At 70.2% G+C, this 185,996-nt stretch carries 154 protein-coding genes, 5 tRNA genes, 1 rRNA gene, 5 pseudogenes and 1 riboswitch (1 of these 166 only partly in view); of the genes and pseudogenes, 48 read left to right on the top strand and 117 right to left on the bottom strand.

All coding sequences use genetic code 11. From position 1 onward, the window contains the following. The 4 genes from NOO62_RS29300 to thyX form a co-directional block, all read right to left on the bottom strand. Positions 1 to 87, bottom strand: a 16S ribosomal RNA gene (locus NOO62_RS29300); it reaches 1,438 nt to the left of the window's first position. A 531-nt stretch (positions 88 to 618) separates the two neighbouring features. Further along, complete coding sequence (locus tag NOO62_RS29295; RefSeq protein ID WP_268773804.1) at positions 619 to 2,304, bottom strand: ribonuclease J; 1,686 nt, start codon at positions 2,302 to 2,304, stop codon at positions 619 to 621. 148 nt (positions 2,305 to 2,452) lie between these two features. Beyond that, complete coding sequence (gene dapA, locus NOO62_RS29290; RefSeq protein ID WP_268773803.1) at positions 2,453 to 3,352, bottom strand: 4-hydroxy-tetrahydrodipicolinate synthase; 900 nt, start codon at positions 3,350 to 3,352, stop codon at positions 2,453 to 2,455. Between the two features lie 190 nt (positions 3,353 to 3,542). Beyond that, positions 3,543 to 4,283 carry an FAD-dependent thymidylate synthase gene (gene thyX / locus NOO62_RS29285; RefSeq protein ID WP_268773802.1) on the bottom strand — a complete coding sequence of 247 codons (741 nt, stop codon included), beginning with the start codon at positions 4,281 to 4,283 and terminating at the stop codon, positions 3,543 to 3,545. Positions 4,284 to 4,483: 200 nt separating this feature from the next. On the opposite strand from thyX, the gene NOO62_RS29280 reads away from it, so the two are divergent. Together NOO62_RS29280 and NOO62_RS29275 are read left to right on the top strand one after the other, a co-directional pair. After that, the gene (locus NOO62_RS29280) at positions 4,484 to 4,723 is read left to right on the top strand and encodes a hypothetical protein (RefSeq protein ID WP_268773801.1); all 240 of its coding nucleotides are present in this window, start codon (positions 4,484 to 4,486) and stop codon (positions 4,721 to 4,723) included. A 121-nt stretch (positions 4,724 to 4,844) separates the two neighbouring features. Continuing rightward, entirely contained in the window at positions 4,845 to 5,408 is a 564-nt protein-coding gene (locus tag NOO62_RS29275) for a hypothetical protein (RefSeq protein WP_268773800.1), read from the top strand. Positions 5,409 to 5,422: 14 nt separating this feature from the next. On the opposite strand, the gene NOO62_RS29270 is transcribed toward NOO62_RS29275, so the two are convergent. From NOO62_RS29270 to eccD, 6 genes are all read right to left on the bottom strand, one after another. Next, the gene (locus NOO62_RS29270; protein WP_055531432.1) at positions 5,423 to 5,875 is read right to left on the bottom strand and encodes a tetratricopeptide repeat protein; all 453 of its coding nucleotides are present in this window, start codon (positions 5,873 to 5,875) and stop codon (positions 5,423 to 5,425) included. A 61-nt stretch (positions 5,876 to 5,936) separates the two neighbouring features. Then, positions 5,937 to 6,689, bottom strand: a complete 753-nt coding sequence (gene dapB / locus NOO62_RS29265) for a 4-hydroxy-tetrahydrodipicolinate reductase (protein WP_268773799.1) — start codon at positions 6,687 to 6,689, stop codon at positions 5,937 to 5,939. A 39-nt stretch (positions 6,690 to 6,728) separates the two neighbouring features. After that, positions 6,729 to 8,108 carry a M16 family metallopeptidase gene (locus NOO62_RS29260; protein ID WP_268773798.1) on the bottom strand — a complete coding sequence of 460 codons (1,380 nt, stop codon included), beginning with the start codon at positions 8,106 to 8,108 and terminating at the stop codon, positions 6,729 to 6,731. Further along, positions 8,105 to 10,321, bottom strand: a complete 2,217-nt coding sequence (locus NOO62_RS29255) for a polyribonucleotide nucleotidyltransferase (protein WP_268773797.1) — start codon at positions 10,319 to 10,321, stop codon at positions 8,105 to 8,107. Before NOO62_RS29255 ends, NOO62_RS29260 begins: the two co-directional genes overlap by 4 nt. 388 nt (positions 10,322 to 10,709) lie before the next feature. Further along, a complete protein-coding gene (gene rpsO / locus NOO62_RS29250; protein WP_055568703.1) occupies positions 10,710 to 10,997 on the bottom strand; it encodes a 30S ribosomal protein S15 in 288 nt (95 codons plus the stop codon). A 240-nt stretch (positions 10,998 to 11,237) separates the two neighbouring features. Beyond that, positions 11,238 to 12,707: a type VII secretion integral membrane protein EccD gene (gene eccD, locus NOO62_RS29245; protein ID WP_268773796.1), complete on the bottom strand. Its 1,470-nt coding sequence runs from the start codon at positions 12,705 to 12,707 to the stop codon at positions 11,238 to 11,240. Positions 12,708 to 12,871: 164 nt separating this feature from the next. Between eccD and eccCa the strand changes: the two genes are divergently transcribed. The 6 genes from eccCa (at position 12,872) to NOO62_RS29215 (ending at position 24,407) form a co-directional block, all read left to right on the top strand. Continuing rightward, positions 12,872 to 16,831: a type VII secretion protein EccCa gene (eccCa, locus tag NOO62_RS29240; protein WP_268773795.1), complete on the top strand. Its 3,960-nt coding sequence runs from the start codon at positions 12,872 to 12,874 to the stop codon at positions 16,829 to 16,831. A 38-nt stretch (positions 16,832 to 16,869) separates the two neighbouring features. Beyond that, the gene (locus tag NOO62_RS29235) at positions 16,870 to 17,400 is read left to right on the top strand and encodes a hypothetical protein (RefSeq protein WP_268773794.1); all 531 of its coding nucleotides are present in this window, start codon (positions 16,870 to 16,872) and stop codon (positions 17,398 to 17,400) included. Between the two features lie 1,676 nt (positions 17,401 to 19,076). After that, positions 19,077 to 20,360 (top strand): type VII secretion-associated serine protease mycosin, encoded by a 1,284-nt coding sequence (gene mycP, locus NOO62_RS29230; protein ID WP_268773793.1) that lies wholly within the window; start codon positions 19,077 to 19,079, stop codon positions 20,358 to 20,360. Positions 20,361 to 20,423: 63 nt separating this feature from the next. Next, complete coding sequence (locus NOO62_RS29225; RefSeq protein ID WP_268773792.1) at positions 20,424 to 20,873, top strand: hypothetical protein; 450 nt, start codon at positions 20,424 to 20,426, stop codon at positions 20,871 to 20,873. 65 nt (positions 20,874 to 20,938) lie between these two features. Continuing rightward, positions 20,939 to 23,023 carry a DUF6571 family protein gene (locus NOO62_RS29220; protein ID WP_268773791.1) on the top strand — a complete coding sequence of 695 codons (2,085 nt, stop codon included), beginning with the start codon at positions 20,939 to 20,941 and terminating at the stop codon, positions 23,021 to 23,023. Between the two features lie 1,069 nt (positions 23,024 to 24,092). Next, positions 24,093 to 24,407 carry a DUF397 domain-containing protein gene (locus NOO62_RS29215; protein WP_268773790.1) on the top strand — a complete coding sequence of 105 codons (315 nt, stop codon included), beginning with the start codon at positions 24,093 to 24,095 and terminating at the stop codon, positions 24,405 to 24,407. A 95-nt stretch (positions 24,408 to 24,502) separates the two neighbouring features. On the opposite strand, the gene NOO62_RS29210 is transcribed toward NOO62_RS29215, so the two are convergent. The 5 genes from NOO62_RS29210 to eccB all read right to left on the bottom strand — a co-directional run bounded on the left by NOO62_RS29210 (position 24,503) and on the right by eccB (position 29,747). After that, complete coding sequence (locus tag NOO62_RS29210; RefSeq protein ID WP_268773789.1) at positions 24,503 to 24,811, bottom strand: WXG100 family type VII secretion target; 309 nt, start codon at positions 24,809 to 24,811, stop codon at positions 24,503 to 24,505. A gap of 33 nt (positions 24,812 to 24,844) precedes the next feature. After that, on the bottom strand, positions 24,845 to 25,177 hold the full coding sequence (locus NOO62_RS29205) for a WXG100 family type VII secretion target (protein WP_150172871.1): 333 nt from the start codon (positions 25,175 to 25,177) through the stop codon (positions 24,845 to 24,847). 218 nt (positions 25,178 to 25,395) lie between these two features. Beyond that, positions 25,396 to 26,898 carry a PQQ-binding-like beta-propeller repeat protein gene (locus NOO62_RS29200; RefSeq protein ID WP_268773788.1) on the bottom strand — a complete coding sequence of 501 codons (1,503 nt, stop codon included), beginning with the start codon at positions 26,896 to 26,898 and terminating at the stop codon, positions 25,396 to 25,398. After that, positions 26,895 to 28,133 (bottom strand): type VII secretion-associated serine protease mycosin, encoded by a 1,239-nt coding sequence (mycP, locus tag NOO62_RS29195; RefSeq protein ID WP_414931024.1) that lies wholly within the window; start codon positions 28,131 to 28,133, stop codon positions 26,895 to 26,897. The genes NOO62_RS29200 and mycP (NOO62_RS29195) overlap by 4 nt, the downstream gene beginning before the upstream one ends. Positions 28,134 to 28,217: 84 nt before the next feature. Further along, positions 28,218 to 29,747, bottom strand: coding sequence for a type VII secretion protein EccB (gene eccB / locus NOO62_RS29190; RefSeq protein ID WP_268773786.1), 1,530 nt, complete (start codon positions 29,745 to 29,747; stop codon positions 28,218 to 28,220). Between the two features lie 174 nt (positions 29,748 to 29,921). Between eccB and eccE the strand changes: the two genes are divergently transcribed. The 8 genes from eccE (at position 29,922) to NOO62_RS29150 (ending at position 42,609) form a co-directional block, all read left to right on the top strand. Then, on the top strand, positions 29,922 to 31,262 hold the full coding sequence (gene eccE, locus NOO62_RS29185; protein WP_414930902.1) for a type VII secretion protein EccE: 1,341 nt from the start codon (positions 29,922 to 29,924) through the stop codon (positions 31,260 to 31,262). 104 nt (positions 31,263 to 31,366) lie between these two features. Beyond that, positions 31,367 to 32,167 (top strand): hypothetical protein, encoded by an 801-nt coding sequence (locus tag NOO62_RS29180; protein ID WP_268773784.1) that lies wholly within the window; start codon positions 31,367 to 31,369, stop codon positions 32,165 to 32,167. 295 nt (positions 32,168 to 32,462) lie between these two features. After that, positions 32,463 to 36,080 carry an SCO5717 family growth-regulating ATPase gene (locus tag NOO62_RS29175; RefSeq protein ID WP_268773783.1) on the top strand — a complete coding sequence of 1,206 codons (3,618 nt, stop codon included), beginning with the start codon at positions 32,463 to 32,465 and terminating at the stop codon, positions 36,078 to 36,080. A 436-nt stretch (positions 36,081 to 36,516) separates the two neighbouring features. After that, the gene (locus NOO62_RS29170) at positions 36,517 to 38,442 is read left to right on the top strand and encodes an ABC transporter substrate-binding protein (RefSeq protein ID WP_268773782.1); all 1,926 of its coding nucleotides are present in this window, start codon (positions 36,517 to 36,519) and stop codon (positions 38,440 to 38,442) included. 3 nt (positions 38,443 to 38,445) lie between these two features. Beyond that, complete coding sequence (locus NOO62_RS29165) at positions 38,446 to 39,540, top strand: ABC transporter permease (protein ID WP_268773781.1); 1,095 nt, start codon at positions 38,446 to 38,448, stop codon at positions 39,538 to 39,540. Further along, the gene (locus NOO62_RS29160; protein ID WP_268773780.1) at positions 39,537 to 40,484 is read left to right on the top strand and encodes an ABC transporter permease; all 948 of its coding nucleotides are present in this window, start codon (positions 39,537 to 39,539) and stop codon (positions 40,482 to 40,484) included. The genes NOO62_RS29165 and NOO62_RS29160 overlap by 4 nt, the downstream gene beginning before the upstream one ends. Positions 40,485 to 40,534: 50 nt before the next feature. Then, positions 40,535 to 41,563 carry an ABC transporter ATP-binding protein gene (locus NOO62_RS29155; RefSeq protein WP_268775830.1) on the top strand — a complete coding sequence of 343 codons (1,029 nt, stop codon included), beginning with the start codon at positions 40,535 to 40,537 and terminating at the stop codon, positions 41,561 to 41,563. A 29-nt stretch (positions 41,564 to 41,592) separates the two neighbouring features. Beyond that, complete coding sequence (locus tag NOO62_RS29150) at positions 41,593 to 42,609, top strand: ABC transporter ATP-binding protein (protein ID WP_268773779.1); 1,017 nt, start codon at positions 41,593 to 41,595, stop codon at positions 42,607 to 42,609. Between the two features lie 324 nt (positions 42,610 to 42,933). Here NOO62_RS29150 and NOO62_RS29145 read toward each other — a convergent pair whose 3' ends face one another. From NOO62_RS29145 to rimP, 9 genes are all read right to left on the bottom strand, one after another. Beyond that, positions 42,934 to 43,887 (bottom strand): bifunctional riboflavin kinase/FAD synthetase, encoded by a 954-nt coding sequence (locus NOO62_RS29145; RefSeq protein ID WP_268773778.1) that lies wholly within the window; start codon positions 43,885 to 43,887, stop codon positions 42,934 to 42,936. A gap of 180 nt (positions 43,888 to 44,067) precedes the next feature. Then, positions 44,068 to 47,604 carry a trypsin-like peptidase domain-containing protein gene (locus NOO62_RS29140; protein WP_268773777.1) on the bottom strand — a complete coding sequence of 1,179 codons (3,537 nt, stop codon included), beginning with the start codon at positions 47,602 to 47,604 and terminating at the stop codon, positions 44,068 to 44,070. A 232-nt stretch (positions 47,605 to 47,836) separates the two neighbouring features. Then, positions 47,837 to 48,742, bottom strand: coding sequence for a tRNA pseudouridine(55) synthase TruB (truB, locus tag NOO62_RS29135; RefSeq protein ID WP_268773776.1), 906 nt, complete (start codon positions 48,740 to 48,742; stop codon positions 47,837 to 47,839). Next, positions 48,739 to 49,200: a 30S ribosome-binding factor RbfA gene (rbfA, locus tag NOO62_RS29130; RefSeq protein WP_268773775.1), complete on the bottom strand. Its 462-nt coding sequence runs from the start codon at positions 49,198 to 49,200 to the stop codon at positions 48,739 to 48,741. The genes truB and rbfA overlap by 4 nt, the downstream gene beginning before the upstream one ends. Before the next feature lie 50 nt (positions 49,201 to 49,250). Next, on the bottom strand, positions 49,251 to 49,544 hold the full coding sequence (locus NOO62_RS29125; RefSeq protein WP_150172847.1) for a DUF503 domain-containing protein: 294 nt from the start codon (positions 49,542 to 49,544) through the stop codon (positions 49,251 to 49,253). 156 nt (positions 49,545 to 49,700) lie between these two features. Continuing rightward, positions 49,701 to 52,838, bottom strand: a complete 3,138-nt coding sequence (gene infB / locus NOO62_RS29120; protein ID WP_268773774.1) for a translation initiation factor IF-2 — start codon at positions 52,836 to 52,838, stop codon at positions 49,701 to 49,703. A 146-nt stretch (positions 52,839 to 52,984) separates the two neighbouring features. After that, the gene (locus tag NOO62_RS29115; RefSeq protein WP_150186513.1) at positions 52,985 to 53,275 is read right to left on the bottom strand and encodes a YlxR family protein; all 291 of its coding nucleotides are present in this window, start codon (positions 53,273 to 53,275) and stop codon (positions 52,985 to 52,987) included. Between the two features lie 131 nt (positions 53,276 to 53,406). Beyond that, on the bottom strand, positions 53,407 to 54,396 hold the full coding sequence (gene nusA, locus NOO62_RS29110; RefSeq protein WP_268773773.1) for a transcription termination factor NusA: 990 nt from the start codon (positions 54,394 to 54,396) through the stop codon (positions 53,407 to 53,409). Positions 54,397 to 54,398: 2 nt separating this feature from the next. Continuing rightward, positions 54,399 to 54,896: a ribosome maturation factor RimP gene (gene rimP / locus NOO62_RS29105; protein ID WP_268773772.1), complete on the bottom strand. Its 498-nt coding sequence runs from the start codon at positions 54,894 to 54,896 to the stop codon at positions 54,399 to 54,401. A gap of 267 nt (positions 54,897 to 55,163) precedes the next feature. Here rimP and NOO62_RS29100 point away from each other — a divergent pair, with 267 nt between their 5' ends. Genes NOO62_RS29100 through NOO62_RS29090 form a run of 3 tightly spaced genes read left to right on the top strand, consistent with a single transcriptional unit; the run spans position 55,164 to position 57,124 of the window. Next, on the top strand, positions 55,164 to 55,715 hold the full coding sequence (locus NOO62_RS29100; protein ID WP_268773771.1) for a hypothetical protein: 552 nt from the start codon (positions 55,164 to 55,166) through the stop codon (positions 55,713 to 55,715). Beyond that, the gene (locus tag NOO62_RS29095; RefSeq protein ID WP_268773770.1) at positions 55,712 to 56,197 is read left to right on the top strand and encodes a ferritin-like domain-containing protein; all 486 of its coding nucleotides are present in this window, start codon (positions 55,712 to 55,714) and stop codon (positions 56,195 to 56,197) included. The genes NOO62_RS29100 and NOO62_RS29095 overlap by 4 nt, the downstream gene beginning before the upstream one ends. Positions 56,198 to 56,224: 27 nt before the next feature. Beyond that, positions 56,225 to 57,124, top strand: coding sequence for an aminoglycoside phosphotransferase family protein (locus NOO62_RS29090; RefSeq protein ID WP_268773769.1), 900 nt, complete (start codon positions 56,225 to 56,227; stop codon positions 57,122 to 57,124). Between the two features lie 65 nt (positions 57,125 to 57,189). Here the strand turns inward: NOO62_RS29090 and NOO62_RS29085 are convergent, their stop codons facing one another. The 13 genes and pseudogenes from NOO62_RS29085 to NOO62_RS29025 all read right to left on the bottom strand — a co-directional run bounded on the left by NOO62_RS29085 (position 57,190) and on the right by NOO62_RS29025 (position 77,532). After that, positions 57,190 to 58,884 carry a proline--tRNA ligase gene (locus tag NOO62_RS29085; protein ID WP_268773768.1) on the bottom strand — a complete coding sequence of 565 codons (1,695 nt, stop codon included), beginning with the start codon at positions 58,882 to 58,884 and terminating at the stop codon, positions 57,190 to 57,192. 74 nt (positions 58,885 to 58,958) lie between these two features. Further along, a complete protein-coding gene (locus NOO62_RS29080) occupies positions 58,959 to 59,510 on the bottom strand; it encodes a GNAT family N-acetyltransferase (RefSeq protein WP_268773767.1) in 552 nt (183 codons plus the stop codon). A gap of 29 nt (positions 59,511 to 59,539) precedes the next feature. Beyond that, on the bottom strand, positions 59,540 to 60,388 hold the full coding sequence (locus tag NOO62_RS29075; RefSeq protein WP_268773766.1) for a GNAT family N-acetyltransferase: 849 nt from the start codon (positions 60,386 to 60,388) through the stop codon (positions 59,540 to 59,542). Between the two features lie 1,250 nt (positions 60,389 to 61,638). After that, entirely contained in the window at positions 61,639 to 62,796 is a 1,158-nt protein-coding gene (ispG, locus tag NOO62_RS29070; protein WP_150215887.1) for a flavodoxin-dependent (E)-4-hydroxy-3-methylbut-2-enyl-diphosphate synthase, read from the bottom strand. Positions 62,797 to 62,987: 191 nt separating this feature from the next. Beyond that, positions 62,988 to 64,289, bottom strand: a complete 1,302-nt coding sequence (locus NOO62_RS29065) for a M50 family metallopeptidase (RefSeq protein ID WP_268773765.1) — start codon at positions 64,287 to 64,289, stop codon at positions 62,988 to 62,990. Next, entirely contained in the window at positions 64,286 to 65,554 is a 1,269-nt protein-coding gene (dxr, locus tag NOO62_RS29060; protein WP_268773764.1) for a 1-deoxy-D-xylulose-5-phosphate reductoisomerase, read from the bottom strand. The genes NOO62_RS29065 and dxr overlap by 4 nt, the downstream gene beginning before the upstream one ends. 55 nt (positions 65,555 to 65,609) lie before the next feature. Further along, positions 65,610 to 68,333, bottom strand: coding sequence for a preprotein translocase subunit SecA (gene secA / locus NOO62_RS29055; RefSeq protein WP_268773763.1), 2,724 nt, complete (start codon positions 68,331 to 68,333; stop codon positions 65,610 to 65,612). Positions 68,334 to 68,374: 41 nt separating this feature from the next. Next, positions 68,375 to 68,566 (bottom strand): annotated as a pseudogene (locus NOO62_RS29050) (phosphotransferase-like protein); the annotation flags it as partial. A gap of 171 nt (positions 68,567 to 68,737) precedes the next feature. Then, positions 68,738 to 70,681: an acyl-CoA dehydrogenase family protein gene (locus tag NOO62_RS29045; protein ID WP_268773762.1), complete on the bottom strand. Its 1,944-nt coding sequence runs from the start codon at positions 70,679 to 70,681 to the stop codon at positions 68,738 to 68,740. A gap of 78 nt (positions 70,682 to 70,759) precedes the next feature. Further along, on the bottom strand, positions 70,760 to 71,641 hold the full coding sequence (locus NOO62_RS29040; RefSeq protein ID WP_268773761.1) for an SDR family NAD(P)-dependent oxidoreductase: 882 nt from the start codon (positions 71,639 to 71,641) through the stop codon (positions 70,760 to 70,762). A 164-nt stretch (positions 71,642 to 71,805) separates the two neighbouring features. Continuing rightward, positions 71,806 to 73,251 (bottom strand): aldehyde dehydrogenase family protein, encoded by a 1,446-nt coding sequence (locus tag NOO62_RS29035; RefSeq protein ID WP_268773760.1) that lies wholly within the window; start codon positions 73,249 to 73,251, stop codon positions 71,806 to 71,808. A gap of 176 nt (positions 73,252 to 73,427) precedes the next feature. Beyond that, on the bottom strand, positions 73,428 to 75,122 hold the full coding sequence (locus NOO62_RS29030; RefSeq protein WP_268773759.1) for a PucR family transcriptional regulator: 1,695 nt from the start codon (positions 75,120 to 75,122) through the stop codon (positions 73,428 to 73,430). 229 nt (positions 75,123 to 75,351) lie between these two features. Further along, entirely contained in the window at positions 75,352 to 77,532 is a 2,181-nt protein-coding gene (locus NOO62_RS29025) for an ATP-binding protein (protein ID WP_268773758.1), read from the bottom strand. 241 nt (positions 77,533 to 77,773) lie between these two features. On the opposite strand from NOO62_RS29025, the gene gabT reads away from it, so the two are divergent. Then, positions 77,774 to 79,108 (top strand): 4-aminobutyrate--2-oxoglutarate transaminase, encoded by a 1,335-nt coding sequence (gabT, locus tag NOO62_RS29020; RefSeq protein WP_268773757.1) that lies wholly within the window; start codon positions 77,774 to 77,776, stop codon positions 79,106 to 79,108. A 416-nt stretch (positions 79,109 to 79,524) separates the two neighbouring features. Continuing rightward, the gene (locus tag NOO62_RS29015) at positions 79,525 to 80,187 is read left to right on the top strand and encodes a phosphatase PAP2 family protein (RefSeq protein WP_268773756.1); all 663 of its coding nucleotides are present in this window, start codon (positions 79,525 to 79,527) and stop codon (positions 80,185 to 80,187) included. Here the strand turns inward: NOO62_RS29015 and NOO62_RS29010 are convergent. The 8 genes and pseudogenes from NOO62_RS29010 to NOO62_RS28975 form a co-directional block, all read right to left on the bottom strand. Then, positions 80,141 to 81,178: pseudogene (locus tag NOO62_RS29010) on the bottom strand (chitinase); the annotation flags it as partial. The gene NOO62_RS29015 and the pseudogene NOO62_RS29010 overlap by 47 nt on opposite strands. A 275-nt stretch (positions 81,179 to 81,453) precedes the next feature. Then, positions 81,454 to 81,939 (bottom strand): hypothetical protein, encoded by a 486-nt coding sequence (locus NOO62_RS29005; RefSeq protein WP_268773755.1) that lies wholly within the window; start codon positions 81,937 to 81,939, stop codon positions 81,454 to 81,456. Positions 81,940 to 82,047: 108 nt separating this feature from the next. Then, positions 82,048 to 83,466 carry an NAD(P)/FAD-dependent oxidoreductase gene (locus NOO62_RS29000; protein ID WP_268773754.1) on the bottom strand — a complete coding sequence of 473 codons (1,419 nt, stop codon included), beginning with the start codon at positions 83,464 to 83,466 and terminating at the stop codon, positions 82,048 to 82,050. Positions 83,467 to 83,500: 34 nt separating this feature from the next. Then, positions 83,501 to 84,301 (bottom strand): ABC transporter permease, encoded by an 801-nt coding sequence (locus tag NOO62_RS28995; RefSeq protein WP_268773753.1) that lies wholly within the window; start codon positions 84,299 to 84,301, stop codon positions 83,501 to 83,503. Beyond that, positions 84,301 to 85,236 carry an ABC transporter permease gene (locus NOO62_RS28990; protein WP_268773752.1) on the bottom strand — a complete coding sequence of 312 codons (936 nt, stop codon included), beginning with the start codon at positions 85,234 to 85,236 and terminating at the stop codon, positions 84,301 to 84,303. Before NOO62_RS28990 ends, NOO62_RS28995 begins: the two co-directional genes overlap by 1 nt. Further along, positions 85,233 to 86,402 (bottom strand): ABC transporter ATP-binding protein, encoded by a 1,170-nt coding sequence (locus NOO62_RS28985; protein WP_268773751.1) that lies wholly within the window; start codon positions 86,400 to 86,402, stop codon positions 85,233 to 85,235. Before NOO62_RS28985 ends, NOO62_RS28990 begins: the two co-directional genes overlap by 4 nt. Positions 86,403 to 86,436: 34 nt before the next feature. Then, positions 86,437 to 87,687: a spermidine/putrescine ABC transporter substrate-binding protein gene (locus tag NOO62_RS28980; RefSeq protein ID WP_268773750.1), complete on the bottom strand. Its 1,251-nt coding sequence runs from the start codon at positions 87,685 to 87,687 to the stop codon at positions 86,437 to 86,439. 69 nt (positions 87,688 to 87,756) lie between these two features. After that, the gene (locus tag NOO62_RS28975; protein WP_268773749.1) at positions 87,757 to 89,259 is read right to left on the bottom strand and encodes a gamma-aminobutyraldehyde dehydrogenase; all 1,503 of its coding nucleotides are present in this window, start codon (positions 89,257 to 89,259) and stop codon (positions 87,757 to 87,759) included. Positions 89,260 to 89,466: 207 nt separating this feature from the next. On the opposite strand from NOO62_RS28975, the gene NOO62_RS28970 reads away from it, so the two are divergent. After that, positions 89,467 to 90,015 (top strand): NADAR family protein, encoded by a 549-nt coding sequence (locus NOO62_RS28970; RefSeq protein ID WP_268773748.1) that lies wholly within the window; start codon positions 89,467 to 89,469, stop codon positions 90,013 to 90,015. On the opposite strand, the gene NOO62_RS28965 is transcribed toward NOO62_RS28970, so the two are convergent. After that, positions 90,012 to 91,280, bottom strand: coding sequence for an MFS transporter (locus NOO62_RS28965; protein ID WP_268773747.1), 1,269 nt, complete (start codon positions 91,278 to 91,280; stop codon positions 90,012 to 90,014). The two genes, NOO62_RS28970 and NOO62_RS28965, sit on opposite strands and share 4 nt — an antisense overlap. A 139-nt stretch (positions 91,281 to 91,419) precedes the next feature. Here NOO62_RS28965 and NOO62_RS28960 point away from each other — a divergent pair, with 139 nt between their 5' ends. Beyond that, positions 91,420 to 92,739: an aminotransferase class I/II-fold pyridoxal phosphate-dependent enzyme gene (locus NOO62_RS28960; RefSeq protein ID WP_268773746.1), complete on the top strand. Its 1,320-nt coding sequence runs from the start codon at positions 91,420 to 91,422 to the stop codon at positions 92,737 to 92,739. On the opposite strand, the gene NOO62_RS28955 is transcribed toward NOO62_RS28960, so the two are convergent. After that, the gene (locus tag NOO62_RS28955) at positions 92,723 to 93,286 is read right to left on the bottom strand and encodes a DUF4190 domain-containing protein (RefSeq protein WP_268773745.1); all 564 of its coding nucleotides are present in this window, start codon (positions 93,284 to 93,286) and stop codon (positions 92,723 to 92,725) included. The genes NOO62_RS28960 and NOO62_RS28955 overlap by 17 nt on opposite strands. 283 nt (positions 93,287 to 93,569) lie before the next feature. On the opposite strand from NOO62_RS28955, the pseudogene NOO62_RS28950 reads away from it, so the two are divergent. From NOO62_RS28950 to NOO62_RS28940, 3 genes and pseudogenes are all read left to right on the top strand, one after another. After that, positions 93,570 to 94,690 (top strand): annotated as a pseudogene (locus tag NOO62_RS28950) (adenosine deaminase); the annotation flags it as partial. Positions 94,691 to 94,729: 39 nt separating this feature from the next. Continuing rightward, positions 94,730 to 95,422, top strand: a complete 693-nt coding sequence (locus tag NOO62_RS28945; RefSeq protein ID WP_268773743.1) for a glycerophosphodiester phosphodiesterase — start codon at positions 94,730 to 94,732, stop codon at positions 95,420 to 95,422. 20 nt (positions 95,423 to 95,442) lie between these two features. Further along, entirely contained in the window at positions 95,443 to 95,928 is a 486-nt protein-coding gene (locus tag NOO62_RS28940; RefSeq protein ID WP_268773742.1) for a hypothetical protein, read from the top strand. Positions 95,929 to 95,986: 58 nt separating this feature from the next. On the opposite strand, the gene NOO62_RS28935 is transcribed toward NOO62_RS28940, so the two are convergent. After that, entirely contained in the window at positions 95,987 to 96,676 is a 690-nt protein-coding gene (locus NOO62_RS28935) for a nitroreductase (RefSeq protein WP_268773741.1), read from the bottom strand. 107 nt (positions 96,677 to 96,783) lie between these two features. On the opposite strand from NOO62_RS28935, the gene NOO62_RS28930 reads away from it, so the two are divergent. After that, positions 96,784 to 97,461 (top strand): TetR/AcrR family transcriptional regulator, encoded by a 678-nt coding sequence (locus NOO62_RS28930; RefSeq protein ID WP_268773740.1) that lies wholly within the window; start codon positions 96,784 to 96,786, stop codon positions 97,459 to 97,461. A gap of 6 nt (positions 97,462 to 97,467) precedes the next feature. Here the strand turns inward: NOO62_RS28930 and NOO62_RS28925 are convergent, their stop codons facing one another. From NOO62_RS28925 to NOO62_RS28915, 3 genes are all read right to left on the bottom strand, one after another. Then, complete coding sequence (locus NOO62_RS28925) at positions 97,468 to 98,643, bottom strand: ABC transporter substrate-binding protein (protein ID WP_268775829.1); 1,176 nt, start codon at positions 98,641 to 98,643, stop codon at positions 97,468 to 97,470. A gap of 177 nt (positions 98,644 to 98,820) precedes the next feature. Continuing rightward, complete coding sequence (locus NOO62_RS28920) at positions 98,821 to 101,439, bottom strand: MXAN_6230/SCO0854 family RING domain-containing protein (protein WP_268773739.1); 2,619 nt, start codon at positions 101,437 to 101,439, stop codon at positions 98,821 to 98,823. Between the two features lie 172 nt (positions 101,440 to 101,611). Continuing rightward, entirely contained in the window at positions 101,612 to 103,051 is a 1,440-nt protein-coding gene (locus tag NOO62_RS28915) for a gamma-aminobutyraldehyde dehydrogenase (protein ID WP_268773738.1), read from the bottom strand. 165 nt (positions 103,052 to 103,216) lie between these two features. Between NOO62_RS28915 and NOO62_RS28910 the strand changes: the two genes are divergently transcribed. From NOO62_RS28910 to NOO62_RS28885, 6 genes and pseudogenes are all read left to right on the top strand, one after another. Continuing rightward, positions 103,217 to 103,762 (top strand): Lrp/AsnC family transcriptional regulator, encoded by a 546-nt coding sequence (locus NOO62_RS28910; protein ID WP_150172765.1) that lies wholly within the window; start codon positions 103,217 to 103,219, stop codon positions 103,760 to 103,762. Then, positions 103,747 to 105,132, top strand: a complete 1,386-nt coding sequence (locus NOO62_RS28905; protein ID WP_268773737.1) for an aspartate aminotransferase family protein — start codon at positions 103,747 to 103,749, stop codon at positions 105,130 to 105,132. The genes NOO62_RS28910 and NOO62_RS28905 overlap by 16 nt, the downstream gene beginning before the upstream one ends. A gap of 208 nt (positions 105,133 to 105,340) precedes the next feature. Continuing rightward, positions 105,341 to 106,054, top strand: a pseudogene (locus tag NOO62_RS28900) (ABC transporter ATP-binding protein); the annotation flags it as partial. A gap of 374 nt (positions 106,055 to 106,428) precedes the next feature. Then, positions 106,429 to 107,706 (top strand): hypothetical protein, encoded by a 1,278-nt coding sequence (locus NOO62_RS28895; protein WP_268773736.1) that lies wholly within the window; start codon positions 106,429 to 106,431, stop codon positions 107,704 to 107,706. Positions 107,707 to 107,840: 134 nt separating this feature from the next. Further along, positions 107,841 to 108,245, top strand: a complete 405-nt coding sequence (locus NOO62_RS28890) for a VOC family protein (RefSeq protein WP_268773735.1) — start codon at positions 107,841 to 107,843, stop codon at positions 108,243 to 108,245. Between the two features lie 71 nt (positions 108,246 to 108,316). After that, entirely contained in the window at positions 108,317 to 109,504 is a 1,188-nt protein-coding gene (locus tag NOO62_RS28885) for an LOG family protein (RefSeq protein ID WP_268773734.1), read from the top strand. A 164-nt stretch (positions 109,505 to 109,668) separates the two neighbouring features. On the opposite strand, the gene NOO62_RS28880 is transcribed toward NOO62_RS28885, so the two are convergent. The 9 genes from NOO62_RS28880 to rpsB form a co-directional block, all read right to left on the bottom strand. After that, positions 109,669 to 110,697: an ABC transporter ATP-binding protein gene (locus tag NOO62_RS28880; RefSeq protein ID WP_268773733.1), complete on the bottom strand. Its 1,029-nt coding sequence runs from the start codon at positions 110,695 to 110,697 to the stop codon at positions 109,669 to 109,671. Next, positions 110,697 to 112,388 carry an ABC transporter permease gene (locus NOO62_RS28875; protein WP_414930900.1) on the bottom strand — a complete coding sequence of 564 codons (1,692 nt, stop codon included), beginning with the start codon at positions 112,386 to 112,388 and terminating at the stop codon, positions 110,697 to 110,699. Before NOO62_RS28875 ends, NOO62_RS28880 begins: the two co-directional genes overlap by 1 nt. Further along, positions 112,364 to 113,449: a thiamine ABC transporter substrate binding subunit gene (locus NOO62_RS28870; RefSeq protein ID WP_268773731.1), complete on the bottom strand. Its 1,086-nt coding sequence runs from the start codon at positions 113,447 to 113,449 to the stop codon at positions 112,364 to 112,366. Before NOO62_RS28870 ends, NOO62_RS28875 begins: the two co-directional genes overlap by 25 nt. Positions 113,450 to 113,525: 76 nt before the next feature. Then, positions 113,526 to 113,642, bottom strand: a riboswitch (TPP riboswitch). A 40-nt stretch (positions 113,643 to 113,682) separates the two neighbouring features. After that, a complete protein-coding gene (gene rlmN / locus NOO62_RS28865; RefSeq protein ID WP_268773730.1) occupies positions 113,683 to 114,789 on the bottom strand; it encodes a 23S rRNA (adenine(2503)-C(2))-methyltransferase RlmN in 1,107 nt (368 codons plus the stop codon). Between the two features lie 92 nt (positions 114,790 to 114,881). Beyond that, positions 114,882 to 115,991, bottom strand: a complete 1,110-nt coding sequence (locus NOO62_RS28860; protein ID WP_268773729.1) for a phosphatidate cytidylyltransferase — start codon at positions 115,989 to 115,991, stop codon at positions 114,882 to 114,884. 37 nt (positions 115,992 to 116,028) lie between these two features. Beyond that, positions 116,029 to 116,586: a ribosome recycling factor gene (frr, locus tag NOO62_RS28855; RefSeq protein ID WP_150186465.1), complete on the bottom strand. Its 558-nt coding sequence runs from the start codon at positions 116,584 to 116,586 to the stop codon at positions 116,029 to 116,031. A 156-nt stretch (positions 116,587 to 116,742) separates the two neighbouring features. Then, a complete protein-coding gene (gene pyrH, locus NOO62_RS28850; RefSeq protein ID WP_268773728.1) occupies positions 116,743 to 117,504 on the bottom strand; it encodes a UMP kinase in 762 nt (253 codons plus the stop codon). 185 nt (positions 117,505 to 117,689) lie between these two features. Beyond that, a complete protein-coding gene (gene tsf, locus NOO62_RS28845) occupies positions 117,690 to 118,526 on the bottom strand; it encodes a translation elongation factor Ts (protein ID WP_268773727.1) in 837 nt (278 codons plus the stop codon). Between the two features lie 101 nt (positions 118,527 to 118,627). Beyond that, positions 118,628 to 119,563, bottom strand: a complete 936-nt coding sequence (rpsB, locus tag NOO62_RS28840; RefSeq protein WP_268773726.1) for a 30S ribosomal protein S2 — start codon at positions 119,561 to 119,563, stop codon at positions 118,628 to 118,630. A 358-nt stretch (positions 119,564 to 119,921) separates the two neighbouring features. Here rpsB and NOO62_RS28835 point away from each other — a divergent pair. Further along, positions 119,922 to 120,473 (top strand): annotated as a pseudogene (locus tag NOO62_RS28835) (peptidoglycan DD-metalloendopeptidase family protein); the annotation flags it as partial. Positions 120,474 to 120,612: 139 nt separating this feature from the next. On the opposite strand, the gene NOO62_RS28830 reads toward NOO62_RS28835, so the two are convergent. From NOO62_RS28830 to NOO62_RS28750, 17 genes are all read right to left on the bottom strand, one after another. Beyond that, positions 120,613 to 121,170: a TetR/AcrR family transcriptional regulator gene (locus NOO62_RS28830; RefSeq protein ID WP_268775828.1), complete on the bottom strand. Its 558-nt coding sequence runs from the start codon at positions 121,168 to 121,170 to the stop codon at positions 120,613 to 120,615. 105 nt (positions 121,171 to 121,275) lie between these two features. Beyond that, positions 121,276 to 122,118: an RNA polymerase sigma factor WhiG gene (gene whiG / locus NOO62_RS28825; RefSeq protein ID WP_150215955.1), complete on the bottom strand. Its 843-nt coding sequence runs from the start codon at positions 122,116 to 122,118 to the stop codon at positions 121,276 to 121,278. A 370-nt stretch (positions 122,119 to 122,488) separates the two neighbouring features. Next, entirely contained in the window at positions 122,489 to 123,655 is a 1,167-nt protein-coding gene (gene dprA, locus NOO62_RS28820) for a DNA-processing protein DprA (protein WP_268773725.1), read from the bottom strand. Continuing rightward, positions 123,652 to 125,271 (bottom strand): YifB family Mg chelatase-like AAA ATPase, encoded by a 1,620-nt coding sequence (locus NOO62_RS28815; protein WP_268773724.1) that lies wholly within the window; start codon positions 125,269 to 125,271, stop codon positions 123,652 to 123,654. Before NOO62_RS28815 ends, dprA begins: the two co-directional genes overlap by 4 nt. Further along, on the bottom strand, positions 125,271 to 125,678 hold the full coding sequence (locus tag NOO62_RS28810; protein WP_268773723.1) for a YraN family protein: 408 nt from the start codon (positions 125,676 to 125,678) through the stop codon (positions 125,271 to 125,273). The genes NOO62_RS28815 and NOO62_RS28810 overlap by 1 nt, the downstream gene beginning before the upstream one ends. 76 nt (positions 125,679 to 125,754) lie before the next feature. Beyond that, the gene (locus NOO62_RS28805; protein ID WP_005311352.1) at positions 125,755 to 126,063 is read right to left on the bottom strand and encodes a DUF2469 domain-containing protein; all 309 of its coding nucleotides are present in this window, start codon (positions 126,061 to 126,063) and stop codon (positions 125,755 to 125,757) included. A 55-nt stretch (positions 126,064 to 126,118) separates the two neighbouring features. Beyond that, positions 126,119 to 126,607: an NUDIX hydrolase gene (locus tag NOO62_RS28800; RefSeq protein ID WP_268773722.1), complete on the bottom strand. Its 489-nt coding sequence runs from the start codon at positions 126,605 to 126,607 to the stop codon at positions 126,119 to 126,121. After that, positions 126,597 to 127,355, bottom strand: coding sequence for a signal peptidase I (gene lepB, locus NOO62_RS28795; protein ID WP_268773721.1), 759 nt, complete (start codon positions 127,353 to 127,355; stop codon positions 126,597 to 126,599). Before lepB (NOO62_RS28795) ends, NOO62_RS28800 begins: the two co-directional genes overlap by 11 nt. Before the next feature lie 80 nt (positions 127,356 to 127,435). Beyond that, complete coding sequence (gene lepB / locus NOO62_RS28790; protein WP_268773720.1) at positions 127,436 to 128,416, bottom strand: signal peptidase I; 981 nt, start codon at positions 128,414 to 128,416, stop codon at positions 127,436 to 127,438. After that, positions 128,301 to 129,386 carry a signal peptidase I gene (lepB, locus tag NOO62_RS28785; protein ID WP_268773719.1) on the bottom strand — a complete coding sequence of 362 codons (1,086 nt, stop codon included), beginning with the start codon at positions 129,384 to 129,386 and terminating at the stop codon, positions 128,301 to 128,303. Before lepB (NOO62_RS28785) ends, lepB (NOO62_RS28790) begins: the two co-directional genes overlap by 116 nt. Continuing rightward, positions 129,379 to 130,101: a signal peptidase I gene (lepB, locus tag NOO62_RS28780; protein ID WP_268773718.1), complete on the bottom strand. Its 723-nt coding sequence runs from the start codon at positions 130,099 to 130,101 to the stop codon at positions 129,379 to 129,381. Before lepB (NOO62_RS28780) ends, lepB (NOO62_RS28785) begins: the two co-directional genes overlap by 8 nt. Before the next feature lie 45 nt (positions 130,102 to 130,146). Further along, a complete protein-coding gene (rplS, locus tag NOO62_RS28775) occupies positions 130,147 to 130,497 on the bottom strand; it encodes a 50S ribosomal protein L19 (protein ID WP_055529866.1) in 351 nt (116 codons plus the stop codon). A gap of 131 nt (positions 130,498 to 130,628) precedes the next feature. Next, positions 130,629 to 131,450, bottom strand: a complete 822-nt coding sequence (gene trmD, locus NOO62_RS28770; RefSeq protein ID WP_268773717.1) for a tRNA (guanosine(37)-N1)-methyltransferase TrmD — start codon at positions 131,448 to 131,450, stop codon at positions 130,629 to 130,631. After that, positions 131,450 to 131,992, bottom strand: coding sequence for a ribosome maturation factor RimM (gene rimM, locus NOO62_RS28765; protein ID WP_268773716.1), 543 nt, complete (start codon positions 131,990 to 131,992; stop codon positions 131,450 to 131,452). The genes trmD and rimM overlap by 1 nt, the downstream gene beginning before the upstream one ends. A 110-nt stretch (positions 131,993 to 132,102) precedes the next feature. After that, entirely contained in the window at positions 132,103 to 132,342 is a 240-nt protein-coding gene (locus tag NOO62_RS28760) for an RNA-binding protein (RefSeq protein ID WP_014176063.1), read from the bottom strand. Between the two features lie 2 nt (positions 132,343 to 132,344). Next, positions 132,345 to 132,782, bottom strand: coding sequence for a 30S ribosomal protein S16 (rpsP, locus tag NOO62_RS28755; protein WP_268773715.1), 438 nt, complete (start codon positions 132,780 to 132,782; stop codon positions 132,345 to 132,347). Positions 132,783 to 132,972: 190 nt separating this feature from the next. Further along, entirely contained in the window at positions 132,973 to 133,569 is a 597-nt protein-coding gene (locus tag NOO62_RS28750) for a hypothetical protein (RefSeq protein WP_268773714.1), read from the bottom strand. Between the two features lie 835 nt (positions 133,570 to 134,404). Between NOO62_RS28750 and NOO62_RS28740 the strand changes: the two genes are divergently transcribed. Beyond that, entirely contained in the window at positions 134,405 to 135,265 is an 861-nt protein-coding gene (locus tag NOO62_RS28740) for an SAM-dependent methyltransferase (protein ID WP_268773713.1), read from the top strand. A 28-nt stretch (positions 135,266 to 135,293) separates the two neighbouring features. On the opposite strand, the gene ftsH is transcribed toward NOO62_RS28740, so the two are convergent. From ftsH to NOO62_RS28710, 6 genes are all read right to left on the bottom strand, one after another. Next, on the bottom strand, positions 135,294 to 137,228 hold the full coding sequence (gene ftsH, locus NOO62_RS28735; RefSeq protein WP_268773712.1) for an ATP-dependent zinc metalloprotease FtsH: 1,935 nt from the start codon (positions 137,226 to 137,228) through the stop codon (positions 135,294 to 135,296). A gap of 126 nt (positions 137,229 to 137,354) precedes the next feature. Continuing rightward, positions 137,355 to 138,908, bottom strand: a complete 1,554-nt coding sequence (gene ffh / locus NOO62_RS28730) for a signal recognition particle protein (RefSeq protein ID WP_268773711.1) — start codon at positions 138,906 to 138,908, stop codon at positions 137,355 to 137,357. A gap of 163 nt (positions 138,909 to 139,071) precedes the next feature. Next, positions 139,072 to 141,549, bottom strand: coding sequence for a [protein-PII] uridylyltransferase (locus NOO62_RS28725; RefSeq protein WP_268773710.1), 2,478 nt, complete (start codon positions 141,547 to 141,549; stop codon positions 139,072 to 139,074). Between the two features lie 66 nt (positions 141,550 to 141,615). Continuing rightward, a complete protein-coding gene (locus NOO62_RS28720; protein WP_150172692.1) occupies positions 141,616 to 141,954 on the bottom strand; it encodes a P-II family nitrogen regulator in 339 nt (112 codons plus the stop codon). Beyond that, a complete protein-coding gene (locus tag NOO62_RS28715) occupies positions 141,951 to 143,318 on the bottom strand; it encodes an ammonium transporter (protein WP_268773709.1) in 1,368 nt (455 codons plus the stop codon). The genes NOO62_RS28720 and NOO62_RS28715 overlap by 4 nt, the downstream gene beginning before the upstream one ends. Positions 143,319 to 143,585: 267 nt before the next feature. Next, positions 143,586 to 145,058 (bottom strand): hypothetical protein, encoded by a 1,473-nt coding sequence (locus NOO62_RS28710; protein WP_268773708.1) that lies wholly within the window; start codon positions 145,056 to 145,058, stop codon positions 143,586 to 143,588. A 420-nt stretch (positions 145,059 to 145,478) separates the two neighbouring features. On the opposite strand from NOO62_RS28710, the gene NOO62_RS28705 reads away from it, so the two are divergent. Beyond that, positions 145,479 to 146,141, top strand: coding sequence for a bifunctional DNA primase/polymerase (locus NOO62_RS28705; protein ID WP_268773707.1), 663 nt, complete (start codon positions 145,479 to 145,481; stop codon positions 146,139 to 146,141). A gap of 90 nt (positions 146,142 to 146,231) precedes the next feature. Here NOO62_RS28705 and ftsY read toward each other — a convergent pair whose 3' ends face one another. Then, the gene (gene ftsY / locus NOO62_RS28700; RefSeq protein ID WP_268773706.1) at positions 146,232 to 147,464 is read right to left on the bottom strand and encodes a signal recognition particle-docking protein FtsY; all 1,233 of its coding nucleotides are present in this window, start codon (positions 147,462 to 147,464) and stop codon (positions 146,232 to 146,234) included. A 198-nt stretch (positions 147,465 to 147,662) separates the two neighbouring features. Between ftsY and NOO62_RS28695 the strand changes: the two genes are divergently transcribed. Next, complete coding sequence (locus tag NOO62_RS28695; RefSeq protein WP_268773705.1) at positions 147,663 to 149,111, top strand: cytosine permease; 1,449 nt, start codon at positions 147,663 to 147,665, stop codon at positions 149,109 to 149,111. Positions 149,112 to 149,225: 114 nt separating this feature from the next. Continuing rightward, positions 149,226 to 150,209, top strand: coding sequence for an LLM class flavin-dependent oxidoreductase (locus tag NOO62_RS28690; RefSeq protein ID WP_268773704.1), 984 nt, complete (start codon positions 149,226 to 149,228; stop codon positions 150,207 to 150,209). Positions 150,210 to 150,261: 52 nt separating this feature from the next. On the opposite strand, the gene NOO62_RS28685 is transcribed toward NOO62_RS28690, so the two are convergent. The 4 genes from NOO62_RS28685 to NOO62_RS28670 form a co-directional block, all read right to left on the bottom strand. Then, a complete protein-coding gene (locus NOO62_RS28685; protein WP_268773703.1) occupies positions 150,262 to 151,686 on the bottom strand; it encodes a sugar porter family MFS transporter in 1,425 nt (474 codons plus the stop codon). 227 nt (positions 151,687 to 151,913) lie between these two features. Beyond that, positions 151,914 to 155,474, bottom strand: a complete 3,561-nt coding sequence (gene smc, locus NOO62_RS28680; protein WP_268773702.1) for a chromosome segregation protein SMC — start codon at positions 155,472 to 155,474, stop codon at positions 151,914 to 151,916. A 234-nt stretch (positions 155,475 to 155,708) separates the two neighbouring features. Continuing rightward, a complete protein-coding gene (locus NOO62_RS28675) occupies positions 155,709 to 155,912 on the bottom strand; it encodes a hypothetical protein (RefSeq protein WP_055551056.1) in 204 nt (67 codons plus the stop codon). Between the two features lie 402 nt (positions 155,913 to 156,314). Then, complete coding sequence (locus NOO62_RS28670) at positions 156,315 to 156,596, bottom strand: acylphosphatase (protein ID WP_268773701.1); 282 nt, start codon at positions 156,594 to 156,596, stop codon at positions 156,315 to 156,317. Positions 156,597 to 156,724: 128 nt separating this feature from the next. Here NOO62_RS28670 and NOO62_RS28665 point away from each other — a divergent pair, with 128 nt between their 5' ends. Beyond that, positions 156,725 to 157,612 (top strand): CAP domain-containing protein, encoded by an 888-nt coding sequence (locus tag NOO62_RS28665; RefSeq protein WP_268773700.1) that lies wholly within the window; start codon positions 156,725 to 156,727, stop codon positions 157,610 to 157,612. A 173-nt stretch (positions 157,613 to 157,785) separates the two neighbouring features. On the opposite strand, the gene NOO62_RS28660 is transcribed toward NOO62_RS28665, so the two are convergent. After that, positions 157,786 to 158,556, bottom strand: coding sequence for a helix-turn-helix transcriptional regulator (locus NOO62_RS28660; RefSeq protein WP_268773699.1), 771 nt, complete (start codon positions 158,554 to 158,556; stop codon positions 157,786 to 157,788). A 179-nt stretch (positions 158,557 to 158,735) separates the two neighbouring features. Between NOO62_RS28660 and NOO62_RS28655 the strand changes: the two genes are divergently transcribed. Then, complete coding sequence (locus NOO62_RS28655; protein WP_268773698.1) at positions 158,736 to 158,990, top strand: hypothetical protein; 255 nt, start codon at positions 158,736 to 158,738, stop codon at positions 158,988 to 158,990. Positions 158,991 to 159,403: 413 nt separating this feature from the next. Beyond that, positions 159,404 to 159,802 carry a winged helix-turn-helix transcriptional regulator gene (locus NOO62_RS28650; RefSeq protein ID WP_268773697.1) on the top strand — a complete coding sequence of 133 codons (399 nt, stop codon included), beginning with the start codon at positions 159,404 to 159,406 and terminating at the stop codon, positions 159,800 to 159,802. Here the strand turns inward: NOO62_RS28650 and mutM are convergent. The 9 genes from mutM to NOO62_RS28605 all read right to left on the bottom strand — a co-directional run bounded on the left by mutM (position 159,775) and on the right by NOO62_RS28605 (position 168,828). Beyond that, positions 159,775 to 160,635 (bottom strand): bifunctional DNA-formamidopyrimidine glycosylase/DNA-(apurinic or apyrimidinic site) lyase, encoded by an 861-nt coding sequence (mutM, locus tag NOO62_RS28645; RefSeq protein ID WP_268773696.1) that lies wholly within the window; start codon positions 160,633 to 160,635, stop codon positions 159,775 to 159,777. The two genes, NOO62_RS28650 and mutM, sit on opposite strands and share 28 nt — an antisense overlap. Positions 160,636 to 160,717: 82 nt before the next feature. Then, a complete protein-coding gene (rnc, locus tag NOO62_RS28640; protein WP_268773695.1) occupies positions 160,718 to 161,536 on the bottom strand; it encodes a ribonuclease III in 819 nt (272 codons plus the stop codon). A 7-nt stretch (positions 161,537 to 161,543) separates the two neighbouring features. Next, positions 161,544 to 161,717: a 50S ribosomal protein L32 gene (rpmF, locus tag NOO62_RS28635; protein WP_026165248.1), complete on the bottom strand. Its 174-nt coding sequence runs from the start codon at positions 161,715 to 161,717 to the stop codon at positions 161,544 to 161,546. Positions 161,718 to 161,719: 2 nt separating this feature from the next. Further along, a complete protein-coding gene (locus NOO62_RS28630) occupies positions 161,720 to 162,403 on the bottom strand; it encodes a YceD family protein (protein WP_268773694.1) in 684 nt (227 codons plus the stop codon). Positions 162,404 to 162,525: 122 nt separating this feature from the next. Then, entirely contained in the window at positions 162,526 to 163,620 is a 1,095-nt protein-coding gene (locus NOO62_RS28625; protein WP_268773693.1) for a cell division initiation protein, read from the bottom strand. Between the two features lie 111 nt (positions 163,621 to 163,731). Beyond that, a complete protein-coding gene (gene coaD / locus NOO62_RS28620) occupies positions 163,732 to 164,211 on the bottom strand; it encodes a pantetheine-phosphate adenylyltransferase (protein WP_190329651.1) in 480 nt (159 codons plus the stop codon). Positions 164,212 to 164,237: 26 nt separating this feature from the next. After that, entirely contained in the window at positions 164,238 to 164,831 is a 594-nt protein-coding gene (gene rsmD, locus NOO62_RS28615; protein WP_268773692.1) for a 16S rRNA (guanine(966)-N(2))-methyltransferase RsmD, read from the bottom strand. A gap of 53 nt (positions 164,832 to 164,884) precedes the next feature. Continuing rightward, positions 164,885 to 167,095 carry an ATP-dependent DNA helicase RecG gene (gene recG, locus NOO62_RS28610; protein WP_268773691.1) on the bottom strand — a complete coding sequence of 737 codons (2,211 nt, stop codon included), beginning with the start codon at positions 167,093 to 167,095 and terminating at the stop codon, positions 164,885 to 164,887. A gap of 50 nt (positions 167,096 to 167,145) precedes the next feature. After that, entirely contained in the window at positions 167,146 to 168,828 is a 1,683-nt protein-coding gene (locus tag NOO62_RS28605) for a DAK2 domain-containing protein (RefSeq protein ID WP_268773690.1), read from the bottom strand. Between the two features lie 238 nt (positions 168,829 to 169,066). On the opposite strand from NOO62_RS28605, the gene rpmB reads away from it, so the two are divergent. After that, complete coding sequence (gene rpmB / locus NOO62_RS28600; protein WP_016642993.1) at positions 169,067 to 169,252, top strand: 50S ribosomal protein L28; 186 nt, start codon at positions 169,067 to 169,069, stop codon at positions 169,250 to 169,252. A 103-nt stretch (positions 169,253 to 169,355) separates the two neighbouring features. On the opposite strand, the gene thiD is transcribed toward rpmB, so the two are convergent. Continuing rightward, entirely contained in the window at positions 169,356 to 170,162 is an 807-nt protein-coding gene (gene thiD / locus NOO62_RS28595) for a bifunctional hydroxymethylpyrimidine kinase/phosphomethylpyrimidine kinase (protein ID WP_268773689.1), read from the bottom strand. Beyond that, positions 170,159 to 171,127, bottom strand: coding sequence for a thiamine-phosphate kinase (locus tag NOO62_RS28590; RefSeq protein WP_268773688.1), 969 nt, complete (start codon positions 171,125 to 171,127; stop codon positions 170,159 to 170,161). The genes thiD and NOO62_RS28590 overlap by 4 nt, the downstream gene beginning before the upstream one ends. Before the next feature lie 212 nt (positions 171,128 to 171,339). On the opposite strand from NOO62_RS28590, the gene NOO62_RS28585 reads away from it, so the two are divergent. Both NOO62_RS28585 and NOO62_RS28580 read left to right on the top strand, forming a co-directional pair. After that, entirely contained in the window at positions 171,340 to 171,573 is a 234-nt protein-coding gene (locus NOO62_RS28585; protein WP_016642988.1) for an Lrp/AsnC family transcriptional regulator, read from the top strand. Between the two features lie 20 nt (positions 171,574 to 171,593). Further along, positions 171,594 to 172,100 carry a DUF3515 domain-containing protein gene (locus NOO62_RS28580; RefSeq protein ID WP_414930899.1) on the top strand — a complete coding sequence of 169 codons (507 nt, stop codon included), beginning with the start codon at positions 171,594 to 171,596 and terminating at the stop codon, positions 172,098 to 172,100. Positions 172,101 to 172,124: 24 nt separating this feature from the next. Here NOO62_RS28580 and NOO62_RS28575 read toward each other — a convergent pair whose 3' ends face one another. Genes NOO62_RS28575 through NOO62_RS28565 form a run of 3 tightly spaced genes read right to left on the bottom strand, consistent with a single transcriptional unit; the run spans position 172,125 to position 175,132 of the window. Beyond that, positions 172,125 to 173,282, bottom strand: coding sequence for a D-alanine--D-alanine ligase family protein (locus NOO62_RS28575; RefSeq protein WP_268773687.1), 1,158 nt, complete (start codon positions 173,280 to 173,282; stop codon positions 172,125 to 172,127). Between the two features lie 45 nt (positions 173,283 to 173,327). Beyond that, a complete protein-coding gene (locus tag NOO62_RS28570; protein ID WP_268773686.1) occupies positions 173,328 to 174,356 on the bottom strand; it encodes an NAD(P)H-dependent glycerol-3-phosphate dehydrogenase in 1,029 nt (342 codons plus the stop codon). Then, entirely contained in the window at positions 174,353 to 175,132 is a 780-nt protein-coding gene (locus NOO62_RS28565; protein WP_268773685.1) for a lysophospholipid acyltransferase family protein, read from the bottom strand. Before NOO62_RS28565 ends, NOO62_RS28570 begins: the two co-directional genes overlap by 4 nt. A 154-nt stretch (positions 175,133 to 175,286) precedes the next feature. Between NOO62_RS28565 and cofC the strand changes: the two genes are divergently transcribed. Together cofC and NOO62_RS28555 are read left to right on the top strand one after the other, a co-directional pair. After that, positions 175,287 to 175,922, top strand: coding sequence for a 2-phospho-L-lactate guanylyltransferase (gene cofC, locus NOO62_RS28560; RefSeq protein WP_268773684.1), 636 nt, complete (start codon positions 175,287 to 175,289; stop codon positions 175,920 to 175,922). A gap of 14 nt (positions 175,923 to 175,936) precedes the next feature. After that, the gene (locus tag NOO62_RS28555) at positions 175,937 to 176,140 is read left to right on the top strand and encodes a hypothetical protein (RefSeq protein ID WP_030787468.1); all 204 of its coding nucleotides are present in this window, start codon (positions 175,937 to 175,939) and stop codon (positions 176,138 to 176,140) included. 64 nt (positions 176,141 to 176,204) lie between these two features. Here the strand turns inward: NOO62_RS28555 and NOO62_RS28550 are convergent, their stop codons facing one another. The 4 genes from NOO62_RS28550 to leuC form a co-directional block, all read right to left on the bottom strand. After that, positions 176,205 to 176,903, bottom strand: coding sequence for an HU family DNA-binding protein (locus tag NOO62_RS28550; RefSeq protein ID WP_268773683.1), 699 nt, complete (start codon positions 176,901 to 176,903; stop codon positions 176,205 to 176,207). Between the two features lie 161 nt (positions 176,904 to 177,064). Next, positions 177,065 to 177,301, bottom strand: coding sequence for a hypothetical protein (locus NOO62_RS28545; protein WP_150172638.1), 237 nt, complete (start codon positions 177,299 to 177,301; stop codon positions 177,065 to 177,067). 248 nt (positions 177,302 to 177,549) lie between these two features. After that, positions 177,550 to 178,143 (bottom strand): 3-isopropylmalate dehydratase small subunit, encoded by a 594-nt coding sequence (leuD, locus tag NOO62_RS28540; protein ID WP_268773682.1) that lies wholly within the window; start codon positions 178,141 to 178,143, stop codon positions 177,550 to 177,552. Positions 178,144 to 178,148: 5 nt separating this feature from the next. Continuing rightward, a complete protein-coding gene (leuC, locus tag NOO62_RS28535) occupies positions 178,149 to 179,573 on the bottom strand; it encodes a 3-isopropylmalate dehydratase large subunit (RefSeq protein WP_268773681.1) in 1,425 nt (474 codons plus the stop codon). Positions 179,574 to 179,753: 180 nt separating this feature from the next. On the opposite strand from leuC, the gene ndgR reads away from it, so the two are divergent. Continuing rightward, positions 179,754 to 180,473, top strand: coding sequence for an IclR family transcriptional regulator NdgR (ndgR, locus tag NOO62_RS28530; RefSeq protein ID WP_268773680.1), 720 nt, complete (start codon positions 179,754 to 179,756; stop codon positions 180,471 to 180,473). Positions 180,474 to 180,581: 108 nt separating this feature from the next. Here ndgR and NOO62_RS28525 read toward each other — a convergent pair whose 3' ends face one another. Further along, positions 180,582 to 181,067, bottom strand: coding sequence for a DUF4188 domain-containing protein (locus NOO62_RS28525; protein WP_268773679.1), 486 nt, complete (start codon positions 181,065 to 181,067; stop codon positions 180,582 to 180,584). 106 nt (positions 181,068 to 181,173) lie between these two features. On the opposite strand from NOO62_RS28525, the gene NOO62_RS28520 reads away from it, so the two are divergent. After that, a complete protein-coding gene (locus tag NOO62_RS28520) occupies positions 181,174 to 181,830 on the top strand; it encodes a MerR family transcriptional regulator (RefSeq protein ID WP_268773678.1) in 657 nt (218 codons plus the stop codon). A 42-nt stretch (positions 181,831 to 181,872) separates the two neighbouring features. On the opposite strand, the gene NOO62_RS28515 is transcribed toward NOO62_RS28520, so the two are convergent. The 9 genes from NOO62_RS28515 to NOO62_RS28475 all read right to left on the bottom strand — a co-directional run bounded on the left by NOO62_RS28515 (position 181,873) and on the right by NOO62_RS28475 (position 185,845). After that, positions 181,873 to 181,945: transfer RNA gene (locus NOO62_RS28515), tRNA-Glu, on the bottom strand. Between the two features lie 28 nt (positions 181,946 to 181,973). Then, positions 181,974 to 182,045, bottom strand: a tRNA-Gln gene (locus NOO62_RS28510). A gap of 31 nt (positions 182,046 to 182,076) precedes the next feature. Beyond that, positions 182,077 to 182,149, bottom strand: a tRNA-Glu gene (locus tag NOO62_RS28505). A 62-nt stretch (positions 182,150 to 182,211) separates the two neighbouring features. After that, positions 182,212 to 182,284, bottom strand: a tRNA-Glu gene (locus NOO62_RS28500). Between the two features lie 41 nt (positions 182,285 to 182,325). Further along, a tRNA-Gln gene (locus NOO62_RS28495) sits at positions 182,326 to 182,397 on the bottom strand. Positions 182,398 to 182,484: 87 nt separating this feature from the next. Beyond that, the gene (locus NOO62_RS28490; protein ID WP_268773677.1) at positions 182,485 to 183,213 is read right to left on the bottom strand and encodes an HAD family hydrolase; all 729 of its coding nucleotides are present in this window, start codon (positions 183,211 to 183,213) and stop codon (positions 182,485 to 182,487) included. A gap of 92 nt (positions 183,214 to 183,305) precedes the next feature. Continuing rightward, the gene (gene gltX / locus NOO62_RS28485) at positions 183,306 to 184,784 is read right to left on the bottom strand and encodes a glutamate--tRNA ligase (protein WP_268773676.1); all 1,479 of its coding nucleotides are present in this window, start codon (positions 184,782 to 184,784) and stop codon (positions 183,306 to 183,308) included. Continuing rightward, positions 184,777 to 185,565, bottom strand: a complete 789-nt coding sequence (locus tag NOO62_RS28480) for a fumarylacetoacetate hydrolase family protein (protein WP_268773675.1) — start codon at positions 185,563 to 185,565, stop codon at positions 184,777 to 184,779. Before NOO62_RS28480 ends, gltX begins: the two co-directional genes overlap by 8 nt. A 79-nt stretch (positions 185,566 to 185,644) precedes the next feature. Next, positions 185,645 to 185,845, bottom strand: coding sequence for a hypothetical protein (locus NOO62_RS28475; RefSeq protein ID WP_268773674.1), 201 nt, complete (start codon positions 185,843 to 185,845; stop codon positions 185,645 to 185,647). Between the last annotated feature and the right edge of the window lie 151 nt (positions 185,846 to 185,996).

The following is a 185,996-nucleotide window of genomic DNA, read 5'->3' as shown; positions in this document are numbered from 1 at the left end:
CCACCCCGAAGGGCTTCATCGTTCGACTTGCATGTGTTAAGCACGCCGCCAGCGTTCGTCCTGAGCCAGGATCAAACTCTCCGTGAATGTGTACCGGTAATCCGGTGCTACACCACGAGAGCGGAACGGTCGGGAGGAATAATCCCGGCCGTTCACAGCGTCCTCGCTGTGTTTTTTCAAAGGAACCTCGTCCCAGCCGATTGGCCGGAGACGGGGTTATCAACATATCTGGCGTTGACTTTTGGCACGCTGTTGAGTTCTCAAGGAACGGACGCTTCCTTTGTACTCACCCGCAGAACATTTTCTGGGGCTTTCCTCCGGGCGCTTCCCTTCGGTGTTTCTTTTATTCTTGCGTTTCCGACTCTATCAGACTCTTTCGTGTCCGACTTCCTCGGTGCCTTTCCGGTTCCCGCTCCGGCCTTTCGGCTTTCGCGTTTCCCTTTCCGGCGGTTCCGACTTTATCAGAAGTTCTGAGTCGGATTTCCCGCCCCGCTCGGTCGGTCCCAGGCACGTGCGTGCTCGGGGCTTCCCTCGCTGGCGGAGCCTGAAACCTAACGGAGCGGGGCGCCCCGATGCAAATCGAGGCGCCCCGCTCCGTACTTCGCGCGGTCGTGAGGGTCAGACCTCGACGACCACGGGCAGGATCATCGGCCGCCGGCGGTAGTTGTCCGAGACCCATTTGCCCAGCGTGCGGCGGATGAGCTGCTGCAGCTGGTGGGGTTCGACGACGCCGTCCTGGGCCGACTTCCCCAGTACTTCGTGGATCTTCGGCATCACGGCGCTGAACGCCGAGTCCTCGATGCCGGAGCCGCGCGCCTGGATGGTCGGGCCGCTGGTGATCTTGCCGGTGCTGGAGTCCACCACCACGAAGACCGAGATGATGCCCTCGTCGCCGAGGATCTTGCGGTCCTTCAGCGCCGGCTCGCCGACATCGCCCACGGAGAGGCCGTCCACATAGACGTAACCCGCCTGGACCTTGCCGACGATCTTCGCCTTGCCCTCGACGAGGTCGACGACGACGCCGTCCTCGGCGATCACGATGCGGTCGTGCGGGACGCCGGTGAGGGCGCCGAGCTCGGCGTTGGCGCGCAGGTGGCGCCATTCGCCGTGGACCGGCATCAGGTTCTTGGGCTTGCAGATGTTGTAGAAGTACAGGAGCTCACCGGCCGACGCGTGGCCGGAGACGTGCACCTTCGCGTTGCCCTTGTGGACGACGTTCGCTCCCCAGCGGGTCAGGCCGTTGATCACGCGGTACACCGCGTTCTCGTTGCCGGGGATGAGGGACGACGCCAGGATCACCGTGTCGCCCTGGACGATCCGGATCTGGTGATCGCGGTTGGCCATGCGGGAGAGCGCGGCCATGGGCTCGCCCTGGGAACCCGTGCAGACGAGGACGACCTGGCTGTCGGGGAGGTCGTCGAGCGTCTTGACGTCGACGACCAGGCCCGGCGGGACGCGCAGATAACCCAGGTCACGGGCGATGCCCATGTTGCGGACCATCGAGCGGCCGACGAAGGCGACCCGGCGGCCGTACTCATGGGCGGCGTCCAGGATCTGCTGGATGCGGTGCACATGGCTGGCGAAGCTCGCCACGATGATGCGCTTCTGGGCACCGGCGAAGACACCGCGGATCACGTTCGAGATGTCGCGCTCTGGCGGGACAAAGCCCGGGACCTCGGCGTTCGTCGAGTCGGAGAGGAGAAGGTCGATGCCCTCCTCGCTCAGCCGCGCGAACGCGTGCAGGTCGGTCAGGCGGCCGTCCATCGGGAGCTGGTCCATCTTGAAGTCGCCGGTGGCGACGACCATGCCCGCGGGGGTGCGGACGGCGACGGCCAGGGCGTCCGGGATGGAGTGGTTGACGGCGATGAACTCGCAGTCGAACGGGCCCAGGTGCTCGCGGTCGCCCTCGACGACCTCGAGCGTGTACGGACGGATGCGGTGCTCCTGCAGCTTCGCCTCGATCAGCGCGAGGGTCAGCTTGGAGCCGATCAGCGGAATGTCCGGCTTCTCGCGCAGGAGGTACGGGACACCACCGATGTGGTCCTCGTGCCCGTGCGTGAGCACAATGCCTTCGATGTCGTCGAGGCGGTCCCTGATGGACGAGAAGTCCGGCAGGATCAGGTCGATTCCGGGCTGCTCCTCCTCGGGGAAGAGCACTCCGCAGTCGACGATCAGCAGGCGACCGTCGTACTCGAAGACGGTCATGTTGCGGCCGATCTCGCCGAGGCCGCCGAGCGGGGTGACCCGCAGGCCGCCCTTCGGGAGCTTCGGCGGAGCACCGAGTTCAGGATGCGGATGACTCAAAAGACTCTCCTCACCACGCGCGCCACGTACCTCCAAGGCACGTGGCGCGTATGACGTTCGTGCAGTAGCAGTTGTTGTGTGGGGTGCGGGCGGCTGTTCGTATGGGACGCGCCCGCGGGTTTCGCTTATTCAGTTGTGAAGTCTGTGGTTACAGCTGTACCCCGCCGGCCGCGAGATCGATCTTGAGCTGGGCCGTCTCGTCGGGTGACAGTTCCACCATCGGGAGGCGGAGCGGGCCCGCGGGGCGTCCCTGGAGGGCCAGTGCCGCCTTGGTGGTGATCACGCCCTGGGTGCGGAACATGCCGGTGAAGACCGGGAGCAGCTTCTGGTGGATCTCCGTGGCCTTCTGTACGTCACCGGTGAGGTGCGCCTCCAGCATGGCGCGCAGCTCGGGGGTGACGACGTGGCCGACGACGGAGACGAAGCCGCAGGCGCCGACGGACAGGAGCGGGAGGTTCAGCATGTCGTCGCCGGAGTACCAGGCGAGGTCCGAGCGGGCGATGGCCCAGCTGGCGCGGCCGAGGTCACCCTTGGCGTCCTTGTTGGCGACGATCCGGGGGTGCTCGGCGAGCCGGACGAGGGTTTCCGTGTTGATGGGAACGCCGCTGCGGCCAGGGATGTCGTACAGCATGACCGGGAGGTCGGTGCTGTCGGCGATGGCGGTGAAGTGCCGGAACAGGCCCTCTTGCGGGGGCTTGTTGTAGTACGGCGTGACGGTCAGGAGGCCGTGGGCGCCTGCCTGCTCGGCGGCGCGGGCGAGCTCGAGACTGTGGCGGGTGTCGTTCGTGCCGACGCCCGCGACGATGTGGGCGCGGTCTCCGACGGCGTCCAGTACGGCTCGTACGAGGTCGTTTTTCTCCGCGTCACTGACGGTCGGGGACTCACCGGTGGTGCCGTTGACGACCAGGCCGTCATTGCCTGCGTCCACCAGGTGGGCGGCGAGCTGCTGCGCGCCGTCGAGGTCAAGTGCGCCATCCGCCGTAAAGGGCGTGACCATGGCGGTGAGGACCCTCCCGAAGGGGGTCTGCGGAGTGGAGGTCGGAGCCATGGGTAACACGCTACTCGCTGCTCAGCGCGGGGTCGCCCCTCGGGGGATGTGTGCGGACCTGACAAGTGTGGAGCCCGGCACTGCCTGCTCGGGGGTTCAAGCAGTGCCGGGTCCGTTTCATCAGGCTAGATGAACTTCACGAAGTGCCGCAAACCGGACACTTCACTCGGTGCATCCGCACATCAGTGCCTTACGGCGCCACGCGCCCGTTCTTGTTGAAGGCCGCGTGGGTGAGAGGCATGAGCTCGGCCCACTGCTGCTCCATCTTCTCGCCGACCATCTCGATCTCCCGCTGCGGGAAGGACGGGACCTTGGCGAGCTCGTGCTGCGTGCGCAGTCCGAGGAAGTGCATCAGCGAACGCGCGTTGCACGTCGCGTACATCGAGGAGAAGAGGCCCACCGGGAGCACCGAGCGGGCGACCTCGCGGGCGACACCGGCGGCGAGCATCTCCTGATACGCCTCGTACGCCTGGCGGTACGAGTCCTCCATGACGCGGCCCGTGAGCTCCTGCTGGGCCTCGGTGCCCTCCACGAAGACGTACTTCCCCGGGCGGCCCTCCTGGACGAGCTTGCGGGCGGCATCGGGGACGTAGAAGACGGGCTGGAGCTCCCTGTACCTACCCGATTCCTCGTTGTACGACCAGCCGACGCGGTGCCGCATGAACTCGCGGAAGACGAAGATGGGGGCGCTGATGAAGAACGTCATCGAGTTGTGCTCGAAGGGGCTGCCGTGGCGGTCCCGCATCAGGTAGTTGATCAGACCCTTGGAGCGCTCCGGGTCCTTCTGGAGCTCTTCGAGGGACTGCTCGCCCGCCGTGGAGACGCGGGCGGCCCACAGGACGTCGGAGTCGCTGGCGGCGTGCTTCACCAGCTCGACGGTGACCTCGCTGCGGAAGCTGGGCTTGAGGTCTTCGGTGGGGGTCTCGCTCACAAGCGGGGGTCCTTCCATGTGCATCTCTCGGGCGGCGCCCACTCTATGGGCAGGCACTGACAATCGGCCGTTCGGTGACCCGCCACGACATTCTTCGACTAATTTGCTGAAACAGGGCACCTTTTGGGCGATTCACGCGTCTATCCAAGTAACAGAGCTCACACAGCTCCGTTCGAGACCCGTGAGGAGAAGCGCACCCCATGTTCCGTCGGCGAGAGCCTGTCCCGTTCGCCTTCATCGCCGAAGCCGACAAGTTCCGCAGTAACGTCACTCCCCCGCCCCGCGAGCGCGCATCGGCCAGTCAGGTCGTGGGCCGCACGCTGATCGGCCTCACCGTCGTGGCCGGTCTGGTGGGCTCCCTGCTCTTCGGGATGCCCGCGATGTCCGCCGATCAGTCGCCCACGCATCACCAGCAGTCGGAAGCCTCGGAGAACCGCTGACCGGCACCGACCGTGATCGTCCGGCACTGACTCGTCCGGACCCCCAAGGGTGGTAGCAGGGGGCACGGCTCGATAGCCTCACCGGGCACAGCCCCTGTGTGGATTGAGTGAGGATCAGCCCGTGCCCCTGCCCTTCCTGACCGCGGACCGCACCTTCGACGACGCGGCGGACGACGCCGCGCTGCCCTTCGACGACCGCGATCAGTGGCGCCGGCCCTACCGTCCGGGCCCCTGGCGCGTCGGCGCGGGCGCGGTCCTGCTGCTGCTCGCCTCGTTCGTCCTGTTCGCCGCCGTGATCATCGCGTTCGCGGACTCCCTGGCGGGCGCCGCCCTCTGCGCGGCGCTCGCCGTCCTCATCATCGTGGGCGCCCTGCGACTGCTGCGCATGGGCACCTGGGTCAGCGCCCACGGCCTGCGCAGGGTCGGCTTCCTGACGACGCAGACGCTCGCGTGGGAGCAGATCTCCGCCGTGCGGACCGCGCAGCAGCCGGTGCGCTGGCTGGGACTTCCCCGTACGGTCCAGGGCCAGGCGCTGATTCTCGTACGACGTGATCAGCAGTCGGCCGGGGCGCGGCAGCTGCTCCTGACCGACCGGAACGCTGACTTCCTGGCGCGGCACGAGGCGTTCAACCGCGCGGCCGACTCCATCGAGGTGTGGGCCGACGAGTACCGGCCCATCGCCTAGTCACGCACGCCTCGTCAGACGTTGACGGGCTTGCCCGCGTGCAGGGCGATGGCCCGCTGCATGGCTTTCCGCGCGCGGGGCGTGTCCCTGGCGTCGTGGTAGGCGACGGCCAGCCGGAACCAGCAGCGCCAGTCGTCCGGCGCGTCCTCGGTCTCGGCCTTGCGGCGGGCGAACACCTCGTCCGCCGAGTCGCGGTCGATGCGGCCCCCCGGGGTGCGCTTCAGCTCGTCCACGGGCAGCCCGCCCTCGGCCTCAAGCTCGGCCGCGAGGCGGTTGGCGCGCTGGACGAACTGCGTGTTCTTCCAGAGGAACCAGATGCCGATGAACGGCAGGATGAGCACCGCGACACCGAAGGTGACGGTGAGCGCGGTGCCGTGCTGTATCAGGAGCACGCCGCGGCTGCCGACCAGGACGAAGTAGACGACCAGGACGGCTGCCGTGACGGCGTAGGTGATTTTCGCGCGCATGTCTCTCAGCTGTTCTTCAGCTCTCGGGCGGCTTTCGGACGGCTCATGGGCAGCTCTGGGGTCAGCCGAGATCCAGGAAGTGTTCCAGGCCGAACGTGAGGCCCGGCGTGCTCACCACGCGGCGTGCGCCGAGCAGGATGCCCGGCATGAAGCTGCTGTGGTGCAGCGAGTCGTGACGCACGGTCAGCGTCTCGCCCTCACCGCCCAGCAGGACCTCCTGGTGCGCGAGGAGGCCGCGCAGGCGCACGGAGTGCACCGGCACGCCGTCGACGTCCGCACCGCGGGCGCCGTCCAGGGCCGTCGTCGTCGCGTCGGGCTGCGGGGCGCTGCCCGCTTCCCTGCGGGCAGCGGCGATGAGCTGAGCGGTGCGCGTGGCGGTGCCGCTGGGGGCGTCCGCCTTGTTCGGGTGGTGCAGCTCGACGACCTCGACGGACTCGAAGTAGGGCGCCGCGATCTGCGCGAACTTCATCGTCAGGACCGCGCCGATGGAGAAGTTCGGGGCGATGAGCACGCCCGTCTCCGGGGACGCGGCCAGCGCGGTGCGCAGCTGCGCGAGGCGCTCGTCGGTCCAGCCCGTCGTACCGACGACGGCGTGGATGCCGTGCCGTACGCAGAAGTCGAGGTTCTCCATCACCGAGTCGGGGTTGGTCAGCTCGACCGCGACCTGGGCGCCCGCCTCGGTCAGCGACTCCAGCTTGTCGCCCCGGCCGAGGGCGGCGACCAGCTCCATGTCCTCGGCGGCCTCGACGGCCTTCACGGCCTCGGAGCCGATACGGCCCTTGGCGCCGATGACCGCCACGCGCAGCTTGCTCATGTCCTTCATTCCTTCGAGAGGTAGGGCCCCGTAAGGGGACTAGGCGACCGCTTCGTGGAGGCGGGCCGCCTGCTTGTCCTTGAGCGGGCCGATGGCCGACAGGGACGGGCGGTGGCCCAGCACGTCGCGGGCCACTTCGCGCACCTCGTCGGGGGTCACCGCGGAGATCCTGGCCAGCATGTCGTCGACCGACATGTGCTCGCCCCAGCAGAGCTCGCTCTTGCCGATGCGGTTCATCAGGGCACCGGTGTCCTCGAGACCGAGGACGGTGGAGCCCGCGAGCTGGCCGATGGCGCGGCCGATCTCGTCGTCCGTCAGACCGTGCTCCGCGACCTGGTCGAGCTCGTCGCGGCAGATCTTCAGGACGTCGTGCACCTGGCTGGGGCGGCAGCCCGCGTACACACCGAAGAGGCCGGTGTCGGCGAAGCCCGACGTGTACGAGTACACGCTGTAGGCCAGGCCGCGCTTCTCCCGTACCTCCTGGAAGAGGCGGGACGACATGCCGCCGCCCAGGGCCGTGTTGAGCACGCCCAGGGCCCAGCGGCGGTCGTCGGTGCGGGCCAGGCCCGGCATGCCGAGGATGACGTGGGCCTGCTCGGTCTTGCGGTTGACGACCTCGACGCGGCCTGAGGTGCGCAGGGTACGTGAGCCCTGGCGCGGGATCATCGGGGTCGCGTCGGTGTTCCGGAGGGCGCCGGCCTTCTCGAAGGCGGCGCGGACCTGGCGTACGACCTTGTTGTGATCCACGTTGCCCGCGGCCGCGACCACCAGGTGGGTCGGGTCGTAGTGCTTCTTGTAGAAGCGGCGGATTCGGTCGGCGTTGAGGCTGTTGATCGTGTCGACCGTGCCGAGGACCGGGCGCCCGAGAGGCGTGTCGCCGAGCATCGTGTGCGCGAACAGGTCGTGCACGCAGTCGCCCGGGTCGTCCTCGGTCATCGCGATCTCTTCGAGGATGACGCCACGCTCCGCGTCGACGTCCTCCTGAAGGATGAGGGAGCCCGTCAGCATGTCGCAGACGACGTCGATGGCGAGGGGCAGGTCCGTGTCGAGCACGCGCGCGTAGTAGCACGTGTACTCCTTCGCCGTGAAGGCGTTCATCTCGCCGCCGACCGCGTCGAGCGCGGCGGAGATGTCGAGGGCACTGCGCTTCTTTGTGCCCTTGAAGAGGAGGTGCTCCAGGTAGTGCGTGGCGCCGTTCAGGGAGGGGGTCTCGTCGCGGGAGCCGACGTTGGCCCAGATGCCGAAGGTGGCCGAGCGCACGGACGGCAGGGTCTCCGTGACGACGCGCAGGCCGCCCGGGAGGGTCGTCCTGCGGACGGTGCCGATGCCGTTCTCGCCCTTGATGAGGGTTTGGGTACGGGCGACGGCCCGCGCCTCCGAAGAGGTGCGGGCCGTCGTCGTGGTGCTACGCGACGTCACTTGTCGGTGTCGTCCTTCTTGTCGTCGTCCTCTTCACCCTCGATGACGGGGATGAGGGAGAGCTTGCCGCGGGAGTCGATCTCGGCGATCTCGACCTGGACCTTCTGGCCCACACCGAGGACGTCCTCGACGTTCTCCACGCGCTTGCCACCGGCGAGCTTGCGGATCTGCGAGATGTGCAGCAGACCGTCCTTGCCCGGCATCAGGGACACGAACGCACCGAAGGTGGTGGTCTTGACGACCGTACCCAGGTAGCGCTCGCCGACCTCCGGCATGGTCGGGTTGGCGATGCCGTTGATCGTGGCGCGCGCGGCCTCGGCCTGCGAGCCCTGCGCGGCACCGATGTAGATGGTGCCGTCGTCCTCGATCGTGATGTCGGCGCCGGTGTCCTCCTGGATCTGGTTGATCATCTTGCCCTTGGGGCCGATGACCTCACCGATCTTGTCCACCGGGATCTTGACGGTGATGATGCGCGGCGCGTTCGGGGACATCTCGTCCGGAACGTCGATGGCCTCGTTCATCACGTCGAGGATGTGCAGACGCGCGTCGCGGGCCTGCTTCAGCGCGGCGGCCAGGACCGAGGCGGGGATGCCGTCGAGCTTGGTGTCGAGCTGGAGCGCGGTCACGAACTGCTTCGTACCGGCGACCTTGAAGTCCATGTCACCGAACGCGTCCTCCGCACCGAGGATGTCGGTGAGGGCGACGTAGTGCGTCTGGCCGTCGATCTCCTGGGAGATCAGGCCCATGGCGATACCGGCGACGGCGGCCTTCAGCGGCACACCGGCGTTCAGCAGCGACATCGTCGAGGCGCAGACCGAGCCCATGGACGTCGAGCCGTTGGAACCGAGGGCCTCGGAGACCTGACGGATCGCGTACGGGAACTCCTCGCGCGAGGGGAGCACCGGCACGATCGCGCGCTCGGCGAGCGCGCCGTGGCCGATCTCGCGGCGCTTCGGCGAACCGACGCGGCCGGTCTCGCCGACCGAGTACGGCGGGAAGTTGTAGTTGTGCATGTAGCGCTTGCGCGTCACCGGGGAGAGGGTGTCGAGCTGCTGCTCCATGCGGAGCATGTTGAGGGTGGTGACGCCCAGGATCTGGGTCTCGCCACGCTCGAACAGCGCCGAACCGTGCACGCGCGGGATGGCCTCGACCTCGGCGGCCAGCGTACGGATGTCCGTGACGCCGCGGCCGTCGATGCGGACCTTGTCCTTGATGACGCGCTCGCGGACCAGCTTCTTGGTCAGCGCGCGGTAGGCACCGGAGATCTCCTTCTCGCGGCCCTCGAACTGCGGGAGCAGCTTCTCGGAGGCGATCTCCTTGACGCGGTCCAGCTCGGCCTCGCGCTCCTGCTTGCCGGCGATGGTGAGCGCCTGGGCGAGCTCGGTCTTGACCGCGGCGGTCAGGGCCTCGAGGACGTCGTCCTCGTAGTCCAGGAAGACCGGGAACTCGCCGGTCGGCTTGGCGGCCTTCGCGGCGAGGTCCGACTGGGCCTTGCAGAGGGCCTTGATGAAGGGCTTCGCGGCTTCCAGACCAGCGGCGACGACCTCTTCGGTCGGGGCCTCGGCGCCGTCCTTGACCAGCTGGATGGTCTTCTCGGTGGCCTCGGCCTCGACCATCATGATCGCGACGTCGCCGTCCTCGAGGACGCGACCGGCGACGACCATGTCGAAGACGGCGTCCTCGAGCTCGGTGTGCGTCGGGAAGGCGACCCACTGGCCCTTGATGAGCGCCACGCGAGTGCCGCCGATCGGGCCCGAGAAGGGCAGGCCGGCCAGCTGCGTGGAGCAGGAGGCGGCGTTGATCGCGACCACGTCGTACAGGTGGTCGGGGTTGAGCGCCATGATCGTCTCGACGATCTGGATCTCGTTGCGCAGGCCCTTGCGGAAGGAAGGACGCAGCGGGCGGTCGATCAGGCGGCAGGTCAGGATCGCGTCCTCGGAGGGGCGACCCTCACGACGGAAGAACGAACCGGGGATCTTGCCGGCGGCGTACTGCCGCTCCTCGACGTCCACCGTCAGGGGGAAGAAGTCGAGCTGGTCCTTGGGCCGCTTGGAAGCGGTGGTGGCCGACAGCACCATGGTGTCGTCGTCCAGGTACGCCACGGCGGAGCCGGCGGCCTGCTTGGCCAGCCGACCCGTCTCGAAGCGGATGGTGCGGGTGCCGAACGTGCCGTTGTCGATAACAGCCTCGGCGTAGTGGGTCTCGTTCTCCACTGTTCTCCTACGTGTCTACGTGTCTACGTGTCGTCGTCCCGCCCAGGTCCCGTGTGGACCGGGGCGGTGTCCCGTTCATCTGCGTCCACGCCTCGTGCGTGGACCGGGACGGTGTGGAGAAGCGCGCCGTAGGTGCGGGCCGGTCTTCGATCGAAGCACCCGGGGATGTCTCCCGGGGGCCACTACCGAGGACCGGCGGCGGCTGGTGCGCCTCTCCCTCGTGGGGGTTTTCGTTCTTGCGTCGTTCCCGCCGCCCCGGGGTTTTCCTCACCCGCGGGGACGTGCGTGTGTCACCAGACTACAAAGGGTCGGCGACACCGCGCACGTACAGCAAAGGGAGCGGCCCCCTTCGATTGCTTCGAGTGGGAACCGCTCCCTTCACGCCGTCTTACTTGGCGCCCGCCGCGCCGCGGCGGATGCCCAGGCGCTCGACCAGCGCACGGAAGCGCTGGATGTCCTTCTTGGCCAGGTACTGCAGCAGGCGGCGACGCTGACCGACCAGGATCAGCAGACCACGACGGGAGTGGTGGTCGTGCTTGTGGGTCTTGAGGTGCTCGGTCAGGTCGGAGATGCGGCGAGAGAGCAGCGCCACCTGAACCTCGGGGGAGCCGGTGTCGCCCTCCTTCTGGCCGAACTCGGTCATGATCTGCTTCTTCGTAGCGGCGTCGAGCGACACGCGTACTCCTCGTGATGTCTTCGAGTGCCTCCGAGTGCCCCTGGTTTACATCTCAGGGGGGCTTCCGTGACTCGGGAGGCTGGGATGAGCCGTCGGGCGCGGTTCCGGGTCCTTGCGGGCCCGGGGTCCGGATCCCTTGGGGATTCGGGGTGCGCATACAGACGGTCGTTTCACAGGGTACCAGTCTGCTTGTGGGGGGTTTGCCCGGGGCGACCTGGGGCTGCCGGGCAAGGCCCCCGCTCAGCTGGTCAGGGAGCGAGCGGCGCTGTAGACGTCGAGCACGGCGAGGCACAGCGGGACCAGAGAGAGCAGTATCGCCGATTCCGTGAGGTCGAGGAAACGGCCCCAGAAGGGCGAGAGCCCCTTCGCCGGAATGATCAACGCGATGGCCGTCAGCAGGGCGCATCCCAGCGCGATGGCGGCCGTGAGCCAGACCGCGCGCAGTTCCAGGGGACCGTGGTCGCCGTGCAGGAGCAGCTCCCGCAGGGCGTCGCCCGGCGGGTTCAGGGCCAGGCCGATGAGTAGGAGGGCGATGGCGGCGATGCCCGCCACGAGCGCGCACACGACCTGCGAGGTGTAGCGGAAGAGGCGGGCCCGGAGCAGCATGGCGAGGCCCGCGGCAAGCGCCAGGAGCTGCCCCCAGACGTCCCCCGAGAAGCCGAGGACGACGGCGGACCCCACGACGGTGCAGGCCGATCCCGCGACGAGGCCGAGCAGCAGCTCGTGGCCGCGCCGGGCCTGGGCCGCGATCCGGGCCGCGTCGAGCGGGCCGGGGTCGACGCTCGGATTCAGGTCGGCGTCGAAGTCCTCCTGTACGGAGCTCCGCGGCGAGGCGTACCCGATGGGCAGCCTGGCGAACCGGGAGGACAGGCCCGGGAGGAACGCGACGAGGGCGATGGTCACCGGGGCGGTGACGGCGGCGGCGTCCGTTGCCGAAGCTTCGGTGATGACCGCGACGAAGGTCGCCAGAGCGCCGGCCGCCGCCAGGAACGTGGCGGCCACGAAGGGTGCGTCGCTGCCCGGGGAGACGACGACGAGCAGGACCGATGCCACCAGCACGGTGACGCAGCCGAGCAGGAACTGCAGTCGTCCGGGTCCTTGACCCGCGTCCGGGGCGACGATTCCGGATCCGGCGACGAGGAGGAGCGGCAGGGCGGCGAGGCCCAGGACCGCGCCGACGGCACGGTCCTCATAAACACGCAGGCGTACGCCGGCGAAGGCGGTGAGGAGCAGGCCCACGCCGCCCGCGAGGATGCCGGGCAGGCCGTGCATGTCGTGGCGCACCGGGTCGGCGAACCAGAGCACGAAGGCCATCAGGAGGAGGACCAGGAAGCTCCCGGTCAGGCCGGCGCCACGCAGCAGCGCGTCTCTCCACAGCCTGCGGTCCTGGACCACGGCGGAGGCGACCGCGTCCGCGACGTCGTCGTACACGGCAGGCGGCAGCGACATGGCGAAGGGCCGCAGGCTGAGCATCTCGCCATCGAGGACCCGCTGGGCGGCGAGCGTCCGGGCGCTGTCCAGAACGGTGCCGTTCTGGCGTACGAGGTTGTAACCGGTCGGGGTGCCCGCCGGTTGGGTCTGGCGAGTCAGCCGGAGAACCTCCGGATAGATGTCGGCCACGGCGATGTCCTCCGGAAGAGCGACATCGATACGGCTGTCGGGCGCGACAACAGTGACCCTGCAGAAACCGGTCGCTGCGGGCGAACTCACCTTTGATGACCCCCTGATTCGCGGTTGCGCACCGTGCGGGCGTCACCCTACCGCTACGCCCTGTCAGTGCCTGCACATAGGATCACCCGGGTGCGGAGGGAGACCGCACCGATTGAGGCAGCGGTACGGAACTGTCCGTCCGCATAGGGGGGATTGATGCTCCGGTGAGTCAGATCGTCATCAAGCGCCCGCCGCGCTCCCTGCCGCCCGAAGTGCCCCATGACGCGCTGCAATTGGCGCCTCCGCCGGAGCTTCCGCGCGGGCAGCAGGAGGGCGTGCTGATGCAGGTCCTGCCGACGCTCGGCATGGGGTCGTCGGTGGTCTTCTTCTTCGCGTCGCCGAACGCCCATCCCTTCATGCGGATCATGGGTGTGGTGATGCTGGTGTCGACGGTCGCGATGGTCGTCGCCCAGATCGTCAGGTACCGGCGCGGTACGCAGGGGCAAATGGCGGACGTGCGCCGCGATTACCTCAAATACCTGGCACAGACTCGGCGTACGGTGCGGCGCACCGCCCTGAAGCAACGCGACGCCCAGTTCTATCTGCACCCCGCCCCGGAGCAGCTGTGGTCGGTGGTCGCCGAGGGGAGCCGGGTGTGGGAACGCCGCATCGGGGACCGGGACTTCGGGCAGGCGCGGGTGGGTCTGGGGCCGCAGCAACTGGCCACTCCCCTGGTCGCCCCCGAGACGGCGCCGGTCGATGAGCTGGAGCCGCTGGCGGCGGGGGCGATGCAGCAGTTCCTCGCCGTGCACAGCTCGCTGGACGGGCTGCCGGTCGCGGTCTCGATGCGCGCCTTCTACCACTTGACGGTATCCGGAGAGCCGGAGTCGGCGCAGGGCACGGCGCGCTCGCTGGTCGCCCAACTGGCCACCCTGCACGGCCCGGAGGACCTGGTGATCGCGGTGGTCGCCGCCCCAGGCGCCGTCGGGCGGTGGGACTGGACGAAGTGGCTTCCCCACTGCCAGTTGCCGGGGCAGGTCGACGGCGCCGGCGCGCGGCGGCTCTTCGGCGACGACCTCGGTGAGCTGGAACAACTCCTCGCCGACCGTCTCGACGGGCGGCCGCGGTTCAGCCGTGACGGCCAGCCCGTGCTCGACCAGCCTCACCTCGTGGTCGTACTCGACGGCGGGATGGTGCCGCCGACGTCCGCGTTCGCCGCGCCGGAGGGGCTGCAGGGCGTGACGATCATCGAAGTGGTCAGCGGGGAGCTGGATGAGCCTCGCGGTGGCCTCTCCGTGGTCGCCCGGCCCGGCAAGCTGCTCCTGGAGTCGACCGGTGGCGTCGCCTACGAAGGCGTACCGGACACGCTGTCGCTGCCCGCCGCGGAGGCGCTGGCACGGCAGCTGGCGCCGCTGCGCATGGGCGGGGGCGACGACGACGAACCGCTGCTCGCCAACCTGGACTTCACCGATCTGCTGAATCTGGGGGACGCGGGGTCGGTGGACGTCACGCGCACGTGGCGGCCCCGTTCGACGGCCGAGCGGCTCCGGGTCCCCATCGGGGTGGGCGAGGACGGCCGGCCGGTCATGCTGGACCTCAAGGAGGCGGCTCAAGAGGGCATGGGCCCGCACGGCCTGTGTGTGGGTGCCACGGGTTCGGGCAAGTCCGAGCTGCTGCGCACGCTGGTCCTGGGGCTGGCCGTGACCCACTCCTCAGAGACCTTGAACTTTGTCCTCGCCGACTTCAAGGGTGGTGCGACGTTCGCCGGCATGTCGGACATGCCGCACGTCGCGGCGGTGATCACGAATCTTTCGGACGACCTCACTCTCGTGGACCGCATGGGCGACGCGATCCGCGGCGAACTGCAGCGCCGACAGGAGCTGCTGCGGTCGGCGGGCAACTACGCGAACATGCACGACTACGAGAAGGCACGCGCCGCGGGTGCGCCCCTGGCCCCCTTGGCGTCGCTCGTCCTGGTGATCGACGAGTTCAGTGAACTGCTGACGGCCAAGCCCGATTTCATCGACATGTTCATCCAGATCGGCCGCATCGGCCGGTCTCTCGGTGTGCACCTGCTGCTCGCTTCGCAGCGCCTGGAGGAGGGCAAACTGCGGGGGCTCGACACCTACTTGTCGTACCGCGTCGGACTGCGCACCTTCTCCGCTTCGGAGTCCCGTACGGCGCTGGGTGTGCCGGACGCCTACCACCTGCCGTCCGTGCCGGGCTCCGGCTACCTGAAGTTCGGTACGGATGAGATGACCCGTTTCAAGGCGGCGTACGTCTCCGGGGTGTACCGCGCGGGTGGCGCCGACCCGGCGTCGACCCAGCTGCCCATCGATCGCAGGCCCGCACTCTTCACCGCGGCCCCGGTTGCTGCGACGTACACGGCTCCGGACACTGGGCAGCTCCGTGCGTCCTCCCGTAGGGAGGACGACGCGCTTGCCGACACCGTGCTGGATGTCGTGGTGCGCCGCCTCGAGGGGCAGGGCGTGCCGGCGCACCAGGTGTGGCTGCCGCCGCTGGACGAGGCCCCGACGCTGGACCAGCTCATGCCGCGGCTCGTGGTGTCCGCGGAGCGGGGCCTGCACGCCGGCGACTACACACGCCCCGGGGGCCTTGTCGTTCCCCTGGGCCTGGTCGACAAGCCCTTCGAGCAGAAGCGTGAAGTGCTGTACAGCGACTTCTCGGGCGCGGCGGGCAACATGGTGGTGGTCGGCGGACCGCAGTCGGGAAAGTCGACGCTGCTGCGTACGTTGATCACGTCGTTCGCGCTGACCCATACCGCGCACGAGGTGCAGTTCTACTGCCTGGACTTCGGCGGCGGGGGCCTGGCCTCGGTCTCCGATCTGCCGCATGTGGGAGGGGTGGCCTCCCGTCTGGATCCTGAGCGGGTGCGGCGCGCGGTGGCGGAGGTCGCCGGTGTCCTGAACCGCCGCGAGGCCTTCTTCCGCGCCAACGGCATCGACTCGATCACCACCTATCGGCGCCAGCGCGCCGCGGGGCAGCTCCCCGGTGAGGCCTGGGGTGACGTCTTCCTCGTCATCGACGGGTGGGGAAGCTTCAAGAACGACTACGAGATGCTCGAGGGCGTCGTCAACGACATCGCAGGTCGCGGCCTCGGGTACGGCGTACATGTCGTCGTGTCCGCGTCGCGCTACATGGAGGTGCGGGCGGCGCTCAAGGACCAGATGCTCGGACGTCTGGAGCTGCGTCTCGGTGATGTCATGGACTCGGAGTTCGACCGCAAGGTCGCCATGAACGTCCCCGCCGGGGTGCCCGGCCGCGGCCAGGTCCCGGAGAAGCTGCATTTCATGACGGCGATGCCGCGCGTCGACTCGTCACCCGACCCCGCCGCCCTCAGCGACGCGACGGCTCAGTTGGTCGAGACGGTGAAGGGCAACTGGCACGGGCCCGCGGCCCCGACGGTGCGGCTGCTGCCGCGCAAACTCCCGGCTGACCAGCTGCCGAAGGGATTCGAGTTCCCGCAGCACGGTGTCGCCATCGGCATCGACGAGACGAACCTGGAACCGGTCTTCGTCGATTTCGAGACAGATCCATTCTTCCTGGTCTTCGGTGAAAGCGAATCGGGCAAGACGAACCTGCTGCGCCTCATCGCGAAGCAGATCGCGGAGAGATACACGCCCGCGCAGGCCCGCATCGTCGTCGGCGACTACCGGCGCACCATGCTGGAGGCGGTGTCGGCGGACCACCTGCTGGAGTACGCCCCGATGGCGTCGGCAATGGACGTCCACATGAACGCCATCGCCACCTTCATGGAGAAGCGGGCACCCAAGCCCGACATCACTCCGCAGCAGTTGCGTGATCGAAGCTGGTGGAACGGTCCGGAACTGTTCGTCATCATCGACGACTACGAACTGGTGGCCACCAATTCCACCAATCCGCTGAGCGTGTTGGTCGAGCACCTGCCGTTCGCGCGGGACGTCGGCGTCAAGTTCATCATCGCGCGGAGCTCGGCCGGAGCCTCACGTTCGATGTACGAGGCGTTCATGCAGCGCGTAAAGGAACTGGGCGCGCAAGGTGTGCTGTTGTCGGGCGATCCGAGCGAAGGAGACATTCTCGGAAATGTCCGCGCCCGCCCGATGCCGCCGGGTCGCGGAACGTTCGTGTCACGAAAGCGTGGGACTGCCCTGATTCAAGTGGGGCGGCTCCCGGACCACTACTAGAGTGCGTGCTGGTTACATGACTCAACGGGGAGGCAGGCGTGGCGAGTTCGAGCGGGGGCAACGGCGGAACGCCGGATACGGACAAGTCGTTCGACACCCTTTACGGCGTAAACCCGCAAATGGCGCTGGACGTCCAGGCGAGCGCGATGAAGGGCTTCAAGAAGCGCGTCGACGACCTGCTCACCGAGCTCGAGGGTTCGGAGGCCGCGCCGGGCAGGGTCGGCGCCGACCGGCTGTCGCGGAGGCAGCTGGGGTCGGCGGACTTCAAGGAGGCGCAGTTCCTCTACGACTCGTACGCGACCGTGCACGACGAGCTGGAGAAGCTCTCGAAGGCGTTGGGCGCCCAGATCGAGGGGCTCGGACTTGCGGTCCATGCGTCGCGAGTGGGCTACGACAACCTCGAGGACGACATTCGGGCGCGGATGCGGGCGATCAACGCGGAGGCGGAGAAGTACTACGACCCTGATCGGGATCCGTACGCGCAGGGGCCCGGCGGTTCCGGCTCAGGCTCCGGCTCCGGCTCCGATGGATCCGGCCCGAAGGCGACGGACAAGGACACGGCGCTCTGATGACCGTACGGGGATGGGGACGAGGAAGAGCACGAACGCAGGCACGAGCACGGGCACTGAGACGGGGACGAGGACGGGGACCGGGGGCACAAGACGATGGCTGAGGGATCCAAGGGCGGCACGCCCAAGCTCGCGCACACGGACTTCGAGTCCATGACGCACGAGCAGCTGCTCGCGCTGGTGGAGTCCGCGAGTTCGGAGGGCGCTTCCCAACTCGCCGGAAAGCTGGGCAGGGCCGCGTCGACGATCACCAAGATCGGCGACGACCTCATGACGTACACGAAGGGCCTGCACTGGCAGGGCGAGGGCGGCGACGCCTTCCGCGTATGGGGCACCCAGTCGGCGAGCGCCACGCTGTACCTCGGGGAGTACAGCGAGGTCGCGTCGCGCTGGATGGGCGTGGTCGCCCAGGCGATCGCCGAGGCGAAGGCGTCGATGCCGCCGGCTTCGGACACGACGCAGGCGAAGGCGGACCTGCGCACCGCCAACAAGAACATGGACGCCGCCAAGAAGGCCCCCAACGACCCCGACGCCGCCAAGGTCACCCGCGACTCCAAGTCGGATGCGGCCGCGGCGCAGGGACGCATCGAGGCGGCGCAGGCGGAGGCGGTGCAGCGGATGCGGAAGCTTGCGCAGACGTATCAGCAGTCTGCGCAGCAGGTGAATGGGGTGACGCCGCCTACGTTTGCGCCGCCGGCGGCGCATGATGGGAATCCGAGTAGATGGCGCCAGGAGGAGAGTTACCAGGCAGTACCTGGTGAGGGAGGCGGCGCTGCGGCAGCGGGCCAATACTCCTCTTCTTCTCCTCCTCCGCCCTCTCCGCCGGGTGGCGCCGGAAGCAACTCACCGTCCAGCCATGCGGGCCCCGTCAGGGCGTCCGAGTACGCGCCCGGGCCCTCGCCGTCGAACGTTCCGCAGTCGCCTCACCCTGATCCCGTGGCCATGGGAATTGACCGGGTCTCAACGCTTCCGCCGTCGCCGTCGCCGTCGGAGGCCCCGCCCGGACCCACCCCTTCCCTGGGTCGGCCTGAGTCAGTGACGCCTCCTGCCCTCGGCACGGCACCACCCCCGTTCGGCTCACCCCCCGTTCAGTCCGGACCTACCACCCCGCCTCCAGGTCGGCCCTCCCCCATGGTGCGTCCGCCTCTCCTTCCGACGGGTGAGAGCGCACACAACGGTCCCGGTAACCGCATGCCGAGGGATCCCGGCATCATCGGCGGCCGTCCCACACCGCCGGGTCAAGGTCGTCCGACGTCTGGTCTGCCTCGTAGCAATGTGTTTGGCGGGGACCACATGCAAGGCCGGCCGCCCATGAGCCCGACGACCGGCCCCGGCGGTGGCGGGACGAGCCTGGGCCGCCCGGGCGTTGTCGACGGCCGGCGTCTCACCAGGGAACCCGGCGGAGCGATCGGCCGGCAGTCACACCAACCCGGTCGTGTCGAAGGACGTCCCTTCACGCCTGGTGGTACGGGTTTGGTACGAAGCTCCGCGGCAGGCGAAACGACGCGTTCAACTGCTATGGGACGGCCCCCCTCCCCTCCGGCCAAACAGCGGAACGCTCCACGCAGCGAGGAGCCCGACCGCCAGGACTACCTCTCCGAAGACGAAGAAACTTGGCAGCCTGAGAACCGGCGCACCCTCCCGCCAGTCATCGACTGACCTGACAAGGACTACAGATGCCCCTCACCAGGAAGAGCGACATCCGTTCCAGGACTGCTCTGGCAGCAGTCCTGGGCCTGCTCATGGTGGGCGTCACTGCGGATCCAGCCCATGCCGACACTGTGCGATCCCGGCAGTGGCACCTCGACGCCATGCATGCCGAAGAGATGTGGAAGATCAGCACCGGGCGCAATATGACCGTCGCGGTCATCGACTCCGGAGTCGATGACACGGTCGCCGACCTCCAGGGCCGGGTTCTCGACGGGAAGGACTATTCGGACCTCCCCGGTGACGAGCACTCCGACCGGGACAGCCATGGCACAGGCATCGCAGCGCTCATCGCGGGCACGGGGGCTCGTGGCAAGGTTTCAGGTTCCTACGGCTTGGCGCCAGACACCAAGATTCTGCCCATCCGCATGCCCTCTAGCTACGAAAAGTCAGGCAAGCCCGACCAACTCTCCTCATACTCAAGAGATTTGTCCAAGGCGATCCGCTACGCCGTCGACTCAGATGCCCAGATCCTCAACATCTCCATGGGCAGTCCCAATCATCGCGGACTCTCGAATGTAAATACGCCCGAACTCAGCGCTGCCGTCAAGTACGCGATCGACAAGGGGACGTTGATCTTCGCAGCTGTTGGCAACAGTGCTCACAAGGGCAATGCGGTGGAGTACCCCGCAGCAACGCCCGGCGTAGTCGGGGTTGGCGCGATCAACCGAGAGGTTGAACGGACCAAGGAGTCGCAATGGGGCCCGCAAGTCGACATGGTCGCCCCTGGCGACGACATCTGGAACGCGTGTGCCGGCGGCACCGAACTCTGCAAGGGTCACGGCACCAGCGCCAGCACGGCCCTCGCCTCCGCCTCCGCCGCCCTCATCTGGTCCAAGCACCCCGACTGGACGAACAACCAGGTCCTGCGGGTCATGATCAACACAATGCAGGGCAACGACGACGGCTGGAGCCGGGACGACTCGGTGGGGTATGGGGCGGTGCGACCTCGTATCGCGCTGAAGGAGCCTGGAGATCCTGGTCCTGCCGACGAGTACCCCCTGCCGGACCTGGCAGCGGCAGCTAAATCCCCCGCTCCGCACTCGTCTGACCGCAGCGGCACCCGCGCAAGTCGCAAGAAGGCGGATGAATCAGACGCCAAGGCGGCAGCTTCCGAGGGACACGACAACACGCTCTGGACGGTTTTGGGGCTCAGCGCCGCCGTGACCCTGGGCACGGTGTTCGCGATCTACCAGGCGCGTCGGCGTAGCTCCACACGCAGCGCCCCTTCGGACACCAGACCGCCCGCGTGAGCCAGGGCTGGATCGCACTCCCCTCCCACGCGGTGCCACAGACAGATATCAGGAGCGAGGGCTATGTCGTTCGAAGAAGAGTGGGGCCAGGCTCGAAACAGGGCCACGGACCTGCACGCCGACATGCAATTGAACACAGCGTCCCCACACAACGGCGGCGGGTCCGGCGGCCAGGGGGGTGAGGATTTTGCATCAAGTCCTGCCGAAAAGAAGAAGGCTGCCAGAGCCATTGATGAGCATCTACTCAGGGACACTCAAAAAGCTGGTGATGTGGCCGACGAAGATACAGCAAATGCCGTGAAAGCATTCAAGCCGAAGGACGGTGACGGTTGGTTGACTTCACCTGCCCTACATAAAGCACAAAAAGCCTGGAGCACACAGGTGAAGTCACTGAAAAAGAGACTCGCCGCCGAAAGCTCCGCACTGCGAGACACTTCCATCAGTTTCAATAGTAATGAACTCGGCATCCGATCCCAGATCCTGCGAGAGTCCGACATCAGCAAGATCACCTGAGGTTCTGAACCTTTAAGGATAGCCAAAGAGAAGGAACGAACGCTGTGCCCAGCTACCACGAAGTCATGACTACCGACCTATCGACCCTCACAACAGCAGCCAAGAAGTGGGATGACATGGCTGCCTCATTCAAGACGCTGGAGGGGCAGTACAAAAGGGATGTCCATGGGATTTCCCTCGGTGGTCCAGACTGGCGGGGGCTGAGTGCCAATGCAGCGAACGAACGTTTCGACATCACACTGAAGGAAATTCAAGCAGCGCAGACAGAAGCGAAAGCGGTGGCTTCACTGCTACGCGATGCGCATTCACAGTTTTCCGAGCTGAAGGCTGCGGTCAAGAAGGCACGCAAAGAAGCTCATGATGCGGGAATGGACGTATCCGATCAAGGGGTTTGCCGCTTCGACTACAAGAGGGCGAGCGCCAGCGCGGCCAAGGCAGCTCGCAACGATCCAGGACTTCCAGAACTGGAAGCCTCCTGGAGTGAACATATTCGCAAGGCGGTGGAGGCGGTCGACGAAGCCGATGCCGGGGTCAAGATCTCCCTTGAGGCCGTCGTCATTGATTCGGACCTTGGCGACGGAACTCTCAACGGTTTCAATGCGCAAGCCAGAAAGAAGATTGGGGACTACGAGGCTGCGCACGAGGCAGAGAAAGCGGCCGATATTCTTACCCGCATTAATGAAGGGAAGGATCCGTCCGCACGCGAAATCGCGGCCCTCAAGCGGGCATTCAAGGAGAATAGCGACAACGGCGTATTCAGTAGAACTCTGCTTGACAGCCTGGGGCCCGGTGGAACCATCACCCTATCGAACAGGCTGAATGACCTCGGGCATGTCAAAGACCCAAAACATAGCGGTGACTACTCTGCTCTCGAATCGGGCCTGGCGGATACGCTGGCCAGGGCGACGCAGAACACCGATAGCAAATGGTACAAGGAATGGCACGCTGACTTGAAGAAGGCGGGAGTGAGTCGCTACGAAACGGACTTCCATGGTGCCCGCCTTGATAAGGTACGCGGCTACCAGTCCTTGGTCACCCTCATGGAGGCAGGGACCGGCGATAAGGCGAATGGGTTCTCCCGTAAATTCCTCGAGGATGTCGGAAATGACATCATAAGCGCCGAGAAGAAGAATCCCGACATCTGGGATCTCAAGGGCCCATACAACGGTAAGACTTCCGGGTGGTTTGCAAATGATCCACTGGACGGGGTCCTCGGAGTGATGAGCCGCGATCCGCAAACTGCCGCATCATTCTTGAACTCCGACAAGAATCTCCCATACCTCATGGGAGTGGGTGACGGCCAGCATCGCGATTGGAGCGTTATCCAGGAAGTGCACGAGGGCGCCAAGGCCTCCACGTACACTCCCGCTCCAGACGCTGATGACCGGGTCGGCTTCGGTGCCGCACTGCAGGCCGCAGCTACTGGCATCTCGTCGAGTGACGAAGACGGCAAGTTCGTCGAGCATACGGACGAAAACAGAAAAGTATTCAAGTCATCCATCACTTACCTGTCCGAGAGCGGTGACGACTTCCCATCATCCTTGCGCGAGCCGATGGCCAAGATCCTGGTTAACCATGGGGACACTGTGCACGCAGCCACGAGCTCAGTAGCAGTGAAGACATCACCCATTCCGCAACACGAACTCTTTGAGGTACTTAAGCAGGTCTCCAAGAGTGATGACGCCTATGGCGAACTGAACCACGGCATAAACAAGGCAATGGTGACAGACATCTACGCCGAGAAGCCGGAAAAGGGTGAGAAACCAGAGGATTCTCTGACCAGGGCCGGTCGAACGGTTGGCTTCCTGGAAGAAGCGCGGTCTCAGGCTGAACCACCCCCGGAAACGGCAGAGGTCAAGGGCAAATGGATTATCGATAAGGGCATCAGCTACTTGCCGGTAGGAAGCGAGGACGCGCAACAAGCATTTGACTATGTGGCCGGCAAATGGCAAAAGGATGAGCAGGATCGTCTGGACGACAAGGAAGCTGACACCAACCGCGATGTGTACAAGGTGCGAAATGAGCAACTAATGGCACTTGCGGCGCAATGGAGGAAGATGCACGGAGGCAGCGAATACGGAGCGCAAGACGCGATCGACCGGGCGAGTACCGCTGGCGTTGACACAGCTGCCGACGTATCAGGAAAGTAGAAATAGTGAACCCGCAACGCAGCGCAGCGCTCTCCCTTATCCCTCTGGTCGCGCTTACCACCATGTGCTTGGCCTCGTGCGATGCCAATTCCGACGCGAAAATCCCTCAAAAGATCTGTGGAACAAAGATTGACACGAGGTACACGGAACCGCTGCTAAAAAGAACTGATGACTTCAGCGAGTACAGCCGTCTCGACGATGCAGGTACCCGTACCGCTCCATGTGACCTCTTGAGCGACGACGAACCTGTCATGAGTTTCAGATTCGCTTGGTCGTCGGACTCAGTCGATATCATGCACTATGCCTCATCCGAAGAATCCATTAGCAGGCTGGCAGACCCGCGTCGGACAAGGGCCGGGTATGAGACCGTGGTAGGAAATAACGGAGCCATCGCAACTGCCTCTTGCAAAAAATCCAGCAAGAACTACTTCACTCTCACCATGCAGCTCCCAGAAACACCAAAGCATGGTTCCGAAATGCGGGCGCACATTAAAAGTTTCATGGCCGCATACATGAAGGAGACGGTGAACCGGTTCGAGTGCGGAAGATAATGACCTCCCGGCCTAGCTTCCGTGCCGGTCGCATGTCTTCTCAATAGGGTGATTTGCTCCATTCGAGCGGGCTTCCGTCCTCGGGCGCGGGACGGAGAGTTCGACCTGGAGCCGACGACGCGGAACGGTGGGCTGTCAGCGCACAGGGCCGGCGACGACTGCCTGACGGACATTTTGAGGGTCACAAGAATTCTGCGATGCAAGCCACTCAGGACGCCCTAGATGACTACCGGAAGTCAAAGGGGAAGGCTTACGTATGTATACGGACTCGCGCGTTGGTAGCGACACTGGAAAACGATGGGGCTTCTGCGGCCGGCGATGTGGTGTGGTGAGGAACCAGGTGGTAGTCACCCGACCGCATGGGATGCCGTTCACGGAAGCTGAGCCTCCACGCGAGGCATGCTCGCAGGTTCGTCGGGGCGTCGTTGCCGAACCAGTGACTTGCACCCCCGCCCATCTCCCCTCCAAGTAGGCTGAGTCACCAGTGGTTTCGTACGTCGGGAAGGGGCCGGTTCGTCATGGGCGAGGGGCAGGACGAGGACGTCAAGGCGCGTAAGGAGCGGGAGAAGGACGAGCTCTACGCCCTGGATATCTCCGGCATCGAGTGGCACAGCGCGCCCGGCACGGAGGAGGCCGAGGAGCGCGTCGAGATCGCTTATCTGCCCGAGGGGGCCGTTGCCATGCGGTCGTCGCTCGATCCCGGAACCGTGCTGCGGTACACCGCGGCCGAGTGGCGGGCCTTCGTGCTCGGGGCGCGGGACGGGGAGTTCGACCTGGAGCCGACGTCGCGGAACGGTGGTCTGCCGGCGGACGGGGCCGGTGCCGTCGGGTGAGGTCCGTGGGCGAGTGATGGTAAGACGTGAGTGTGGGGGCCGGGGGCGATTCGTACGCCCCCGGCCCCCACACGTCCGACACGTGCCGAGCCGGGTCAGCTCAGCATGCGGAAGCGTGCCGCGTTCCCCTTGTCCGTGTCGCTGTAGCCGACGACGGACTCGTCCAGGAGGCGGGCGATGCGCTGGAGCTTGTGCACCATCGCGTTCATCTCGGTCTCGCTCTGCCGCTGGATCTCGTGGTACGCGGTCCTGGCCTCGCCGTCCCAGGTCTCGGCCACTCGCGCCACCTCGCGCATGAGGCTCTCGAGTCCCTCGTCGATGCTCCTGCCGGTGTTGCGCACATCGGTGGCCGCCGTCGTGACGGTGTCGTAATTGACCGCTGTGCGGTCGAAGTTCTCTGCCATCTGGGTAACTCCCTGACTTTCGGTCGCAGCGTCTCAGGCGTGGTCGACGATCCGGCTGGGCACCTCGTACGAGTTGTCCACCTTGCGGATCTGGGCGATCCGCTCCTGCTCGTGGCTGTCGAAGCCCTTGACGCTCATCCGCATGACGTCTTCGAGGTCGACGAGGTTGTCCTGCAGCTTCTTGAGGTGCTGGTTCACACCGCGCTGAAGCGTGTCGAACTCCTTGCCCGCTGCGCCCTTCCAGCCGGCCTGGATCATGTCCACGACCGTGTTCAGCGAGGTGACGCGCTTGCTCACATCCATGTGGAAGTTGCGGATCCTGTCCGCCAGTTTGGTCAGATCGTCATTGCTGTAATCAACGCTCATCGCTCTTGCCCTCCTCATTCACCGACAGCGGTCGTACCCGCTGTTCGTTTCGACTCCGTGCCAGGGCTCCCCCGGCTCTGGCGGGCAAGGGTCGCGTCAGGTCTCGCGTGTGACGACACACGCGATCCGCGACGCCGCGCCGCCCCCGTGCGGCATCAACTCGTGATGCCGTACACCACTCTAGTCATTCCCGTACCGCAACTGGGCTGTGTGGTCTGTCAGTTGGGTGCCTTCCTTGCGCCTTCGATGCCCAGAACAAGCCATGACACTTTTGGAGTGTCCTTGGCGTTGTCGACCGGTCCTTCGGCACGGAAGTCGCCGAAGAAAATTCGCCCATTCTGGACGACTACGTCCGACAGTTCCAGAGAAGTGAGCGTCCAGGCCTCGGGTGGGAGTCCGAAGGAGAAGTAGGGAGTCTCTTTCCCTGTTCGTGGATTCAGGCTCACCACTCCCAAGGGGGTGATGTGGTCGCTGCTCTCCCGGAACGCGAGAACCTGGCCGCCGCTCATCCGTAGGGGGTACAAGAGCTGGTTGCGGCCGGCGTCGAACTTCCTGACCGCCTTTCCCGTCGACAGGTCGAACGACGTCATCCAGTTGGCTCCTTCGGCCTCGCGGCTCGTGAGGAACACCTGGTCGTCACTGACCACCGTCGAGGGGCAGTCGTCGATGGCGGGGTAGTCGTGACGTTCCCGGCAGCGGACCTCGTAGCGGCCGCCGTCCAGTCCGATGGTGGCCCGCCGTTTCCCCCTGTCGTCGAGGGGGAACAGGTGCGTCAGGTCAAGGTCGCCCGCGCCGACGGCGATGACCGGCGGGTCGGTGGACAGCACCTTGACGTCCTTGACGCCGCCCGCGGCCTGATGTGTCCATCGGGTGGTGCCGGTGCGCGGTGCGAGGTTCCGGACTCGGTACGTGATGTCTTCCTTGCCCCGCGAGCAAGCCAGCAGCGTCAGCAGAGCCCGTCCGCCCGCCAGCCCCTGGTACGTGCAACCGTCACTCTTCTTGTTCCGCCAGAGCCGGGTCCCTCGGTCCATGTCGTACGCCGTCGCACCGTCGCCCCATGCGACGGCGACCGTGCCTCGCGTCATCGTCACGCTCGTCGCGTCCTGCCCGAAGACGGACTCCGACGTGGGGAACTCCTTGTCCCAGAGCTTCTTGCCGGAGTCGATGTCGACGAACGCCACCTGGTTGCAGAGGGACTCCGGGTTCTTCTGGGCCCGGTGGAGCACCGCGGTGCGGCCTTCCACGGTCACGTGTCGCGTCACGCCGCAGATGGGGCCGGACAGCGGGATGCGCCAGATCTCGTCGTCCGTGGTCACGTCCTTGCCGACCTCGAAGCCCACGAGCGTTCTGTTGATGCCCTTGGCCAGCACCTTGTCCGTCGCCCAGGTGCCCGGCATCTCGTACTCCTCCCCCGGGCTCATGTCGTCGACGGCGAAGCGGAAGGCCATCTGCCCGGTGGTGCTCTCCGGGCGCTTCTCCACCGTCTCTCTGATGTCGAGTCGCCCCTGGGAGGCGGTGCCCACGGAGGGCTTGCCGTCCTGGTGCGCCGTGTCGGCCGCGTCGTCCGGGCCCAGCCACAGGAGCCAGCCGCCCGTGCACAGCGCGAGCACCAGCACCACGACACCGGCCCCGAGCGCCCTGCGTCGGCGGCGTTGTCTCCGTGCGCGGTCCGCTGCCACCGTCGACTGGGTGAACACGGAGGGAGGTGGTCCGAAGCTCACGACCTCGGGTCCCTTCTGCTCGGGGCCTCACGTCTTCTGCGGGCCTCGCGCAGGGCCGCCGCCGTGCCCGCGATCACCGCCACCACGACCGCGGTGATGCCGACCGCGTACGTCGCGTACCGCTCGGCGCGCTCCTGCGAGGTCTCGGCGAGCGAGAACGCCGCCGTGTCCGGGGGCGGGGCCTTCGACACGCCGGGGTCCGGGGTCGGCGAAGACGCGGGCGAGGTGGTGTCGGAGGTGGTGAGGGCGCGTACGGGATCGATCACGCCCCAGCCGACGTAGTTGTCGTGGCCGTTGATGGAGCGCTCCGCCGTCTGCTCGATCCGGGTGGCGATCTGTGCCGGGCTCCAGTCCGGGTGCCGGGACTTGAGGAGGGCTGCCACGCCCGCGACGAAGGGGGCCGAGAAACTCGTGCCGTTGTCCGTGCACTGGCCCCCGCCAGGAACGGTGGACACGATGTCCACGCCGGGGGCCGCCACGTCGACGAAGTCGCCCGGCTGTGAGAAGGCCGCACGTTCGTTGTTCCGGTCGGAGGACGCCACCGCGAGCACGCCGTCGAAGGCGGCGGGGTACGTGTTCTTCACCTTGCCGTCCAGGCCGTCGTTCCCCGCGGACGCGACCACCACGACGTCCGAGTCGAGGGCGTCACGTACCGCCTTGGCCAGGGCCGAAGTGCGGGACAGGGGTTTCGTCGTGTCCTGGGAGATGTTGATGACGTCGGCGCCCTCGGCGACCGCGTGGTCGATGGCCTTCGCCATGGTGTCGGAGTCCCCGCTGTTCTCGGCGTCGTTCTGCCGGATCGGGATGATGGTCGAGGCCGGTGCGATGCCCACGAAGCCCGTCCCCTTGTGCGGGCGGGCCGCGATGATGCCGGCGACCTTCGTGCCGTGGCCAACCTCGTCCTTGGTGGGGTCCGCGCCCTTGCCCTTCGTCAGGTAGTCACGCCCCGCGCGGGCATCCACCGCGTCGGCGAGCTGCGGGTTCTTGTCGTCCACCCCCGTGTCGATCACGGCGACCCGGATGCCCTTGCCCGTCTTCCCGTCCTGCCACAACTCATCCAGCAGCACACGCTGGAGAGGCCAGGGGCGGCCCTTGATCTGCTCGGCGGGGGTCTGGCACGCGCCGTTGCCGGTGAGACGCACCGGTGCACTGCCCTCGGCGGAGGCGGCAGCCACCAGCGTGGCCGTCACTGCGGCTGTGGGCGTGGCCGTGGCCGTGCTCAGCGCCGCGGCCATGGCGGCCCCGGCCAGCAGGACTCTTCTCGTCGGCGGCACCGCTACCTCTGTCCTCTGTGTCGGTGGCATCAGGCGTGACAAGGCTCAGGAACCCTGTGGCTGCCGTGCGCTGTTGGTGTCGAGGCGGGGGCCTTTCGCAAGGAAGTCGGACCAGGGCAGGGGAACCTTGGCGGGCCTGACGTTCTTGTAGCCGAGCTTGACTTGGGCCTCGCTGGGTTCGGGGCTGCCGTCCGTCGTCTGCTGCTTGCCGTCCGCTCCGATGTCGGACTTCTCGCTGTCGCTGTCGCCGTTGGCCTGCACGGCGTACCGCAGGCCGGTGTCCGTCACGAGGAAGAGCGACCCGGTCTTCGTCTGCGTGCCACGAACCTGGGTGTAGAGCAGGCCCGTTCCGGGTGTCACGTACGTACTCGTGCCGCCGGCCACGATGTCGGCCGGGTACTTCGGACCGGCCCACGTGCTCAGCGTCGTACCACCCTGGTCATCCACGTTCCGCAGCACACTGCACACCGTGTCCCGACCGGAACCGCTCTGTCCGCTGTTGACCTGGACGGTGCGGTGGCGGGGCCACTGACCGGCCTCCCCCTCGAAGGTGCCGTCGGCGGACGCGAAGTCCTGGAGGCCGACCGTACGAGCCTCACCGTTCATGTTCAGCTGCGCCGTCTGCGGGGAGTTGGTCAGGAGCCAGGCAGTGAATTCGGTGATCGGCTGGACCTTGCCGGGAAGCACCACGAAGTGTTTGGTGCCCTCGCCGGTCTCCGCCTTCAGGACCATGCCGACCCGGTTCTCCTCCGACGACAGCTGGTCCGACGCGTCGGCCGGGTCGCCCACGCTCGTGGGCAGTTGCGGGAACCGGATCGGGTTGCCCCTGTGCAGCGTGGCCAGCCACTCCTTGGTCACCAGTTGCGGCTTCCTGGTCGGGCCCACCAGCGCGTCCGCGAGGAGGTCCCCCTCGGCGCCCGTCACCTCGTACGACATTCCGGCCGCGTCCACGAGGTGACGTGTGCCCGTGCGCGTCTTCACGTACAGCACCTCGCCCTTGTGGAGGCGCCGGGAGCCGTCCATCTTGTCCGCTTCCCGGTCGGCGAGGACGAACGTCGCCTCCTGCGTCGTACGGCCACCGGAACCCGGCTGCTCGCAGACCGCCCACCGCTTGGCCTTGCCCGCCTCGTCGGAGGACGGGAGCCGGTCGGGGGCGTAAGGGATGCCGATGATGGGACCGCGCGGCGGCTTGCCCGCGTCGAGGATGCTGTCGGCGACCTGGATGACCTTGTAGTCGGCGCCGTTCATCAGCAGCCGTGCCGATGCCAGGTTCAGGACGGGGTGCAGGCGCGACTTCTTACCGGTCTTGAGTACGACGTACCGCGTCGTCGAGTCCTTTCCCACGATCACGCGGGTGCCCGGCGCGTCCCAGCCGGGCGGCGCCTTCGGCTGGAACATCCCCCAGGCGCCGAACACCGCCAGAACGAGGACACCCATGATCACGCTCGGCAGGAAGGCTCGCAAAGGGCGCGGCGCACCCTCTTCGGACCCCGTCGGCGACGGCTGGAGAAATGCCGCCAACGTCCGCTTCTTCGCAAAGGTGTACGCGTTGAGCTCGTCCCGCCGTGATGCCATGAGCGCCTGCTTCTCCCCCGCCGCACGTCGGGGCGCGAACCCCGTTCCTCCATTGCAAGACCCGGCCCCTACTATGCAGGGTGAGTAGTCGGGCGTGCGCGGGGGGTAGGGATCCGCGACGGGCAAGCACCCTACTTGGCAAGGGAATTCGCCGCATTCGGGGGGTATCAAGTGATGGCTGTGGCCACACGGAGAAGATCGCGGGCGCGCGTGCACACCCCGGCCGCCGGGTCCGGCGGTCCGCAGTCCGGACCCGAGGGGCCCAGGCCCAGGGCGACCGCCGCCCATGGGCCGGCTTCGGTGCAACTCCGGCTACGAGCACAGCAGTACGGTTCGTTCCGGCTGCAACAGCTCGTGCTCGTCGAGGTCGCCGCGGCTCTGCTCCTCTCCGCCTGGGTCGTGGACCAACTCCTCGTCGTCCCGGCGCTCCTGGTGTCCACGCCGCTGCTCCTGCTGGCGCTCGTACGCCGACGGGGGCGTTCCCTGCCCGACTGGCTGAGCACGGCGCGGGCGCTGCGCACGCGGCAGAGGCGGGCCTTCAGCACTCCGGTGCGTCCCGGCACCGAGCCGGGTCTCGCGCCGGCCGTCGAGTGTGATCCCGCGCTGCGTACGTACGCCTACGGTGACAGGGATCGCCGCTCCGTGGGCATCATCGGGGACGGCACCTTCGTGACCGCTGTTCTTCAAGTCGAGTCGGAGGCGACCTCGTTGCGTGCCGACCGGCTGCAACGTCCGCTCCCGCTGCGGCTCGTGGCCGACGCCCTCGAAGTCGACGGCATCCGGCTGGAGTCCGCGCAGGTCGTGCTGCACACGCAGCCCGCACCCGCCCTTCACCTGCCGCAGCAGTCGATCGCCGTCGGCAACTACGCACCGCTGCAGGCACAGACCGGGGCGCCCGCGGTACGGATCACCTGGATCGCGCTGAAGCTCGACCCCGAGCTCTGCCCGGAAGCCGTGACGGCACGCGGAGGAGGGCTGCTCGGCGCCCAGAAGTGCGTCGTGCGGGCCGTCGACCAGCTCGCGAGCCGGCTGACCGGGGCGGGCTTCCGGGTCACGGTGCTGGACGAGGAAGAGCTGACGTCCGCCGTCGCGACATCCGCCGGAGCCAATCCCCTGGTGACCGCCCAGGCGGGGCGCGCGGATGCGCCGGAGCGTCGGACGGAGGAGACGGCACGGTCGTGGCGGTGCGACAACCGCAGGCACACGACGTACTGGGTACGGCGCTGGCCGCACCTCGGCGGTTCCGCGGGGCAGCCACTCCCTCAACTCGTGGCCTCGCTCACGGCGGTCCCGGCGCTGGCGACGACGTTCAGCCTGACGCTGCGGCTCGACGACCGCAGGGAGGTGTCGCTGTGCGGGCACATGCGCGTGACGGGGCGCGGGGACGCCGAACTCGTCTCCGCGCGCCGCGCGTTGGAGCACGCCGCCCGTCAGGCGAGGGTCGGCCTCGTGCGGCTCGACCGCGAACAGCTTCCCGGCACACTCGCCACTCTGCCGCTCGGAGGTACGCGCTGATGACCGCATCGGGGTATGGGCCGGGGCTTGCGCCGGGGGGTGGGGGTGGGCCTGTATCGGCGTCCGCGTCCGGGATGCCCGCGTCTGGAGTACCCGCGTCCGGGATGCCCGCGTCGGGGGTGCCCGTGTCCGGGGTGCCTGCGTCTGGAGGGTCCGCGCGTCCCGGGGAACCGGTGACTTCGGTGGCGGCTCGCGCTCGGCAGCGGATTCGTTCGGGGTTCGGCCTGATCGGGCCGCGGCACCCCCGGCATGCGCTCCCTCTGGAGTCGTTGCCCGAACTCGGCCTCCCCATCGGGGACGACGGCGTGGTCATAGGCGTCGACGCCGAGAGCAGGCCCGCCGTGCTCGGCGTCAACCGGCCGACCCCGTACGACATGGTCTTCATCGGTGGCCTGTGGACGGCGCAGGTCATCGCGTTGCGGGCCGCCGCGACCGGCGCGCGGGTGGCTGTGGAGACCGGGCGGGCCGGGGCGTGGGCGCAGCTGGTGCAGGCGCTCGGGGTCGGGCAGAGCGGGATGGCCGTGCACGACGTGGGGCGGGTGCCGCCGCAGGGGGCGTCCGCGGGGAGTCCGGTGCTCGTGGTGCGGGACTGCGGGATGCGGCCGCCTCGGGGGCGGGTCGCCTCCGCGCCGTGGCAGTCCGTGCTGACGGTGCTGCCCTATCTGAGTCCCGTCGCGCCTCGGCTCGTGCGGCAGGCGCGGCTGGTGGGCGTGCAGCGGGTGTCGCCGGACGAAGCGGTGCAGATCGGACGGCACCTCGGGTTGCCGGGCGCCGACGTCGAGTCGCTGCCGACGCTGGCGGACGGTGTGACCCTGTGGTGCGCCGATCGGGACCGGCAGTACGTGATGACGCAGGCCACGGATGCCGAGACCGGATTGTTGGGTACCGCCCGGCGGATGGACTGACCGGACGGGGCCTCGGTAATTCGGGGTGGAGTGTCGGGCGTTGGGGGTTTTGTCCGTCACTGATTGATGTACGTGGATCGCTCCTGCGTGGGGCGTGACGCAATGGACAGCATTGGTGGGGTGGACTGCCCTGCCGTGCTCGTGGTTTTGGTGATTAGGCTGGGACAGGGCGCGACGCCAGAACCCTTGAACGGTTCATGCGCGTCCCTCTACGGGGAGAGCCAGGCGGATCGGACGACAGGAACGGTCGCCCCCCACCACGGCACGAGGGTGCTCGACCACATCAGGAGGCATTGTGAACAGCGATCGGGACGAGATCCGCGGGGGCTGGGACTCACCCGTCGATGATCAGTCCGACGCGGAGTCCGCTGCCGAGACGACGGGCGAGTTCACCATCGACTACGCACCGCCTGCCTGGTACACGCAGAACGCCTCGGGCAGCGCGGGTGAGACGCCTTCGGCGCCGCCCGTTTCTACGCCGCCTGGTTCTACGTCGCCTGGTTCTACGTCGCCTGCGCCGGAGCCGCCCGCTTCCGCGCCGGTTGCCTCTGGGCCCGATGCTGCTGCGTCGGATGCCGCCGCGTCGGGCGCCTCTGCGTCGGGTGCTTCCGCTGCGGGGACGGCGGCCGATTCGGGGGACTCCGCTTCGGCTGCGCCGGGTGTTCCCGCCATGCCCTCCTTCGCCGCTCCGCCGCCTCCGCCGCTGCCGCTGGGGCCGCCTTCGGCGGGCGTACCGAGCGTCGTGCCCAAGTTGCCCGTGGGGAGTGGGTTTCAGCCTGCGGCTCCGGATGCTTCGGATGCTTCGGCTTCCGACGCCGTCTCGGGTGCTTCGGGCTCCGTGGATGACGTTGCTGTGGATGACGTCGCTGTGGATGACGTTGCTGTGGAGGAGGCAGGAGAGAGGGGCGCTGCGGCCTCTGCTGCGCCTTCCGTCGCCCCTTCGTCCATGCCGCCCGTTTCTTCCAGTGATGCCGCCTCCGACTGGAGCGGGGCCCTCGCCGGGCCTGCGGCCTCCGTGCATGTGACTGGTGTCGTGCCCAAGAAGGACGTCGACGCCCTTGCTGAGGCCAAGGAGCGCGAAGAGCGCGGGGAGCGCGGGGAGCGCGAGGCGGGTCGTGACGATGCCGGGCAGGGGGCGGACGCGTCCGTGTCCTCCTCCGCCGACAGTGCAGTCGGCGAGCCCGTCTCCGAGAGCCTTGGCAGTGGCGATCTTGAGAGTGGCGCCACCATGCGGTTCTCCGCTCGTGCCCTGAAGCGGGAGTTCGAGGAGCGGGCCGCTGCGGAACGGGCCGCCGAGGCCGACCGCTCCGGTGTGATCTCCTCCGACGTGGACGAGGCCGGTGCGTCCGACGTAGCCGTTAAGTCTGGTGAGTCCGGTGAGCCCGGTGAGGGGAAGCAGGAGCGGGAGACCGAGTCGGGGGTGAGCGGTCGTGCTGGGACTGACGCTCACGATGACTCCGAGTCCGTAGCCGAGGAGCTCGGCGCGTCCGCTTCCGTCCGTGCTGTCGACGCCGCACAGGACTCCGCGCCCTCCGCCTGGCCTCCGCCGCCCTCCCCTCAGGACGTGCTGCCTCCGCTGCCGCCCGCGTTCCAGCCCGCGGCTCCGGCCGCCGCGCCGCAGTGGCCCGCGCAGGCGCAGACTCCTCAGGCTCCGCCCACCGCGCCCGTTCAGCCGCAGACTCCGCAGCCCGCGCCGGGTACGTGGCCTACGTCCGCGCCTGCGCCTGCCGCTCCGCAGCCGCAGCAGGGTGGTTACGGGTTCCCGCAGGCCGCGCCTGCCGCACCCGTTACGCCGACCGCCCCTACCCCGCCCGCGCAGAACTCCGCCCCCGCGCCTGCCGCCCCCGAGGCCCCGCAGAGCGGTTACGGGTTCCCGCAAGCCGGAGTCGCCGCACCCGGTGCGCCCTTCGCCCCCGCTCCGCCTGCCCAGAACTCCGCTCCGCCCGCCCCTGCGGCACCGCAGAGCAGCTACGGGTTCCCGCAGGCCGCGCCCGGTGCGCCGGTCACGCCGCCGAACCCGCCTGCGCCGAACGCCGCCTCCGAGGCCCCGCTGAGCGGCTACGGGTTCCCGCAGGCCGCGTCCGGTGCGCCGGTCGCGCCGCCGAACCCGCCCGCGCAGAACTCCGCCCCCGCGCCTGCCGCCCCCGAGGCCCCGCAGAGCGGTTACGGCTTCCCGCAGACCCCCGCCGCACCCGGTGCACCCTTCGCCCCCGCCCCTCCCCCGCAGAACTCCGCTCCGCCCACCCCCGCCGCCCCCGCCACTCCGGTCACCCCTGAACCCGCCGCCCAGAGCAGCAGCGGGTACGGGTTCCCGCAGGCGCCCGCGCCGCAGGGGCAGCACCCCGTGCAGCCTGGACAGCCCGCGCAGCCCTTCCCCGGCCAGCCGCAGCAGCCCGCCCCCGGCGCGCAGCCCCTTCCGAACCAGCAGCCGCCTGCGCCTCAACAGCAAGCCCAACCGCATCCCCACCCCCGCCCCCCCCCGCCCCCCGCCCCCGCCCCCCCCCCGCCCGCCCAGCCCCCCGCCCAGCCCCAAGCACCCCAGCAGCCCCAAGGCCCCGTCGACCCCCGTACCGGTGCCGCCTGGCCGCAAGCCGTGCGGCACGATCAGCGCGAGCGGACGAACCCCGGGGCTCCGCTCGGGTACACCGCCGCCGTCGAGCTGTCCTCCGACCGGCTGCTGCGGAACAACAAGCAGAAGGCCAAGAGCAGTCGGCCCGCGGGCGGTTCGCGGTTCAAGCTGGGCGGCAAGAAGGAGGAGGCCGAGCGGCAGCGGAAGCTGGAGCTGATCCGGACCCCGGTTCTCTCCTGCTACCGCATCGCCGTCATCAGCCTCAAGGGCGGCGTCGGCAAGACGACCACCACCACCGCGCTGGGCTCCACGCTCGCCACCGAGCGGCAGGACAAGATCCTCGCGATCGACGCCAACCCCGACGCCGGTACGCTCGGCCGGCGCGTGCGGCGCGAGACCGGGGCCACCATTCGTGACCTCGTCCAGGCGATCCCGTACATCAACTCGTACATGGACATCCGGCGCTTCACCTCGCAGGCGCCGTCCGGGCTCGAGATCATCGCCAACGACGTCGACCCGGCCGTGTCGACCACGTTCAACGACGAGGACTACCGGCGCGCGATCGACGTACTCGGCAAGCAGTACCCGATCATCCTCACCGACTCCGGTACGGGGCTGCTCTACAGCGCCATGCGTGGCGTGCTCGACCTCGCCGATCAGCTGATCATCATCTCCACACCGTCCGTGGACGGGGCGAGCAGCGCCTCGACGACGCTGGACTGGCTCTCCGCGCACGGGTACGCCGATCTCGTCTCGCGGTCCATCACCGTCATCTCCGGTGTGCGCGAGACCGGCAAGATGATCAAGGTCGACGACATCGTGTCGCACTTCGAGACGCGGTGCCGGGGCGTCGTCGTCATCCCCTTCGACGAGCATCTCGCCGCCGGTGCCGAGGTCGATCTCGACATGATGCGGCCCAAGGTGCGGGAGGCGTACTTCAACCTCTCCGCGATGGTCGCGGAGGACTTCGTACGGGCCCAGCAGCAGCAGGGGCTGTGGACGTCGGACGGGAATCCGCCCCCGCATCTGGCTCCGCCGATGCCGGGCCAGCAGGCACAGCAACCGCAGGCGCAGCAACCGCAGGCGCAGCCGTACGCTCCCCAGCAACCTCAGCCGTACGCACCCCAGCAGCCCCAGCCCCCGCACCAGCCCCAGCCCCAGCCCCAGCCCGGGCAGCAACAGCCCTACCCGCAGCAGCCGGGCGCCCCGCAGGGATGGCAGCCTCAGCAACCCCAGCAGACACAGCCGCCACAGCAACCCCAGCCGCCGCAGCAGGCACAGCAAGCTCCCCCGCCCGCCCAGCCCGGCGCACCCTTCCAGCAGCCGCCGCCTCCGCAGCAGTAGCGACAGCAGTCGCCGTCGCCGTCGCAGGCACGGTCACAGTCACAGTCACAGCCGATTCATCAGTGGGCCCGCACCGTTCCCCGGTGCGGGCCCACCGCCGTGTACGCCCCCGTACGCCATCCCGGCACTGGCAGCCATGCCCACCCGTTCCGCCGCGCGGAGCGCCTGCCCACAGCAGTGGCCCCCCGGACGGACCACCAGGTCACGTCCCCCCTTCCCCTGGCGCCACCCCCTCACCAGGCGCGCGTCAGTGGTCTCGACCAATGTGTGCGCCATACCGGTCAACTCGTTATTTCCGCAGGCCACATGGGGTGCACACGCCGTTGACGCGCGCAGACCGGCGCTGGTAAACACACAGCAACCAGCTGACGTTTCTTGATCGAACAATGTGCAACCAGCCATCCCTGCGCGAGCGATGACGCGAGGTCACCGACCCATGGACACACAGGATCAGCACGGCAGATCAGCAGCACCCCAGCGGAGAGCAACGCCCCGGCACCACCCCCGGCACCACCCCCACGCCCGCTCCCACCCCCACCGCCGCCTCACACTCACCCTCGCCGGTGGCGTCGCCGCGTTCACTCTGACGGCCGGTCTCGCCACGCCACTCAATCCGGCGCCGCAGCTCGCACAGGCCAAGGACGACGGCGGGAAGCAGGTGCTCACCGTCGCCGTGGCGCAGAGCGTCGACTCGCTCAGTCCGTTCCTCGCCCAGCGGCTGCTCAGCACCAGCATCCACCGGCTGACGTACGAGTACCTGACGAACTACGACGCCAAGGACAACAAGGCGATCCCGGGGTTCGCCACCGAGTGGGAGTCCTCCGACGACAAGCTGACCTGGACGTACACCATCCGGGGCGACTCCAAGTGGTCGGACGGGAAGAAGGCGACCGCCGAGGACGCGGCGTGGACGTTCAACAAGGTGATGTCCAAGGAAGGCACCGCTACCGCGAACTCGAACTTCGTCACCAACTTCAAGAAGGTGACCGCGCCGAGCGCGACCAAGCTGGTCATCGAGCTGAAGAAGCCGCAGGCCACGATGGCCGCCCTCGACGTGCCGATCGTTCCCAAGCACGTATGGGAGAAGGTCGAGGACATCTCGAAGTTCAACAACGACAAGGACTTCCCCGTCGTCGGCAACGGACCGTTCACCCTGACGGACTACAAGGTCGACCAGTACGTACGACTGAAGGCCAACAAGGACTTCTGGCGCGGTTCGCCCAAGTTCGACGAACTGGTCTTCAAGACGTACAAGGACCAGGACGCCGCCGTCTCCGCCCTCCGGAAGGGCGAGGTGTCGTTCGTGGCCGGGCAGCCCGCGCTCACGCCCGCGCAGGCCGAGTCCTTGAAGAACGAGGACAACATCAAGGTCAATGAGGGGCCGGGGCGCCGGTTCTTCGCCCTCGCCACCAACCCGGGCGCCAAGACCCTCGACGGCAAGAAGTTCGGCGACGGGCATCCCGCGCTGCTCGACAAGAAGGTGCGGCAGGCACTCTTCCTCTCCGTCGACCGTGCGGCGCTCGTGGAGAAGGTCTTCCAGGGGCATGCCGTCGAGGGGGCCGGATACATTCCGCCGCGCTTCTCCGAGTACGCCTGGAAACCGTCCGCCGACCAAGAGCTGAAGTACGACCCGAAGAAGGCCGCACAACTCCTCGACGAGGCCGGATACAAGGAGAACAGCAGCGGCAAGCGGGTCGGGAAGGACGGGAAGCCTCTTGACTTCCGCATCCTGTGTCACGCCACCGACCCCAACGACAAGGCCGTCGGGAAGTATCTGAAGGAGTGGTGGGGGGAGCTCGGGATCGGGCTCAAGGTGAATTGCCTCGATGACGTGTCCGTGCCCTGGTACGCGGGTGAGTACGACCTCGCCTTCGACGGGTGGTCCGTCAACCCCGACCCCGACTTCGTCCTCGGCATCCACACCTGCGCCGCGCTGCCGGTGAAGGCCAAGGAGAGCGCCGCCACGGACAACTTCATCTGCGACAAGAAGTTCGACAGCCTGTACGACAAGCAGCTCGCCGAGTACGACGAGGGCAAGCGTGCCGACATCGTGAAGCAGATGGAGTCGTGGCTGTACGACTCCGGGTACATGAACGTCCTCGCGTATCCGAACGCCGTCGAGGCCTACCGCACCGACCAGATCAAGTCCATCACCACCATGCCGACGGCCGCAGGCAACATCTACGGCCAGGACGGATATTGGAGCTGGTGGTCGGCCGTGCCCGCGGATGGGAAGAGTTCCTCCAAGGACGGCAGCTCGACCGGTGTCATCATCGGTATCGCCGCTGCCGCGGTGGTGCTCGTGGGCGGCGGAGTCCTGTTCGCCCTGCGCCGCCGTTCTACCGCAGAGGACCGCGAGTAACGCATGACCGCTGACAGCAATCCCGCACTGCTCGACACCGAGGGCCCCAAGGGCCCCGGGGCCGACGGCGACCCGGCTGTGGCCGGGGCGGCGTCGGCCCGCGGGCCCCGGGACCGCAACACCCGCGCCTACCTCCTCTATGTGGCGGGCAAGATCGGCGGCGCGGTCGTGTCGCTGTTCGCCGTGCTCGTCACCAGCTTCTTCCTGTTCCGGCTGATCCCCGGCGACCCCGTCAAGCAGATGACGGGCGGCAAGCGGGTCTCCGCCGAGCAACTCGCCGCGATGCGTCAGGAGTTCGGCCTCGACAAGTCGGTCATGGCCCAATTCTGGGACTACACCGGCAACGTCCTGTCCGGCGACTTCGGCACGTCGTACCAGTTCCACGCGCCCGTGATGGACAAGATCACCGAGGCGCTGCCCGCGACGCTCCTTCTCACCGGAACGGCGTACGTCCTCTACACGATCATCGGCATCTGGCTCGGCACGCGCACCGCCTGGCGCAACGGGAAGCTTGGCGACCGCCTCAACACCGGGCTCGCCCTGACGTTGTACTCGGTGCCGTCATTCTGGCTGGGGCTGTTGCTGATCATCACCTTCTCCGTGGGCATCGGGCCCATCCCCGGGATGTTCCCGACCGGCGGTCTGGAGTCCGGGGGTGAGACCGGCTTCGCGTACGTCGTCGACGTCGCGCACCACATGGTGCTTCCCGTCGTCACGCTGGTCGCCGTCGGGTACGCGCAGACGCTGCTCGTCATGCGGTCGTCGCTGCTCGACGAGATGGGCAGCGACTATCTGACGACCGCGCGGGCGAAGGGGCTTCGGGACGATCTCGTACGGCGTCGGCACGCCGTGCCCAATGCCATGCTGCCGACCGTCACCCTGATGTTCGTCAACCTCGGCACGGTCGTGGCGGGCGCCATCCTCGTCGAGACCGTGTTCTCCTGGCCGGGGCTCGGCGGGCTCTTCTATCAGGCGCTGAGCGTGCCCGACCTGCCGCTGGTGCAGGGGCTGTTCTTCGTCTTCTCCGTCGCGGTGATCCTGATGAACACCCTGGCCGACGTGATCTATCCGCTGCTCGATCCCCGGGTGGGCCGATGACGACCGAATCCGCACCGACCGACCCGACACCGATTGCTCCGAAGGCCACCGCGAAGAGCGCGCGGTCGCTCGCGTGGACGCGGCGCAGGCACTCCGCGGTGCGCTTCTGGCGCGAGTACCGCACGCACCGCGCCGGGCTCGTCGGCCTCTCCGTGCTCGTCCTGATCGGCCTCGCCGCGGTCTTCGCCCCGCTGCTCGTCGGCTCCGACGCGCAGAGCGTGACCGGCGCGCCGGGCGATCCGATGGAGGCGCCGAGCGGGGAGTTCCCGCTCGGGACCGACCAGTTCGGGCGCGACCTGCTGGGCCTGCTCGTGTACGGCGCGCGCATGTCGCTGACCGTGGGGCTGCTCGCCGCCGTGCTCTCGGTGGCCATCGGCACGCTCGTCGGCATCACCGCGGGGCACTTCAAGGGCTGGTACGCCACCGTGATCATGCGCGTCACCGACTGGTTCCTGGTGATGCCGACGCTCGTGCTCGCCATCGCGCTCGCCGCGGTGATGTCCGGCACGGTCTGGACGATCATCCTGGCGATCGGCGTGACGACCTGGCCGACCACGGCACGCCTGGTCAGGGCGCAGACCCTCGCCGTGGAGTCCCGCCCCTACATCGAGCGGGCGCAGGCACTCGGCGGCGGCCACGGCCACATCATGGCCCGGCACGTCCTGCCCAACGTCATGCCGCTCGTCCTCGCGCAGACCACGCTCGTCATCTCCGGCGCCATCCTCACCGAGGCCACGCTCGCGTTCCTCGGCCTCGGCGACCCGACGAGCGTCTCCTGGGGCGGGCTGCTGCAGGACGCGCGCGAGGCGGGCGCGGTCAGCGCGGGGCACTGGTGGTACCTCGCCCCACCCGGTCTCGCCATCGCCGTCGTCGCGCTGGCGTTCACACTGTGCGGCCGCGCCGTGGAATCCGTGCTCAACCCCAGGCTGGGGGCCTCCCGTTGACCGACAACACCCAGTTGCCCGACAAGAGCCAGTTGACCGACAAGGCCCAGTTGACCGACAAGGCCCAAGCGAGCCCGCGGCGTCTCCTCGACGTACGCGAGCTCGAAGTGACGTACGCGAACGGCGCCGCAGCGGTCCGCGGTGTGAACCTGCACGTCGACGCGGGGCACAAGCTCGGCGTCGCGGGCGAGTCGGGGTGCGGCAAGTCCACGCTCGCGCTGGCCCTGCTGCGGCTGCTGCCCGCGGGCACCAAGGTGTCCGGCGAGATCCTGCTCGACGGCGAGGACGTCCTCACGATGAAGTGGGGGCGGGTCCGCGCGGTGCGCTGGGCCGGTGCCTCCATCGTCTTCCAGGGCGCGATGCACTCCCTGAACGCCGTGCACCGCATCGGCGACCAGATCGCCGAGCCGATCCTGCTGCACAAGAAGGCGACGCAGGCCGGCGCGAAGACCAAGGTCGGTGAGCTCCTCGAACACGTGGGACTGCCCGCCGCCCGCGCGGAGGCCTATCCGCACGAGCTGTCCGGCGGCCAGCGCCAGCGCGTGATGATCGCGATGGCGCTCGCCTGCGATCCGCGGCTCATCATCGCCGATGAGCCGACCACCGCGCTCGACGTGATGATCCAGGCGCAGATCCTCCGCCTGATCGAGCAGTTGGTGGCCGAGCAGGACCTCGGCCTGATGATGATCAGCCACGACCTGGCCGTGCTCTCCGACACGTGTGACCGGCTCGCGGTGATGTACGCGGGCCGTGTCGTCGAGGAGGGCCCGGCCTCCGAGGTCTACGAGAACGCCCGGCACCCCTACGGGAAGGCCCTCTCGGCGGCCTTCCCGCGCATCGGCGACATCGCGTCCCGGTTCGCCCCGCGCGGGCTGCCCGGCGATCCGCCCGACCCGTCCGCGCTCCCCACGGGGTGTACGTTCCACCCCCGCTGCCCGGTCGCCCTCGACTCCTGCGCCACGGAGGACCAGGCGCTGCGGGACGCGGGGCCGCACCACCGCGCGGCCTGCGTTCACGCGGGCGCACCGCTTCCCGCGCAGCCCACGTCGGCTCCCGCGACGGCGGAGCGCACATCGTGACCGAGAGCCCCCGTGAAGAGGACGCGCGCATGACGACGCAGGAGCAGGAACCGGAGACGACTGTCGCGGGATCCGGTGGGCCGCTGCTCACCGCCGCCGGTCTGCACATCGCCTTTCCCGGCCGCCGCGGCGGGGCCACCGCGCGTGCCGTGGACGGCGTCGACCTCGACATCAAGGGCGGCGAGATCGTCGCCCTCGTGGGCGAGTCGGGCTGCGGCAAGACGACGCTGGCGCGCTCACTGCTCGGCCTCGTGCCCCCGACATCCGGCAAGGTCACGTTCGGCGGCAAGCCGCTCAACTACTCGGGGCGCGCACTCAAGGCGTACCGCAAACGGGTCCAGCTGGTCCTCCAGGACCCGAGCGGGTCGCTCAATCCGCGGCACACGGTGTACGACGCCGTGGCGGAGGGGCTGCGCATCCACGGGTACGGGGGCGACGAGCGGGCGGCGGTCGCGGGGGCGCTCTCGCGGGCCGGGCTGCGCCCGCCGGACCGCTTCTTCCTGCGCTACCCGCACGAGCTGTCCGGCGGCCAGCGCCAGCGCGTCGTCATCGCGGGCGCGCTGGTCCTCGAACCCGAGCTCATCGTCGCCGACGAGCCGGTGGCTTCGCTGGACGCGTCCGTACGAGGTGAGATCCTGGCGCTCCTGCTGCGGCTCCGCGACGACCTGGGCCTGTCCGCGCTGGTGGTGACGCACGACCTGGGCCTCGCCTGGAACATCGCGGACCGGGTCGCGGTGATGTACCTGGGCCGGATCGTGGAGACGGGAACGGTGGAGGAGGTACTGACGTCACCTCAGCACCCGTACACGCAGGCCCTGCTGTCCGTCCTGCCCGAGGCGCCGGGAGACCCGGTGGTACTGACGGGCGAGCCCCCGGACCCCTCCCGCATCCCCGGCGGCTGCCGCTTCCACGCCCGCTGCCAGGTACTCGCCTCCGGCGAGGCGGAACGCGCGGGAGTCGCGGACCGCTGCCGCGGGGAGGACCTGGCGGTGCTCTCCGGGGCGGGCGAGACACAGGTGGCGTGCCACTGGGCGGCGGCGCGATAGCGTCCCTGTCCGGCGACCACCAGGCCGCGGTCAGCTCGTCCTGACGGGGGCGCCTCCGGCGTCGAACACCTTGCCGGTGAGGGCGTTCACTCGGTAGAGACCCGGGACGGCCTCTTCGTCCTCGCTGGTGGTCGCCGCTGCGACGTTCACCAGCCAGTAGGGCGTCCAGGCGCCTTCCAGATCAGCGGCTGCAATAGGCGGCGGCCGGGGCGACCGGTGCGCTGACCATGACCGAACCACCGGCGATGGCAAGGACGGTTCGAGGTTTCTCCCCAGCCCTGACCTGCGCCATCGGGACGAGGCCGCGCGCACCGCCCCCGGCGACTACGCGCGTTCCGCCGCCGCCACGAGCTCCCCGCAGCGCTTCACGTCGTCCGCCATCGCCACGAGCAGTGCGTCGATCGAGTCGAACTTGGCCTGGCCGCGGACGAAGGCCAGGAAGTCCACGGCCACGTGCAACCCGTACAGGTCGAGCCCGACGCGGTCGATCGCGTACGCCTCGACCGTCCGCTCCGTGCCGTCGAACTGCGGATTCGTGCCGACCGAGATCGCCGCCGGCATCGCCTCGCCCTGGGCGTGCAGCCAACCGGCGTAGACCCCGTCCGCGGGGACGGCGGTGTGCGGCAGGGTCTCGACGTTCGCCGTGGGGAAACCGAGCTCGCGCCCGCGCTGCGCACCGCGCACGACGACGCCCTCGACGCGGTGCGGGCGGCCGAGGATCTCCGCCGCTCCGGTGACGTCGCCCTCGGCGATCAGGCGCCGGGTCAGGGTCGAGGAGAACGGCGCGCCGTCGCCCGCCTCGCCGCTGACGTACAGGTCGATGACGTCCACTTCGTAGTCGTACGTTCCGCCGAGCTCGGCCAGGAAGTCGACGTTGCCCGCCGCCTTGTGGCCGAAGCGGAAGTTGGGGCCCTCGACGACCACGCGCGCGTGCAGTTTGTCGACGAGGACCTTGACCACGAAGTCCGCGGGCGACAGCTTCGAGAACTCGGTGGTGAAGGGGAGGATCAGGAGCGCGTCCACGCCCAGCTCGGCCATCAGCTCGGCGCGCCGGTGGTGCGGGGCGAGCAGCGGCGGGTGGCTGCCGGGGCGGACGACCTCGCTGGGGTGCGGGTCGAAGGTGACGACGACGGCGGGCACGCCGAGCTCACGGGCGCGCTCCACCGCACGGCCGATGATGAGCTGGTGCCCGCGGTGCACGCCGTCGTAGGAACCAATGGTGACGACGCTGCGCCCCCAGTCCTGGGGGATGTCCTCCAAGCCACGCCAGCGCTGCACTTCTTTGCTCCTCGCCGAACCCGTATACGTCACGTACATCTGTACGTTCCCATTGCCGATTGCGCAGGACTAAGAGTGCCATGCCGACACCTCGCGGCTCGCACCGGAGGGAGTGGCGGGGGTCACTCCTGTGGGTCTCCTCTATGCGTCTCCTCTACGCGTCTCCTCTACGCGTCTCCTCTACGCAGGGACGCGGATGCCGCCCGCGAGGTTCTCGATCACCCGCTGGGCGCTCGGGCCGATCAGGGCCGCCCAGTCCTGCGGGGCGTCGGCCAGCCAGCCGGTGACGAGCGCGGCGAAGCCCGGACGGCCGCGGGCCAGTTCGACGAGGCACCGGTCGCACCGGGACGCGCCCTCCGGCGTGCGGACGAGGAGCAGCGCGGTGCGGTGGACCCGCTCGCGGGTACGGTCCTCGCCGCACTCCGCCACGCCGAGCACCACCGCCCGCAGGACGCTCTCCAGGACGGCGGCGTCCCGCTCCTGGCTGAGCAGGACGTCGAGCAGTTCGCCGCGCAGGGCGCGTGACGCGGCGGTGCCGGGCGCGGCGAGCACGGGCGCGAGGGCCGCGCGGACCTGTACGTGTCTGCTGTGCAGCAGGCCTGCGACCAGGGGAAAGAGGACGGGGCGCACGTCGGGGCCGTGTTCGAGGCGACGGTCGATGTACGCGACGGCGGGCGCGGCCGCCTCGGGGCGGGCCTCCAGGAGGTCGTGGACGAGGGTGGCGACGCGGCGGGCGAGGACGGGCGTGGTCACGTCGGCGAGGCAGCACAGGATGGCGTCGGCGGCCGGGTCCGGGGCGTGCAGCCGGGTGCGGAAGGCGTCGAGGACGAGGTCGGAGTGGGTGGTGAGGGCGGCGGCGAGGGCGCTCGCGGGCAGCTGCGGGTCCCCGGCGGTGAAGCGGCGCAGGGCGTTCGGCAGGTGCTGGGCGCGGGTCTGCGGATCGCGTACGAGGACGGCGAGCGCGGCGCCGTGGAGGGCATCGTCGGCGGGGCGGGCGAGCAGCGCGAGGGCGGCGCAGCGCAGGAGCGCGTGTTCGGCGACCGTGGTGGCGTGCGGGGCGGCGCGCAGGCCGTAGGCGGCGGCCGCTACGCGCCGGGCGGGGCGTTCGTCGCGGGCCCAGCGGTCGACCGCCCTGCACAGGGCGGCGGGCTCCTCCTCGGCGAGCGCGGCGAGCAGTTCGTCGGCGCGCGCGTGCGCGCAGTCGACGAGGGCCTCGGTGAGGTCGTCGATGGCGCGGTGCCGGTGCGTGTGGAGCAGCGCCTGCGCGGCGGAGGCGACGGTGGCGTCGGGCGCCCCGTCCAGCGGCCGCTCGTCGGCGAACCATCGCGCGAGGTGCGGCTGTACGTTCGCGGGGTCGGCGCGGAGCAGTGCGGCGACGGCGTCGAGGCGGCGGTCCGGGGTCCCAGGGGGGCCGTCGTGCACGACGAGCCGGCGCAGCAGCGAGAACCGGTCGGCCTCGGCGAGCGGCAGCCGCAGCCAGAACGCCGTCGCGAACTCCCCGCGCCCGGCGAGCGGTTCGAGCACGGCGAGGTAGGGCGTCGCGTCGGGCACGCGCAGCAGCACCTCACCGAGAAGGTGCCCGGCCCACCACGCGGCGTCCCCCCGGTCGCCTCCCTCTCCCGCTCCCCCACGGCCGAACTCCACCAGCGCGTCGGTGAGCTCACCCAGCCGCGACGCCAGCTCCGCGGCGCCCCGCTGCCGACCGAGCAGCAGCAGCGCCTGGATCACGGGCCCGATGCGGTGCCGCGGCACGGGCAGGGGGCGGGCGGGAGCGGGGGCCGGGGCAGAGGTGCTGCCCGGCCTGCGCCGACGCTGCTCCGGGACCGCGGGGCCGCCCCTCCCCGCCCCCCGATGCCGATGCACCAACGCCCCCAAAGCCCCGTCCACGTCCAGATGCGTCCCCTGGAGCCAGTCCGCCACCTCCTCGTGCGCGAAGCGGTAACCCGTCCCCGCGGGTACGAGGAGTCCCTCCGTCAGTACCGCTGATGCCCAGCCCGTGCAGCCGTGGAGCCGCGTCCCCCACGGGAAGGTCTCCTCGAAGGAGGTCCTGTCCAGCTCCCCGTGGCCGGGGCCGAGGCAGCGGCGGGCCGCCTCGTGGACCTGGCCCGACACCGTCGCCGCCAGACGGCGCACCGCGTTGCCGCGCAGCCCGTTCGCCGCCGCGAGCCGCACCGCCACCCGCAGGCACAGCAGGTCGAGGTAGGCGCCGAAGATGTCGTCGCGGCCAGGAGTGCCCGGCGGTGGCGCGTCCGGTGTCGCGCCCCACACCTCGGAGAGCAGCCGCAGGGCCAGCGGGTGCCGGGCGTCGGCGGCGGCCAGGGCACCGTCCGGGATGCCGTGGAGCGCGCGGGCCCGGCGTGCCTGGGGTTCCGGCAGGTCCCCGAGGCGTACGCAACCGGGGAGCTCCGCGCCGTCCGCCGCCGCGTGCAGCGACGCCGCGTCGAAGTGGGCGCCGGCCTGCTCCCAGTACTCCGCGCGGCAGGCGACGACGAGGCGGGCCCCCGTGTCCCGCAGCCATCGGGCCGTGTTGGCGCTCCACTGCGCGAGGCGGTGGGCCAGCACGGCCGGCATCTCCTCGGGGCCGTCGAGCAGGAGGAGGAGCGGTCGCCCGGCGTCCCGTACGAGCCGGGCCACCCGGCCGGCCCCCAGGTCGCCGAGTGTCTGCTCGTCACCCGGCTCCCCCGCGGACGCCGTGAGGATGCGCCCCGCACGGTCGAGCGCCCGCTCCACCGCGTCGGCCACGGACGCGTCCGTGCCCCGCAGGTCCGCGCCGCGCAGCCACAGCGTGGGGGCGGGCTCGGTGCCTCTCGCGCGTCGTGCGGCGAGCGCGGCCAGCTCCGTCGTACGCCCCGTGCCGGGGTCTCCGACGAGGCCGAGCACACGGGCGGTACCGGTCATGAACGCGGCGAACTCTCGTGCCGTGTCGGGCCGTTCGACCGGTTCGTGGAGCGGGGCGGGCGGGCCGTCGGAGCCCGCCGAGGTGGCGGTGAGGTGCAGCGCGCCCGCGAGGTTGAGGTCTTCGCCGTACGCGGGAACGGTCGCGGCGTTGCGCGCGACGAGCTCGGCGAGCGGCCCGCCCGGGTCGGCGGCGGCCGCTTGCAGAAGCGATACGGCGAAGCCCGCGGGGCGGTGTGCGCAGACGTCCTGGTCCGGGAGGGAGAGCGCCGCGCTCCGGCCGGGTTGCAGGGCCGTGCCGAGGACCGCCAGCACGGCGCCCGTCGACGCGTCCACGACCGGCCCGCCCGCGGCGCCGCCGCCGAGCCGCAGCGCGTCCGCGCCGTCCGTGCCGATCGCCAGTTCCAGGGCCGCGTCCACCAGGTGGAAGCGGTCCGTCGCCGTGTACGTGACCGCTGAGGTGCCGAGGACCCGCGCCTCGCGCCAGCCGCGTGCGGCGATGCGTACGTAGGTGCCGGTCGCCACGGATGTCCGGGCGGCGACCGGCAGGGGCCGCAGTCCGAGCCCTTCGGTGCGGACGAGGGCGAGGTCGGTGCCGGGCAGCTCCACGACGGCTTCGGCGGGCACTACGCAGGTGCGGTCGTCCGGCGCGTGCAGGACGATCCGGGCGAGCCCGTCGACCGCCTCGTGGCTGGTGACGACCGTGCCGTGCTCGTCGGCTGCGAACCCCGTGCCGCGCGGTCGCCCCGCGAGATCGCAGACCCGCACCAGAGACGACTCCGGCGCCGGAACCGAGAAGCCGTCCCGGCCGCGTCCCGCCATGCTCGAACCTCCCCGCCGTGCCCCGTTCCCTCGACCGTAGGTCGGGGGTGATCAGCGGGACAGGGGACGGCGCGAACGCGCCCCCTTCCGACCCCCCGGTTCACTCCGAGCGCCTGCCCGATGGGGTGAATGGGGGCGTGCCGGTGGATAGACCTCTAGAGGGGGGAAGCGTGGAGCGGCGGACCGAGGTCCGCCGCTCCACTACGTCACAGGGGTACGAGGTGCGCCGACGTCAGGCGAAGACGGCCAGGCTCTTGGCCTTGCCGCGCGACTCCTCCGCGAGGACCAGGAAGCGGCCCTCCGGGTCGAAGACGGCGACGGCGCCCACACCCACGTACTCCTCGGGCATGTCGATGCGGACGCCGTTGAGCAGCAGCCTGCCGCGCTTGTCGTCCACGTCCCAGCGCGGGAAGGCCCGGTCGGCGGCCTCGGCCACGGGCATCACGGTCAGCTCTTCCTGGAGCTGGTCGAGGGTCTTCGCCGCGTCCAGCTTGTAGGGGCCGACGCGGGTGCGGCGCAGCGCGGTCAGGTGACCGCCGACGCCGAGGTCGGCGCCCAGGTCGCGGGCGATGGCCCTGATGTACGTACCGGAGGAGCAGACGACCGAGACGACCAGGTCGAGCACGGGCGTGCCGTCCTCGGCGACCGCGTCACGGACGTCGTACACCGTGAAGGCGGAGATCGTGACCGGCCTGGCCGGGATCTCGAAGTCCTCGCCCTTGCGGGCCCTGGCGTACGACCGCTTGCCGTCGATCTTGATGGCGCTGACCTTGGACGGCACCTGCATGATGTCGCCGGACAGCTTGGCGATGCCCTCGTCTATGCCCTCTCGGGTGACCTTCGAGGCATCCGTCGACGAGGTGATCTCGCCCTCGGCGTCGTCGGTGAGGGTGTTCTGGCCCAGGCGGATGGTGCCCAGGTACTCCTTCTCGGTCAGCGCTAGGTGGCCGAGGAGCTTCGTGGCGCGCTCGACGCCGAGCACGAGGACGCCCGTCGCCATGGGGTCGAGGGTGCCCGCGTGTCCGACGCGGCGGGTCTTGGCGATCCCGCGCATCTTGGCCACCACGTCGTGCGAAGTGAAGCCGGACGGCTTGTCGACGATGACAAGGCCGTCCGGCGTGGTGCCGCTGTTGCTCATGCTCGGGCGTCGCCGTCCGTTTCGTCGTCGGACTCGTCCTCGGGCTTGCGGTACGGGTCCGCGCCGCCCGCGAACTCGGCGCCCGCGGAGACCTCCCGGACCTTCTCGTCCGACATCCGTGCCTTGTCGAGCAGGTCCTCGATGGCCCGCGCGTTGTCCGGCAGGGCGTCGGCGACGAAGGACAGGGTCGGCGTGAACTTCACACCCGCGGCCTGTCCGACCGCCGACCGGAGGACGCCCTTGGCGCTCTCCAGGCCCGCGGCGGCCGCCGCGCGCTCCTCGTCGTCGCCGTAGACCGTGTAGAAGACCGTGGCCTCCCGCAGGTCACCGGTCACCCGGGTGTCCGTGATCGTCACGTGCGTGCCGAGCCGCGGGTCCTTGATCCCGCGCTGCAGCTTCTGAGCAACCACCTCTCGGATGAGGTCCGCCAGCCTTTTCGCCCGCGCGTTGTCGGCCACTGCTCCGTCTCCCTTATCCCCGGGCATTCCCTGGGCTTGTCTTGCTGTGTTCAGTCATCGTCGCCGTGCAGCCGCCGTCGCACCGACAGCAGCTCCACTTCGGGCCGGGCGGCGACGAGGCGCTCGCACCGGTCCAGTACGTCGTGGAGGTGGCCCGCGTCACCCGACACCACCGCGAGGCCGATCTCGGCCCTGCGGTGCAGGTTCTGACCGCCCACTTCCGCCGCGCTCACCGCGTACTTGCGCTGGAGCTCGGCGACGATGGGACGGACGACGGAGCGTTTCTCCTTCAGCGAATGTACGTCGCCGAGGAGCAGATCGAAGGACAGAGTCCCCACATACATGTGTGTCCGGATGTCCCGCCGGTACGGGGTCGAGGCCCCGCCAACCACTTGGCAGGGACACAAGAACCGTACACGGAACGGCCGGGGCCGATCGACGGGATTTTCCCCGTCGACCGGCCCCGACACTGAACCGAGCGGATCAGATCAGCGAACTGATCAGCCGCGCGGCTTCTCGCGCATCTCGTACGTGGCAACGACGTCGTCGATCTTGATGTCGTTGAAGTTGCCGAGGTTGATACCGCCCTCGAACCCTTCGCGGATCTCGGTGACGTCGTCCTTGAAGCGGCGCAGACCCTCGATGTTGAGGTTCTCCGCGATGACCTTGCCATCGCGCAGCAGGCGGGCCTTGGTGTTGCGCTTGACCTCGCCGGAGCGGATGAGCACACCGGCGATGTTGCCGAGCTTGGACGAGCGGAAGACCTCGCGGATCTCCGCGGTGCCGAGCTCGACCTCCTCGTACTCCGGCTTGAGCATGCCCTTGAGGGCCGCCTCGATCTCCTCGATGGCCTGGTAGATCACCGAGTAGTAGCGGACGTCGACGCCCTCGCGCTCCGCCATCTGCGCGGCACGACCGGCCGCACGGACGTTGAAGCCGATGACGATGGCGTCGGAGCCCATCGCCAGGTCGATGTCCGACTCGGTGACCGCACCCACACCGCGGTGCAGGACGCGGATGTCGACCTCTTCGCCGACGTCGAGCTGGAGCAGCGAGGACTCGAGAGCCTCCACCGAACCGGACGCGTCGCCCTTGATGATGATGTTGAGGTCCTGGACCAGACCGGCCTTGAGCACCTGGTCGAGGTCCTCGAGGGACACCCGGCGGGTGCGCTTGGCGAACGCGGCGTTGCGCTCACGGGCCGCACGCTTCTCGGCGATCTGACGCGCCGTACGGTCCTCGTCGACAACCAGGAAGTTGTCGCCGGCACCCGGCACGTTGGTGAGACCGAGAACGAGGACGGGAGTCGACGGGGTCGCCTCCTCGACGTTCTCGCCCTTGTCGTCGAGCATCGCGCGGACTCGGCCGTACGCGTCACCGGCGACCATCGTGTCGCCGACGCGGAGGGTACCGCGCTGGACGAGGACGGTCGCGACGGCGCCGCGGCCCTTGTCGAGGTGGGCCTCGATCGCGATGCCCTGCGCGTCCTGCTCCGGGTTGGCCCGCAGGTCGAGCGAGGCGTCCGCGGTCAGGACCACGGCCTCGAGCAGCTGCTCGATGTTCTGGCCCTGGCGCGCGGAGATGTCGACGAACATCGTGTCGCCGCCGTACTCCTCGGCCACCAGACCGAACTCGGTGAGCTGACCGCGCACCTTGGTCGGGTCGGCACCCTCGACGTCGATCTTGTTGACCGCGACCACGATCGGCACGTCGGCCGCCTTGGCGTGGTTCAGCGCCTCGATCGTCTGCGGCATCACACCGTCGTTCGCCGCGACCACGAGGATCGCGATGTCGGTGGACTTCGCACCACGGGCACGCATGGCGGTGAACGCCTCGTGACCGGGGGTGTCGATGAAGGTGATGGCGCGCTCTTCACCGTTGACCTCGGTGGCGACCTGGTACGCACCGATGTGCTGCGTAATACCGCCGGCCTCGCCCGCAACGACGTTCGTCTTGCGGATCGCGTCCAGAAGTCGGGTCTTACCGTGGTCGACGTGACCCATGACGGTCACGACCGGCGGACGGGAGACGAGCATGTCCTCGCCGCCCTCGTCCTCGCCGAACTCGATGGAGAACGACTCGAGGAGCTCGCGGTCCTCCTCCTCCGGGCTGACGATCTCGAGGACGAAGTTCATCTCGTCCGCGAGGAGCTTCAGCGTCTCGTCGGAGACGGACTGCGTGGCGGTGACCATCTCGCCGAGGTTCATCATCACGCCGACCAGCGAGGCCGGGTTCGCGTTGATCTTCTCCGCGAAGTCGGTCAGCGAGGCACCGCGCGACAGGCGGACGATCTGTCCGTTGCCGCGAGGCAGCATGACGCCGCCCACCGACGGGGCCTGCATGGCCTCGTACTCCTGGCGCCTCTGCCGCTTCGACTTGCGACCACGACGGGCGGGCCCGCCGGGACGGCCGAACGCACCCTGCGTGCCACCACGGGCACCGGGACCACCGGGACGGCCACCGAAGCCGGGACGGCCACCGAAGCCGCCGCCGCCACCGGGACGACCGGCACCGCCGCCACCCGGACCGCCGGGACGGCCGGCGAAACCGCCGCCACCGCCACCGGGACGACCCGCGAAGCCGCCGCCACCGGGACGACCGCCACCGCCGCCACCCGGGCGACCGCCGCCGCCGGGACCGCGGCCACCGCCGGGGCCACCGCCGGGACGCGGACCCGCGGCGGGACGCTGCGGCATCATGCCCGGGTTCGGACGGTTACCGGCGGGACCGCCGCCGGGACGCGGAGCGCCGCCCTGCGGGCGGGGCATGCCGCCCGGGGTCGGACGGGCGCCGCCCTGACCCTGCGGACGGGGAGCGCCACCGGGGCCACCCTGGCCGCCCTGCGGGCGCGGGGCGCCACCGGGGCCGCCCTGGCCGCCGCCGGGACGCGGGGCACCACCCGGACGGGGCGCCTGCGGGCGCGCCATGCCGGTGGAGCCACCGGAGGTGAAGGGGTTGTTGCCCGGGCGCGGACCCGAGGGACGGGCACCGCCGGGACGCGGGGCGCCACCCTGGCCGCCGGGGCGCGCAGCACCCTGACGGTCACCGCGGTCACCACGGTCGCCGCGGTCACCACGGCCCTGACCCTGGCCCTGACCGGGGGCCGGACGGCCACCGGGCTTCGGGGCGCCGGGGCCCGGACGGGCGCCGGGGCGCGGGCCGGACGGGGCGGCAGGAGCCTCGGATGCCGCAGGCGCGGCCGGCGGAGCGGTGAACTCCGGGGCGGCCGGGGCCGGCGAGGCCGGCGCGGGCTTGGGGGCCGGCGGCTTCGGGCCGGGCGTCGGGCGCGGGCCCGGCGTCGCGGCGGCCGCGGGCTTCTCGGCCGCGGCGGGCTTGGGCGCCGGCGGCTTCGGCGCGGCCGGACCCGGACGGGCGGCCTGCGCGGGAGAGGGGGATGCGGGAGCCGCGGGGCTCGCCGGCTTGGGGGCGGCCTGCTTGCGCGGGGCCCCGGGCTTGGCGGCGGACTTGCCGTTGCCACCGCCCTGGTTCAATGCGTCAGTCAGTTTGCGTACTACCGGCGCCTCGATCGTCGAGGACGCCGAACGTACGAATTCACCGAGTTCTTGGAGCTTGGCCATGACGACCTTGCTCTCCACTCCGAACTCCTTGGCGAGCTCGTATACCCGGACCTTAGCCACTTCGCTCCTTTTAGGTCCGGGTTACGCCGGACCGTCGCTACTTCATGGGCGTACTCATCGCGTGCTCATCGAGTGCTCATCGCAATCTCGACCTACTTCCAACTCGCGGGGTACCAGGGCCACACGGGGTTCCGTGCGCCCACGTCTTACGGTGTTGCCTCCTGGGCAACTGTCTCGACAGCCCGGCGCAGCGCCTCCGTGTCGAGCGGCCCCTGGGCGCGGAACGCCCTCGGGAACGCCCGGCGGCGGACCGCCAGGTCCAGACAGACCAGGGCGGGGTGTACATACGCACCCCGGCCGGGCAGCGTACCGCGCGGATCGGGGACGCAGGCGCCCTCTTTCCTCACGATGCGCAGCAGATCGCTCTTGGCCGCTCGCTCCCGGCACCCCACACAGGTGCGCTCAGGGCATGCGCGGGCATGCGTCCGGCCAGACACGCTTAAGTCTACCTCCCCGCACCGACCTCACCCCTTTGGGGCAAGAATCGAACGGCTACTCGCCACATACTGTCGTGATCGAAGCGGTGGCCGCCCGGAATTTATTCCCGGGACGGCTCCACCGCCCGCTGCTAGTCGCGCTCGGGCTGCTCCGTGTCGGGCCTGATGTCGATCCGCCAGCCGGTGAGACGCGCGGCCAGGCGGGCGTTCTGCCCCTCCTTGCCGATCGCGAGCGACAGCTGGTAGTCCGGCACAGTCACCCGGGCCGAGCGGGCGCCGAGGTCGACGACCTCGACCTTGCTGACGCGGGCCGGGGAGAGCGCGTGGGCGACCATCTCGGCCGGGTCCTCGGACCAGTCGACGATGTCGATCTTCTCGCCGTTGAGCTCACCCATGACGTTGCGCACACGGCTGCCCATCGGGCCGATGCAGGCGCCCTTGGCGTTGAGGCCCGAGCGCGTCGAACGGACCGCGATCTTGGTGCGGTGGCCGGCCTCGCGGGCGATGGCCGAGATCTCGACGGAACCGTCGGCGATCTCCGGGACCTCCAGCGCGAAGAGCTTCTTCACCAGGTTGGGGTGCGTGCGCGACAGGGTCACGGACGGGCCGCGGACGCCCTTGGCGACCCGCACGACGTAGCTGCGCAGGCGCATGCCGTGGGGGTACTGCTCGCCGGGCACCTGCTCCTGCACCGGCAGGATGGCCTCGAGCTTGCCGATGTCGACCAGCACGTTCTTCGGGTCGCGGCCCTGCTGGACCACGCCGGTGACGATGTCGCCCTCGCGCCCGGCATACTCCCCGAGCGTCGCGTCGTCCTCGGCGTCGCGCAGGCGCTGCAGGATGACCTGCTTCGCGGTGGTCGCGGCGATGCGGCCGAAGTCGGACGGGGTGTCGTCGAACTCGCGGGGCTCCTGGCCCTCTTCGAGGTCGTCCGCCTCTTCCTTCGCCCAGACCGTCACGTGGCCGCTCTCACGGTCGAGCTTCACGCGTGCGCGGCGGTGGCTTCCCTCGGTGCGGTGGTAGGCGATGAGGAGGGCCGACTCGATCGCCTCGACGAGGAGGTCGAAGGAGATCTCCTTCTCACGGACCAGACCCCGCAGGGCACTCATGTCGATGTCCACGGCTACGCCTCCTCTTCCTTCTTGTCCTTGCGGTTGAACTCGACCTGCACGCGCGCCTTGTCGATCTCGTCGAAGGCGAGGCGGCGGGAGGTGGGCTTGCGGCCCTTCACGCCGGGCACCTCGAGGTCGAGGCCTTCGTCGTCCACGGTGAGGATGCGGGCGGTCACCTCGTCGCCCTCGGTGAGCTGGAACTTCACCAGGCGGCCGACCGCGCGCAGGTAGTGGCGGCGCTCGGTCAGCGCACGCTCGGCGCCGGGGGAACCGACCTCAAGGTCGTACTCGCCCTCACCCATCGCGTCGGTCTCGTCGAGCTTCGCGGAGAGCGCGCGGCTCACTTCCGCGATCGCGTCCAGGTCCACGCCGTCCTCGGAGTCGATGACGACTCTCAGCACCCGCTTGCGTCCGACGGAGGCCACTTCGATCTCTTCGAGATCCAGGTCCTGGGAGGCGACGAGCGGTTCCAGTAGTTGCCGCAGCCTCTCGCTCTGGGTGGTGCTCATCCGGGTGACTCCTCGGCCGCGTGTGCTGTTGTGGGTGCGTTGCAAGTCTGCGTGTCAGGTCAAAGGGTATCCGGTCCGAAGGGGTGTTGCCGCCCACGGGCAGGACGATGCGGCGCTCCGTTCCGAGCCGATCGCGGGCGCCGAGGCGGTCCGAAGGTACGGTGATCACCGGGCCTGTGCCCACCGATCTCCCTTTCTGCTCCTTTCTGTTCCCTTTCGCACCCTTCTCGCTCGCGCCTTTTGGCCTTCCTTCCGAGGACGTCTGCCGTGCCGTCGTATCTCACCGCCCCGCGATCCCGTCCGGGACCGCGCCGAAGGAGTCTGCTCACCGGGGCCGCCGGTATCGCGTCGGCGGCGCTGCTCGCGGGCTGCACGGACTCCCCCGACTCCGACGCCGACGAGCGTCCGTCCGCGGCCCGGCGCCTGCGCGCCGCCGCGGCGAAGGACAGCAGGGAACTCCTCGGGCGGTACGACGCCGTGCTGGCCGCGCACCCCTCGCTCGACGTGCGGCTCGGGCCGCTGCGGGGCGAGGTGAAGCGGCACGTGGAGGCGTTCGAGAAGAGCGCGTACGACAGGAGCCCGTCCCCCACGGCGTCCGGCTCCCCTTCCGGCACCCCGTCGAAGGCTCCCTCGCCCTCCGTGGCCACGGACCCCGGGACGGCCGTGCGCGACCTGGCCAAGTCCGAACGCGAGCTGGCCGACCGGCGGGGCAGGGCCCTGCTCGACGCCCCCGCCGAGGAGGGCAGGCTGCTCGCCTCCGTGGCCGCCGCGGGCGCGGCCCACGCCTACCTGCTGACGGAGACGGAGGACGACAAGTGAGCGACACGAAGGACTCGCGGGAGGCGTCGAAGGACGACGAGCTGAAGGCGCTGCAAGCCGCCCTCGGCGCCGAGCACGCCGCCGTGTACGGCTACGGCGTCGTCGGCGGCCGCATCGGCGACAAGCGCAGGTCCGAGGCGCGCACGGCGTACGACGCGCACCGCGCCCGGCGCGACGAGCTGCAGCGCGCGGTGCGCGACCTGGGCGGCGAGCCGCAGTCCGCGGACGCCGCGTACTCGCTGCCGTTCCCGGTGCCGGACGCCGCCGCGGCCGTCCGGCTCGCCACGGAGCTCGAGGACCGGGTCGCGGGCGTCTACTCCGATCTCGTACGCGCCTCGTCGGGCACCCGGCGCGGCACCGCGGCCCTCGCGCTGCGGGAGGCGGCGGTCCGTGCGGCACGGTGGCGGGGCGGGAGCGTAGCCTTCCCTGGGCTCGCCGAGCGGTCGACACCGTCGTCCGCACCGGCGACACCCCAGGCGTAACGCGCTCAGGAAGGGAACGACTCGCGCATGGCTTTCGAACCGCCGCAGCGCCTCGTCACAGCACTCGGCGAGACGGCGCAGGACGGCGACGACTGGCTGGACAAGCTGCCCAAGGCAGCCGAGGAGGCCGTCGCTCTACGCGAGTTGACCGTCGAGCGGGTGCACGTCCCCGGCGGCCGCAGCAGCCTCGTGCTGCTGGTGCGGCGGGCCGACGACACGCCCGCGGTACTGAAGCTCGTACCGCCCAGGTCGCGGCCGGAGAGCGAGCGGGCCGCGCTCGCCCACTGGAACGGGCTCGGCGCCGCGCGGCTCCTCGACCCCGAGTGCGCGGACGGGGCGCTGCTCATGGAGCGGCTGCACCGTGACGTGTCCGTGCGGTCGCTGCCCGAGGCAAAGGCGCTCCTGGAGGCGGCGGGGACGCTGCGCAGGCTGTGGGTGGAGCCGCCCGCCGGGCACCGTTTCGAGACGGTCGCCGAGCGGACGGGCCGCCAGGCCGAGGCGATGCGGGCGTCCGCCGCGGCCGACGCGGAGGTCGCGCCGCTGGTCGACGCGGCGCTCGCGGTCCGGGACGAACTCCTTGCGGCGAGCGTGGAGCCCCGGCTGCTGCACGGCACGTTCCGGCAGAGCAAGGTGCTCGCCGGGGACCGGCTGCCGTGGCTGGCCGTGGGGCCCGATCCGGTGGTCGGCGAGCCCGCCTTCGACCTGGCCCGCCTCGTCCGCGACCGGGTCGAGGACCTGATCGCCTCGCCGTCGGGCGCCTCGATCACACGGCGGCGCGTGAAGAAGCTCGCGGAGTCCCTGGAGGTCGAGCAGGAACGGCTCCGGGGCTGGACGCTGTTCCGCGCGGTGGAGTCGGGCGTGCGGGCGCTGCGCGTGGGACGGCCGCAGGACGCGGAACTGCTGCTGGAGTTCGCGGACTGGCTGTAGCGGTACGTGTACGTATACGGGAGAAGGGGCGCCCCGCCGTGCGGAGCGCCCCTTCTCGTGTGCTGTCAGGCCGTGAGGCGCGCGATCGCCTCGTCGACCGTCAGCTCCTCGCGCTCGCCGGTACGGCGGTCCTTGAGCTCGACGACGCCGTCGGCGGAGCGGCGGCCCGCGACCAGGATCTTCGGCACGCCCATCAGCTCGGAGTCGGTGAACTTCACGCCCGGGGAGACGCCGGGACGGTCGTCGACCAGGACCCGGACACCGGCCGCGGCCAGCTTCTCGGAGACCTCCAGGGCCAGCTCGGTCTGGAGGGCCTTGCCCGCGGCGACGACGTGGACGTCGGCGGGGGCGATCTCCTCGGGCCAGATCAGGCCCTTGTCGTCGGCGTGCTGCTCGGCGAGCGCCGCGACGGCGCGGGAGACACCGATGCCGTACGAGCCCATGGTCACGCGGACGGGCTTGCCCTGCTGACCGAGCACGTCGAGCTGGAAGGCGTCGGCGTACTTGCGGCCCAGCTGGAAGATGTGGCCGATCTCGATGGCGCGGTCCAGCTTGAGGCCGGTGCCGCAGGCCGGGCAGGGGTCGCCCTCCTGGACGACGACCACGTCGACGTACGCGTCGACCTCGAAGTCACGGCCCGCGACGACGTTCTTGGCGTGCACGCCGTCCTTGTTGGCGCCGGTGATCCAGGCGGTGCCGGGGGCGACGCGCGGGTCGGCGATGTACTGGACCTTCTGCAGGCCCTGCGGGCCGACGTAGCCGCGTACGAGATCGTCACGCCCCTCGAAGTCGGCGGCCGTCACCAGCTCCACCGCGGCGGGGGCGAAGTGCGCCTCGACCTTGTCCAGGTCGACCTCGCGGTCGCCGGGGACGCCGACGGCGACGATCTCGCCGTCGACCTTCACGAGGAGGTTCTTGAGGGTGGCCGACGCGGGGACCCCGAGGTGCGCGGCGAGCGTCTCGATGGTGGGGGTGTCGGGGGTCGGGATGTCCTCGGCGGCGGGCACGCCCGCGGCGTCCACCGGCTTCAGGGCGAACGAGACGGCCTCGGTGTTCGCGGCGTAGTCGCAGTTCGGGCAGTCGGCGAAGGTGTCCTCACCGGCGGCGGCCGGGGCGAGGAACTCCTCGGACTTCGAGCCGCCCATGGCGCCCGCGGTGGCCGCGCAGATGCGGTAGTCCAGGCCGAGGCGCTCGAAGATCTTCTGGTACGCGGCGCGGTGCAGCGCGTACGACTGGGCGAGGCCCTCGTCCTCCAGGTCGAAGGAGTACGAGTCCTTCATCAGGAACTCGCGGCCGCGCAGGATGCCGGCGCGGGGGCGGGCCTCGTCGCGGTACTTGGTCTGGATCTGGTAGAGGATCACCGGCAGGTCCTTGTAGGACGTGCACTGGTCCTTGACCAGGAGGGTGAAGATCTCCTCATGGGTGGGGCCGAGGAGGTAGTCGCCGCCCTTGCGGTCCTTGAGGCGGAACAGCTCCGCGCCGTACTCGGTCCAGCGGCCGGTCGCCTCGTAGGGCTCCTTGGGCAGCAGGGCCGGCAGGGAGACCTCCTGGCCGCCCATGGCGTCCATCTCCTCGCGTACGACGCGCTCGACGTTGGCGAGGACCTTCTTGCCCAGCGGCAGCCACGACCAGACACCGGCGGCGGTACGGCGCACGTATCCGGCGCGGACGAGGAGTTTGTGGCTGAGCACCTCGGCGTCCGCGGGGTCGTCGCGCAAGGTCTTCGCCATCAGTCGGGACATGCGCTGGACCTGGGCCATGGTGAACTCCTGCTGTAAGGGTGGTACGCAGGAGGTTAGCCGGGGGCCGGGGGCGGGCGGAAATCGGTTACGGCTCAGAACCGTTTCGGCGGCGGTGGCAGCGGCAGGGGCGCGCCCATCACCGCGTAGGGCCGGGCGGCGCTGGGGAACAGGACGCGGCGGGCCAGGTCCGCGTAGCCGAGGGAGCGGTAGAGGCCGCGGGCGGGGCTCTCCACGTCGATGGCGGAGAGGATCGAGCGCGGCTCGCGAACACCCTCGGTGATGGTCGTGATGAGACCACGCCCGATGCCGCGGTTCTGATGACCCGGGTGCACGTGCAGCTCGGTGATCACGAAGGAGTCGTCGAGCCAGCCGTCGAGGTTCTGGCTGCGCAGGTACGGCTCGACGACCGTCGACCACCAGTGGCCACGGCTGTTGGGCATGCCGTAGACGAAGCCGACGAGGCGGTCGTCGGGTGTGGTCGCGCCGAACGCGCGGGCGCCCGGGTAGGTGAGGTGCCGCAGGACGATCTGCCGCCGGACGGCCACTTCGTCGTCGCTCAGTCCGAAGGCGTGGGCCTGGACGCGCAGTGCGTCGTCCACGCGCGCGGCGAGGTCGAGCGGCGCGATCACGACATCGTCTGTCATGGGGCGACCCTACTTCGCGACGCTCACGTTCAGAACAGGACGCTCATGAACGCCCCGACCTCCTGGAAGCCGACGCGTCGGTACGCCGCCCTGGCCGCGGTGTTGAAGTCGTTCACGTAGAGGCTGGCCACGGGGGCGATGTCCGCGAGGGCGTAGCGCAGGACGGCGGCCATGCCGGGGGCGGCGAGGCCGCGGCCGCGGTACTCGGGAGCCACCCAGACTCCCTGGATCTGGCACGCCTGCGACGTGGCGGCGCCGATCTCCGCCTTGAAGACGACCTTGCCGTCGCGGTCGAGGCGGGCGAAGGAGCGGCCGGAGCCGACGAGTTCGGCGACGCGAGCCTGATAGAGCAGCCCCCCATCCCCCGCGAGCGGCGACACCCCCACCTCCTCGGTGAACATCGCCACGCACGCCGGCATGATCGTCTCCATCTCGTCCTTGCGGACACGACGGACGTACGGGTCCGGGACGATGTCGTCCGGGAGCCGGTCGGCGACCATCAGGGGCTGCTGGGCGCGGACCTCACGGGCGGGGCCCCAGGAGGGCTGCAGGAGCCGCCACAGCTGGGCGGTGGACTCGGCGGGGCCGACGATGGACGAGCAGCGGCGCCCTGCCCTGCGGGCGCGGTCCGCGAAGCCGCGGATGGCGCGTGGGGTGGCGCAGATGGGGACGAGGTTGGCGCCCGCGTAGCAGAGCGAGGCCAGCATGCCGTCCTCGTACCAGCCCCACATCTCGCCGCCGAGGCGCCACGGGTCGAGGCCCGCCACCTGGACGCGAGCGGTCACGAAGGCGTTCGCGACCGGCTCGCGGTCGAGCACGGCGAGCGCGGCGTCGAGGTCACTCGGTTCGAGGACCCGGGTGGTGGTCTGAGTCAACACGTGCGGGGGCCTCACCATACGGTCTGCTGATCTCCGCACTGTACCTGGCGGGGGCGCCTTGTGCGGAGGGGGATTTGTCCGTTGGGGTGCGGGGGTGCGGCGGCCGCGCCTGACGCCACGGCGACGTCCCCTCCTCTCCCCTCCCCTCCCCGGTGCCCTGCGGGGCCGGGGGGCGTTTCCGCCGCTCCGCCGCTCCGCCGCTCCGCGGCGCCGGGCCCACCCACCCACCCGTGACTCGGCACCTTGGCGGTGAGGCGGGAACCCTGCGGGACGAACGGATCCCTTGCGGCGCGCATGCGCTGCGCGGGCCCAGCGCCGCTCCGCGGCATGACACCCACCCACCCACCCGTTACCCGGCACCAACGGGGTGCCGCAGGGCTAGGCCCCTTGCGGGGCGGGGTGAACGGGCGGGGCCGGGAGGCACGGGTTTGTTGCTGGGGCATAGGCCCCCCTACGAGACACGACGGTGCGGGGTGAACGGGCGGGCAAGCTGGAGGGGACCGCGGCGCAGCAGCGGGGTGGGGGGCACGGACTCGGTGCGGGCGCGTGGGGCCCTACAGGGCAGGGCCGTGCAGGGTGAACGGGTCGGCGGGTGGCAGACATTCGCCGCGCAGCGGCGGGGCAGGGGGCGGGCGCGGGCTCGCTCCGAAGGTGCAGGGCCACCGCTACGGGACAGGGCGGTGCGGTGCGAACGGGCAGGCGGGGCAGGGGGCGCGGGCTCGGTGCGGGGCACAGCGCCCCTACGGGACAGGGCCGTGCGGGGTGAACGGGCGGGCGGGTGGGAGACAACCGCCACGCAGCGGCGGGGCAGGGCGCGGACTCGCTCCGAAAGTGCAGGGCCGCCCCTACGGGACAAGGCCGTGCAGGGTGAACGGGCGGGCGGGGGGAGGCAACCGCCACGCAGCGGCGGGGGGGGGCGCGGGCTCGGTGTGGGGGCGTGGGGGTCCTACGGGACAGGGCCGTGCGGGGTGAACGGGCGGGTGGGTGGGAGGGGGACGCCGCGCAGCGGCGGCATGGAGGGCGCGGGTTCGGTGCCCGGCCTTTACGGGGCAGGGCCGTGTGGGGTGCGCGAGGGGGGGGCGCCGCGAGGCAGGGCAACCGGGGGGGGCAGGGCACCCGCGGGGCAGGGCAACCGGCGAGGCCGGGCACCCGGGGCGGTGCCGGGGGTGCCCTGGGGGCAGGGGTGGGGGCGGGTGTGGGTGTGCCCCCGTTCCTCCGGGGGGAGGCGGGGGCACGAGGGAGTGCGCGGGTCAGCCTGCGACGGAGATCGTGGGCTCGCCGGAGGCCACTCCGTCCTTTTCCATCTGCTCCGCAATCTTCATCGCCTCATCGATCAGCGTCTCCACGATCTTGGACTCGGGCACCGTCTTGATGACCTCGCCCTTGACGAAGATCTGGCCCTTGCCGTTGCCGGAGGCGACGCCGAGGTCGGCCTCGCGGGCCTCGCCGGGTCCGTTCACGACGCAGCCCATGACGGCGACGCGGAGCGGGACCTCCATGCCGTCGAGGCCGGCGGTGACCTCTTCGGCGAGCTTGTAGACGTCGACCTGGGCGCGGCCGCAGGACGGGCAGGAGACGATCTCCAGGCGGCGCTGGCGCAGGTTGAGGGATTCGAGGATCTGGATGCCGACCTTGATCTCCTCCGCGGGCGGCGCGGAGAGGGAGACACGGATCGTGTCGCCGATGCCCTCGGAGAGCAGCGCGCCGAACGCGACGGCGGACTTGATCGTGCCCTGGAAGGCGGGGCCCGCCTCGGTCACGCCGAGGTGGAGCGGGTAGTCGCACTGGGCCGCGAGCTGGCGGTACGCGTTGACCATGACGACCGGGTCGTTGTGCTTGACCGAGATCTTGATGTCGCGGAAGTCGTGCTCCTCGAAGAGGGACGCCTCCCAGAGGGCCGACTCGACGAGCGCCTCGGGGGTCGCCTTGCCGTACTTCTTGAGGAGGCGCGCGTCCAGGGAGCCCGCGTTGACGCCGATGCGGATCGGCGTGCCCGCGTCCTTCGCGGCCCGCGCGATCTCCTTGACCTTGTCGTCGAACTGCTTGATGTTGCCCGGGTTGACGCGGACCGCCGCACACCCGGCGTCGATCGCCGCGAACACGTACTTCGGCTGGAAGTGGATGTCGGCGATCACCGGGATCTGCGACTTGCGCGCGATCGTGGCGAGCGCGTCCGCGTCGTCCTGCGTCGGGCAGGCGACGCGCACGATCTGGCAGCCGGAAGCCGTCAGCTCCGCGATCTGCTGCAGCGTGGCGCCGATGTCGGACGTGCGCGTCGTCGTCATCGACTGGACCGAGACCGGTGCGTCGCCGCCCACGGCCACCGTGCCGACCTGGATCTTACGGCTGACCCTTCGGTCGGCGAGCTTGGTCGGAACGGACGGGATTCCGAGCGATACGGCAGTCATCTGGCGAGCATCCCCAAGAGTGTGGATCACGGAGTGTCGAGCACTACGTGTGCTTTCAGGTCCCGAGATCGGCGGGCTCCGGATTCGAGATTACGGCACCCCACCGGGCCCGGGCACATCACGTCCGGAAGTCCACCCAATGGTGGGCGACCCGACACACAAGGTGCCGGGGCGCCGTAAATTTCTCGTAATCAGGAGATTCTGACCGGGTTCACCACGTCCGCGATGAGGACGAGGATCGTGAAGCAGATGAAGATCCCCGCCACCACGTAGGCGACCGGCATCAGCTTGGCGACGTCGAACGGGCCCGGGTCGGGGCGGCGCAGGACCTTCGCGGCGTTGCGGCGCAGGGACTCCCACAGGGCGCCCGCGATGTGGCCGCCGTCGAGCGGGAGCAGCGGCAGCATGTTGAAGAGGAAGAGCGAGAGGTTGAAGCCCGCGATGAGGAACAGCATCATCGCGATCTGGTTCTCCGGCGGGATGTCCAGGGTGAACACGTCGCCGCCCACGCGGGCCGCGCCGACGACGCCCATCGGGGAGTCCTGCTTGCGTTCGCCGTCGCCGAACGCCGCGTTCCACAGGTCGGGGATCTTGGACGGCAGGGCGATGATCGACTCGACGCCGTTCTCCATCATGTCGCCCATGCGGTCGACGGAGTCGCCGAAGGACTGCTGCACGATGCCGGTGGCGGGGGTGAAGCCGAGGAAGCCGGCGTAGACGTACTTGCCCTCCACGTACGCGCCGTCGCCGTCGGTCTTGGTGACCTGGTTCCTGATGAGGTTGGCGTGCAGGTCGACCCGCTTGCCGTCGCGCTCGACCGTGATCGTGGCCGGGCCGATGGTCTCGCGGATCTTCGACTGGAGCGCGGACCAGTCGTCGACGGACGTGCCCTGGAAGGCGACGATCTTGTCGCCGGGCTTCAGGCCTGCCGCCTTGGCGGGCGCGGCCTTGTCGCCCTTCTCGCACTTGGCGCGGTTCTCGCTCTGCTGGATGACGCAGTCGGAGACCTTGCCGACCTGGGTCGTCTGGCTGCTGATGCCGAACGTCATCATCACGCCGAGGAAGATCGCCACGGCGAGGATCAGGTTCATGAACGGCCCGGCGAACATCACGATCACGCGCTTCCAGGGCTTGCGCGTGTAGAAGAGGCGGGTCTCGTCGCCGGGCTTGAGCTCCTCGAACGCCGCCGAGCGCGCGTCCTCGATCATGCCGCGCCAGGGGGACGTGGACCGTGCCTCTATGCGGCCGTCGGCGCCGGGCGGGAACATGCCGATCATGCGGATGTACCCGCCGAGGGGGATCGCCTTGACGCCGTACTCGGTGTCGCCCTTCTTGCGCGAGAAGAGGGTCGGTCCGAAGCCCACCATGTACTGCGGCACGCGGATGCCGAACATCTTGGCGGTCGACAGGTGCCCCAGTTCGTGCCAGGCGATCGAGAAGAGCAGCCCGATCACGAAGACGACTATCCCGAGGATCATCATCAGTGTCGTCATGCACGGGCCTCCGCGGTCGTCTTTGCTGCCAGTTCGCGTGCCCGAGCACGCGCCCAGGTCTCCGCTTCGAGGACGTCCGCGACGGTCAGGGAGGTTCCCGGCCCGCCGGTGACGGCGGTCTCGTGTTCCTCCACCGTCCTCGTGACGGTCTCCATGATGCCGTTGAAGGGCAGCGCGCCCTTCAGGAACGCGTCCACGCACTCCTCATTGGCGGCATTGAACACTGCCGGGGCCGTGCCCGCGAGCTCTCCGACGTGCCGGGCGAGCCCGACCGACGGGAACGCGTCGTTGTCGAGGGGGAAGAATTCCCAGCTCGACGCCTTCGTCCAGTCGAAGGCGGGGGCGGCGCCGGGGATGCGCTCGGGCCAGCCGATACCGATGGCGATGGGGCCGCTCATGTCGGGCGGGGTGGCCTGGGCGAGGGTCGAGCCGTCGGTGAACTCCACCATGGAGTGGACGTACGACTGCGGGTGGACGACGACCTCGATGCGGTCGAAGGGGATGTCGTAGAGCAGGTGCGCCTCGATGACCTCGAGGCCCTTGTTGACCAGCGTCGCGGAGTTGACGGTGATGACCGGGCCCATGGCCCAGGTGGGGTGCGCCAGCGCGTCCTCGGGGGTGACGTTCGCCAGGTCGGCCTTGGTACGTCCCCGGAAGGGGCCGCCGGAGGCGGTGACGACCAGTTTCCGTACGTCCGCGCGCGTGCCCGCGGCCAGTGCCTGGAAGAGCGCGGCGTGCTCGGAGTCGACCGGGATGATCTGGCCGGGCTTGGCGAGCGCCTTGACGAGGGGCCCGCCGACGATGAGGGATTCCTTGTTGGCGAGCGCGAGGGTGCGGCCCGCCTCGAGGGCGGCGAGCGTCGGCGCGAGGCCGATGGAGCCGGTGATCCCGTTGAGGACGGTGTGGCAGTCGGACGCGGCGAGCTGTGCCGCGGCGTCGGGTCCGGCCAGGATCTCGGGCAGCGCCTCCCCCGCGGCGTACTGCCCCTTCAGTGCCTCGCGCAGTGCCGGTACGGCGTTCTCGTCGGCGACCGCGACCGTCCCGACCCGCAGCTGACGCGCCTGCTCGGCGAGGAGGCCGACGCGGCCGCCCGCGGCGGACAGCGCGGTGACGCGGAAGCGGTCCGGGTTGCGCCGGACGAGATCGATGGCCTGGGTGCCGATCGAACCCGTGGAGCCGAGGATCACGATGTCCCGCGGCCCGTCCCCCGTGAGGGGGTCGAAGACGAGATGCGGGTCGGCGAGTGGGGATGCGCTGTCGCTCATCCCCCTATTGTGGCCGCATCCCGGGCCCGGCCCGACAGGGCGTGCCCGATCCGGGTCACCCCTTCTTGTCGCGGGTGTCGCCGCCGGTGTCGCCGCGAATGTCGTCACGGGTGTCCTCACGGGCGTCGAAACCGCCCTCCTGGACGCCCTCCGCGGTGTCCATCGTCGGTGCGCTGAAGCGGAGTTGGCCTTCGGCCTTGCGCGCCTCCAGGCTCTCGGCGCGGACGTCCAGGTTGAAGAGGTAGCCGACGGACTCCTCCTTGATGGCGTCCATCATGGCGGTGAACAGGTCGAAGCCCTCTCGCTGGAACTCGAACAGGGGGTCCCTGCCGAGGTAGGACCGCATCCAGATGCCCTCTTGGAGGTAGTCCATCTCGTACAGGTGCTCGCGCCATTTCCGGTCGAGGACGGAGAGCACCACGCGGCGCTCCAGTTCGCGCATGACGTCGGGGCCGAGGGCGCGCTCGCGTTCCTCGTAGCGTGCGTGGATGTCGTCGGTGAGGGTCTCGGTGATCAGCGGCGGGGTCACGTCGGCGCGGCCGCCCGCCTCCCGGTCGAGGTCGGCGGTGGTGACGCGGGCGGGGTAGAGCAGGCGGCAGGCGGTCCAGAGCCGCCCCAGGTCCCACTCCTCCGCGAAGCCGTCCGCGGTCTCGGCGGCCACGTACGCGTCGATGGTGTCGGCCATGAAGTGGTGCACCTGTTCGCGCAGGTCCTCGCCCTCCAGGACACGGCGGCGCTCCTGGTAGATGAGGCCGCGCTGACGGTTGAGGACCTCGTCGTACTTGAGGACGTTCTTGCGGGTCTCGAAGTGGTGCTGCTCGACCTGGGACTGTGCGGAGGCGATGGCGCGGGTCACCATCTTGTTCTCGATGGGCACGTCGTCGGGGACGTTGGCCATGAGCATGACGCGTTCGACGAGTTCGGCGCGGAACAGGCGCATCAGGTCGTCGCCGAGCGAGAGGTAGAAGCGGGAGCGTCCTGGGTCGCCCTGGCGGCCGGAGCGGCCGCGCAGCTGGTTGTCGATGCGGCGCGACTCGTGGCGTTCGGTGCCGAGGACGTAGAGGCCGCCGAGGCCGGTGACCTCGTCGTGTTCGGCGGTGGCCTCGGCGGTGATGCGGTCCAGGGCCGTGCGGTATCCGTCCGGGTCGCCCTCCGGGGTGCGGCCGTCCGCGCGGAGCTCGGCCTCCGCCATGGCGTCGGGGTTTCCGCCGAGCATGATGTCGGTGCCGCGGCCCGCCATGTTCGTGGCGACGGTGACGGCGCCCTTGCGGCCCGCCTGCGCGACGATCTGTGCCTCGCGCAGGTGGTTCTTGGCGTTGAGCACCTCGTGCCGGATGCCGCGCCCGGCGAGCAGGGCGGAGAGGTGCTCGGACTTCGCGACGGAGACGGTGCCGACGAGGATCGGCTGCCCCGTGCGGTGTTTTTCGATGATGTCGGCGACGACCGCCTCGAATTTGACGGACTCGTCGCGGTAGATGACGTCGGGCTTGTCGGCCCGGATCATCGGTTTGTTGGTGGGGATGGGCACGACGTGGAGTTTGTAGATCTGGTGGAACTCGGCGGCCTCCGTCATGGCCGTGCCGGTCATTCCGGAGAGCTTTCCGTAGAGGCGGAAGAAATTCTGCAGGGTGATCGTGGCGAGCGTCTGGTTCTCGTCCTTGATCTCCACGCCCTCCTTGGCCTCGATGGCCTGGTGGACGCCTTCGTTGTAGCGGCGTCCCGCGAGGATGCGGCCGGTGTGCTCGTCGACGATCAGAACTTCTCCGTCGGTGACGACGTAGTCCTTGTCCTTCTTGAAGTGCTCCTTCGCCTTGAGCGCGTTGTGCAGCTGGCCGATGAGCGAGGTGTGGGCGGAGTCGTAGAAGTTGTCGATGCCCAGCTGGTCCTCGAGGAATTCCACGCCGCTGTCCAGGATGGCCACGGTGCGTTTCTTCGGGTCGTACTCGTAGTCGTACGCGGCGCGCAGTTCCGCGAGTTCCAGTTTGCGCTGGGGTGCCGTGTACTTCTCGTCCTGCACCGCGATGCCCCGCATTCCGCGGACGGCTTCGGCGAAGAATCCGTACCAGTGTGTCGGCTGGTCGGCGGGGCCCGAGATGATGAGGGGGGTGCGGGCCTCGTCGATGAGGATGGAGTCCGCTTCGTCGACGATCGCGAAGTGGTGCCCGCGCTGCACCAGTTCGCTCTTCGACCAGGCCATGTTGTCGCGCAGGTAGTCGAAGCCGAATTCGTTGTTCGTGCCGTACGTGATGTCGCAGGCGTAGGCGGCGCGGCGGTCGTCCGGGCTCATGTCCGCCTCGATGACGCCGACGGTCAGACCGAGGAAGCGGTAGGCGCGGCCCATCCACCGGGCGTCGCGCTCGGCCAGGTAATCGTTGACCGTGACGAGGTGAACTCCCGCACCGGCCAGGGCGTTCAGATACGCGGGCAGCGTGGCGGAGAGGGTCTTTCCCTCGCCCGTCTGCATTTCGGCGATGTTGCCGAGGTGGAGTGCCGCGCCGCCCATCACCTGGACGTCGAAGTGGCGCATGCCGAGGACGCGCCGGGCGGCCTCGCGGACGGTCGCGAAGGCCTCGGGGAGCAGCGCGTCGAGGCTCTCCCCGTCGGCGTGCCGCTCCTTGTACTCGTCGGTGAGAGCGCGGAGTTCGGCGTCGGAGAGCCGCTCCATCTCGCCCTCTATGGAGTTGACCTGATCCCGGACGCGTTCGAGTTTGCGCAGCATTCTGCCTTCGCCCGCGCGCATGATCCTGCCGGTGAGTTGATCCAGCCTGAGGACGGCCATGGCGACCCCTCCTTGGGGCGGTCCGCCCATTGTGGGCTGGGTCACACGGCGGCAGCAATGGTCCGCGCGCACTCCATCGACTCGGTGTGGGCGGTGTCGATCTCCACGTCGTAGACCGTGCGGGGGTGGACGATCTCGGCCTGGGACGCGTCCATGCCCACGGCCCGGTCCCCTCGCGCGATCCCGCGGGCCTCGGCGGTCGCGGCGTCGCACCGGACGCCGACCCACAGCACCGGCGCGGGTCATCGCGGCGACCCGATTCCCTGGGATCGGCGCCGGGCGGCGCGTCTTCGGGCGTCACCAGCGCCTGCACCGCCGCCCGCCGTCCTGCGGCAGGTCCACTGGGGCACGAGGGCACGGTCCGGGGCGCCGGGGCGACGTCCCGGACCAGTGCCGACGGCCGCTCATCCCTCCTTGATCACCCTGCGCACGTCGGGCCGTGGCGTGGCGGGCAGCGCGGTGTCCGCGATCCACGGGCCGTCACCGGAGGGGTCGACGATCCCTTCCTCCAGCCAGGTGTACGTCCCCGAGAGGACGCCCTTGACCACCTTGCGGTCCAGGTCGTCGGTGTTGGTCCACAGCCGGCCGAAGAGCTCCTCGATCCGGATGCGGGACTGGCGGCAGAAGGCGTCGGCCAGTTGGTACGCCTCGCGGCCGTGGTCCTCGGTGGTGCGCAGGAGTTCGGCGCGTACGCACGCCGCGCTCATCGCGAACAGCTCGGCGCCGATGTCGACGACACGGCCGAGGAAGCCCTGCTTGGTCTCCATCTTCCCCTGCCAGCGGGACATGGCGTAGAAGGTGGAGCGGGCCAGCTTGCGGGAGCCCCGCTCGACGTAGCGCAGATGACCGGAGAGGTCGGGGTGCCCCTCCGGGTGGAACTCGGCGTACGAGCGCGGTAGTTGGCCGGGCCCGGCCACCAGCTTCGGCAGCCAGCGGGCGTAGAAGCCGCCGGCCCGCGCACCCGCCTTCGCCTTGTCGGACAGGGTCTTGTCGGGGTCGATGAGGTCACCCGCGACCTTCAGGTGGGCGTCCACCGCCTCGCGGGCGATCAGCAGATGCATGATCTCGGTGGAGCCCTCGAAGATGCGGTTGATGCGCAGGTCGCGCAGGATCTGCTCGGCGGGCACGGCGCGCTCGCCGCGGGCCGCGAGGGACTCGGCGGTCTCGAAGCCGCGGCCGCCGCGGATCTGGACGAGCTCGTCGGCCATCAGACAGGCCATCTCGGAGCCGTACAGCTTGGCGAGGGCCGCCTCGATGCGGATGTCGTTGCGGTCCTCGTCGGCCATCTGCGAGGAGAGGTCGAGGACGGCCTCCAGTGCGAACGTCGTCGCCGCGATGAAGGAGATCTTCGCGCCGACCGCCTCGTGGAACGCGACGGGCTTGCCCCACTGCTCCCGCGCGGCCGACCACTCGCGGGCGATCTTCAGACACCACTTGCCCGCGCCGACGCACATGGCGGGCAGCGAGAGCCGACCGGTGTTGAGGGTGGTGAGGGCGATCTTGAGGCCCGCGCCCTCGGGTCCGATGCGGTGGGCGGCGGGGACCCGTACGTTGTGGAAGCGGGTCACGCCGTTCTCCAGCCCGCGCAGGCCCATGAACGCGTTGCGGTTCTCGACGGTGACGCCCTCGGCCGCCGCTTCCACGACGAACGCGGTGATGCCGCCCTTGTGCCCCTCGGACTTCGGCACCCGCGCCATGACGACGAGCAGGTCCGCGACGACGCCGTTGGTGGTCCACAGCTTCACGCCGTCCAGGACGTACTCGTCGCCGTCGGGCACCGCCATGGTGGCCAGACGTGCTGGGTCCGAACCGACGTCGGGCTCGGTGAGCAGGAACGCGGTGATGTCGGTACGGGCACAGCGGGGCAGGAAGGCGTCCTTCTGCTCCTGCGTGCCGAAGATCTTCAGGGGCTGCGGTACGCCGATCGACTGGTGCGCGGAGAGCAGCGCGCCGATCGCGGGGCTGGCGGAGCCGACGAGGGCGAGGGCCTTGTTGTAGTAGACCTGCGTGAGGCCGAGTCCGCCGTACTTCGTGTCGATCTTCATGCCGAGGGCGCCGAGCTCCTTGAGGCCGTTGAGCACCTCGTCGGGGATCTTCGCCTCACGTTCGATGCGGGCCGAGTCGATCTTCGTCTCGCAGAAGTCGCGGAGCTTGGCGAGGAACTCCTCGCCGCGCTGCGCGTCCTCGTCGGGCGGCATCGGGTGCGGGTGGACGAGGTCGAGACGGAATCGGCCGAGGAAGAGTTCCTTGGCGAAGCTCGGCTTGCGCCAGTCCTGTTCGCGGGCGGCCTCGGCGACCTGCCGGGCCTCGCGTTCGCTCACGGACGGTTTGGGGGTTGGTGCGGACATGAGGAGCTCACCTCGCCGCGGAGTGGGGGCCGTCGGGCCGGTCGGCCCGATCGTGACCCGGTCGGTTACTGACTGGTGCTACTGGATCGTTGGTACCCGATCCGCCCCGCTCCTACCAGTCCTCGCGCAGCGTTCGCTCCCTCGGGGGAGGCCGAGGAGACGGTGGGTCAGCTCCATCAGTCGGGCCCTCGCCCCGGTGTCGTACGCCTGCTCGTGGGCGCGGGTGTCGGTGTACCGGTCGAAGTAACGGCCGGTGGTGCCGTCGAGTTCGGGGTCGACGAGGAGCCGCACGGTGGGCCGCACCCCTTCTTCCACGCCGACGAGCGGGGCGAGGCCGTACGCCCGCACGCCCTCGGTGTCCATGAGGTGCGCCGGGTGGAGGGCGTTCACGGTCACGCCGGTGCCTTCGAGCTCGGCTCCGAGCTCGACGGTCGCCATGATCATGGCGAGCTTGCTGCGGCAGTAGGCGCGCAGCCCTTCGTAACCGTGCTCCAGCATGACGTCGTCGAAGTCGACCGCCTCCTGCCCGATCGAGGCGACGTTGACGACGCGGGCGGGCGCGGACGCGGTGAGCAGGGGCAGGAGTCCGCGTACGAGGGCGTAGGGGGCGAGGTGGTTCACGGCGAACCGCAGCTCGTGGCCCTGCGCGCTGAACTCCCGCCGGAGGGGTTCGGCGCCACCGCCCGCGACGGCATTGTTGACGAGCCCGTCGAGCCGGGGTTCGGCGGCGGCGACCTCGGCGGCCAGTGCGCGCACCTGGTCGAGGTCGGCCAGATCGGCGAGATAGGTGCGGACGGCGGCGTCCGGGGCGTGGTCCCGCACCTCCGCGGCGACGGCGTCCAGGCGGGCGCGGTCGCGGCCGTGCAGGAGGACGGTGTGGCCGCGGGCGGCGAGGTCGAGTGCGATGCCGCGGCCCAGGCCCTGGGACGCGCCGGTGACGAGGGTGGTGTGTCTGTCCATGCGGACCACGCTGAGGGCGCGGGGAGGCGGGTGGGGAGAGCGTGCGGGGCCTGGTGTCACCACCACCAGGCAGACCCCGCGGAGTACGAGAACGGCCGGAGCCCCCGCACAGTGGGCTCCGGCCGTTGGCCTCGGGACGCGATCGGTCTCCGGGACGCGCGGTCCTACAGGGCGAGGCCCGTCAGGACCATGACGCGCTCGTACGTGTAGTCGTCCATCGCGAAGCGCACGCCCTCGCGGCCCACGCCGGACTGCTTCACGCCGCCGTACGGCATCTGGTCGGCGCGGTAGGAGGGTGCGTCGCCGATGACCACGCCGCCGACCTCCAGGGCGCGGTGCGCGCGGAAGGCGGTCTGGAGGTCGTGCGTGAAGACGCCCGCCTGGAGGCCGTACTTGGAGTCGTTGACGGCGTCGAACGCCTCGGCCTCGCCGTCCACCTTCTTCAGGGTGAGGACGGGGCCGAAGATCTCCTCGCAGGCGACGGTGGTGTCGGCGGGTACGTCGGCGAGGACGGTCGGCGCGTAGGACGCGCCGTCGCGCTTGCCGCCGGTGAGCACCTTGGCGCCCGCCTTCGCGGCCTCGTCGACCCAGGACTCCACGCGCTTGGCGGCGTCCTCGTTGACCAGCGGGCCGACCTCGGTCGCCGGGTCGGACGGGTCACCGGTGACCTGCGCCTCGACGGCCTTGACCACGCGCGGCACGAGCCGGTCGTACACGGACGCGTCCGCGATGACACGCTGCACGGAGATGCAGGACTGGCCGCCCTGGTAGTTCGAGAACGTCGCGATGCGCGAGGCGGCCCAGTCGAGGTCCTCGTCGGAGGAGTAGTCGCCGAGGACGACGGCCGCGCCGTTGCCGCCGAGCTCCAGGGTGCAGTGCTTGCGCGGCACCGAGTCCATGATCGCGTAGCCGACCTTCTCGGAACCCGTGAAGGAGATGACCGGCATCCGCTCGTCCTGGACGAGGGCGGGCATCTTGTCGTTGGCGACCGGCAGGATGCTCCACGAACCGGCGGGCAGCTCCGTCTCGGCGAGCAGCTCGCCGAGGATGAGGCCGGAGAGCGGGGTGGCCGGGGCGGGCTTGAGGATGATCGGCGCGCCGACCGCGATGGCCGGGGCGATCTTGTGCGCGCAGAGGTTCAGCGGGAAGTTGAACGGTGCGATGCCGAGGACGACGCCCTTGGGGAAGCGGCGGGTCAGGGCGAGACGGCCCTGGCCGCCGGCGTCGGTGTCCAGGCGCTGGGCCTCGCCACCGTTGAAGCGGCGGGCTTCCTCCGCGGCGAACCGGAACACGGAGACGGCGCGGCCGAGCTCGCCGCGGGCCCACTTGATCGGCTTGCCGTTCTCGGCGGAGATCAGCTGGGCGATCTCCTCGGTGCGCTCGACCAGGCGGTTCGACACGTGGGTGAGGGCGGCGGCGCGGACGTGGGCCGGGGTGGCGGCGAATTCGTCGCGCACGGCGTACGCGGCGGCGACGGCTTCCTCGACCTGGGCGTCGGTCGGTACGGCGGCCTTGCCGACCACCCGTCCGTCCCAGGGAGAGGTGACGTCGAAGGTGGTCTCGCCGGTGGTCTGGCGACCGGCGAGCCAGAAGGCGTGGATGGAAGTCATGTCGATTCCGGCCCTTCCGCGGTGGTGTGTCTGGGGGGTACGTCCCTCACGGTAGGGGCAGGGGGAGGAGCTGACGTTTGTCCTACGCGGAGTACTGGCCGGGGGCCTTGCGCCGCTCTGTATGTGTCCCGGCAGGTCGGCCCCCCGAAAGCCGCCTTTTGACCTTGCGGGGCGCTTCAGTCCGAGTTCGTTGACGTTGCCTTCAGGGAGAGCCAGAGCTCCATGCGGACGTCCGGGTCGTCCAGGGAGCGGCCGAGGATTTCTTCTACCCGGCGCATGCGGTAGCGGAGGGTGTGGCGGTGGACGCCGAGGTCCGCCGCGGCCGCGTCCCACTGGCCGTGGCGGGAGAGCCAGGCGCGGAGGGAGGCGACGAGGTCGCCGCGGCCGGTCGCGTCGTGTTCGTGCAGGGCGCGGAGGAGGCCATCCGCGAACGCCCGCACCGCGTCGTCCGCGAGGAGCGGCAGGACGGACCCCGCGGCCAGCTCCTCGTGCTCGACGAGCGCGCGGCCGCGGCGCCGTGCGACGGACAGCGCCTGTTCCGCCTGCTTGTACGCCGTCGCCGCGGCGATCGGCCCGGCCGGCGCGGACAGGCCCATCACCAGTTCGCCCTCCTCGACGGAGGCGGATACAGCGGCGTCGCGTCCCGCCGCGCCCCGGCCCGCCTCAAGCGCCGCCGCATACTCCCCGCACGCCCGCACGCCCGCGCCCCCGTCCACGACGAGCAGCACGAGCCGTTCCCCGTACGGGACGACGAGCAGCGCCTCGCCGGAGCGTGCGGCCGCGGCCTCGACGACGTCGACGAGTCCGGCGAGCGGGTCGCCGTTCCCGGAGGCGTCGGCCACCGCGGCGAGCACCGCGGCGGAGGCGGTGCCGGGCCTCGCGTCGGCCGCGCCGTTGTCCTCGGCGCCCGCCCGCACCCGCGCCGCGGACGCGGACGCCACCTGGGCGACGACGAGGCGAAACGGCGCGTCGAGGAGGCTTCCGTACAGCTCACCGGCGACCGTCCGCGCGTGGTCGGGCTCCCCCGCGAGCAGCATCCGCAGGACCGCCGCGCCGATCCGCTGCTCGGCGGCGTGCAGGGAGCGGGAGCGTTCGGTGGTCAGGGTGAGGAGGGCGATGGCGGAGTGGACCGCGTAGCGTTCGGCGGTGCCCAGGGTTGACGCCGTGCCCACTGCGAGCGCCGCCCGCGGCCTGCGTCCCGTGCCGAGCGAGTGCAGCTCCACGCGGTCCTCGGTGCCCGCGACGACGGAACTCGCGGGCGCCGGACGCTCCCTGAGGCGTTCCACGTCGGCGGTGACCCGGGCGGCCCTGCGGTTGGCCCACTCCGGCGCGGCGGCGACGACGGCGCCCGACGCGTCGTACAGCGCGGCCCACCCGTCGACCTGCCCGGCGAGCGCGAGGAGCAGCCCCTCGTGGCCGTCGCTCAGCGCCTGTTTGGTCAGCTCGCGCTGGGCGGCGAAGCCCGCCGTCACGGCGCGGTACTGCTCGGCGGCGATCGCGGCGGACACGGCCTTGCTGATGGCGAGGAACGGGGTGCGCCGCGGCACCTCGATGAGCGGCAGGTCGGCCTCGGCCGCGGCGTCGAGGAGGGCCTGCGGGATGTCGGGGTAGTGCACGCCGACGGCGAAGCCGAGCCCGACGACTCCGGCGTCGGCCAGCCGCTTCACGTACCGCCGCATGGCGTCCGGGTCCTCCGCGTCCAGCTTGAGCGCGGTGATCAGGAGGAGTTCGCCGCCCTCCATGTAGGGCACGGGGTCGGCGAGCTCGCTCGCGTGCGCCCAGCGCACGGGGGCGTCCAGGCGTTCCTCACCCGCGCGCACGGTCAGCTTGAGCGCGGAGTGGTGGACGAGCGAGGCGAGCGTGGGCGGCATGGGACCTTCAGGTCTGCGGCAGGCGGGGCGGGTGGTTTTCCCGGCCCCCGGTTCGCGGGCGCCGGATGTGGATCTTTTGGCCGGTCCGTATGAACGACCTGTGTCGATTCTGCCTCACCGTATGGTGCGCCAGAGACCGAACTCCCCGTACGTGTGATCCGGCGCCTTCTCGGCACCGGACCTTCCGGGTGCCCCGTCCACACCGCTTCAGGCCGGGCCCCGCACCGCTTCAGGAGCGCAGGTCCACCAGGAGCGGGGGCGCGTGCTCCCCGCCTACGTCCGTCAGGGACAGCACCGCGTGTCCCGGCGGCACCCCGTGTGCCAGCTCGGACGCGGACCATCGCTCACGTTCGACCTGCCGGACGGTTACGGCGCGGGCCGTCGGCGCGTTGCCGGTGATGACGCGGCGCAGCATGTGCACGGTTTTGCCGAGTGGGGTCTCGGCGATGATCTGCCGGTCGGTCACATCGCGCGCCTCTGTCCACTCCTTGCCCCAGACCTCCGCGAAGTCCTGGCCGTCCCACGGCGTGAGCCCGGAGAGCGCCATGCGGCAGCCGATCGCGCCGAGCAGCGGTGTGCGCAGCGGACGGGGTACGTCGTCGAGCGTACGCAGGGTCATGACGACGCCCGCGTTGGCGGACCGCAGCCGCTGGACCCGGCGTACGGATTCCGGGGTGATCGTGCCCGACGCGTCGTCGAGGACCAGGCAGGCGAAGAGGGAGCGGTCCTCGCGTCCGGCGGCGGTCGCCGTGAACTGGGCGAGGACGAGGCGGGCCAGGATCCGGGAGGCGTCGGCGTGCCCGCGCTCGGGGAGGTCGATGCGGACCCGTACGGGGTGGTCGAGGGCGCGCAGCGAGAACGGGGTGCTGTGGCCCGAGGTGTCGAAGAACGGTGCGAAGGCGGGGCGGTCCAGGAGGGCGATGCGGTCGGCGAGGACCGCGCCCGGGTCGCCGGGGTGGCCCAACTGGCGTTCGCGGGCGTCGAGTTCCCTGATCATCGCGTCCTGCCCCGCCGACTGCAGCGCCTTGCGCAGGGCGGCGAGCGGTCCCGGTGAGCCGTCGAGCAGGGCGCGCAGCTCCGGCACCGAGGGGAAGCGCCGGTGGACGGCGAGGAAGGGGCCGAGGAGCTGGGCGAGGCAGGTCGTGGAGCGGCGGCTGTCACCGCTCGGGTGCGGGTCGACGAGGTCGCCGACGAGGGCCTCGGCGAGCACGGCCGCGGCCTCGTCCGGGTCGTTGGTGCCGCCGTACAGGTCGAGGTCGTACACGGAGTCGGGCTGCCCGATCCGGACGATGACGTCGTAGTCCTCGGCGGGCCCGAGCCCCGCGCCGGCCGCCCCGACGACGACCACGGCGGCCCGCCCGGCGAGCGCGCCGAGGCAGAGCGACTCGGCGAGCGGCCACACCACGCGGGCGGTCTTGCCGGTGCCGCCGGGGCCGACGGCGAGCAGTGAGGTGCCGAGCAGGTCGGGTCCGAGGGCGAGCCCGGTGCCGCGGTAGGCGTAGGGGTTGCGGGGGTCGTCGGCCGTCGTCCCGAGGCGCACCTGCGCCGTGGCGAGGTCGTGCCGGGCGGCGCGCGCGGGCAGGTCCCGGTCCCCCGAGGGGTGCGGGCAGGCGCGGGCGCCGTCGCGTACGACGGCGTCGCTGAAGACCGACATGGGGCTGCGTCCGGCGCGTACGGAGCGCCAGGCCCGCGCGATCCGCGCGTGGTCCACGTCCCGCATCAGTCCCGCCTGTGCGTCGGCGGCGAGCCGGTCGGCGGCGGCCTCCGCGCCCGCGGCCCGCAGTTGTGGCCAGCGGGCGGGGTCGTCCTCGGGGGCGGGCGGCGGCGGGGGCGCGTCGGGGCGGCGCAGCCGGGGGGCGACGAAGCGGCGCCAGACCTCGCCCCAGCGGCCGAGCCTGCCGACGCCGATCATGATGGCGAGCACGATGACGACGTAGTAGCCGTTCCATACGACGGCGTTGCCGATGCGGCCCCCGTCGTAGAGCCAGGCGTCGGGCAGGAACAGCTCGATCGGCAGCACCCACCAGCCGCCCAGGTACCCGTTCCACAGCAGCGACCAGAGCAGCCACCCGACCAGGAACGAGATCAGCGCGCCGCTCAGCAGCTGCCGCGTAGGGACGATCTCCGGCTCGAGCTCCGGCCGTGGCTTGTGCGCGAACCGCCAGATGCCGGGCAGGGCGGCGGGCCGGGGCGCGCGCAGCCAGGCGAGGAAGGCGGCACCGTCGGGCAGCGCCGACGCTCCAGGGGCCTGCGGGGGCCGGGGCGGCAGACCTGCGGCCGGGCCCCGCGCGCCCGGCGGAGGCGGCACGGACCCGTGCGCAGGCGGTACGGCCCCCAGTGGGGGCGATGCCGGGCGCGGCACCGGCGTGGCATGCGTGCCCTGCGCGTCCTGCGTGCCGTCGGAATCCACGATTCTTGCCCCCTGGCCAGCCGCTCTCCTGTTTCGCGGGTCAATCTAGTGCCCCCGCGGGGGGAGCTCACCGGATACGCGCCCGGCGGTGCGCGCTCCGCTATGTCCACCACGGACAACCGCCACGCCGAACGACTCCCCCATGGAGCATGCCCACCCCCTGGTGCCGCCCCTAATCTGCGAAGAAAGCAGTAGAGCGTCCGTATCGTCGCCCCACCCCCGTCAGCAACAGGAGCCCCTCATGACTGCCCTTCCGCAGGAGCGCCGCGTCGTCACCGCCATCCCCGGTCCGAAGTCGCAGGAGCTGCAGGCCCGCCGTACCGCCGTGGTCGCCGGTGGCGTGGGCTCCGTGCTGCCCGTGTTCGCCGCGCGTGCGGGCGGCGGCATCATCGAGGACGTCGACGGCAACCGTCTGATCGACTTCGGTTCCGGTATCGCCGTGACCTCCGTGGGCGCGTCCGCCGAGGCGGTCGTCCGCCGGGCGAGCGCCCAGCTCCAGGACTTCACCCACACCTGTTTCATGGTCACGCCGTACGAGGGCTACGTCGCCGTCGCCGAGGCGCTCGCGGAGCTCACGCCGGGTGACCACGAGAAGAAGTCGGCGCTGTTCAACTCCGGTGCCGAGGCCGTCGAGAACGCCGTCAAGATCGCCCGTGCGTACACCAAGCGCCAGGCCGTCGTCGTCTTCGACCACGGCTACCACGGCCGTACGAACCTGACGATGGCGCTGACCGCCAAGAACATGCCGTACAAGCACGGCTTCGGCCCGTTCGCCCCCGAGGTCTACCGCGTCCCGGTCGCCTACGGCTACCGCTGGCCGACCGGCGCCGAGAACGCCGGTCCCGAGGCCGCCAAGCAGGCCATCGACATGATCGGCAAGCAGGTCGGCGCCGAGAACGTCGCCGCGATCATCATCGAGCCGGTGCTCGGCGAGGGCGGCTTCATCGAGCCGGCCAAGGGCTTCCTGCCGGAGATCGTGAAGTACGCCAACGACAACGGCATCGTGTTCGTGGCCGACGAGATCCAGTCCGGCTTCTGCCGTACGGGCCAGTGGTTCGCCTGTGAGGACGAGGGCATCGTCCCGGACCTCATCACCACCGCCAAGGGCATCGCGGGCGGTCTGCCGCTCGCCGCCGTCACGGGCCGCGCCGAGATCATGGACGCCCCGCACTCGGGCGGCCTCGGCGGCACCTACGGCGGCAACCCGGTGGCCTGCGCCGGTGCGCTCGGCGCCATCGAGACCATGAAGGAGCTCGACCTCAACGCCAAGGCGAAGAACATCGAGGCCACGATGAAGGCCCGCCTCACCGCCATGGCCGAGAAGTTCGACATCGTCGGCGACATCCGCGGCCGCGGCGCGATGATCGCCATCGAGCTGGTCAAGGACCGCACGACCAAGGAGCCGAACCCCGAGGCGACCGCCGCGCTGGCCAAGGCCTGCCACGCGGAGGGCCTGCTCGTGCTGACCTGCGGCACGTACGGCAACGTCCTGCGGTTCCTGCCGCCGCTGGTCATCGGCGAGGACCTGCTGAACGAGGGTCTGGACATCATCGAGGGCGCGTTCGCCCGCGTCTGAGCGCGGCATGTGAAGAAGGTGTGCGGGCCCCATGACGGGTTGCTGTTCCGTCTGTCGGCCCGCCATCCGCTGCCGTACGGTTTCTGCAGATGAGAGAAACACCCCGCCCACAGGGGACTGTGGGCGACACCACGGCGGAGCCTCCCCAGCCCCGTCCTGGTAGTGCCTTCGCGCACACACCCGGAGCCTCCAGCTCCGGAACTCCTCACCGATCGGACGGCCGCTCGCCCCACACCCCCCGGGGCGCGCGGACCCCCGATCCGGAAGACCGCTTCGGAGACTCCCCCGACGGACCCGCGTGAGCAGGTCCCCTCGGACAGTCCGGGCCGGTCGGCCACCGAAGGGCCGGCGCACTCCCCCCCCTTGCGTCGGCCCTTCGGCATGTCCGGGTCTTACGCCGTGCCAGGCTGTAGCGCATGTCCGCAACCCCGGCCCCGCGGCGGCCGGCCCTCACCCCCTCGCTGAGTGTTCTCCTCTTCACGCTCCTGACCTGGCAGGTCGTCGCCGAAGGGCCGCTGCGCCGCGCCGACGAACGCGCGGCGCGCGCCCTCACCGGCAGTCGGCTGCCGGACCGTGCCGCGGAGTTCCTCGCCGACCTCGGCAACGCCACGGTGGCCGTGCCGGTGCTGGTGGCCGTGGCCGCGTACACCGCCTGGCACGCGCGCCGGAGCGGTACGTTCCGGTGGTGGCTGCCCGCCGTCGCCGCGCTCGTCGCCATGGCGGCCGTGCCCGCGCTGGTCGCCCCGCTCAAGGCGGTGATCGACCGCCCGGGGCCGCCCGGTATGGCGGGCGACGGCGGCTTCTACCCCTCCGGCCACGCGGCGACGGCCGCCGTCGCCTACGGAGCGGCGGTACTGCTCCTGCTGCCGCTGCTCCGTGGCGCGTACGGCCGTCGCGAACTGGTCATCGGTTGCTGCCTGTTGAACGTGGCGATCGGGTTCGGACTCGTGCGGCGGGGCTACCACTGGCCGCTGGACGTGGTGGCGAGCTGGTGCCTGGCCGCGGTGCTGCTGTGGGCGATGGTGCTGGTGGTCAGCCGAAGTACGCGTCGAAGTTCTTCGAGAACTCCCGGTTGTTGAAGCGGTCCCAGTTGATCGACCAGGTCATGAGGCCGCGCAGGTCCGGCCAGGTCCCGTGGGTCTTGTACGAGCCGCAGTTGCTGCCCTTGGTGAGGCAGTCCAGGGCCTTGTTGACCTCGCCCGTCGACACATGGCCATTGCCCGCGTTGACAGAGGCGGGCATGCCGATGGCGACCTTCCGGGGCGGCAGCGGCGGGAAGACGTTGTTCTTGTCGCCCGCCACGGGGAAGCCGGTGAGCAGCATGTCGGTCATCGCGACGTGGAAGTCCGCGCCGCCCATGAAGTGGTACTGGTTGTCCAGGCCCATGATCGGCCCCGAGTTGTAGTCCTGGACGTGCAGCAGCGTCAGGTCGTCGCGCAGGGCGTGGATGACCGGCAGGTACGCGCCCGCGCGCGGGTCCTGGCCGCCCCACTTGCCCGTTCCGTAGAACTGGTGGCCGAGCTGCACGAAGAAGGTCTCGGGCGCCATGGTGAGCGTGAAGCCCGCGCCGTACTTGGCCTTGAGGGTCTTCACCGCGGAGATCAGGTTGACGATCACCGGGGTCTTCGGGTTCTTGAAGTCGGTGTCGTCGGCGTTGAGCGAGAGCGAGTGGCCCTCGAAGTCGATGTCCAGGCCGTCGAGTCCGTACTCGTCGATGATCTTCGAGACCGAGGCGACGAAGGTGTCGCGGGCCTGCGCCGTCTTCAGCTGGACCTGCCCGTTCTGGCCGCCGATGGAGATCAGGACCTTCTTGCCCGCCGCCTGCTTGGCCTTGATCGCGGCCTTGAACTCGTCCTTCGTCTCGACGTTCGGGCACTCCGCCTTGGGACAGAGGTCGAAGCGGATGTCCCCCGAGGTCGCGGAGGTCGGCTCGCCGAAGGCGAGGTCGATGATGTCCCAGCTGTCGGGGGTGTCGGCGAGCCGCGTGTAGCCGGAGCCGTTGGCGAAGCTGGTGTGCAGATAGCCGACGAGGGCGTGGTCGGCCGCCGCGGGGGCTGCCGTCACGGGGGCCGTCGCCTCAGGGGCCGCCGTCGCGCGGGTCGAGAGCAGGCCGGACGCGGCGAGCGCGCAGGCCGCGACGGCGACCACGGCGGCGCGTCTCACGCGGCTCGCGGGGCTGGTTCGGGGAAACACGGAGCGATCCACAACTGCCTCCGTACATGGGGGGAATGGGAGGGCGGGTCGCGCACAACTTGGTCCAGACCAATCGAGTTGTCAAGGTTTCCGGCAGCGCACGCGCACGCCACGCCGTCCTCCGCGGCGCACGCCTCACCGTCCGCGGCGGCTCACGCCTCACCGTCGTGGCCGTTGTCCGCCAGCCGCGCCGCCGCCTCGTGCATCGCGAGTTCCAGGACGCCCGGGTCGGTCAGCGTCCCCGAGCCGTCCGGCGGGACCAGCCAGCGGACGCCGCCCGCGGCCCGCCCCGGATGGGGCACGACGACCCAGGTGCCGCGCCCCGCACCCCGCACCCCCGTGCCGAGCCAGCGGGACACCGTGCCCGGTGGCACGAAGAACCCCATGCGCTCGTCGCCGAAGTCGGCGAGCACGGGGCCGGGGCGGTCGACGCAGCGGGCAAGCACGTCGAGCGTGGGGTAGCCGAGTTCGCCGGGCAGGATCAGCACGTCCCAGCGCCGGCCCGCCGGCAGGAGAGCCACCCCCGCAGGGTTGCGCTCCCACTCCCAGCGGCAGACCTCCGGATCCGGCGCCACCGACACCAGCCATTCGATAGCCGACCGCGCCGACCTCGCTCCCGAGTCACCCGAGCCAGTCATGGCAAGACCTTCCTTCCCTGTGCGACAACATGCGCGTCACGGGGGAGAGAGGCCACGGGCCGGAGCATTACGCGGGTTTCGACGGCCAGTTGCTTCTTGCGGCAATCCTCAGCTGTCGAAGCCGAGCCCCAGCTTGTCCATCGTCTTCAGCCACAGGTTCCGCCTGCCGCCGTTGGCGTCGGAGCGGGCCAGCGACCACTTGGTCAGCGCGACACCGGTCCACGCGAACGGTTCGGGCGGGAACGGCAGCGGTTTGGTCCGCACCATCTCCAGCTCCGTACGCTCCGTCCGCTCGCCCGCGAGGAGGTCGAGCATGACGTCGGCGCCGAACCGGGAGGCCCCGACACCGAGGCCCGTGTAGCCCGCCGCGTACGCGACGCGCCCCTTGTGGGCCGTGCCGAAGAAGGCCGAGAACCGCGAGCACGTGTCGATCGCGCCGCCCCACGCGTGCGTGAAGCGGACCCCCGCCAGCTGCGGGAAGCACGTGAAGAAGTGTTCGGCGAGCTTCGCGTACGTCTCGGGCCTGTCGTCGTACTCGGCGCGCACCTTCCCGCCGTACGGGTAGATCGCGTCGTAGCCGCCCCACAGGATGCGGTTGTCGGCAGAGAGCCGGAAGTAGTGGAACTGGTTGGCGCTGTCGCCGAGGCCCTGGCGGTTCTTCCAGCCGATCGCCGCCAGTTGCTCGTCGGTCAGCGGCTCGGTCATCAGCGCGTAGTCGTAGACCGGCACGGTGTACGGGCGCAGGCGCTTGACCAGCGAGGGGAAGACGTTCGTGGCGAGCGCGACATGGCGGGCGAAGACCCTGCCGTACGGCGTGCGGACGGCCATGCCGGCGCCGGAGGACGCCAGTTCCAGCGCGGGCGTGTGCTCGTAGACGCGTACACCCTTCTCCAGGCAGGCCCGCTTCAGGCCCCACGCCAGCTTCGCCGGGTGCAGCATGGCGACGCCCTCGCGGTCCCAGAGACCGCCCAGGAACGTCGGCGAGTCGACGTGCTCGCGCAGCGCGTCCGCGTCCAGGAGCTCGGAGCCCGCGGCGAGGCCGTGCTCCGCCATCTCCTCGTACATCTCGCGGAGTTCGGCCATCTGGTGCGGCTCGGTGGCGACGTCGATCTCGCCGGTGCGCTCGAAGTCGCAGTCGATGGCGTACCGCTTGACGGCCGCCTCGATCTCGTCGAGGTTGCGGGCGCCGAGCTCCTCCAGCTTCTCGATCTCGCCGGGCCAGCGGGACAGGCCGTTGGCGATGCCGTGGGTGAGGGAGGCGGCGCAGAAGCCGCCGTTGCGGCCGGACGCGGCCCATCCCGCCTCGCGGCCCTCGACGAGGACGACGTCGCGGCTCGGGTCACGCTCCTTGGCGATGAGCGCGGTCCACAGGCCGCTGTACCCGCCGCCGACGACGAGCAGGTCGCACCGCTCGTCGCCGGTGAGGGCGGACTCGGGGGCGGGCCTGCCGGGGTCGTCGAGCCAGAAGGACACCCGCTTGGCGTCGGAGAGGGACTCGGTGAAACGGGTCATGGCACCAGGGGCCATGATTTCCACTCCTTCAGAAACAGTTGGTGCGCTGTCACGCCTGCTTGTTGCGGCGCTTTCCGATGAGCATTCCGGAGAGTACGAGAAGGACGGCGACGAGGAACATCGCCGTGCCGATCACATTGATCTGAACGGGCGTGCCCCGCTGCGCCGATCCCCAGACGAACATGGGGAAGGTCACAGTCGAGCCCGCGTTGAAATTCGTGATGATGAAATCGTCGAAGGAGAGCGCGAAGGCGAGCAGCGCGCCCGCCGCGATACCGGGTGCGGCGATCGGCAGCGTCACCCGCAGGAACGTCTGCACGGGACCGGCGTAGAGGTCCTGGGCGGCCTGTTCCAGGCGCGGGTCCATCGACATGACGCGCGCCTTGACGGCGGTCACCACGAAGCTGAGGCAGAACATGATGTGGGCGATGAGGACTGTCCAGAAGCCGAGCTGCGCGCCCATGTTGAGGAAGAGCGTGAGCAGCGAGGCGGCCATGACGACCTCGGGCATCGCCATCGGCAGGAAGATCAGCGAGTTGATGGCGCCGCGGGCGCGGAACCGGTAGCGCACGAGCGCGAAGGCGATCATCGTGCCGAGCACGGTCGCGCCGATCGTCGCCCAGGTGGCGATCTGCAGGCTCAGGGAGAGGGAGCCGCACATGTCGGCGACGCCGCACGGGTCCTGCCACGCGTCGAGCGAGAATTCCTGCCACGAGTAATTGAAGCGGCCCTTCGGTTTGTTGAAGGAGAAGACCGTGACGACGATGTTCGGCAGGAGCAGGTAAGCGAGTGTCAGCAGGCCCGCGATGACGACGACATTGCGCCGGAGCCAGCGGAAGAAGGCGGCCATCAGACGAGATCCTCCGTCCCCGACTTGCGGATGTAGAAGGTCACCATGAAGAGGATGGCGGCCATGAGGATGAAGGAGAGCGCGGCGGCCGTCGGGTAATCCAGAATGCGCAGGAACTGCGTCTGGATGACGTTGCCGACCATGCGGGTGTCGGTGGATCCGAGCAGGTCGGCGTTGACGTAGTCACCGGCCGCCGGGATGAAGGTGAGCAGTGTCCCGGAGACGACTCCCGGCATGGAGAGCGGGAAGGTCACCTTGCGGAACGTGGTGGACGGCTTGGCGTAGAGGTCGCCCGCGGCCTCGTGCAGCCGGCCGTCGATGCGCTCCAGCGAGGTGTAGAGCGGCAGGATCATGAACGGCAGGAAGTTGTACGTGAGTCCGCAGATCACCGCGAGGGGTGTGGCGAGGACCCGGTCGCCCGCCGTGACGCCGAGCCAGCTGGTGACGTCCAGGACGTGCAGGGAGTTGAGGGCGCCCACCACCGGGCCGCCGTCGGCGAGGATCGTCTTCCACGCCAGCGTACGGATGAGGAAGCTGGTGAAGAACGGCGCGATGACCAGGACGAGGATGAGGTTGCGCCAGCGGCCCGCGCGGAACGCGATGAGGTAGGCGAGCGGATAGCCGAGCAGCAGGCACAGGATCGTGGCGGCGCCCGCGTAGAGCACCGAGCGCAGGAACTGCGGCCAGTAGTCGGTGAGCGCGTCCCAGTAGGTCGCGAAGTGCCAGGTGACCTTGAAGCCCTCTTCGAGGGAGCCGGTCTGCACGGACGTCGATGCCTGGTAGACGAGCGGCAGCGCGAAGAAGACGATCAGCCAGAGGATGCCGGGGAGCAGCAGCCAGTAGGGGACGAGCCGCCCGCGCTTGCGGGGTGGGCGTGCGGGTGGCTCCTCCGGGGCGGGCGCCGTCGGCGGTGGTGCGTCGGTCACGGTCGTCATGCGGAGGCGTCCTCCTCGACCTTCTCGACGCCCGCCTCGGCGTCCTGGGCGGCGTCCAGGCCGAAGGTGTGTGCGGGGTTCCAGTGCAGGACGACCTCGGCGCCGGGGGTGAGGCGGCCGTCGCGCTCGATGTTCTGCGCGTACACCTCGAAGGAGGGGCAGACGGGGCTGTGGACGACGTACTGCGTCGACACTCCGATGAAGCTGCTGTCGGCGATGCGCCCGGTGATGCGGTTGCGGCCCTCGGGGATCTGTCCCGCGTCGTCGGCGTGGGTGAGGGAGATCTTCTCCGGGCGTACGCCGACCAGGATCTTGCCGCCGGTGGCGGTGGGGCCGGTACATCGGGCGGCGGGCAGGGTCAGCTTGCAGTCGCCCGCCTTGACGACCATGTCGTCGCCGCTTCCGGCGGCGCCCTCCTGGATGTCCGCTTCGATGAAGTTGGACGTGCCGAGGAAGTTCGCGACGAACGTCGTGCGCGGATTCTCGTACAGGTCGGCGGGGGCGCCGAGCTGCTCGACGCGGCCGCCGTTCATCACGGCCACGGTGTCGGCCATGGTCATGGCCTCCTCCTGGTCGTGCGTGACGTGCACGAAGGTGATGCCGACCTCGGTCTGGATGCGCTTGAGCTCCAGCTGCATCTGGCGGCGCAGCTTGAGGTCGAGGGCGCCGAGCGGCTCGTCGAGGAGGAGCACCTTGGGGTGGTTGATGAGGGCGCGGGCGACGGCGACACGCTGCTGCTGGCCGCCGGAGAGCTGGTGCGGCTTCTTGCGGGCGTGTTCGCCGAGCTGCACCAGGTCGAGCATGTCGCCGACCTGGCCCTTCACGGACTTGATGCCGCGGCGGCGCAGTCCGAAGGCGACGTTCTCGAAGATGTCCAGGTGCGGGAAGAGCGCGTACGACTGGAAGACGGTGTTCACGGGCCGCTTGTACGGCGGCAGGGCCGTGACGTCCTGGTCGCCGAGGTGCACGGTCCCCGAGCTGGGTTCCTCCAGGCCCGCGATCATGCGGAGCGTGGTGGTCTTGCCGCAGCCGGACGCCCCGAGCAGCGCGAAGAAGGAGCCCTGCGGCACGGTGAGGTCGAGCGGCTGCACGGCGGTGAAGGAGCCGTACGTCTTGCTGATCCCGGAGAGACGGACGTCGCCGCCGGTTTCTTGAGCAGAGGTCATGGTGGGTCCAGGGGAAGTCGAGGGGATGGGGGGCCTAGGCCCCGGTGAGGCGTGCGAACTTCTCTTCGTACGCCGTCTCTTCCTTCGGCGTGAGCGACCGGAACGCCCGGGACTTCTCCTTCATCTCCTTGTCGGGGATGATCAGCGGATTCGACGCGGCGTCCTCGTCGAGCTTCGCGAGCGCGTCCCGTACCCCGTCGACCGGGCAGACGTAGTTGATGTACGCGGCGAGGCGGGCCGCGGGCTCGGGCTCGTAGTAGTAGTCGATGAGCCGTTCGGCGTTCTTCTTGTGCCGCGCCTTGTTCGGGACCAGCAGATTGTCCGTGGACGTGATGTAGCCCTGGTCGGGGATGTGGAAGCCGACGTCGGGGCTGTCGGCCTGGAGCTGCACGATGTCGCCGGCCCAGCCGAGGCAGGCCGCGATGTCGCCCTTGGCGAGGTCGGAGGTGTAGTCGTTGCCGGTGAAGCGCCGGATCTGCTTGCGGTCGACGGCCTTCTGGAGGCGGGCGATGGCCGCGTCGAAGTCGTCGTCGGTGAAGTCCGCGGGGTCCTTGCCCATGTCGATGAGCGTCATGCCGACGGTGTCGCGCATCTCGGAGAGGAACCCGACGCGCCCCTTCAGCTTCGGGTCGTCGAGCAGCTGCGACACCGAAGTGATCTCTTTTCCGCCGGTCGCCTTCTTGTTGTACGCGATGACGGTGGAGATGCCGGTCCAGGGATAGGAGTACGACCTTCCCGGGTCCCAGTCCGGGTCACGGAACTGCGCGGAGAGGTTCGTGTACGCGTGCGGCAGGTTGGCCGGGTCCAGCTTCTGGACCCACCCGAAGCGGATGAGCCGGGCGGCCAGCCAGTCGGTGACGCAGATGAGGTCGCGGCCGGTCTCCTGGCCCGCGGCGAGCTGCGGTTTGACCTTGCCGAAGAACTCGACGTTGTCGTTGATGTCCTCGGTGTACTTGACCGTGATCCCGGTGCGTTTCGTGAACGCCTCCAGGGTGGGCCGCCGGTTCTCGTCCTTCTCGTCGACGTCCATGTACTCGGTCCAGTTGGAGAAGCTGATGCGCTTCTCCCCTGCCGAGTGGTCGTCGGAGGAGACCTCGCCCTGGCTCTTGCCCGCGGCGGGGATGCCGCAGGCGCTGAGCGCCCCGAGGCCGCCGATCGCGAGCGCGCCGCCCGTGGTGGCGCGCAGCATGCTGCGGCGGGTCAGGGCGGCCCTGCCGTTCCGGTAGCTGCGGTGCGTGGCGGCCAGTTGGGCCGGGCCGAGGCGGTGGGGCTCGTACTGCTCCATACGCGTGGTTGCCCTTTCGGGAGGAAGGCGGCCGCCGGTCACGCGGCCTGTGACGACGTGGCTGCGTGACTACCGGTCCCCGAAGATCGTGCGGTGCCAGTCCTTGCGGACGACCGCCGTGTTGTCGAACATGACGTGCTTGACCTGCGTGTACTCCTCAAATGAGTACGCGGACATGTCCTTTCCGTAGCCGGATGCCTTGTAGCCGCCGTGCGGCATCTCGCTGAGGATCGGGATGTGGTCGTTGACCCACACACAGCCCGCCTTGATCTCGCGGGTCGCGCGGTTGGCGCGGAACACGTCGCGGCTCCAGGCGGAGGCGGCGAGGCCGTAGGGGGTGTCGTTGGCGAGCCGGATGCCTTCGTCGTCGCTGTCGAAGGGCAGTACGACGAGGACGGGCCCGAAGATCTCGGACTGCACGATCTCGCTGTCCTGCGCGGCGTCCGCGATCAGGGTCGGCTTGTAGTACGCGCCGGGGTGCTTGAGCGCCTCGCCGCCGGTGACCACGCGCGCGTAGGACCGGGCCCGGTCGACGAATCCGGCGACGCGGTCGCGGTGCGCGTGCGAGATGAGCGGCCCCATGTCGGTGCTCGGGTCGAACGGGTCGCCGAGCCGCACGCTCTCCATGAGGTCGGCGACGCCCTGCACGAAGGCTTCGTAGAGCGGACGTTGCACGTACGCGCGCGTGGCGGCCGTGCAGTCCTGCCCGGAGTTGATGAGCGCACCGGCGACCGCGCCGTGCACGGCGGCGTCGACGTCGGCGTCGTCGAAGACGACGAACGGCGCCTTGCCGCCGAGCTCCAGGTGCAGCCGCTTGACGGTGGCGGTGGCGATCTCGGCGACGCGCTTGCCGACGCCGGTGGACCCGGTGAAGGACGTCATGGCGACGTCGGGGTGCCCGACGAGGTGCTCACCTGCGGCCTTCCCCGCGCCCGTGACGATGTTGACGACACCGTCGGGGATGCCCGCCTCGGTGGCGGCCTGCGCGAAGAGGAGGGAGGTGAAGGGGGTGAGCTCGGCGGGCTTGAGGACGATGGTGTTGCCCGCGGCGATCGCCGGAAGGACCTTCCAGGCGGCCATCTGAAGGGGGTAGTTCCAGGGGGCGATGGACCCGACGACACCGATCGGTTCACGGCGTAGGTACGAGGTGTGGTCGCCGGTGTACTCGCCGGCCGACTGGCCCTGGAGGTGGCGTGCCGCGCCCGCGAAGAAGGCGGCGTTGTCGACGGTCCCGGGGACGTCGAACTCCCGGCTCAGCTTGATCGGCTTGCCGCACTGCAGCGACTCGGCCTGGGCGATGTCCTCGGCACGGTCCGCCAGTACGCCCGCGAAGCGGTGCAGGGCGTCGGAGCGCTCGCCCGGGGTGGCGCCCGCCCAGCCGGGGAACGCCTCTGCGGCCGCGGCGACGGCGGCGTCGACGTCGTCGGTCCCGGCCAGTTCGTACGTGTGGACCTCGTCGCCCGTGGCGGGGTCGATCACCGCGTGGGAGGTGCCGGACGTGCCCTTGGTCAGCCGCCCTGCGATGTACTGCGCACCGTCCGCGAAGTGGTCCTGCGCCTGGAAGTTGTGCATGACGCTCTCCTCCGCCGCCCGCCCCGTCCCGCGGGGGTCGGCGTAGCTCCGGATCGATTTGAGTGCCGATCCTGACAGAGCAGGGATAGTCCAACAAGTGATTCCGTTGTTGCCTTTTGGTTACGCGACGGAATCTGTCGACCAGGTGTCGAGTCGACCCGGAAAACCCAGGACGGAGTGTCAGTGGTGCGTGCCAGACTCGCGTGCATGACGGAGATCGACTCGGTGGAGGCGCTGGTCGGCGCGGTGCGCGCGGGCGAGAAGGTCAAGTACCTGCACTTCTGGGGCCACACCCCGCGACGGGACGGCACGCTCGGCGCGAGCTGCCTGAGTCAGTGGTGGCCGTCGCCGTTCACGGTGGACGGCGTGGAGTACGCGACGGCGGAGCACTGGATGATGGCGGCCAAGGCCCGCCTCTTCGACGACACGGACGCGGAACGGGCGGTCCTCGCGGCCCGCACCCCGGCGGAGGCGAAGAACGCGGGCCGCCTCGTCCGGGACTTCGACGACGCGATATGGGCGCGCGAGCGCTTCGGCATCGTGGTCGCGGGCAGCACGCACAAGTTCGCGTCGGACCCGGCGCTCCGGGACTTCCTCGTGGGCACGGGCCGTCGTGTTCTGGTCGAGGCGAGCCCGATGGACCGCATCTGGGGCATAGGCCTGGCGGCGGACGACCCCCGGGCGGAGGACCCCACGAAGTGGCGGGGGCCGAACTTGCTGGGATTCGCGCTGATGGAGGCGCGGGGGCGGGTCTAAACGGCCGGGGGTGCTCCCACGGCGTGGCCTACCGGGGCCTGACTCGCTCCGGCGACCCGCCGGTCCAGCCGCTTCCGTACGAGACGGCTCTGCGCCGCCACCGTCACGATCACGCCCGCGCCGAGCACCGGCCAGGCGAGCGGCCCCGCCGCGATCACGGCCGTGACCAGGAGCGGCCCGCCGCTGCGCTGCGCCGACGAGGACAGGCCGTGGACCCCGAGGTAGGCGCCCTGGGCGTCGCCGGGTGCGAGGGCGATCGAGAGCTCCCAGGACGCGATGGCGTGGAGTATCTCGGCGAAGGTCAAGGCGACCGCGGCGACCGTGAGAGCGGCGACGGCGAGCCCCGTGCCGCCGAACGCGGAGGCGGTCAGCGCGGCACACCCGACGACGAAGCAGGCCGCGAGCGGTACGAGGAGTGCGCGGGCCCGCTCCGGCGTGCTGCCGAACCGGGACAACGGAACCTGGCAGCAGACGACCAGCACGCAGTTGAGCACCATGAGGAGCGGCGCGAGGCCGTGCGGGGCATCGGTGGCGTGGACGATCCACAGGGGGATGCCGACCTGGAGCACCGCGTCGTCGAGGAAGAGCGCCGCCTCGGTGAGGGTGAAGAGCAGGAAGGAGCGGTCGCGCCAGGGGTTGGAGGCGGTCGGCGCGCCGGGGACGGACGCCGCTTCGATGACGGCTGCCGCTTCGGGTGCGGCTGCCGTCGACGCGGTGACCACGCGGGACGGCGACGGGGGTTCCGCGCAGCGCAGGGTGAGGGCCGCGGCGGCGAGGAAGCTGACCACGTTGCCGAGGAGCAGCGCCTGGTAGGCGTGCGTGGTGCCGACGGCGAGGGCGCACGCGCCGGCCAGACCGCCGATGGCCCAGCCCGCGTTGGAGACGGTGCGCTGTACGGCCTGGTACCTGGTGCGGTCCGGGCCCGCGATGCGGGCGGCGTACAGCTTGGTGAGGACGTTGGCGCCACGGTCGGCGAGGCTGTTGACGGCGGAGTAGAGCAGGAGCAGGGCGAAGTTGTCCGTCGTGAGCAGCGCCAACAGGGCGACGGCCTGCTGGAGTTGGGCGGCGATGAGGATGCGGGTGACCGGGAAGCGGTCGGCGAGGTGGCCCGCGAGCGGTGCGCCCGCGATGCCGACGGCGCCCGAGACTCCCAGGAGCAGGCCGACTTCGGCGACGGAGAGACCGGCGACCAGGGTGAAGTAGAGGGCGGCCGCTCCCATCCAGAGACCGGTGCCCATCTTGTTGATCAGGGCGATCCAGAGCATGCGCCGCCCGTCGGCACCCCCAGGTATGCGCGCGTACAGCGCGGACCGCTTACGACTCGGGCTAAGCCTCGGACTCACCCATCCCCCTTGCTCAACGGTGCCTTGACGCTGCCTTTTGTATCGGTACATAATTGTTTACGTGGCAGCACAATATGTGATCAGTGGCTCGACCGCCAAGGGGATTACCGCGTCGGTCGAACAGGCCGTGGCCGACGGCGGATTGGCGCCGGGTGCCGCCCTGCCTCCGGTGCGCAGGCTCGCCGACGATCTCGGGGTCAGCGCCGGCACGGTGGCGACGGCCTACAAGGAACTGCGGCAGCGCGGCATCGTCGTGACGCGAGGGCGGGGCGGAACGGTCGTGGCGCAGGCCCCGGCGGTCGGGACGCGCAGGCCGCCGAAGGCGCCGCAAGGGGTGCGCGACCTCGCGGGCGGGCATCCGGATCCGGAGCTGCTGCCGGTCCTGCTGCCACCGGCCCGGGTGGAGCCGGTGAACGGTTCGCACCGTGCGTCGCCGCGCCTCGCAGGTCTTGAGGAACGGGCCCGCGAATGGTTCGCGCGGGACGGGGTGCCCAGCGACCGGGTGACCTTCGCGCACGGCGCGCTGGACTGCATGGCCCGGCTGCTCTCGGTGGAGCTGAAGCCGGGCGACACGGTGGCAGTGGAGGACCCGGGCTTCCACCATCTCCTCGACCTCGTACCGGCGTTGGGGTTGCGCATGGTGCCGGTCGCGGTGGACGACGAGGGCATCAGGCCGGAGGCGCTGCGCGGGGCGTTGCGGGCGGGCGCGAGGGCGCTGGTGTGCAGCCCGCGGGGGCAGAACCCGGTGGGCGGTCACTTCACCGCGGAGCGGCGGGATGCGCTGCTCGACGCCCTCGCCGGGCATCCGGACGTGCTCGTCGTCGAGGACGACCACAACGCGGAGATCGCGGGGGCGGCCGCGTACTCACTGGCGACGGGCGGGCTCCCGCGCTGGGCACAGGTCCGCACCGTCTCCAAACACCTGAGCGTCGACCTGCGGTGGGCGGCCCTCGCGTGCGACGCCACCACGCTGGCCAGGCACGAGGGACGGATGCTGCTCACCTCGGGGTGGGTCAGCCACGTACTGCAGGAGACGGTCGAACGGACGCTGGCCGACCCCGCCGCCCGCGAGGTGGTGCACCGGGCCGAGCGGGTCTACGGGGAGCGGCGCGAGGCGCTGATCCGCGAGCTCGCGGGGCACGGGATCGCGGCGCGGGGGGCGAGCGGGATGAACGTGTGGGTCCCCGCGCGGGACGAGTCCGCGGTCGTCAACGGGCTGCGGTCACGCGGGTGGTGGGTGGCGGCGGGGGCACGGTTCCGCATCGCCGCGCCCCCCGGCGTGCGCATCACGACGTCCACGCTCGGGGCGACGGACGCGGGACGTCTCGCGGCGGACTTCGCCGCGGTACTGGACGAGTCGGAGGCTACGTACGGGGGGTGAGGCGCGGTCCCACCGCGGAAGTGGTCGCCGCCGCCGAATAGCCCGGGTCGTCCCGCGAGGACCCTCCGTCCTCGTCGTCGTCCGGCACGACGATGAGGATCACGAGCAGCGCCACGCCGAGGACGACGCCGACGGCGCCGCAGATGATCCCGGCGAGCGCCTGCCCGCCGTTCGTCGCCTCGCCCCGCCGCGCCTTGCCGCGTCCCACCGCGCCGAAGACCACCGCGAGGATGCCGAGGACGATCGCCAGCGGCCACAGGCAGAACCCGGCGGCCGCGATGATCCCGAGGACGAGCGCGGTCACGCCCATGCCGTTCGCCGGGGGCGCGGGCATGGCGGGCCAGCCGTACCCGGGATAGCCCTGGTAACCCTGATGCCCCTGCCCCGGGTACGACCCCGAGTACGGCCCCGGGTACGGCCCCGGGTACGGCCCCGGGTACCCGTAGGGCACCTGCCCCGGTGGCCCGTACGGCATCTGCCCCGGCCCGTCCGGCGAGACGGGCGGCGGCGGCACGGGCTCGCCGGGCGCCACGAACGGGTTGCCCACACCGGGCTGCACACCCGGCTGCGCCCCGGTCACCGGAGGCGCGGGGGGCTGCGGCCCAGGCCCAGGCCCGGCCCCGGGCCCGAACCCCGCCCCCGGCACAGACGTAACCGTCCACTGCTCATGAACCGAAGGCGGCGCCCAAGGATCACGTTCCTGCGCCCCCGCGCCACCCGCGTCCCCCGCTCCGGGCACGGCGTCGTCATCGGACTTCGCGGACATGGCGGGTCACCTCTTTCGTACGTTCCGTCATGCTACGGCCCCCGCTTTACCCGCGCCGACCGCCGCCTACGATGATCCCGACCCATCGATCAGCCGATCAAACCCGTTCCTGGGGAGGAAACCGTGACCGAGCAGCAGACCGCAGCCGCGCCCGTCAGAGACCCGCACGCCTTCATCGCAGGACTGCCCAAGGCGGAACTGCACGTGCACCACGTCGGCTCGGCCTCCCCGCGCATCGTCTCCGAACTGGCCGCCCGGCACCCCGACTCCTCGGTGCCGACCGACCCCGAGGCACTCGCCGACTACTTCACGTTCACGGACTTCGCGCACTTCATCAAGGTCTACCTGTCCGTGGTGGACCTGATCCGCACCCCGGAGGACGTGCGCCTCCTCACCTACGAGGTGGCCCGCGACATGGCGCGGCAGAACGTCCGCTACGCCGAGCTGACCCTCACCCCGTTCTCCTCCGTGCGCCGCGGCATCGACGACCGCGCCTTCATGGACGCCATCGAGGACGCCCGCACGTCGGCCGAGAAGGAGTTCGGCACCGTACTGCGCTGGTGCTTCGACATTCCCGGCGAGGCCGGGCTCGAGTCGGCCGAGGAGACGGTGCGGCTCGCCACCACCGACCGCCTGCGCCCCGAGGGCCTGGTCTCCTTCGGGCTCGGCGGGCCCGAGATCGGCGTGCCGCGCCCGCAGTTCAAGCCGTACTTCGACCGGGCGATCGCGGCGGGCCTGCACTCGGTCCCGCACGCCGGCGAGACAACGGGCCCCGAGACCGTCTGGGACGCCCTCGTCCACCTGGGCGCCGAGCGCATCGGCCACGGCACGACCTCCGCGCAGGACCCCAAGCTCCTCGCGCACCTGGCCGAGCACGGCATCCCGCTGGAGGTCTGCCCGACCTCGAACATCGCGACCCGCGCGGTGCGCACCCTCGACGAGCACCCGATCAGGCAGTTCGTGGAGGCCGGGGTGACCGTCACGATCAACTCCGACGACCCGCCCATGTTCGGCACGGACCTGAACAACGAGTACGCCGTCGCGGCCCGTCTCCTCGGCCTCGACGAGCGCGGCATCGCGGACCTGGCGAAGAACGCCGTCGGGGCGTCCTTCCTCGACCCGGCGGGCAAGGCGCGGATCGCCGCCGAGATCGACGCGTACACGGACACGTGGCTCGCGCCGTAATCCACGCTCCCGTCCGCATCCCGTGACCACAATGGGCCCATGCGCACCGTGACTGCTGTGGCCCACCGAGGCGATCCCTACCGTGTCCGCGAGAACACCCTCCCGTCCCTGCGCTCCGCGTTCGACCGGGGCGCGGACGCGGTGGAGATCGACGTCCGCCTGAGCCGCGACGGCGTACCCGTCCTGCTGCACGACCCGACCCTGAAGCGCCTGTGGGGGTACGAGCGACCGCTCGCCGCCCTGTCCTCCGCGGAGGTCGATGGAGTCACCGAGGGCGGCGTCCCGACCCTCGCGGCGGCCCTCGCCGCCACCGGGGGGCGACGGCTCATGATCGACCTGCCGGGGGCAGCGTATGACGCCGTGCGCACGGTCGTCGGGGTCGTCGCGGAGAGCGGCGCGGCGGAGCGGGTGTACTACTGCGCGGGCGGGCAGACGATGCTCGCCGTACGCGAAGCGGATCCGGCCGCGGAGATCGCGCTGACCTGGACGACCCTGGCCCCGCCCCGCCCGGTCCTGCTGGACGCGGTGAAGCCGCGCTGGCTCAACTTCCGCTTCCCGCTGGTCGACCGCGAGCTGTCGCTCCACGTGCACCGCCAGGGCCTGCTCGTCTCGGCCTGGACCCCGGACACGCGCCGCTCGATGCGGCGCCTGATCGACGCGGGCGTCGACGCGATCACCACGAACCGCATCGACATCCTGCACAGCCTTCGCTCCCCTCACGGCACCCCCTAGGGGACATCACGCTGACCGGCATGGCATCCACCTGGAACTGGGAGACCGCCGAGGGCCTGCTCGGCCTGGACGACCCCGCCGAGTGGGACGCCGCCTACGCACGCGGGGAGCGGTCGCTCGGCACGGCGGTCATCGGGCTCGCCTTCCACTGCACGCTGGCCGAGGCCTCACCCCGCATCCTCAAGGGCATGCGGCTCGCGGACCGCGGGCAGCGCGGGTTCGCGTTCACCGCGGCGGGCCACGCGGCGCGGCTCAACGGCGCGCTGACCCCGGAGCTGTACGCCGCGCTGCGCACGGAGGGCCACCGCGGCTTCGCCGAGACCGCGGTCGACGACACCCTGACGTTCGTACCGTTCCGCGACCTGCCGCCGTGGTTCAAGTGGCGGAAGGTCGCGTCGCGGGTGGAGGACAAGCTGGAGACCTGGCGGCTGCGCCTCACGTACGCCGCCGAGGACATCCAGCAGGCCCTGTGCAACCGTCGACGCGGAGGCCGTTCCTCCGGCTGACGGGCCGGACGGGCCGGACGGGCCGGAGAGCGTCTGGAGGTGCCGGTCGGCGGCTCACCTAGCCGTGGAAGGCGACGGTTGACGCGACCGGGGCCCGCCCGGTCCTCACCCGGTTCACCGGCGCGGCCTCGTCGGCATGGCCGAAGGAGATGCCGACCAGCAATTTGCCCTCCGTTACGCCGAGTTCGGCGCGGACGGTGTCGGCGTAGAAACTGAGCAGCCCCTGCGGGCAACTGTCCACGCCGTACGCGGTCATCGCCAGGAGCAGCGTCTGCATGTACGCCCCGACGTCCGCGGCCAGCCGCGCCGACCCGTCCCCCTGGACGAACAGGAACGCCACGTGGGGCGCGCCGTAGAAGCGCAGGCTCTGCGCGTCGTAGGCCGCGCGAGCCGCGTGGTCCTCACGGTCGATACCCAGCGCCCCGTACAACTCGGCACCGAACGCGGCCCGGCGCTCCCGGTGCGCTTGCTCGTACATCGCATCGGAGTACGGGAAGTCCACGGAGGTGTGCCCGGCCGCGTGGGCCGCCTGCAAGGCGTCGGCCAGCCGCTCGCGCGCCGCGCCGCTCGCCACCTCCACCCGCCACGGCTGCGCGTTGGAGTTGGAGGGCGCGGCACCGGCCAGCGAGAAGATGCCGCGCATCGTCTCCTCGGGCACCGCTCGCGGACCGAAAGCGCGGGTCGCGTGACGGGCGCGTATCAATTTCTCCGCGCTGCCGCTCAGCTCGGTGGGGTCGGACCTGTCCATGGGTGACTCCTCGACGACAAGACGCTCAAGTAAACGGGGGCGTTTACATGCGGCGCAACCCTAACCGTCATCCGGCACTAAGTAAACGGATGCGTATACTTGCTCTCATGGCGACGACCGCGAGGACGACAGCTGCGGGACCCCGGCAGGCAGGGCGCGGCGGGCGGGAGCGCATCCTCGCCGCCGCGGCACGCCTTTTCGCGGCTCGGGGCATCAACGCGACCGGCATGGAGCAGATCGCGGACGAAGCGCCGGTGTCCAAACGGACCCTCTACGCGCACTTCCGCACCAAGAACGACTTGGTCATCGCCCACCTGCGGGGCCTTGCCGAGTCGGGAGCCACCCTGGAAGGCGTGCTGACCCGCGAGGACACCCCGCCGCGGGACCGGATCCGTAAGCTCTTCGATCCGCCGGCCGCGGACGCCTCACCGGCCCGCGGGTGCCCGTTCATCGACGCCGCCGTGGAGTTCCCCGATCCGGCCGACGCGGTGCACTCCTACGCCCGGGAGCAGAAGCTGCGCATGGTGGAGCTGATCGCCGCACTGGTGACGGAGCTCGGCTGCCGCGAACCCCTCGCACTGGCCGAACAACTGGCCACCCTCGCGGACGGAGCGGCCAGCCGCGCCATGGTGCTCGACGAACCGGACTACGGCCGGCACGCACGTGCGGCGGCGGAGATCCTGCTCGACCGGGCACTGCCCGCAACGGCAGGAACAAACAGGACGACCGAAATCACCGGAACAACCGGAACAACCGGAACGGCCGGAACGGCCGGAACGACCTGACGCCCGCTACAACCCCGCCAACGCGTTCCACCGCTTCGCGAACTCCGTGCGCTCCTTCGACGTGATGTCCCGCGCGATGACGAGCCGCTCGCGCATCGCGTCGTCGGGGAAGATCAGCGGGTCCTCGGCGAGGGCGGCGAGTTCCTTGTCCTTGGAGGAGGCGAGGACGTCGCGGGCGGCCGGGACGGGGCAGACGTAGTTGACCCAGGCGGCGAGCTCCGCCGCGACCTCGGGGTCGTAGTAGTGGTCGATGAGCCGCTCGGCGTTCTGCTTGTGGCGGGCCAGGTTGGGGACCATCAGGGACTCCGCCCACAGCTCGGCGCCCTCCTCGGGGACGACGAACTCGATGTCCGGGTCGTCCGCCTGGAGCTGGATGACGTCGCCGCTGTAGGCCTGGCAGGCCAGGACGTCGCCGCTGGAGAGGTCCTTGATGTAGTCGTTGCCGGTGAAGCGGCGGATGTGATGGCTGTCCACCATCTTCTCGACCTTGTCGCACATCCGGTGGAAGTCGTCCGCCGACCACTTCCTGATGTCGACGCCGTCGCCCTGGAGGAGCAGCGCGAACGCCTCGTCGAGGCCGGAGAGGAGGGTCACGCGGCCCTTGAGGTCGTCCGCCCACAGGTCGGAGACCTGCTTGATCTCGCGGCCGACCTTGCGCTTGTTGTACGCGATGCCGGTGATGCCCGACTGCCAGGGGACGGTGTACTTCCGGCCCGGGTCGAAGTGCGGTGAACGCAGGAGCGGGTCCAGGTATGTGGTCACGTTGGGCTGACGGGCGCGGTCCATCTCCTGGACCCAGCCGAGGCGTACGAAGCGTGCGCACATCCAGTCGCTGATGACGATGAGGTCGCGGCCGGTCTCCTGGTGGTTCATCAGGGACGGGCTGATCTTGCCGAAGAACTCGTCGTTGTCGTTGATCTCCTCCGTGTAGCGGACGTCGATGCCGGTCCGCTTCTCGAAGGCGTCCAGCGAGGGGCGCTCCGTCTTGTCGTGGTCGTCGGTGTCGATGTACAGCGGCCAGTTGGCGAAGGTCAGCGTCCTGTCCCGGCGGGAGCGGTCGCTCGCCGCCCGCTCCCCCGGCCCGATGTACGCGGCCGGCACCCCGCATCCGGCGAGCGCGCCGACGGCCGTACCGACGGCCGCACCGCCGCCCAGGACGCGGAGCAGGGAACGGCGGGACACGGAGGAGGGCATGGAGGCCATGGGGTTCGCTCGCACCCCGGCAGCATGCGCCCCCGCTCGGCGGCGCGGCAATGGACGCAGCGTCGAGCCCCACCCCGAGGAGCGGACACCTTGTCGATCATCCCGGCGCGCGCACCCTTCCGGCAGCCGCTCCCTCCGGACGACGCCCCGCCCACCTCACGCGGGCTCCAGCCACCCCGCCAAGTCCCCCGCCGTGACCCGCTCCACCGCCGCCTCGTCGACCGGCCCCGGGTAGAGGCGGTACGCCGTGCCGGACGCCGTGTCCCGCGCGCCCGGCAGGTCGCCGTGCAGCAGCGCCAGCAGGGCCGCGCGGCCCGCCAGCTCCGCCTCCGCACGCAGTGCGTCCGGCTCCCAGGCGTCCCGTATGCGCAGCGCGAAGTCGGCGCGCGGCTCGCCCTCCGCGCGGCGGTAGCCCCACAGGACGTGGCCGCGGCCGCGCACGTACACGTCGCCGTCCGTGCGGGCCGCCGCCGTCCAGCAGGCCAGATCCCACAGCGTGGCCCGGCCGCACGGCTGGAAGGTGTCGAGCAGGTCGTTGCCCATGCGGCCGATCTGCTTGCGGTAGCCCCACACGGCGTGGTGCGTGCCAGTCGTGGCGAGGGTGACGTCGGTCCACCAGGCGTGACGCGTCCGGAGGTCGACGATCATGGGCACGGTCAGCTTCGCGTCGCCCGCGAGGTCGAAGCGCTGCCGGACCGCGCGCGGGTCGTAGACGGCCCGCTCCCGTTCCCGCTCCTTGCCCTGGACCGCCATGAACCCCGTGAAGGCGTCCGGGAGTTCGTCGAAGGGGATGTCGTTGTACGAGAACACCGCGGGCACCACGAACCGCACCCCGCTGTTGGCGAGCCGGGGCAGGTCGAGGTCCAGGTACTCGGTGGCACCCTGCGGCGCGGGCGCGGAGGTCAGGTCCCCGGAGTGCCGGGCGGCGCCGCCCGCGTACTCCAGCCGCGTGTAGTCGCAGAGGCCGATGAAGCGCCACAGGTCGTCGTAGAGCGCGACGGAGAGGTCGAGGTCGACGCGTACGCCCTTGGGCTGCGTCCAGTGCAGGAAGAGCCGCACGGTCTCGCTGTCCGCGGGCATGGGCAGGGAGCTGCCGCGCGGCACGGCGACCAGCGAGGCGGCCGACGCCCGCTCGGCGAAGGGCAGGGGCAGGTCGGCGAGCGCGGCGTCAAGGACCGCCACGTCGTACCGCTCGCCGTCCCGTTCGGTGAGCCGTCGCACCGCCTCGGCCTCGATCAGCTCACCGGCGCGGCCCGCCACACGGGCGGGCAGCGGCGGCCGGTGGTCCTCGATGGCGTACGCCTTGGTGACGCGGCCGCGCGGGAAGAAGACGCGGCGGTGCCCCGGCACGGCACGGATCTTCATGCGGCCGTACGCACCGAGCAGCGGCCCGGGTCCGGAGTGCGGCAGGGCGTCGGCGAGCGCCTCGCCGACGGTGTCAGGGAGCGTCGCCGAGCCCGAGCGGGCCAGGAGCAGGTCGAGGCGGCGCAGGAGTTCGCCCGGCCGCTCGCGCAGCAGCCGCACCGCGGTCTCGACGTCCCAGCGGCCGAGCGCCTCCTCGACGCGCGCCTGCCAGGTGACGACGCGCAGCCGGTCGTCCGCGAGGCGGACATCGTCGTGCCGGGCGGCCTCGGCGAGCAGGACCTCGCCGAGCGCGCCGTCGCCGACGCGGGTGCCGCGCAGGGCGGCGAAAGCGAGGGCCACGCGCGCGTGGCGGTGTGCGTGCTCAAAGGGGTGGAGGATTTCGCCGACGTGCTTCCACGCGCGCGGGTGGCGTGCCATGTCCTCGGCGAGGCGCCGGAAGTCGAACCCGTCGAGCAGGGCGAGGAGTTCGCGGCGCACGGGACGGGGCAGGCCGCGCAGGCGCGGGAGTTCGAGCAGGTCGGGGTCGCCCCCGGAGCGTACGACGAGGATGCGCAGCACGTCGGTGGCCGTGTCCGCGTACCGCCCGGCCAGCGGGCGCACGTCGGGCAGGTCGAGGAGCGGCGCCAGGGCGAGCGCCTTGCTCTCGCGCAGTGGGATGGCCGACGGGAGCCACTCCGCGGCGGCGGCCGGGTCCACGTGGCCGAGGAGCAGGACGAGGTCGTCGTGGTCCTGCCGGTTCAGGGGCGTGCGGCGGGCGAGCAGCGCGGCGAGTTCGGCGGCGGCGTCGCCGGGCGCGCCGAGGGACAGGGCGCGCAGGACGGGGCCGCCGTCACCGTCCCAGTGGGCGCCGGTGTCGAGCCAGGGGTCGAGGGGGCCGTCGGTCTCGTAGCGCTTGTCGCAGATCGGGCATTCGTACCACTCGCAGCACTGGTCGCAGCAGTTCCAGGGCACGATCTTCGCGCCGAGGCAGTCGTCGCACAGGAGGTGGGCGCACGGGTCGAGCGCACGCACGCTCGCCTTGGTGCCCGCGCAGTTCATGCAGGGCTGGTGCGGCTGCGCGGCGAGGTACTCGGCGACGACGGTGGTGTAGCGCTCGTACGCGGGCTGGGTGGCGGTCTCGGCGGGGAACCGCGCGAACAGCGGGGCGTGGTGCCGGTCGGAGCCCATCAGGGCGTCGACGTCGGCGAGCAGCTCGCGCCCGGTCGTCGCGAGGTCGTCGGCGGACAACGCGGTCAGCGCGCGGCGCAGCGGGGCGGTCAGCAGGTGCCCGCGGTCGGCGAGTTCGGCTTCGAGGACGACGACGCCGGCATCGGTCACGGCGGACCGCCCGATGCCCTCAGGGACGTACACACTCTGTCGGCGGCGGAGCAGGAGCCCCAGCAGGTCGTCGGTCGTCGCTGTCGTGGTCATCGGGTTCCACCCCCGTGGTGCAGAGAGAAGCGGGGGCGGGGAGTGGGTGCGCTACGGATCTTTTGCAGAGAAGAAAAAAGAAGGAAGCACACCGCGGAGCCGCCCCCGCGTACGCAACGGTACGCGGGGGCGGCGTGGCCGGGCACCTCAATAAACGCAGGCCAGGGCGGTACTAGCCCTCGATGGACGTCATCACGTGCTTGATGCGCGTGTAGTCGTCGAAGCCGTACGCCGAGAGGTCCTTGCCGTAGCCGGACTTCTTGAAGCCGCCGTGCGGCATCTCCGCGACCAGCGGGATGTGCGTGTTGATCCAGACGCAGCCGAAGTCGAGGACCTTGGACATGCGCATCGCGCGCGCGTGGTCCTTCGTCCAGACGGAGGAGGCGAGGGCGTACTCGACGCCGTTCGCGTACTCGACGGCCTGCGCCTCGTCCGTGAAGGACTGGACGGTGATGACCGGGCCGAAGACCTCGTTCTGGATGATCTCGTCGTCCTGCTTGAGGCCGGAGACGACGGTCGGGGCGTAGAAGTAGCCCTTCTCGCCGACCCGCCCGCCGCCCGCCTCGACCTTCGCGTGCGCCGGGAGGCGCTCGATGAAGCCGGAGACCTGCTTCAGCTGGTTGGCGTTGTTCAGCGGGCCGTAGAGCACGTCCTCGTCGTCCGGCTGGCCGGTCTTCGTGTCGGCGGCCGCCTTGGCGAGCGCGGTCACGAAGTCGTCGTGGATGGACTCGTGGACGAGCACGCGCGTGGCGGCCGTACAGTCCTGGCCCGCGTTGAAGAAGCCCGCCATGGAGATGTCCTCGACGGCCTTGGCGATGTCGGTGTCCTCGAAGACCACGACCGGCGCCTTGCCGCCGAGCTCCAGGTGGACGCGCTTGAGGTCCTTGGCAGCGGACTCGGCGACCTGCATGCCCGCGCGCACCGAGCCGGTGATGGAGGCCATCGCCGGGGTGGGGTGCTCGACCATGGAGCGGCCGGTGTCGCGGTCGCCCGTGACGACGTTGAAGACGCCGGGCGGCACGATGGAGCCGATGATCTCCGCCATCAGGACGGTCGACGCGGGGGTGGTGTCGGACGGCTTGAGCACGACCGTGTTGCCGGCCGCGAGCGCCGGGGCGAACTTCCAGACGGCCATCATCATCGGGTAGTTCCACGGCGCGACCTGCGCGCAGACGCCGATCGGCTCGCGGCGGATGATGGAGGTCAGACCCTCCATGTACTCGCCCGCGGCGCGCCCTTCGAGCATCCGGGCCGCACCCGCGAAGAAGCGGATCTGGTCGACCATGGGCGGGATCTCCTCGGACCGCGTGAGTCCGGTCGGCTTGCCCGTGTTCTCGACCTCGGCGGCGATGAGTTCCTCGGCCCGCTCCTCGAACGCGTCGGCGATCTTGAGCAGGGCCCGCTGCCGCTCGGCGGGGGTCAGGTCGCGCCACGCGGGGAACGCGTCGGCGGCGGCCTTCATGGCGGCGTCCACGTCGGCCTGGGCGGACAGCGGGGCGGTCGCGTAGGCCTCGCCGGTCGCCGGGTTGATGACCTCGGTGGTCCGTCCGTCGGCCGCGTCCCGGAATTCTCCGTTGATGTAGTTGCGCAGACGGCGCAGCTCGGTGGTCACTTCCGCGGCCCTCCAAGTCAGATGTCCAGTGGATGAGACACCCACCCTAGTCGCTGCACCGACGCTTTCAACATACCCAGCGGCCCAGAACTGCGGAATCCGTGTGGATTGAAGTCCCAGACAACGAATTACATCGATTGAGCCTTGCGTAAGTGACGAGACGTCGTGCACAGTGAGCCTGTGGCCAGTCGCAGCGCAGACCCCAGCACCCCTCGCAGCTCCCGCACCGGAAACCCTGGCGGAAGCGGCAGTGGGAACGGCACCCCTCCCGTGGACGCCGTATCTCTGGCGATCATCGAACAGCTCCAGGAGGACGGACGCCGTCCGTACGCCGCCATCGGCAAGGCCGTGGGCCTGTCCGAGGCGGCCGTGCGCCAACGCGTCCAGAAGCTGCTCGACCAGGGCGTGATGCAGATCGTCGCCGTCACGGACCCGCTCACCGTGGGCTTCCGCAGGCAGGCGATGGTCGGCATCGACGTCGAGGGCGATGTGGACCCGGTCGCGGACGCCGTGGCCGCCATGCCGGAGGCCGAGTACGTGGTGATGACCGCGGGCTCGCACGACCTCCTCGTGGAGATCGTCTGCGAAGACGACGACCACCTGCTCGAAGTCATCAACAAGCGCATCCGCGCCCTCCCCGGCGTGCGCTCCACCGAGAGCTTCGTCTACCTCAAGCTCAAGAAGCAGACCTATATGTGGGGAACCCGATAGCCGTGAGCAAGGACCTCAGCCAAACCGCGTACGACCACCTGTGGATGCACTTCACCCGCATGTCGGACTACGAGAACGCACCCGTGCCCACCATCGTGCGTGGCGAGGGCACCTACATCTACGACGACAAGGGCAAGAAGTACCTGGACGGCCTGTCCGGCCTCTTCGTCGTCAACGCGGGCCACGGCCGTCACGAGCTCGCCGAGACCGCCTACAAGCAGGCGCAGGAGCTGGCCTTCTTCCCGGTGTGGAGCTACGCCCACCCGAAGGCCGTCGAGCTGGCGGAACGTCTGGCCGACTACGCGCCGGGCGACCTCAACAAGGTCTTCTTCACCACCGGCGGCGGCGAGGCCGTCGAGACCGCGTGGAAGCTGGCGAAGCAGTACCACAAGCTCACCGGCAACCACACGAAGTACAAGGTCATCTCGCGCGCGGTCGCCTACCACGGCACCCCGCAGGGCGCCCTGTCCATCACCGGGCTCCCGGCCCTGAAGGCCCCCTTCGAGCCGCTGGTCCCCGGCGCGCACAAGGTGCCGAACACCAATATCTACCGCGCCCCGAGCCACGCTCACGCCGATGATCCTGTGGCCTTCGGCCGCTGGGCCGCCGACCAGATCGAGCAGGAGATCCTCTTCGAGGGCCCGGAGACGGTCGCCGCCGTCTTCCTGGAGCCGGTACAGAACGCGGGCGGCTGCTTCCCGCCCCCGCCCGGCTACTTCCAGCGGGTGCGGGAGATCTGCGACCAGTACGACGTGCTGCTCGTCTCCGACGAGGTCATCTGCGCCTTCGGCCGCCTCGGCACGATGTTCGCCTGCGACAAGTTCGGCTACGTCCCGGACATGATCACCTGCGCCAAGGGCATGACCTCGGGCTACTCCCCGATCGGCGCGTGCATCATCTCGGACAAGCTCGCCGAGCCGTTCTACAAGGGCGACAACACCTTCCTGCACGGCTACACCTTCGGCGGCCACCCCGTCTCGGCCGCGGTCGGCATAGCCAACCTCGACATCTTCGAGAAGGAGGGCCTCAACCAGCACGTCCTCGACAACGAGGACGCGTTCTACCAGACCCTCCGCAAGCTGCACGACCTGCCGATCGTCGGCGACGTCCGCGGCAACGGGTTCTTCTACGGCATCGAGCTCGTGAAGGACAAGGCCACCAAGGAGACGTTCAACGACGAGGAGACCGAGCGCGTCCTGTACGGCTTCCTCTCCAAGGCGCTGTACGACAACGGCCTGTACTGCCGTGCCGACGACCGCGGCGACCCGGTCGTCCAGCTCGCGCCGCCGCTGATCTCCACGCAGGAGACCTTCGACGAGATCGAGGGCATCCTGCGGCAGGTCCTCACGGAGGCGTGGACGAAGCTCTGATCTCATGGCGTGATCTGTCGTGATCTGGCGTGATCCAGTGTGATCAACACCGGCCCGGGGGCCGCCGTTCGAGTGAGAACGGCGGCCCCCGGGCCGCGTCGTTTCCGGCCGAGTCCACCCATATCCCTACCGTGCCCAGTGACCGATCGGCCCCGCCTTCGTTCCCCCGTACGGGGGAGTCGAGCTGATCTGAACCGAGGTGTACGCCATGGTGGCCCCGCCGGACAACGACGTGCTGTGGGCACGCGCCCTACATGTCACACACAACGGCTCCCCCGCCCTCACCGGCGTATCGCTCGGTGTCCGCGAGGGCGAGATCCTCGCCGTCAACGGTCCACGCGGCAGCGGCAAGACGACCCTCCTGCGGTGCCTCTCCGGCCAGCTGCTCCCCCAGCAGGGCGAGGTGTGGTTCAACAGCACGCCCGTCCACACGATGGGTCCGCTCGTACGCGAACGGCTGCGCCGCGACCGCTTCGGCTGGATCGACCCCGCACCGCACCTCGTCCCCGAGCTCACCGCCTGGGAGAACGTCGCCCTGCCGCTGATGCTGCGCGGCGCCTCGCACCGGGTCTCCAAGCCCGCCGCCCAGGAGTGGCTGGACCGCCTCGACATCGGGGCCTGCGCGCGGAAGCGGCCGCACGCGCTCCTTCAGTCGGAGCGCCAGCGCGTCGCCATCGCCCGCGCCCTGGTCACCACGCCGTCCGTACTCTTCGCCGACGAGCCCACCGCCCCCCTGCACCGCGCCGACCACACACTCGCCCTGCGCACCCTGACGACGGCGGCCCGCTCCCACGGCATCACGGTCATCCTCGCCACGAACGACCAGGCCGTCGCCACACTGGCCGACCGCACGGTCAACCTCTTGGACGGACGGCGGGTGAGTACGGTGCATCTGCCGGGGGCGGACGGGTCGGCGGACGGGCCTGAGGTGGGCGAGGGGGCGGTGGCGGAGAGCGCGGAGAGGGAGGAGAGCGCGGAGGCTGCGGAGCGCTCGGGTGGTAGGGGCCGGGTGAGCGCGGCGGGTGCGGCGGGTGCCGCGAGCGCTTCAGCTACCACCGTGGCCGCGAGCGCTGCGGGTGCGGCGAGCACCGCGAGCGCCTCGGATGCCACGGGTGCCACGAGCACTGCGCGTGCCGCGAGCACCTCGGATGCCACGGGTGCCACGAGCACTGCGCGTGCCGCGAGCGCCTCGGATGCCACGAGCTCTGCGGGCCCCACGAGTGCCACGACCGACACCACCGCCGTAGCCGGTCGTTCCGTAGGCGTCACCTCCCCCACCCGGACGGAAGGGGCCGCGTGCTCGCTTTCCGTCTAGCCCGGGGTGCCCACCCCGTCGTCCAGCTCCGGCGGCTCCTCGTCGCCGCCGCGTCCGCCGGCACCGGCTTCCTGCTGCTCTGCACCCTGGCATACGCGATGGAGCACCCCGGAGCAGGCGCCGGGGTGCGCCTCGCGTGGTGCGCCGCGCCGATCGCCGCCACCGTCTACTTCGCCGTCGCCGTCGCCCGTACCGACCCCGGCACCCGCCCCCGCAGCGGGCTCTCCGCGGTGGGCCTCGGCCCCGGACGGCTGATGGTGCTCGCCACCATCTCGACGGCCGTCGCCTGCACGCTCGGCTCCATGGTCGCGCTGCTCTTCTTCCTGCACCTGCGCGGCGACGTATCGGGGCTCCCCTTCGACGGGGCGGCGGCGGATCTGCTCGCCGCCGACCGGCCGCTGCCGCTCGCCGCCGTGCTCACCCTGCTCGTGCTGGTCCCGCTCGCCGCGTCCGTGGCGAGTGCCTTCGTACTGCGACCGCGCTCCACGAGGACCACGGCCAAAGCCGCGGGCATCACTCGCAGGACGAAGGCCGGTCCCGCGACCGCACCCCGGCCCGGCACCGGGGCGAAGCCCGGGTCCGAGCCCCCACCCCCCACAGCACCCCGCTCGGATCCCGGCGCCGATCCCACCGTCCCCGCCCCCACCCCGCCCCCGAGCGGCCTCCCCTGGGGCGTCGCGCTGCTCGCCGCGGGCCTCGCCGTGGAGACGTACACGAGCCGCTCAGGCGCCGTTCCGCGCCCCGGTTTCCCCCTGCCCGGCAGCGCCGACGGCAGCCCCGTCGGCGTACTCGCGGGATGGGCGCTGACCGCTCTCGGCCTCGTCCTCGCGGGCCCCGGCTTCACCTACCTCTGCGGACGGCTGCTGCAGGCGGTCAGGCCCGGCGCGGTGCGCCTGCTCGCGGGGCGCGTCCTTCAGGAGGAGGCCCGGCGCATCGGACGCCCGCTCGGCGTGCTGTGCGCGGTGGCGTCTGGGGCGTACGCGTCGATCGTGCTGTACGCGGGTCCGCGCCCCGAGGCCGGTCCGCTGACCACGCTCGGCGCGCTGCTCGTCGCGGGCTGCGCGGTGCTGACCCTGGCCACGGCGTCCGTGGAGGCCCGGCAGGCCCGTTCGGACACGACGTCCGCGCTGCTGCGGCTCGGTGCGTCCGCGACGGTGCTGCGCGGTTCGGTGGCGCTCCGCGCGGGCGCGCTGCTCGCCGTGTTCGGCCCGCTGACCTGGGTCGTCGCACAGCTGGCAGCGCTGCCGCTGACCCCGTGAGACACCGCTGAGGAGAGGGCGCGGAAAGAAGTCCGAAGAAAGTTCGCGGCGAGCGATGAGTTCCCGGTCGAACGTATGTCTATCCCTCCGTAAGCACACGCGCTGACTGCGCACACACACCGGGAGAGACACACATGTACCAGCAGATGATCTTCGTGAACCTGGCCGTGTCCGACGTCGCCGCGTCGAAGAAGTTCTTCACGGAGCTCGGCTACACGATCAACCCGCAGTTCTCGACGGACGATTGCGCGTGCGTGACGATCAGCGAAACCATCGTCGCGATGATGCTGAGCAAGGAGCACTACGCGAACTTCACGCAGAAGGAGATCGCGGACTCCACGAAGGTCAGCGAGGCGCTGATCTGTCTGAGTGCCGAGAGCCGCGAGAAGGTCGACGAGCTCGTCGACAGAGCGATCGCCGCGGGCGGCACGGCGGGCAAGGTCCAGGACTACGGAACGATGTACGGCCGCGGCTTCGACGACCTGGACGGCCACACCTGGGAGGTCATGTGGATGGACCCGTCCGAGGTCCAGGGCTGACCGAGGTCCGGGGCCGACCCAGGCACAGGGCTGGCCGAGGCCGCCGTGTCCGCCCTGCATAGCATGGGCGGATGCAGCCGACTCCCGAACCCGCGTCGCCCGAGACACCTGCGTCTCCCGCGACACCCGAGTCCGCCCCGCAACTCCCCGCCGGGGACCGCGAGATCGAGACCCTCTCCGAGTTCGACGAGGTCACCGGCCGCGGCGCCCTCGCGGGGTGCCGCGTCCAGGCCGTCGACCTGACGGAACGCACCTCCGCCCTCCTCGCGGCCGACGTCGCGGGCGCCGTCTTCCTCGGCTGCCCCATGCGGGAGGACGCGGCGGCGAAGGTGCGGGCGGGCGGCGCGCTGGTCTTCCCGCCCGTGCCGGGACTGCCGTTCAACCCGTACCGCGGCCTGCTGTACTCCCCCGACGACCTGTTCGCCGGCCTCGCCGACGGTGGGTACGACGCGACGCCGGACGCGCACGCGTACGACTGGTTCCAGCGGACCAAGGCCGACGGCGACGTCTTCTCGTCGATGCTGCGCGCCATACACGACGACTCCATCTCGGACGCTCTCGACGAGCTCCTCGTCGGGGCCGCGGTCGTCGGCGTCATGGGCGGGCACGCGATGGCCCGCGGCACGGAGGCCTACGCGGGAGCGGCCCGGCTCGGCCGCGCGCTGGCCCGCGCGGGGTTCACCGTCGCGACGGGCGGCGGCCCCGGCGCGATGGAGGCGGCGAACCTCGGCGCCTACGCGGCACCCCTCGACGACGCGATGCTGGACGAGTCCCTCGAACTCGTGGCCAAGGCCCCGTCGTTCACGCCCTCGATCACGGAGTGGGCGCGGGCGGCCTTCGCGGTCCGGGAGCGGTGGCCCGACGGCGCCGCCTCCGTGGGCATCCCGACGTGGTTCTACGGCCACGAGCCCCCGAACCCGTTCGCCTCGCACCTGGCCAAGTACTTCGCCAACGCCACCCGCGAGGACGGCCTCCTGGCCCGCTCGAACGCGGGCGTCGTCTTCCTTCCCGGCGCGGCGGGCACCGTCCAGGAGGTCTTCGACAACGCCACCCCCAACTACTACGAGTCCCGCGGCGAGCCCACCCCCATGGTCCTGGTCGACCGCGCCCACTGGACCGAACACCTGCCGGTGTGGCCCCTGCTGCGGTCGCTGGCCCGTGACCGCTCGATGGAGTCCCGGATCGCCCTGGTGGACCGGGTGGAGGACGCCCCTGACGCCCTGCGAAGGCTCGGCGCGACGCCGCCCCACACGACCTGAACGACCACACCACCGGCCGCACCACCGACCGCACCCGCAACCACGGCAACCACACGCCACCCGCACCACAACCACGCGCACCGGCTCACACGAACGAAGCCCGCTCCAGCCAGAAGTCCAGCAACTGCCGCTCCCCCAGCCGAGCACCCCCGGCCGAGCGCCCCTCAGCCGAGCACCACCACATCCTCCGCATCGAACCCGACGCCCACCGTCTCCCCCACCTCGGGCGCCCGCCGCAACGCACACGCCGCCTCAAGGCGCGGCCCGTCCACCGGCTGAAGGTGGACGGCGACATGCGTGCCGCGGAAGGTCCGCGCCGTGACCACGCAAGGCAGCCCCTCCTCGGCGGGCACGAGCCGCACCCCGGCCGGCCGCACCAGAATCTGGCGCTGCCCGGCCGGAGTGCCCACGGGGACGGGGACCTTGCCCCACACCGTGTCGGCGGCCTCGCCCGTCACGGCCGCCCGTACGACGTTGTCGAAGCCGAGGAAACGTGCCACGAACTCGTCGGCCGGGTGCTGCCACACCTCCAGCGGCGTCCCGGACTGGGCGATCCGCCCGTCCCGCATGACGACGACGCGGTCGGCGAGCGCGAAGGCCTCGCCCTGGTCATGCGTCACGGCAAGGACGGTCGTACCCAACTCGTCGAAAAGCTCCCTGAGTTCCACGACCAGGCGCTCCCGCAGCGAGCGGTCGAGCTGGCCGAGGGGCTCGTCGAGCATCAGCAGCCGGGGCCGCGGCGCGAGCGCCCGCGCCAGCGCCACCCGCTGCTGCTCACCACCGGACAGCGCGCTCACCGCACGCCGCTGCGCCTTCGGGAGGCCGACGAGCTCCAGCAACTCGGCGACCCGGTCGGCCTGTTCGCCGCGCGACGCCCCGTGCATGCGCAGCCCGAACGCGACGTTGCCCGCCACGTCGCGCTGTGGGAAGAGTTGGTGGTCCTGGAACATGAGGCCGACGCCCCGCTTGTGAGCGGGCACCCCGCGCTGGTCGCGCCCGTCGAGGACGACCTGCCCCGCGTCGAGCCCCTGGAGCCCGGCGACGGCCCGCAGCAGCGTCGACTTGCCGCTGCCGCTCGGCCCGAGCACACAGACGATCTCGTGCTCGGCGACGTCGAGGTCGACAGCGTCGAGCACGGCCCGCGCCCCGAACCGTACCGTCGCGTCCCGCAGGCTCAGCAGTGCGTCCGTCATCAGAACTCCCCCGTGGTGCGGCCGGTCCGTACGCGTTCCAGGAGCAGCAGGGACACCGCGCACACCACCATGAGAATCGTCGAGAGGGCCATCGCCTGGCCGTAGTTGAGGTCGCCCGCGCGGCCGAGGAGGCGGGCCACGGCGACCGGCAGCGTCGGGTTGTCGGGCCGTGCGATGAAGACCGTCGCCCCGAACTCGCCGAGCGAGACGGCGAAGGCGAACCCGGCGGCGATCAGCAGCGCCCGCCACACCATCGGCAGGTCGACCTCGCGCCACGCCCGCAGCGGCGACGCGCCGAGCACGGCCGCCGCCTCGCGGAGTCTGCCGTCCACCGCGCGCAGGACGGGCAGCATGGTGCGTACGACGAAGGGCACGCCGACCAGGGCCTGGGCGAGCGGCACCAGGATCCAGGAGGACCGCAGGTCGAGCGGCGGCTTGTCGAGCGTGATCAGGAACCCGAAGCCGACGGTCACGGCCGACACGCCGAGCGGCAGCATGAGCAGCGCGTCGAACCCGCGCACGAGACGCCCCGCGCGCCGCGTGAGGGCGGCGGCCGCGAGCCCACCGATCACCACGGCGATGGCCGTGGCGACGATCGCGTACTGCAGTGAGTTCCCGATCGCCTCGATCGGCGGCACGAGGAAGGCACCGCCGTCCGCCGAGGTCAGCTCCTTGTAGTACGCGAACCCGAAGCCGTCGGGCCCGTCGAAGGACCGCTGAACCAGCACACCGAGCGGCAACAGGATCAGCAGCACAACCGTCACCATGACGAACCCCAGCAGCGTCCACTGCCCGGCGCCACGCGGCCTGCGTGCCACGGCGGACGCGTCGACGAGCTTCAGCGCGCTCTCGCGCCGCCGCACCGTCCACGCGTGGATCGCCAGGATCAGGCCGACCGCGGCGAACTGCACGAGGGTCAGGACGGCGGCCGTCGGCAGATCGAGGAGCTGCGCGGTCTGCCGGTAGATCTCCACTTCGAGCGTCGAGTACGCCGGACCCCCGAGGATCTGCACCACGCCGAAGGAGGTGAAGGTGAAGAGGAAGACCATGAGCGCGGCGGCCGCCACGGCCGGTGCGAGCGCGGGCAGCGTCACCGTCCGCCACGCCGTCCACCGGGAGGCGCCGAGCATCCGCGCGGCCTCCTCCTGGCGCGGGTCGAGTTGTGACCAGAGGCCGCCCACGGTCCGTACGACGACGGCGTAGTTGAAGAAGACGTGCGCGAGCAGGATCGCCCACACCGTGGTGTCAAGGCGTACGCCCCACAGCTCGTCGAAGAGCCCGCCCCGCCCGATCAGCGCGAGGAACGCCGTGCCGACGACGACCGTCGGCAGCACGAACGGCACGGTGACGACGGCCCGCAGCACCCGCTTGCCCGGGAAGTCGAAGCGCGCGAAGACGTACGCGCCGGGGAGCGCGATCAGCAGCGTCAGCGCCGTCGACGCGAGCGCCTGCCAGGTGGTGAACCACAGCACGTGCCGGATGTCGGACTCCCCGAGCACGTCCGTGATCCGCCCGAACTGCCAGACGCCGCCGATGTGCAGCCCGCGTGCGACGATCGCCGAGACCGGGTAGGCGAAGAAGAGCGCGAAGAACGCGACGGGTACGGCCATCAGACCGAGCCGCGCCGCGCTCCCGCGCCGGGACCCCGCGTGTGGACGGGGTTTCGCTACTTCAGTACGAGCGAGGTCCACGACTTGATCCACGGCTCGCGGTTGTCGGCGATCTTCTTCGGGTCCATGGTCTGCGGCGCGTCGACGGTCACGCCGTGCTCGGTGAACAGCTTCGGCAGCTTGGTGCCCTCGCGGACCGGGTTCACGAACATGCTGAGCGGCATGTCCTCCTGGAACTCCTGGCTCGCAAGGAAGTCGAGGAGCGCCTTGCCGCCCTTCTCGTTCCCGGCGTTGCTGAGCAGGCCCGCGTACTCGACCTGGCGGAAGCACGTGCCGGTCGCGACGCCGGTCGGCGCCTGCTTGGGCTGCGGCTTGCCGTAGAGGACCTCGACGGGCGGCGAGGAGGCGTACGAGACCACGAGCGGCCGGTCCCCCTTGGCCTTCTTGCCGCCCGCGGACCCGGAGAACTCCTCGTTGTAGGCCTGCTCCCAGCCGTCGACGACCTTGACGCCGTTGGCCTTGAGCTTCTTCCAGTACCCCGTCCAGCCGTCGTCCCCGTACTTGGCGGCGGTGCCGAGCAGGAAGCCGAGGCCGGGCGACGAGGTCGAGGCGTTCTCGGTGACGAGCAGGTTCCTGTAAGCGGGCTCGGTCAGATCAGCGAAGGACTTCGGCGGCGCGAGCTTCTTGTCGGCGAAGTACTTCTTGTCGTAGTTGACGCAGATGTCACCGCTGTCGACGGGCGTGACGCGATGCTTGCCCCCGTCGACCCGAAACTCCGGCTTGACCTCGTCCGAGCCCTTGACCTCGTAGGACTGGAAGAGCCCGTTGTCGAGCGCCCGCGAGAGCAGCGTGTTGTCGACGCCGAAGAAGACGTCGCCCTGGGGGTTGTCCTTGGAGAGGATCGCCTTGTTCACGGCGGCACCCGCGTCACCGTCCTTGAGGACCTTGACCTTGTACCCGGACCGCTTCTCGAAGTCCTTCAACACGTCCTTGGAGACATTGAAGGAGTCATGACTGACGAGGGTGACACTCTTCGAGTCGGATGTGCCGGACCCACCGTCGGAGCTGCCGCACGCGGAGACGGCGACGAGCCCGATGCCCACCGCCACGGCGGTGAACGTGACCTTCTTGGTGCTGCTCACTGACTTTCCTCCTGGGTGACCAGGAGAAGACGCGGCCCCGCCCGCACGCCAATGGCACGCGGGCAGGGCGCTACAGCTTGAGTGATGCCCGAACTTCCTACCCAGAATGACCTGGGCGAGGTTCAGAGGGTCTGCGGCCCACCTGTCCAAGTGGCCGCACTCTCAGCGCTGTGGCGCTCCCCTGTCGGAATATGCAGATGTGTGTACTCGTACGGAGCCGTACGCCCGCCAGACTACCTCTCGGCCGCCGCCAGCTGGCCGCACGCCCCGTCGATCTCCTGGCCCCGGGTGTCCCGGATCGTGACCGGCACACCGTGGGCGGCGATGGCCTCCACGAAGGCCTTCTCGTCCTCGGGCCGCGAGGCCGTCCACTTGGAGCCCGGCGTCGGGTTGAGCGGAATGAGGTTGACGTGCACGGGCTTGCCCTTCAGCAGCCGCCCGAGCCGGTCACCACGCCAGGCCTGGTCGTTGATGTCGCGGATCAGCGCGTACTCGATGGAGAGCCGGCGCCCGGACTTCGCGGCGTACTCCCACCCCGCGTCCAGCACCTCCCGCACCTTCCACCGCGTGTTGACGGGCACGAGGGTGTCGCGCAGCTCGTCGTCCGGCGCGTGCAGCGAGATCGCGAGCCGGCACTTGAAGCCCTCGTCCGAGAACCGGTGGATGGCGGGCACGAGACCCACGGTCGACACGGTGATCCCGCGCTGCGAGAGCCCCAGGCCGTCGGGCTCGGGGTCGGTGAGGCGTCGAATGGCCCCGGCCACGCGGTTGTAGTTGGCCAGCGGCTCGCCCATGCCCATGAACACGATGTTCGACAGCCGGGCGGGCCCGCCCGGAATCTCACCGTCCCGGAGCGCACGCATGCCATCAACGATCTGATGCACGATCTCACCGGTCGACAGGTTCCGGTCGAGACCGGCCTGTCCCGTGGCACAGAACGGACAGTTCATGCCGCAGCCCGCCTGCGAGCTGATGCACATGGTGACCCGGTCCGGATACCGCATGAGCACCGACTCGACGAGCGTCCCGTCGAACAGCCGCCACAACGTCTTGCGCGTCGTGTCGTCGTCACAGCTGATGTGCCGCACCACGGACATCAGATCGGGCAGCAACGCCTCCCGCAGCTTCTCGCGCGACCCGGCCGGAATGTCGGTCCACTCGGCCGGGTCGTGCGCATACCGCGCGAAGTAGTGCTGCGACAGCTGCTTGGCACGGAACGGCTTCTCGCCAGTGGCGGCGACGGCTTCCTTGCGCTCGGCGGGCGTGAGGTCAGCGATGTGCCGCGGGGGCTTCTTGGCACCGCGGGGCGCGACGAAAGTGAGTTCTCCGGGTACAGGCATGGTCCTTCCAGTGTCGCAGACATACGACAAGGGGCCCGCCGCCCTGTGGACAACGAACCCCTCACGCACATCTACGCAGGTCAGACCCCGTGTCAGCCGGACCCCACGAACGCCACGAGCAGCAGCCACACCACTGGGGCGGTCGGCAGCAGGGAGTCCAGGCGGTCCATGATGCCGCCGTGGCCGGGCAGCAGCGTGCCCATGTCCTTGATGCCGAGGTCGCGCTTGATCATCGACTCACCGAGGTCGCCGAGCGTGGCGCTCGCCGCGACGGCGAAGCCGATCACCAGGCCCTGCCACCACACACCGTCGTCGATGAGGAAGTGCAGGCACAGCGCGCCCGCCGCCATCGCGAAGGTGACCGCGCCGACCAGGCCCTCACGGGTCTTGCCGGGGCTGATGCGCGGCGCCAGCTTGTGCTTGCCGAAGCGCCAGCCGATCGCGTACGCACCCGTGTCGCTGACCACGGTCAGGAGCAGGAACGTGAGGACCCGCTGCGGACCGTCGTCCGCGGTGAGCATCAGCGCCACGAAGGTCGCGAGGAACGGGACGTAGAAGGCCGCGAAGACCCCCGCCGTGACGTCCTTCAGATAGCCCTCGGGCGGCTCCGTCATGCGCCAGACGAGGACGGCGAGCGCGGTGAGCGCCATCGCGACCCACGCGCCCTCGGTCCCGCGCACGTACCCCGCGACGACCATCGCCGCGCCGCCCACCGCGAGCGGCACGAGGGGCGCCTTGATGCCCTTGCGCTCCTCCAGGCGGGAGGTGAGCTCCCACAGACCGACCACGACGGCGACCGCTATGACGCCGATGAAGACGGCCTTCACGATGAACAGCGACGCGATGATCACCGCGCCGAGTCCCACACCGACTCCTATGGCTGCCCCGAGATCGCGGCCCGCGCTCTTCTTCTGCGGTGCGGCCGGGGCGGGCTGCGGCTGTGGTGCGCTGGGCATGGGCTCCTGCGGAGGCTCGTCACGGAACAGGGGGCCGCCCATCCGAGTGGCCCCCCGGTCGTCGTCCTGGTCTCCGCCGGTCACGGGTACGTCGGGCACGATGGGCATGGGCTGCGTCTCGGACGGAAACAGCGCGTCCTGCGCATCGTACGCGGGACCCGGCGGGGTCGCCCCCTGGCCGGGCCCCTGGTCGGACGGCCCCCAATACCCGGTTCTGGGCGGCGCCCCCCAGGAAGAGTCGTTCACGGATCGATTTCCTGATTCCTCGGACTCGAGCCTCGGCTCAGACTTCGAGCAGCTCGGCTTCCTTGTGCTTGAGCAGCTCGTCCACCTGGGCGACGTACTTCGCGGTGGTGTCGTCGAGCTCCTTCTCGGCGCGGCGCCCCTCGTCCTCGCCGACGTCGCCGTCCTTGATCGCCTTGTCGAAGGCCTCCTTGGCCTTGCGACGGATCGACCGGATCGAGATCTTGGAGTCCTCGGCCTTGGTCTTGGCGACCTTGATGAACTCCTTGCGGCGGTCCTGGGTGAGCTCGGGGAAGGTCACCCGGATGATGTTGCCGTCGTTGCTCGGGTTGACGCCGAGGTCGGAGTCCCGGATGGCCTGCTCGATGTTGCGCAGCGCGCTCTTGTCGAACGGGGTCACCACGGCCATCCGCGGCTCGGGCACCGAGAACGAGGCCAGCTGGTTGATCGGCGTCAGCGCGCCGTAGTAGTCAGCCACGATCTTGTTGAACATCGCCGGGTGCGCACGGCCGGTGCGGATCGCGGCGAAGTCCTCCTTGGCGACCACGACGGCCTTCTCCATCTTCTCCTCGGCCTCGAGGAGGGTCTCTTCGATCACCACTTGCTCCTGCGTGTCTTGAGTGGCCCGGCTAGCACGGGGCGGCCGGCTGCGTCGCGTCTCTTTCCTGCACGGTGTCCGACCGGCAGGGCTTTGTCCATCCCCTCAAGGCCCGTCTCCCAGACGTTCCTTGAGGCTGGCCCAGGTCCCTCGGGGTCAGGCCCGGCTTCCCTGGTCGCCCACGAGTGTGCCGATCTTCTCACCCTTGACGGCCCGCGCGATATTGCCCTCGGAGAGCAGCTCGAAGACCAGGATGGGCAGCTTGTTGTCCCGGCACAGCGTGATGGCGGTCATGTCGGCGACCTTGAGGTCGCGCGTGATGACCTCGCCGTAGCCGAGGGAGTCGAACTTCACCGCGTCGGGGTTGGCCTTCGGGTCGGAGTCGTAGACGCCGTCCACGCCGTTCTTGCCCATCAGCAGCGCCTCGGCGTCGATCTCCAGGGCGCGCTGCGCGGCGGTGGTGTCGGTGGAGAAGTACGGCATGCCCATGCCGGCGCCGAAGATGACCACACGGCCCTTCTCCAGGTGGCGCACGGCGCGCAGCGGGATGTACGGCTCCGCGACCTGCCCCATGGTGATGGCGGTCTGGACGCGGCAGTCGATGCCTTCCTTCTCCAGGAAGTCCTGCAGCGCGAGGCAGTTCATGACGGTGCCGAGCATGCCCATGTAGTCGGAGCGGGCCCGGTCCATGCCGCGCTGCTGGAGCTCGGCACCGCGGAAGAAGTTGCCTCCGCCGATGACGATGGCGATCTGGGCGCCGTCACGGACGACGGCGGCGATCTCCCGGGCGATGGCGTGCACCACGTCGGGGTCGACCCCGAGGCCGCCCCCACCGGCGAACGCCTCGCCGGAGAGCTTCAGCAGGAAGCGTCCGGCAACTTTGCCGTCATCACTCTTCGAGTCGGCCTGGGTGGTCATGTGGTTCTCGCTTCTCTTACTCGGCACAACATACGAAGAAGGCCACTGCCGGTGGGGTGTCGTTCGCATCCCATGCTCGGCAGTGGCCTCCTCGTCAGATCCTGCGGTCGTACGTCGCGCACGGGACCGTGCGCGGGCGACCGCTGTCGACCCTATACGGGTCTACCGTCGATCGCGGTACGGACTCAGATGCCGACCTTGATGCGCGAGAAGCGCTTCAGGGTGACACCGGCCTCGGCGAGAACCTTCTCGACCGACTTCTTGTTGTCCAGCGCGTACGGCTGGCCGAGGAGGGTGGCCTCCTTGAAGAAGCCGTTGACGCGACCCTCGACGATCTTCGGGAGGGCAGCCTCGGGCTTGCCTTCGGCGCGAGTGGTCTCCTCGGCGACGCGGCGCTCGGTCTCGACGACGTCGGCCGGCACGTCCTCCTTGGTGAGGTACTTCGGCGCGAAGGCGGCGATGTGCTGCGCGATGCCCTTGGCCAGACCGGCGTCGGCCTTGTCCAGCTCGACGAGGACACCGATCTGCGGGGGCAGGTCGGGCATCGTGCGGTGCATGTACGCGGAGACGTAGGCGCCCGAGAACTGCGCGAAGCGGTCCAGGACGATCTTCTCGCCGAGGTTGGCGTTGGCCTCGTCGACGTACGCCTGGACGGTCTTGCCGGCCTCGATCTCGGACGCGAGCAGCGCGTCGAGGTCGGCCGGGGACGTCTTGGCGATGTGGGCGGCGAGGTTGTTCGCGACGGCCTGGAACTTCTCGCCCTTGGCGACGAAGTCCGTCTCGCACTTCAGCTCGACGATGACACCGGAGGTGTTGTCGTCGGCGATGAGGGAGACCACGGCGCCGTTCTCGGCGGAACGGCCCTCGCGCTTGGCGACGCCCTTCTGGCCCTTGATGCGGAGCGCCTCGACGGCCTTGTCGACGTTGCCCTCGGCCTCGTCGAGCGCCTTCTTGCAGTCCATCATGCCGGCGCCCGTGAGCTCACGGAGCTTCTTGACGTCAGCGGCGGTGTAGTTCGCCATGATCGAAAATTCTCTCTCGAAGTCTGAAAGATCTACGGAGGTCTACGGGTGAACGGCGGGGGCCGATGGGGCCCCCGCCGTCAACAACCGAACCTGTGAGGTCAGGCCTGCTCGGCGTCCGCGGCCGCGGCGGGGGCGTCGGCCTGCTCGGCGTCGGCAGCCTTCTCCGTCTCGGCGGACTTCTGAACCTCGGCCTCGGCCTCGTCGGCCTTCGGCTCCTCGGCCTTGGCCTCGTCGGCCTTGGGCTCGTCAGCCTTCTTCTCGCCCTCGAGCAGGTCGCGCTCCCACTCGGCGAGCGGCTCGCCCTGGGCCTTCTCGCCCGGCTTCGAGTCACCGGTGGCAACGCCGGAACGGGCGATGAGGCCCTCGGCGACGGCGTCGGCGATCACGCGGGTGAGCAGGGTGACGGAGCGGATCGCGTCGTCGTTGCCCGGGATCTTGTAGTCGACCTCGTCGGGGTCACAGTTGGTGTCGAGGATGGCGACGACCGGGATGTTGAGCTTCCGGGCCTCGCCGACCGCGATGTGCTCCTTCTTGGTGTCCACGATCCAGACGGCGCTGGGCACCTTGGACATCTCGCGGATACCACCGAGGGTCTTCTCCAGCTTGGCCTTCTCGCGCGAGAGCACGAGAAGCTCCTTCTTGGTGAGACCGGAAGCGGCGACGTCCTCGAAGTCGATCTGCTCGAGCTCCTTGAGGCGCTGCAGACGCTTGTAGACGGTCGAGAAGTTGGTGAGCATGCCGCCCAGCCAGCGCTGGTTGACGTAGGGCATGCCGACGCGGGTGGCCTGCTCCGCGATGGCCTCCTGCGCCTGCTTCTTCGTGCCGACGAACATGACCGTGCCGCCGTGGGCGACGGTCTCCTTGACGAACTCGTAGGCGCGGTCGATGTACGACAGCGACTGGAGCAGGTCGATGATGTAGATGCCGTTGCGCTCCGTGAAGATGAAGCGCTTCATCTTCGGGTTCCAACGACGGGTCTGGTGACCGAAGTGGACGCCGCTCTCCAGCAGCTCCCGCATCGTGACGACGGCCATGGCCGTTCTCCTTGAGAATCTCGGTTGTGCCGCGTGTGCCGGACGGCACTCGCGCCTGACGCCCGCTGTGCGCCTTGCCACTAGTTGTCACTAGGGACCGAGGGGCGCTGACACCGGCTTTTTCATGGCGTGGTGTCGGGGCGTGCGAAGTCGACCCGGTGACCCGGATCGCCAAAAGAAGTGTACGGGACCCGCGGGGTGGCAGGTGACGCCGCTTCCCTTGACCGGGTGAGGACGCTTTCCCTGCCGGGTGGAGACGGTCCCCTGCACGGGTGACGCGGTTGTCCACAAGCGGCTGGTCGTCCACAGAAATGGTCCATGATCCCCGCGGGCGGGCCCGGCGCGGGACGGTTCTCGCATGCGCCCTGAACTGCTGCTGCCCACGCTGGCGGCCCTGCTCGTGACCTTCCTGGCCCCGGCCTCGGCTCCGACCCCTGTGGCCTCGGCCCCTCTGGCCTCAACCCCTCTGGCCTCGACCTGGCCGGTCGGTGCCCGTCCCTCTGTCGTACGGGGCTGGAGTCCTCCGGCGACCGCGTACGGCGCGGGGCACCGGGGCGTGGACCTTGCCGCCGCCCCGGGCTCCGCGGTACGCGCGGTGGCGCCGGGCCGTGTCTCGTTCGCGGGCCGGGTGGCGGGCCGGGGCGTGGTCGCGGTGGAGCTGGAGGGCACGGGGGATCCGCCCCTGCGCACGACGTACGAACCGGTGCGGGCGACGGTGAAGAGGGGCGACACGGTCGCGGCGGGCGCTTCGGTGGGCTTCCTGGAACGCCCCATGGGCCACTGCCCGACGAGCTGCCTCCACTGGGGTCTGCTCAGAGCGCGGACCTACCTGAACCCCCTGACGCTCCTACCGCCGTGGCTCCTGCACCACGGCCCGTCCCGCCTGCTGCCGCTCCACGCCCCACTGCCGCACCGCACACGCCCACCCCTGTACGGCCCACCGCCGGGCCAGGCACGAGCACCGTTCCACGGACCTCTCGGGGGGCCGCCCGCCAACGCCTACAGGCCAGAGCTCAGCTACAGGCCAGAGATCAGCTACAGACCAGGGCTCAGCCCCGGACCCCCCGCAGCGCCATGGCCACGGCTGCCTCCGTGATGGCGTCCGGCCGCTCCGCCACCCCGAGCTCGATGCGCCGGACCGCGGCGTCCACGATGCCCTGGAGCAGCATCGCCGCCATCCGGGGCTGCTCGTGGCCCAGCTCGTCCAACGCCTCGACGATCATCGCGATGAGGCCACCGTGCGCGGCGCGGATCTTCTCCCGGGCCCCGGCGTCCAGCTCGCTCGCGGAGATGGCGACGACGGCGCGGTGCCGTCGGTCCCCGACCAGCGCCAGCTGTCGTCGTACGTAGGCCTCTACCTTGCCCTCGGCCGACTCCGCGCACTCCATCGCCGCCGAGACCTCCGCCGCCCAGACGGGGAAGTCGACCTCGCACAGCTCTTCGACCACGGCCGCCCTCGACCGGAAGTACTCGTACACGGACGACCGGGCAAGACCGGTGCGCTCGGCGAGCGCGGGGAAGGTCAGCGCCTCCGTACCGCCTTCGGACAGCAGGGAACGCGCGGCGTCCAGCAGGGCGCCGCGCTGCATCGACCGGTGCTCGGCCACGGAGGCCGCTCGAATCCTTGGCACAGCTCCACTTTACGGACGGGACGCCGCGTACGGGAGCCGCTCCCACGCGCACGCTCTCGGGCAGGGACGATTCAGCGACACTCAGCGCCCAAAACTCGCCAGCTTCGCGCGCAGCTGCAGCACGGATTTGGTGTGGATCTGGCTGACTCGGCTCTCGGTCACACCGAGCACGTTGCCGATCTCGGCGAGCGTGAGCCCTTCGTAGTAGTAGAGCGTGACGACGGTTTTCTCTCGTTCCGGCAGCGTGTTGATGGCCCGCGCGAGCAGCCTGCGGAGTTCCCGGTCCTCGGCGACCTCCACGGGGTTGTCGGCCGCGTGGTCCTCGAGCGTGTCCATCAGGCTGAGCCGGTCGCCGCCCTCGCTGCCCGCGTGGAGCAGCTCTTCGAGGGCCACCACGTTAGCCAGTGACAACTGGCTGAAAACCGCGTGTAGTTCCTCCAGCGCGATTCCCATCTCGGCGGCGACCTCACCCTCCGATGGAGTACGCCGCAGCTGCGCCTCCAGCGTGGCGTACGCCCGCTCGACGTTGCGCGCCTTCTGCCGCACCGAACGCGGGATCCAGTCGAGCGCGCGCAGCTCGTCGATCATCGCCCCGCGGATGCGGGTGATCGCGTACGTCTCGAACTTGATGGACCGCTCGATGTCGAACTTCTCGATCGCGTCGATGAGCCCGAACACTCCGGACGACACGAAGTCGGCCTGCTCGACATTGGGCGGCAGCCCCACGCTGACCCGGCCCGCGACGTACTTCACCAGCGGTGAGTAGTGCAGGATCAGCTGCTCCCGCAGCCGCCCGTCCCCCGTCTCCTTGTACGAGCGCCACAACTCGTCCAGCGACGAGGGCGCGGGGGGCCGCTCCTGCTCGCCGCTACGGGCGGCGGGGGGAACCGCTGCCCGATCGGACCCTGAGGTGTGCTGGGGCATTCGTCGCCTTGAGCCGTTCTGCCGTGAACCTAGGAGGTCGGGGAGGTCGCCTGAACCGGGGAGGTCGCGTGGGTCGGTGAGGTCGCGCGAGCCGGTGGAACCACCGGTGTCGCTCGCGCCGGAGCGATGGAGAGCGTGCGTGGAGTGAATGAGGTCGTCCGTCTGTTGCCTGTCCGCGTCGGAATCTGTGTGAGCGTAGCGTGACTGAAGTGTCGCAGTGAGCGAAGAGTATGGGATCGCGCGTGCGCAGATACGTTCCGCTTACCCCCTTCAGGAGTCGGTGCCGTCGCTCTGCGTGACAGCCCCTGAGTGCCAACTGCACGATTTACCAAGGTCGTCGGGGGTCATCCGTCCGGCGGAACACGCTCGGTCACGATTCCTCCCCAGGGGCGAAGACGGACAGAAACGCCTGGCGTGTCAACTGCCAGCCGTCGCCGTGTCGTTCGACGAACCCCAACGACTGAAGTTCGTACAGCCGCCCGACCGCGTCGTCCTCGGTCGTCCCCGCACCGATCGCGATGTCCCGCACCGCCACGCACCCCCGCGCAGGCAGGGCGGCGAGGACGCGCCGCACTCCGGGAGCGAGCAGGTCACGCGGCACGACGGGCCCACGCCTGGCCGGCGCGAGCTCCCCCATGTCACCCACCAACTCGACGACTTCGGAGGCATCGGTGACGAGGACTCCGTCACCCCGCAGCAGCTCGTGCACCCCGGCCGACAGGCCGCTGGTCGCGGGCCCCGGCACCCCCATGACGAACCGCCCCAACTCCTGGGCACCGCGCGCCGTGGCGAGCGCCCCACTGCGGTACGCGGCCTCGACCACCACCGTTCCCCTGGTCAGCGCCGCGATCACCCTGTTCCGCAGAATGAACCGGCTCGGCGTCGGATGGTCGCCCGGTGGCAACTCACCCACCACGAGGCCCTGTTCCGCGATCCGGCCGATCAGCCCGGCGTGCCCACGCGGATAGGGCCGGTCGACCCCGCAGGCAAGGACGGCCACGGTTGCACCACCGGCCCCGAGGGCCCCGCGGTGTGCGGCGCCGTCCACGCCGTACGCCCCTCCGGAGATCACGACCCAGCCGCGCTCCGCGAGCCCCGCGGCGAGCTCGGCCGCCATGTGCGCGCCATACGCCGAACAGGCCCGCGAGCCGACGACGGCCACCGACCGCAGGCCCCATATGCGCAGGGAGGGCCGCCCCCGCACCCAGAGCCCGACCGGACGCGCGTCCCCCAGGTCGTCCAGGGTGACCGGCCACTCCGCGTCCCCCGGACACACGAACCTCCCCCCGACATCCCGCGCCGCCGCCAGATCCCGCTCCGCCCGCACCGCGGCGGCCCGCGCCCGCAGCCCTTCCCACCGCCGCGCCGTCACCCCCGGCAGCCGCGCCTCGTCCTCCGTTCCAGTGAGACGCCGCAGCACCTCGTCCGGCCCGACCTCGCGCAGCCACCGCCCGCCGACCGCGTCCCCCGGTTCGAGGACCCGCGTCAACGCGACGCGGGCCAGCCGCTCTCCTTCCGAAGGCGGATCGGCGCTCACGAGGACGCCCCGATGACCATCGGCACGCCCCGGGCGATCCCGGTGCGCAGTTGCAGTGCGAGGGCGACGTCCTGCGCGAGGGGCCGGTCGTGCCCCGCGAGGTCGGCGACGGTCCAGGCGACCCGCAGCACGCGGTCCAGTCCCCGGGCCGTCAGGAAACCCCGCTCCAGGTCCAGCTCGGCCGCCTCCAGCGCGCCGGGCGCCGCGGGCCAGCGGGTGCGCAGGGCGTGTCCCGCGACCTCGCTGTTGGTCCGCCAGCCGGTGCCGGCCAGACGGGCGGCGGCTCTCTCGCGCGCGGCACTCACCCGGTCGGCGACGGTCCGGGTGGACTCCCCCGGCGTGCCGTACCCCGCCAGTTCGGAGCGGGTGACGGCCTCCACCTCGACCTTCAGGTCGATGCGGTCGAGCAGCGGGCCCGAGAGGCGGGCCTGATAGCGGCGGATGACGGAAGTGGGGCACTCGCAGCCGTCGCCCAGCAACGTGTGCCGGCCGCACGGGCAGGGGTTCGCCGCGAGCACCATCAGGAACTTGGCGGGCAGCCGCACCACGCCGGCGCTGCGCGCGATGACCACGTGCCCCGACTCCAGGGGCTGCCGCAGTGAGTCCAGGGTCTGGCTGCTGAACTCGGGCGCCTCGTCCAGGAAAAGCACTCCGCGATGAGCGAGCGAGACCGCGCCCGGCCGTGCGATTCCCTTGCCGCCGCCCACGAGCGACTGCATGGTCGCGGAGTGGTGCGGCGCGCAGTACGGGGCGATGTCCACCAGCGGTCTGCCCGGCGGCAGCATGCCCGCCACGGAGTGCACCGCCGTCACTTCCAGGGACTCTTCCCGGGTCAGCCGGGGCAGGACCGCCGGGAGCCGTTCCGCGAGCATCGTTTTTCCCGCGCCCGGCGGGCCTTGCAGAAACAGATGGTGCGCTCCCGCCGCGGCCACTTCGACGGCCGTCCTGGCCGCCACCTGCCCGACGACATCGGCCAGGTCGAGCGCGTGGGCGTCGTCCAGGGCGCCGCTGAGGCCCGTGCCGACGCCGGTGCCCGGCACACAGAGCCCGGCGAGCAGCGGGTCGGGCCGCCCGGGCTCGTCCGGCTCCTCCTCCGGCACCGGCTCGTCGGTGAGCACCGCGATGAGCTGTCGCAGGCTGCGCACCCCGAGGACCGAGATGCCCGGCACCAGGGAGGCCTCGGCGGCGGTGCACTCCGGGACGACCACCTGTTCGTACCCGGCGTCGGCCGCCGCGAGCACCGCGGGCAGCACCCCGAGGACCGGGCGCACCCGGCCGTCGAGTCCGAGCTCTCCGATCATCACGATGTCGGTGAGGACCCGTGGATCGATCCGTTCGGCCGCCCCGAGGACAGCACAGGCGACGGCAAGATCGAAGCCGCTGCCGCCCTTCGGCACCGACGCCGGGCTCAGTCCGACCGTGAGTTTCTTCTGCGGCCACTCACCACCGGAGTTGACCACCGCCGCCCTGACCCTGTCGCGGCTCTCGGTGAGGCTCTTGTCCGGCAGCCCCACCAGCGTGAAGGCCGCGACTCCGGGCTCCAGGTCGGCCTGCACCTCGACGACCACGCCCTCGACGCCGACGAGCGCCACCGAACACGTACGCGCGAATCCCATCAGGCCACCCCGCGCGCGTGCTCGACCACGGGAACGCCGCGGCGCGGGATGAGGACTCCGATCAGGTCGATGCGGACGCCGCCCGGCGGTGGGCCGCCGCGCTCCTCGATCCAGCGCTCGGCGAGCCTTCGCAGCCGCTCCGCCTTGGTGCGGCCGACGCCCGCCATCGGATGTTCGAAGGGAGGGGAACCGCCCGGGCCCCCTCTGCGCGTCTTGACCTCGCAGACGACGAGTGCCTCGCCGTCCATGGCCACGATGTCGATCTCACCGGTCCTGCCTGCGCGCCAGTTGCGCTCCAGGACCGTCATCCCCGTGTCGATCAGCCGCCGTGCGGCCAGATCTTCGCCGTACCTGCCGAGTGCTCCCCGTGCGTTCATGTCGGCATCACCTCCGACACCCACGATCACGGTTCAGCCCGCACCTATTGGATCTTGGTGCATTACTCGCCGGTTGTGGATAACCCCGCCACCCCGCCGAGTGAACTCAGCTGCCCGGCAGCTCCAGGTCGCTCTTGTTGAGCTCCTCGATGTTCACGTCCTTGAACGTGAGCACCCGCACCTGCTTGACGAACCGGGCGGGCCGGTACATGTCCCACACCCAGGCATCCGCCATGGAGACCTCGAAGAAGACCTCACCCTGAACCGAGTGCACCTGCATCTCGTAGTCGTTCGTGAGGTAGAAACGACGTTCGGTCTCGATCACGTATTTGAACAACCCGACGACATCGCGGTACTCCCGGTAGAGCTTCAGCTCCATCTCGGTCTCGTACTTCTCGAGGTCCTCGGCGCTCATGGCATGTTCCCCTTCAGCCGTGCGTCCCCCTATTGTGCGTCAGCCCCGCGAGCCCCTACACGATTTCCGTGGCGAGGATCTCGGGCCTTTCCGGGGGCCCCTCGTCGAGCAGTCTGCGAAGCAGCTCGGCGAGCCTGGTCGGATACACCGTCTCATGAGCCTCGGTCAGTTCTCGGCACGTCCACCAACGTGCTCCGTCGACACTGCGTCTTTCCAGCTCCGTGAGGCCCTCAGCGGCAATCGTGGTCTGCGACGTACGGGCCAGGTAGTACCACTCGTCCTGGTCCCAGCGCCGCCCCGCGAAGGGGAACGAACAGACGCGCTGCCACAGGACCGGGCCGAGCTCGACCTCCGTGATGCCGGTCTCTTCCCGGAGCTCACGCAGGGCCGCCTGCTCCCGCGTCTCGTCGCCCTCGACCCCGCCGCCCGGCGTGAACCACCAGTCGTCCGACGCGTTCTCCGGCTCGAAGCCGTGCATCAGCAGGATGCGGTCGCTCGGGTCCAGCAGGATCACGCGGGCGACCCTGCGCAGGTCAGCCGACACCGGCGGCCTCCTGCGCACCGCTCCCGGCACGGCGACGGCCCGCCCGCCTGGCCACGGGGCCGTAGGCCGCGCCGCCCAGGACGAGGACCATGCCCGCCACGACCGCGATCACCATCAGGCGCAGCGGACCCGGTTCGGAGATGCCGCCCGGCACGGCCGCGAAGCCGTCGGGCCGCTCCAGCATGCCGAAGCTGTCCATCGGCCAGGCCACCGCGTCGACCCGCGCCTTCACGGCGTCCCGGGCCACCGTGCCGTTCTCCCCGTCGGTCAGGTGCGCGGTGGAGTCCAGCGAACCGCTGCGCTCGTCACCGAGCAGGAACAGGCGGCCCTTGGGGACCGTGGTGGCAGGGATGCGGGTGGCCACGGCGGCGTCGCCCTGATCGAGGAGATACGGTTCTGCGACTTCCTTGCCGTTGACGGTCAGCTTGCCGTCCTCGCAGCAGGCGATCCGGTCGCCGCCGACGCCGACGACGCGCTTCACCATCGGCAGATCGCCCCACGTGGACTGCTTGAAGACGACGACGTCGCCGCGGCGCACCTCATCGCCGTCGATCTGCTGCGCGAGCACACGGTCACCGGAGCCGATCGTCGGCGCCATCGAGCCGGTGGGCACGGTGTACGGCTGGTACAGGAACGCGCCCCAGACGAACCCTCCGAGGAAGAGCACACAGCCGAGGGCCACGGCGATGCCCGACAGCACGCTGCCGAGCCGTCCGCGGCCCTCGTTCGTACGTTGTGTCCTGCTCATCCCAGTGCTCCCCCATCTCGGAACCGACCTCGCCGCACGTGCCTACGGTCGGCGGAAGATCGGCGATCTGGGACGGCACCCTACCCGGCGGTACTGCAGCCAGAAACCCTCGCATCGCGCGCGGCAGCCACCGTGAGGCGGCGCCTGCGCCACAGCACGAGCGGCACGGCACCCGCGAGCCCGAGGACGCCCGGCGCCGCGCTGGAGAGCGCGTTGATGCCCGGCTGGTCGAAGGTGTCCGGCTTGGGCAGCGTCGCCCAGCGGGTGGGCGGCCAGGCGATCACGATGGCGCGGCCCACGACGTTGTCCACGGGGACGGCGCCGCCGCCCGGCTGCTTCTGGTGGTAGCGGGAGTCCAGCGAGTTCTGCCGGTGGTCACCCATGACCCAGATTTTGCCCTGGGGAACCTTGATCTTGAACTGGCCGCCCTGGTCGTCGACGCTGCACGGGGTGTTGCCCGCGAAGACGTACGGCTCGTTGAGCGCCTTGCCGTTGACCTTCACCGGGCCGGTGCCCTTGCACTCCACCGTGTCGCCCTCGACGCCGATGACGCGCTTGATGAGGTCCTTCTCGTCGGCTGACGGCATCAGGCCGACCCAGCCGAGGACCCGCTGGATCGCGTTCGGGTCGGGCGTGGGCTCGCCGTCCAGCCAGTGGCCGGGGTCCCTGAAGACGACGACTTCGCCGCGCTCGGGCTCGGAACCGAACCACGGCGTCAGCTTGTCGACGAGGACGCGGTCGCCCTGCTGCAGCGTGTTCTGCATCGAGTCCGACGGAATCGAGAACGCCTGGACCAGGAACGTCTTGATGAGCAACGCCAGGACCAGGGCGATGCCGATGAGGAGCGGCAGCTCCTTCCAGAAGGAGCGGGGCTTCTTCCGCGGCTGCTCGGGGTCCTGCGCGCGCGTCGCGCCGCCGTCACCGTCGCCGTCGTCGCCCACGGCGTCACTCCCGGGGGTCGTGCCGTCCGCGACGGCCTCGACGTCCGGCTCGCCGGATCGTCCCGGCCGATCTTCGGGTCCCTCGTGTCCGGATCGTGCGCCGACCGCCAAATCCCCCACATCCACTCCTCAGTCCGTGCCGCCGCCTGCCCCAGATGCGATGCAGGCCCACCACTCCCATAACGAGCGGGAGTTCCGCAGGGGTCGGGAGCCGGATCAATCCGTATCGATCGTCAGGGGTCAGCCTATGCGACGCTCCTGTGGCGATGTCCGATCCCGCACGCGCGTCGGGAACTGACGCATATGTGTCCGGTGCTTCGAGCTTGCGCCAGTGTCCGAAAGGCCATGCGATGACGACGGCGCGTCCGACCACCTGGTCCTCGGCGATCGTGCCGCTGAACTTCTCGGTGCGGTGGAAGCGGGAGTCGGCCGAGTCGCTCCGGTGGTCGCCCATCATGAAGAGGCGGCCTTCGGGAACTTTCACCTCGAACTCGAAGGCGGAGGGCTTGTCCCCGGGGTTGATGTAGGGCTCGTCCAGCGGCACGCCGTTGACGGTGACCTTGTCGTTCTTGTCGCAGCACTTCACGGTGTCGCCGCCGACGCCGACCACCCGCTTGATGAGGTCGCGTTCGCTGTCGGACGGCAGCAGGCCGATCTGGGTCAGGCCTTCCTTGACCTGCTTGACGACCACCGGGTCGTCCTTCTTCTTGCCCTGTTCCTCTTCGAGCCAGCTGCCGGGGTCCTTGAAGACGACGACGTCGCCGCGCTCCGGCTTCGAGCCGAACCAGGGGGTGAGTTTGTCGACCAGGACGCGGTCGCCGACCCGGATCGTCTGCTCCATGGACCCCGACGGAATCACGAAGGCCTGCACCAGGAACGTCTTCAGGACGAGGGCTATGAGCAGCGCCACACCTATGAGGAGGGGTATCTCCCTGATGGCCGAGCGCCGTCTGCGCCGCTTGACCTTCCTCGCGAGCTTGCGGCGCTCGGCCCGGCCGGGCAGGGCAGGACCGTCGGTCGGCCGGGAGCCCGTGGGCAGCCGGGTGTCGACGCGATGGCCGGCGCCGCGCGTGCGTCCACGGCTACCCATGCGCGCCGCCCGGTGCGGGCACGCGCGCGTAGCCGTCGGGGCGCTCCAGGGACGTCCAGCGGCCGACGGGCCAGGCGATCCAGTCGGCCCTGCCGATGACCGCGTCGACGGGGATCATGCCCCCGCCGGGCTCGCCCAGGTGGTCGCGGGAGTCACGGGAGTCGCTGCGGTGATCGCCGAGGAGGAAAAGGCTGCCCTCGGGGACGACGACGTCGAAGGGCACCTTGGAGGCGACGTCCCCCGGGTACAGGTACGGCTCGTCGATCGGCTCGCCGTTCACCTGGACCCTCCCCCGCTTGCCGCAGCAGACCACCCGGTCTCCGCCGGTGCCCACGACCCGCTTGATGTAGTCGGCCTCTCCGAAGTAGCCGCTTCCGTCGAAGACGACCGCGTCACCCCGTCGTGGCTCGGAACCGAAACGGTACGCCAACTTGTTGACGAGTACCCGGTCCCCGGAGCGGAACGCGGGCTCCATGGAGCCGCTCGGGATCTGGAAGGGCTGCACCACGAAGGCGCTGACCAGGAGCAGGGCTCCCATGCACAGCAGGAACGTGAGGGTGAGCCCGCCGCCTGGCAGCCGGTCGACGAGCGACGCAAAAACGGAGCGCGACCGTTCCTCCGTCTCCTCGGATGCTTCGGCGACGTGCGTGACGTCTCCGGAATCGGAGGGTGGGGAGGAGCGGTCGCGCTCCGTGTGCTCTGCTTCGGTGTCCATCGGGGCCAGATGCTATCCGGCCCCGCTGTGGACCCGCGCGGGAGCTCAGCTGTCGCGCTTCTCCTTGATCTTCGCGGCCTTGCCGCGCAGGTCACGGAGGTAGTACAGCTTCGCGCGACGCACGTCACCGCGGGTGACGAGCTCGATCTTCTCGACGATCGGGGTGTGCACCGGGAAGGTGCGCTCGACGCCGACGGAGAAGGACACCTTGCGGACCGTGAAGGTCTCGCGCACGCCGGCACCCTGGCGGCGGATGACTACGCCCTTGAACTGCTGCACACGGGAGCGGTTGCCCTCGATGACGCGGACGTGGACGTTGACGGTGTCACCCGGGCGGAAGGCCGGGATGTCGCTGCGCAGCGACGCGCTGTCGACGGAGTCGAGCAGGTTAGCCATGATCGTCTGCTTTCTTCACTGATGCCACAGGTCATCAGCGGAACGTGTAGATGAGGTTTCGGTAGCTGATCGCGTCGGGCGGGCGTCGTTCCCCCTGTGGCAGGGGCGCACGCTGGACGTACAGCAGCGTTCTATTCTTCCACGGCCTCGGGGTTACGCCCAAATCGGCCGTCCGGCCCCGGCCGCCACCCCAGGATCGAGAGCATCTCGCGGTCCTTCTTGTCGAAGGCCTTGGGGTCGCAACGCTCAATGAGATCGGGCCTGTTGCGGGTCGTGCGCCGGAGTGCCTCGTCCCGCCGCCAGCGGGCGATCTTGCCGTGGTGTCCGCTGAGGAGGACGTCCGGGATGCCGTGTCCGCGCCACTGGGGAGGCTTGGTGTACACCGGGCCTTCCAGGAGGTTGGCCATGGCTCCGGGGGCGAAGGAGTCGTCCTGGTGGGATTCGGCGTTGCCGAGGACGCCGGGCAGGAGCCGGGCCACCGCCTCGGTGATGACCAGGACGGCGGCTTCCCCGCCCGCGAGGACGTAGTCACCGATGGAGACTTCGTAGACGGGCATGCGGGTGGCGTACTCGTCCGTGACGCGGCGGTCGATGCCTTCGTAGCGCGCGGGCGTGAAGACCAGCCAGGGGCGCTCGGAGAGCTCCACGGCGAGTTCCTGGGTGAAGGGGCGGCCGCTGGGCGTGGGGACGACCAGGACGGGCCCGTGGGCCCCGTTCTCGTACCCGTCGGCGAGCACGTCGTCGAGGGCCGCACCCCAGGGGTCGGTCTTCATGACCATGCCGGGGCCGCCGCCGTAGGGGGTGTCGTCGACCGTGTTGTGCCGGTCGTACGTCCACTCCCTGAGGTCGTGCACCTGGACGTCGAGCTGCCCACGCGCGCGTGCCTTGCCCACGAGGGAGACGTTCAGGGGGTCCAGGTACTCGGGGAAGATCGTGACGACGTCGAGCCGCATTACGCCTCGTCCCGGGTGGACGCGATCTCCGCACGGTCGTCGATCAGCCCGGGCGGCGGGTCGATGACGGCCTTCTGCTCCTCCAGGTCGATCTCGACGACGATCTCCTGGACGAAGGGGATCATCACCTCGCTGCCGTCGGGCCGCTCCACGATGAAGAGGTCCTGCGAGGGCAGGTGCGAGATCTCCGTGATCCGGCCGATCTCTTCGCCGTCCGTGGTGACGACGTCGAGGTCCATCAGCTGGTGGTCGTAGAACTCGTCCTCTTCCTCCGGGAGCTCTTCGGGGTCCACCTCGGCGATCAGAAGGGTGTTGCGCAGCGCTTCGGCGCCCGTGCGGTCGCGCACGCCCTCGAAGCGCAGGATGAGGCGGCCGCTGTGCACCCGGCCGGACTCGATGGTCAGCGGGCCCGTGGCGGCGGGGTCCGTGGCCAGCACGGCGCCGGGGCCGAGCCGCAGCTCCGGCTCATCGGTGCGGACCTCGACGGTGACCTCACCTTTGATGCCGTGGGCACGGCCGATGCGGGCGACTACCAACTGCACTGCGTTTCTCCTCATCCAACGACTACGGGCCGGGGATGGCCCTGGAGCCCTCCCCGGCCCGAGCCGGTGCTGCTGTGGTTCTACGAACCCATCGGTCCTGGGAACCCGGTTCAGCGAACCTGGTCCACGTCGACGAGGTCGACGCGGACACCACGGCCGCCGATCGCGCCCACGACAGTGCGCAGAGCGCGCGCGGTGCGGCCGTTGCGGCCGATCACCTTGCCGAGGTCGTCGGGGTGGACCCGGACTTCGAGGACGCGCCCGCGGCGCAGGTTGCGCGAGGCGACCTGCACGTCGTCGGGGTTGTCGACGATGCCCTTCACGAGGTGCTCGAGAGCCTCCTCGAGCATGCTCAGGCCTCGGTGGACTCGGTGGACGCGACCTCGGCCTCGTCCGCCTTCTTGTCCGACTTCTTGGCCTTCTGGGTGATGGCCTCGCCCTTGGCGTCGTCGCCCTCGAGACCCTTGGTGAAGGCCTCGAACGCAGCGCGCTTGTCCTTGGGCTCGGCAACCTTCAGCGGCGCCGGGGCCGGCAGGCCCTTGTGCTTCTGCCAGTCGCCGGTGAGCTTCAGGATGGCCATGACCGGCTCGGTCGGCTGGGCGCCGACGGACAGCCAGTACTGGGCACGCTCCGAGTTGACCTCGATGCGCGACGGGTTCTGCACCGGGTGGTACAGGCCGATCTCCTCGATGGCCCGGCCGTCACGGCGGGTACGGGAGTCGGCGACGACGATGCGGTAGTGAGGCGAACGGATCTTGCCCAGACGCTTCAGCTTGATCTTGACTGCCACGGGAGTGGTGTCTCCTGGTCTTGACGTGGGTGGGCACAACGTTGATGCCGCGTGGGGTTGCGGTACTCGAGTGCCCGATGGACGCGTCAGCCGGAGGAGAGAGGGGTCCTATGCGACTGTCGAGTACAGCTAGCCATTGTGCCATACGTCGGCGGGGCGCCCGCACCCGGTCCGGGCGCCCCGTTCCAGCTCAGCCCACGCCCACTGCGACCCCTTCCGGGATCCGGAAGGGCTTGCCGCAGCCGCCGCACATGATCGGCGCCTGGGCGAGCACGGAGGGCACGACGCGCACGTTGCGCCCGCAGTCGCAGACGGCCTTGACGCGCACGCCTCCGCCGGAGGAGCCGTGCCGGGCGGCCGGCCCCCGGAAGCTGCGCGCGGTGTCCGCCGTCGTCGCCGCGGTGTGTGCTTTCAGGGCCCGCTGGAGCCGGTCCATCGTCGGGCGGTAGCGCTTCTTTGCGTCCGGGTTGAGCGTGACCAGTGAGAAGCCGCTGCTGGGATGTGGCTCCTCGGGGTGGTCCAGGCCCAGCTCCTCGGCGATCGCGAGGAATCTGCGGTTGTGGTATCGACCGGCACGTGAGGTGTCGCGTACGCCGCGCGAGGCGGCGATGCCATGGACTGCCTCATGAAGCAGTCGCTCGAAGGAGAGCTCGGCGCCACAGGCGGACGACGACTCTCCGATCAGGGATTCGGGCGCGGCAAGGTCGGGCAGCTCGGGGTGGTGCCGCTGAATGTCGGCCCACGCCTGTGCCAGCTCTGCGGCGAGAACAGGTGGTGTCGTGCTCACGTCGTGAACAACGAGCCGGGAGCCCCGGGGGTTCCATTCCGGGGCATCTCAAATAATTTGCACGTACCCGTCAGTTGCCGTTGATGCGTCCGGACGAGGGCGGGTGCGCTGATCTGCGGAGAAGCCTCACAGCTCGCACCAAGCCGGTACGTAGTGGCGCGTACGCCCCGGCGCGTAGATCGAGTCCTCGCGCCGGGGCGCGTGTTGCTTGGACAGGCGTGCGGGCCGCGATCGTGCGCGGCCGTACCGGAGGCGCCCTCCTCAGTAGGAGCGGGCGACGAGAGCGACGTTACCCGGGGTCTCGTCGGCGTCCGGCACCGCCCCGTCCTCCGTGACCAGACACCGTACGGTCACGGCGTGCTCGGCCAGCCTGGCCTCGCCTTCTTCGCCGAGCGCGGCCCATGGGACGCGCGGTGGGCGCGGGCCTGCGCCAGGAACTGCGCCTGGCCCTCCTCGAGAACTGTGGGCAGCAGGGTGGCGAGGCGTCGATCGCGTACGGACGGATCACCATGGTGCCCCGCACCGGGCCGTTGTCGGCCAGTTCGGCCTTGGTGATCAGGTCCTGGTACCAGCGCGGGAAGTCGTCCGTCTGGGGCGTGAGCACGGGTGTCTTGGGCATGGCGCGCATGGTAGAGGCGGGCCTGCGGAGGGTGCGCGGGTTTATCGGCGGGGGGCGCACGACGGTGGAACGCAAGCATTGGCCCACAACCTCTGGACGCCACGACGGATGCGGAGTTCTCTGGCATACGGGGGGAGTGCGAGCGCACTGCACGGGGGCGGACGAACCGTTGGTTTACGTCACGGCACTAACTCTCGGCTGATTGGGGCGCATTCGATGACACCAACACTCGTGCAGTCGCACCATCCCCGCACGGGAGCGGCGCCCCGTGTGGACCCGGGTGCACGCGCGCGTGACTGGGCGGAGATCCAGGAACGGATGCTGGTCCCGCTCTACGAAGCGGTGTACGAACGGCTCGACGTGGGGAACGGCACCCGGCTGCTCGGCCTCGGCTGTGGTTCCGGACTGGCTCTGCTGATGGCGGCCTCACGGGGTGCCGCGGTCACCGGCGTCGACCGCTCGCAGCCCGAGCGTCTCGCTCTCGCGCGTGAACGTCTGCTGCCGGAGTCGACGGGGGACGCACGCGCGCGTGCAGTCCCTCGCCTGGTCGAAGGCGGTCCCGCGGATGCGGCGGACCCGGGCGTGCCCACGTACAACCTCGTCACGGCCTTCCAGCCGATCGGCTGCATGGCGGGCGACTCCGAAGGTCTTTCCGACCTCCTGGAGGCGGCGGCTCCGCTGGCCGGGCGCGGCACTTCGGTGGTGCTCGCCGGTTGGGGTCCTCCGGAGCGTTGCGCGACCTCTTCCGTGCTGCGGGTGGCGACGAAGCTCGCGGATCCGCTCCGGGGCACGGGCAGCTGGCGCCCCGCGCTCCGGGACGACCTGGAGGTGGTCGCCCACCGGGCGGGGCTCAAGCCGGACGGGTCGGGCCGGGTCGCGTGCCCCTTCGGGTACGCGGACGTGGAGAGCGCGGCACGTGGACTGCTCTCGACCGGGCTGTTCGACGCGGCGGCGCGGGTGACCGACCCGGCTCAGGTCGACAAGGAGCTGACGGAGGCGCTGCATCCGCATCGGCGCGGGGACGGGACGGTGTGGATGCCCAACGTCTTCCGGTACTTGATCGCGCGTACGCCTTGAACAGTCTCCTCCGTAGGAGGGGCGTACGTCAGCCGTCCTTCGTCATCCTCGTGATGCCCGCGATCCGGTAAGCCGCGGCCTCCTCCAGCGTCTCGTTCTCGAGGAGCGCGGCGGACAGGGCGTCCAGCTGGTCGCGGTGGTCGCGCAGTTGGCGGCAGGCGCTCTCGTAGCACTCGTCCACGATGCGGCGCATCTCGGCGTCGATCGTGTCGAGGGTCTCCGGGGCGGCCGCGAGACCGTACGCCTGCTGGGCGTCGTTCGGCAGCGCGGAGAGGCGGCCGACGCGCTCGCTCATGCCCCAGCGGGCGACCATGCCGCGGGCGATGTTGGTGACCTGCTCCAGGTCGTTCTCCGCGCCGGTGGTGACGACTCCGTAGACGACGTGTTCGGCTGCCATGCCTCCTAGGGCGCCGATGATGCGCCCCCGGAGGTACTCCTCCGTGTAGGCGTACTTGTCGGAGTCCGGGGTCGAGAGCGTCACTCCCAGCGCGCGCCCGCGCGGCACGATCGTGATCTTGCGGACGGGGTCGGCGCCGGGCTGGAGCATGCCGAGCAGGGCGTGTCCGCTCTCGTGATAGGCCGTGCGCCTGCGCTCGTCCTCGGGCATCACCAGCGGCCGCTCGGCACCGAGCTGGACCTTTTCCATCGCTTCGGAGAGGTCGGACTGCGTGACCGTGCGCTGCTTGCGCTTGACGGCGATGAGGGCGGCCTCGTTGGCGAGGTTGGCGAGTTCGGCGCCGGTCATGCCCGGTGTCGTGCGGGCGACCTGGGCGAGGTCGACGTCGCCGGCCAGCGGGATGGGACGTGTATGGATGCGGAGGATGGCCTCGCGTCCGCCGCGGTCGGGGGGCGAGACGTTGACGACTCGGTCGAACCGGCCCGGCCTGGTGAGTGCGGGGTCGAGGATGTCGGCCCGGTTGGTCGCGGCGAGCACGATCACGCCTTCCGCGCCCGAGAAACCATCCATCTCGGTGAGGATCTGGTTGAGCGTCTGCTCGCGCTCGTCGTGCCCGCCCATGCCGCTGCCGCCGCCCCTGGCACGCCCGATGGTGTCGATCTCGTCGATGAAGATGATGGACGGCGCGACCTTGCGGGCCTCGGTGAAGAGTTCCCGTACGCGCGAGGCGCCGACGCCCACGATCATCTCGATGAACTCCGAGGCTGAGGCCGAGAAGAAGGGCACGCCCGCCTCACCCGCGACGGCGCGGGCGAGCAGGGTCTTGCCGGTGCCCGGCGGCCCCGCGAGGAGCACGCCGCGCGGCATCTTGGCGCCCATCTCGCGGTAGGCGCCGGGGTTCTTCAGGAAGTCGACGACGTCGTTGAGCTCACCCTCGACCTCGTCGATGCCCGCCACGTCCTCGAAGGTGGTCCGCTTCGCGCCGGGTTCGAGCTCGACGGGCTTGGGCGGCGTCTTGCGGCCGAGCATGCCGCCCCCGCCGCCCATGCCCGCACTCATGCGCCGGGCGATGAAGATCCAGAGCACGACGAGCAGGAGCATCGGCGCGAGCGAGATCAGGAGGTTCGACAGGAAGCTGCGTTCCTGTACGACGGGTTCGGCGGTGACGGTGACCTTGTGCTCGGTCAGGTCGTCCCAGAGCTTGTCGTCGGCGAAGGCGGGCCGCTGGGTGGTGAACTTGGTGTACTTCCCCTTGTCGCCGTCCGGCCGCGGCTGCTCCTTCTTGAGCTGCCCCTGGATGGCGTCGCCCTTGGAGTAGATCTTCGTGACGTTGCCGCCGTCGACCTGCTTGCTGAACTCCGTGTACGAGATGGTCGGCTCGTCGCCGTCGTTGAAGAAGGAGAGCACGAGGTTGGCGATGAGGTAGACGATCAGGGCCGTCAGGACGAGCCCGCCCCAACCGCCAGGCATCTTCTTCTTCGGCGTCGGCGCGGGGTCGGGCGCGGGCGCGCCCTCGGAGCGCCACGGCTTGTCGGGCGCCCGGTCCGGCGGCACGGGGTTGCTCATATCCGGACGTTACGACACAAATATCGGGCCAGCACCTGCTCAGAAACGCCCGAGGGCGCCCCCGACAACGGGGACGCCCTCGTGCACGCGTACGTACGGCACGTACGGCACGTACGTACCGCGCCCTCAGCCCATGAACTTCTTGAACTCGTCCGGCAGCTCGAAGTCCTTGCCCGGCTGCGCGCCCGGCATCCCGAAGGCGGAGCCCGCCTGGTTCGCGGCCTCGCGGCGCGCCTCGGCCTCCTGCTCCTCCTGCTTGCGCTTCATCGGGTTGCCCGACTTGCGCTTGCCCTTGGCCTGCTTCTGCTTCTTCTTCTGCTTGCCGGGGCCGCCACCCATGCCCGGCATCCCGGGCATCCCCGGCATGCCGCCGCCCTGGGCCATGCGCGACATCATCTTCCGCGCCTCGAAGAACCGCTCGACGAGGTTCTTCACCGCGCTGACGTCGACACCGGAGCCCTTGGCGATACGGGCACGGCGCGAGCCGTTGATGATCGTCGGCTCCTGACGCTCGGTGGGCGTCATCGACTTGATGATGGCGGCGGTGCGGTCGACGTCACGCTCGTCGAGGTTGTTGATCTGGTCCTTGATCTGCCCCATGCCGGGCATCATCCCGAGCAGCTTGCTGATGCTGCCCATCTTCCTGACCTGCTCCATCTGGGCCAGGAAGTCGTCCAGGGTGAAGTCCTGGCCCTTCTTGGACGCCAGCTTCGAGGCCATCTTCTCGGCCTCTTGCTGCGAGAAGGTCTGCTCGGCCTTCTCGATCAGCGTGAGCATGTCGCCCATGCCGAGGATGCGGGACGCCATGCGGTCCGGGTGGAACGCGTCGAACTCGTCCAGCTTCTCGCCGTTCGAGGCGAACATGATCTGACGGCCGGTGACCTGCGCGATCGAGAGCGCGGCACCACCGCGGGCGTCACCGTCGAGCTTGGAGAGCACGACGCCGTCGAAGCCGACGCCGTCACGGAACGCCTCGGCCGTGTTGACCGCGTCCTGACCGATCATCGCGTCGACGACGAAGAGGACCTCGTCCGGGCTGACGGCGTCGCGGATGTCCGCGGCCTGCTGCATCAGCTCCTGGTCGATGCCGAGGCGGCCCGCGGTGTCGACGATCACGACGTCGTACTGCTTCGTCCGCGCGAACTCGATGGAGTCCTTGGCGACCTGCACGGGGTCGCCCACGCCGTTGCCCGGCTGCGGTGCGTACACCCCGACGCCCGCGCGCTCGGCGACGACGCTGAGCTGGTTGACGGCGTTGGGGCGCTGAAGGTCGCACGCCACGAGGAGCGGCGCGTGGCCCTGCCCCTTCAGCCAGAGGCCGAGCTTTCCGGCGAGGGTCGTCTTACCGGCACCCTGCAGACCCGCCAGCATGATGACGGTCGGCGCGGTCTTGGCGAACCGGAGGCGGCGCGTCTCGCCACCGAGGATGCCGATGAGCTCCTCGTTGACGATCTTGATGACCTGCTGGGCGGGGTTGAGGGCCTGGGAGACCTCGGCGCCGGCCGCGCGCTCCTTGACCTGCTTGATGAAGGCGCGGACGACGGGCAGGGCCACGTCCGCCTCGAGCAGGGCGATGCGGATCTCGCGCGCCGTGGCGTCGATGTCCGCCTCGGACAGGCGGCCCTTGCCCCGGAGGTTCTTGAATGTCGCTGCGAGGCGGTCGGAGAGAGTATCGAACACGGCGGTCGCGAATCCTCGGGTCGGGGAAAGGGGGACAGGTCGCCTTCCAGAGTATCTGTCCGGGGCGGGTGCCCGGGGCGCTGGGCGGGACTTCCTGCACGCCGTACGCTCCGCCGTACCGGCAGGGGCAGCAGGGACGGCAGGGACATCCACCGCGCCACCCCTACGCCCGCAACACCCCTTCCACCCCGCGGGCCACCCCCGCGGCCGCCTCCCCCTCCAACGGCGCCCCGTCCGCCCCCGTCACATAGAACGCGTCCACCGCGTTCGCCCCCAGGGTCGACACATGGGCGCTGCGCACCGCCACCCCCGCCGCCTCGAGCGCCCGCCCGATGCGGTGCAGGAGCCCCGGGGCGTCCTGGGCCCGCACCTCGATCACCGTGGCGAGGCGCGAAGCGGCCGGGGCCACCGTCACCCGGGCCGGGGGCGCCACCGTGCCCCTGCGGCGCGGGTACGCCGCCTCCCGCTCGGCGAGGCGGGCCTCGATGTCCAGCGAGCCGTCGAGCACCCGCACCAGGTCCGCCCGCAGCCGCGCCGCCTGTGGCATCGAGCCGTACTGCGCCGCCACCCGCCAGCTCAGCAACAGCACCGAGTCCCCCGAAGCGGCCCCGAAGCCGGACGGCAGCGTCACCGCCCTCAGCTCCGCCGTCCGCACGGCGAGCCGGTGCAGCGCCAGCACCCCGGCGACCGAGGACAGCACGCCCGGCCGTTCCGGGACCGCGACCACGAGCTCCACCCCGAGGGGCTCCGGACCGTCCTCCGAGGAGACCCCGGAATCCGCACGCATCGACAGCACCGGACCGCCCGTCCGGTACGCCTCCACGGCAAGCCGCTCCTGTTCCGCCGTCGGCGCCGCGTCCTCCGTGGCCCGCTCCTCGGGCGCCTCTCCGGACAGCACCGCCGTCACCCGCTTCACCAGGTCGGCGACGAGCGCCCCGCGCCACGTCGACCAGGCCGCGGGCCCCGTGGCCAGCGCGTCCGCCTCGGTGAGGGCGTGCAGCAGCTCCAACGTGCCCACGGCGCCGACCGCCTCGGCGACGCCCCGTACCGTCGCGGGGTCGTCGAGGTCCCGGCGCGTGGCCGTCTCCACGAGCAGCAGGTGGTGCCGGACCAGACGCGCGACGACCGCCACGTCACCCGCGTCGAACCCGATGCGTGCCGCGACGTCGCGGGCGATGGTCTCCCCGGCCGTGGAGTGGTCGCCGGGCCACCCCTTCCCGATGTCGTGCAGCAGCGCGGCGACGAGCAGCAGATCGGGCCGCCCCACCCGGCGCGTGAGCGCGGAGGCCCGCACCGCCGTCTCGACCAGGTGCCGGTCGACCGTCCAGGTGTGGACGGCGTTGCGCTGCGGACGGCACCGCACCCGCTCCCAGTCGGGAAGGAGCCGGGTGACGAGTCCTTCGGCCTCCAGCGCCTCCCACACCTGCACCGTCGGCCGGCCCGCACCGAGCAGCGTCACGAGCTGTTCGCGCGCCTCGGCGGGCCACGGCGTGGTGAGGGGCCGCGCGGTGGCGGCGAGGCGGCGTACGGCGTGCAGGGACAGCGGGAGGCCCGCCTGCGCGGCGGCGGCCGCGGCCCGCAGCGGCAGCACGGCGTCCCGTTCGGGGCGTGCCGCGCGGGCGAGCACGGCCTCCCCGTCCTGCTCCACGACCCCCTCGGCCAGCGGCGACCGCTCGGCCACCGCCGTCCGGCCGCCGCTCCTGCCGCCGAGCATCGCCCGCAGCCGCGGCCTCCCGGCCCGCGCCCGCAGCACGCGCCCGACCTCGCGCCAGGTGACGTCGCCCGCGTAGGCGACGACGCGCGCGGCCTCGTACACCTGGCGCAGCAGCGTGTCCGCGTCCAGGAGTCCGAGCCCGTCGGCGACCTGGTCCTGTTCCTGGAGGGCGAGCCGGTCGGTGGCGCGGCCCGTCGTCAGGTGCAGGGCGTCCCGTACGTCGAGGAGGCGTCGGCGGGCCTCGTCGAGCCCTTCGCGGGGTGCGTCGGCGAGCCATGAGGCGGCGACGGCGCGCAGCGCGGTGGCGTCGCGCAGTCCGCCCCGCGCCTCCTTGAGGTCGGGTTCGAGCAGGTGGCCCAACTCGCCGTGGCGTTCGGCCCGTTCCTCGCAGAGCTCACGCAGTTCCGGCAGGCGTTTGGGGGCCTGGTTGCGCCAGTCGGCGAGGACGGCGGTGCGCAGCGCGGTGGTCATGCCGAGGTCGCCCGCGACGTGCCGGGCGTCGAGCAGCCCGAGGTGCGCCTTGAGGTCCTCGCCCGCGGTCTTCCGCGCCTCCGTGGGCGTGCGCACGGAGTGGTCGAGGGCGATCCCGAGGTCCCACACGGGGTACCAGAGGCGGTCGGCGAGCGCGGCGAGCTCCTTGGGGTCGGCGCTCCCGTCGTGCAGCAGGAGGAGGTCCAGGTCGCTGCGCGGCGACAGTTCGCCCCGTCCGTAGCCGCCGACCGCGATGAGCGCGGCGCCTCGCGGGGTGCCCGCGGGGCCTGTCCGGAAGAGGCCGGCCAGCCAGTCGTCCGTCAGCTCGGCGAGGGCGGAACGGCGCGGCGGCCCGGACCGCGCCTCCTCGTGGAGGAGCCGCAGCCGGGCCGCCGCGTAGCCGCTGGGGCCGGAGTCTTCCGCTTCCGCTTCGGTCCGTACGTCCATACTCGTCACCCGGCAGCTCCCGTTCGGTCCCGCTCAGTCCTGCTCAGTCGTCCCGTTCAGCCCCCCCTGCGCGGCTCACAGTGCGTCGGGTCCGCGCTCCCCGGTCCGCACCCGCACCGCCGTGTCGACCGGGACGCTCCAGACCTTGCCGTCGCCGATCTTTCCGGTGCGGGCGGCCTTCACCACGACCTCGATGAGCTGTTCGGCGTCGTCGTCGTCGACGAGGACCTCGATGCGGATCTTCGGTACGAGGTCGACGGTGTACTCGGCGCCCCGGTAGACCTCCGTGTGGCCGCGCTGCCGTCCGTAGCCACTGGCCTCGGTGACGGTCAGGCCGTGTACGCCGAAGGCCTGCAGCGCCTCCTTGATCTCGTCGAGCCGGTGCGGCTTGACGACCGCGGTGATGAGCTTCATGCGTCCACCTTCTTGTTCCGCTGAACCTGAGCCGTTGCCTGCGAGCCGTCCGCGCCTGGCGCCGGTACCTCCGTACGAGGAGCCCTGCCGCCGCCCGCGCCGCTGAAGTCGTACGCCGTCTCGGCGTGCTCGACCTGGTCGATGCCCGCGACCTCGTCGTCCTCGGAGACCCGCATGCCGATGGTCTTGTCGATGAGCAGGGCAAGGACCGCGGAGGCGATCAGGGAGTACGCGAGGACCGCCCCGACGCCCGCCAACTGCTTCCACAGCTGTTCCAGGCCGCCTCCGTAGAACAGGCCCTGGGCCTCGGACTGCCCGCCGCCGGTGGCGAAGAAGCCGACGAGGATCGATCCTGCGATGCCGCCGACCAGGTGGACCCCGACGACGTCGAGGGAGTCGTCGTACCCGAACCGGAACTTGAGCCCGACCGCCATGGCGCACAGCACGCCCGCGATGGCGCCGATGGCGATGGCGCCGAGCGGCGAGCAGGAGCCGCCCGCCGGGGTGATGGCGACGAGGCCGGCGACGGCGCCGGAGGCGGCGCCCAGCGTGGTGCACGCGCCGTGGCGGAGCTTCTCGTAGAGGAGCCAGGCGAGCATGGCGGCGGCGGTCGCGACCTGCGTGTTGACGAACATGAGCGCGCCCACGCCGTCGTCGTTGCCGAGCCACGAGCCGGCGTTGAAGCCGAACCAGCCGAACCACAGCAGGGCCGCGCCGAGCATCACGAGCGGCAGGGAGTGCGGCCGCATCGGGTCCTTCTTGAAGCCGACGCGCTTGCCGATGACGAGGATGACGCCGAGCGCGGCGGCGCCCGCGTTGATGTGGACGGCGGTGCCGCCCGCGAAGTCGATGACGCCGAGCTCGAAGGCCCAGCCGCCGGTGCCCCACACCCAGTGCGCGACGGGGAAGTACACGATGGTGGCCCACAGGGCGATGAACAGCGCCCAGGCCGTGAACTTCACGCGGTCCGCGAGGGCGCCGCTGATCAGTGCGGGCGTGATGACGGCGAACATCAGCTGGAAGACGGCGAAGACGTAGACCGGGATGGTGTAGCCGTCCCAGAGCTGGTTGATGCCGAGTCCGCTGAGTCCTACGTAGTCCCCCTCCCAGCCGAAGAGGCTTCCGTGGTCGGTGCCGAACGCGACGGAGAAGCCGTACAGCACCCAGAGGATGGTGACGATGCCCAGGCTGACGAAGCTCATCATCAGCATGTTGAGGGTGCTTTTGACGCGGACCATGCCTCCGTAGAAGAAGGCCAGGCCGGGTGTCATGAGCATCACCAGGGCGGAGCAGATGAGCATGAAGCCTGTGTTGGCGGCAGACAGCTCGGGGGCGTCTGCGGCGATCGTGATGCCTGGGGGCATCGGCGTCTCCTCGCTGTGGGGCCGGTTGTGCGCCAGAGACTGGCCGAGCGCCGTTTCGGCGGGGGCCCCTCGGTGTTTCGCCGCAGTGACGAAGAGGTCGTGCGTGTTACGCGCCCATGAACTCGCGGGTCGCGCGGGGTGCCCGATGCACCCCTGTGCGCGGTACTGGAACCGGCCGCGGCGGCCATCCGGCTGACCTGGCATGGGGGAGCCGAGTCGGGCTGTAAGGGATGGTCCTGCCGCGGCCGGGGCAGGGCGTGCCGGACGTCAGACCGCCTCCACGGTCTCCGGCATCTCGATGGCGAGCCGTTCGGTGAGCTCGACGACTTCGGCGACGTCCCCGAAGTCCCGCACGGCGGTGTCGACGGTCTTGCGCAGGCGGGTGTTGACCCGCTCGGAGCGCACCTTCTTGGCGATGCCGAGCGCCTGTCCCGCGAGGACCGTGCTCTGCTCGGGCTCGCGTTGGAGCAGGTGGACGGTTGCTTTGCCGATGAGGTTCAGCGCGTACGAACGCTGGTGTTCGAGGTCCTTCTCGAAGAGTTCCACGGCCCGGTCCATGACGGGTTCGGCCAGCGAGGCGTACGTGGGGCTGCGGCCCGCCACGTACGCGAGGTCGCGGAACGAGTGGGCGTTCTCGCCGTTCAGCTCGGCCTCGGAGAAGAAGCGGATCCAGTCCGGCTCGGGCTCGCCGAAGTCCTCGGCGTCGGCGAAGGTGTCCTCGGCCATCCGCACGGCCCGCTTGCACTTGCCGGGCTGGCCCATGCTCGCGTACGCCCTGGCCTCCATCGCATACAGCATCGCCTGGGTGCGCGGCCCCGCGCAGTCCCGGCTTCCGTACTGCGCGAGGTGGATGAGTTCGAGCGCGTCGTCCGGCCGGTTGAGGTGGATCATCTGACGGCTCATGCTCGACAAGATGTACGACCCCAGGGGCTTCTCGCCCGCTTCCTTGGCGGCGTGCAGGGCGAGGACGAAGTACTTCTGGGCGGTGGGCTGGAGTCCGACGTCGTAACTCATCCAGCCCGCCAGTTCGGCCAGTTCGCCCGCGACCTTGAAGAGGCGCTTCGAGGTGGCCTCGGGCTGGGGCTCCTGCAGCAGGTCCGTCACTTCGTGCAGCTGCCCGACGACGGCCTTGCGCCGGAGCCCTCCCCCGCACTGGGCGTCCCACTGGCGGAACATCACGGTCGTGGACTCCAGGAGGTCCAGTTCCGGCCGGGAGAGCCGCGCCGGGCGGCGGGACGCGACGGGCTCGGGGTCCTCGCGCGGCGTCGCCGGTGAGGGCACGAGCCAGCGCTGCATGGGCTCGATGAGGGCCGGGCCCGCGGAGAGCGCGAGCGAGGTGCCGAGGAAACCGCGGCGGGCGAGCATCAGGTCGCTGCGTGAGAACTCGCTGATGAGCGCGACCGTCTGGGGCCCGGTCCAGGGCAGGTCGACCCCGGAGGACGCGGGCGTGCGGTGTGCGGCACGCAGGCCCAGGTCCTCGACGGCGACGACGCAGCCGAACCGTTCGGAGAACAGCTCGGAAAGGATGCGGGGAATCGGCTCGCGCGGATTCTCGCCGTCCAGCCAGCGGCGCACCCGTGAGGTGTCCGTGGAAATGTGATGTGCACCCAACTGCCGTGCGCGTCGGTTGACTTGCCGGGCCAGCTCGCCCTTGGACCAACCGCTGCGCACGAACCACGACGTGAGCATCTCGTTGGGGCGCTTCTCCGCGTTCGCGCCACCTCCGCCATTGCCGCTCACTGGAACGCCCCCATCCCTCAAGACATCTGCGCGCTGTACACGGCTAGCCCTAACAGAATGCCGCTACTCGCCGTCGTTCGTCCGGAGAATGTCACCCATCGAACAGGAAACCGACTTGCCTCCGGCATACCCGCGAGTGCTCGAACTTCCAGGGCCGTGTACTGAAAGTAATCCCACGATCACCCGTCCGGCGAGGGCGATCGCGGAAACGCCACCATTCGCCACCCCTTCGAATGAACTCCCTTGCCGCCACAAGCGATTCACTTGACATAGGACGGATGAAAGTGGGCGCAGCGAAGCGCGCCGGGGCGCATGCCACCGGGCGCACCACCCGCCGAGCCACCAAGCGCCGTCAAGAACAGAGGGTCACGATCCGATTCCGTCACGTAACCGAGGCACGCTCGACCCGTTGGAGGGGGCATGGGCTTCACGATCGGCGGCACCCGGGGAACCGACCGGCCCCGGACCGGATCACGGCGGCGCGGCCGCACATCGGACTGCACGGCGGTGGCGGAGTACACCGGGCTCTGGGGCTGGGACGCGGTGCCCGGCGCCCGCGCCCTTGACGGCGTCTGCTCGTGCGGAGCCGTCGGCTGCGCGGCGCCCGGCGCCCACCCGCTGGGCTTCGCCCCCGAGGTCCCGGCCGGGGCCACGCTCGACGAAGCGGCGGACGCCTGGGCGGAGTTCCCCGGAGCGGCGGTCATGCTGCCGGTGGGCCGCGCGTTCGACGTGATCGAGGTGGCGGAGGCCGCCGGGCGGCGCGCCCTGGTCCGGCTCGAGCGGATGGGTCTGCCGCTGGGGCCCGTGGCGGTCACGCCGGACGGCAGGGCGCAGTTCTTCGTCGCCCCCGGCGCCGCGGCCGAACTCCCTCAGCTGCTCTACCGGATGGGCTGGGACGACGCCGCCCTGGACCTGCACGGTCTGGGCCGGGGCGCGCACATCACCGCGCCTCCGTCCGACCGCGGCGGCCTCGGCCCGGTCCGCTGGCTCCGCTCCCCCGCCCTCGACTCGGCGACGAACCCGCCCCAGGCGCGCCTGCTGCTCGGCACACTGGCGTACGTCGCGCACCGCTCCCCCGCGTAGCCCTCACGGGTCGGCACGGACCGAAGGGCCCCCTCGCACCTGCACCGTGCGAGGGGGCCCTTCACCGCGTACGAGAGTCGCCGAGCGGCCTCAGTCGCCGATCAGCGCGTCCACGAACGCCTCGGGCTCGAACGGCGCCAGGTCGTCCGCGCCCTCGCCGAGGCCCACCAGCTTGACCGGCACGCCCAGCTCGCGCTGCACGGCGACGACGATGCCGCCCTTGGCGGTGCCGTCCAGCTTTGTGAGGACGATGCCCGTGATGTCGACGACCTCGGCGAAGACGCGGGCCTGGATGAGGCCGTTCTGCCCGGTCGTGGCGTCGAGGACGAGCAACACCTCGTCGAGCGGCGCGTGCTTCTCGACGACGCGCTTGACCTTGCCGAGCTCGTCCATGAGGCCGGTCTTGGTGTGCAGGCGGCCCGCGGTGTCGATGAGGACGACGTCCGCGCCGTCCGCGATGCCCTCCTTGACGGAGTCGAAGGCGATCGACGCGGGGTCACCGCCCTCGGGGCCGCGGACCGTGCGGGCGCCCACGCGCTCGCCCCAGGTCTGCAGCTGGTCGGCGGCGGCCGCGCGGAAGGTGTCCGCGGCGCCGAGGACGACCGTGCGGCCGTCGGCGACGAGGACGCGGGCGAGCTTGCCCGTGGTGGTGGTCTTGCCGGTGCCGTTCACGCCGACGACCATCACGATGCCCGGCGTCTCCAGGCCGGACTCGGTCTTCACGGTGCGGTCGAAGTCGGTGCCCTCGGGCGTCCCGAGAAGCTTGACGAGCTCTTCGCGGAGCAGGGTGCGCAGCTCGTCCGGGGTGCGGGTGCCGAGGACGCGGACGCGCTCGCGCAGCCGCTCCACGAGCTCCTGGGTGGGTGCGACGCCGACGTCCGCCGTGAGCAGCGTGTCCTCGATCTCCTCCCAGGTGTCCTCGTCGAGGTGCTCGCGGGACAGCAGCGTGAGCAGTCCCATACCGAGCGCGTTCTGCGAGCGGGAGAGCCGGGCGCGCAGTCGGACCATGCGGCCGGCGGTGGGCTCGGGAGTCTCGATCTCCGGTGCGGCCGGTTCTTCGACGACCGGCTCTTCGACGACCGGTGCCGACGCGGTCGGCTCGGCGAGCGGGAGTTCCACCTCCTCGATCGTGCGGCGCGGTTCGTCGCGCGGCGTCTCGGCCTCGTCACCGACCTTCGGTTCGGCGGGAGGGGCGGTGATGGTGGGCGTACTGGACGGGGCCTGCGGGGGCAGCTGCTTCTTCTTGCGGCTGCCGATCACGAGCCCGCCGAGCGCGCCGATCACGACCACGGCGATGACTACAGCAAGGATGACGATTTCCATAACCCGTCCAGTATCGGCCATGACCCCGGGAGAGGCCCAGATTGTGGTTTCCTCCAAAGAACATAAGCCCTGCGAGGGCACTACTCGGACTAAAGTACGATGGAGGTCTCCGCATCAACGCGCGTAGAGTCCATCGCGATCACCCCCACCGACGGGTCGCAGCGTTGCGAGCCGAGCGAGAGGCACGGACCCACCCCCATGAGCACCACCGCCGAAACCGAAGGCGCCCTCGAGACACGCGGCCTAGAGCCCGTTCCGGACGCCGAGCGCACGGGCCGTACCCGTGAACTCTTCCCCACCTGGGTAGCGGCCAACATCAGCGTCCTGCTGCTCACCATGGGCGCGGGCCTGATCGTCTCCAACCGCCTGAACATCTGGCAGGTCCTGGTCGTCGCCCTCGTCTCGCCCCTGTTGAGCTACGGCATGGTGGGGTTGATCTCCATCGCGGGCAAGCGCGGCGGCTCCCCGGGCATGACGCTCTCCCGCGCGGTCTTCGGCCAGCGCGGCAACCTCTTTCCGGGCGCCCTGATCTGGGTCGCCCGCTGGGGCTGGGAGACGATCAACGCGGTCACGGGCGCGTACGCGATCATCACCGTCCTGGACATCTGCTTCGGCGTCGAGTCCAGCACCTGGCTGACGGTCGTCACCCTGGTCGCCTTCGTCACCTGCACGTTCCTGATCAGCGGCCTCGGCCGGAAGATCCTGCACGTCTGCAGCACCTGGTCGACATACGCCTTCGGCGCGTTCAGCGTCCTCGTGCTGATCTACCTCATCGCCGAGACCGACTGGTCGGCCGTCTTCGACAAGCCCGCGGGCTCCACCGCGATGATGGTCGCGGGCGTCGGCACGATCGCCGCAGGCGGCATCAGCTGGGTCCCCACGGGACCGGACTTCACCCGCTACCTGCCGCGCACGGCCTCCAACAAGCCGCTCATCGGCCACGCCATCGGCGGCGCCGGCATCGTCGTCGTCCCGATGGTCCTGATGGGCGCCGTCATGGCGGTCTCCGACCCGAAGCTGTCCTCGGCGCAGGACCCGGTCTCCTTCCTCGGCGAGCTGCTCCCGATGTGGATCGCGGTGCCGTACCTGCTGATGGCCCTGATCGGCATGCTGCTGATCAACTCGATGTCGATGTACTCCGCGGGCTTCACCGCCATGACGCTCGGCATCAAGGTCCCGCGCACCTGGGCGGTGAGCGTGAACGCGATCATCAGCCTGATCTTCGGCTACATCCTGATGAACGTGGCGACGAGCTTCATGGGCTCGTTCATCTCCTTCCTCACCCTCCTCGCGGTCGCGTTCTCCGCCTGGATCGGCGTCTTCGGCATCGACATGCTGCGCCGCAAGACGTACGACGGCGAGGCGCTGATGGACACCAAGCGCACCAGCGCCTACTGGTACAAGGCGGGCTTCGCCTGGCAGGCCATGACGGCCTGGGCGGTCGCCCTGATCATGGGTCTGCTCTTCACCAAGGTCGACTGGTTCAGCGGCCCGCTCGCCACGTCCTGGATCGGCCGCCACGGCCTCGGCTGGCTGACCACGATCGTCATCGCGGCCGTGCTGTACGCGGTCCTGCCGAAGACCCCTCTGCCCGAGACCGCCGCCTCGGGCAAGGACAACGGCGAGACCGAGCTGGTCTCCGCCTGATCCTCGCCAACTTCCCGCCGGATAACCTCGACTCCCGTACGAGGCTACCCATCTGACCCCCGGTCAACTACCGTCCCCCTTCGCCGCCCACGCACGGTGAAGGGGGACGTTTCCATGCCCACCACAGTCGTACGGTTCAATCTCGTCGATCCCGCCGCCACACCCGCCTCGTTGAGCGAGCGCTACCGTGCCGCCCTGGAGATGGCCACGTACGCGGACGACCGCGGCATCTCCACGATCCAGACCGAGGAGCACCACGGCGCGGAGAACAACTGGATCTCCTCGCCCTTCACGTTCGCGGGCGCGGTGTTCGGCGCGACCCGGCGCATCGCGGTGACGGTGTCCGCGATCATCGGCCCGCTGCACGACCCGCTGCGGCTCGCCGAGGACATCGCCGCGCTCGACCTGCTGAGCGCGGGCCGCCTGGTCACGGTCGCGGGGATCGGCTACCGGCCCGAGGAGTACGAGCAGTCGGGCGTCGACTGGAAGAGCCGCGGCAAACTCCAGGACGAACTCCTGGAGACACTGCTCGCGGCCTGGACGGGTGAGCCCTTCACCTTCCGCGGCCGCACGGTGCGGATCACGCCGCGCCCCTTCACCCGGCCGCACCCGCTGCTCCTCGTCGGCGGCTCCTCGAAGGCGGCGGCCCGGCGCGCGGCCCGGCTCGGCCTGCCGTTCTTCCCCAGCGCCCACCTGCCCGACCTGGAGGCGTACTACCGGCAGCAGCTCACGGAACACGGCACGGAGGGCTGGACGATGATGCCCGCCGCCGAGACCCCGCTGCTGCACGTCGCCGACGACCCCGACCACATCTGGACCAAGCACGGCGAACACTTCCTGCACGAGGCCCGCACCTACGCGTCCTGGCAGAACAAGGACATCCGCTCGGCGGTGAAGTCGGCGGCCACGACGGTGGAGGAGCTGCGCGCCGAGGGCGTGTACCGCGTCCTGACGCCCGACCAGTGCGTGGAGTACGCGAAGAGCGGCGCGGGCAGCCTCATCCTGCACCCGCTCTCCGGCGGCATGCCCATCGACGAGGGCTGGCGCAGCCTGCACCACTTCTGCGAAAACGTACTGCCCCGGCTGAAGGACACGTGAGCACGAGTCCTTCGGCCGGGGCAGCTTCCTGAAGAGGAGGGGGCAGCGGGGGTTAGCCCATCTCCTCCAGGGCCTTGCCCTTCGTCTCCTTGACGAACTTCATGACGAAGGGGATCGAGATGGCGGCGAACGCGCCGTAGATGATGTACGAGCCGGTCAGGGACCACTCGGACATGCTCGGGAACGTCTTGGTGATCGCGAAGTTGGCGAGCCACTGCGCGGAGGCGGCCACACCGAGCGCGGCGGCGCGGAGCCGGTTCGGGAAGATCTCGCCGAGCAGCACCCAGACGACCACACCCCAGGACAGGGCGAAGAAGAGCACGAAGGCGTTGGCGGCGATGATCGCGGTCAGGCCCTGCGCGTTCGGCAGCGAGACATTGTCACCGGAGCCGGTCTTGTACGAGAACGCCCACGCCATGGTGAAGAGGGCCGCCGCCATGCCCGCGGAGCCGATGATGGCGAGGGGCTTGCGGCCGATGCGGTCGACGAAGATCATCGCGATGACCGTACCGATGATGTTCACGATCGACGTCTCGAACGAGTACAGGAACGAGCTGCTCGGGTCCTTGCCGATCGACTGCCACAGCTGGTTCGAGTAGTAGAAGATCACGTTGATGCCGACGAGCTGCTGGAAGACCGAGAGCCCGATGCCGATCCACACGATCGGCAGGAAGCCGACCTTGCCGAGCAGGTCCTTGAAGGACGGCTTGTGCTCGCGGTGCAGGCCCCGCTCGATCTCGTCGACGCGCGCGTCCAGGTCGATGGAGGTGCCCTCGACCTCGCCGAGCACCTTCTTGGCCTCGGAGTGCCGTCCCGCGGAGATCAGGAAGCGCGGCGACTCCGGGATGATGAAGGACAGCAGCCCGTAGAGCAGCGCCGGGATGACCATGACGCCGAGCATCCACTGCCAGGCCTCGAGCCCGCCGATCTTGCCGCGCTGGTCGCCGTCGGCCATGTTCAGGATGCCCCAGTTGACCAGCTGGGAGACGGCGATGCCGATGACGATCGCGGCCTGCTGGAACGAGGCGAGGCGGCCGCGGTAGGCGGGCGGCGCGACCTCGGCGATGTATGCGGGGCCGATCACGGACGCCATGCCGATGCCGATGCCGCCGATGAGGCGCCACATCGTGAGGTCCCAGGCGGCGAAGGGCAGGGCCGAGCCGATGGCGCTGGCCGCGAAGAGGACGGCGGCGATCTGCATGCAGCGGATGCGGCCGATGCGGTCGGCGATGCGTCCGGCCACCGCGGCGCCGACGGCGCAGCCGAGGAGCGCGGTGGCGATGATCCAGCCGAGCATGTTGGCGTCGACATCGAAACGGTGCTGGATGGCGACGGTCGCGCCATTGATCACCGAACTGTCGTAGCCGAAGAGGAAGCCACCCATCGCGGCGGCTGCCGTAATGAAGATGACATGGCCGAGATGGTCCGGGTGGGCCTCTCTGGCTCCGGACTGAGGCGCCTGCGATGTGCTGGTCACGTGTACTCCTCGGGCCACCGGCAGCGTTGCCGGGGGTGGGGGCGAGCCCTTCAAGTGGCGCACAACTTCACGCCGCCCACCACCTGAAGGTAAAAGCAACGTTGCAGAGACTATGCCTTCAAGTTTCGAAGTCAATAGGTCGGATGCCGTGAATTTGTGGGCACTTTGGGGCCGCATGCGTTCAAGCCTTGAAGTTGTGAAGGGGGAGCGTGAGACGCCCGGAACGCCTAGCGGAGCCGCTGGCTGATGACCTTCGAGACGCCGTCGCCCTGCATCGAGACGCCGTACAGCGCGTCCGCGACCTCCATCGTGCGCTTCTGGTGCGTGATCACGATGAGCTGCGAGGCCTCCTGCAGCTCCTGCATGATGCGGATGAGCCGCTGCAGGTTGGTGTCGTCGAGCGCCGCCTCGACCTCGTCCATCACGTAAAACGGGCTGGGCCGCGCCTTGAAGATCGAGACGAGCAGCGCGACGGCCGTCAGCGACCGCTCGCCGCCGGAGAGCAGCGAGAGCCTCTTGACCTTCTTGCCGGGCGGCCGCGCCTCGACGTCCACGCCGGTGGCGAGCATGTTGTCGGGGTCCGTCAGGATCAGCCGTCCCTCACCGCCGGGGAACAGCCGCGAGAAGACGCCCTCGAACTCCCGGGCCGTGTCGTAGTAGGCCTCGGTGAAGACCTGCTCGACGCGTTCGTCGACCTCCTTCACCACCTGGAGGAGGTCGCTCCGCGTCTTCTTCAGGTCTTCGAGCTGCTCGCTGAGGAACTTGTGGCGCTCTTCCAGCGCCGCGAACTCCTCAAGGGCCAGCGGGTTCACCTTCCCGAGCTGCTGATACGCCCGTTCGGCGGACCTGAGCCGCTTCTCCTGCTCTCCCCGGACGAACGGCACCGGCAGGTTGCGCGGGTGGCTCGGGTCGTCGGGCAGCTCCTCGCCCTCGGCGGCGGGCGAGGGCGGCACGGGCTGATCGGGGCCGTAGTCGGCCACGAGTCCCGCCGGCTCCACACCGAGCTCCTCCAGTGCCTTGGTCTCCAGCTGCTCGATCCGCAGCCTCTTCTCGGCTCCTAGTACCTCGCCCCGGTGAACTGAATCAGTCAATTTGTCGAGCTCGGCCTTGAGATCGCGGCCCCGGCCCCGCGCGGCGAGCAGCTCCCGCTCCCGCACCTCCTTGGCTCGCTCGGCCGCGGTGCGCTCGTCGTCGGCCCGTACGAGGGAGACCTCGACGTGCGCGAGCAGCTGACGCCCGCCGGACGCGACGGCCTCGGCGACCGCCGCCTCGTGGCGCAGCCGCGCCTTGCGCTGCTCGGCACGCGCGCGTGCCTCGCGTTCGGCGCGGGCGGCCCGGTCCAGGGAGTCGGCACGTCCTGCGAGCGCCTTCACCCGCTCCTCGTGCGTACGCGCCTGGAGCCTGGCCTCCATCTCGGTCTGCCGTGCGTTGGCCCCGTCGGCGGCGAGCCGGTCGCGCACGGAGGTGTCCGGCTCCTCGTCCTCGCCGCCCTGGGACGCCTCCTCGGCGACGGCGAGCCGCTCGGCGAGCTCCTCGGCCTCCTCGACCGCCCTGTCCAGGGCGTCCTGCGCCTTCGACGCGGCGGCGGTGCTGCGCTCGGCCTCGCCCACGGCGCCCCGCGCCTGCCCGGCGAGCGCTCCCAGCTGCTGCGCCACCGAGGACTTCTCCCGGTCGGCGGCCCTGCGCCGCTCCCCCAGCTCCTCGACGAGCGCGGCGCACTCCTCGCGCCGCTCCCCCGCACGCTCCTGGGACCGCGCCAACTCCTCGCACCGCACGCCGAGTTGTTCCAGCTCCTCGGCGGCTTCGTCGACGGACGCCTGCACTTCGAGCAGGCTCGGCGCCCCCGCGGACCCGCCCTGCGCGAAGTGCGCCCCGAGCAGGTCCCCTTCGGCGGTGACGGCGGTCAGTCCGGGGTGCGCGTAGACCAGGTCCTCGGCGTCCTCCAGCGTGCCGACGGCGACGATCCCGCGCAGCAGCCGCCGCACCCCGGGCATCAGCTCGTCGGGCCCCCGCACGAGGTCGGCCACGTACGGCGGCCCGCCGGGACGTTCCTGCGGTACGTCGTCGGGGGCGCCGCCGAGCAGCAGCGCCGCACGTCCCGCGTCCTGCTTGCGCAGCAGGCGGATGGCCTCGGCGGCCGTGCTGGGGCCGCTGACGGCGACGGCGTCGGCCGCGGCGCCGAGTGCGGCGGCGACGGCGACCTCGTGGCCGGGGGCGACGGTGAGCAGTCCCGCTGCCGGGCCGAGCAGTCCGGTGAGCTGATCCTTGGCGGCGAGCAGCGCGCCCGTGCCGTCCTTGCGCCGCAGGCCGAGCGCGAGCGCCTCACGGCGGGCGGCGACCGCGGCCCGTTTCCGCTCGGCGGCGGTGGCGGCCTCCCGGGCCGCGGTGAGCGCGGCATCGGCGGCGGCGAGCTCCCGCTTCGCCGCGTCGTGCCGCTCGCCGAGCTCGGCGTCGTCCGCGTCGAGCCCGTCGACCTCGGCCTTCAGCCGCTCGTACGCCTCCTGCGCCACGACCGCGCGCTCCGCGGCCTCGTCGCGTGCGACGGCGAGCCGGTCGATCTCGTCCTGTGCGGACGCCGCCCGCGACCGGGCCGCGTTGACCTGCCCGTGCAGCCGGGCGAGCCCTTCGCGCCGGTCGGCGATGGCCCGTGCCACGTCCTTGAGCCTGCGCTCCTCGACGGCCAGCTGCTGTTCGAGGTCGGCGCGGTGGGCGACGGTGTCGTCCAGGGCGTGTTCGGCGGCCTCGAGGGCGGCTTCGAGCTCGGCCTCCTGTTCACGGATGCGGGCGGCCTCGCGCTCCATGTCCTCGGGGTCGCGGCCGCGCCGCTCCTCGGGCGGTGCGGCGGTGGCGCTCTTGACCCGGGCGTCGGCGAGCGAGACGGTGCCGCGCACCCGTTCGGCCAGCTGCGACAGCTCGTACCAGGTCTGCTGGGCGCGTTGCAGCCGCGGCGTGAGGCGGCGTACCTCTTCTTCGAGCTGGGCCTCGCGGTGCAGGGCGGCCTTCAGCTCGGCCTCTGCGCTCTCCTTGCGCTCCTTGAGGGCGGCTTCGTCGGCGACCTCGGCGTTCAGTGCGTCGCGCATGCGGACGAGGTCGTCGGCGAGCAGGCGCAGGCGGGCGTCGCGCAGGTCGGCCTGGATGACGGCGGCTCTGCGGGCGACGGCGGCCTGCCGGCCGAGGGGCTTGAGCTGGCGGCGCAGTTCGTCGGTGAGGTCCTGGACGCGGGCGAGGTTGGCCTGCATCGCGTCGAGCTTGCGCAGGGCCTTCTCTTTGCGCTTGCGGTGCTTGAGGACGCCCGCGGCCTCCTCGATGAACGCGCGGCGTCCCATCGGGTCGGCGTGCAGCACTCCGTCGAGCTGTCCCTGTCCGACGATGACGTGCATCTCGCGGCCGATGCCGGAGTCGGAGAGCAGTTCCTGGATGTCGAGGAGGCGGCAGGTGTCGCCGTTGATCTGGTATTCGCTGCCGCCGTTGCGGAACATGATCCGCGTGATGGTGACTTCGGCGTACTCGATGGGCAGCGCGCCGTCGGAGTTGTCGATGGTGAGGGAGACCTCGGCGCGGCCGAGCGGGGGCCGCCCGGTGGTGCCGGCGAAGATGACGTCCTCCATCTTGCCGCCGCGCAGGGATTTGGCGCCCTGTTCGCCCATGACCCAGCTCAGCGCGTCCACGACGTTGGACTTGCCGGAGCCGTTGGGTCCGACGACGCAGGTGATGCCCGGTTCGAACTTCAGTGTCGTCGCCGACGCGAAGGACTTGAAGCCGCGCAGGGTCAGGGCCTTGAGATGCACGCCGTCGGACTCTACCTTTCACTGACCGTTTCACCGATGAAGGTGCAGGGCACATCAGACGGTAAAGGAAGCAGCGTATGAGGAGGCAAGAAAGAAGGGACGCCGAAGCGTCCCTTGCATATCTTGCATACCTGAAGACAAGCGGCTGACACTGACAGCCTGACCACTTGTTGGGTACTACGGGCGCTTGTTGCTCAACTGCTCAAGGCCCTGATGTGAGTGATCGGATAGGGGTCAGGTGAGCGCAGGCTCCGCCTGGGGTACGTCGATGCTCTCCAGGAGCGATTCGTGAGAAGCGGCAGCCGCGAGCGCGTCGTTCTCGGCCTGGATTCGGCCGAGCTCGGATTCGAGATCCTGGACGCGTTGCTGGAGCCGTCGCATCTCGGCGAGGAGTCGCGGGTCGCTGCCGCCGACGTAACCGAGAAGCGCCTTTGCCATGATGGATGGTCCTCCACACTGAGTGACCGACCGAAGCGGTGTGGGTCGTGAGGGAATCGCACCCGCGGTGCTTGGCACTCATTGTTTCGCTGGGTCTTGCTGGCCGTTCTCACATGCCAAACAGCTAAGGTGCGCGGGGCTTCCAGAGTCTCACCAAAAAGTTTGACGGTCAACACGATCACACCCCGTATTGGCGGGCGACCCGGGGGCGCGCGGCCTGGAAACCGGCGGCGCTGCTACTCCTTCGGGGCCCTGGGGGCGTGGAGATCATCCTTACTTGCGGAGCCTGCCACGACAAGCCGTTCTTGGCAACCACCAGGCTTTTTCTGCCTCAGGCAGTTGCCCGGGACACTCGTCGGGCACCGCGCCGCGCCCGCCTCACCGCGTTCGCCCGGGTCAGGCTCAGCGAATGGCGAAGGTCTCGTATATGCCACGCGGTGTGTCCCAGATCTCGGTGACTCCGTCGACACGGCCGGGTGTGTCGCCGTCCCGGAGCCAGTCGAGCAGTGTCTGGCAGCCGCTCCGGGGTCCTTCGGCGACGACTTGTACGCGGCCGTCCTCCAGATTGAGAGCAAAACCACTCAGCCCGCCGATCTCCAGGGCCTTGGCCCGCGTGAACCAGCGGAATCCCACGGCCTGCACGCGTCCGCGCACCCAGGCGGTGAGTCGTACGTCTTCGTTCATGGGTGCACGCTAACCGGCCAATTGCACTGTGAGCACTTCGTCCCCATGCGCCATCGCGTACAGTCGCGAATCGATGAGCCTCACTCATATGGGTGAGTCACGTTGATCTTAGGACGAAAGGCCAGGAGATGGGACGCCACCGACGCTCCGGCGCTGGACAGGCCGCCGCCACCCCTGAGGACCACCCGGGGACGGTGTCGCACCGCCGCAGGGGCCGCGCCTACACCCCCGTCCGCACGGGTCTGCTCGGTGTCTCCGCCGCCGTCGCGATGGGCGCCGTCGCGGTCGCCGCGGGTGTACTCCCCGGCAGCGACGGCTACCGCCTCGGCAGCGGTGACGACCCCGGCGAGGTACGCTCCGCGGCCGTCCCCACCGAGGTGGAGGCCCAGGGCGGCAAGAGCGCCGACGCCGGCCGCGGCGAACCGTCGCCGAGCCGCGGCACCGGCCGCTCCGAGGCGCCGAGTCCCACCCCCTCCAAGGCCGAGCGGAAGCCGTCCAGGACCCCGTCCGAGAAGCCGTCCTCCCCCGCTCCCGAGCGGGACGCCGACAAGAGCGGCAAGCCGAAGCCCGCTCCGTCCCACAAGCCCGAGCAGAAACCCAAGACTCCCCCGCCGGGCCGCTCCGAGTCGTCGTCCGACGAGAGCACGGCCGAGGCCGCGGTCCTCACCCTCGTCAACCAGGAGCGGGCCAAGGCGGGCTGCCGCCCGGTCCGGGCCGACGACCGCCTCGCCGCACTGGCCGGCGACTTCAGCTCCGACATGGCCGAGCGCGACTTCTTCGACCACACCGACCCGGACGGCGCGACGCCGTGGGACCGCGCGGAGAAGGCCGGGATATCGGACCTGGGCGGCGAGAACATCGCCCGCGGCCAGGCCAACGCGCAGTCGGTGATGGACGCCTGGATGAACAGCGCGGGCCACCGCGCCAACATCCTCAACTGCGACTACAAGACCCTCGGCGTCGGAGCGCACTTCGCGCCGGGCGGCCCGTGGTGGACGCAGGACTTCGGGTTCTGAGCGGTCGTCCCGTCCGAGCTACTCGGACAGGGTCTTGATGGTTTCCCCCACGTCGAGCAGCACTGAGGCGAAGTGATGCCTGAGAGCGTGCATACCGTCTTGCCCCTAGCGATCCGGTCCGGGCGGCCCTGGAAGCGGTCCCCGGGCGGAATTCCGGGTGATGGGGTGAGTCGTCAGGACGCGTCCGGCGCGCGGTCATACGCAGCCAAGGTCGCCTTGCTGGTCGACGAGTCCATGAGGCGCAGCTCCCATGGGCCCGTGTTCACGTCGAATTCTTTGCCGAAGCCACACCACTTGCCGGACATCCGGCGCCCCGTCGGATCTACCAGCATCTGAAGCGCACCGAAGTAACGGGCTCCCCTGTAGTAACCATCGGACGCCGTCTGCTCCGTCCATGTGCCGGTGACCGCGCTGCCGTCGATCTGGAGGTCCAGCGTCAGAGGGCTGTCCGGGTTGAGCGATGCGTTCGGCAGGCTGCGCGCCGTCAGTCGGTTGCCGTGCTGAAGCAGCACCACGAAGTGCTTGCCGGTGAAGACCTCGTTGTTCCGGCCGCTCGATACGAACTCGTACGTCGACAGCCACACGCCGGAGTAGTTTCCCCGGGGCGCCGCCTGGGGGGTCGGCGTCCCGTTCGCCTCCGGAATGCCGACGGAAGAGTCTTTGAGGTCGTGCCCACCCCGACCGTCCTCGGAGACGCGCGCCATGGGCGCGGCCGCGAATCCGAGCGCCTCGACGGGTAGGCCTGTCACGGCTTCCAGAGCGCGAGCGTAGAGGGGGCGGGGGGCAGCGATGATGCCCGCCTCCCAGCGCTGAACGAGCCGCTTGGACGCGTCGTTGCGCTGGCCGGCCCGCGTGCCGGCCTCACGGATGGCACGCGCGAACTCGTCCTGAGACAAGAGCAGCCCCATACGGACTGCCCGGAGGGTGCTGTTCGGTGTGGTCATGCGATCACGGTAACCCCGTCACGTCGGTAATGACACCGAAATGACGCCCCCTGCGCCACCCCTTTGACGCCCCTGCCGTCATCGCGCTGTCCGTTGTGACGCGGCCACGGTTGGGGGCAACAGAGACCTCCGCGACGCGCGAACGTCCGGGGGCACGGCCACCTGAGAGAGCAGGCGACATGACCGAAGATACGCAGCGGCCCACCAGCGCGGGAACTGCGCCTCACGACGTGAGGCAGTACGGGATCGGCACCCTGGTCATCGATGAAGCGCGCAAGCGGCTGGGCGTGGTGATGGACCGCGTCGGCGGCCGTTACCAACTCAGGAGCCCGTCGGGGGGCCGGGAATGGGACTGCGCAGCCGAGTTCGTCAGGACTCCACGCCCCGGCGAAATCGTGCACGTGACCGCGACGGCTGCGGGACAGCACTCATGACCAAGTCACTGATCCGCGAAGTTACGTGGCACCTCGCCCCGGACCGCGAACCGGATGCGGAATCCGTGACACGGCGCATGTCTTGCGTCGTCTGCGAGGACGACGGCAAGGGTTCGGATGCCATGTCGGCGCCGTTCGAAGATGGGGAACACGGAGTCCTCGCTGCGCAGTCCTGGGTGTTCGGACACGTGGGGCGCCATCCCACGCACCACACGTTCAGGGAGATCATCTGCCGTCCGTGGCGGGCCGTCATGACGTAAGGGGCGCGGGACCGACCGCAGCCGCACTCTCGCCGTGTGATGCGACCCGGGCGGGGGTGTGCGGCTACGCGCGGCTTCTTCCGGCTCCTAAGCCGTCTCCACCCCCGTATGCGCTAACTATTCGAAAGCGCTGTGCGCGAGTAGGCTGCCTCCATGGAACCGACCGTCGGTGGGGAACCGACTGACCTCGCGTACGACGTGTTCTCCCGCCAGTGCCCCTCGCGGGGCACGCTGGAGCACATCACGGGACGCTGGGGCGGGCTCACCCTGGGTGCGCTGCACGACGGCACGTTCCGCTTCAACGAGCTGCGACGTCGCGTCGACGGCGTGAGCGAGAAGATGCTTTCGCAGACGCTGCACGCGCTGGAGCGCGACGGCCTGGTGCGCCGGGACGCGCGGCCGACCAACCCGCCGCGTGTGGACTACGCGCTCACCCCGCTGGGCCGGGAGGTCGCCGAGCGGCTGCTGGCGCTGATCCACTTCGTGGAGAGTCGGCAGGACGACGTGGTGCGGGCGCAGGAGCGCTACGACGCGACGCGCGGCGGCCGCTGACAGCGCGGGCAGAAGTAGCTGGACCTGTTCATCCAGGGCTGCCTGCGGATCGCGGCGCCGCAGCGGCGGCACGGCTCGTTCTCCCGGCCGTAGGCGTCCAACGACCGGTCGAAGTACCCCGATTCGCCGTTCACGTTGACGTAGAGACTGTCGAAGCTGGTGCCGCCGACGGCGAGGGCCGCGTTCATCACGTCCCTTACGTGGCCCAGGAGTTCGGCCGTGCGCGGGCGCGTGAACGTGCCGGTGGGCCGTTCGTAGTGCAGCTTCGAGCGCCACAGCGCCTCGTCCGCGTAGATGTTGCCGACCCCGCTGATCAGCGACTGGTCGAGCAGCGCCCGCTTGATCGTCGTACGCCTGCGGCGCAGCGCGCCATGGAAGGCGTCGTCGTCGAACGCGGCGTCGAGCGGGTCGCGGGCGATGTGCGCGATGACGTCAGGGAGCCCGTCGGGGGTGTTGTCGTGGAGCGAGAGTCCGCCGAAGGTGCGCTGGTCGACGAAGCGGAGCTCGGTGCCCTGCACGTCGGCGAAGCGCACCCGGATCCGCAGGTGCTTCTCGTCCGGCGCCTCGTGGGGCTGCACGAGCAGCTGCCCGCTCATGCCCAGATGGGCCAGGACGGACTGCGCGGAGTCGGCGAGCGGCAGCCACAGGTACTTGCCGCGCCGCTGCGCGAGACCGATCCGGTGTCCGGCCAGCCGGTCCCCGAAGTCCGCGCCCCCCGCCACGTGCCGCCGCACCGCACGCGGATGCAGCACCTGCACGTCGGCGACGACGCGCCCGCTGACCCAGCGCTCAAGACCGCGCCGGACGACTTCGACTTCGGGCAACTCGGGCATGGGTCTCCTTCACGGGCTGTCTTCCAGCACGATGCCGGCCGCCCCCCGGAGGGAGCGACCGGCATCAAAGGATGGGCGGTGGTCAGACCGAGGGGGTGTCGGCGGTCCCCTCGGACCGGGCGGCAGCGGCGGCCTCGGCCGCCTTGATCCGCTCGTCCGCCGCGGCGCGGATCGCACGCCACGCGGACTCGGCGGCCTGCTGCTCCGCTTCCTTCTTGCTGCGGCCGGTGCCGGTGCCGTACGAGACGCCTCCGACGCGGGCGGCAGCAGTGAAAGTCTTCTCGTGGTCGGGGCCGCTCTCCGTGACGAGATACTCGGGCACGCCGAGGCTCTCCGTCGCGGTGAGCTCCTGCAGACTGGTCTTCCAGTCCAGGCCCGCGCCCAGGTTCGAGGACTTTTCGATCAACGGGTCGAAGAGCCGGTGCACCAGCTCACCCGCGGCGTCCAGACCCTGGTCCAGATAGACCGCTCCGATCACCGCTTCGAGGGTGTCGGCGAGGATGGATGCCTTGTCCCTGCCTCCCGTGCCCTCTTCACCCCGGCCGAGCCGGATGAAGGAGCCGAGTTCGAGGCCACGGCTGACCTCCGCCAACGCACGCGAATTGACCACCGCGGCCCGCAACTTGGCCAGCTGGCCTTCGGGCAGGTCGGGGTGGGTCCGGTACAGCGTGTCCGTGACGACGAGGCCGAGCACCGAGTCCCCGAGGAACTCCAGACGCTCATTCGTCGGCAGACCGCCGTTCTCGTACGCGTACGAACGGTGGGTCAGCGCACGCACCAGAAGGGCGGACTCGAGCTTGTACCCGAGCCGCCCTTCCAGAAGCGTGTGGGACGAGGCCGTTGTCTCCGCCGGTTTCTTGGCGTCTTCCGCCTTCTTGGGGCTAGACACGGTGCCTCTCACCAGCCGCTCAGACCTCGAGGACCTGGCGCTTGTTGTAGGTGCCGCAGCTCGGGCACGCGATGTGCTGCTGCTTGGGCTCCTGGCAACGCTCACACGAAACCAGGGTGGGGACCGCAGCCTTCCACTGCGACCGGCGGTGGCGCGTGTTGCTGCGCGACATCTTCCGCTTCGGAACAGCCACGGCTACTTCTCCTGCTTCTCGTCGACGCCCGCTTCCGCTTCGGCGCCGCTCATCTCGTCCTTCTCGCCGTCCTGGATGGTGCCAGCGAGTCCCTGCAATGCCGCCCAACGGATGTCGACGGCGTCATGGTGGTGGTCCGGGTCGTCCGCGAGCCGCACTCCGCACTGGGAGCACAGGCCCGGACAGTCGTCCTGGCACACCGGCTGCATCGGCAGTGCGAGCACCACCGCATCACGCAGCACAGGCTCGAGGTCGAACATGCCGTCCTCGAGGTAGAGCCTGCTCTCGTCTTCCTCGGCGTCGTCGGCCGGCTCCGCTGTGCGGCCCCGGTCGTCGGCGTCAGGGTACGAGAACATCTCCTGGAAGTCCGCGTCGAGCTCGAGCTCGAGCGGCTCCAGACACCTTACGCACTCCCCCTCGGCCGATGCACGGGCGGTGCCTGTGACAAGCACCCCTTCCATGACCGACTCAAGGCGGATCTCCAGCTCGACCGGGGCGCCCTGCGGCACTCCGATGACTCCTTCGATGCCGAAGGCGCTCGGCGGACCGGGCGCCTCGATCTCGCGGGTCAGCCGCTGCATGGCACCAGGACGCCGCCCCAGCTCGTGTGTGTCGAACACGAGGGGGTTTCGGTGGTCGAGGCGCGTGCTCAGAGCTGTTCCTGCTTTCGAATCCTGGAGGTCCATAGGAGAGGCCGCCGCACTGCTGCCTCGGAGACGAGGCCTGGGTGGGCAGCCGAAGTCGCGGACGTATGCGCGACCGAAGAGCCAGGATACTTGACCTTTCGCTCTCGGCCCAATCCGGACCTTCAGTGCTGCCGGCGCCCCTCCTCGTACTGGCGGAGCTGCTCGGCACTGATCATGGTCGTGTCGAAGAGGCTGGCCTCTTCGAGCGTCGCGGCCGGCGTCCCGGCGGGCGTCGCGGACGGCGTCTCGTAGCGAGGCTGTTCGTAGCCCTGCTGCTGGTAGCCGTACTGGTCGTGCTGCTGGTACGCGTACGGATCCTGCTGGCCGTACGGCTGCTGGTACGCGTACTGGTCCTGCTGCTGGTACCCGTCGTGCTGCGGGTAGCCGTACGGATCGGGCTGCTGCTGCGGCGGCGCGTAGGGCTGCTGTGCCGGGATCGGCGGGGCCTGGGCGGGCTGCGGCGGGACGGGCTCCGCGGCGGGGGACGGCCTTCTGGCGGGCGACGGGCCCGCGAGGTCCGCGAGGTACTCGGCGTCGGTGGTGTGGCCCTGGGTGGCGGCGCCCTCGCCCAGGGTTCCGAGCTCGTCGGCGGGGGCCCTGCCGTGCAGGGTCTGGCGGCCGCGGCCGACGGCTTCGAGGGTCTTGGCGAGGACGGCCTCGAAGGCGCCGAGCTTCGCGTCCACGTACGCGTCGGCGTTGCGGCGCAGCGTCTCGGGGTCGTGGCTGCGCTCGGGGGCGTCCTCGTCCTCGTAACCCTGCTCGTCGAGGCCGGGTCCGGTGCCGAGGAGCTTCTCGCGGCCGCGGCCGACCGAGCCGAGGGTCTTGGTGAGGACGACCTCGAAGTTGGCGAGCTTGCTGTCCACGTAGTCGTCGGCCTCGACGCGGACCTCTTCGGCGGCCTGGCGGGCCTCCGCGAGGATGCGCTCGGCCTCGCCCTGCGAGTTGCGGGCGACCTCGGTGTCGGAGATCAGGGAGCCGCGTTCGGCGTGCGCGGACTCGATGATCCGCTCGGCCTCCTGGCGGGCCTGCTCGACGAGCTGCTCGCGGCCGCCGATGAGCTCCTGGGCCTGGGCGAGGGAGCCCGGCAGGGCCTGGCGCACCTCTTCGAGCATCGAGAGCAGATCGGCGCGGTTGACCACGCACGAGGCCGACATGGGCATGGACCGGGCGCTGCCGACCGCCTGGACGATCTCGTCGATCTTCTTCTGCACGTCCACCGTGTGCTCGCCACTCTCTACAGCTGGTTGTGAGACGGACGGGACGACTGTAAGGCCAGTGGCCGCCCGCCCGACACCGGGTGACGAACTGTCAGCGGTCCTGCCCGCGGGTCACTTCTTGCCCAGGCGTTCGACCAGGGCCTCGTGGACCAGTGGCGGCAGCAGGTGCGCGACGTCGCCGCCCCAGGCGGCGACCTCCTTGACCAGCGAGGAGGAGAGGAAGCTGTAGGTGGGGTTCGTCGGCACGAACAGGGTCTCGACGCCCGAGAGGCCGTTGTTCATCTGGGCCATCTGGAGTTCGTAGTCGAAGTCGCTGACCGCGCGCAGGCCCTTGACGATGGCCGGGATGTCGCGCTGCTTGCAGAAGTCGACGAGGAGGCCGTGGAAGGACTCCACCTCGACGTTGCCGAAGTCGGCGGTGACCTGGCGGATCATCTCGATCCGCTCCTCGATCTCGAACAGGCCCTTCTTCGACTGATTGATCATCACCGCGACGTGCACCACGTCGTACAGCTTGGAGGCGCGGGCGATGATGTCGAGGTGTCCATTGGTGATGGGGTCGAATGACCCCGGACAGACGGCGCGGCGCAACGTGAGTCCCTCGCTCTCCGGTCCGGTCATGGCGCGATCGCTGAGTCGTCGCACGTAGAGGCGGCGCGACCGTACCAAAACGTCCCTTCGCCGTAGCGACGGGACCTGAGGGCCTCGAAACCCTCCGGCCAGCCGAAGACACCGCCTCTTGTACTGCGTTCAACGGTGACGAGCGCGTCGTCCGTGAGCCAGCCTTCCGAGCGGAGTGTGAGGAGGATCTCCCGAAGATCGTCATCAGTGACGGCGTACGGAGGGTCGAGGAAGACCAGGTCGTACGGGGTGGTGGGGGCACCCCCCTGGATGATCTGGGCGGCTTTGCCCGCCCGCACGTCGGCGCCGGGCAGGCCGACCGCCTTCACGTTCTCGCGGATGGTGCGGGCCGCGCGGGCGTCGGCCTCGACGAGCAGAGTGTGGGCGGCGCCGCGGGAGAGCGCCTCCAGGCCGACGGCGCCGGAGCCCGCGTACAGGTCGAGGACGCGGGCGCCGTCGAGCGTGCCCTGGAGGGCCTGCCAGGTGGAGAAGAGGCCTTCGCGCGCGCGGTCGGACGTGGGGCGGGTGCCGTTGCCCGGCGGGACGGCCAGGCGGCGTCCGCCGGCCGTGCCGGCGATCACGCGGGTCATCTGATTCCTTCTGGCTGGACGGTGGTGATCCCACGATATGGCGTACGCCGGCGTCAGCCCTTGTCGAGGTACTGCTCGCGCTCCGCGTCGAGGAGGGCGTCCAGCGCGGTGCGCAGTGCGGGCAGCCCCTCGAGGTCGGGGTCGTCGGCGACCACGGAGACCGCTTCCTCGCGGGCGGCGGCGATGATCTCCTCGTCGTCGATGACGGCGAGCATCCGCAGGCTGGAGCGGACGCCGGACTGGGCCTGGCCGAGCACGTCGCCCTCGCGGCGCTGCTCCAGGTCGATGCGGGAGAGCTCGAAGCCGTCGAGCGTGGCGGCGACGGCTCCGAGGCGGCCGCGGGCGGGGCTCGCCTCGGGCATGTCGGTGACCAGGAGGCAGAGTCCTGGGGCGGAGCCGCGGCCGACGCGGCCGCGGAGCTGGTGCAGCTGGGAGACGCCGAAACGGTCCGCGTCCATGATCACCATGGCGGTGGCGTTCGGTACGTTCACGCCGACCTCGATGACCGTCGTCGCGACGAGGACCTGCGTCTCGCCCGCGGCGAAGCGGCGCATCACGGCGTCCTTGTCGTCGGGCTGCATGCGGCCGTGCAGGACCTCGACCTTCAGGCCGCTCAGCGGGCCGCGGGCGAGCTGCTCGGCGACCTCGACGACCGCGAGCGGGGGCCGCTTCTCGGCAGTGGCCTCCTCCTCGGCCTTCTTCTTGGCCTTCTTGGCATCCGCGGCGTCGTCGGCGTCGTCGCCGATGCGGGGGCACACCACGTACGCCTGGTGGCCGTTCTCCACCTCTTCGCGCACGCGCTCCCACGCGCGGGCGAGGAAGTGGGGCTTGTCCTCGGCGGGGACGACGTGGCTGGCGATCGGCGAGCGTCCCGCGGGGAGCTGGTCGAGGACGGACGTCTCCAGGTCGCCGAAGACGGTCATCGCGACCGTGCGCGGGATGGGCGTGGCCGTCATGACCAGGAGGTGCGGGGGCTGCTTGCCCTTGCCCCGCAGGGCGTCGCGCTGCTCCACACCGAAGCGGTGCTGCTCGTCGACGACGACGAGGCCCAGGTCGTGGAACTGGACCTTGTCCTCGATGAGTGCATGGGTGCCGATGACGATCCCGGCCTCTCCGGTGACCAGGTCGAGCAGTGCCTGCCTGCGGGTGGCCGCTCCCATGGAGCCGGTGAGCAGCGTGACCTTGGTGGCGTGCTCGGTGCCGCCCAGCATGCCGCCCTCGGCCAGCTCGCCCATCATCTCCACGATGGAGCGGTGGTGCTGCTGTGCGAGGACTTCGGTGGGCGCGAGCATCGCGGCCTGTCCGCCCGCGTCCACGACGGCGAGCATGGCGCGCAGCGCGACCATCGTCTTGCCCGAACCGACCTCTCCCTGAAGGAGGCGATGCATCGGGTGCTCGGTCGCGAGGTCGTCGAAGATCTCCTTGGAGACCTTCTCCTGGCCCTCGGTGAGCGTGAAGGGCAGCTTGGCGTCGAACGCGTCGAGGAGGCCGCCCGCCTTGGGCCTGCGGGCCACGGCGGGGAGCTGCGCGTCCGCGTACCGCCGCCGGGCCAGGGCTACTTGGAGAACGAAGGCCTCGTCCCACTTGAGGCGGTCGCGGGCGGCCTCGATGTCCGCCTTGGAGTGCGGGCGGTGGATCTTCAGGAGGGCTTCGGGGAGCGGGATCAGGCCGCGTCCGTCGCGGAGGGAGGGCGGCAGCGGGTCCTGGGCCTCCTGGGCGCTGGGCAGGACCATGTCGACCGACTTGGCGATCTTCCAGGACTCCAGCTTGGCGGTGGCCGGATAGATGGGCAGCTGGGCGCCGGCCCAGGAGCCGACGGTCTCGCCCGCCTCGTCGCCGTCGCCCCGCAGCAGTTCGTACGCCGGGTGGGCCAGCTGCATCTTGCGGTTGAAGACCGACACCTTGCCCGCGAACATCGCGCGGGTGCCGGGCAGCAGGTCCTTGTGCGGCTTGTGGATGCCGCGGCCGAAGAAGACGAGCTGGACCTGGCCGCTGCCGTCGGTGATCGTGACTTCGAGGCGCTGGCCGCGGCCGCCGTTGAACTTCAGGATGCGTGCGCTCGCGACCTGGGCGACCACCGTGACGTGCTCGTCCAGGGGGAGGTCGGCGAGGCGGGTGAGCTCGCCGCGCTCCGCGTACCGCCGGGGGTAGTGGTGCAGGAGGTCGCCGACCGTGTGCAGGTCGAGGTGCTCGGCCATCACCTTCGCGGTGGCGGGGCCGACCACTTTCTTCAGGGGTTCTTCGAGCGCAGGCACGAGATCCATTGCACACCACGCCACTGACAATGCGGTGCAGGTCCCCGGGATCCGCCCGGCTACTCCACGCCGATCAGCAGCAGCGCCGACTGGCGGCCGCCGCGGTAGACGACGGTGTCGACGGCCAGGTACGTCTCGCGCACGTGCTTCTCCAGGTGCTCCGCGACGTTGTCGGGCACGGATTCGCCGAGTACGAGTGTGACCATCTCGCCGCCCGCCGACAGCATCCGGTCGAGGACCGATACGGCGGTGCGGGCCACCTCGGAGCCGATCACGGCCACGTCGCCGTCGATCAGGCCGAGCACGTCGCCGGTCTGGCAGATGCCCGCCATGGTCCAGGACTGCCGCTCGGCGACGGCCAGTTCGCCGTACCGGGTCGCGCCGGCCGCCGAGGTCATGGCGACGACGTCCTCGTCGAAGCGGCGGTCCGGCTCGTGCACGGCGAGGGCCGCGATGCCCTGGACCGCGGAGCGGGTGGGGATGAGCGCGACGCGTACGCCTTCCGTGCGGGCCTGTTCCGCGGCGGCGGCCGCGGTGTGCCGCAGCTCGGCGTCGTTCGGCAGGAGGACCACCTCGCGGGCGTGGGCCCGCCGGATCGCGTCGACGAGTTCGCCGCTGGCGGGCGGCTCCCCCACGCGCGCGGGCACGGTGGTCGCCCCGGCCTCGGAGTACAGCCCCGCGAGACCCTCCCCGGGCACGACGGCGACGACGGCCCGCTGTGCGCGTTCCCTGGGCGGCTGGGCGGCGGTGCGCCGGGTGGTGGTGTGTGCGTCGTCCGCCGCGAAGTGGGTGATGCGGATGCGGTGGGGGCGGCCCGCCTCCACGCCCGCCTCGACGGCCGCTCCCGCGTCGTCGACGTGCACGTGGACGTTCCAGAGCCCGTCGCCGCCGACCACGACGAGTGAGTCGCCGAGCCGGTCGAGGCGGGCCCGCAGCCGGGTGACGGCGGCGTCGTCCGCCTCCAGGAGGTAGATCACCTCGAAGGCGGGGCCGCCCCCGTCGCCGGGTACGTCCTCGCACTCGACGGCCTCCACGCGCGCGTGGGCGTGGGCGTGGAGTGACCCCTTGAGGTGTGCCGTGCTCCTCGGCGTGAGGCTCTCGCCCGACAGGGCTCCCGTCAGCGCTCCAAGGACCGCCACCAGTCCCCGGCCGCCGGCGTCGACGACTCCCGCGCGGCCGAGCACCGCGAGCTGTCCCGGGGTCGCGTCCAGCGCGGCGCAGGCCCCTTCGTACGCCGCCCTGGCCACGGCTCCGCAGTCGCCGCCGGTGCCGGTCGCCGCGTCGGCGGCCGCGGTGGCCACCGTCAGGACGGTGCCCTCCACGGGGTGGGCGACCGCCTGGTACGCGGATTCGGCGGCCTGCCGCAGTGCGCGCTCCAGGACCCGCCCTCCGACGTGATCTGCCTCACTGCCCGGCTCCCCCTCGGCGCCGATGACCTGCGCCATCCCCCGCAGCAGCTGCGACAGGATCGTGCCCGAGTTCCCGCGGGCGCCTATGAGCGCTCCGTGCGCCATCGCGCGCACCGTCTCGGCCAGCGAGGGGAGGGCGGGCTCGTGGCCCGTGAAGGCCGCGTCCACCGCCTGGGAGGCGGATTCCACGGTCAGATAGAGGTTCGTCCCGGTGTCCCCGTCGGCGACCGGGTAGACGTTGATCGAGTCGATCTCCTCGCGGGCCCTGCCGAGGGCGTCCAGAGCCAGTCGGCACCAGGCGCGCACCGCGACCGCGTCGAGGTTCTGCGGCACCTGTTCGCCTCCTTGACCATCCGGAATGGACGCAGCGTAGACCCAGCGTGAACGGAGGGCCCGGGGCGGGGGCCGGGCCGTCCGTGGTAGTTTCGTTGTACCGAAGCAGTCGTTGTATGCTGCTCCGGTTGCCCGATACGCATCGGGCCATTCCTCCTGGCAACGCCACCTCGATCATTGCACTGATCCCGGCATGCCGGGATTAACCGTAAGTGCATCTGAAGTCTTGGAGTGACCCGTGGCTGCCAACTGCGACGTCTGTGGCAAGGGGCCGGGCTTCGGCAACAACATCTCGCACTCGCACCGCCGTACGCCCCGTCGCTGGAACCCGAACATCCAGCGTGTGCGTGCCGTGGTGAGCGGGACGCCGAAGCGCCTCAACGCTTGCACCTCGTGCATCAAGGCCGGCAAGGTCTCGCGCTGACGCCAGCGCGGCCACCTAGCTGGTTGCTGAAAGAGCCGGTTCCCCTTCGGGGGGACCGGCTCTTTCGTCTGTCCGTGACCCGTTGACCGTTGCGCGGGTCCGTTCAGCCGTTGTGCGGGTCCGCCCGGAACCGCCAGCCGTGATCCACCGGGCCGATCCCGCCGCCGAGTGCGAATCCGGCCGCGATGGCCCCGGTCACGTACTCCTTGGCCGCCATGACGGCCTCCGGCACGCCCTGTCCCTTCGCCAGCTGAGACGCGATCGCGCTGGCCAGGGTGCAGCCCGTGCCGTGCGTGTGGCGGTTGTCGTGCCGCGGGGCGCGCAGGACGTGCTCCTCGGAGCCGTCGGTGAGCAGGTCCACGGCGTCGCCGCGGAGATGGCCGCCCTTGATGAGGACCCACTTCGGCCCGTACGCGAGGACGGCGTCCGCCGCTCGCCGCAGGCCGTCCTCCGAGTCGACCTCGATACCGGTGAGCTGCGCCACCTCGTCGAGGTTGGGGGTCGCGACCGTGGCGGCGGGCAGCAGTTGCGTGCGGACCGAGTCCAGCGCGGAAGCGGCGAGCAGCGAGTCGCCGTGCTTGGAGACGCCGACCGGGTCGACGACCGCGGGCGCGTCCGTGCCCGCGAGCAGCTCTGCGACCGTCTCGACCAGTGCGGCCGAGGCGAGCATGCCGGTCTTCACGGCCTGTACGCCGATGTCGTCGACGACGCTGCGGTACTGGGCCCGCACCGCCTCCACCGGAAGCTCCCAGAACCCCTGCACGCCCAGGGAGTTCTGCGCGGTGACAGCCGTGACGACGCTCATGCCGTGCGTGCCGAGGGCGAGCATCGTCTTCAGGTCGGCCTGGATGCCGGCGCCGCCGCCGGAGTCGGATCCGGCGACGGTCAGGACACGTGGCGGCGCGGTCACTCGTTGTCCCCGTTGTCCCCGAAGTGGTCCCAGCCCTTGCTGGTCCACGGGGCGCCGTCGACGGTCACCTGGGGCAGCGCGGAGGGGTTGAGGACCTCGCCGATGACCTTCCAGCGGGCGGGCAGTTTCACGTCCGGAGGGAAGGTCGCCACGATGGCGTGGTCCTCTCCCCCATTGAGCACCCACTGGAGCGGGTCGACACCGACGGCCTGCCCGATGTCGTTCATCTGGGAGGGCACGTCGACGTCTCCGGAGCGGATGTCGATCCGCACCTTGCTGGCGTCGGCGATGTGCCCGAGGTCGGCGATGAGGCCGTCGCTGACGTCCGTCATGGAGGTCGCGCCGAGACCGGCGGCCGCGGGGCCCGCGTGGTACGGCGGTTCGGGCCTGCGGTGGGCCTCCACGAAGGCGCGCGGGGAGCGGAAGCCGCGGGAGAGCACGGCGTGCCCGGCCGCGGACCAGCCGAGCCAGCCCGTCACGGCGACGACGTCGCCGCTCCGGGCGCCCGCGCGGGTGACGGGCTCGTGGTTGCGCAGGTCGCCGAGTGCGGTGATGGCGACGGTGATCGTGTCGCCGCGCACCACGTCGCCGCCGACGACGGCCGCGCCCGCGACCTGGCACTCGTCCCTCAGCCCGTCCATGAGCTCGGTGGGCCAGCTCGCGGGGAGTTCGGCGGGCACGACGAGGCCGAGCAGCAGCGCGGTCGGCACGGCGCCCATGGCCGCGATGTCGGCGAGGTTCTGTGCGGCCGCCTTGCGGCCCACGTCGTACGCCGTGGACCAGTCGCGGCGGAAGTGCCGCCCCTCCAGGAGGATGTCGGTGCTCGCCACGACCCTGCGGTCCGGGGCGGACACGACCGCCGCGTCATCGCCCGGGCCGAGCCGTACGGCCGGCGTGGAGGTGAGCCGCGAAGTGAGCTCTCTGATGAGCCCGAACTCCCCCAACTCGCCCACGGATCCCTTCACCGAGATTCACCATGCCCTTTCAAGCTGCCCGGCCCCCGGTCGCGAGCCGTCTCTGTCGTCGGTACGGTCGACGTGACCGTCGACTTCTGCTGTCCGTCCACCGCGATGTGCGCGCCACAGGTCACCCGGGTCTCCCCGCGGCGAGCGGCGACGCGGTACCGTGGCGTCCCTTTCTCCCCCCACATGATCCTCGTGGCCGCCCTGGAGGTTCCGTGGTACAGGCGTACATCCTGATCCAAACAGAGGTCGGCAAGGCGTCGACCGTCGCCGAGCTGATCGGCAAGATCCCGGGAGTGATCCAGGCCGAGGACGTGACCGGACCCTACGATGTCATCGTGCGCGCGCAGGCGGACACGGTCGACGAACTCGGCCGCATGGTGGTCGCCAAGGTCCAGCAGGTGGACGGCATCACCAGAACTCTGACCTGCCCGGTCGTGCACTTGTAGCCCCCGTCTACCCTGGCCCGGTGAACATCCCCCACCTCCGGCGCCGCTGCCTCACAGGACTGTCCGCCCTCGCCCTGTCGATCACGACAGCTGCCTGTTCAGGTACGGACGACGAGGCGTCAGTGGTGGTTCCGTCCCCGGACGCGAAGGCCGCGAGTCTCTGCCGGGATCTGCACGAACAGCTGCCGGAAAAGGTCGACGGGCTGGGGCGCACCGACCCCGGGCCGAAGTCCGAGCTGACCGCGGGGTGGGGAGACCCGGCGATCATACTGCGCTGCGGTGTGCCGCGGCCCCCCAAGATGATCGACCTGTCCTACGCACCGAAGAACGGCGTGAAGGTGAACGGCGTGGCCTGGCTCCTGGAGAAGCGGAAAGACGGGTCGTACACCTTCACGACCGGTGCGCGCCTCGCGTACGTGGAGGTGACGCTGCCCGAGGAGCGGACGGCGGAGGGCCTCGGCCCGCTCACCGACTTCGCCGGCCCCGTCAAGAAGACGATCCCCACGGGGATCGCCGCGTCGTCCTGACGGGGGCGGCGTACCGGGCTCGCGTCAGCGCAGGCCCGTGGAGCGGTTGAGGGCCGCCTGGATGAGGCGGTCCACCAGCTCGGGGTAGCTGACGCCGCTCTTCTCCCACATCTGCGGGTACATCGAGATGGGCGTGAAGCCCGGCATCGTGTTGATCTCGTTGATGACGAACCTGCCGTCCTCGGTGAGGAAGAAGTCGGCGCGCACCAGGCCCTCGCAGGACGCCGCCTCGAACGCCTCGACGGCGAGCCGCTGGATCTCCGCGGTCTCCTCGGGCGTCAGCGGGGCGGGCACGATCCCGGGCGCCGAGTCGATGTACTTCGCGTCGAAGTCGTAGTAGTCGTGCGCCTGTACGGGCGGGATCTCGGCCGGGACGCTCGCGCGCGGCCCGTCCTCGAACTCCAGGACGCCGCACTCGATCTCGCGGCCGCGCAGCAGCGCCTCGATCAGGATCTTCGGGTCGTGGTGCTGGGCCTCGGCGATGGCCTCGTCGAGGCCTTCGAAGGAGTCGACCTTCGTGATGCCGATCGAGGAACCCGCACGCGCGGGCTTGATGAACAGCGGCCAGCCGTGTTCGCCCGCGAACTCCGCGATGCGCCGGCGGGCGCCTTCCTCGTCCTGCTGCCACTCGCGAGGGCGGATCACCAGGTACGGGCCGACGTTCAGCCCGAAGGAGGAGAACACCCGCTTCATGTAGTCCTTGTCCTGGCCGACGGCCGAGGCGAGAACTCCGGAGCCGACGTAGGGCACTCCGGAGAGTTCGAGCAGGCCCTGGAGGGTGCCGTCCTCTCCGTAGGGACCGTGCAGCATCGGGAAGACGACGTCGACCTCGCCGAGCGCCTTGGGCACGGAGCCGGGCTCGCTGTAGACGACCTCGCGGTTGCCGGGGTCCAGGGGCAGCACGACGCCGCCCGCCATGGAGTCGGCGAGTTCGGAGACGTTCGGCATCGTGCGGTCGGCGATGGCCATCCGCTCGGGTTCGTCGGCGGTGAGCGCCCAACGGCCGTCCGTGGTGATGCCGATCGGCAGGACGTCGTACTTGGTGCGGTCGATGGCGCGCAGCACGGCACCGGCCGTGACGACGGAGATGCCGTGCTCCGAGCTGCGGCCGCCGAACACGACGGCCACGCGCGGCTTGCGGGGCGGCTGCTCAGGGCTCTGGGGGAGGTTCTCGCTGCTCATATCGCGTTGAGAGTACCCGTTGGTCCCGCAGTAGTCAGGCGTGCCTCAGCGGCGCTCGGGCTTGGCGCTGCGCGACATGAGGTCCTTGAGGGCGACCACCGGGGGCGTGCCCTCGTGCACGATGCCCACGACCGTCTCCGTGATCGGCATGTCGACGCCGTGCCTGCGGGCCAGATCGAGCACGGACTCGCAGGACTTGACGCCCTCGGCGGTCTGCCTGGTGACCGCGATGGTCTCCTCCAGGGTCATGCCCTTGCCGAGGTTGGTGCCGAAGGTGTGGTTGCGCGACAGCGGCGAGGAGCAGGTGGCCACCAGGTCGCCCAGGCCCGCGAGTCCGGCGAACGTCAGCGGGTCGGCGCCCATGGCGAGGCCGAGCCGGGTGGTCTCGGCGAGGCCGCGCGTGATGAGCGATCCCTTGGCGTTGTCCCCGAGGCCCATGCCGTCCGCGATGCCCACGGCGAGGCCGATGACGTTCTTCACGGCGCCGCCGAGCTCGCAGCCGACGACGTCGGTGTTCGTGTACGGGCGGAAGTACGGCGTGTGGCAGGCCGTCTGGAGGCGCTGGGCGACGGCTTCGTCCTGGCAGGCGACGACGGCGGCGGCGGGCTGCCGCGCGGCGATCTCGCGGGCGAGGTTGGGTCCGGTGACGACGGCGATGCGGTCCGACGGGACCTTCGTGACGTCTTCGATCACCTCGCTCATCCGCATGGCGGAGCCCAGTTCGACGCCCTTCATGAGGGAGACGAGGACGGTCTCGGGGGCCAGCAGCGGCGCCCACTCGGCGAGGTTGCCGCGCAGCGTCTGCGAGGGCACCGCGAGGACCGTGAAGTCGGCGTCGGCCGCGGCCCGTGCCGGGTCGGAGGTCGCCCGCAGGTTCTCGGGGAGGACCACGCCGGGGAGGTAGTCCGGGTTCGTCCGCGTGGAGTTGACGGCGTCGGCGAGTTCGGCGCGACGGCCCCACAGGGTGACGTCGCAGCCCGCGTCGGCGAGCACCATGCCGAAGGCCGTACCCCAGGAGCCCGTTCCGAAGACGGCGGCCTTCAGGGGGCGCGCCGAGTTCACGGGGTTCGTCACTTGCTGTCCTCCGAGGTGCTCTCCGTGGAGCCGGGAGCGGCTCCGCGGTCTGCCGTGCGTCGTTCTTCCAACCGTGCCCTGCGCGGGTCGTACGGCGTATCGGGGGCCTTCTCGCCCCGGACCTCCTCCAGGAGTTCGGTGATCGCGGCCATGATGGTCTCGGTCACCTCGCGCAGCACGTCGGGCGTCGGCTCCTTGCCGTAGAAGCGCGACAGGTCGACCGGCGGTCCCGCCTTCACCTGGAGGGTCTTGCGCGGGAAGAAGGCGGGCTTCTTGCTGTACGGCGCCAGGGCGAGGTTGGCACCCCACTGGGCGACGGGAATCACCGGGCACTCGGTCTTCAGGGCGACCCGCGCGGCACCGGACTTGGCCGTCATCGGCCACATGTCGGGGTCCCTGGTGAGGGTGCCTTCGGGGTAGAAGGCGACGCACTCGCCGCGCTCGATGGCGTCGACGGCCGCGCGGAAGGCGTCGAGGGCGTTCCTGGTCTCGCGGTAGACCGGGATCTGGCCCGTGCCCTTCATCACCTTGGCGACGAAGCCGCGCTTGAAAAGGCCGTCCTTCGCCAGGAATCGCGGCACTCGTCCGGTGTTGTACTGGTAGTGCGCGTAGGAGAACGGGTCGATATGCGAGTTGTGATTCACCGCCGTGATGAATCCTCCGTCGGCCGGAATGTGTTCCATTCCACGCCAGTCCCGCTTGAACAGAACCACGAGCGGCGGTTTAGCAATGACCGCCGCCAGGCGGTACCAGAAGCCGATTCTGCGGCGGGACACTCGGACACCTTCCTCCATGAACCTGGTCGGCCGCACAAGTGTCGCCCCAGGCTGCCTGTCTGTCGAGAACACCGTACGCCCACCCCTTCCCGGCCACCCCGTGCGCGGGCCCGTCAGCAGGTCACAATGGGCCGAGGCGAAGGACGGAGCGCTCGTGCAGTGGACCCTGGTGATACCCCTGAAGCCGCTGGCGCGCGCCAAGAGCAGGCTCGCCGCCGCCTCCGGGGACGGGCTGCGCCCCGGCCTGGCCCTGGCGTTCGCGCAGGACACCGTGGCCGCCGCGGCGGCCTGCCGCGCGGTACGGGATGTGGTGGTCGTCACGGACGACGCCCTGGCGGGTCGCGAGCTCGCGGCGCTGGGTGCCCGGATCGTGCCGGACGAGCCGGGAGAGGGCCTGAACGCCGCCCTGGCGCACGGGGCGGCCTTCGTGCGCGCCGAGCGGCCGAAAGCCGCCGTAGCGGCCCTGAACGCCGATCTGCCGGCGTTGCGCCCAGCGGAATTGGCGCGGGCCCTCGACAGTGCCGTCCCATTTCCCCGCGCATTCCTTCCTGATGCCGAAGGAATCGGTACGACGTTGCTGTGCGCGGGAGGGGGCACGGAATTGCGTCCCGTATTCGGTACGGCATCGCGGGCCAGGCACTCGGCATCGGGAGCCGTGGAACTCTCGCTCGACGGAGTCGATTCCGTACGACGGGACGTGGACACCGGAGAGGACCTGCGCGCCGCTCTTCTGCTCGGAGTGGGACCCCGCACCGCCGAGACCGCGGCGGGCCTGCTCATCCCCGACTGAGTACGCTGCCTTCCATGCAGGCGACCGCGTACACGTACGACTCCGAGACCCGCAGCGGCAGCGTGCTGCTCGACGACGGGACTCCGGTGCCCTTCGAGGCCCCCGCTTTCGACGCGGGCGGGCTGCGGCTGCTGCGGCCGGGGCAGCGGGTGCGCATCGAGGTCGACGGCGAGGGTGAGGCGCGCCGCATCACCCTGGTGACCCTGCAGACGTTCTGAGCACACGACGCGGGCCGGGCTCCCCCGTGGGAGTCCGGCCCGGCGCGTGAGTGCCCTCGTGCCCTTACTTCTTGCGGGCCGTGGTCTTCTTGGCGGTCGTCTTGCGCGCCGTGGACTTCTTGGCGGGCGCCTTCTTGGCGGTGGCCTTCTTCGCCGGGGCGGTCTTCTTGGCCGTGGCCTTCTTCGCCGCCGGGGTGGCCTTCTTGGCGGTGGCGGTGGTCTTCTTCGCCGCCGGGGTCGCCTTCTTGGCCGTGGCCTTCGTGGCGGTCTTCTTGGCGGTGGCCTTCTTCGCCGCTGCCTTCGTCGCCGTCGCCGTGGTCTTCTTGGCGGTGGTCTTCTTGGCCGTGGCCTTCTTCGCCGTGGCCTTGGTGGCGGTCTTCTTGGCGGTGGCCTTCTTGGCCGCGGCCTTCTTGACCGTCGCCGAAGCACCGCCGGTCAGGCTGCCCTTGGGCGCCTTCTTGACCGCGACGTCGTTCTTGGGGAGCTTCTTCGAGCCGCTCACCAGGTCCTTGAAGCCCTGTCCGGCACGGAAGCGCGGAACGGAGGTCTTCTTGACCCGCACGCGCTCCCCGGTCTGGGGGTTGCGGGCGTAACGGGCCGGGCGGTCGACCTTCTCGAACGAGCCGAATCCGGTGACCGAAACCCGGTCCCCGCTGACCACGGCACGGACGACGGCGTCCAGGACCGCGTCGACGGCGTCGGCGGCCTGCTGGCGGCCGCCCACCTTGTCGGCAATCGCTTCTACGAGCTGCGCCTTGTTCACGTCTTCCCCTTCGGAGACATTGCCGGGAGCGAAATACTCCGGCTTTTTCGCACGTTAGGCAGATATATACCGCAAATCAAACACGAAACGGGCTAATCACCCTTGTGCCGCAACGAAGTGGCCCATCTCGGAGTTCCTCGAAGGTCCGTTGAGGCTGCGGCTCAGCCGTCTTGGGGGAATCGGTCCTCGTCTGCTTCGTCGAGGGACGCCATCAATCGCTCCAGACGCCTTGCCGCATCGGCGAGATCGTGTTTGGCCGCGGCCGTAATGACCAGCAGCTTCCGGGTCAGCGCCATCCGTACGCCCTCCGGGACTTGCAGTGCGCGCACTCGTGAGTGCGCTTCCTTCAGTTGGTCCGCGACGAGCCCGTATAGCTCGAGTTGGCTGTCACGTCCCATGCACCGATTGTGCCATCTGGGGCGAGTTGTCGCCTCCGCAGGGGGTAACTGCCGCCGTCCGCCGCCTTTCTGAGGGTACCCCGTTGCGCCGAGTACAAGGGGATTTCCGGCCTCTTCTTCCGTCCGGGACACGGGAGTTGAGACCACCCGTTCAGGTCAGCCGGTACCCGGAAGCGCCGCACACAGACGTACCCCCAACCGTTCACGATTGGGGGTACGTCGGGGTGTTGCGGGGGTGTTGCGAGGTGTCAGACCCGCACGGTCCGAGGCTTGTACGAGGGCCGCCCGGACTCGTACGCGGCGATGTCCGGCTCGTTCCGCAGGGTGATGCTGATGTCGTCCAGGCCGTTCAGCAGGCGCCAGCGGGCGTTCTCGTCGAGTTCGAAGTCGGCGGTGATGCCCTCGGCGCGGACCTGGCGGTCCTCCAGGTCGACGGTGATCTCGGCCTGCGGATCCCGCTCCGTCAGCTCCCAGAGCGCGTCCACGACCTTCTGGTCGAGCACCACGGTGAGCAGGCCGTTCTTCAGCGAGTTGCCCCGGAAGATGTCGGCGAAGCGGGAGCTGATGACGGCCTTGAAGCCGAAGTTCTGCAGCGCCCACACGGCGTGCTCCCGCGAGGAGCCCGTGCCGAAGTCGGGTCCGGCGACCAGGACCGTGGAGCCCTGTCGCTCGGGGCGGTTGAGGACGAACTCGGAGTCCTTGCGCCAGGCCTCGAAGAGCCCGTCCTCGAAACCGTCCCTGGTGACCTTCTTGAGCCAGTGAGCAGGGATGATCTGGTCGGTGTCGACGTTGCTGCGGCGCAGCGGGACGGCCCGGCCCGTGTGCTTGGTGAATGCTTCCATGGTTCTCAGACTCCGGCGGTCACGGGGACATCGGACAGGTCGGCGGGCGAGGAGAGGCGGCCGGTGACCGCGGTGGCCGCGGCGACCTGCGGGGACACCAGGTGGGTGCGCCCGCCCTTGCCCTGCCTGCCCTCGAAGTTACGGTTCGACGTGGACGCCGAGCGCTCGCCGGGAGCCAGTTGGTCGGGGTTCATGCCCAGGCACATCGAGCAGCCCGCGTGCCGCCATTCGGCGCCGGCGCCGGTGAAGACCTTGTCCAGGCCCTCCTCCACGGCCTGGAGGGCGACCCGCACCGAGCCGGGGACGACCAGCATCCGTACGCCGTCGGCGACTTTGCGGCCCTCGACGATGGAGGCGGCCGCCCGCAGGTCCTCGATGCGGCCATTGGTGCACGAGCCTACGAAGACGGTGTCGACCTTGATGTCGCGCAGCGGCTGCCCGGCGGTCAACCCCATGTATTCCAGGGCCTTTTCGGCGGCGTAGCGCTCCGAAGCGTCTTCGTACGAAGCAGGGTCGGGGACGCTCGCCGAAAGCGGCGCTCCCTGGCCCGGGTTGGTGCCCCAGGTGACGAACGGCGCCAGCGAGGCGGCGTCGATGTAGACCTCCGCGTCGAAGACGGCGTCGTCGTCGGTCTTCAGGGTCTTCCAGTACGCGACCGCCGCGTCCCAGTCCTCGCCCTGCGGGGCGTGGGCGCGGCCCTCGATGTAGTCGAAGGTCGTACGGTCGGGGGCGATCATCCCGGCGCGGGCGCCCGCCTCGATGGACATGTTGCAGATGGTCATCCGCGCCTCCATCGAGAGCTTCTCGATGGCCGGGCCGCGGTACTCCAGGACGTATCCCTGGCCGCCGCCGGTGCCGATCTTCGCGATGATGGCGAGGATCAGGTCCTTGGCCGTGACGCCGTCGGGCAGTTCGCCGTCGACGGTGATGGCCATGGTCTTGGGGCGGGCCATCGGCAGCGTCTGGGTGGCCAGGACGTGCTCGACCTGGGAGGTGCCGATGCCGAACGCCAGCGCGCCGAAGGCGCCGTGGGTGGAGGTGTGCGAGTCGCCGCAGACCACCGTGGTGCCGGGCTGCGTCAGTCCCAGCTGCGGTCCCACCACGTGGACGACGCCCTGCTCGACGTCGCCCAGCGGGTGCAGGCGTACGCCGAAGTCGGCGCAGTTCTTGCGCAGCGTCTCCAGCTGAGCCCGCGAGACCGGGTCGGCGATCGGCTTGTCGATGTCGAGGGTCGGGGTGTTGTGATCCTCGGTCGCGATGGTGAGGTCGAGCCGCCGCACCGGCCGGCCGGCCTGACGGAGGCCGTCGAAGGCCTGGGGGCTGGTCACCTCGTGCAGCAGGTGCAGATCGATGAAGAGGAGGTCGGGCTCGCCCTCGGCGCGCCGGACGACGTGGTCGTCCCAGACCTTCTCCGCGAGTGTCCTACCCATCGCTTTCCCTCCGACCGGCCGCTTCGCCGGCCCAACTAGAGAATCCGTTCGCCGACGCACGTACCCCTCGTGCCGCGCGTCGGCCGCCGATCCGTTGGTCCGCGGATCGCTCGTACAGAGTGGCGCGTCTCGCAGAAAATTGAACTTGCGTTTCACAGAGTGAGACGGGAGTATCGACGCATGGACAACTCTAGCGGCGTAGGCGTTCTGGACAAGGCGGCTCTTGTCCTGGGCGCTCTGGAGTCCGGTCCGGCCACCCTCGCGGGCTTGGTCGCGGCCACCGGGCTCGCACGACCCACGGCACACCGACTGGCCGTGGCACTGGAACACCACCGGATGGTGGCTCGGGACATGCAGGGCCGTTTCATTCTCGGTCCCCGCCTCTCGGAGCTCGCGGCCGCGGCGGGCGAGGACCGCCTGCTCGCCACGGCGGGCCCGGTCCTGACCCACCTGCGCGACGTCACGGGCGAGAGCGCGCAGCTCTACCGCCGCCAGGGCGACATGCGCATCTGCGTGGCCGCGGCCGAGCGCCTGTCGGGCCTCAGGGACACCGTCCCGGTCGGCTCGACGCTCACGATGAAGGCGGGCTCGTCGGCGCAGATCCTGATGGCGTGGGAGGAGCCGGAGCGGCTGCACCGCGGCCTCCAGGGCGCCCGCTTCACCGCCACGGCCCTGTCGGGCGTACGCCGCCGGGGCTGGGCCCAGTCGATCGGCGAGCGCGAGCCGGGCGTCGCGTCCGTCTCCGCGCCGGTGCGGGGCCCCTCGAACCGCGTGGTCGCCGCCGTCTCGGTCTCCGGACCGATCGAGCGCCTGACCCGCCACCCCGGCCGGATGCACGCCCAGGCGGTCATCGACGCCGCCGGACGCCTCTCGGAGGCCCTGCGCCGCTCGGGCGGCTGACGCTCACGGCGCCGGGAGCGCCGACACACGCACAGCGCCGGAAGAAGCTGCCTCAACGCCGCGGCAGCCTCTTCCGGCGCTTCTGTGTCTCCTCCCCCTCGGCTGGGGTCAGGCCGCCCTCAGACGGTCGGCGGCCCGCTCCCCGCGACGCCCGACCGGCATCACACCGGTGGCCGCGCCAAGACCGAACGGCGGCATGTTCACGTACACCTGCTCATGCGCGCCGGCGGGCACCACGAACGTCTCGTGCCAGAAGCCGACCTTGCCGCGGCCTTCCCTGATGCGACGGTTGAAGGTCGCCCACGCGGGCCGGTGCGACTTGTCCGGTGCGGCCGAGTACGCCAGCAGCTTCTCCTGCGACTCCCAGTACTGCACGACGTACACCACGCGTGCGCCGCTGAACAGGATCCGGTAGCCCAGCAGGCCGCTCTCCCGGTCCCGCGACAGCTCCTTCAGCATGCGGGGCATCGCCATGAAGACGGGCCACCAGCTGCGGACGGCGTGGAAGGCGTTGATGCGCATCCCGATGTGGAAGACGACGACGCCGCCTTCCGTCTCGGCGGTCGTACGCCCTTCGATCGGCTTGTTGCCCATGACGGTTCCCCCTTGACGGAGCCTTGGCCGAACGTTGGATAGTTCCGCTATCCATGCTTGGATAGTGACACTCTCCAAAGAGGAGCGCAAGAGGAGGCACGAACCGATGAGACTGGCGGAACTGAGCCGGCGCAGCGGGGTCCCCACGGCCACGGTCAAGTACTACCTGCGCGAGGGACTGCTCCCGCCGGGCCACCGCGTGACGGCGACGCAGGCCGAGTACGACGACGCCCATCTGCAGCGGCTGCGGCTGGTGCGGGCGCTGGTCCAGGTGGGCCGGGTGCCGATCGCGTCGGCGCGCGAGGTGCTCGCCGCGCTGGAGGACGACTCGCTGGACCACAACTCCCGCCTGGGCACAGCGGTATGGGCCCTGCCGCACGGACCGGAGTCCACTGCGGACGACCCGCCCCGGGAGGCGGCGCGCCACACGGTGGACGCTCTGCTGGAACGCCTCGGCTGGCGGAACGCCGAGGCGTACGGGGCGGAGTCGCCGGCCTATCGGATGCTGGTGACCGCCGTGGGCACGCTGGCCCGGCTCGGATACCCGTGCGGGGTCGCGGACTTGGTGCCGTACGCGCGCGCGGGGCGGCAACTGGCCGTCACGGACCTGGACTTGATCGAGCGGTACGAATCGCCGGACGAGCAGCTGGAGGCGGCGGTCGCGCTCACGGTGCTCTACGAGCCGGTCCTGCTGAGTCTGCGCCGCATGGCGCAGGCCGAGGAGTCCAGCCGACGTTACGGGCAGGAGGCGCCGCGGGAATGACGAGAGGGCCTTCCCTCACGGGAAGGCCCTCTGCCGTTCTTGTACCCCCGACCGGATTCGAACCGGCGCTACCGCCTTGAGAGGGCGGCGTGCTAGGCCGCTACACAACGGGGGCAAGGATCTTGTGCTGCCACATGATCCGGCTGGGCTACCAGGACTCGAACCTAAACTAACGGAACCAGAAACCGTCGTGCTGCCAATTACACCATAGCCCAATGTGGTCTAGACCAGGTCTAGTACCTACAGTACCCCCGACCGGATTCGAACCGGCGCTACCGCCTTGAGAGGGCGGCGTGCTAGGCCGCTACACAACGGGGGCCCTAGCGATCCTGCATCAGTGACAGTGGGTGCGACCCGATCTGTCCCCGCGGGAAGGATCTGTACCCCCGACCGGATTCGAACCGGCGCTACCGCCTTGAGAGGGCGGCGTGCTAGGCCGCTACACAACGGGGGCCTTGTGGATGAGATCCACAGATTGCAGATGAGCTCTGCGAGCTGGCCTACCAGGACTCGAACCTAGACTAACGGAACCAGAAACCGTCGTGCTGCCAATTACACCATAGGCCATCAAAGCGCCACCCCTTGACGGGGTTTTGTTTGACTTACGCTTCCCGGCCGGACCTTTCGGCCCTCTCGGGCGGCGCAGGAAGAACATTACCCGAAGGTGGACGGCGCTCCAAAACGGGTATCCGCCCGCAGCAGCGCGGGGAGCTCGGAGAGGGCCCTGATGCGGTGCACGCCCGTCGGGCCGTCCCCCGCCGAGCCGTTCCGGTCGAGCCAGATCCCGAGCAGCCCCGCGTCCCTGGCGCCCCTGGCGTCGATCTCCGGCTGGTCGCCGACGTAGGCGATCTCCGCGGGCGCGAGGCCGAGGTGGGTGCAGGCCGCGAGGAACGCCTCGGGGGCGGGTTTGGAGACGCCCAGGTCGGCCGCGCACAGCACGGCTTCGAAGCGGTCGCGTACGCCGAGGGCGGTCAGTTTGCGCTCCTGGACGATCAGCGCGGAGTTGGAGAGGACCGCGTGGCGGTACCCGTCGGCGAGCGCGTCGAGGGTGGGGAGGGTGTCGGGGAACAGGGACCAGGCCGATTCGTAGTGACCGACGTAACGCTCGAACCAGGCGTCGGCGTCGTCGTCGGAGAGGCCGGGGGCGTCCATGAAGTCACGCACGCGGTCGCGGCGCTGTTCCTGGAAGGTGATCCCCCCGGCGCCGAATCGGGCCCAATGAAGCTCGGTGAGCTCCCGCCACCGGTCGAGCGCCCGCTCCGCCGACTCGTACCGCTCCAGGAGCCCCTCTGCCGTGAGGTGCGCGTGCATGCCGGTGGTGTCGGCGCGCGCGTAGTCGAAGATCGTGTCATCGATGTCCCAGACGACGGCTTTGATCGGCATACGTCGACCGTATGCGAAGGACCCGGAGCCGTGGAGGCTTCCGGGTCCTTCGTTTACGTACGCCCTGCTTACGCGCTTACGCGCTCACACGCTTACGCGGTCAGCTTGGCCAGGGCCGCGTCGATGCGGGTGAGTGCCTTCTCCTTGCCCAGGATCTCCAGGGACTCGAAGAGCGGCAGGCCGATGGTGCGGCCGGTGACGGCCACGCGGACCGGGGCCTGGGCCTTGCCGAGCTTGAGGCCGTGCTCCTCGCCGGCGGCCAGGACGGCCTCCTTGAGGGACTCGGGGGAGGTCCAGTCGGCCGCGTCCAGCTTGGCGCGGGCCGTGCGCAGGAGCGCGTCGGAGCCCTCCTTCATCGCCTTCGTCCAGGACGGCTCGTCGAAGACCGGCTCCGCGCGGAACAGGAAGTCGACGTTGTCCGTGATCTCGGAGAGGACCTTGAGGCGGGTCTGCGCGTGCGGCGCGATGGCCTGCCAGGCGGCCTCGTCGAACTCCTCGGGCGCCCAGTTGGCGTGCGGGGCCTTCAGCCACGGCTCGCAGGCCTCGGCGAAGGTCTTCACGTCCAGCATGCGGATGTGGTCGGCGTTGATCGCCTCGGCCTTCTTCAGGTCGAAGCGGGCCGGGTTCGCGTTCACGTCCGCGAGGTCGAACTTGGCGACCATGTCGGGGATCGAGAAGACGTCCTGGTCCGCCGAGAACGACCAGCCCAGGAGGGACAGGTAGTTCAGAAGGCCCTCGGGGAGGAAGCCGCGCTCGCGGTAGAGGTTGAGCGAGGCCTGGGGGTCGCGCTTGCTGAGCTTCTTGTTGCCCTCGCCCATGACGTACGGGAGGTGGCCGAACTCGGGGATCGCCTTGGCGACGCCGAGCTCGATGAGCGCCTTGTAGAGGGCGATCTGGCGGGGCGTGGAGGAGAGCAGGTCCTCGCCGCGCAGGACGTGGGTGATCTCCATCAGCGCGTCGTCGACCGGGTTGACGAGGGTGTAGAGCGGGGCGCCGTTCGCGCGGACGATGCCGTAGTCGGTGACGTTCTCCGCCTGGACGGTGATCTCGCCGCGGACCAGGTCGGTGAAGGTCGTGGCCTCGTCGGGCATCCGGAAGCGGATGATGTGCTTGCGGCCCTCGGCCTCGTACGCCTCGATCTGCTCGGCGGTGAGGTCGCGGCAGTGCCCGTCGTACCCGGACGGCTTGCCGGCGGCGCGGGCGGCCTCGCGGCGGGCGTCCAGCTCCTCGGTGGTGCAGTAGCAGGGGTAGGCGTAGCCACCGTCGATGAGCTTGGCGGCGACGTCCTTGTAGATGTCCATGCGCTGCGACTGGCGGTACGGCGCGTGCGGGCCGCCGACCTCGGGGCCCTCGTCCCAGTCGAAGCCCAGCCAGCGCATCGAGTCGAGCAGCTGCTCGTACGACTCCTCGGAGTCGCGTGCAGCGTCGGTGTCCTCGATGCGGAAGACCAGGGTGCCCTCGTTGTGCCGGGCGTAGGCCCAGTTGAAGAGGGCGGTGCGGACCAGGCCCACGTGGGGGTTGCCGGTCGGCGAGGGACAGAACCGTACGCGTACGGGGGTCGCGTTAGCCACGCTTGATCACCCTGTTGGTGAGAGTGCCGATGCCTTCGATGGTGACGGCGACCTCGTCGCCGACGTTGAGCGGGCCGACCCCTGCCGGGGTGCCCGTGAGGATGACGTCGCCGGGGAGCAGCGTCATGGCCTCGGAGATGTGCACGATGAGGTCCTCGACGGAGCGGACCATCTCGGTCGTCCGTCCGAGCTGGCGCTGTTCGCCGTTGACCGTGCACTGGATGGTGAGGTCGGACGGGTCGAGGTCGGTCTCCACCCAGGGGCCGAGCGGGCAGGAGGTGTCGAAGCCCTTGGCCCTGGCCCACTGGTTCTCGCGCTTCTGGACGTCACGCGCGGTGACGTCGTTGGCGCAGGTGTAGCCGAGGATGACGTCACGGGCGCGTTCGCGCGGGACCTCGCGGCACATGCGGCCGATGACGACGGCGAGCTCGGCCTCGTGGTGCACCTCCTGCGAGAAGGAGGGGTACACGATGGCGTCGCCGGGGCCCGCCACGGAGGTGGACGGCTTGAAGAAGGCGACCGGGACGTCGGGGACCTCGTTGCCGAGCTCCGCCGCGTGCTCCGCGTAGTTGCGGCCGATGCCGACGACCTTGTTGGGGAGCACCGGCGGCAGCAGCCTGACCTTGCTCAGCGGGACCTTCGTGCCGGAGAGCTCGAAGTCCGCGAACGGGATGCCCTTGATGATGTCGAGGACAAGACCGTCGGTCGTTCCGGGGGGGCTTTCGCCCTCGACCGCGCCGAAGGCGACGTTGCCGTCGATGGAGAACCTGGCGATGCGCACGTGTGCCTCGGCCCCTTGCTGGAATGGGTGGAGTCTGACACTCCAGGCTAACGCGGCAAGGGGGTCCGACCTCGCGTGATCAGCTCGCCACAGGGGTGGGCTGCTCCGGGGCGTCCATGAGGATCGTGCGCTTGGGGTTGGCGGTCTGGGTCGGGAGCTCGACGGCGTGCTCCGGGCGGTCGGCCGCGGTCTGGAGCTCCTCCGCGTCCGTGAGGTGCGCGAGAGTGGTGCGGCGCGGGTTGGCTATGTTGCGGAACATCGTCGACTTCACAGTCTTCATCTGCTGTTCGGACCCTGTCGGTTGAGCGTCGCGCGAACGGACGCGGCTTGTCGGATTCGCCATCCCTGTAAAGCGTCAGGCTAAACATCCAATTCCCGGCCAAAGTCCGGAAGACGCCATGATCTTCGTGTGAGTTTGCTCACGAGGTAGC

It is taken from the genome of Streptomyces sp. Je 1-369 (assembly GCF_026810505.1).
Taxonomy (GTDB): Bacteria; Actinomycetota; Actinomycetes; order Streptomycetales; family Streptomycetaceae; genus Streptomyces.
Note: the sequence above shows the minus strand (reverse complement) of the source record. Positions and strands in the feature narration are given on the sequence as shown.

Coding starts and splice junctions, on each gene's coding strand:
- NOO62_RS29085 (WP_268773768.1), bottom strand. CDS start 58,884: ATGGCCCAGGTCCAGCGCATGTCCCGACTGATGGCGAAGACCTTGCGC.
- NOO62_RS29210 (WP_268773789.1), bottom strand. CDS start 24,811: ATGGCAGAGAACTTCGACCGCACAGCGGTCAATTACGACACCGTCACG.
- dapB (WP_268773799.1), bottom strand. CDS start 6,689: ATGAGCAAGCTGCGCGTGGCGGTCATCGGCGCCAAGGGCCGTATCGGC.
- NOO62_RS28940 (WP_268773742.1), top strand. CDS start 95,443: ATGGCATCCACCTGGAACTGGGAGACCGCCGAGGGCCTGCTCGGCCTG.
- NOO62_RS28945 (WP_268773743.1), top strand. CDS start 94,730: ATGCGCACCGTGACTGCTGTGGCCCACCGAGGCGATCCCTACCGTGTC.
- rlmN (WP_268773730.1), bottom strand. CDS start 114,789: ATGCCTGTACCCGGAGAACTCACTTTCGTCGCGCCCCGCGGTGCCAAG.
- NOO62_RS29125 (WP_150172847.1), bottom strand. CDS start 49,544: ATGTATGTGGGGACTCTGTCCTTCGATCTGCTCCTCGGCGACGTACAT.
- dxr (WP_268773764.1), bottom strand. CDS start 65,554: ATGAGCGACAGCGCATCCCCACTCGCCGACCCGCATCTCGTCTTCGAC.
- NOO62_RS28760 (WP_014176063.1), bottom strand. CDS start 132,342: ATGCTCGAGGAGGCTCTCGAGCACCTCGTGAAGGGCATCGTCGACAAC.
- NOO62_RS28655 (WP_268773698.1), top strand. CDS start 158,736: ATGACCGAAGATACGCAGCGGCCCACCAGCGCGGGAACTGCGCCTCAC.
- NOO62_RS28970 (WP_268773748.1), top strand. CDS start 89,467: ATGACGGAGATCGACTCGGTGGAGGCGCTGGTCGGCGCGGTGCGCGCG.
- NOO62_RS29170 (WP_268773782.1), top strand. CDS start 36,517: ATGGACACACAGGATCAGCACGGCAGATCAGCAGCACCCCAGCGGAGA.
- NOO62_RS28650 (WP_268773697.1), top strand. CDS start 159,404: ATGGAACCGACCGTCGGTGGGGAACCGACTGACCTCGCGTACGACGTG.
- NOO62_RS28520 (WP_268773678.1), top strand. CDS start 181,174: ATGAGACTGGCGGAACTGAGCCGGCGCAGCGGGGTCCCCACGGCCACG.
- NOO62_RS28985 (WP_268773751.1), bottom strand. CDS start 86,402: ATGACCTCTGCTCAAGAAACCGGCGGCGACGTCCGTCTCTCCGGGATC.
- NOO62_RS29000 (WP_268773754.1), bottom strand. CDS start 83,466: ATGGCCCCTGGTGCCATGACCCGTTTCACCGAGTCCCTCTCCGACGCC.
- NOO62_RS28705 (WP_268773707.1), top strand. CDS start 145,479: ATGGGCTTCACGATCGGCGGCACCCGGGGAACCGACCGGCCCCGGACC.
- NOO62_RS29035 (WP_268773760.1), bottom strand. CDS start 73,251: ATGACTTCCATCCACGCCTTCTGGCTCGCCGGTCGCCAGACCACCGGC.
- lepB (WP_268773718.1), bottom strand. CDS start 130,101: ATGGACACCGAAGCAGAGCACACGGAGCGCGACCGCTCCTCCCCACCC.
- lepB (WP_268773719.1), bottom strand. CDS start 129,386: ATGGGTAGCCGTGGACGCACGCGCGGCGCCGGCCATCGCGTCGACACC.
- rplS (WP_055529866.1), bottom strand. CDS start 130,497: ATGGCTAACCTGCTCGACTCCGTCGACAGCGCGTCGCTGCGCAGCGAC.
- NOO62_RS29150 (WP_268773779.1), top strand. CDS start 41,593: ATGACGACGCAGGAGCAGGAACCGGAGACGACTGTCGCGGGATCCGGT.
- NOO62_RS28890 (WP_268773735.1), top strand. CDS start 107,841: ATGTACCAGCAGATGATCTTCGTGAACCTGGCCGTGTCCGACGTCGCC.
- recG (WP_268773691.1), bottom strand. CDS start 167,095: ATGGATCTCGTGCCTGCGCTCGAAGAACCCCTGAAGAAAGTGGTCGGC.
- NOO62_RS28935 (WP_268773741.1), bottom strand. CDS start 96,676: ATGGACAGGTCCGACCCCACCGAGCTGAGCGGCAGCGCGGAGAAATTG.
- ndgR (WP_268773680.1), top strand. CDS start 179,754: ATGGACAACTCTAGCGGCGTAGGCGTTCTGGACAAGGCGGCTCTTGTC.
- NOO62_RS29040 (WP_268773761.1), bottom strand. CDS start 71,641: ATGGACAGACACACCACCCTCGTCACCGGCGCGTCCCAGGGCCTGGGC.
- secA (WP_268773763.1), bottom strand. CDS start 68,333: ATGGCCGTCCTCAGGCTGGATCAACTCACCGGCAGGATCATGCGCGCG.
- NOO62_RS29080 (WP_268773767.1), bottom strand. CDS start 59,510: ATGACAGACGATGTCGTGATCGCGCCGCTCGACCTCGCCGCGCGCGTG.
- NOO62_RS28660 (WP_268773699.1), bottom strand. CDS start 158,556: ATGACCACACCGAACAGCACCCTCCGGGCAGTCCGTATGGGGCTGCTC.
- gabT (WP_268773757.1), top strand. CDS start 77,774: ATGACTGCCCTTCCGCAGGAGCGCCGCGTCGTCACCGCCATCCCCGGT.
- NOO62_RS28675 (WP_055551056.1), bottom strand. CDS start 155,912: ATGGCAAAGGCGCTTCTCGGTTACGTCGGCGGCAGCGACCCGCGACTC.
- leuD (WP_268773682.1), bottom strand. CDS start 178,143: ATGGAAGCATTCACCAAGCACACGGGCCGGGCCGTCCCGCTGCGCCGC.
- NOO62_RS28805 (WP_005311352.1), bottom strand. CDS start 126,063: ATGAGCGCCGAGGACCTCGAGAAGTACGAGACCGAGATGGAGCTGAAG.
- NOO62_RS28880 (WP_268773733.1), bottom strand. CDS start 110,697: ATGACGGACGCACTGCTGAGCCTGCGGGACGCGACGGTACGGTTCGGG.
- NOO62_RS28665 (WP_268773700.1), top strand. CDS start 156,725: ATGGGACGCCACCGACGCTCCGGCGCTGGACAGGCCGCCGCCACCCCT.
- NOO62_RS28630 (WP_268773694.1), bottom strand. CDS start 162,403: ATGGACCTCCAGGATTCGAAAGCAGGAACAGCTCTGAGCACGCGCCTC.
- NOO62_RS28740 (WP_268773713.1), top strand. CDS start 134,405: ATGACACCAACACTCGTGCAGTCGCACCATCCCCGCACGGGAGCGGCG.
- rsmD (WP_268773692.1), bottom strand. CDS start 164,831: ATGACCCGCGTGATCGCCGGCACGGCCGGCGGACGCCGCCTGGCCGTC.
- truB (WP_268773776.1), bottom strand. CDS start 48,742: ATGAGCAACAGCGGCACCACGCCGGACGGCCTTGTCATCGTCGACAAG.
- NOO62_RS29215 (WP_268773790.1), top strand. CDS start 24,093: ATGGGCGAGGGGCAGGACGAGGACGTCAAGGCGCGTAAGGAGCGGGAG.
- NOO62_RS28965 (WP_268773747.1), bottom strand. CDS start 91,280: ATGCTCTGGATCGCCCTGATCAACAAGATGGGCACCGGTCTCTGGATG.
- ispG (WP_150215887.1), bottom strand. CDS start 62,796: ATGACTGCCGTATCGCTCGGAATCCCGTCCGTTCCGACCAAGCTCGCC.
- NOO62_RS29030 (WP_268773759.1), bottom strand. CDS start 75,122: ATGCCGCCCACGCTCGCCTCGCTCGTCCACCACTCCGCGCTCAAGCTG.
- NOO62_RS28720 (WP_150172692.1), bottom strand. CDS start 141,954: ATGAAGCTCATCACCGCGGTCGTCAAGCCGCACCGGCTCGACGAGATC.
- NOO62_RS29065 (WP_268773765.1), bottom strand. CDS start 64,289: ATGACGACACTGATGATGATCCTCGGGATAGTCGTCTTCGTGATCGGG.
- NOO62_RS28575 (WP_268773687.1), bottom strand. CDS start 173,282: ATGAGCAGCGAGAACCTCCCCCAGAGCCCTGAGCAGCCGCCCCGCAAG.
- leuC (WP_268773681.1), bottom strand. CDS start 179,573: ATGGGTAGGACACTCGCGGAGAAGGTCTGGGACGACCACGTCGTCCGG.
- NOO62_RS29270 (WP_055531432.1), bottom strand. CDS start 5,875: ATGCGCGCGAAAATCACCTACGCCGTCACGGCAGCCGTCCTGGTCGTC.
- ftsH (WP_268773712.1), bottom strand. CDS start 137,228: ATGAGCAACCCCGTGCCGCCGGACCGGGCGCCCGACAAGCCGTGGCGC.
- NOO62_RS28920 (WP_268773739.1), bottom strand. CDS start 101,439: ATGACCACGACAGCGACGACCGACGACCTGCTGGGGCTCCTGCTCCGC.
- NOO62_RS28475 (WP_268773674.1), bottom strand. CDS start 185,845: ATGAAGACTGTGAAGTCGACGATGTTCCGCAACATAGCCAACCCGCGC.
- NOO62_RS28690 (WP_268773704.1), top strand. CDS start 149,226: ATGCCCACCACAGTCGTACGGTTCAATCTCGTCGATCCCGCCGCCACA.
- NOO62_RS29015 (WP_268773756.1), top strand. CDS start 79,525: ATGTCCGCAACCCCGGCCCCGCGGCGGCCGGCCCTCACCCCCTCGCTG.
- NOO62_RS29160 (WP_268773780.1), top strand. CDS start 39,537: ATGACGACCGAATCCGCACCGACCGACCCGACACCGATTGCTCCGAAG.
- NOO62_RS28975 (WP_268773749.1), bottom strand. CDS start 89,259: ATGCACAACTTCCAGGCGCAGGACCACTTCGCGGACGGTGCGCAGTAC.
- pyrH (WP_268773728.1), bottom strand. CDS start 117,504: ATGACCACCCAGGCCGACTCGAAGAGTGATGACGGCAAAGTTGCCGGA.
- NOO62_RS28815 (WP_268773724.1), bottom strand. CDS start 125,271: ATGGGATTCGCGCGTACGTGTTCGGTGGCGCTCGTCGGCGTCGAGGGC.
- trmD (WP_268773717.1), bottom strand. CDS start 131,450: ATGCGGCTCGACGTCGTCACGATCTTCCCCGAGTACCTGGACCCCCTG.
- NOO62_RS28525 (WP_268773679.1), bottom strand. CDS start 181,067: ATGGGCAACAAGCCGATCGAAGGGCGTACGACCGCCGAGACGGAAGGC.
- NOO62_RS28990 (WP_268773752.1), bottom strand. CDS start 85,236: ATGACGACCGTGACCGACGCACCACCGCCGACGGCGCCCGCCCCGGAG.
- NOO62_RS28555 (WP_030787468.1), top strand. CDS start 175,937: ATGCAGGCGACCGCGTACACGTACGACTCCGAGACCCGCAGCGGCAGC.
- NOO62_RS29180 (WP_268773784.1), top strand. CDS start 31,367: ATGCCCGCGTCGGGGGTGCCCGTGTCCGGGGTGCCTGCGTCTGGAGGG.
- NOO62_RS28930 (WP_268773740.1), top strand. CDS start 96,784: ATGGCGACGACCGCGAGGACGACAGCTGCGGGACCCCGGCAGGCAGGG.
- mutM (WP_268773696.1), bottom strand. CDS start 160,635: ATGCCCGAGTTGCCCGAAGTCGAAGTCGTCCGGCGCGGTCTTGAGCGC.
- NOO62_RS29225 (WP_268773792.1), top strand. CDS start 20,424: ATGTCGTTCGAAGAAGAGTGGGGCCAGGCTCGAAACAGGGCCACGGAC.
- rimP (WP_268773772.1), bottom strand. CDS start 54,896: ATGAGCACCACCCAGAGCGAGAGGCTGCGGCAACTACTGGAACCGCTC.
- NOO62_RS29205 (WP_150172871.1), bottom strand. CDS start 25,177: ATGAGCGTTGATTACAGCAATGACGATCTGACCAAACTGGCGGACAGG.
- mycP (WP_414931024.1), bottom strand. CDS start 28,133: ATGGCCGCGGCGCTGAGCACGGCCACGGCCACGCCCACAGCCGCAGTG.
- ftsY (WP_268773706.1), bottom strand. CDS start 147,464: ATGGAAATCGTCATCCTTGCTGTAGTCATCGCCGTGGTCGTGATCGGC.
- NOO62_RS28885 (WP_268773734.1), top strand. CDS start 108,317: ATGCAGCCGACTCCCGAACCCGCGTCGCCCGAGACACCTGCGTCTCCC.
- dapA (WP_268773803.1), bottom strand. CDS start 3,352: ATGGCTCCGACCTCCACTCCGCAGACCCCCTTCGGGAGGGTCCTCACC.
- NOO62_RS29045 (WP_268773762.1), bottom strand. CDS start 70,681: ATGTCCGCACCAACCCCCAAACCGTCCGTGAGCGAACGCGAGGCCCGG.
- eccE (WP_414930902.1), top strand. CDS start 29,922: ATGGCTGTGGCCACACGGAGAAGATCGCGGGCGCGCGTGCACACCCCG.
- NOO62_RS28995 (WP_268773753.1), bottom strand. CDS start 84,301: ATGGCCGCCTTCTTCCGCTGGCTCCGGCGCAATGTCGTCGTCATCGCG.
- NOO62_RS28545 (WP_150172638.1), bottom strand. CDS start 177,301: ATGGGACGTGACAGCCAACTCGAGCTATACGGGCTCGTCGCGGACCAA.
- NOO62_RS29165 (WP_268773781.1), top strand. CDS start 38,446: ATGACCGCTGACAGCAATCCCGCACTGCTCGACACCGAGGGCCCCAAG.
- lepB (WP_268773721.1), bottom strand. CDS start 127,355: ATGAGCAGGACACAACGTACGAACGAGGGCCGCGGACGGCTCGGCAGC.
- NOO62_RS28695 (WP_268773705.1), top strand. CDS start 147,663: ATGAGCACCACCGCCGAAACCGAAGGCGCCCTCGAGACACGCGGCCTA.
- NOO62_RS29220 (WP_268773791.1), top strand. CDS start 20,939: ATGACTACCGACCTATCGACCCTCACAACAGCAGCCAAGAAGTGGGAT.
- NOO62_RS29005 (WP_268773755.1), bottom strand. CDS start 81,939: ATGACTGGCTCGGGTGACTCGGGAGCGAGGTCGGCGCGGTCGGCTATC.
- NOO62_RS28490 (WP_268773677.1), bottom strand. CDS start 183,213: ATGCCGATCAAAGCCGTCGTCTGGGACATCGATGACACGATCTTCGAC.
- NOO62_RS29140 (WP_268773777.1), bottom strand. CDS start 47,604: ATGGCGGGACGCGGCCGGGACGGCTTCTCGGTTCCGGCGCCGGAGTCG.
- eccB (WP_268773786.1), bottom strand. CDS start 29,747: ATGGCATCACGGCGGGACGAGCTCAACGCGTACACCTTTGCGAAGAAG.
- mycP (WP_268773793.1), top strand. CDS start 19,077: ATGCCCCTCACCAGGAAGAGCGACATCCGTTCCAGGACTGCTCTGGCA.
- NOO62_RS28715 (WP_268773709.1), bottom strand. CDS start 143,318: ATGCCCCCAGGCATCACGATCGCCGCAGACGCCCCCGAGCTGTCTGCC.
- NOO62_RS29090 (WP_268773769.1), top strand. CDS start 56,225: ATGGCTTTCGAACCGCCGCAGCGCCTCGTCACAGCACTCGGCGAGACG.
- whiG (WP_150215955.1), bottom strand. CDS start 122,118: ATGCCCCAGCACACCTCAGGGTCCGATCGGGCAGCGGTTCCCCCCGCC.
- NOO62_RS28670 (WP_268773701.1), bottom strand. CDS start 156,596: ATGAACGAAGACGTACGACTCACCGCCTGGGTGCGCGGACGCGTGCAG.
- tsf (WP_268773727.1), bottom strand. CDS start 118,526: ATGGCGAACTACACCGCCGCTGACGTCAAGAAGCTCCGTGAGCTCACG.
- NOO62_RS29280 (WP_268773801.1), top strand. CDS start 4,484: ATGTTCCGTCGGCGAGAGCCTGTCCCGTTCGCCTTCATCGCCGAAGCC.
- rpsB (WP_268773726.1), bottom strand. CDS start 119,563: ATGGCCGTCGTCACGATGCGGGAGCTGCTGGAGAGCGGCGTCCACTTC.
- NOO62_RS28980 (WP_268773750.1), bottom strand. CDS start 87,687: ATGGAGCAGTACGAGCCCCACCGCCTCGGCCCGGCCCAACTGGCCGCC.